General features: G+C 57.2%; 180 protein-coding genes, 1 pseudogene and 2 riboswitches (2 of these 183 running past the window's edge). Of the genes and pseudogenes, 122 read left to right on the top strand and 59 right to left on the bottom strand.

Annotated features, from left to right (window positions below):
• From GMET_RS18165 to GMET_RS10935, 10 genes are all read left to right on the top strand, one after another.
• Window positions 1–15, top strand: partial view of an FG-GAP-like repeat-containing protein gene (locus tag GMET_RS18165; RefSeq protein ID WP_011365936.1) — the end only. 2,637 nt of this gene lie to the left of the window's left edge; the window shows 15 of its 2,652 coding nt (coding positions 2,638–2,652); its start codon lies off the left edge, out of view; the stop codon is at window positions 13–15.
• Between the two features lie 296 nt (window positions 16–311).
• Entirely contained in the window at window positions 312–1,190 is an 879-nt protein-coding gene (locus GMET_RS10975) for a class I SAM-dependent methyltransferase (RefSeq protein WP_049756802.1), read from the top strand.
• 5 nt (window positions 1,191–1,195) lie between these two features.
• Window positions 1,196–2,161, top strand: a complete 966-nt coding sequence (locus tag GMET_RS10970; RefSeq protein ID WP_041249142.1) for a glycosyltransferase family 2 protein — start codon at window positions 1,196–1,198, stop codon at window positions 2,159–2,161.
• Between the two features lie 69 nt (window positions 2,162–2,230).
• Entirely contained in the window at window positions 2,231–3,412 is a 1,182-nt protein-coding gene (locus tag GMET_RS18820; RefSeq protein WP_187148443.1) for a hypothetical protein, read from the top strand.
• The gene (locus GMET_RS10960) at window positions 3,396–4,322 is read left to right on the top strand and encodes a glycosyltransferase family 2 protein (protein ID WP_011365932.1); all 927 of its coding nucleotides are present in this window, start codon (window positions 3,396–3,398) and stop codon (window positions 4,320–4,322) included. Before GMET_RS18820 ends, GMET_RS10960 begins: the two co-directional genes overlap by 17 nt.
• A 24-nt stretch (window positions 4,323–4,346) precedes the next feature.
• Entirely contained in the window at window positions 4,347–6,527 is a 2,181-nt protein-coding gene (locus tag GMET_RS10955) for a right-handed parallel beta-helix repeat-containing protein (RefSeq protein WP_011365931.1), read from the top strand.
• A 30-nt stretch (window positions 6,528–6,557) separates the two neighbouring features.
• Window positions 6,558–8,555: an asparagine synthase (glutamine-hydrolyzing) gene (asnB, locus tag GMET_RS10950; protein ID WP_011365930.1), complete on the top strand. Its 1,998-nt coding sequence runs from the start codon at window positions 6,558–6,560 to the stop codon at window positions 8,553–8,555.
• Window positions 8,552–9,724, top strand: coding sequence for a glycosyltransferase family 4 protein (locus GMET_RS10945; RefSeq protein WP_011365929.1), 1,173 nt, complete (start codon window positions 8,552–8,554; stop codon window positions 9,722–9,724). The genes asnB and GMET_RS10945 overlap by 4 nt, the downstream gene beginning before the upstream one ends.
• A 31-nt stretch (window positions 9,725–9,755) precedes the next feature.
• On the top strand, window positions 9,756–10,628 hold the full coding sequence (locus tag GMET_RS10940) for a class I SAM-dependent methyltransferase (protein ID WP_041249141.1): 873 nt from the start codon (window positions 9,756–9,758) through the stop codon (window positions 10,626–10,628).
• Between the two features lie 5 nt (window positions 10,629–10,633).
• Window positions 10,634–11,821, top strand: coding sequence for a DUF1972 domain-containing protein (locus GMET_RS10935; RefSeq protein WP_011365927.1), 1,188 nt, complete (start codon window positions 10,634–10,636; stop codon window positions 11,819–11,821).
• On the opposite strand, the gene GMET_RS19045 is transcribed toward GMET_RS10935, so the two are convergent.
• From GMET_RS19045 to GMET_RS10890, 7 genes are all read right to left on the bottom strand, one after another.
• Window positions 11,814–13,418: an FG-GAP repeat domain-containing protein gene (locus GMET_RS19045; protein WP_011365926.1), complete on the bottom strand. Its 1,605-nt coding sequence runs from the start codon at window positions 13,416–13,418 to the stop codon at window positions 11,814–11,816. The two genes, GMET_RS10935 and GMET_RS19045, sit on opposite strands and share 8 nt — an antisense overlap.
• A gap of 157 nt (window positions 13,419–13,575) precedes the next feature.
• A riboswitch (cyclic di-GMP riboswitch) is annotated at window positions 13,576–13,652 on the bottom strand.
• Window positions 13,653–13,933: 281 nt separating this feature from the next.
• Complete coding sequence (locus GMET_RS10920; RefSeq protein WP_011365668.1) at window positions 13,934–15,157, bottom strand: ISL3-like element ISGme5 family transposase; 1,224 nt, start codon at window positions 15,155–15,157, stop codon at window positions 13,934–13,936.
• Window positions 15,158–15,315: 158 nt separating this feature from the next.
• Window positions 15,316–18,600 carry an FG-GAP-like repeat-containing protein gene (locus GMET_RS10915; RefSeq protein WP_004514750.1) on the bottom strand — a complete coding sequence of 1,095 codons (3,285 nt, stop codon included), beginning with the start codon at window positions 18,598–18,600 and terminating at the stop codon, window positions 15,316–15,318.
• 151 nt (window positions 18,601–18,751) lie between these two features.
• Window positions 18,752–19,411, bottom strand: a complete 660-nt coding sequence (locus GMET_RS10910; RefSeq protein ID WP_238378912.1) for an FKBP-type peptidyl-prolyl cis-trans isomerase N-terminal domain-containing protein — start codon at window positions 19,409–19,411, stop codon at window positions 18,752–18,754.
• Between the two features lie 754 nt (window positions 19,412–20,165).
• Complete coding sequence (locus tag GMET_RS19040) at window positions 20,166–23,771, bottom strand: FG-GAP-like repeat-containing protein (protein ID WP_011365924.1); 3,606 nt, start codon at window positions 23,769–23,771, stop codon at window positions 20,166–20,168.
• A 28-nt stretch (window positions 23,772–23,799) separates the two neighbouring features.
• Window positions 23,800–24,036 (bottom strand): hypothetical protein, encoded by a 237-nt coding sequence (locus GMET_RS10895; protein WP_004514754.1) that lies wholly within the window; start codon window positions 24,034–24,036, stop codon window positions 23,800–23,802.
• Between the two features lie 52 nt (window positions 24,037–24,088).
• Complete coding sequence (locus GMET_RS10890) at window positions 24,089–25,864, bottom strand: FKBP-type peptidyl-prolyl cis-trans isomerase N-terminal domain-containing protein (protein WP_004514755.1); 1,776 nt, start codon at window positions 25,862–25,864, stop codon at window positions 24,089–24,091.
• A gap of 624 nt (window positions 25,865–26,488) precedes the next feature.
• Between GMET_RS10890 and GMET_RS10885 the strand changes: the two genes are divergently transcribed.
• The 16 genes from GMET_RS10885 (at window position 26,489) to GMET_RS10810 (ending at window position 47,558) form a co-directional block, all read left to right on the top strand.
• Window positions 26,489–27,742: an ISL3-like element ISGme6 family transposase gene (locus GMET_RS10885; RefSeq protein ID WP_004514804.1), complete on the top strand. Its 1,254-nt coding sequence runs from the start codon at window positions 26,489–26,491 to the stop codon at window positions 27,740–27,742.
• 243 nt (window positions 27,743–27,985) lie between these two features.
• Window positions 27,986–29,242, top strand: a complete 1,257-nt coding sequence (locus GMET_RS10880) for a PAS domain-containing sensor histidine kinase (protein ID WP_004513046.1) — start codon at window positions 27,986–27,988, stop codon at window positions 29,240–29,242.
• On the top strand, window positions 29,214–29,846 hold the full coding sequence (locus GMET_RS10875; protein WP_004513047.1) for a response regulator: 633 nt from the start codon (window positions 29,214–29,216) through the stop codon (window positions 29,844–29,846). The genes GMET_RS10880 and GMET_RS10875 overlap by 29 nt, the downstream gene beginning before the upstream one ends.
• A 24-nt stretch (window positions 29,847–29,870) precedes the next feature.
• On the top strand, window positions 29,871–30,623 hold the full coding sequence (locus GMET_RS10870) for a response regulator transcription factor (RefSeq protein WP_004513048.1): 753 nt from the start codon (window positions 29,871–29,873) through the stop codon (window positions 30,621–30,623).
• Window positions 30,624–30,943: 320 nt separating this feature from the next.
• Entirely contained in the window at window positions 30,944–32,575 is a 1,632-nt protein-coding gene (locus GMET_RS10865; RefSeq protein WP_004513049.1) for a multiheme c-type cytochrome, read from the top strand.
• 138 nt (window positions 32,576–32,713) lie between these two features.
• Window positions 32,714–34,840 (top strand): multicopper oxidase family protein, encoded by a 2,127-nt coding sequence (locus tag GMET_RS10860; RefSeq protein ID WP_004513050.1) that lies wholly within the window; start codon window positions 32,714–32,716, stop codon window positions 34,838–34,840.
• Between the two features lie 117 nt (window positions 34,841–34,957).
• A complete protein-coding gene (locus GMET_RS10855) occupies window positions 34,958–36,505 on the top strand; it encodes a multicopper oxidase family protein (RefSeq protein WP_004513051.1) in 1,548 nt (515 codons plus the stop codon).
• Window positions 36,506–37,028: 523 nt separating this feature from the next.
• On the top strand, window positions 37,029–37,805 hold the full coding sequence (locus tag GMET_RS10850) for an electron transfer flavoprotein subunit beta/FixA family protein (protein ID WP_004513052.1): 777 nt from the start codon (window positions 37,029–37,031) through the stop codon (window positions 37,803–37,805).
• A gap of 9 nt (window positions 37,806–37,814) precedes the next feature.
• Window positions 37,815–38,723 (top strand): electron transfer flavoprotein subunit alpha/FixB family protein, encoded by a 909-nt coding sequence (locus GMET_RS10845; protein ID WP_004513053.1) that lies wholly within the window; start codon window positions 37,815–37,817, stop codon window positions 38,721–38,723.
• A gap of 198 nt (window positions 38,724–38,921) precedes the next feature.
• Window positions 38,922–39,995 (top strand): 6-hydroxycyclohex-1-ene-1-carbonyl-CoA dehydrogenase, encoded by a 1,074-nt coding sequence (gene had, locus GMET_RS10840; protein ID WP_004513054.1) that lies wholly within the window; start codon window positions 38,922–38,924, stop codon window positions 39,993–39,995.
• A gap of 79 nt (window positions 39,996–40,074) precedes the next feature.
• A complete protein-coding gene (locus tag GMET_RS10835) occupies window positions 40,075–40,845 on the top strand; it encodes a cyclohexa-1,5-dienecarbonyl-CoA hydratase (RefSeq protein ID WP_004513055.1) in 771 nt (256 codons plus the stop codon).
• 218 nt (window positions 40,846–41,063) lie between these two features.
• A complete protein-coding gene (locus GMET_RS10830; protein ID WP_004513056.1) occupies window positions 41,064–41,963 on the top strand; it encodes a hypothetical protein in 900 nt (299 codons plus the stop codon).
• A gap of 96 nt (window positions 41,964–42,059) precedes the next feature.
• Complete coding sequence (locus tag GMET_RS10825) at window positions 42,060–43,403, top strand: hypothetical protein (protein WP_004513057.1); 1,344 nt, start codon at window positions 42,060–42,062, stop codon at window positions 43,401–43,403.
• A gap of 129 nt (window positions 43,404–43,532) precedes the next feature.
• Window positions 43,533–44,393, top strand: a complete 861-nt coding sequence (locus GMET_RS10820) for an amidohydrolase family protein (protein WP_004513058.1) — start codon at window positions 43,533–43,535, stop codon at window positions 44,391–44,393.
• A 16-nt stretch (window positions 44,394–44,409) separates the two neighbouring features.
• The gene (locus GMET_RS10815) at window positions 44,410–46,221 is read left to right on the top strand and encodes a sensor histidine kinase (RefSeq protein ID WP_004513059.1); all 1,812 of its coding nucleotides are present in this window, start codon (window positions 44,410–44,412) and stop codon (window positions 46,219–46,221) included.
• Entirely contained in the window at window positions 46,218–47,558 is a 1,341-nt protein-coding gene (locus GMET_RS10810) for a sigma-54-dependent transcriptional regulator (RefSeq protein ID WP_004513060.1), read from the top strand. The genes GMET_RS10815 and GMET_RS10810 overlap by 4 nt, the downstream gene beginning before the upstream one ends.
• 77 nt (window positions 47,559–47,635) lie before the next feature.
• Here GMET_RS10810 and GMET_RS10805 read toward each other — a convergent pair whose 3' ends face one another.
• Window positions 47,636–48,922 carry a hypothetical protein gene (locus tag GMET_RS10805; RefSeq protein ID WP_004513061.1) on the bottom strand — a complete coding sequence of 429 codons (1,287 nt, stop codon included), beginning with the start codon at window positions 48,920–48,922 and terminating at the stop codon, window positions 47,636–47,638.
• A gap of 58 nt (window positions 48,923–48,980) precedes the next feature.
• Window positions 48,981–50,552, bottom strand: coding sequence for a benzoate-CoA ligase family protein (locus GMET_RS10800; protein WP_004513062.1), 1,572 nt, complete (start codon window positions 50,550–50,552; stop codon window positions 48,981–48,983).
• A 328-nt stretch (window positions 50,553–50,880) separates the two neighbouring features.
• Between GMET_RS10800 and GMET_RS10795 the strand changes: the two genes are divergently transcribed.
• Both GMET_RS10795 and GMET_RS10790 read left to right on the top strand, forming a co-directional pair.
• Window positions 50,881–52,734, top strand: coding sequence for a bifunctional acetyl-CoA hydrolase/transferase family protein/GNAT family N-acetyltransferase (locus tag GMET_RS10795; RefSeq protein ID WP_004513063.1), 1,854 nt, complete (start codon window positions 50,881–50,883; stop codon window positions 52,732–52,734).
• Window positions 52,735–52,742: 8 nt separating this feature from the next.
• The gene (locus GMET_RS10790; RefSeq protein ID WP_238378911.1) at window positions 52,743–53,795 is read left to right on the top strand and encodes an MBL fold metallo-hydrolase; all 1,053 of its coding nucleotides are present in this window, start codon (window positions 52,743–52,745) and stop codon (window positions 53,793–53,795) included.
• A 55-nt stretch (window positions 53,796–53,850) separates the two neighbouring features.
• On the opposite strand, the gene mocA is transcribed toward GMET_RS10790, so the two are convergent.
• From mocA to GMET_RS10670, 24 genes are all read right to left on the bottom strand, one after another.
• Window positions 53,851–54,459: a molybdenum cofactor cytidylyltransferase gene (gene mocA / locus GMET_RS10785; protein ID WP_004513065.1), complete on the bottom strand. Its 609-nt coding sequence runs from the start codon at window positions 54,457–54,459 to the stop codon at window positions 53,851–53,853.
• Window positions 54,459–55,241, bottom strand: a complete 783-nt coding sequence (gene yqeC, locus GMET_RS10780) for a selenium cofactor biosynthesis protein YqeC (RefSeq protein ID WP_004513066.1) — start codon at window positions 55,239–55,241, stop codon at window positions 54,459–54,461. The genes mocA and yqeC overlap by 1 nt, the downstream gene beginning before the upstream one ends.
• A gap of 10 nt (window positions 55,242–55,251) precedes the next feature.
• Window positions 55,252–56,058 carry a selenium-dependent molybdenum cofactor biosynthesis protein YqeB gene (yqeB, locus tag GMET_RS10775; protein WP_004513067.1) on the bottom strand — a complete coding sequence of 269 codons (807 nt, stop codon included), beginning with the start codon at window positions 56,056–56,058 and terminating at the stop codon, window positions 55,252–55,254.
• Window positions 56,059–56,064: 6 nt separating this feature from the next.
• Window positions 56,065–56,826, bottom strand: coding sequence for an XdhC family protein (locus GMET_RS10770; protein WP_004513068.1), 762 nt, complete (start codon window positions 56,824–56,826; stop codon window positions 56,065–56,067).
• Between the two features lie 21 nt (window positions 56,827–56,847).
• Window positions 56,848–59,154 (bottom strand): 4-hydroxybenzoyl-CoA reductase subunit alpha, encoded by a 2,307-nt coding sequence (gene hcrA, locus GMET_RS10765; RefSeq protein WP_004513069.1) that lies wholly within the window; start codon window positions 59,152–59,154, stop codon window positions 56,848–56,850.
• Window positions 59,155–59,166: 12 nt separating this feature from the next.
• A complete protein-coding gene (locus tag GMET_RS10760) occupies window positions 59,167–59,682 on the bottom strand; it encodes a (2Fe-2S)-binding protein (RefSeq protein WP_004513070.1) in 516 nt (171 codons plus the stop codon).
• A gap of 12 nt (window positions 59,683–59,694) precedes the next feature.
• Entirely contained in the window at window positions 59,695–60,564 is an 870-nt protein-coding gene (locus GMET_RS10755; RefSeq protein WP_004513071.1) for an FAD binding domain-containing protein, read from the bottom strand.
• An 83-nt stretch (window positions 60,565–60,647) separates the two neighbouring features.
• Complete coding sequence (locus GMET_RS10750) at window positions 60,648–61,061, bottom strand: MarR family winged helix-turn-helix transcriptional regulator (protein ID WP_004513072.1); 414 nt, start codon at window positions 61,059–61,061, stop codon at window positions 60,648–60,650.
• An 80-nt stretch (window positions 61,062–61,141) separates the two neighbouring features.
• Window positions 61,142–61,342, bottom strand: a complete 201-nt coding sequence (locus tag GMET_RS10745) for a twin-arginine translocase TatA/TatE family subunit (RefSeq protein ID WP_004513073.1) — start codon at window positions 61,340–61,342, stop codon at window positions 61,142–61,144.
• 83 nt (window positions 61,343–61,425) lie between these two features.
• Complete coding sequence (locus GMET_RS10740) at window positions 61,426–62,868, bottom strand: aldehyde dehydrogenase family protein (protein ID WP_004513074.1); 1,443 nt, start codon at window positions 62,866–62,868, stop codon at window positions 61,426–61,428.
• A gap of 18 nt (window positions 62,869–62,886) precedes the next feature.
• The gene (locus tag GMET_RS10735) at window positions 62,887–63,285 is read right to left on the bottom strand and encodes a pyridoxamine 5'-phosphate oxidase family protein (RefSeq protein ID WP_004513075.1); all 399 of its coding nucleotides are present in this window, start codon (window positions 63,283–63,285) and stop codon (window positions 62,887–62,889) included.
• A 15-nt stretch (window positions 63,286–63,300) separates the two neighbouring features.
• Window positions 63,301–64,068 carry an SDR family NAD(P)-dependent oxidoreductase gene (locus GMET_RS10730; protein WP_004513076.1) on the bottom strand — a complete coding sequence of 256 codons (768 nt, stop codon included), beginning with the start codon at window positions 64,066–64,068 and terminating at the stop codon, window positions 63,301–63,303.
• Between the two features lie 57 nt (window positions 64,069–64,125).
• Window positions 64,126–65,214 carry a butyrate kinase gene (gene buk / locus GMET_RS10725; protein ID WP_004513077.1) on the bottom strand — a complete coding sequence of 363 codons (1,089 nt, stop codon included), beginning with the start codon at window positions 65,212–65,214 and terminating at the stop codon, window positions 64,126–64,128.
• A 40-nt stretch (window positions 65,215–65,254) separates the two neighbouring features.
• Window positions 65,255–66,178: a SphA family protein gene (locus GMET_RS10720; RefSeq protein WP_004513078.1), complete on the bottom strand. Its 924-nt coding sequence runs from the start codon at window positions 66,176–66,178 to the stop codon at window positions 65,255–65,257.
• Window positions 66,179–66,208: 30 nt separating this feature from the next.
• A complete protein-coding gene (locus GMET_RS10715; RefSeq protein ID WP_004513079.1) occupies window positions 66,209–67,771 on the bottom strand; it encodes an FAD-binding oxidoreductase in 1,563 nt (520 codons plus the stop codon).
• Window positions 67,772–67,797: 26 nt separating this feature from the next.
• On the bottom strand, window positions 67,798–69,393 hold the full coding sequence (locus tag GMET_RS10710) for an FAD-binding oxidoreductase (protein ID WP_004513080.1): 1,596 nt from the start codon (window positions 69,391–69,393) through the stop codon (window positions 67,798–67,800).
• A gap of 16 nt (window positions 69,394–69,409) precedes the next feature.
• Window positions 69,410–69,829, bottom strand: a complete 420-nt coding sequence (locus GMET_RS10705; protein ID WP_004513081.1) for a hypothetical protein — start codon at window positions 69,827–69,829, stop codon at window positions 69,410–69,412.
• On the bottom strand, window positions 69,826–70,209 hold the full coding sequence (locus GMET_RS10700; protein WP_004513082.1) for a c-type cytochrome: 384 nt from the start codon (window positions 70,207–70,209) through the stop codon (window positions 69,826–69,828). Before GMET_RS10700 ends, GMET_RS10705 begins: the two co-directional genes overlap by 4 nt.
• 52 nt (window positions 70,210–70,261) lie before the next feature.
• On the bottom strand, window positions 70,262–71,185 hold the full coding sequence (locus tag GMET_RS10695; RefSeq protein ID WP_011365920.1) for a c-type cytochrome: 924 nt from the start codon (window positions 71,183–71,185) through the stop codon (window positions 70,262–70,264).
• 30 nt (window positions 71,186–71,215) lie between these two features.
• Complete coding sequence (locus tag GMET_RS10690) at window positions 71,216–71,734, bottom strand: ubiquinol-cytochrome c reductase iron-sulfur subunit (protein ID WP_004513084.1); 519 nt, start codon at window positions 71,732–71,734, stop codon at window positions 71,216–71,218.
• Between the two features lie 36 nt (window positions 71,735–71,770).
• Window positions 71,771–72,292: a hypothetical protein gene (locus GMET_RS10685; RefSeq protein ID WP_004513085.1), complete on the bottom strand. Its 522-nt coding sequence runs from the start codon at window positions 72,290–72,292 to the stop codon at window positions 71,771–71,773.
• Window positions 72,293–72,333: 41 nt separating this feature from the next.
• Window positions 72,334–73,077 carry a cytochrome b N-terminal domain-containing protein gene (locus GMET_RS10680; RefSeq protein WP_004513086.1) on the bottom strand — a complete coding sequence of 248 codons (744 nt, stop codon included), beginning with the start codon at window positions 73,075–73,077 and terminating at the stop codon, window positions 72,334–72,336.
• A 29-nt stretch (window positions 73,078–73,106) separates the two neighbouring features.
• Entirely contained in the window at window positions 73,107–74,954 is a 1,848-nt protein-coding gene (locus tag GMET_RS10675) for an FAD-dependent oxidoreductase (RefSeq protein ID WP_004513087.1), read from the bottom strand.
• A gap of 55 nt (window positions 74,955–75,009) precedes the next feature.
• On the bottom strand, window positions 75,010–76,155 hold the full coding sequence (locus tag GMET_RS10670; protein WP_004513088.1) for a hypothetical protein: 1,146 nt from the start codon (window positions 76,153–76,155) through the stop codon (window positions 75,010–75,012).
• Between the two features lie 648 nt (window positions 76,156–76,803).
• On the opposite strand from GMET_RS10670, the gene GMET_RS10665 reads away from it, so the two are divergent.
• From GMET_RS10665 to GMET_RS10645, 5 genes are all read left to right on the top strand, one after another.
• Window positions 76,804–78,543, top strand: coding sequence for a sigma-54-dependent Fis family transcriptional regulator (locus GMET_RS10665; protein ID WP_004513089.1), 1,740 nt, complete (start codon window positions 76,804–76,806; stop codon window positions 78,541–78,543).
• A gap of 18 nt (window positions 78,544–78,561) precedes the next feature.
• Window positions 78,562–80,172: a SpoIIE family protein phosphatase gene (locus tag GMET_RS10660; RefSeq protein WP_004513090.1), complete on the top strand. Its 1,611-nt coding sequence runs from the start codon at window positions 78,562–78,564 to the stop codon at window positions 80,170–80,172.
• Window positions 80,173–80,174: 2 nt separating this feature from the next.
• Window positions 80,175–81,896, top strand: coding sequence for a sigma-54-dependent Fis family transcriptional regulator (locus tag GMET_RS10655; protein WP_004513091.1), 1,722 nt, complete (start codon window positions 80,175–80,177; stop codon window positions 81,894–81,896).
• On the top strand, window positions 81,893–82,369 hold the full coding sequence (locus tag GMET_RS10650; RefSeq protein ID WP_004513092.1) for a pyridoxamine 5'-phosphate oxidase family protein: 477 nt from the start codon (window positions 81,893–81,895) through the stop codon (window positions 82,367–82,369). Before GMET_RS10655 ends, GMET_RS10650 begins: the two co-directional genes overlap by 4 nt.
• 76 nt (window positions 82,370–82,445) lie before the next feature.
• The gene (locus GMET_RS10645; protein ID WP_238378910.1) at window positions 82,446–83,111 is read left to right on the top strand and encodes an HAD family hydrolase; all 666 of its coding nucleotides are present in this window, start codon (window positions 82,446–82,448) and stop codon (window positions 83,109–83,111) included.
• Between the two features lie 291 nt (window positions 83,112–83,402).
• Here the strand turns inward: GMET_RS10645 and GMET_RS10640 are convergent, their stop codons facing one another.
• The 11 genes from GMET_RS10640 to GMET_RS10590 all read right to left on the bottom strand — a co-directional run bounded on the left by GMET_RS10640 (window position 83,403) and on the right by GMET_RS10590 (window position 96,348).
• The gene (locus GMET_RS10640; protein WP_004513094.1) at window positions 83,403–84,770 is read right to left on the bottom strand and encodes a Tm-1-like ATP-binding domain-containing protein; all 1,368 of its coding nucleotides are present in this window, start codon (window positions 84,768–84,770) and stop codon (window positions 83,403–83,405) included.
• A 315-nt stretch (window positions 84,771–85,085) separates the two neighbouring features.
• The gene (locus GMET_RS10635; RefSeq protein ID WP_004513095.1) at window positions 85,086–86,507 is read right to left on the bottom strand and encodes a sigma-54 interaction domain-containing protein; all 1,422 of its coding nucleotides are present in this window, start codon (window positions 86,505–86,507) and stop codon (window positions 85,086–85,088) included.
• 27 nt (window positions 86,508–86,534) lie between these two features.
• Window positions 86,535–87,107: an HD domain-containing protein gene (locus tag GMET_RS10630; protein WP_004513096.1), complete on the bottom strand. Its 573-nt coding sequence runs from the start codon at window positions 87,105–87,107 to the stop codon at window positions 86,535–86,537.
• A gap of 72 nt (window positions 87,108–87,179) precedes the next feature.
• Complete coding sequence (locus GMET_RS10625; protein WP_011365919.1) at window positions 87,180–88,109, bottom strand: SphA family protein; 930 nt, start codon at window positions 88,107–88,109, stop codon at window positions 87,180–87,182.
• Window positions 88,110–88,163: 54 nt separating this feature from the next.
• Entirely contained in the window at window positions 88,164–89,243 is a 1,080-nt protein-coding gene (buk, locus tag GMET_RS10620; protein WP_004513098.1) for a butyrate kinase, read from the bottom strand.
• A 30-nt stretch (window positions 89,244–89,273) separates the two neighbouring features.
• Window positions 89,274–89,879, bottom strand: coding sequence for a UbiX family flavin prenyltransferase (locus GMET_RS10615; protein ID WP_004513099.1), 606 nt, complete (start codon window positions 89,877–89,879; stop codon window positions 89,274–89,276).
• Window positions 89,880–89,966: 87 nt separating this feature from the next.
• On the bottom strand, window positions 89,967–90,407 hold the full coding sequence (locus GMET_RS10610; RefSeq protein ID WP_004513100.1) for a CBS domain-containing protein: 441 nt from the start codon (window positions 90,405–90,407) through the stop codon (window positions 89,967–89,969).
• Between the two features lie 14 nt (window positions 90,408–90,421).
• Window positions 90,422–91,678, bottom strand: a complete 1,257-nt coding sequence (locus GMET_RS10605; RefSeq protein WP_011365918.1) for a Tm-1-like ATP-binding domain-containing protein — start codon at window positions 91,676–91,678, stop codon at window positions 90,422–90,424.
• A gap of 67 nt (window positions 91,679–91,745) precedes the next feature.
• The gene (ppcB, locus tag GMET_RS10600) at window positions 91,746–93,290 is read right to left on the bottom strand and encodes a phenylphosphate carboxylase subunit beta (protein ID WP_004513102.1); all 1,545 of its coding nucleotides are present in this window, start codon (window positions 93,288–93,290) and stop codon (window positions 91,746–91,748) included.
• A 52-nt stretch (window positions 93,291–93,342) separates the two neighbouring features.
• Window positions 93,343–94,491: a PEP/pyruvate-binding domain-containing protein gene (locus GMET_RS10595; protein ID WP_004513103.1), complete on the bottom strand. Its 1,149-nt coding sequence runs from the start codon at window positions 94,489–94,491 to the stop codon at window positions 93,343–93,345.
• 27 nt (window positions 94,492–94,518) lie between these two features.
• On the bottom strand, window positions 94,519–96,348 hold the full coding sequence (locus tag GMET_RS10590) for a PEP-utilizing enzyme (protein ID WP_011365917.1): 1,830 nt from the start codon (window positions 96,346–96,348) through the stop codon (window positions 94,519–94,521).
• A gap of 633 nt (window positions 96,349–96,981) precedes the next feature.
• Here GMET_RS10590 and GMET_RS10585 point away from each other — a divergent pair.
• The 3 genes from GMET_RS10585 to GMET_RS10580 all read left to right on the top strand — a co-directional run bounded on the left by GMET_RS10585 (window position 96,982) and on the right by GMET_RS10580 (window position 100,024).
• Window positions 96,982–98,706, top strand: coding sequence for a sigma-54-dependent Fis family transcriptional regulator (locus GMET_RS10585; protein WP_004513105.1), 1,725 nt, complete (start codon window positions 96,982–96,984; stop codon window positions 98,704–98,706).
• 110 nt (window positions 98,707–98,816) lie between these two features.
• Entirely contained in the window at window positions 98,817–98,993 is a 177-nt protein-coding gene (locus GMET_RS18810; RefSeq protein WP_187148442.1) for a hypothetical protein, read from the top strand.
• Between the two features lie 125 nt (window positions 98,994–99,118).
• Window positions 99,119–100,024: a bifunctional enoyl-CoA hydratase/phosphate acetyltransferase gene (locus GMET_RS10580; RefSeq protein ID WP_004513106.1), complete on the top strand. Its 906-nt coding sequence runs from the start codon at window positions 99,119–99,121 to the stop codon at window positions 100,022–100,024.
• 223 nt (window positions 100,025–100,247) lie between these two features.
• Here the strand turns inward: GMET_RS10580 and GMET_RS10575 are convergent, their stop codons facing one another.
• Together GMET_RS10575 and GMET_RS10570 are read right to left on the bottom strand one after the other, a co-directional pair.
• Complete coding sequence (locus GMET_RS10575) at window positions 100,248–100,679, bottom strand: RrF2 family transcriptional regulator (protein WP_004513107.1); 432 nt, start codon at window positions 100,677–100,679, stop codon at window positions 100,248–100,250.
• 81 nt (window positions 100,680–100,760) lie between these two features.
• Complete coding sequence (locus tag GMET_RS10570) at window positions 100,761–101,207, bottom strand: GNAT family N-acetyltransferase (RefSeq protein ID WP_004513108.1); 447 nt, start codon at window positions 101,205–101,207, stop codon at window positions 100,761–100,763.
• A 364-nt stretch (window positions 101,208–101,571) separates the two neighbouring features.
• Between GMET_RS10570 and moaA the strand changes: the two genes are divergently transcribed.
• The 3 genes from moaA (at window position 101,572) to GMET_RS10555 (ending at window position 104,360) form a co-directional block, all read left to right on the top strand.
• On the top strand, window positions 101,572–102,552 hold the full coding sequence (moaA, locus tag GMET_RS10565) for a GTP 3',8-cyclase MoaA (RefSeq protein ID WP_004513109.1): 981 nt from the start codon (window positions 101,572–101,574) through the stop codon (window positions 102,550–102,552).
• Between the two features lie 27 nt (window positions 102,553–102,579).
• Window positions 102,580–103,038 (top strand): MOSC domain-containing protein, encoded by a 459-nt coding sequence (locus GMET_RS10560; protein ID WP_004513110.1) that lies wholly within the window; start codon window positions 102,580–102,582, stop codon window positions 103,036–103,038.
• Window positions 103,039–103,190: 152 nt separating this feature from the next.
• Entirely contained in the window at window positions 103,191–104,360 is a 1,170-nt protein-coding gene (locus GMET_RS10555; protein ID WP_011363043.1) for an IS4-like element ISGme2 family transposase, read from the top strand.
• A gap of 263 nt (window positions 104,361–104,623) precedes the next feature.
• Here the strand turns inward: GMET_RS10555 and GMET_RS10550 are convergent, their stop codons facing one another.
• From GMET_RS10550 to GMET_RS10535, 4 genes are all read right to left on the bottom strand, one after another.
• Window positions 104,624–107,818, bottom strand: a complete 3,195-nt coding sequence (locus GMET_RS10550) for a hypothetical protein (protein ID WP_049756801.1) — start codon at window positions 107,816–107,818, stop codon at window positions 104,624–104,626.
• 213 nt (window positions 107,819–108,031) lie between these two features.
• On the bottom strand, window positions 108,032–109,108 hold the full coding sequence (locus GMET_RS10545; protein ID WP_011365646.1) for an IS5-like element ISGme1 family transposase: 1,077 nt from the start codon (window positions 109,106–109,108) through the stop codon (window positions 108,032–108,034).
• A gap of 84 nt (window positions 109,109–109,192) precedes the next feature.
• Window positions 109,193–109,666, bottom strand: a complete 474-nt coding sequence (locus GMET_RS10540; protein ID WP_011365915.1) for a hypothetical protein — start codon at window positions 109,664–109,666, stop codon at window positions 109,193–109,195.
• Window positions 109,667–109,845: 179 nt separating this feature from the next.
• Window positions 109,846–110,196, bottom strand: a complete 351-nt coding sequence (locus GMET_RS10535) for a hypothetical protein (RefSeq protein WP_004514577.1) — start codon at window positions 110,194–110,196, stop codon at window positions 109,846–109,848.
• Window positions 110,197–110,496: 300 nt separating this feature from the next.
• Between GMET_RS10535 and oah the strand changes: the two genes are divergently transcribed.
• The 14 genes from oah to GMET_RS10465 all read left to right on the top strand — a co-directional run bounded on the left by oah (window position 110,497) and on the right by GMET_RS10465 (window position 128,045).
• Entirely contained in the window at window positions 110,497–111,642 is a 1,146-nt protein-coding gene (gene oah, locus GMET_RS10530) for a 6-oxocyclohex-1-ene-1-carbonyl-CoA hydratase (protein ID WP_004514578.1), read from the top strand.
• A 198-nt stretch (window positions 111,643–111,840) separates the two neighbouring features.
• A complete protein-coding gene (locus GMET_RS10525; RefSeq protein ID WP_004514579.1) occupies window positions 111,841–113,802 on the top strand; it encodes an aldehyde ferredoxin oxidoreductase N-terminal domain-containing protein in 1,962 nt (653 codons plus the stop codon).
• 48 nt (window positions 113,803–113,850) lie between these two features.
• Complete coding sequence (locus GMET_RS10520; protein ID WP_004514580.1) at window positions 113,851–114,390, top strand: hypothetical protein; 540 nt, start codon at window positions 113,851–113,853, stop codon at window positions 114,388–114,390.
• A gap of 26 nt (window positions 114,391–114,416) precedes the next feature.
• Complete coding sequence (locus tag GMET_RS10515) at window positions 114,417–115,568, top strand: (Fe-S)-binding protein (protein WP_238378909.1); 1,152 nt, start codon at window positions 114,417–114,419, stop codon at window positions 115,566–115,568.
• A 51-nt stretch (window positions 115,569–115,619) separates the two neighbouring features.
• On the top strand, window positions 115,620–118,664 hold the full coding sequence (locus GMET_RS10510) for an FAD-dependent oxidoreductase (RefSeq protein ID WP_011365914.1): 3,045 nt from the start codon (window positions 115,620–115,622) through the stop codon (window positions 118,662–118,664).
• A 50-nt stretch (window positions 118,665–118,714) separates the two neighbouring features.
• Window positions 118,715–119,482, top strand: coding sequence for a hydrogenase iron-sulfur subunit (locus GMET_RS10505; protein ID WP_011365913.1), 768 nt, complete (start codon window positions 118,715–118,717; stop codon window positions 119,480–119,482).
• A gap of 188 nt (window positions 119,483–119,670) precedes the next feature.
• Complete coding sequence (locus GMET_RS10500; RefSeq protein WP_004514584.1) at window positions 119,671–120,123, top strand: complex I 24 kDa subunit family protein; 453 nt, start codon at window positions 119,671–119,673, stop codon at window positions 120,121–120,123.
• A 9-nt stretch (window positions 120,124–120,132) separates the two neighbouring features.
• A complete protein-coding gene (locus tag GMET_RS10495) occupies window positions 120,133–122,040 on the top strand; it encodes an NADH-ubiquinone oxidoreductase-F iron-sulfur binding region domain-containing protein (protein ID WP_004514585.1) in 1,908 nt (635 codons plus the stop codon).
• 11 nt (window positions 122,041–122,051) lie between these two features.
• Complete coding sequence (locus GMET_RS10490) at window positions 122,052–122,708, top strand: 2Fe-2S iron-sulfur cluster-binding protein (protein ID WP_004514586.1); 657 nt, start codon at window positions 122,052–122,054, stop codon at window positions 122,706–122,708.
• A 24-nt stretch (window positions 122,709–122,732) separates the two neighbouring features.
• Entirely contained in the window at window positions 122,733–124,037 is a 1,305-nt protein-coding gene (locus GMET_RS10485; protein WP_004514587.1) for an aminotransferase class I/II-fold pyridoxal phosphate-dependent enzyme, read from the top strand.
• A gap of 176 nt (window positions 124,038–124,213) precedes the next feature.
• A complete protein-coding gene (locus GMET_RS10480; protein WP_315971700.1) occupies window positions 124,214–124,681 on the top strand; it encodes a GNAT family N-acetyltransferase in 468 nt (155 codons plus the stop codon).
• A gap of 21 nt (window positions 124,682–124,702) precedes the next feature.
• The gene (gene fdhD, locus GMET_RS10475; RefSeq protein WP_004514589.1) at window positions 124,703–125,494 is read left to right on the top strand and encodes a formate dehydrogenase accessory sulfurtransferase FdhD; all 792 of its coding nucleotides are present in this window, start codon (window positions 124,703–124,705) and stop codon (window positions 125,492–125,494) included.
• A gap of 184 nt (window positions 125,495–125,678) precedes the next feature.
• On the top strand, window positions 125,679–126,857 hold the full coding sequence (locus GMET_RS10470; RefSeq protein WP_004514590.1) for an acyl-CoA dehydrogenase family protein: 1,179 nt from the start codon (window positions 125,679–125,681) through the stop codon (window positions 126,855–126,857).
• 12 nt (window positions 126,858–126,869) lie between these two features.
• Window positions 126,870–128,045, top strand: a complete 1,176-nt coding sequence (locus tag GMET_RS10465; protein WP_004514591.1) for a thiolase family protein — start codon at window positions 126,870–126,872, stop codon at window positions 128,043–128,045.
• Window positions 128,046–128,088: 43 nt separating this feature from the next.
• Here the strand turns inward: GMET_RS10465 and GMET_RS10460 are convergent, their stop codons facing one another.
• Window positions 128,089–129,045 (bottom strand): IS110-like element ISGme8 family transposase, encoded by a 957-nt coding sequence (locus GMET_RS10460; protein ID WP_004513407.1) that lies wholly within the window; start codon window positions 129,043–129,045, stop codon window positions 128,089–128,091.
• Window positions 129,046–129,329: 284 nt separating this feature from the next.
• Between GMET_RS10460 and GMET_RS10455 the strand changes: the two genes are divergently transcribed.
• The 10 genes from GMET_RS10455 (at window position 129,330) to GMET_RS10410 (ending at window position 141,543) form a co-directional block, all read left to right on the top strand.
• A complete protein-coding gene (locus GMET_RS10455; RefSeq protein WP_004514031.1) occupies window positions 129,330–130,175 on the top strand; it encodes a 3-hydroxybutyryl-CoA dehydrogenase in 846 nt (281 codons plus the stop codon).
• Window positions 130,176–130,189: 14 nt separating this feature from the next.
• Window positions 130,190–130,972: an enoyl-CoA hydratase/isomerase family protein gene (locus GMET_RS10450; protein WP_004514032.1), complete on the top strand. Its 783-nt coding sequence runs from the start codon at window positions 130,190–130,192 to the stop codon at window positions 130,970–130,972.
• 45 nt (window positions 130,973–131,017) lie between these two features.
• Window positions 131,018–133,009: a heterodisulfide reductase-related iron-sulfur binding cluster gene (locus GMET_RS10445; RefSeq protein WP_004514033.1), complete on the top strand. Its 1,992-nt coding sequence runs from the start codon at window positions 131,018–131,020 to the stop codon at window positions 133,007–133,009.
• Between the two features lie 320 nt (window positions 133,010–133,329).
• Complete coding sequence (gene sucC, locus GMET_RS10440) at window positions 133,330–134,493, top strand: ADP-forming succinate--CoA ligase subunit beta (protein ID WP_004514034.1); 1,164 nt, start codon at window positions 133,330–133,332, stop codon at window positions 134,491–134,493.
• A 13-nt stretch (window positions 134,494–134,506) separates the two neighbouring features.
• Window positions 134,507–135,397 (top strand): succinate--CoA ligase subunit alpha, encoded by an 891-nt coding sequence (sucD, locus tag GMET_RS10435; protein WP_004514035.1) that lies wholly within the window; start codon window positions 134,507–134,509, stop codon window positions 135,395–135,397.
• A gap of 131 nt (window positions 135,398–135,528) precedes the next feature.
• Entirely contained in the window at window positions 135,529–136,341 is an 813-nt protein-coding gene (locus tag GMET_RS10430; RefSeq protein ID WP_004514036.1) for an electron transfer flavoprotein subunit beta/FixA family protein, read from the top strand.
• Window positions 136,342–136,361: 20 nt separating this feature from the next.
• Complete coding sequence (locus tag GMET_RS10425; protein WP_004514037.1) at window positions 136,362–137,708, top strand: FAD-binding protein; 1,347 nt, start codon at window positions 136,362–136,364, stop codon at window positions 137,706–137,708.
• Between the two features lie 39 nt (window positions 137,709–137,747).
• A complete protein-coding gene (locus GMET_RS10420; RefSeq protein WP_004514038.1) occupies window positions 137,748–139,724 on the top strand; it encodes a heterodisulfide reductase-related iron-sulfur binding cluster in 1,977 nt (658 codons plus the stop codon).
• Between the two features lie 71 nt (window positions 139,725–139,795).
• The gene (locus tag GMET_RS10415; RefSeq protein ID WP_004514039.1) at window positions 139,796–140,575 is read left to right on the top strand and encodes an IclR family transcriptional regulator; all 780 of its coding nucleotides are present in this window, start codon (window positions 139,796–139,798) and stop codon (window positions 140,573–140,575) included.
• Window positions 140,576–140,598: 23 nt separating this feature from the next.
• Window positions 140,599–141,543 carry a hotdog domain-containing protein gene (locus GMET_RS10410; protein ID WP_004514040.1) on the top strand — a complete coding sequence of 315 codons (945 nt, stop codon included), beginning with the start codon at window positions 140,599–140,601 and terminating at the stop codon, window positions 141,541–141,543.
• Here GMET_RS10410 and GMET_RS19240 read toward each other — a convergent pair.
• A complete protein-coding gene (locus GMET_RS19240) occupies window positions 141,540–142,703 on the bottom strand; it encodes a PP2C family protein-serine/threonine phosphatase (RefSeq protein WP_337998871.1) in 1,164 nt (387 codons plus the stop codon). The two genes, GMET_RS10410 and GMET_RS19240, sit on opposite strands and share 4 nt — an antisense overlap.
• Window positions 142,704–142,723: 20 nt before the next feature.
• Entirely contained in the window at window positions 142,724–144,739 is a 2,016-nt protein-coding gene (locus tag GMET_RS19235; protein ID WP_004514042.1) for a sodium:solute symporter family protein, read from the bottom strand.
• 195 nt (window positions 144,740–144,934) lie between these two features.
• On the opposite strand from GMET_RS19235, the gene GMET_RS10395 reads away from it, so the two are divergent.
• From GMET_RS10395 to GMET_RS10340, 12 genes are all read left to right on the top strand, one after another.
• Complete coding sequence (locus GMET_RS10395; RefSeq protein ID WP_004514043.1) at window positions 144,935–146,842, top strand: FUSC family protein; 1,908 nt, start codon at window positions 144,935–144,937, stop codon at window positions 146,840–146,842.
• 244 nt (window positions 146,843–147,086) lie between these two features.
• Window positions 147,087–147,830 (top strand): 3-oxoacyl-[acyl-carrier-protein] reductase, encoded by a 744-nt coding sequence (gene fabG, locus GMET_RS10390; protein ID WP_004514044.1) that lies wholly within the window; start codon window positions 147,087–147,089, stop codon window positions 147,828–147,830.
• 34 nt (window positions 147,831–147,864) lie between these two features.
• Window positions 147,865–149,064, top strand: a complete 1,200-nt coding sequence (locus GMET_RS10385; RefSeq protein ID WP_004514045.1) for a thiolase family protein — start codon at window positions 147,865–147,867, stop codon at window positions 149,062–149,064.
• Window positions 149,065–149,129: 65 nt separating this feature from the next.
• Window positions 149,130–149,966 carry a crotonase/enoyl-CoA hydratase family protein gene (locus GMET_RS10380; protein WP_004514046.1) on the top strand — a complete coding sequence of 279 codons (837 nt, stop codon included), beginning with the start codon at window positions 149,130–149,132 and terminating at the stop codon, window positions 149,964–149,966.
• 41 nt (window positions 149,967–150,007) lie between these two features.
• Window positions 150,008–150,865: an amidohydrolase family protein gene (locus tag GMET_RS10375; protein ID WP_004514047.1), complete on the top strand. Its 858-nt coding sequence runs from the start codon at window positions 150,008–150,010 to the stop codon at window positions 150,863–150,865.
• Window positions 150,866–151,040: 175 nt separating this feature from the next.
• Entirely contained in the window at window positions 151,041–152,843 is a 1,803-nt protein-coding gene (locus GMET_RS10370; protein ID WP_004514048.1) for a sigma-54-dependent Fis family transcriptional regulator, read from the top strand.
• 648 nt (window positions 152,844–153,491) lie between these two features.
• Window positions 153,492–154,817, top strand: coding sequence for an acetyl-CoA hydrolase/transferase family protein (locus GMET_RS10365; protein WP_004514049.1), 1,326 nt, complete (start codon window positions 153,492–153,494; stop codon window positions 154,815–154,817).
• 211 nt (window positions 154,818–155,028) lie between these two features.
• Entirely contained in the window at window positions 155,029–156,813 is a 1,785-nt protein-coding gene (mutL, locus tag GMET_RS10360) for a DNA mismatch repair endonuclease MutL (protein ID WP_011365912.1), read from the top strand.
• Between the two features lie 11 nt (window positions 156,814–156,824).
• Entirely contained in the window at window positions 156,825–157,754 is a 930-nt protein-coding gene (miaA, locus tag GMET_RS10355) for a tRNA (adenosine(37)-N6)-dimethylallyltransferase MiaA (protein WP_004514052.1), read from the top strand.
• Window positions 157,755–157,765: 11 nt separating this feature from the next.
• Window positions 157,766–157,990, top strand: a complete 225-nt coding sequence (hfq, locus tag GMET_RS10350) for an RNA chaperone Hfq (RefSeq protein WP_004514053.1) — start codon at window positions 157,766–157,768, stop codon at window positions 157,988–157,990.
• Window positions 157,991–158,044: 54 nt separating this feature from the next.
• Window positions 158,045–159,151 (top strand): AI-2E family transporter, encoded by a 1,107-nt coding sequence (locus GMET_RS10345; protein ID WP_004514054.1) that lies wholly within the window; start codon window positions 158,045–158,047, stop codon window positions 159,149–159,151.
• The gene (locus GMET_RS10340; RefSeq protein ID WP_004514055.1) at window positions 159,151–160,452 is read left to right on the top strand and encodes a DUF512 domain-containing protein; all 1,302 of its coding nucleotides are present in this window, start codon (window positions 159,151–159,153) and stop codon (window positions 160,450–160,452) included. The genes GMET_RS10345 and GMET_RS10340 overlap by 1 nt, the downstream gene beginning before the upstream one ends.
• 97 nt (window positions 160,453–160,549) lie before the next feature.
• Here the strand turns inward: GMET_RS10340 and GMET_RS10335 are convergent, their stop codons facing one another.
• Complete coding sequence (locus GMET_RS10335; protein ID WP_004514056.1) at window positions 160,550–161,572, bottom strand: cytochrome c3 family protein; 1,023 nt, start codon at window positions 161,570–161,572, stop codon at window positions 160,550–160,552.
• Between the two features lie 161 nt (window positions 161,573–161,733).
• Between GMET_RS10335 and GMET_RS10330 the strand changes: the two genes are divergently transcribed.
• From GMET_RS10330 to GMET_RS10320, 3 genes are all read left to right on the top strand, one after another.
• Window positions 161,734–162,267, top strand: a complete 534-nt coding sequence (locus GMET_RS10330; RefSeq protein WP_004514057.1) for a DUF4124 domain-containing protein — start codon at window positions 161,734–161,736, stop codon at window positions 162,265–162,267.
• 120 nt (window positions 162,268–162,387) lie between these two features.
• Complete coding sequence (locus tag GMET_RS10325; protein WP_004514058.1) at window positions 162,388–163,260, top strand: ThiF family adenylyltransferase; 873 nt, start codon at window positions 162,388–162,390, stop codon at window positions 163,258–163,260.
• Window positions 163,261–163,262: 2 nt separating this feature from the next.
• The gene (locus GMET_RS10320; RefSeq protein WP_004514059.1) at window positions 163,263–164,318 is read left to right on the top strand and encodes a hypothetical protein; all 1,056 of its coding nucleotides are present in this window, start codon (window positions 163,263–163,265) and stop codon (window positions 164,316–164,318) included.
• A gap of 102 nt (window positions 164,319–164,420) precedes the next feature.
• Here GMET_RS10320 and GMET_RS10315 read toward each other — a convergent pair whose 3' ends face one another.
• The gene (locus GMET_RS10315; RefSeq protein WP_004514060.1) at window positions 164,421–165,746 is read right to left on the bottom strand and encodes a hypothetical protein; all 1,326 of its coding nucleotides are present in this window, start codon (window positions 165,744–165,746) and stop codon (window positions 164,421–164,423) included.
• Window positions 165,747–165,880: 134 nt separating this feature from the next.
• Window positions 165,881–172,918 carry an SdrD B-like domain-containing protein gene (locus tag GMET_RS18155; RefSeq protein WP_187148441.1) on the bottom strand — a complete coding sequence of 2,346 codons (7,038 nt, stop codon included), beginning with the start codon at window positions 172,916–172,918 and terminating at the stop codon, window positions 165,881–165,883.
• A 1,437-nt stretch (window positions 172,919–174,355) separates the two neighbouring features.
• Between GMET_RS18155 and GMET_RS10305 the strand changes: the two genes are divergently transcribed.
• The 3 genes from GMET_RS10305 (at window position 174,356) to GMET_RS10295 (ending at window position 177,444) form a co-directional block, all read left to right on the top strand.
• The gene (locus tag GMET_RS10305; protein ID WP_004512909.1) at window positions 174,356–175,324 is read left to right on the top strand and encodes a PEP-CTERM sorting domain-containing protein; all 969 of its coding nucleotides are present in this window, start codon (window positions 174,356–174,358) and stop codon (window positions 175,322–175,324) included.
• 88 nt (window positions 175,325–175,412) lie between these two features.
• Window positions 175,413–176,633, top strand: coding sequence for a glycosyltransferase (locus GMET_RS10300; RefSeq protein WP_004512910.1), 1,221 nt, complete (start codon window positions 175,413–175,415; stop codon window positions 176,631–176,633).
• A 7-nt stretch (window positions 176,634–176,640) separates the two neighbouring features.
• Window positions 176,641–177,444, top strand: a complete 804-nt coding sequence (locus GMET_RS10295; protein ID WP_004512911.1) for a 2-oxo acid dehydrogenase subunit E2 — start codon at window positions 176,641–176,643, stop codon at window positions 177,442–177,444.
• A 195-nt stretch (window positions 177,445–177,639) separates the two neighbouring features.
• Here the strand turns inward: GMET_RS10295 and GMET_RS10290 are convergent.
• Window positions 177,640–178,732 (bottom strand): annotated as a pseudogene (locus tag GMET_RS10290) (IS630 family transposase).
• Between the two features lie 105 nt (window positions 178,733–178,837).
• Here GMET_RS10290 and GMET_RS10285 point away from each other — a divergent pair.
• Window positions 178,838–179,539 carry a PEP-CTERM/exosortase system-associated acyltransferase gene (locus GMET_RS10285; protein WP_004512913.1) on the top strand — a complete coding sequence of 234 codons (702 nt, stop codon included), beginning with the start codon at window positions 178,838–178,840 and terminating at the stop codon, window positions 179,537–179,539.
• 58 nt (window positions 179,540–179,597) lie between these two features.
• Here GMET_RS10285 and GMET_RS10280 read toward each other — a convergent pair whose 3' ends face one another.
• Both GMET_RS10280 and GMET_RS10275 read right to left on the bottom strand, forming a co-directional pair.
• Window positions 179,598–180,410 (bottom strand): PEP-CTERM/exosortase system-associated acyltransferase, encoded by an 813-nt coding sequence (locus GMET_RS10280; protein WP_004512914.1) that lies wholly within the window; start codon window positions 180,408–180,410, stop codon window positions 179,598–179,600.
• Window positions 180,411–180,502: 92 nt separating this feature from the next.
• Window positions 180,503–180,579: riboswitch (cyclic di-GMP riboswitch) on the bottom strand.
• 110 nt (window positions 180,580–180,689) lie between these two features.
• Complete coding sequence (locus GMET_RS10275) at window positions 180,690–181,376, bottom strand: CAAX prenyl protease-related protein (protein WP_004512915.1); 687 nt, start codon at window positions 181,374–181,376, stop codon at window positions 180,690–180,692.
• Window positions 181,377–181,523: 147 nt separating this feature from the next.
• Here GMET_RS10275 and GMET_RS10270 point away from each other — a divergent pair, with 147 nt between their 5' ends.
• The 40 genes from GMET_RS10270 to GMET_RS10080 form a co-directional block, all read left to right on the top strand.
• On the top strand, window positions 181,524–182,558 hold the full coding sequence (locus GMET_RS10270) for a two-component system sensor histidine kinase NtrB (RefSeq protein ID WP_004512916.1): 1,035 nt from the start codon (window positions 181,524–181,526) through the stop codon (window positions 182,556–182,558).
• The gene (locus GMET_RS10265; protein ID WP_004512917.1) at window positions 182,548–183,897 is read left to right on the top strand and encodes a sigma-54-dependent transcriptional regulator; all 1,350 of its coding nucleotides are present in this window, start codon (window positions 182,548–182,550) and stop codon (window positions 183,895–183,897) included. The genes GMET_RS10270 and GMET_RS10265 overlap by 11 nt, the downstream gene beginning before the upstream one ends.
• Before the next feature lie 341 nt (window positions 183,898–184,238).
• Window positions 184,239–184,616: a response regulator transcription factor gene (locus tag GMET_RS18370; RefSeq protein ID WP_011365907.1), complete on the top strand. Its 378-nt coding sequence runs from the start codon at window positions 184,239–184,241 to the stop codon at window positions 184,614–184,616.
• On the top strand, window positions 184,585–187,260 hold the full coding sequence (prsT, locus tag GMET_RS10260) for an XrtA/PEP-CTERM system TPR-repeat protein PrsT (RefSeq protein ID WP_261974637.1): 2,676 nt from the start codon (window positions 184,585–184,587) through the stop codon (window positions 187,258–187,260). Before GMET_RS18370 ends, prsT begins: the two co-directional genes overlap by 32 nt.
• A 16-nt stretch (window positions 187,261–187,276) precedes the next feature.
• The gene (locus GMET_RS10255; protein WP_011365906.1) at window positions 187,277–188,641 is read left to right on the top strand and encodes a TIGR03013 family XrtA/PEP-CTERM system glycosyltransferase; all 1,365 of its coding nucleotides are present in this window, start codon (window positions 187,277–187,279) and stop codon (window positions 188,639–188,641) included.
• A 9-nt stretch (window positions 188,642–188,650) separates the two neighbouring features.
• Window positions 188,651–189,499 carry a polysaccharide biosynthesis/export family protein gene (locus GMET_RS10250; protein WP_004512920.1) on the top strand — a complete coding sequence of 283 codons (849 nt, stop codon included), beginning with the start codon at window positions 188,651–188,653 and terminating at the stop codon, window positions 189,497–189,499.
• Window positions 189,500–189,514: 15 nt separating this feature from the next.
• Window positions 189,515–191,071, top strand: coding sequence for an XrtA system polysaccharide chain length determinant (locus tag GMET_RS10245; RefSeq protein ID WP_004512921.1), 1,557 nt, complete (start codon window positions 189,515–189,517; stop codon window positions 191,069–191,071).
• A 35-nt stretch (window positions 191,072–191,106) separates the two neighbouring features.
• The gene (locus tag GMET_RS10240) at window positions 191,107–191,958 is read left to right on the top strand and encodes an XrtA-associated tyrosine autokinase (RefSeq protein ID WP_004512922.1); all 852 of its coding nucleotides are present in this window, start codon (window positions 191,107–191,109) and stop codon (window positions 191,956–191,958) included.
• The gene (locus GMET_RS10235) at window positions 191,955–193,391 is read left to right on the top strand and encodes a TIGR03016 family PEP-CTERM system-associated outer membrane protein (RefSeq protein ID WP_004512923.1); all 1,437 of its coding nucleotides are present in this window, start codon (window positions 191,955–191,957) and stop codon (window positions 193,389–193,391) included. Before GMET_RS10240 ends, GMET_RS10235 begins: the two co-directional genes overlap by 4 nt.
• Before the next feature lie 11 nt (window positions 193,392–193,402).
• Window positions 193,403–194,560: an XrtA/PEP-CTERM system-associated ATPase gene (locus GMET_RS10230; RefSeq protein ID WP_004512924.1), complete on the top strand. Its 1,158-nt coding sequence runs from the start codon at window positions 193,403–193,405 to the stop codon at window positions 194,558–194,560.
• A gap of 16 nt (window positions 194,561–194,576) precedes the next feature.
• Window positions 194,577–195,383: a methionyl-tRNA formyltransferase gene (locus tag GMET_RS10225; RefSeq protein WP_238378905.1), complete on the top strand. Its 807-nt coding sequence runs from the start codon at window positions 194,577–194,579 to the stop codon at window positions 195,381–195,383.
• 25 nt (window positions 195,384–195,408) lie between these two features.
• The gene (locus GMET_RS10220) at window positions 195,409–197,379 is read left to right on the top strand and encodes an asparagine synthetase B family protein (RefSeq protein WP_004512926.1); all 1,971 of its coding nucleotides are present in this window, start codon (window positions 195,409–195,411) and stop codon (window positions 197,377–197,379) included.
• A 25-nt stretch (window positions 197,380–197,404) separates the two neighbouring features.
• Entirely contained in the window at window positions 197,405–198,214 is an 810-nt protein-coding gene (locus GMET_RS10215; protein WP_238378904.1) for a polysaccharide deacetylase family protein, read from the top strand.
• Complete coding sequence (locus tag GMET_RS10210) at window positions 198,211–199,194, top strand: GNAT family N-acetyltransferase (protein WP_004512928.1); 984 nt, start codon at window positions 198,211–198,213, stop codon at window positions 199,192–199,194. The genes GMET_RS10215 and GMET_RS10210 overlap by 4 nt, the downstream gene beginning before the upstream one ends.
• A 146-nt stretch (window positions 199,195–199,340) precedes the next feature.
• Entirely contained in the window at window positions 199,341–199,577 is a 237-nt protein-coding gene (locus GMET_RS10205; protein WP_004512929.1) for an acyl carrier protein, read from the top strand.
• On the top strand, window positions 199,574–201,145 hold the full coding sequence (locus tag GMET_RS10200; protein WP_004512930.1) for an acyl-CoA ligase (AMP-forming), exosortase A system-associated: 1,572 nt from the start codon (window positions 199,574–199,576) through the stop codon (window positions 201,143–201,145). The genes GMET_RS10205 and GMET_RS10200 overlap by 4 nt, the downstream gene beginning before the upstream one ends.
• On the top strand, window positions 201,145–202,404 hold the full coding sequence (locus GMET_RS10195; RefSeq protein WP_004512931.1) for a pyridoxal-dependent decarboxylase, exosortase A system-associated: 1,260 nt from the start codon (window positions 201,145–201,147) through the stop codon (window positions 202,402–202,404). Before GMET_RS10200 ends, GMET_RS10195 begins: the two co-directional genes overlap by 1 nt.
• Entirely contained in the window at window positions 202,401–203,513 is a 1,113-nt protein-coding gene (locus GMET_RS10190; RefSeq protein WP_011365904.1) for a GNAT family N-acetyltransferase, read from the top strand. Before GMET_RS10195 ends, GMET_RS10190 begins: the two co-directional genes overlap by 4 nt.
• Window positions 203,514–203,520: 7 nt before the next feature.
• Window positions 203,521–204,630 (top strand): GNAT family N-acetyltransferase, encoded by a 1,110-nt coding sequence (locus tag GMET_RS10185; protein ID WP_004512933.1) that lies wholly within the window; start codon window positions 203,521–203,523, stop codon window positions 204,628–204,630.
• The gene (locus tag GMET_RS10180; protein ID WP_004512934.1) at window positions 204,620–205,786 is read left to right on the top strand and encodes an aminotransferase class V-fold PLP-dependent enzyme; all 1,167 of its coding nucleotides are present in this window, start codon (window positions 204,620–204,622) and stop codon (window positions 205,784–205,786) included. The genes GMET_RS10185 and GMET_RS10180 overlap by 11 nt, the downstream gene beginning before the upstream one ends.
• A gap of 80 nt (window positions 205,787–205,866) precedes the next feature.
• Window positions 205,867–206,160: a rhodanese-like domain-containing protein gene (locus tag GMET_RS10175; protein ID WP_004512935.1), complete on the top strand. Its 294-nt coding sequence runs from the start codon at window positions 205,867–205,869 to the stop codon at window positions 206,158–206,160.
• 189 nt (window positions 206,161–206,349) lie between these two features.
• On the top strand, window positions 206,350–207,261 hold the full coding sequence (locus GMET_RS10170) for a glycosyltransferase family 2 protein (protein WP_004512936.1): 912 nt from the start codon (window positions 206,350–206,352) through the stop codon (window positions 207,259–207,261).
• A gap of 28 nt (window positions 207,262–207,289) precedes the next feature.
• The gene (locus tag GMET_RS10165) at window positions 207,290–208,441 is read left to right on the top strand and encodes a polysaccharide deacetylase family protein (protein WP_004512937.1); all 1,152 of its coding nucleotides are present in this window, start codon (window positions 207,290–207,292) and stop codon (window positions 208,439–208,441) included.
• A gap of 5 nt (window positions 208,442–208,446) precedes the next feature.
• Window positions 208,447–209,898: a lipopolysaccharide biosynthesis protein gene (locus GMET_RS10160; protein ID WP_004512938.1), complete on the top strand. Its 1,452-nt coding sequence runs from the start codon at window positions 208,447–208,449 to the stop codon at window positions 209,896–209,898.
• A 24-nt stretch (window positions 209,899–209,922) separates the two neighbouring features.
• The gene (locus tag GMET_RS10155; RefSeq protein WP_004512939.1) at window positions 209,923–210,585 is read left to right on the top strand and encodes a class I SAM-dependent methyltransferase; all 663 of its coding nucleotides are present in this window, start codon (window positions 209,923–209,925) and stop codon (window positions 210,583–210,585) included.
• Between the two features lie 60 nt (window positions 210,586–210,645).
• Complete coding sequence (locus tag GMET_RS18365) at window positions 210,646–211,563, top strand: glycosyltransferase (RefSeq protein ID WP_011365901.1); 918 nt, start codon at window positions 210,646–210,648, stop codon at window positions 211,561–211,563.
• Window positions 211,564–211,582: 19 nt separating this feature from the next.
• Complete coding sequence (locus tag GMET_RS10145; RefSeq protein ID WP_238378903.1) at window positions 211,583–213,004, top strand: O-antigen ligase family protein; 1,422 nt, start codon at window positions 211,583–211,585, stop codon at window positions 213,002–213,004.
• A complete protein-coding gene (locus GMET_RS10140) occupies window positions 213,001–214,140 on the top strand; it encodes a glycosyltransferase family 2 protein (protein ID WP_004512942.1) in 1,140 nt (379 codons plus the stop codon). Before GMET_RS10145 ends, GMET_RS10140 begins: the two co-directional genes overlap by 4 nt.
• 162 nt (window positions 214,141–214,302) lie before the next feature.
• Complete coding sequence (locus GMET_RS10135) at window positions 214,303–215,766, top strand: phenylacetate--CoA ligase family protein (RefSeq protein WP_011365900.1); 1,464 nt, start codon at window positions 214,303–214,305, stop codon at window positions 215,764–215,766.
• A 27-nt stretch (window positions 215,767–215,793) separates the two neighbouring features.
• Complete coding sequence (locus GMET_RS10130) at window positions 215,794–216,981, top strand: aminotransferase class V-fold PLP-dependent enzyme (RefSeq protein ID WP_004512944.1); 1,188 nt, start codon at window positions 215,794–215,796, stop codon at window positions 216,979–216,981.
• A 135-nt stretch (window positions 216,982–217,116) separates the two neighbouring features.
• Window positions 217,117–217,959, top strand: coding sequence for an XrtA system polysaccharide deacetylase (locus tag GMET_RS10125; RefSeq protein WP_004512945.1), 843 nt, complete (start codon window positions 217,117–217,119; stop codon window positions 217,957–217,959).
• A 61-nt stretch (window positions 217,960–218,020) separates the two neighbouring features.
• Window positions 218,021–219,157 (top strand): glycosyltransferase, encoded by a 1,137-nt coding sequence (locus GMET_RS10120; protein ID WP_004512946.1) that lies wholly within the window; start codon window positions 218,021–218,023, stop codon window positions 219,155–219,157.
• 197 nt (window positions 219,158–219,354) lie between these two features.
• Complete coding sequence (xrt, locus tag GMET_RS10115; protein ID WP_238378902.1) at window positions 219,355–220,167, top strand: exosortase; 813 nt, start codon at window positions 219,355–219,357, stop codon at window positions 220,165–220,167.
• On the top strand, window positions 220,164–220,787 hold the full coding sequence (locus GMET_RS10110; RefSeq protein WP_004512948.1) for an exosortase C-terminal domain/associated protein EpsI: 624 nt from the start codon (window positions 220,164–220,166) through the stop codon (window positions 220,785–220,787). The genes xrt and GMET_RS10110 overlap by 4 nt, the downstream gene beginning before the upstream one ends.
• Before the next feature lie 20 nt (window positions 220,788–220,807).
• Window positions 220,808–221,944, top strand: coding sequence for a glycosyltransferase (locus GMET_RS10105; RefSeq protein WP_004512949.1), 1,137 nt, complete (start codon window positions 220,808–220,810; stop codon window positions 221,942–221,944).
• Window positions 221,941–223,152, top strand: a complete 1,212-nt coding sequence (locus tag GMET_RS10100) for a glycosyltransferase family 4 protein (RefSeq protein WP_004512950.1) — start codon at window positions 221,941–221,943, stop codon at window positions 223,150–223,152. Before GMET_RS10105 ends, GMET_RS10100 begins: the two co-directional genes overlap by 4 nt.
• A complete protein-coding gene (locus GMET_RS10095; protein WP_004512951.1) occupies window positions 223,152–225,998 on the top strand; it encodes a hypothetical protein in 2,847 nt (948 codons plus the stop codon). The genes GMET_RS10100 and GMET_RS10095 overlap by 1 nt, the downstream gene beginning before the upstream one ends.
• Before the next feature lie 5 nt (window positions 225,999–226,003).
• Window positions 226,004–228,166, top strand: a complete 2,163-nt coding sequence (locus tag GMET_RS10090; RefSeq protein ID WP_004512952.1) for a CARDB domain-containing protein — start codon at window positions 226,004–226,006, stop codon at window positions 228,164–228,166.
• Between the two features lie 2 nt (window positions 228,167–228,168).
• The gene (locus tag GMET_RS10085) at window positions 228,169–228,873 is read left to right on the top strand and encodes an Ig-like domain-containing protein (protein ID WP_004512953.1); all 705 of its coding nucleotides are present in this window, start codon (window positions 228,169–228,171) and stop codon (window positions 228,871–228,873) included.
• Window positions 228,870–230,686 carry the 5' portion of a hypothetical protein gene (locus GMET_RS10080; protein WP_004512954.1) on the top strand. The gene runs 298 nt beyond the window's last position, so the window shows 1,817 of its 2,115 coding nt (coding positions 1–1,817); it begins with the start codon at window positions 228,870–228,872; the stop codon falls past the right edge of the window. The genes GMET_RS10085 and GMET_RS10080 overlap by 4 nt, the downstream gene beginning before the upstream one ends.

Raw genomic sequence — 230,686 nt, 5'->3', positions numbered from 1 at the left:
GCTGTTATCAGATAAGCCATGTGGCTAAGGCTCTCGGACAACAAAACGTGTCTCTTGATGAGGTCGCCGAACCTGGTTGGTGGACAACAGAGCAAGTATCTCCGACGGACCGGTGGCCAGACGATACTTGGCCCCATCCGGAAAGCTAGAGCATGGATAACATCAGGATAACCACTGAACCCAGGCGTGACTGCTTGTTATGCGGTAGGAACGGGAATGCGCTCTACGAGGATCTGGGAGACAGGCTCTTCGGGGCGCCCGGTAAATGGACGCTTGAGAAGTGCGTTAATGATAACTGCGGCCTTGTTTGGTTGAATCCTGCTCCCCGCAAGGATGAGATCTGGAAGGCGTACGCTTCCTACTACACCCACGGGGACAATCAGGCTCCCCCGGCAGGCGTTGCGAAAAGAATATTCCATTGCGTCAGGGACTGCTATCTGGCCCTCAAATATGACTATTTCAACGAACTGCGTCAGTCCCCACTGAGGTTTTTGGGAACACTTCTGTATCTCTTTCCGGGACGACGCGCCGATGTGGATTTCAGCGTGATGTACCTGCGAAGCAGGCCGGGGGGGCGATTGCTGGAAATCGGATGCGGCAGCGGCACGATGCTGAGCTACCTGGGATCGCTGGGGTGGCGGACGGAAGGGATAGACGTTGACCCTTCGGCAGTTGCCAATGCCAGGAGCAAGGGGCTGAATGTGGCGCAGGGCGACCTTCTGGAGCAGCCCTACGGGGACAACACCTTTGACGCCGTCATGATCAGCCACGTGATCGAGCATGTTCCCAATCCTGTGGAACTGCTCACCGAGTGCTACCGGATATTGAAACCGGGCGGGGTGCTCAGTCTGGTAACCCCGAACGTCGAATCCATGGGCAGCCATCTCTTCGGGAGGCATTGGCTGCACCTGGACCCGCCCCGGCATCTGATCCTCTACAACGTCAGAACGATTCGGGCGCTGGCCCGCAAGGCCGGCTTCACCAACATGGAAATCAGGACCACCATCCGCGATGCCCACGCCCTTTTCTGGGCAAGCTACTCCATCAGTAGACGGGGCACGTATGCCATGGGATCGCAACCGGGCCGGTCCGGCAGGCTGTTCATGCTGCTGATGCGGCTGGTGGAGTGGGGCCTGCTCAAAGTGTTCCCTCACAAGGGAGAGGAATTATCTCTCATGGGTGTCAAGTGAGTGCCATGCTGAAACTGTCTGTCGCCATATGCACCTACAACGGTGAACGGTTCCTCCGGGAGCAGCTGGACAGCATCGCCCGCCAGACAAGACTGCCGGACGAGCTGATACTTTGCGACGACGGTTCTTCGGACAGGACACTGCAGATCATCGATAATTTTGCCTCGTCCGCTCCGTTCGAGGTGAAATCATCCCGGAATGTCAGCAACATCGGTTCAACCAAAAACTTCGAGCGTGCCATCGGCCTTTGCGACGGAGACATAATCGCCTTATCGGATCAAGATGACGTATGGCATCGCGACAAGCTTGAAGTGATCGAGCGGGCATTTCTCGATGCGCCGCTGACGGGAGCGGTTTTCACAAATGGTGCGGTGGTCGGCGACGATTTGTCACCCTTGGGGTATACCCTCTGGGATACCTTCCGCTTCAAGAAGAAGCAACAAAGCTGCTTCAAGAAGGGGAGGGCGCTGGAAGTGCTTCTGAATCATGATGTTGTCACGGGCGCGACCATGGCCTTCCGTTCCGCCTTGCGCGACATCGTTGTCCCGATACCTGTCGAATGGGTCCACGACGCCTGGATAGCACTCTTGACCTCAATCTATTCGAAGATTGATTTCATTGACAAGAATCTGATCGACTATCGCCAGCACAGTAATCAGCAGATTGGCAGTGTCAAAAAAAATTTTACCGACCATAAAAACGTTGCACAGTCAATAACTGATTATTATGCGCAGATCTCTAAGTACGAGATGCTGCTTGATCATATACGCTGCTTGAACCAGGTCCCCAACGATTATGCCATAGGAAAACTGCACGATAAGATCGAACACATGGAAGTACGTAACAGTATCTGCACGAGTCCAAAAATTATCAAGACCGTAGAAGCCACCTGTGAATTGCTGAACCGAAGATACCATAATTATTCCAACGGATACTTCAGCTTTTGCAAGGATATATTTTGGGGCGATTGATTTCATTATGACAGTGGGCTGGCAGGCATTGCCAACGGGTTGCCAATGAACTCGCAATCGATTCACGCCATGAATCAGGAAAGCTTTCCGGAATGCCGGAGCCGATTTCTCGGCCAGGGCGTTGTCCTGTTGTTGTGGTTTGCCAATATCTACGACATGGGTGGGGGGTTCGGAATAAAGTACGCATCGTTTGCCCTTGCCATGCTCTATTTGTTTTTGCACTTCAAGCCGTTCCCCATGGACAGTCAGACAAGCCACCTGTTCATGTTCCTTTTCCTGCTGTGGCCTGTTCTGTCTCTGCTTCACAGCGTGATCGCAGGGGCTGAACTCTCCCTTGCCATAAGTCAGATGACAGCCTTTCCCGCGGCAATTGTCTTCTTTCTGGTCATACAGTCAGTGCGACCGCGCTATGCGCTTTCCGTATTCTTATACACCATGCTCTCATTGGCTGTTATCGTGATTGCTCTCTATCTGCTGATGTGGTTTACCAGTCCCTTTGCTGATATGTTCATGCGAATATTCAGTTCCGAAGCCCATGGATATATCGGGTATCGTCCGTTCGGAAACATATTCATGCCGAACGTTTATCTAAAGGCCACGCTTTTCCTGGTGCCGGTTTATGTTTACTTTTTATTCATGGCAAAGCCGATACACGCACTGATTGCTTTGCTGGCACTCGTTGTCGCTTTTTCCAAGGCCGGTTTTGCCCTCTGCCTGTTGTTCACACTGTACTTCCTGTTTTTGCATAGAGGCGACAGGCGGTATAAGGCAGCAGTCATAGTACTGTTTATAGCGGTCACACCTCTGGTTCTCGGTTTTGAGCAGTTTACCGAGGAGCTGCTTCGGAGCCTGACGGGCGAGGCGGAAACGGCACAGGTTCGGATCGGCTATCTGGATTCCCTGCTCGCCATGTTCGGGGAAGATCCGGCCAGCCTCCTGATAGGGCAGGGGCCCGGGGCTGTTTTCTACGCGCGGAACCTTGGAGCCTTTGTCTCGAACATCGAACTCGACCATCTCAATGCAATCAGAAAATTCGGGTTGCCGTGGTTCATGGCCTTCACTGCCTTTGTCCTGGCGGTCTCGTACCGGCTCTTCCGCTCGCAGCCAGCCGAAGAGCGGGCCTTGGGGTTGGCCCTTTTGTCGCTATTCATTGCCGCGGGCACCAATCCGGTCCTGCTCAGTCCGGCGTTTCTCATGTTCATGGCCATGGCGACGGATTTCTATTGGAGAAGAGATGAAACCGCGCGTTGAAATTCTGATGTCCACTTACAACGGGGAGAAATTCCTGGCCGAACAACTGGACAGTATCCTGGCCCAGACTCATCAGTATTTCGTTTTGACCGTTCGTGACGACGGGTCGAAAGACGGTACGCCGGATATCCTTTCGCGCTATGCCGCTACTGACGAACGGATAACGTACTGTGTGCAGGAAAATCGGGGGGTAGTGGGGAGTTTTTATTGGTTGCTGAAGAATTCCAGCCCCTTGAGTAACTATGTTGCCTTTTCCGATCAGGACGATGTGTGGTTGCCCAATAAGCTCGAAAGAGCACTGGATGTTCTTTCCCGATACGATGAAACTCTGCCGCTCCTTTATTGCTCAAGGGTGGAATATGTCTCCGCGGGCCTCGGACACTTGGACGATTCACCAATGATGGTCAGGCCGGTTTGTTTAAATAATGCGCTCATTCAGAATGTTGCGACAGGATGTACCGTTGTGATGAACAAGGCGGCACGGGACCTGTTGCTGGAGCGTGAGTGGCCTCCCCAGGTCCTCATGCATGACTGGTGGTCCTACATAGTAGTCTCTGCTTTTGGCAAGGTAGTTTACGATGATTTTGTGTCTATCAAGTACCGTCAGCACGGAGGCAATGTAATTGGAGGGACGGTATCGTTCGTATCTGATTACAGAAGCAGAATCATCAATTTTTTAAGCAGACGCAGGAAAGGGGTTTTCGGGTGTTATGACCAGGCATATTCCTTTTGGCTTGGCTACAAGGATGAGCTGAAGGGAGAGAGCAGAGGGATAGTGAGTCAATTCATAGAGTCCAAGCGATCTTTTCTGTCACGCCTTAACTATCTGACATCCAGCCAAAGGGTATACAGGCACAGATTTATAGACGATGTCCTTGTCAGACTGCTGATTCTATCCAACAAATATTGAGCGCCAGCAGCTAAGGAGTTTCCGATGAAATACAGAATTTTGTTCCTCATGGCGATCCTCTCAATTGTTCTGATGGCGGTCGCACCCAAGGTTTTCGCCGCAACTCCCGCAGTGCTTGATGTGAAACTCTTCCCGAGCTTCGAAGCTGCCGTGGCCAGCAGCAGAACAGCCGGCAACGTCATTCTTGTGCGCACGCCGGTCAGTTGCACGAGTCTGACGGTTCCAACCGACAGGAAGATTTACGTCACTGCCAGCGGGTTGATCACCGTCAATGGGGTTCTGGATTTCCAGGGGAACAGGCCTGACGCGGGCGACTATCGCATTTTCAGCGGTACGGGGAGCGTGGTCAATTTGAGCTCCGCCCGGATCAAGTGGTTCGGCGCGCGGGGGGACGGGAAGACGGAGGAATCGGCCCTGGTGCAGAAGGCGATCAACGCCGTTGCCGAGGGAGATATGCTCGTTACCCGGGGCACCTACATCGTTGCGAATCTCCAGCTCAAAACGGGGGTGAATATCATCGGGCAGGGAGAGGGGTCGCTGCTGAAGCTGCCCCCGAATGCCCACGTGCGGAGCATCAACGGCTCCGGCGCCGACGACAAGGGGAACTACGCGGCGAACGTTATTGGCACGACCCTCAACCATCATGGCGGAACCTGGTTCGACAACGGCGCGCGGGCGAGGAACGAGAACAATTCGACCTATATCGTGACCGATGTGATCATCAGGGATCTGGTGATCGACGGGAACAAGGCCCGGAATACCCTGGGCGATGTCGGGCAGAACGGCTCGGCAATGGGCGCCGACATCTCCCTGAATCAGGCCGCCCGCATTACGGTCGAGAATTGCCTCCTGATTAACGCGCGGCTGGACGGGATCCTCGTCGGGTATACCCTCCACGGCGGCAGCGATTACGTCACCATCAGGAACTGCCGCATAGAGAACAACGTCCGGACTGGCATCGCCATGATAACGGGTAAATACAACAAGATTCTCGATTGCACGATCAAGCATGCCGGGACGGGAGTCGGCATCGATGTCGAAGCGAACTGGGATGGAGAGATCAATAACCATCACCTGATCAAGGGAAACTACGTGCAGGCGGGGATTGCCCTCGCCTCGCCCCAGTTCGCCAGGATGAACGATACGACCGTGGAGGGTAACACCATTGTCGGCGGACCGGGCCGCAACGGCATCACGGTGTCATCAAGCCGGGTAAACGGCGGCACGCTCATTACCAACAACAAGCTCATCGGCGGCGGGGGAGGCTCGGCGTTCGTGATAAACGGAGACGCCGGTCCGACGGAAGGGTTCTCTCCCATCGTCGTAAGCTTCAACGATGCGTCAAACTACGATTACATCCTTCCCGAGCAACCCAACGGCAGCATGGCGAACATCACCATGCGCGACAACCGTTTCACCACCAAATACGGTCTCCAGCTGTACCGTCCCTACAAGTTCGAGTTCAGCACCAACACGGTCTTCTTCTCCGGCGGAACGAACCTCAATCCCCTGTTGTACATCCTCTTCGGCCAGGCTTCGGTGGACCCCAACCAGGGAGCCACAATACTCAAGGGGAACACTTTCAGGGGGAGGGGGATCAACAAGCTCGTGGAGGCGGTGGTCGGCGCCGATGCGCCCCCCATCAAGCCCGATTCCCTGACAATCGTCGGCAACGACATCAACGTGACCACCAGCGCTCCCTACTCAATGGATCTGAATTACGCCGTCATCATCAAGGGGAACAAGATAGGGGGCTTCAACAACGGCATTCACTGCGTGGGGGGAATTGACGGCATGGAGATAATCGATAACGAGATTGTTTCGACCGTAAAAGACGTGCCTTTGATAGTCAACGACGGGCAATTCAAGCATTCCAAAATTACCGGGAACAAACTCACCGGAATAAATCTGACCGTAACAAGGCCTAACTACTGCGACATATCCAATAATGTCGTGGTAAACGGCAAAGGGTCAATTACCTATACGTTCACCTCGGGCGGGGTCGGCTCGAACAGCATTTCCGGCAACAGATTCACTTCCGATACCGACGTTGACCGTCCGTTCGAAATACTCGTTGGTTCAGGGTATTCAGACAAGGATTTTTCCGGAGAGGATATCATCAAGAACAATACCTACTCGGGAAAGTATAGCGGGCCGGCTTTCCTCAACTCGACTCCCAAGAGCGTGGCCGGCAACTCTTTCTGAGGGAGCGCGGCGGCAGAGGGCATTGAACCAATGTGCGGCATAACCGGTTTCATGGATTTCTCACTGCAATGCGGACCTGACGCCATGCGAGCCAACGCACGGCGCATGGCGGATGCCCTCATGCACCGCGGCCCCGATGACAGTGGCGCGTGGTGCGACCAGGGGGCGGGTGTCGGCCTGGCGCACCGCCGGCTCTCCATCCTCGATCTTACCCCTGCCGGCCACCAGCCCATGGAATCGCGTTCCGGGCGGTTCACGATCGTCTTCAACGGCGAGATTTACAATCATCAGGCACTGCGGAAGGAGTTGGCGGCGTTCGAGCCCTGGCGGGGGCATTCGGACACGGAGACCCTCCTGGCCGGATTCGAGGCATGGGGCATCGAGGCCACGCTCAAGAGGACGGTCGGCATGTTCGCCCTGGCAGTGTGGGACAATGCGGAGAGGACGCTGACCCTTGCCCGCGACCGCATGGGTGAGAAGCCCCTGTACTACGGCTGGAACCAGGGCGTTTTCCTCTTTGCCTCGGAGCTGAAGGCGCTGCGGGCCTATCCGGGTTTCGACGCGGAAATCAACCGCGACGCCATTGCCCTCCTCATGCGCCACAGTTGCATTCCCACGCCCCACTCGATCTATCGCGGCATCTACAAACTCTGGCCGGGAACCATACTGACTCTGCGAAACACGGGCCGCGGAATCGCCCCCTGGGATGCCGCCGATCCCCCCTTCAAGCTGTTTCAGGGAGAGGGGGTTTCCCTTCGCCCGTACTGGTCATTGCTGGAGGCGGCGGAGCAGGGGCATGCCCGCCCCTTTGAGGGGACGGAAAGCGAGGCGATAGGGGAACTTGAACGGGTTCTGACGGAAGCCGTGCTGGCGCAGCAGATCTCCGATGTGCCGTTGGGGGCTTTCCTGTCAGGGGGGGTGGATTCGACCGCCATCGTGGCCCTGATGCAGGCCCACTCGTCCCGGCCGGTGAAGACCTTTACCATCGGTTTCCACGAGGATGACTGCAACGAGGCGAAATATGCAGGGGAAATCGCCTCCCGCCTGGGGACCGACCATACCGAGCTGTACGTGTCGCCCGGTGATTCGCTGGCAGTGATTCCTCGCCTGCCGCAGCTTTATGACGAGCCGTTTTCGGACCCTTCGCACATCCCCACGTTTCTGGTGTCCCTGCTGGCACGGGAGCACGTTACGGTTTCCCTGTCCGGAGACGGCGGGGACGAGCTGTTCGGGGGTTATGTCCGGCACACCTTGCTCCACAGGATCTGGAATAACATCGGCTGGTGCCCGTTGCCGATGCGAAAAGCCCTGTCCGACAAGATCAGGTTTCTTTCGCCGGGCCAGCTCCAGGCCGTTCTGCGGAATCTTCCCTTCATCGACAGGGTCCACGCCCCCGTCTACAAGGCCTACCGGCTTGCCGAGCTGATCCGGGCGGATTCCCCCGCATCCATGTACGAGATATGCATCTCCCACTGGCAGCAGGACGACCCGGTTGTCGTGGGGGGCCAATCCCCCTTCCATGCATCATCCGGCCGGATGCCCCGCCAGCTCGATTCGTTCAGCCTGCCGGAAAAGATCATGCTCATGGACAGCGTCACCTATCTGCCCGACGATATTCTCGTGAAAATCGACCGGGCAGCCATGGGGGTAAGCCTGGAAACGCGGGTGCCGTTCCTCGATCATCGGGTGGTGGAGTTTGCCTGGCGGCTGCCGCTCGGCCTGAAGATCCGCGGGGGCCAAAGCAAGTGGATTTTGCGCCAGGTGCTGAACAGGCATATCCCGAAAGAGCTTGTGGAGCGCCCGAAGCATGGCTTCGGCATCCCGCTGGGGACGTGGTTGCGGGGGCCGCTGCGCGAATGGGCCGAGGAGCTTCTCAATGAGTCCCGGCTGCTGCGCGAAGGGTTTCTGGACCCCAGGCCGGTGCGGCAAAAATGGCTGGAGCACGTTTCCGGGCGCCGGGATTGGGAATTCCACCTGTGGGACGTGCTGATGTTCCAGTCGTGGCTCGAGCAGGAAAGAAGACCATGAAAGTGCTCATGATCTGCAATACCGACGGCGCGCTCTATGTGTTCCGCAAACCGATCATCAACAGGCTGGTCGCCTGCGGCCACGAGGTTGATTCCATCAGCGCGGCCAGCCGGTACTTCGAGCCCCTGAACGCACTGGGGGTGCATCCGCTCCAACTCGATTTCGCGCGGCATTCGGTCTCCCCCCTCAGCAACGTGCGGTTGTTCAGGGCACTCTATGCCATGGTCAGGCGCCTGAAGCCGGATGTGGTCCACAATTTCACCCATAAGCCGGCAATCCTCGGGTCCATTGCTGCCCGGCTCGCCGGCGTGAAGGGGATATTCATCACCATAACGGGACTTGGCTCCCTGTTCGTCCATGATGATCCCAAGACCCGATTGATGCGCTATCTCCTCCTCGCCCAGTACAAATTCGCGCTCGGTTTCGTGGATACGGTCTTTTTCCAGAATCCGGACGACATGGAGTATTTCGTATCGAAAAAGCTCGTGGGGGCTGGAAAAGCCGTGTTGACCTACGGCTCGGGGCTGGACCTCGACGAATACCGGCTCCCGTCCACGGAAGAAATCGCGCGGGCCAGGGCAATGCTGGGTGCTGAGCTGGGAGTCGACCTGCGCGGCCGCAAGGTGGCGCTCTTTCCCGCCCGGGGGGTACCGGAAAAGGGGTTCTTCGAATTTTACCGGGCGGCAAAGACCATCAACGCCCTGGAGCCGGACGCCTATGCATTCCTGCACCTGGGGCTCGTCGATGCCGACGCCGCCCGAAGGATCAGCAAGGAGGGGATGGAGCAGTATGCCGCTGACTGCGGCGTCAAGTACCTGGGGTTCAAGGACAATATCAAGGACTACATGATTGCCTCCGATATCGTGGTCCTCCCGTCGTCCTACCGGGAAGGGACGCCCCGTTCCCTGATCGAGGCCCTGGCGCTCGGCAAGGCGATAGTGACCACCGACATGCCCGGGTGCAGGGAAACGGTGATAGATGGGTGGAATGGTTACCTGTGCAGGAAAGGGGACGAACAGTCCCTCGTGGCAAAGCTTCTGGCAGTGGATGGGGAGATGCTGACCGCCGCCAGGAGCCGGTCGCGCAGATACTGTGAGACGAAGTATGACGCAGCGTGGCTGGCCGACCTGACGCTCGGCCGCTACCAGGGGAGCCTGAACAGTGAATGACCGTCAATGCGCGTGCTGCGCTTCCACAAGCATGAAGAGCATTGCCCCCTACGGCGCCTATGACCATGTCAGGTGCGAGGAGTGCGGATACGAGAGCTTCCGCTCGCCCGCTGCCGCCATTGCCGCGCACCTCTACGAAAACGACACCGATTATTGCGATGATCTGACGGTCGCCAGCACCCATGAAGATCTCATCCTGTGGCATCACCGGAACGCCGTGGAATTCCTGCGGTCGAGGTACCCGTCGGGGAACGCGGCGGTGCTGGATGTGGGGTGCTTCAACGGGTTCTTCGTGAAAAAACTGTTGTCCCTGGGATTCGATGCCCATGGAATCGACTTCAACACCAGGGCCGTGGCCTATGGGCAGAAGGCTCTCGGGCTCGGTCCCCGGGTCTCGTCCCTTTCGGTTGACCAGTGTATCGCCCGGGGAAAGCGTTTTGACGTGATAACGCTCTTCGAGGTGCTGGAGCATGTGCCGGCGGTGAGGCCGTTTCTGGAAAATGTCCTGAAACTGCTCAAGGATGACGGGGTTATCATCATATCAACGCCCAACAACAACATGTGCTGGCGTCCCCCCCTCGATTATCCCCCGCACCATCTGTCGCGATTCACCATTGCATCACTGAACGCCTGCCTGTCCGGCCTCGGCATGAAGAGCCTCTATGCCGCGGAGCAGATGAGCACCTATGAGCTTGTCCGCCACTACCTGGGGACCTTCTTCCGGGCAAAGGACCGAAGCAGCCTGCGGGGGGGAGAATTCAAATGCGAGAGGATCACGACCGGCCTGCGCCGCGGCATGAACCGGCTCCGCGGGACGGCCAATCTTCTTCTCACGCCGGTCGACAAAGGGCTCCACCGGCTCGGCATTCGCTACATATCACAGATTATCGTAGCGGGGAGGTAACAGCCATGAGACTGGCCATACTCGGCACGCGGGGGATACCCGCACGTTACGGAGGCTTCGAAACCTTTGCCGAAGAGCTCGCTCTCCGCCTGGTCGCCCGGGGAACCGAGGTGACGGTCTACTGCGAGGCAAACGGCACCGATCAGCCGCGGGAATACCGGGGGATCAGGCTCGTCCATATCCCGGCAACCGCCTGTGGCCCCCTGACCACGGTCCTGTTCGACCTGCGCTGCCTGTGGCATGCCCGCAACAGCTACGATGTCGTCTATATGCTGGGGTATGGCGCGGCCCCCTTCTGCCTGATCCCGCAAGTGTGGGGGACAGACGTCTGGCTCAATGTGGACGGGATCGAATGGGCGCGGGGGAAATGGAACAGCGCGGCAAAGCTCTACTTCAAAATGATGGAATGGCTGTCAACGTGGGTTCCCGACCGGATCATCGCCGATGCCGACGGGATAAGGGCTCACCTCGAATCGCGGCATCGCCTCTCGTCCCCCTGCAGCGTAATCCCCTACGGAGCCCCGGTTGCGGTTGTGCCGCCGGACGCCTCGCTCCTGCGCAAGTGGAATCTTGAGCCCGGAGGGTACTACCTGGTGGTCGCCCGCATCGAGCCTGAAAATCATGTCCGGGAAATCATCGAAGGGTACCGCGCCCACGAAACGCAGATCCCGCTGGTTGTTGTCGGCAACCATATGGTTACCACCGATTATGCAAGAAAACTCCGACCGCTGGCGGGGTCGCGCGTCAGGCTCGTGGGCGGGGTTTACGACCGGGAAGAACTGCGGGCTCTTCGCTATCATGCGAGGGCCTGCTTCCATGGCCATTCCGTCGGGGGAACCAATCCTTCCCTGCTCGAAGCCCTCGGCTGCGGCAGTCTGATCATTGCCCACGACAATATCTTCAACCGTGAGGTTGTGGGGGATATCGGTTTCTATTTTTCATCATCCTCCACTATCCCCGCTCTCCTGAAGGGGGTCGAATCTCTCACCGCGCCGGAAAAGGCTGCCCTTGCCGGCAAGGCCCGGGCCAGGATACGGGAAAAATACGACTGGGGTGCCATAGCTGAACAGTATCTCGACCTCATCGAAATGCATTGCGGGGAGAGGAGGGGTGATGTGCTCCTGTCCGGGGCAATCCCGGCCGAAAAAAAGGCCGGCATTTCTGCCGGCCTTGGGAGACGGAATCTTACTTGATGGGCTTGTCGGTCGGTATCCCCAACTGAAGGATCCGTTGGGCGCCGGTCATGCCGTTCATGATATACCAGTTCCCTTCCGCTGAACGCCAGACAGCGCTTTCAGTCCTGCCCGTACCGTCGTAATCGCCCGGAACCGGGATGTCGCCGGTAGTCCCGAAATTGACGACACTTTGCGTTTTTGTGGCACTGTTCGTGATGAACCAGGTGCCGCTGCGCCATACCGCGATATCGGTCTTGCCGTCGCCGTCGTAGTCGCCGGGGACGGGGGTGTCGGTGGCTGCCCCGTACTTCACGACGCTCTGGGCGCCGGTGGAGCTGTTGATGACGTACCAGGTGCCGTTGGAGGGGCGCCATACGGCCATATCAGTCTTGCCGTCGCCGTCATAGTCGCCAGCAACGGGGGTATCTCCCGAGGTTCCGAAGTTCACGACGCTCTGGGCGCCGGTGGAGCTGTTGATGACGTACCAGGTGCCGTTGGAGGGTCGCCATACCGCGATATCGGTCTTGCCGTCCACATCGTAGTCGCCGGGGACGGGGATGTCGCCGGTCGTTCCGAATTTCACGACGCTCTGGGCGCCGGTGGCGCTGTTGGTGATGTACCAGGTGCCGGTAGAGGTGCGCCATACCGCGATATCGGCTTTTTTGTCGCCGTCGTAGTCGCCGGGGACGGCGATATCGCCGGAGGTGCCGTAATTCACGACATTCTGCTTGCCGGTAGCGCTGTTCAGAATGAACCAGTTGTAGCTCTGGGGATCCAGCACGGCTAGGTCGGTCTTGCCGTCGCCATCGAAGTCCCTGGAGATGATCTTGCCGACGACGGTAACGATGGCGCTTTTGGCAAGAGAGACGTTCCCCACCGCGTCCTTGGCCCAGGCATAGAAGGTGTTTTTGCCGGCAGCGGCGCTGACAGTGGCCGGTGCGGCGGCTGTCCAGCCGGCGGTGGTCGCTGTCGGGGCAGTGGCGCTCTTGGTGATCAGGTAACCGGTGACAGCCACGTTGTCGGTGGCGGTGAAGCTCGTGACCGGCACGGTCAGGTTGGTGGTGGTGGCGGGAAGGGTAAAGCTGCTGACCACGGGAACAGTCGTGTCAGCGGGGGCCACGACGGTGAAGGAGTTGGTGTTCACCGACACTTCGCCGTGGGCGGCCGCGGTTGCATTGCCGGTATCATAGCTGTTGCCGTACCAGGCCGCTTTCCAGGTGTAGGTGCCGGGGGTCGTGGGCGCCGGCGCGCTCAGCACTGCCGGGAAGGTGGTCGCGCTTCCCATGCCGCTGGCATTGCCGTTCGATACGGCAACGCGCGTATTGTTCTGATCGTAGAGGATGGCCCTGACCCAGCCGCTCTGGCTTCCGCCGCTGATGGTAACCGATACGGCCTCTCCCGGCGCATAGGTTGCCTTGTCCGTGGTTCCCTTCAACCCGACCGGGCCGTGGTGATGGCAACCGTTGCAGGTGGCCACTACCGGTGAGGCGTGGCAGCCGGCGCAGTTGGCCGTGAAGTATGCGGGGTATGCCTGTGCCTCGCCGCGCCAGAGCTGAAATGTCGCCAGTGCCATGGCAAAGGCGAAAAATACCGATGTCTTACTGATGATTCGCATGCAGACTCCTTTTCCATTCCTTGGAAGATACGTTTCTTCGTCCGAAAACAACTGCTCTCCTCGTTGTGACATCTTTTGAAATAATTCCTCCCCTGTGCTGGTTGTTGCCCGGATTTTTGCGCACAAAAAAGCCGGGACCGCTATCATCGAGTGATATTTCGGCAACCCGGCTGTCTGCTGGAGACCCTGTAGGCTTTCCGCCCCATCCTCGCGGATGGTTGAGTATTGTCGTGTATCGAGTCTGTTGTGAATTTGTTATCTATTTGTGCCTTAGTGGGGGGAATAAAGTCAAAAAAAATATTTTTAATACTGATTTCACATTGTGGCGGGCAGGGGCGGAGCTCTTGCTCCGAAGCGATCCAGCGTCACCAGCCGGTCTTCGTGGCACGTGAACAGCTGTTTCCGAGGCTTTCCCTCCGCCAATACCGAAGGTGGTTTTTTGCGGGGATCGCTTCTCCGCAAGAGCTCCGCCCCTCCCGGGAACCGGCGGTGGAAGATGGGGCAAAAAGAAAGGTTCATCCGGGAATTCCGGGGAAAGCGGCTCTGATCTTGAGAAAGAAGTATTCGTGATCCCGGAAGCCGTAGGCCATTCTTTTGATCACCTTGATCTTGTTATTGATGCCTTCGAGGATTCCGGTGTGAAGGGGCCAGAGGCAGTGGTTGAGGATTCCTTGGAGATAGCCCTTTAGCCGGCGGGCAAACAGGATGAGTGGCGGTATTCCACTCTCCATCGCCCTTTGGTGCCACTGCTCCCAGAATAGTCCCGCCTCTTCAATGCAGGTAAACTTCCACAGTTGCTTCAGATCGTCTTTGAGCAGGTAGACCGTAAGGAGGCTGCGGTTTGCCTCCAACAGTTCCTGGAGGCGAAGCATGTCGTCGCCCTTGACGTTCTCGCTGTTTCGTAGCAGCAACCACCGCGATGTTTTGACTACCTTCCGTGCCTTCTTGTCTTCCTTCAGGCGGTTTGCCTCATCGACTCGCACCCTGTCGATCACTTCCCTGCCATACTTCGCCACCACATGGAACAGGTCGTAGACTATGTCTGCCTGGGGCGAGTGCTGCTTGATTTCCTCCTCATATGATGCGTTCATATCCATCACGACCGCTTTGAGCCGTTTACAGCCATGTGGGCCAAGCTGCGTGAAGAAAGGACGGATACTCTCGCGACTCCTGCCTTTGCCGATCCATAAGACTTCCTTACGGTATGGCTCGATGATAACCGTCGCATAGCGGTGCCCCTTGTGAAGGGCGAACTCATCCATCCCGAGAACTTCGATGTTTGAGAGGTCGACGGTGCCGACCCGCTCTGTGAGTGAGCGCTTGTCGATTTCCTTCACCTGGTCCCAAGAAAGCCCCAGATACTGCGCCACGTGCTTCACAGACACGACACCACACAGTCGCGCTACGCTCTCTGCAAGCCTGCGCGTCACGCGGGCGTATTTCGCCAGCCATGACAGACGCTCCAGCGTTGGCCCACACTGAGGGCACAGCAGCCTGCGGCGGTGAACGATCAGATAAGTCTGAGCATCGAGAATCGGCAAATCTCGAATTACGCGCTTGGTCGTTTCATGGACGCTTGTGCAACGCCCGCCGCACGAGCCACACACCATCTCATCCTGGGACAGGGCAATCAGTTCTACCTCGATCCGTTTGGCATCACCTGTGACGATAGTGCGTGTCCCAGCAACACGATATCCTTCCCACCCTCCCGCAATTGCGATAACATCGGAATACGACAACGGCAGCCTCCTGCGATCTTTTTTGGTTGGGGAACCATCAAGATACCGCAGTGCTGCCGTTGTTGTTTATTAATCTTCCCCGGAATTCCCTGAAGAACCAAAAGAAAGGCCGGCACTTCTGCCGGCCTTTCCGTTGTGCTGCTGCTGGAACTTCTCGTTTACTTCACTGGCTGGTTTGCCTGGACGGGCTGATCGGTGGACAGGCCCCAACTCACCGTCCGTTGCTTGCCGGTGACGGTGTCCATGATATACCAGGTTCCGTTGGAAGGACGCCAGACAGCGATGCTGGTCCTGCCGATGCTGTCGTAGTCGCCCGGTACGGGGATATCGCCGGCGGTCCCGTAACTGATGACGCTCTGGGTGCCGTTGCCGCTGTTCTTGATGAACCAGGTGCCGTTGCGCCAGACGGCGATGTCGGTCTTGCCGTCGCCGTCATAGTCGCCGGGGACGACAACGTCGCCGGTGGTCCCGTAAGCCGCGGTGGTTTGCGTGCCGGTGGCGCTGTTCGTGATGTACCAGGTCCCGTTGGTGGGGCGCCAGACAGCCAGGTCGGTCTTGCCGTCGCCGTCGTAGTCGCCGGGAACGGGGATGTCGCCGGTGGTCCCGTAGCTGGGGGTGCTCTGGGTGCCGGTGGCGCTATTCTTGATGAACCAGCTGCCGCCGCGCCAGACGGCCATGTCGGTCTTGCCGTCGCCGTCATAGTCGCCGGGGACGGGGGTATCGCCCATGGTCCCGTAGCTGACGGTGCTCTGGGCGCCGGTGATGCTGTTCATGAAGTACCAGTGGCCGTTGGAGGGGCGCCAGACAGCCATGTCGACCCTGCCGTCGCCGTCGTAATCGCCGGGGACCAGCTTATCGCCGGTGGTGCCGAAGTTGACCGTGCGGGTCATGTTGGTGAATGATGGCATGTGCAGCCAGTCACCCGTGTTGGGGCGCCAGACCACCAGGTCGGTCTTGCCGTCGCCGTCGAAATCGGCGTTGAGCCGCGCCTTGTGCACCACATAGGGGCGCATCATCTCGTTGTCTTCATGCTCGACGATATGGCAGTGCCATACATAGAGCCCCTCGATGTCGAACTTTGCCTTTATCCGGGTAACCTGTCCGGGCAGCGCGATGATGGTGTCTTTAAAGCCCTGTTCGTTGGGTTGCGGGAGAGTCGTGCTGCCGGCCGCGGGGTCCGGCGTCAGGGTGGCGGCGAGGAGTTTTTGCCGGTTGACCAGCTCGAACCGCACCAGGTGTACGTGGACAGGATGTCCATCCATGGTGGTGTTGTAGATTTCCCAGGTTTCGGTGCTGCTGAGAAGCGGCAGTTCGGTGAGCGGATCATTCCAGTTCAACGGGACCGCCGTAAGCCCGTCGGCGGACAGCGTGCCGAGGAGCGTTATGCGGGGGCCTGCCGGCAACGGCACATCACCCGGTGTGAGGACCGCCGCCTTCGCGCAGTTGGCCGCAAAGTTCGGATCCCCGGCGAAGGTGCTGAAAATCGTCCGGACGATTGCCGCGGTGACCGGATTGACTTCGACGCAGACCTGGGCGGAGTCCAGCTCGTTCAGGGAAACCTTGCGGGGAGTGGGCACCGGTGCGCCGAGGGGTGCCTCGCTGGGGAGGACGAGGTTCTGCACCGTCGTTGTGGTTGCGTCGCTCGGGAGCACGGGAACGGCAACGGAGTCGACGATGAAATCCATCACCTGTCCGGAGGTGAGCGGATCGGCCGGCGCATAGAGTGCCAGGTTGGCCGGGAACCCCTGGAAGGGGGCGTCGGGACCCGTGTTGAAAATCCGGACATGGGTACCGTTGGCCAGACCGGTGAAGTCGATGATCACGTCGGCACGTTCAGCCGGACCCATCAACAAACCCTGTTCGGTGGAGGGAGCGGCCACGGCTGCCGGGATGGTCCCGTTCCCGGGAAGGGCGGTAGCGAAGCCCTTGGTGATCTTGACGACCTTGGGAAGGAACCCCTGATCGCCGCCGATCTGGTAGAAGGGGATTTCCGTAGTGGTCTTCACGTCGTCGGCCGTGCCCCATTTGCCGTCGGGGCCGGCGGTTACCACATACATCGAGAGGTTGAGGGTCCGGGAGTTGCAGCCGTCCAGGAAGCGGAAGCGGTATTTGGTCGGCGCCACGGTGAATTTCGGCCAGGTTGTGCCGTTGACCACCATGGTGTTGAAGAACACTTCGGGGTTGAGTATGGGGGAGATGTCCGAAGGACCGGCAGGGGTGCCGACTCCACCGATGTACGGTCCGGTGAAGCCGTCGAAGAAGAGGCGGCTGGACGGGTAGAACAGCTTGGCCTGGGTGGCCCCCGTCGACGTGGGGAGCGTGTTGCCGGCGGCATCGGCCCAATCGAACGAACGGTCCTGGATGACAATCGGCACCTCGCGGATGGCGTTGCGGGTCGCGGGGGTTAGGTTCGGGTCTTGCCCGACGGTCGGTGCCGGGCCGGGAAGGCTGCCGGCTGCCAGATCGTTCACGCCCCCCCTGATGAGCCAGAAACCGGCCGGGCCTGCATAGACGTTAAGCCGGGTCATGCCGATGGTATGGTCATGATACCAGATCGTTGTGGCCGGCTGGGTGTTGAGGTAGTTGAAGTAGGCCGTGCCGGCGATGGCGTTGGCGGTGTTGGCCTGGTCGTATTTCGTGCCGCGCTCCACATAGCTGGCTGGAATCCCCTTGGTGCCGGGGGTGCCGGGGAGCCACCACGCTTCGGGATAGCCGTCGCTATGGGGCATGACATGGGCGCCGTGGACGTGGGTCACCAGTGGGACCGGACCGATGTAGGGAGCTGCATTGGCCGTGTGGCAATCGACCCCGAGGGGGTTCATGGCCATGACGCAGCCCGTGCCGGTCGGGTTGGCCCAGTGGATGGTCTGGTCCACGCTGAAGAGGTGAGGCAGGAAATTACACGCGGCGACGCTCTTGTTGGGAGATGCCGCGCAGGCAACCGGATCGGCGACCAGATCGTTGCTCCAGCGCACCGAGGTAGCCACGTTCGAGGTGTTTTCCACGGTGAAGGCCGGATAGTTGAAGCTCGAGTTCGTGGCCGGCGCGATCCCTACGCCTCCCCCCACGATCGCCGTTGAATCCGGCTGCGGGTCCGATGCCCGGCCGTAACTCCACACGGTTGTGGCAGGGAATGGGCCGACCGTTGCCGGCGCAGCAGCGAGCGGGTTGGGGAAGCTGCTCCCCCAGATGCCGCCGGGAAGGATCTGCTGTTTGAACTGGCGGACAGCGATGTCATATTTGGCCGCCGGGGCCGGTGACGAGACACTTGCGGGCATCACCGGGGGGATGACCAGAGGGGTCACGTACTTGGGGATGCTGGCGGGGTCGACGGTCCCCCCCGGTACAGGCACCGCGTGGGCGGTTGACGTGATGCTCAGGCCCAGGAAGGTGAGGGCGGAGAGCAGCCTGGTTCCGGTTTTCCATGGTGGGTGATCATTCATTGTTGCCTCCTCGAGTTCAGGGCCTCATGCCCTTTGGGTGCCATCCCGACGTGTGTCGCTCCGGAGATGGTTCAGCGATGTCTGCAGCAATCCCTGCCGTCTTTCCGATCACCACCTTTCCCTAGGTTTTTATAGAGACGTTGAAGGTCGCCTATTTAGCCGGAATAACGGAAACCAGTTCCAGGTCGTAGATCAAAACTCCCTGGTCATCCAGGGGTTCCTTGTTTCCCGAAGCGGTGCCAGTGGGGATGACGACCTGCCACTTGGACCCCTCGGCCATCAGCGGCAGCACCTCCTGGAGGGCCGGCATCGCTTTTGCCACGGAGACGGTTCTCGGAATGCCGGCGTCATAGGTGTTGCCCAACTCCTTGCCGTCTATCCGCGAGATGCGATAGTGGACCTTTACCTCATCCTTGAGGGTTGGCATTTTGCCGCTCCCTTCGCTGATTACCCGGTACTGGACGCCGCTCGGCAGGATCTTGACCCCTTCCTTTTGGGCGTTCTCCTTCAGAAATGCCTCGCTGGCGCGGCGGTACTCGGCGGTTTTCTGCCGGGCGCTCGTCTGCCCGGCGGCATCAATCTTCCGTTTGAGTCCCGTCAGGGACTTGTTCATCTCTTCTTTGGACACAGACGGCTCTTTCTGCTTGACGGCATCCTGTACCCCCTGCATCAGTGCGTCGGGGTCCAGTTCCACGCCATGGGCCTTGAAATCACTGCCCACCTGGTAGCCCACGCTGTAGTTGAGCTTTGCATTCTCTCCCTTGATCTCCTGACCGAGGGCGGCGGATACCGCACAGAACAACAGGATCAAGCCCCAGATTCCTATGGGGATACATCTCCTGCCGCGGCTATTGCCCCTGAGGCAGGGAAAGGCTGGTACGGATTCGGGGGATTTCAGCGAGTAATCACCCCATTTCAGATGAGAAAACCGGCTCATGTACTGATTCCTCCTTGATTTTTGGATATGACGGATCACTCATTCTCCTGCAGAAACCTGTTACGGGCCGTGATCGCGGCCTCGAGGCGCGACCTGGACATGCGGCCGGGCCTGGGCCCATTGATGCTATCCGTTGAGTGATCCTGGATTGCGGCTTGAATCGGCGTTGCGGACGTTGCTGCTGTGGCGGATTGACCTATAGTCGACGGCCGGGGCGCCGGAGGTTCTGCTTTTTCTTCTCCGGTGCATACGACCACGTAGTGATCCGGGTATTCATCGACCCGGCAGTCGGTATCCGCAAACAGAACGTGCGGCAGTAGCACCATTCCGGCCACGACAGCTAGTTTCATGGATAACCCCTCAACCAACGGGTCACGCGAATCGCGGGCTACTCATTCTTCGGTGATTAAATAGTCCCCTCTCCCTGAGGGAGTGCTTTGTTGTTGATCAAAGTATATTTTTAAGCGGCATTTCGTGTAATCGGCGAACGTCTGTTTTCTTGTAGAGACTTTCTGATTGAGGAATGTGAGATTGTCTTATGTTTCTTCGCCTCAATGAGTCCCGCGTCATACTTTGTCCTAACGCGAAAAAGGCCGGCATTGCTGCCGGCCTTTCCGGTTCTTCTCATCTACTTCACCGGTTGGAATACCTTGATGGGCAAGTCTGTCGGGGCGCCCCAGTTTACGGTGGTTTGCAAGTGGGTCACCGGATTCATGATGTACCAGTTGCCGTTGGAGGGACGCCATACGGCTATTTCCGTCCGGCCGAGGTTTTCGTAGTCGCCGGGGACCGGGATGTCGCCGGCGGTGCCGAAATTCACGACAGTTTGGGTATTGGTGGCGCTGTTCTTGATGTACCAGGTGCCGTTGCGCCAGACGGCCATGTCGGTCTTGTTGTCGCCGTCGTAATCGCCGGGAACGGGGGTATCGCCGTTCGAGCCGTAGCTGACGACGGTTTGCGTGGTTGAGCCGCTGTTCTTGATGTACCATCTGCCATTGGATGGACGCCAGACGGCAACGTCAGTCTTGCCGTCGCCGTCGTAGTCGCCGGCGACGGGGATGTCGCCGTTCGTCCCGTACGTTATGACGCTCTGCGTACCATTGGCGCTGTTGGGGATATACCAGGTACCATTGGAGGGGCGCCACACTGCCGTCTCGGTTTTGCCGATGCCATCGTAGTCGCCGGGGACGGGGATGTCGCCATTGGTTCCGTAACCTATGGTACTGGTCGTCCCGTTGGCACTGTTGGTAATGTACCAGTTGCCGTCGGAGGGGCGCCATACGGCCACGTCGGTCTTTCTGTCGCCATCGTAGTCGCCGGGAACGAGCTTATCTCCGGTTATTCCCTGGTTTATTACAACGGGCGTGTTAGTTGACGTTTTGATCCACCATTGGCCGGTGGTGCCAGGGCGCCAGACGGCGATATCGGTTTTGCCGAGGCCGTTGAAGTCACCCTGTGGCGGCTTGGTAGCGAATACAACTGGCCGCATCATGTCATTCTCTTCATGACCCAGGAGATGGCAGTGCCAAACGTACTCGTGCTCAAAGTTTGTCAACTCGTTGGTAACGGTGATCGGCGTATTGGTAGTGGGATCAACACCGGTAAATTGCGTTGTGGTACCCAGAGGCATTGTCACGTCGAGCGGCCGGACGCTGTTGGGGAGAGGGAATGGCACAGGCGGCGTCGTCGGTCTCATGGCGACAACGATGTCTTCCAGCGGGTGCATCCTGACCGTATCCTTCCATCCCAACTCGTTGGCGTCGGGTGGCCGAATCATGCCGTCCCAGCCGACCCGGTTGATGATCTGCACGTCGAACAGGTGGAAATGGATGGCATGGGTGTCAACGCCGTTATGGGTGATCTTCCAGAGCTGGGGCTGGCCGTTGTTGAGCTGTTCGGTTGTCGGGTCTATGTAACCCAGGGGAATCGTCGTCTGGATAAGGGCGTTGGTAAACGGCAGTTCGACCCCCAGAGTGGCGTTCATGCGGCCATAGTCCGCGGTGAAAAGCTCCTGAATGGCCTTCGACTTCATGGGCATCGTTACCGGCGCGGTGGCGCCGACCGGCGTAAAGGTCAGGGAGTTGTCTGATATTCTGGAATAGGTATCGGCTGTTGCTTTATAGGGGCCGGGATAGCCGGTTTGCGGAATCACCGGCGCGGGCTGCGACGCTGCATAGATCGTCGGCAGAGCCGTGGTTAACGGAGCCGGATTGAAGGGTACCGGAGTAGCAGCCGCTACCCGGAACTGCATGATGGTCCGGGTGTTGGGACCGTAACCGGCCATTGTCGGAGGTGCGCCACCCGACGAGGTATTATCCGGGCAGCCCGTGTAGTAGTCGTTGCGCGGGTCGAACGCCGGCACCGGCGCGGGGCCGTCGTTGTAAAGGATGACGGTCTTGCCGGCATAGGCGGAAAAGTCGACGATCACATCGGCCCGTTCCGCCGGCCCCAGGAAGAGCGCCTTGTCCGACACATTCAGGACCACCACGTTTCTGCGATTGTATTCATAGTTGACCGGTTGGGGATTGATCACGGTAGGCGCCGGCAGCAGGCCGCCTTCAGAACCTATCTGGATGATTGGCGGGCCGGCTGTGGCCGGGTCGGGCACGCCGCCCGCCCTCGAATCCGTGGGCCAGGTCGGCGGGAAACAGCCAACCGGTGTTCCGGGGGCGCCGGCGCAGGTGCAGTTCGTGGTGACGGTCGCACTGCAGACCGGCCGCGGAACTGCCGGAACCATTTTGACTTCCTTTTGATAACCGGGGTTCGGCTGGCCGGTCACCGGGTCAAAGGGGGTAAGGGTCGGGTCGGCCGTAAAGAAGGAGAGGTTGAACATCCGGTCGTTGGCCGCGTTCAGGATCCGCAACCGGTAGGCCTGGGGCTGTACGTCCATATACGGGTAGGCCGTACCGTTGACAACGGGCGTATCCATGAACCCTTCAGGCACGCCGGACACGTTCATTGTGGGCAGTCCCGGAACGGCAGCGGGGAAGATCGGCCAGAACCAGGGGCCGTAGTCCCACCGGCCGAAGTTGTTCGCACCACTCAGGTCCGGGTTGGTGGGCCACTGGTTCGTTTCGTAGACGTGCGGGAACCACAGGTCGCCGTACTTGCCCCATTTGGGATCGTTCCATTTCGTATCCTGAACGGCAATGTCCTGGGGAACGAAAGTCTTGTCCTGGATGATCAGGGGGATAATGTGTGCCAGGTCGTTATTTGCCGTATCCCCCAGATTGGCTGGATTACGGATGGTGCCGGGGACGCCGGCGGCGGCCAGCGAGGTCTCTTCCGCGGGATCGACTATGAGGTAGCCTGCCGCCTCGCCGGCATAGACGTTGAGGCGCGTTATCCCGTAGGAATGGTCGTGGTAGAACAACATCCTGCCGCTCTGGTTGTTGGTCCAGAAATAGGTGGAGGCGCCGGCCGGCTCGATCCCGCCATCCATGTCGGGAACGTTTCTCAAACTTGCACCAGAGGTATAGGGGGTGCTCGTCTCCCCGGCCGGGGTGATCCACTGGTGTGGGGTCCCGTCACTGATCCACGGAGAGTGTCCGCCATGGAGATGAAGATCGGCCCGGTTCTGTGTGTAGTTATCCATCCCGTTGGGGCCCATCCCCGCACCCATGTACGTGGTGTCCACCGGTATGAAGAGGTCGCCCGCGCCGTTAGCGCCCAGTTCGTTAAAGAACTTGATGCGCACCGGCCGGTCCTTCTGGGCAATGATCAGAGGTCCCAGGTAGTTGGACGAGTGGTCCGTACCGTTTTTCTGGTAATACCCCCTCAGCTTAGTGCCGGTTCCCAACGCATCCGCGGTGGGGGGGAGGTCCGAGTGCATCTGTACCCGGTAGTCTTTCAGACCGATCTGGTAGTAATCCGAGCCGGGGTACGTGGCCGTGTCGGGAGCTGCGATTGGGATGTACTGCCCGAGGTTGTTGGCGCCCAGGGCTGTACCGGCAGGCCGTGCGCCGGACCCGAGCCCCGGCAGCGAGTCGACAAACTTCCTGAGAGGGGTTCCGGAATTGCTGGAAGCGCTACTGTAGGTGCCCATGATGTTAGTGTATTTCCAGGGGCCTGCCGGGCTGTTGGCGTAGAACGTGCCTCCGCTGGGCGTTGCGGACGCAGGGTAGTCAGGTGCCGGCGGCGTCGCCCTTGTCCCCGGACCAGCGTAGGCAGCCAGGGGAAGTGCCGCCAGTGCAAGCACCAGGCTCATAATGATTGAAAGCTGTTGCCTGTTCATAGGTCCTCCTCCAAAATCGCTCAAGTTCTTAGTTCGTGCCGTCCTTCTGCAACTGCTGCTTGATCTTTTTCATCTCTTCCACCTCGATCTTGGCCCGATTGCGTTTGGATAAAACGGCCTTCTTCGGGGCAGGGGCACTGTTTCGCTTGACTTGTGCCTGTTGTTTCTGCGGATTCCCGGAACCGGGATTCTGTGCCGCGTGCAGCGATGCAGCCATCAAACCCGAGAGGATAATCGCGGATGCTAATGCCGGCAGCTTTCTCATGATTCTTACCTCCTTTCCGCCCTGTGTACTCTGCACAATGCTCGTTCAGTGCTCACTTGATCGCGAGGAGCTCAACCTCCACGATGATCGTCTCATTGGGCCCGACCGGCGATCCGATGAGACTTGTCCGCCCCCGCTCTCCGTAGGCCAGTTGGGAGGGAATGAAAAGTTGCCACTTTGAGTTCACCGGCATCATTTTCAAAGCTTCGCTCAGGCCGGGGATTCCTCCTCCTTCGGCGACACTGAACGTCACCGGACGGCCGGGATAGGAGCGGTCGAATTCAGCTCCGTTCAGAAGGGTCCCGCGGTAGTCGCAGAGAACATGGTCAACATCCGTGGGGGTCCTGCCGTTACCTGCCTTCAGTATCTTGTACTGGAGGCCGCTCGGCAGGGTTACCACTCCCTCTTTCGTTTTGTTTTCAGCCAGGAATGCCTGCCCCTCCTTGGCCGCTATTATGGGGGCCATCTTCTGTCTCTTCCGCACCTCTTCCTGAACGGCAAGGGTGGTTCTGCGGATCTCTTCCTCAGTCATGAGAAGCTTGCCGCCTGAACGGGCGTCCCTCATGCCCTGCATCAGCATATCCAGGTCGATTTCGACCGACTGCTGCGTAAAGTTCCTCACCATGTTGACGCCAATGGCGTAATTGACCTTGTCCCGCTGGGTCTTGAGAACGGCCGGTTCCTCGGCAAAGACCTGGGTTGCCAGGAAAACGACGCCAAGGACAAACATCAGCCTGACGGTAATCGTCCCTTCCTTGGGCCTGTACGGCTGTCTGGCCGTATTGTAGGAACTGGTTTCAACCGGTTTCGCTTCCCTGCCGGCCTCCACTCCCGGTGTCAGGCTTGCGGCGGTCAGGCCCAGGAATGACGCGGCATACAGCACGACGGAAAGATACGAGACCGATGGCCGGTTTGTGAGGAGCAGCGCAATGGAGCCGAAGAGGGCCGTGCCCCCCCAGAAGAGGAGCGTCACGTGTGCCGGGGGAATATTCCTGCGCACCATCAGGTAGTGGAGATGAAGGTTGTCTGCCCGGAACGGGTTTTTCTTTTTCAGCAGTCGTACCAGCAGGACCCGGAGCGTGTCGAAGATGGGGATGAGGAGCACGAGCACCGGGAACATGGAGTCCACCGAGTCTTGTACGCCCTGCGTGAGGAGCACGGCCACGAAGGCAAGAGAGAACCCGAGAAAGAGGCTTCCCGTGTCCCCCATGAAGATTCTGGCGTTGGGGAAGTTGAAGAGGAGAAAGGCTCCCAGCGCCCCCACATAGGCGAAGCAGATGACCGCTACCGGTACGTTGCCCGTAAGGAGGGCCGCAATCCCCATGAACAGGAATCCCAGAAGCGATACGCCGCCTGCCAGGCCGTCGAGGCCGTCGAGGAGGTTGATGGCGTTGGTAATGCCAATGATGCCGATGTAGGTGAAGGGGATGCTTAACATCCCCAGGTCCAACCGCCCCAGTGAGCCAAAGACCCCGATGTGGTTGATGGTGACGTTGCCGCCGAATATGACGATTGTGGCCGCGGCCGCCATGACGGCAAATTTCATTTTCCAGTCAAGGGAGGAAAGGTCATCCACCATCCCCATGCCGACCAGAATGAACGACGCGGCAATGAACGACGCCAATGCTCCGCCATGGCTCTCGACAAACAGAAAGGGGAGCACCCCGGCGAAAAACGCCGCCCCTCCCCACCGGGGAGTCGGCCTCCGGTGCAGGCGTCGCTCGCCTGGCACATCCACGCACCTGCAGGCGGTCGCGATGCGGATGACGAAGGGGGTGAGAACGGCCGTAATAAGAAATGACGTGATGCAGGGGATGACGAGTCTCATAGGTGGAATTCCTCTTAGAATATGTCAATATGCCTAGGCTAACTTTGCGGGAGATGTTTGATGCAGGGCTGCGCACTGTCTGTTCCGGCGGCCCAATTTTGGATAAAACTATACGAAATAACAGCGGCCGCTCTATTCGGTGGACATCTGTATTTGTCATAGGTATCAGGGAAATGGTCTATAGGTATTTGTGTGTGAATAAGCGGCAGTAAGTACTATCGTTAGACAGAAACTTTCCGATGACTGAAGTACGAGGGAAGTGATGCGGTGTGGTCTGAAAGACTAAGACAAACCCTTAATAGTGCTGTCGCAATTACCTATAAACTCAGCGTATGATGTCCTAGTAAAAATACGGACACCTGCACATATCGTCTGTAGAATCGTCTTGTTATTCTCTCTTTGGGTTTGTTAATCCTCAGCGTGGCACTGATTCAAACCTGCCTTACCGTTCACCCGGCCTTCGGCCACCCTCTCCCACGGCGGGGAGAGGAGCGGGGGGAGGGGGGAAATTGGCCTCGTCCGCAGAATCTGTGGGTAGTTGGCTGAAAAAATAAGGGCATTGCCCCTCCGTGAAGGATAAGATTGTTTTTGCGAGAAACGATCAAGTCCGACACGGGAGAAGCAATGCTTATCAAGACTGTACTGAACAAGTTCGAGCGTTTCAAGTCCTTCATTTACGGAGATTGCCGACTGGCGAAAGTCGGCGGCTCAGAAGCACTGGTCATTGACATCAAGGCTCGTCGCAACAGCAAGCCCGAATGCCCGGAATGTGGCAAGCGAGGCAAGACATACGACACGCAACCGGCCCGACTGTTCGAGTATGTGCCGATCTGGGCGTTCAAGGTCTTCTTTCGCTACGCTCCCCGTCGGGTTCTGTGCCCAATCCATGGGGTAAAGGTTGAATCCCTCCCCTGGGGGTATGGCAAAGAGCAAATGACGATCTCGTACCAGGTCTATCTTGCCCGGTGGGCTCGGCGACTCTCCTGGAAGGAAGTTGCCGAAATCTTTAAGACCAGTTGGGACAGCATCTTTCGGGCGGTGCAGTATGCTGTCGATTACGGCCTGGCAAACAGAAACCTTGATGGCGTTACGGAAATCGGTGTTGATGAAATTGCCGTCTTCAAGGGCCATCAGTATCTTACGATGGTCTATCAGCTCAATGCCGGCGTCAGGCGTCTTCTCTGGTGTGGTCCGCAACGTCGGATAAGAACGCTACTGCGCTTCTTTCGGGAATTCGGCAAAGAACGCAGCGCCAAGCTCAAGTATGTCTGCAGCGACATGTGGGCACCGTATCTCAAGGTTATCGCCAAGCGGGCACCCAATGCCGTGAACATCCTCGACCGCTTCCACATCATGCGGAAGTTTAACGAAGCGATTGACGAGGTTCGGCGCACCGAAGCCAAGGAGTTCAAGGCCGCCAAGCAGGAGAACGTCCTGGAAAAGGGCCGTTGGTTGCTGCTGAAACGGCCGGAAAATCTGTCCGAGAAGCAGACGTCACGATTGGGAGATTTGCTCAAGCTCAACCTCTCATCAATCAAGGCATATCTGCTGCGCGAGGACTTTCAGCAGTTCTGGGACTACCAGCGGTCTGACTTTGCTGGCAAGTTCCTCGACGACTGGGTCATCAGGACAATGCAAACTGACCTGGAACCGATGAAGAAGGTTGCCAGGATGTTACGCAACCACAAACCGATGATTCTCAACTGGTTCAAGGCAAAAGGCCGACTTTCCAGCGGCGCGGTAGAGGGTCTGAACCTCAAAGCAAAACTGACTATCAGAAAAGCGTACGGTTTCCGAACCATCAAGTGCCTGCAAGTGGCGCTATATCACACACTTGGCGACTTGCCAGAACCCCTGTGTCACCACAGATTCTGCTAAAGAGCCGGAAATTGCAGCAGTATATTGTGGTCGGGACGCCATTGGCCCGAACCGCTGCGAGACAAAGGGCCTCAATCCGGTATACTTATTAGCCGGTGTAGCGAGTATGCGAGGTCGCCATTGGAAACGGACAATCTCAAGAACAAGCCGCCAGTATCCGCCGAATCGGAGCCGGGAAGAGTGACGGAGCCCCTCCCTCCCTCGTCGAGCGCGTTTTCGCCTCGGACAGAGAAGGAGATAGAGATGCTGCTGCTTGAAATTGAAGCGCAGAAGAACGTGCTGGAACTGCAAAACGCCAAACTCGTTGATGCCATGGCCGAGAAAGAGCACGTTCTGCAACAATTCAATCGCCTGTTCGATCAGGCGCCGGTTGGCGGCGTTATCCTGGGACAGGATGGAATAATTCGCACCGTCAACCATATTGCGGCCCACATGCTGGGGGAGGAGCGTTCCAGGCTCGTTGGCCGGCCATTGGAGCAGTTTCTTTCCGAGGGATCGCGTCCGGTCTTTGCGGAATTTCTCAGGAACATGATGAGTGCGTGTAAAGCCAGTTGCGAGCTTGAACAGCCGATAGGGGGGAATCCCTCCCTGATCCGTTTCGAGGGGGCTTGCGACACCTGCGGGGACGAGTGCCGCGTCGCGATGATAGACATTACCGGCCGGCACATTCCGGAGGAGGAGCGGGCACCCGGGGCGGGGGGGCACCGGAAGCTGCGTTGGTATGAATTGTCGGGAAAGCCGCCTCCTCCGGACCGGGAGGATTCCCGTGAGATTGAGCGCAGCAAACGGGAGGAGGGGCTGGTCGATTCCCTGAAAAAGCAGCGCAGGCTTTCGTTTCACCTTATGTCGGCCCGGGAGGAGGAGCGAACGGCAGTCGCGCGGGAAATTCACGAAGAACTGGGACAGATGCTGGCGGCCCTTCAGTTGAACGTGTCGCTCGTGACAAAGGAATACCTCGACCACGCCAAGCTTGTCGCCAGGACACAGGCGATGGAGCAGTTGATCACTTCGTCCATCATGACCGTGAACAGGATCTCCTCGGAACTGCGGCCGGTTATGCTCGATATCCTGGGACTGGCCGATGCCATTGAATGGCAGGCAAAGGAATTCGAGAAGAAAAGCGGGATACGCTGCAAGACAACCATCCTTCTCGCCGAGAAGAAGGTGGATCGGGATGTGTCCACGGCGGTTTACCGGATAGTTCAGGAAGCGTTGAGCAATGTCGCCCGCCACGCCACCGCTGACCATGTCCGGGTGACCCTGGTGGAAAAAGTCGGTAGGGTGACCCTGTCGGTGAGCGACAATGGCCGGGGAATTACTGAGAGAGAGAAGAACAATCCGCAGTCGCTCGGTATTGCAGGGATGCGGGAACGGGCGGAGGCGTTTGGAGGGAGACTGAGGATATGCGGCTCTTCGCGCCAGGGGACCACAGTGGTTGCACGGATTCCATTAGCCAGGGAAGGAGACGTTGATGAGCACCAGGATACTTGTAGCCGATGATCACGCAATCTTCAGGGAAGGGCTCAAGCAGGTTATTGGCACCACGGTGGACATGAGCGTTGTCGACGAAGCGGTCGACGGCAAGGAGTTGCTGAACAAGATACAGGCCAATGATTACGACATGGTGATCCTCGATATCACCATGCCGGGCAGAAACGGACTCGATGTCCTGACGGAGATGAAAAGCATCAAACCGAAACTGCCGGTCCTCGTCATGAGCATGCACCCCGAGGAGCAGTACGCGCTCCGTGCGTATAAATCGGGGGCAGCGGGCTACCTGAACAAGGGAAGCGCTTCCAATGAACTGCTCGATGCCCTGCATAAGATTTCCATGGGGAAAAAATATGTGAGCTCGGCCCTGGCGGAGTCTCTGGTATCCGGTCTCAGTGATCATAACCAGCAGGATCTCCTCCAGAGTCTCTCCAACAGGGAGTATCAGGTGATGAGCATGATCGCCTCAGGCAAGACGGTCGGCAAGATCGCCACCGAGCTTTCCCTGAGCGTGAAGACCGTCAGTACCTACCGGGCCCACATCCTGCGCAAGCTGAACATGAAAAACAACGCGGAACTGACCCGCTTCGTCATCGAGAACAAGTTGATCTGATGGGTTCATGGGAAAGGTCTGGCGATGTCACTGGCCCAATCCATAGTTGTTGTTGCCGAACCGAGCCATTCCGATCTGTATGACTTGCTGGCAGTCGGCAATGCGGGCATCCGGCTCGTATCCGCGGCGGGGCTTTCCACGGCAATTGGCCCCAGTGATCCGGATATCGTCATCCTCGACAGCGGCACCGACGCCGATGGCGGGATAACCCTCCTTGGAGAAATCAAAGCACTTCGCAACGATCTGCCGGTAATCTTTCTGACCGATTCCAGCTCCGAGGAGATCGTCCTCAAGGCATTCAGAAAAGGAGCCCGGGAGTATTTCCGCAAGCCGGTCGATCTGCATGTGCTCCAGCATGCGGTTGAAACCATACTCGCCCTTCGCCGGATGCAGCGGGAGCGCAGAGATCCCCTCAAGCGGCACTATTCCGATCCCATCAACCTTCCCGACGACCTTCCCGAATCGATCGGCCGTGCGGTCATGCACATCAAGAGCAATTACGACTGCGCCTTATATCTCGACGACCTGGCCCGCGCGGCCCACCTCAGTAAATTCCACTTCTGCCGCAACTTCAAAAAGTATATCGGCGTGAGCCCCATGCGGTTCATGAATATGGTAAAGATAAGCAAGGCGGAAACCCTTCTCCGGAGAGCGGATCTCACTATCTCGACCGTTGCCTACAAGCTCGGGTTCAATGATCCGAGTGAATTCACCCGACAGTTCAAGAGCATTACTGGCATATCCCCATCTGCATTCAGACGCTCCTGCCTTAGTTGAATCCACAACTAAATCCTATGCATAAAATTCTTTGATACCAAAAACAATCCAACTGTCTTTGTGTTGCAGATTTATTACACAAAAATAATTGCTTACTAGAAATGTCAATTTAGTATCTGGATCTGAATCAAAGTTGTATTAAAACGAGTTCAACTATGTGTAATGAGTCAATATTGCGCTGATACAAAAAAATGATGCAACCCGCTATAGCAATATTTCACAAATATTCAGCAATTTACATCAAGGCCAATTCCCGATTTATCGATAGACTCTATACCAGCACAATCTTGCCACGCCAGGCGCTGCCAGGAGAGAACCCCATGAAAACAAAACTGCATTTGTCCGCTCTCCTGGTGGTCATGGTCTGCGCGGGGTGTGGCGGAAACGGGGCAGGCGATCCCCCGGCAGCATATTCCCTTATCGCCTGGAACGATCTGGGGATGCATTGCATAGACAACGATTATTCGGTCTTCGCGATTCTCCCCCCGTACAACAACCTCCATGCACAGTTGATCGACCGTCAAACCGGCAAGCAGGTGACGGCAGGCGTTACCGTAACCTACACCGCGACCGCCGACACGCGCGGTTCCATTAACTCCACGAGCAAGGGGAAAACGAACTTCTGGCAGTGGGTGTCCGGCCTGTTTGGCGTGACCCTGCCGGTGGACACCGGACTGACCGGCAATCGGACGCCGGGAACCGCTCCGGCGCCCATGTCCTATGATCCGGCATCCGGATTCTGGAAGGCTGACGGGATACCGATCCTTCCCCATGATGATGCAGGCGCTCCCAACTATTACCCGATGGTAAAGGTTGAGGCCAGGGACGGCCGCGGAGTGCTCCTCGCCACGACCTATACGGTGCTGCCGGTCAGCGATGAACTGGCGTGCAGCAAATGCCACACCTCCGGCATCGGCGACCCCATGGCGCAGCCTTCGCCCGACTGGGTCTTCGATCCCAATCCTGTCAGGGACTGGCGGCGAAACATCCTGCTCCTCCATGACACCAAGAATGGCGCAAACCCCCTGTATGCAACTGCCCTGGCACAGAAAGGATATTTGCCCGCCGGGCTTCTGGCCACCTCCGATGCCGGAACCCCGATCCTCTGCGCGGGGTGCCACCCGTCCAATGCCCTGGGAACGACAGGGGTCGCGGGGGTGAAGCAGCTCACCACCTCAATGCATTCGTGGCATGCGGTCAAAGCCATGGATGATGCTACCGGGATGCCCCTCGGCCAGACCATGGACCGGTCCGGCTGCTATTACTGCCATCCCGGCTCCACGACCCAGTGCCTGCGGGGCGTCATGGGAAACGCAAAAAATCCGGACGGCTCTGCCGCCCTCGAATGCCAGAGCTGCCATGGCTCCATGAACGTTGTGGGGGGGGCAGGGCGTGCCGGCTGGATCGATCTCCCCAAATGCCAGTACTGCCATTACCAGGCCCCGGACGGGACGTATGTGCGCGACACCTCGGCCTTCGACGTATCCGGAAACTTCCGGCAAACGACCAGCATTTTCTCGACCGGCCAGGCGCTCTTCAAGGTGGGCGCAACCCACGGAACCATGCAGTGTGAGGCGTGCCACGGTTCCACCCATGCCGAATATCCCTCTTCGGAGGATAACGACAATGTGCAGAGCATCAACCTCCAGGGGTATGCCGGAACTATTGCGGAATGTGTCGTCTGCCATCCCCAGGGATTCCCCCCGAGCGCTGCCGGCGGACCCCATGGGCTTCACACCGTTGGCGCGGCGTGGGTGGATACCCATGGCAGTGCGGCCAAGGCTGATTCGCAGGCGTGCACCGTCTGCCACGGCAAGGACTACCGCGGGACCCGGCTCTCCCGAACGTTTACCGCGCGCAGCTTCCGGACCACCAGTACGGGGATGAAGGTCTATGCCAAGGGGGATATGGTGGGATGCTACGACTGCCATAACGGTCCCGGGGGCAAATAGGGTGCCCCGGCAACGGAATACGAGATGAGACCGTCCATGATCAATGCCATGACGGCACCGGCAGAAAATTGCCGGCTCCCCAGGGACGGGGATTTTATGGAAGTGCGGCACATACTGTCAGCGAAAAAGGAGTCAACCATGGACGGACGATCATTGTGGAGAGGAGCAGTTGCAGCCGGCATTACCCTGGCGCTCGGCATCGGGAACGCCTCCGCCAGCTTCCTTGTCCCCCAGACGGCGCTGCCGGGGAAGAATGTCCCCAAGTATCGGGATCCGCTTCCCACCTTCGCGGGATCACGGGTGCCGGCCACGTCGGGGTACACGGTTTCCTTCGAGGAATTCAAACAGCAGGTCCTCCCGGCGTCGGGCGGCTTTGGCCCAACGACCGTCTGGGGGTACAAGATCAACGGCAACGGCCCCCTCTGGCCGGGATATACCGTTGAGGCGACAAAGGGGAGCCCGGCCACGGCGACGTATGTGAACAACCTGGCAGGGCCGGGAGGGACACCGCCGCTGCTGCAGAAGTATCTGACGGTGGACCAGACGATCCACTGGGCCGATCCGTTCAAGCTCAGGTGCATGTTTACTCCCATGGCCGCCGGGTGTTTCGACCCCTATACCGGTCCGGTGCCGGCGGTCGCTCACCTCCATGGCGGCGAGGACAAGTCGGACTTCGACGGCGGACCGGAGCAGTGGTTCACGCCGAACGGGATGCGTGGCCCGGCCTACAGGACCTACACCTCGGCAGGCGCGCCGCCAGCCCCGGCAAACGGAGCGGTCTACAACTACCCGAACGGCCAGGAAGCAACAACCCTCTGGTTCCATGACCACGCCCTCGGCACGACCCGGCTCAACGTCTATGGCGGCCTGGCAGCCTTCTACTTCCTTCGGGACGACCGCGATACCGGCCGAGCGGATAACCCGATCCGCCTTCCCGCCGGCGACCAGGAGACCGAGATCCTCATCCAGGACCGGCAGTTCGACACCGCCGGCCAACTCCTCTTCCCCGACGGCTTCCCGTCCGGGCTGAACGGCGCGCCACCTAACCCCACGGTTCATCCGTTCTGGATTCCCGAATTTTTCGGCGACGTCATCGTGGTGAACGGGAAATCGTGGCCCTATCAGAACGTTGAGCCGAGGCGCTATCGCCTCCGTCTCCTCAACGGCTCCAACGCCCGTTTCTATAACCTGGCCTTCATTGATGGGGTCCTGCGCAGCGCACCCATCTGGCAGATCGGCACCGATGGCGGGTTACTCGACGCGCCGGTCCCTATTGTCTATCCTGGCCGCCTGCTGCTGGCACCGGGTGAGCGGGCCGATGTCATCGTCGATTTTACCCCCTTTGCCGGGAAAACCGTTACTCTCACGAACAATGCCAAGGCCCCCTTCCCGAGCGGCATGGCCGCTGACCCGCAGACCACCGCCCAGATAATGCAGTTCAGGGTAGGGACGACAGTCACCGGCGACACTGACGGAACCTGTGACCCGGCAGCCTCCAAGAAGAGCGGCAATAAATGCGTCCTCCGGACAACACCCATGGTGAAACTGGCGACCGCCAAGGGAACCACAGCCCCCGGTGTGACCGTTGCCACGCGGCGGCAACTGGTGCTGAGGGAAATAGAAGGGGGAGGCGGGCCGCTGGAGGTGCTCCTCAACAACACCAAGTGGAGCGGCATCATGGAGAGCACGATGGGCACCACGAATACCCCGGTTGCCGGAAGCACGCAGCTGGTTGATTACTGGCTCACCGAACTTCCCACCCTGGGCTCAACCGAGGTCTGGGAGATCATCAACACGACGGGCGATGCCCACCCGATCCACCTCCACCTCGTGCAGTTCCAGATCATGAACCGTCAGCCCTACCAGGCGAACAAGTACCTGTCGGACTGGATGGCGGCTTTGACCGCAGCAGGGAAAGGCCCGGGAGACGGCCCTCCCAACCCGTACGCCACTGTCCTCACGGATACCCTCTCCATCGGCGGGCAGAACCAGGTGATAGGCGGCAACCTGCTCGTCACCCCCTATCTTCAGGGCTCACCCGTGCCGGCAGCTCCGAACGAGCAGGGCTGGAAGGATACGGTGGTCATGATGCCGGGAGAGGTTACCCGGATCGCCGTGCGTTTCTCGCCCCAGGGCAACCCGATCGGCGGTTCCGTCGGCTACTCCTTCGACGCCACCGATGGCCCCGGTTACGTCTGGCATTGCCATATCCTCGACCACGAGGACAACGAGATGATGCGGCCGTATATCCCCGTCAAGCCCTAAAGCAAGACGAACAAGTACTGTGTCGCGATGCACGAAACCCGCCCTTCGGGGCGGGTTTTCGTTACCTCGACGGTGTTCGCGAAAACAACGGAAATTCCAGGGAAAGGAGATTTCATCATGAAAAAAAGAGGAATGAACCGCAGGAAATTCATCACTGCGGCATCGGTGGGCGTTGCGGGCGTTTACGCCACTCTCCACGCCGGCGTGGTCAGGGCCATGATGGGGAGTGGCGGCATGGGCGGCGGTGGCATGGGGGGCGGCGGCATGGGGGGGACGACTACGACGATTGTCGATCCGCCGCCGGGAGCGTCGTTCTTCGATATTCCCAATGCCACGAAGAATAGCGCCGGGGCCTACGAGCTTCTGGTGAAGGAGGCACGGCTGCGGCTGAACGGCACCGCGGTGACCCTTCTTACTTACAACGGCATGTATCCTGGCCCGGTCATTCGGGCTGCCCGGGGCGATATGCTCAAGGTGCGAATGGTCAATATGCTGCCGAAAACGACCGCCAGCAACATCCTCGGTCATGTGCGCAACATCACCAACATCCATACCCATGGTCTTCACGTCACCCCCTCGGGGATGGGCGACAACATGATGATGACGGCGGCGCCGGGCACGGAGCTCAATTACGAATACGATCTCGCCCTGGAAGAGCCAGGGCACCTCAATTTCTACCATCCCCACGTGCACGGCTCCGTTGCCGAGCAGTACTGGGGCGGGCTTGCCGGCCCTCTGGTGATTGACGATGCTGCGGGAAGCCCGCTTTCCGGCTACGAGACCCATGTGATGTTCATCAAGGACCTCACCATTGCCAACGGCCTTCCCGAGCCGTACACCTCCAACTCCGACTTCATGCGGGGGAAGGAGGGGAACCTGGTCATGGTTAACGGGCAGGTGAACCCGGTCCTGTCGATCCGGCCGGGGCAGGTGCAGCGGTGGCAGATCGTCAACGCCTGCAATGCCCGCTTCCTGAAGCTTTCCCTCGACAGGCACTCCCTCTGGCTCGTGGGGACCGACGGTGGGCTCCTCGACAAGCCCTATAAGCTTTCCACCATCCTCCTGGCGCCGGGAGAGCGGGTCGATGTCCTGGTCAAGGCGGACCAGGGGGGCGGGAACTTCAAGCTGCTGTCGCTCCCCTACGCCCGGGGGGGCGGCTCCCTGCAGCAGGTGACGCTCCTGACCCTCGCCTATGGCGGGATATCCGCGGGCGACACCCTCCCCACGGCGGTGAATCCGGCGGCGGCACGGCTGAACATGAACCTTTCCCTCCTGCCGCGGCGGCAGATCTCTCTCAGCATGATGATGGGGAGAGGGTACATCAACGGCATTTCGTACACCGACATGGACCACGCCTATACGATTTCGTCCGGCCTCGGCACCTACGAGGTCTGGGAGATCGTCAACCAGAGCGGCATGGATCACCCGTTCCACCAGCATGTCAATTCGTGCCAGGTTCTTTCCGTCACCGGCGGCGATCCCGACTATGCCTCGCTCTACACCACCATACCGGCCTGGAAGGACGTGGTCATCATCCCGAAGATGGGGAGCGCCACCATCCTCGTCCCGGTCAAGGACTACGACGGCATGACCATGTTCCACTGCCACATCGTCGAGCATGAGGATATCGGGATGATGGGGGTGTGGGACATCGGCATGATGTAAAAATCATTCGTTTGCCATCGCATGGCGACGGAAGGGGCGAAACTCTCGCTCCGAAGCGATCCAGCGTCACTGGTCGGTCTTCGTGGCACGTGAGCCGCTATTCCCGAGGCCTTCCCTCCGTTCATGCCGGCGGTGGTTTTTTGCGGGGATCGCTTCTCCGCGAGAGCCCCGCCCCTTCCGGGAGCCAGTGGTGGATAATGTGACAAAATAGAAATAAACGATCCGATTATAACCATCCTGCCAATCAATGAGGGAGCTTGCTTCGCCCCGGAAAATCACCCGTGGGGGACAAGTTCCCGTTTTTATTGTTGATTGCTTTTCCGGACCTGTGATTGACAACCCGGGGTGAGGTATCTCTGCGAACGATTTACCCTGAATAATTTTTGCTTGACAGTTAAAAAGTAAAATAGTACTTTTATACCAAATTAGAGATTAGACGGTTCGCGGGACGCCGTTGAACCGGATAGCGTTGGAGTAACGGGGCTGAAGTTATCGAACAAGGGTAAAGATCGTGGAGGTTTCTATGAAAGTACTCGTATGTATCAAGCAGGTTCCGGACATGGAGTCGAGGTTCAAGGCCAACAGCTCGGGGAACTGGTATGACGAAGCAGATCTGGCCTTCAGGATGAATGAGTACGACGAGTATGCCGTCGAGCAGGCCGTGCAGCTTAGGGAGCAGTTGGGGGATGCCGCCGATGTGACCGTGCTCTCGATCGGCCCCGACAGGGTGGTGGAGGCACTCAAAAAGGCTCTCGCCATGGGGTGTGACCGGGGCGTGCATGTCCAGGATCCGGCCGTCTCCCTCAAGGATCCCTGGCAGATCGCCTCGATCATCGCCACCTACGCAAAGGACAAGGGCTTTGATCTGATTTTCACCGGCATGCAGTCCCAGGACCGGGGCTCGGCCCAGGTGGGGGTGGCGGTTGCCGAGCAACTCGGCTACTCCTGTGCCACCACCTTGGTCGGCTTCTCCTTTGCCGACGGGGTTGTCACCGCCAAGCGGGAGCTCGAAGGGGGCCTTAAGGGGGTGGTGAAGCTTAAGACGCCGGCGCTGGTCACCTGCCAACTGGGGCTCAACGTTCCTCGCTATCCGACCCTTCCCAATATCATGAAGGCGAAGAAGAAGGAGATCGCGGCCATTCCGGGGGTGGACGTCCTGAAGGAAGAGGCCCTGGCTGCCACGGCCAGCGTTTATCCCCCGGCCAGGAAAGGGGGCGGCATCGTTCTGGAAGGGGACCTGAACGAAATGGCAGACAAGCTCCTCGGCATCCTCAAAGAAAAAACGGCAGTAGTGAGATAGGGGGTAAGCATGAAAGCGCTACTTGTATGCGAATACCGTGAAGGAAAGCTCCTCGAAACAAGCTATGAACTGGTTGCCTTTGCCGAGAAGCTGGGGGCCGAGAAAGCGATGGTCCTGATCGGGAGCGAGGCTGAGGCTCCCAAGGTCAACGGCACGGTCTACCTGGCCGATGCCGGCAAATATGGCGAGTACAACCCGGATGTCCACAAGAAGATCGTCCTGGCGGCGATTGAGCGGGAAAACCCCGACTACGTCGTCTTCGTCCATTCCTCCTACGGCTGGGACCTTGCGCCCCGCGTCGCCGCAAACCTGAAGGCAGCCCAGATTTCCGAGATCGTTGACATCGTCGATGGCAAATTTGAAGTGGGCGTCTGCAATGCCAAGCTCAGGCGCACCGTGACCCCGAAGTCGGGAAAGGCCGTTCTTACCATTCAGGCCGGGGCTTTCAGTGCGGCTGCCGCTTCCGGGACTCCGCAACTGGAGAGGATCGAGGCCGATGGCGCTTCGGTGCTGGAATTTGTCGGCTATGAGCCGGCGGAGAAGAAGGATGTGGATCTTACCCGGGCCGAGATCATCGTCAGCGCTGGCCGGGGTGTTGGGAAAAAGGAAAACGTGCCGGTCATCGCCGCCCTTGCCAAGGCCATGGGTGGCGAGTTGGGGGCAAGCCGTCCGGTGGTGGATGCCGGGTGGGTCGAGCATAGCCACCAGGTGGGGACCACGGGGCAGACGGTCAGCCCTAAACTCTATATGGCGTGCGGCATAAGTGGTGCGATCCAGCACCTCGCCGGGATGAAGAAGTCTGATTTCATCGTGGCCATCAACAAGGATAAGGATGCGCCCATCGGCGAGGTGGCAGACGTCCTGGTCGTTGCCGATGTGCTGCAGTTCGTGCCGGCATTGACGGCAAAGTTTCAGTAGCAGGGGTGGCGCTTGCCCCGCCCGATCGGGGGCGCGGCAAGCAGCGCCACTGCAGCAGGTTTAAGCGAAGAGATGTTTGCAGTGGGTAAGCTTGTTTCGAAATAGGTAAAAAAGTACCAAGTTGCAAAAATGGTTATGTTGCAACCTGTCGATTAACATGCACTTTTTAAGAACAAACGGAATAGGGAGGAAGGATCAATGAGCACTGCACCGCATCGCTGGACAATGACTGCCGTGGGCGAGCCCATGGTGAAGGCGGATTTCGACGCGGCTCCGCCGTCTGACAATGAAGTGGTGGTTGAGGTTGCCGGATGCGGGGTATGCCATACCGACCTGGGCTTCTATTACGATGGCGTGCGCGTCAACCATGGCCTGCCGTTGACCCTCGGCCACGAAATCAGCGGCCGGGTGGTTGCCACGGGCAAGGGGGCGGAGGCCTGGCAAGGGAAGGCGGTGCTGATTCCCGCGGTCATTCCCTGCGGAGTCTGTGACCTCTGCCTTTCGGGCCACGGCACCATTTGCCGCACGCAGCAGATGCCGGGCAACGACATCCAGGGGGGCTTTGCCACCCATATCAAGGTGCCCGCCCGGGGACTCTGTCCCGTCGATGAAAAGAAACTCGCTGCGGCAGGCTTTGAACTGGCGGACATCTCCGTGGTCGCCGACGCCGTCACCACTCCCTACCAGGCCGTTGTCCAGGCAGAAGTTCAGAAAGGGGACTTGGCCATCGTCATCGGCATCGGCGGGGTAGGGAGCTATGCCGTGCAGATCGCCAACGCCATGGGCGCCACGGTCGTCGCCATCGATGTGGACCAGGCCAAGCTGGACAACATGGCCAAGTATGGCGCGGGCCTTACCATCAATTCGCGGCAGGTGCAGGGGAAAGATCTGAAGAAAGCGATCCAGACCTTCGTGAAGGAAAAAGGGCTGCCGCAAACCTGCTGGAAGATCTTTGAATGCTCCGGGACTGTCCCGGGCCAGGATACCGCCTTCGGTCTCCTGACCTTCGGCGCCACCCTGTCGGTAGTAGGCTTCACCATGGACAAGATCGAACTGCGCCTCTCCAACCTCATGGCCTTCCATGCCCGGGCTCTGGGCAACTGGGGCTGCCTGACCGAGCTGTATCCGGCAGCGCTGGACCTGGTTCTGGAGAAGAAGATCGCGCTGGCGCCGTTCATCGAGAAGCACCCCCTGGAGAAGATCAACGAGATCTTTGAAGCAGCCCATGCCCACAAGCTGACCCGGCGGGCCATTCTGGTTCCCGGCAAGTAATTTGTTGCCGAAAATGACCGGCGGGGCAGCAATGCCCCGCTGAACAATAATCAGCCTGATTTTAGGAGGAAAGAGAATCATGAGCGAGAGCCCTCTCAAGGTATGGCTTGAAAAAGACGGCGCGCTGCTCCGTCTGCGTCTGGCACGTCCCAAGGCGAACATCGTGGACGCCGCCATGATCGCGGCGCTGCAGGCAGCGTTAACGGAGCATCTCCCCAGTGCAAAGCTTCGGGCCGTGCTGCTCGATGCGGAAGGCCCCCATTTCAGCTTTGGCGCCAGCGTTGAGGAACACATGCCCGAATCCTGCGCCGCCATGCTGCAATCCCTGCATGCCCTGGTGATTCAGATGCTGGAATCTCCGGTGCCGGTCCTGGTTGCGGTGCGGGGCCAGTGCCTCGGCGGTGGCCTTGAAGTGGTCGCCGCAGGTAACCTGATTTTCGCCGCACCGGGAGCAATGCTCGGGCAGCCGGAGATCAAGATCGGCGTCTTCGCCCCGGCGGCCTCCTGCCTGCTGCCGGAGAGGATCGGCAAGACCGCTTCCGAGGATCTCCTCTTCTCGGGGCGCAGTATCACGGCGGAAGAAGGCTTCCGGATCGGCCTGGTCACTGCGGTGGCCGAAGATCCCGAGCAGGCCGCGGTTGCCTACTTCGATGAGCACCTTGCAGGGCTCAGCGCCAGTTCGCTTCGGTTTGCCGTGCGCGCGGCGCGCATCGGCGTCCTCGAGCGGACCAAGACGAAAATAGCCGCAGTAGAAAAGCTGTACCTGGAAGAGCTGATGGCAACCCATGACGCCGTGGAAGGGCTGAACGCTTTCCTCGGCAAGCGGCCCGCCGCCTGGCAAGACCGCTGAGTTCTTGTATAGAGTCGCAACAGGACGTACCACGTAGTAACTCCTTTTACTGGTGATTCAAGGGGCAGGACGCCATGCCTGCCCCGGTTTTTTCATATCCCCATCCACTGAGCACAGTGAATGGGTTTATTAGTATCTTTTAAAAACAATAGAACAGGGTTTTAAGTTGGCGGATTATGAATTGCTGCAAACAGCTGTCATCGAGAAAGGAGCATCGAATGGGAACTCTCAGGTATGTAGCCTTGTTGGCCCTGCTTACCGTCACGGCCTGCGCCGGTCCCCGGACCGCCACCGGACCGTCGGAAGAGTACGTTGAGGTGGACAACCCGGCCTACACCATGTCCCCCAACGCCTCGCCCACCATGTGGGTTCCCCGGCGGTACGTGGAGAGCGGCATTCCCCGCGGCAGCCAACTGGTGAAAAAGGGGTACGAGGAGGTGGTCGGGAAGGGGGCTCCCGCCCCGGCTTCCCAGGTTGCAGCAGCGGTCTCGCCCCGGTTGCGCATCGCCGTTGTGCAGGCGGGGGGAAATGAGCTGGCGGCGGGGCTCGGCGAGAAGCTGAGAGGAGCCGGCTTTGCCCTTGTCGGCGAGCCGCGGCCGGAGGGAGCCCTTTCCGTGCCCGCATCCGTGGAGGAGCGCGGTGCCTACGTCCAGAGCCTCAACCGGAACCGGGAGTTCAATGCAGTCGTGTTCATCGGCTCCCTCAAGGGAGAAGGGGGCGGGAGCCTCCTCGTGGCGGAGATGTATGACGGCATGGGGGGAATCCTCCTGCGCCGGATCGAGGTTCCTGTCTCAAGCCAAGGAGAGAGTGCCGCGTCCCTCGATGCCGTTGCCGATAAGGTCCGCGGCGTTGCGCGGCATATCCCGTGGCTCTGCGGCATTGCGGCGGTGGAAGGGGAGAAGGTCTACATCAACGCCGGGAGGGAAAGCGGCGTCGTAATCGGTCAACGGTTGCGGATCTACCGTGGCGGCAAGGGGATCAAAGGGCTGGGGTTTGACCCGGGAAGCAAGGTCGGGACCCTTGAGGTCACCGGTTTTGTGGGTCCCAACGGCGCCTACGGGATCGTCCGCGAAGGGGAGGGGGCCAGGACGTCCGATCTGGTGGGAAGCGATTACTGAAAGGGGGAGCAGGGAGCAAGCGCAGAAGTCGCATGTGTCATGGGAGTGCAACGGGAAAGTGAAGGTTTGCAGATCATCTCTTTTTGTGGAGGAAACATGAAGAACAAGGGACTTACGGTTGGAATCTCTGCTTTGCTTCTGGCCGCTCCGGCCATGGCCGAAGAGTTGCCCCAGACCGTCGCGCCGGTCTACAACTGTGATTTTCAGCCAAACTGTGAAGTGGCCCCCGGCATCTACGGCAAGATGGCCTCGCCGGTCACCAGCAAATTCAACCTGAGCATCGGCGGCTACGTCAAGCTCGATTACGCGTACAACTCGGTCAACCTGGGGTCCAACGGCGCCCTGGGCACGCTTCAGAGGGGCATCCCCAAGAGTAGTTCCCCCGCCGGCCAGGAGGATCAGTCCATCTTCACCGCCCGGCAGTCCCGGATCTGGCTGAAGGTTGGCGGCCCCACCTTCCTTGGCGCCAAGACCAATGCCATCATCGAAACGGACTTCTACGGCGGGGGCGGCGCTTCCAACGAGACCGCCACCATGCGGCTCCGCCTCGCCAATGCCTCGCTGGACTGGGCCAATACCCAACTGGTGCTGGGGCAGGCTTATGACATCTTCGGTCCGGCCACCGCCTCCACCGTCGATTTCGGCCAGGCGGCCATGACCGGCGCCCCGAACAACCCGCGGGTGCCCCAGATCAGGGTAACCCATCGGCTGAACCTCAATGACAAGAATGCCCTGCGGCTGGTCCTCGGGGTGCAGAATCCGGTTCAGGATTCCAATCTCCAAGGGGCAAGCGGTGACTCATGGGGGGCCAAGGTCAACGTGGCCGGCCAGGCAATGCTCATCAGCAAGGTTCTCGGGGTTGCGCCGGGCTACTACGGCATGTCCATGAATTCGCTGACAGCGGGCTTCTTCGGCCTCTACGGCAACCAGGACGTTGCCGGTAACAAAGATTCGGTGGATAGCTGGGGATACGGCTTCTATACCTTCGTGCCGCTCCTGCCGTCAAAGGATGGTAAAAACCGCGCCATGACCGCCTCCTTTGAGGGGCAGGCCTACATGGCCGCCAACATGTATACCATTGGCGCTACGGCGGGAACCGTGGTTGGAGCTGCCGGCGACAAGAAGCCCGCCAAGGGGTACGGCATATACAGCCAGCTTATTTTCTACCCGACTCAGGACCTGGGGATTACGGCCGGTTATGCCCGGCGGAACGCCTATAACTACGCAAGCTACAGAGGCATCGATAACTTCGAGAAATCCAACTCGGCCATCTATGCCAACGTTACCTACGATCTGAATGCTGCGCTCCGGTTTGCCGTCGAATACCAGAACATCAACACCCAGTACGGCAACGTCACCAACGGCACCGGCAACCTGGCGGGCCTGGCGACCTCCGGTACCGCCAACATCGGGCGCTTCGCCGCCTATTACTTCTTCTAGTAAATGATAAAACAGTGTTACAGTGTTTGAGCTGTTGCAACAGTTGTAATCAGTCCCCTCCCCCTGTGCGGGGGAGGGGCATGTTGCCTGTCTGCTGGAGAGGAGACCGGAAGAAGAGAGGAAGACACCATGGCTCATGAAATGCGAGACGGAAGTTCGCGGGGGCTGCGCATCGATTTCCACGTCCACCTCGGCGTGTATGCCGACCACAAGCCCTGGGTGACGGAGTGGATCAAGCAGTCCCAGCCCGACCCCGGGGAATACGATGCGTACATAGAGCGCTACAGCGACCCCGGCGCCTTCGAGGAGCTGCTGGCCGCCGAAGGGGTCGATTACGCCTGCGTCCTGGCGGAGTTGTGCCCGATAACCACCGGCATCTGCTCCAACGAGCAGGTGGAGGCCTTCTGTAAGGGGAGAAAGAGGCTGATTCCCTTCTGCAGCATCAATCCCCATCTCACCACCGACCTGGGGGGCGAGCTCCGCCGCCTGGTGGAAACGGAAGGGTTCCGCGGCCTCAAGCTCTATCCCTCCTACCAGCATTACTACCTCAATGACCCGAGGGTCTACCCCCTCTACCAGGCTGCCCAGGAGCTGGGGATTCCGGTGCTCATCCACACCGGCTCCTCGGTCTTTAAGGGGACCCGGATCAAATACTGCGATCCGATCCATCTGGATGACGTGGCCAATGATTTCCCGTCACTGAACCTGGTCATGGCCCATTCGGGGCGGGGATTCTGGTACGACCGGGCCTTTTTCCTGTCGAAGCTCCATTCCAATCTCTACATGGAGGTTTCAGGGCTTCCACCCTCGAAGCTGATGACCTATTTTCCGGAACTGGCGCGCAACACGGACAAGGTCATTTTCGGCAGCGACTGGCCGGGGGCATCCCAGATAAAGCGCAACATGGATGCCATCGGCGCTCTCCCGCTGCCGGCAGAGGGGGTAGAAAAGATTCTGGGAGGGAATGCCGCCAGACTGCTGAATTTTTAATGACTGCGACACTGCCATGATTCATCTTCGCAAACTCAAGCTGCTGCTCGTTCTGGTCCTGGTGGTCGCCACGGCCGTCGGCGCTCTCCTCTGGATCAGGCACACCACCAACGCCGTTCGCGCCGAGGCGCGGGAGCGCTTCTTCGAGCAGTACAACCGGCAGCAGTCCCTCATGGCCGAACTGGCCTCCCACACCCTGGAGGAGATGTTTGCCACGTTCCATCGCAACCTCGATCTGGTGGTGACGCTCTTCGAAGGGAAGGAGGTCACCCGCCGGAGGGCCGAGGAAGTCGGCGAACGTCTGAAAAAGATCTACGGTTCCCTCGCCTCGACCCCGGTTGTCGACCTCGTGATCTTTGACAGCCGTGGAACCGCCGTCGCCATAGAGCCGGCCGATCCGTACACCGTTGGCCGTAACTATGCCTGGCGGGACTATATAAAATGGGCCAAGGAAAAGGGGAAGCCCGGGGAGATGTACCTGTCCCCCTTCACCCGCATGGAGGGGGGAAAGCGCCGGGGGTACAAGGCCCTGATCGTGGCCGAGGGGATCTACGGACCCCGGGGGGAGTTCCTCGGGGTGGCCAGTTGTGTCCTCGATTTCGAGAAGCTGGCGAACAAGCACATCCTTCCCATACGCGTCGGCACCCATGGCCGCGCCTGGCTTGCCGACATCAGCAGCAGGACCATGCTCGTCGCCCCGAGCGGCAGGCTTGTGGGGCGCGGCTTCGACGCGGCGTTTCTTCCCCGGTGGCCGCGCCTCTATAACCTTCTCATCTCTGTGGAAGAGGGGAAGCCGGGGAGCGGCTGGTACGACTACCTGGATGCCGAGATCCCCGATCAGCCGGTGCGGAAGCTGGGGAGCTACTACCCGTTCCGCATCGAGAACCGCCTCTGGGCAATGGGGATTTCAACCCCCGAGCGGGAGGTGGACGAACTCCTGTCCACGTTCATGCATCGACAGGAGGCCTTCGCCACCACTCTGCTGGTGACGGTCCTGGCGGGGGCAACCCTGTTGATGGGGGTTCTCATGAATTGGAACCGGATCCTCTCCAGCCAGGTCAACCATCACACCAAAGCCCTCAGTGAAGCCCATTCCCGGCTCGAATCCACCTTCGACGAGCTGCTGGTGGCGAAGAAGGTGGCCGCGGTGGGGCACCTGGCCCTGGGGCTGGCCCATGAGATCCGCAACCCCCTCTCGGCCATCCAGATGAACATGCAGATGATCCGGAAAAAAATCGCTCCGGCTGGCACGCTCAGGGAGAACTTTTCCATCGTGGAGGAGGAAATCCAGCGCCTCAACCGCCTGCTGAACGATGTCCTGGATTTCGCCCGCTCGCGGCCCCTGCGCCTTGAGACGGCGGAACTGGAGGGGATTGTCGACCGCCTGATGCAGCTCATGGCGCAGCGCCTGGAGGAAGAGCAGGTTCGGTCCGAAGTCCGTATCGATTCGCCCCTGAACCTCGTCTGCGACCCCGAGCAGATTCATCAGGTGCTGCTGAACCTGGTCCTCAATGCCCTCGATGCCATGAACCGGACGCCGCCCGATGCCCGGCTGCTCACCATAACCGCCCAGAGTATGAGCGGGATGGCGCTGCTCAGGGTCAGCGATACCGGGGGGGGGATTCCGCCCGACAAGCTCGAACAGCTCTTCGAGCCGTTTTTCACCACCAAGGCGTCCGGAGGCGGCTTGGGGCTCTCTATCCTGCAAACGATTGTCCTTCGCCATGGCGGATCGGTATCCGTCGAGAGCGAACCCGGCCGGGGCGCCACGTTCACCGTGACTCTGCCCCTCGGGGGACCCGCCGAGAAAGGGGATGGCCTGCAATGAGAACAATCCTGGTCGCCGATGACGACAGAGCCATCCGTCGGACCCTGGAGCTGCACCTTGCCGAGACGGGGTATACGGTTCTCACCGCTGCCACCGGCAACGAAGCGGTCGACCTGGCCCTGGCGCGGGACGTGGGCCTGGTGCTCCTCGATCTGCGGCTGACCGGCATGGACGGTTTCGAGGTGCTGACCCTGATCAAGGAAAGAAAGCCGGCCCTGCCGGTTATCATGATCACCGCCTACGACGACATGCAGACCGCCATCGAGGCAATCCGCCTCGGGGCCATCGACCACCTGGGCAAGCCCCTCGATCTCGATCAGCTCGACCAGATTATCGACAAGATATTCGAGATGAGTGCCCTTTCCCGGACCGGCGTCGCCTTCCGCGACTCTATCGATGCCCCCTTTGAGCAGAACATCATGGTGGGCCGCTCCCGGGCCATGAAGGAGGTTTACAAAACCATCGGCGCCATTGCCGACTTCCGGGCCACGGTCCTGATCCAGGGGGAGAGCGGCACCGGCAAGGAAATGGTTGCCCGTGCCATCCATTTCAACAGCAAGTTCCGCAACCGTCCGTTCATCGCCGTGGCCTGCTCCGCCCTCTCGCCGACGGTCCTCGAAAGCGAGCTGTTCGGCCATGAGAAGGGGGCGTTCACCGGGGCGTATCGAACCAAACCGGGGAAGTTCGAGCTGGCCCAGGGGGGGACCCTGTTCCTTGATGAGATATCGGAGATCAGTCCCGAGTTGCAGGTGAAACTGCTCCGCTTTATCCAGGAGCGGGAGTTCGAGCGGGTAGGGGGAATCGAGACCATCAAGGCCGATGTGCGCATTGTGGCCGCCACCAACAAGAATCTCCTCACGCTGGTCAACAGCGGCATTTTCCGCCACGACCTGTACTACCGCCTGAAAGTGGTCTCCATCGATCTCCCTCCCCTCAGGGAACGCAGGGACGACATTCCCATCCTGGTGAAATTCCTGCTGGAAAAGCTTCACCATGAGACCGGGAAGCGGGTGGATATCATCCCCCAGGAGACCATGAATGCCATCCTGGCCCATCCGTGGGCGGGCAACGTCCGGGAGCTGGAGAACACGCTGCGGCGCGCCGTCCTCCTTTCGCACGGCTCGGTGCTGTCGCCCGAATCCCTGCACCTGGAAGAGGAAAGCGAGAGCGACAGCTTTCCCCTGGTGCTCAGGCCGCTCCATGAGGTCGAGCGGGAACATATCCAGAATGTCCTTGCCTTTACCCACAACGAGAAGAAGAGGGCGGCGGAAATCCTCGGCATTTCCCGGCCGACCCTCGACCGCCGCATCAAGGAGTATGGTCTGGAAGATTCGTAGCCTGTTCCGGTTTCACAAAAAAAAGCCCCCTATCCCGGGAAGGATACGAGGGCTCCATGACACAGCAATGCATTCTTCTACTTGGCCATGGCTTCAAACCCTGCCTGCTCGTCAGCGGGGAGGGGGATGTCCTCGGGTACGCTCAGGGGCACTTTGCGCACCAGGGGCCATTTATCGAAAAAGGTGTTCAGGAAGAGGAGGGTCATCAGCAGGGCGAACTGCCCCGCCAGGATCCCCAGCGGCGGAACGCCCATGCCGAGGTCGTTGGCGCCGTAGGGGATCAGCTTGAAGGTTTTCAGCCAGATGACCCCATAGACCGTGCCGCCGATGGACCATATCGCTATCCTGCAGCATACCCTGGCGGCGGTATTGGGAACCAGCGCGGCGCTCGGGTAATCCTCGAACAGGTGGTGCCAGGCCAGCATGAAGACGATCACCGACAGCTCCAGGGATGCCGCCACCGCATCCAGGGGCGGGCCGCTTACCAGATTGAGGGGGGCGATGATCCCCTTTATGATCGGCGGCATGACAAAGCCGGCGGCAAGCGCGATGGCAAAGCCGATAATCCCCATCAGCGGCTGCTTCCGGGTGAACAGCTTCATGGGGTAAAGCTCTCCCCCTTCCACCGGCATGATGGCAAAGATAACGTACGCCTGGCAGAATGCGGCGAATGCCGGCCAGTTGCCGAAGGGTGGGGCGACGATCTGCTCTCCGCCCAGGGAAAGCTTCATCCAGCTCGGAACGATCATCGCCATCCAGACGATGAAGGTCACCGCGATCCCCATGGCAATCACGCCGAAGCTCTCGACGGGCTTTTCGGCCTTTCCGGCAAAGGGCCATTTCTGCAGCAGGGAAACCAGCGGGATCTGGGCGATAATCACCGCCAGGGCATAGAAGTTGGATGCTTCCCAGGCCTCAAAGGCCATGGCTACATCGGCGGCGGTCCGGGGGACGAACATGATCGCCAGGCTGAACGGTTTCCACCAGATCCCCATGAAGCTGATGAGCGCCAGAAAGGCTCCCGCCCCCACCAGCCACCCCACGATGGTATAGTAGATGCCGGCCCAGGGCTGTTTTTCGGTCAAGGAGGTCTTGCCGTAATTCCCCATAACCAGAGTCAGCCAGATCCAGCTGTTGATGGCCGTCCAGAAGAAGGTTCCCCTGGCCACGGCACCGATCAGCTGGCCGGCTTCCTTGGGTTCCGCGGCGCTGAGGCCGGGGCCTGCGAGGATTCCGTACAGCGCCTTTACCGTGAGGGACCAGGCAGGCCACAGAAAAGCCGCGACGATGAAACTCAGTGCCAGAGCGGCGAAACCTGTTGCCAGTTGACCCTTGAACATTCTTCTGACTGCGTATTTCTCCATCCCGTACCTCCTTGGCAGGTAGTGCATCGAGTGTGTTCGTGACGATCAGGCCCCTGATTCAGGCCACGTGCTGCAACTCTTCCTTCTGGATCATGGTGCGCAGTTCGAAGCGTTTGATCTTGCCGGTGGCGGTCTTGGGGAGTTCATCGATGAACCGTATCCAGCGCGGGTACTTGTACATCGCCAGGGTGGTCTTCACATACTCCTTCAACTCGTTCTCCATCTCCGGCGATGGCTGATGCTGGGAATTGAGGACCACGAAGGCCATGGGCTTGATCAGGTTGTCCTCGTCAGGGGCGCCGATGACGGCACACTCCAGGATGGCGGGGTGTCCGATCAGGCAAGACTCAACCTCGTTGGGCGACACCCAGATCCCCCCCACCTTGAGCATGTCGTCGGAGCGGCCGGCGCAGTGGAAATAGCCGTTTTCATCGCAGACATATTTGTCGCCGGTATTTATCCAGTGCCCCATGATGGTCTGCCTGGTTTTCTCATGCTTGTTCCAGTAGAGGGCCGTGGCGCTGTCACCCTTGACCAGGAGCGTGCCGATCTCGCCGGCCGGGAGATCGTGCATGTTTTCATCCACGATGCGGGCCTCGTAGCCGGGGACGACCCTCCCGGAGCTGCCGGCGACGATTTCGCCGGGCCTGTTGGAGATGAAGATGTGGGCCATCTCGGTGGAGCCGATCCCGTCGAGAATGTCCAGCTGGAAGCGTGCTTTCCAGCGGTGGATGTAGGCTGCCGGCAGGGCCTCGCCCGCGGAGACGCACAGCCTGACGCCGTTCATGCTCCCTTCTTCCTCAAGCATCTGGCCGTAGAGGGTGGGAACGCCGAAAAACAGGGTCGGACGGTGGCGGCGCACCGTTTCATAAACATTGGCCGGGGTCGGCCGCAGCGGCAGGTACACGGCGGTTGCCCCGACACAGAAAGGGAAGTAGATGCCGTTCCCCAGGCCGTAGGCAAAGAACAGTTTCGCGGCCGAGAAAAATACGTCGTTTTCCTTGATGTCGAGCACTTTTGCCCCGTAGGTCTTGGCCGAATAGACCATGTCGTGCTGGAGATGGACCGTCCCCTTGGGTGAGCCGGTGGAGCCGGAGCTGTAGAGCCAGAAGCAGGCGTCGTCGCGGCAGGTGGGGGCGGTTTCAAGCTCCGTGGGCTGGGGGGCGCACAGTTCCGCCAGGCTCAGATCGCCTGCCGGGGCGGAGCCGTTGGCCACGATGACATGCTTCAGGAACTGCAGGTTGCGGCGAATGGGCTCGATCTGGTCAAGGAGCAGCGCATCGACAACCAGGACCCGCGCCCGGCTGTCGTTGAGGTAGAACTGGAAATCCTGGGGACGGTTCATGGTGTTGAGGCAGATGGGAACCGCCCCGATCTTGATGGCTCCGAAAAATGCCTGGGGGTAGACCTCCGTATCCAGCAGAAGGAGGGCGACGCGCTCTTCCATGCGCACATCCAGGGATTTCAGGGCGTTTCCGAAGCGGTTGACCCCTTCCTGCAGCTGCCGGTAGGTGAGGGAGCGCTCCTCGCAGAGAACGGCGAGCTTGTCGCCTCTCCCCTCGCGGATGTTGCGGTCGATGAAGTAATCGGCGGCGTTGAAGGTTTCGGGCAGGTTGAGATTGTAGGGCATTGTGGACCTCCGGCAGCTTGTGGTTAAGGTGTTAATTTGATAAACAGTGTTTTGCAGATACTGGACCAAGTGAAATGATACGAACCGTCAAATTTACAACATGCTGAAATATTGGATAAAATATGCAAAAAATAGGTTTTGTAACTAAAAACGGCGTTATGTAATTTGTGATATTGGCTCATTGGGTGTAATGTTCTGATGAGTGATGTAAAAAATTGATGAAATGTGAGAACGTGTACGGGCATCCGATTGGTTCCGGCAGCACGTCCCGAGGCGGGGTGGTCTGGTTGCGGTACTACTGAAAGGGACGTTTTCAAACGGGGAGAGGATGAACAACCAACTTGTTGAGCTGTACAGACAGAAGCTGACAACGGCTGATGAGGCGGTGGCACGGATTCAATCCGGTTGGCGCGTGTTTGTCGGGTCGGGCTGCGCCGCGCCGTTGCAGCTGGTGGCCGCCCTGAACCGAAACGCCGGCAGGCTCCATGACATCGAGCTGATCCAGCTACTCGCCTTCGGTTCTGCCGATTACATTACCGAGCGGAATACCGGTCATCTTCGCCACAACTCGTTCTTCATCAGCGAGGATATCCGCCAGGCGGTCTGCGACGGGCGGGCGGACTACACGCCGATCTTCCTGAGCGAGATCCCGGCCCTGATCCGCCGCGGCCGGAGGGGGAATCATGCGGCGCTGTTGCAGGTGTCCCCCCCTGACAGCCACGGTTACTGCAGCCTCGGGGTCAATGTGGATATCCAGCGGGCGGCGCTGGACCGGGCCCGGCTGGTGATTGCCGAGGTGAACCCCCGCATGCCGCGCACCTGCGGCGACACCCACATTCACCTGAGCCGCTTCGATTGCCTGGTGGAAACGGACTACCCGATCCTTGAATCCGCTGCCAAGGAACCGGATGAGGTGGAGCTGCAGATCGGCTACCACATCTCGCGGCTGGTGGAAAACGGCAGCTGCCTCCAGATGGGGATCGGCACCATTCCCAGCACGGTCCTCCGGTTCATCGCCGACAAGCGGGATCTCGGCATCCACACCGAGATGTTCAGCGACGCCCTGATCCCCCTTATCGAGGAGGGAAACATTACCAACCGCCTGAAGAGCGTTCATCCCGGCAAGACGGTCACCAGCTTTGTCATCGGCACCCGCGCGCTTTACGATTTCGTTGACGGCAACGTGGGGGTTGAATTCCATCCCTCGGATTTCGTCAACGATCCCCGGGTGATCTGCGCCAACGACCGGGTGGTGGCCATCAATTCGGCCCTGCAGGTGGACCTGACCGGGCAGATCTGCGCCGACAGCATCGGCTATACCTTCTACAGCGGCATCGGCGGCCAGGTGGATTTCGCCCGCGGTGCGGCCATGAGCCGGGGAGGTAAACCGATCATCGCCATCCGCAGCACCGCAAAAGGCGGGGGGATCAGCCGCATCGTCCACCGGATCGACGACGGCGCCGGCGTTGTCACCAGTCGCGGCGACGCCCACTACGTGGTGTCCGAGTACGGTATCGCCTATCTCCACGGGAAAACCATCCGCGAGCGGGCCCTGGCCCTGATCTCCATTGCCCACCCCGATTACCGGCGGGAGTTGCTGGAGTTCGTCAAGCAGAAGCATTACGTCTATGAAGATGAGCAGGTATGGCAGCAGGCGCTCAATCGCTACCCGAAGGATTTTGAAGAGAGAAGGGCGTTCGGCGGGACCATGATGCTGGTCCGACCCCTCAAGGCCACCGATGAGCGTTTGCTCCAGGAGTTCTTCTACAGCCATAATCCCGAGACCATTTACAATCGCTATTTCGGGCCGAAACTGCAACTGGCCCATCGTGAGGCGGCGAAACAGGTCTGCGTGGACTACAGCAGTCGCATGGCGCTGGCGGTGTTCCGGCAGGAGGATGATGCCGAGTCCATCGTGGCGGTGGCGCGCTATGCCGTCGACCCCCTCACCAATATGGCTGAAACGGCGGTGGTGGTCCATGAGGAGTATCGCCGCCTGGGCCTGGCTCATCACCTCCTCCGCCAGTTGGAGCGCCACGCCGCCGGCCAGGGGATCGACGGCTTCTATGCGGAGATCCTGCCGACCAACGAGGCGATGCTTGCCTATCACCGGCGGTTGGGGCATTCTCTGACCTATTCCGACGAGACCGATACCTACCGAATGGAGTACCGATTCAAATGATGCTATCCATGACCTTTCCGTATTCTCCTCCCCACTCGGATGGCGAGCTGGTGGAGATTGGCCCTGATGTCAGATGGCTGCGCATGCCGGTGACCTACGCCCCTGACCACGTGAATATCTACCTGGTGCGGGTTGCGGGAGGGTGGCTCATTGTGGACACGGGGCTCGATTCGCCCGAGGCGCGGAGAATATGGGAGGAGGTATTTTCCGGGCCCCTTGCCGGTGAAAAGGTGGTGGGGGTGTACTGCACCCATTACCACGTGGATCACCTGGGGCTGGCCGGCTACCTGACGGAGCGCTGGCGGGTTCCCCTCTTCATGACCTACGAGGAGTATTACACCCTGCTGGGGTGGCCGGACCTTCCCCAAGAGGTGCCGTGGCAGCATGTCGAATTTTTCCAACGGGCAGGCTTCCCGCAGGAACTGTTGCCCCAGACGCTGGTGATGTTCGACTTTGCCCGCGAGATATCCCCCATGCCTCTCTCCTTCGTCCGTTTGCAGGATCGCAGCCACCTGCCGCTGGACGAGGAGTGGCAGGTCATTGTCGGCCGGGGACATTCCCCCGAGCATGCACTGCTGCTTTCGAAGGTGCGTAAAATTCTCATCTCCGGGGACCAACTCCTGCCGAGCATCTCCACCAACGTCTCGGTCAGCGTCATGAATCCGGAGGACGACCCCCTCAGCCATTGGCTTGCATCTCTCGACCGTCTCGCGACAATCCCCGACGACGTCCTTGTGCTCCCGGGGCACGGGCTCCCCTTCCGCGGGGCGAGGAAAAGGGTCGCGGAGTTACGGGGTCATCACCGGCGCCGGTCCCAGGTGATAGTGGATGCCTGTGCCGGCAGTGAACTGTCCGCTTATGAGCTGGTGAAGGTGCTCTACTCCTTCTCATTGGGGGACTTTGATCTGCAGCTGGCGCTGGGGGAATGCCTTTCCCACGTGCGCTATCTGGCGTGCCGCGGCAGGCTGGAGGCGAGGCTCGATGGAGAAGGGATCAACCGCTACCGCAGTGTCAGGGGGGTGCGAGCTGTCAATGGCGGTGCTGGTTTTTGTCGTGACTGACAAGTGTGGCCGGGGTGCTTAAGAGGGTTCGGCGGCAATGAGCGGGGAGTTGGGCTTACACCGCGGGGAATTCCCGCAACAGGCGGAGGTAATCCTCCTCCGTATCCAGATCGAAGAGGATAGCCGGGGTTCGCACGTCGATGCTGCGGATATCATCGCCATACTCCCGGAAGAGCCCCCTGGCGCCGCGATCTCCGCTCAACGCCTCGATGCGGGGGAAGGTCTCCCGGCTGAAGAGGACCGGATTTCCCCTGTGGCCTTCAAAGGTGGGGATGACGATGGGGGAGGGGAAGTCGGCGAAGGCGGCGATGAGAAGGTTGATGGTGTCGGCGGTGACGAGGGGTTGGTCGCCCAGGAGAAAGAGGGCGGCATCGGTCTCTTCGGTCATCGCCCCCAGGCCCGCCTTCAGCGACGAGCTCTGACCCTCACCGTACAAGGGGTTTACGACGGTTGTGACGCACCGGTGCCCAAGAAGCGGCATGACGGCCTCCGCCTCGTGGCCGAGCACCACGACAACGCGGTGGAGGCGTGAGGCAAGGGCATTGTCGACGACACATTCCAGAACGGTCCGGCCCCGGAAGGGGAGGAGCTGCTTTGGCCGCCCCATGCGGGTGCTCTTGCCGGCGGCGAGGACAATCCCGGCAACCCTGGGACGGGCCTCCATTACTCTCCCCTCGGATAGACCCGGTGCAGGGTGATCTCCTGCCGCAGTTGCCCCACGATGACCGCTTCGGCAACGGAAGGCGCGATCTCCTTGAGCTGGAGCGCGACTTCCCCTCCCTTTTCCTGCAGTTCGGGCGTATCCGCCTTGTTGAGGAAGATGAAGCGGCGCGCTTGGGGCGGAGCCCCTTTGAAGCCCCCTGAAGGGTGCGCCAGAAGGCGCGCCAGGGCCGGCACGGTTATGGTTTCGCCCTGGGGGATCTGCATCAGTTCCCCCGCCAGTTCCGACCGGAAGACCATCTCCTCCCCCAGGGGCCTGCCAAGCACCTCAAGCCCGGCCAGGGCGACGACAATGGTGCTGTTGCCGGGGATGACCGGCTCATGGGCTGCCGGTGCCTTCAGCGGCTTCCGGGCCGCGCCGTCGGCTTCCACGACGACCCAGTCGAACTCTCCCGAATCCTCGAAGGTGCGGATCGCTTCACGGGGAAATCCCTGCAGTTTTTCGGTATGGGGGATATGGCCGGCTGCCGCCGAAACATGCACGCCGGGGCCGGGATGGGCTTTGGCATGGCGGAGGATGACCTGCGGGTCCTGGGAGATGAGGAGCGTCCTTGACTCCTCGACCGAAGGGGCGAGGATCTTGGTGGTGGTCGTTGTCAGAACCCTTTTGCCGGAGTAGGCCAGTTGTCTGGCAAGGTGGAACATGAGGCTCGTTTTGCCGCCTCCGCCGGTGATGCTTATCACTCCCGCAGGTCCGATACCCACTATTTCGGCGAAATTTTCCATGGTCCATGGCTCACTGGTTGTAGACGGTAAGTATCGCTTCCAGCACCGACCCGCCAAGGGCGCGGGCCTTCTCCGAAATGGTATGGCAATAGGCCGTATCCCCACGGGGATCGATATCGCCGATCTTGAGGCCGGTCGTGACATGGGTGCCGGGCCGTATCAGCCCCCGCAGGATGCCGTCGATGGAAGCCGTAACCGTGTTGGTGCCGACGATGCCGACCACATCCCCCTTGCTGACCTGGTCGCCGATCACCTTTTCGGTCGTGAAGTGGCCGTCGGCCGGCGCGCGGAGAACCCGCTCCCTGGTATAACCGCCGATGTTGCCGGGGATGCCGGTGTTGGGCTCCGCCTCGCCACAGGCGATAAGCCGCCCCAGATTGTGGCCCCGGTTGGTTTCAATCACCAGATGGCAGTCCCTGCCGGCAAAGAAGCCGGGACCCAGGGCGATCACGAGCGGCGCGTCGGTGATGGCAATGCCGAGATTCCGCTTGGCTATCGTTGCATCGATGAGGATGTCGGGTTCCATGCGGCGCACGGCATCCCCTTGCGGGTCGGCCAGCAGGGGAATTTCCCCCTTTCCCCAGGCATCGGCCAGGGCGGATCCGTTTTCGATCCTGACTGCCTCTATCCCCTCCACCGATTTCCTGCCGTTATGGATGGCTTCGCAGAAGGAAACCCCCCGTCTGACCGCGAGAGGGGAAGGGGCTTCCAGCATGAGGATACGCCGGAACCCTGACCGATGGAGCCGGCAAGCCACACCGGTAGCCATTTCTCCCGCTCCCTTCATGATGATGACGCGTTCCGTCAACCGTTTCATGGTGGTTCACTCCCGCCCGTAGTAGGTGGAAAGAAGCTGGCTGGCGATGCTGATGGCGATTTCCCGGGGCGAGTTGCCGCCGTTGTCGTGACCGATGGGGCACCGGACCGCGGAGAGGTCCAGCCCCTTTTCCTCCAGGTTGCTCCGGACCTTTGCCCACTTGGCTTTGCTGCCGATCATCCCCACGTAGCGGGTGGGGTTCGGCAGCACCTCTTCCAGAACCTGCTGATCCAGGGTGCCGCTGAAGGTCTGGATGGCGACGAAGGTCCGCTTGTCGCACCAGATGGCTTTTTCGATGAAGTCGCTGTAGTGGCGCTGGTGGCGGATGACGCTTCCCGGCAGGTTGGGGGCGTTAATCCACTCCTCCCGCTCGTCGATGAGATGGATGCGGAAGGGGGTTCCGTCGAGGATCTGGCAGAGGGACTGGCCGATATGCCCGGCGCCGAAGAGGTGGAGGACCGGGTTGTCGTTGATCACTTCCATATAGAACTCCATGGTGCCGCCGCAGGCGGGGAACTCTCCCCGCTGCTTGAGGGGGACGCTGCTCGTGGTGCTCTGCATGGTCTCGAAGCAGGCGCGGGCATCTTCCAGCGCGTAGTACTCGGGAGTCCCGCCCCCCACGGTGCCGTAGAAGGTCCCGTCGGGAAGGACGATCATCTTTGCCCCGTGCTTGCGCGGCGTGGAGCCGCTGCTCTTCGTCACCGTCACCAGCACCGCCAGCTGGTTGCTGCGTCGCAGTTCATCGAGTTTTCCGATCCAGTCCCACATGGCTGACTCCTGCTGCCGTTTTTATGCCGCCTTGGTCTCTTCCCGCTCCCGCTTTTCCTTCAGTGCCCGCCAGACCTTCTCGTAGGTGAGCGGCAGACTGTTCACCCTGACCCCCATGGCGTCGAAGATGGCATTGCTGAACATCCCCAGGGTAGGGTTGGTGGCCCCTTCGCCCACTTCCTTCACCCCCCACGGCCCGGTCGGTTCGTAGCTGTTCACCACCTCCGACTGGATGGGGGGCATGTCCACGGCGGTGAGGAGCCGGTAATTGGCCAGTTCCGCATTCTTGATCCGTCCCTTGTCGTCGAAGAGCACCTCTTCCCAGACCGATTCCCCCATCCCCATGTAGAGGGCGCCGTGGACCTGGCCGTGGAGCAGCCGCGGGTTGATGACCTTGCCGCAGTCGTGGACGTCCCAGATGCCCACCACGGTGATTTCTCCCGTTTCCTCGTCGATGGAAACCTCTCCCACCTGGGCGCCGAAGCTGTAGGCGGGCGACGTGCCGACCGCGGCCCCCTTGAAGCTTCCGCCAAGTTTCGGCGGCGTGTAGGCGCCGCGTCCCAGGAGCGGGCCCTTGAGGACGAAGTGTTTCCGTGCCACTTCCTCGAACGTCAGTGTCTTCCCTTCCCGCGACTTGGAGAAAATAACCCCTTCCGCGCACTCAAGGTCGTCGGCAGGGAGGGAAAGCATGGTCGACGCCAGGTCGAGGAGCTGCTTCTTGACCTCTTCCCCCGCCTGCTTGACGGCCGCCCCTGACATGTAGGTCTGGCGGCTGGCGTAGGCGCCGAAATCGAGCGGTGTGATCTCCGTGTCGGCGGCCACGATCTTCATCTGCTCGTAGCGATACCCCATGGCCTCGGCCGCCATCTGACAGAGAATGGTATCAGATCCCTGGCCGATGTCGACAGAGCCGGTGTAGAGGGTGGCTGCGGTGCCGTCCTCATGCACCTTGATGAAGGCGGCGGCGTGGGGGAGGTCGGTGCGGTAGATGGGGTACCCCGCGCCGGTGACGAAGCTGCCGGTGGCGACGCCGATGCCGCGTCCGTGGGGGAGGTTTTTCTTTTTCTCGTCCCAGTCCGAGATCTGCCGGACCTGTTCCAGGCACTCCCGCATCATGCAGGAGTTGACCCGGAAGTCATTGGGGGTGACGGTGTCGGGACGGCGGGCATTGCGGATCCGGATGTCCATGGGGTCGATCCCCAGGTCGGCGGCCACGTTGTCCAGATGGCTCTCGAAGGCGTACTTGGGCTGGGGAGCGCCGTGGCCCCGCTGGGCGCCGCAGGCGGGGAGGTTGGTGTAGACCCGGAACATGTCGAACTGGTAGTTGTCGAATTCGTAGGTCATGGGAAGGAGCGCGCCGGCGTAGTAGGCGCTGGCGATCCCGAGGCTCGTGTAGGCGCCGCCGTCCATGATGAAGTTGGCCTTGGCGGCCAGGATCTTGCCGTCCTTGTCCACCCCGGTGGTGATCTCCATGTACTGGGCGTGGCGCCCCCGGTTGTGGGCAAACATTTCGGCCCGGTCGTAGAAGGTCCGCACCGGCCGGCCGGTCCGCTTCGCCAGCACCGCTCCGGCAAACTCCAGGCCCGTGGGCTCCAGCTTGCCGCCGAAACCTCCCCCCAGGTATGGCTTGATGATCCGCACGTCCCCCATGGGCATGCCGAACTCCCGGGCGATGTAGTACTGGAAGTAGTGGGGGGACTGGGTGCTGGAATAGATGGTGAGTTTTTCCCCTTCCCACATGGAGATGGCGGAGTGGGGCTCGATGGGGGCCTGATAGGTCCGCTGGCCCACGAAGACGTCGGTACGGACATGGTGGGCCTCTGCCAGGGCCTTTGCCACGTCGCCGAACTCCTGGTGAATCTCGGTGTTGATGTTCCGCTCGTACTCCTCGTGGACCAGAGGCTGCCCCTCGTCCATGGCGTGACGGAAATCGAGCACTGCGGGGAGCTCTTCGTATTCCACCTTGATGAGCTTCATGGCCCGGTAGCAGGTATCCTCGTCTACGCAGGCGACCGCCGCCACCTTGTCGCCGACGAAGCGCACCTTGTCGATGCAGAAGATGTTTTCGTCCCACCGGGCCGGGCTCAGGCCATACTTCAGCTCCGGCACATCCTTGTGGGTGATGACCGCCTTCACCCCCGGCAGCTTCTCCGCCTCGGAGGTGTCGATGGAGATGATCCTGGCGTGGGCATGGGGGCTGGTGAGGATCTTGCCGTAGAGCATGTTGGGGAACTTGAGATCCCCGGTATACTTTGCCGCGCCGGTTACCTTCTCGGGCCCGTCGATGCGGGGAACGCTGCGGCCGATGACTTTATGATTGTCGCTCATCTGTTGTTCTCCTTAATGCTCGGCCGGCGCAGTTCGCCCTTGGGATGCGGCCAGAACGGCCTCGACGATATGAACGTAGCCGGTGCAGCGGCAGAGATTGCCGGCAATGGCCTCCCGAACCTCCGGTTCCGTGGGATGCGGGTTGCGGGTCAGAAGTGCCTTGGCGGAGAGGACCATGCCAGGGGTGCAGTAGCCGCACTGCACGGCGGCGTGGTTGATCATGGACTCCTGAATGGCGTCCAGTGCCCCGTTGGCGGCAACCCCTTCGATGGTGGTGATCTCCCGGCCGTCTGCCTCAACGGCCAGCATCAGGCACGAATCCACCGGTTTGCCGTCCAGCAGAACGGTGCACGAACCGCAGTCCCCCAGCTCGCACCCCTTCTTGGTGCCGGTCAGGTCCAGGTGGTCGCGCAGCACATTGGTCAGGATGGCGTTTCCCTTTACCAGCACGGTCTTCGCATCCCCATTCACCTTCAGGGTGATCAGGTAACGCTTCACTCCGTCTTTGTCGGTTATTGACTGCAACATATATTTACCTCCTTACGAGTGGCCTTCGTCGATTGCTTTGCGCAGCGCCCGTTTGGTGAGCACTCCGACCAAGTTCCGGCGATATTCGGCGGAACCCCGGATGCTGTCCCGGGGACGGCTTTCCGCCGCTGCCTCCTCCCCGGCTTCGGCCAGCAATTCGTCGCTGATCTTTTTCCCCCTCAGCCGGTCCTCTGCCTTCCGAGCGCGCATTACCGTTGGCGCCGCCGAAGCGAGAACGATCCGGACGTCTTCCAGGATGTCACCTTTCACCGTAACCGACACCGCTACCCCAACAACCGCTAGAGCACCGGAGCGGCGCAGGCCGAATTTCATGTAGGTGCTCCCGGTGGTCGGCTGGTCCGGGATGGTGATGTCGGCCAGCAACTCGCCCGGAGCGATCACCGTCTCGGCCGAGCCATGGAAGAAGTCTTCCAGGGGCATGGTTCGCTCCCCTTTGCTGGAAACCAGCCGTATCGAGGCGTTGAGGGCAATGAGGATCGGAGGGAGGTCGGCGGAAGGGACGCCGTTGACGATGTTACCGCCCACGGTTCCCATGTTGCAGATCTGGTTGGAGGCCATGGTGTGGGCCGCCATGGGGAGGGACAGGTAGCGTTTCTGGAGCAGACGCGAGGTGTAGATGGCATTGTGGCTGGTCAGGGCTCCCATGACGATGCCGCGCCCCGGCTCGTGGCTGATGGTGCGAAGGTCGTCCAGGTTTTTGAGCGATACCAGATGCCCCGGCGCCAGTTTACCCACCTTCATCTTGTGGAGGACATCGGTTCCCCCGGCCAGGACCGTGGCCTGTTCTCCCAGTTCGTCCAGGAGCGCGCAGGCCTCGGTCAGAGTCTCCGGAGTATGGTACTCAAAATCGGGCATGTACATGGTGTATCTCCTCACATTGATGATGGTCCTTGCCCTATGCGGATATCTTGTATGCAAGGTGTTAGGTTAAAAGAAAATCATTCTTATTCCCGGAAATCCCGAAGGAACCGTTTCATCAGAAGTTTTTCCTCAAGGGAAAAGTTCCGCATGAGCTCATCGTTTGTTCGTTCAATGCTTGCTGACAGCTCCGGAATGGCCGCCGCTGCCTTCTCCGTCAGATAGACCCGCGCCACCCGGGCGTCCTGGGAGTCGGTCTCGCGCCTGACCCAGCCGGCCGTGACCATGCGGTCGAGAATTCCCGCAAGGGTGGCGGTATCCAGGGCTATGCGCCGGCCGATCTCTCCCACCGAAAGCCCATCCTCCTCCATGAGGGCCTCCAGAAAAAGGCACTGCATGGGGGTGAGACCAAAGGGGAGAAGGTGTCCCTTAAGGGCTCCCTGGGCCCGTTGATGGGCCTTGGCGATCAAGAATACTATGTGGTCCCGATATGAAATCATCTCAATAAATCCTCTTGCATACAAGATAACCGCAAGGGGAGGTCATGTCAACGGGAAATAGTGAAAAATAAAGCATTATGTTAGATTTTTTCGTGTCTTTCGGCGGTTTCATGATTTTCTTTGTTCTGGCGATTTACAACCGTCGGCTCTTCCGTCCCTTTTCGGAAGTTTCTGATGGCCCCCCCCAATGCCGAGCCCAGTTGGGGAAGCTTTGCCGGTCCGAAGACCACGAGCGCGATGACCAGCAGAATGATGATTTCCGGCATGCCGAATCCAAACATGATGAGCCTCCCTCAAGAGGAGCTTCCGGAGAGGCGCGTTGCCGCGCTCTCTCCTGGCTCCGTTGTTGTGTTTCGTCAGTCTTCTAGAAGGGGAATTGCCGTTTGCCCATCTGCACGGTAATCCACTTCACCTCGGTCATCTCCTCCATGGAATAGTGGCCGCCTTCGCGTCCGACGCCGCTGTCTTTCACGCCGCCGAAGGGGACATGGGGCTCGTCGAAGATGCTGCTGTCATTGATGTGGACCATGCCGGACTCAAGCCGCAGCGACAGATCGAAGGCCTTCTGCAGGTCGTTGGTGATCAGGCCGGCGGAGAGGCCGAAGGAGGAGTCGTTGGCCAGGGCCAGGGCCTCTTCGCTGTTGGCGGCCTTGATGACGCAGACGACCGGGCCGAAACTCTCCTCGTCGAAGATGCGCATCTTCCTGGTCACGTCGGCCACGATGGTGGGCTGATAGAACGCACCTTCCGACCTTCCTCCCGAGAGAACCCGCGCCCCGTCGGCCAGGGCGTCGTGTACCTGGGAGTCGATGAAGGCGCACTGCTTGGCGTCGATGAGGGGGCCGATGACCGTGTCGGGCTTGTGGGGGTCGCCCATCTTGAGCCCTTTGACTTTTGCCGTCAGTTTCTCGCAGAACCGGTCGTAGATGTCTGCTTCGACGATGAGCCGTGAGTTGGCCATGCAGACCTGTCCCTGGTGGAGGAAGATGCCGAACACGGCGGCGTCAACCGCATAGTCGATATCCGCATCCTTGAGCACGATGAGGGGGCTTTTCCCGCCCATTTCCAGGGTGATCTTCTTCTGGTGGCGCCCCGCGACCTCGGCCAGCTGTTTTCCCACGTCCGTGGAACCGGTGAAGGTCACCATCCGGATCCTCGGGTCCTCCACCAGGGTATTTCCCAGGGTGCTCCCCTTGACGGGGATGACGTTGAGGACCCCCTTAGGAAGACCGGCCGCCTCGAACAGTTCGGCGATCTTCAGGCCGATGACCGGCGTCGGCGAGGCAGGCTTGAGGACGAAGGTGTTGCCGGCGGCCAGGGCCAGTGCGACTTTTTTCATGGCCAGCAGGAACGGGAAGTTGAAGGGGGAGATCCCCGCGATGACTCCCAGGGGCCTGCGGACGCTCATGGAAAAGAGGCCCGGGGCGTCGGAGGGGATCGTCTCGCCGAAGATGCGCCGGCACTCACCGGCCGCGCTCCGGAGCAGGGTGACGACAAAAGAGGACTCGAACATCGCCTTGCCGAAGGTGGCGCCACCTTCCTCGATGAGCACCTCTGCGAACTCGGGAATCCGCTCTTCGAGAATGGCGGCGGCCTTGATCAGGATCGCCTCCCGCTGGGCCGGCACCGTTTTCCCCCAATCTACCCGGGCGCGATAGGCGGAGGCGATGGCTTGTTCGATATCATCACGGCTCGCCTGGTGCACCTTGGCATACACGTCGCCGGTGGCCGGATTGATGTCGTCGGCCATGGTGCCCGTGGAGGAGGGCACCCATTCTCCGTTGATGAAAAGTCTGTATTCTTTCATGGTTATCCCTTTCTGGGGTCAGAATTCAAAGTTCTTGGGCGGTTCGGTCAGACTGTTAACGGATGCCGCGCCGTGCTCCAGGTAAAACACCTTGAAGAGCGGGTTGTCAGGCGTCTGATAGATATCTTTGAGCATGGGATAGTTGGCGAAGCATTTCTCCCTGCTCTTGATATCCTCGTCGAATGTGATCTCGCCGCCGATTCTCAGCCAGCGCATCTGTTCATCGGTCCTGGTGAATTCGATGAACGGCGTCTCGGTCAGTTGCCGGTAAACCTCTTTGTTGCTGGCCGTGCAGAAATAGAATCGACCGTTTTCTTCATACATGAAGGCAAAGGGCCTGACCCGGGGTTTGCCGCCGGCCACCGTTGCCAGGCTGCCGTAACAGGGGGCGGGAAGCATATCGAGGACTTCTTTCATGGCACCCTCCATCCCTTAGTGGAACGACAATCCGCCGTCGTGGACGATCATCTGGCCGGTGATGAAGGCGCTGTCATCGGAGGAGAGGAACAGGGCCAGGCCGATGAGATCCTCGGGCACCGCTTCCCTTTTCAGACAGCGGGCATTGATCTGCAGCTCTTCCAGCGGCGGCAGATCCAGCTTCTTGTTCTTGTCGAAGCTGTTACCCCCATCGGAATGGGTGAAGCCGGGGGCGATGGTGTTGACGTTGATCTTGTAGTCACCCAGTTCACGGGCCATGGAGCGGGTGAGGGCCATGATTGCACCTTTGGAAGCCACATAGTGGGGCATGCCGGGGACTCCTTCAATGATGGAGGAGGAGCTGATGTTGATGATCTTCCCCCCCCTGGCCTTCATGTGGGGGAATACCGCCTTCATGCAGTTGAACTGGCCAAGGACGTTGATTTCCATCACCTTCATGAACTCCTGGGGGGTGCATTCGGTGAACGGCTTCAGGACGATGCTGCCGAAGATGGCCGCATTGTTGAGGAGGATGTCCACGGAGCCGAACTTCTCGGCAGCGGCCTGGGCCATGGCGTCGCACTGCTCCTGGCTGCTCACGTCGGTTTTGACGTAGATGGCGTCGCTTCCCGCTGCTTTCACCGCCTCAACCGCCTTGGCGCCGTCCAGTACGTCGGCAATGACGATCTTCGCTCCTTCCTTTGCCAGACCTACAGCATAGGCCGCGCCGATTCCCTGTGCACCGCCGGTGATGATCGCTACTTTTCCCGTAAGTTTTCCCATGGTCTTGCTCTCCTTTATTGGTTTATTGGCCTAAATCCTCTTCAGACAGTTTTCTGGTCATGCCGCCTTGTCCTGGTGGTAGACGGAGAGGGCCTCTTCATTGTTGAAATACCTCATGGCCGCGTCGGCCAGGGCTTCCATTTCGTTTTCGCCCGGATTGAGGAGCACCGGGGCGATGAAGGAAATCTTCCTGCTCAGGCTTTCCACGAGCTTTTTCGAGTAGGCCAGGCTGCCGGTGAGGGCGATGGCGTCAACATCTCCCTCAAGGACCGCCGCGCTGGCACCGATCTCCTTGGCCACCTGGTAGATCATCGCTTCATAGACCTCCGCCGCCTTCTGCCCACCATGGGCGATTCTCTTCTCGATTTCGACGGCGTCGGTCGTTCCCATATAGGCGAACAGTCCTCCCTTTCCGGTCAGTAGCTTGAGAACCTCTTTTTTGGTGTACTCGCCGCTGAAGCAGAGCTTCACCAGGTCGCCCGCCGGAAGGGAGCCGGCCCTCTCCGGGGAGAAGGGGCCGTCGCCGTCAAGGGCGTTATTCACATCGATGATCTTTCCTCTGCGGTGGGCGCCCACCGAAATTCCGCCACCCAGGTGGGCGACGATCAGGTTGATTTCGTCGTATTTCTTTCCCAGTTCCGCGGCGATCTTCCTGGCAGTGGCCTTCTGGTTGAGGGCGTGGAAACTGCTCTGTCTGGTGATCTGGGGAATGCCGCTGTACCGGGCCGAGGCGCAGAGTTCGTCGGTCATGGGGGGATCGGCGGTGAGGACCGGGATATTGAACTGGTTCCCCAGGTCGAAGGCCACCAGCCCCCCCACATTGATGGGATGGCCGCCATAGATGCCGCTCTTCATGTCCTCGATCATCTTCGGGCAGACCCGGTAGATGCCGCCGGGAAGGGGCCTGACGTTGCCGCCCCGGCAGGCGATGGCGTCAATTTCCCCCATGGAGAGGTTGTTGTCCGCGAGCACCTTGAAGATTGCATCCCGGCGGAAATCATACTGGTCCCAGATGGTGGGGAACTTCCTCAGTTCCTCGTCGTCATGCTTCACCGATTGATTGACGATCATCTTCCCTTCGGTAAAGACACCGATTTTCGTCGAGGTGGAGCCTGGATTGATTATCAGTATTTTCTTGTCGTCCATCGTTGTACCCTCCGGAAGAGTGTCAATCCCTGTGAAATCCCTAGAATGAATAGACCAGATCGATCCAGAGCTGGTTGGCTTCGATACGGTTCTCGGCGGCCACCGGCAGCACATACTTGCCGATGACGGCAAACTTGCCGTTCTGGTATCGGGCTGCCGGCCCCATGGAGAATTCGAAGTCCTTGGTGTCGGCACGTTTCTGCCCGCCGATCCGGTCGTTCTCCAGTCCCTGCCAGAGCCAGCCGGTAACACCGAGCTTCAGATCCTTGGTCACGGCATAGTTCACGTTGTAGTCCATGTGGAACGCCTGTCCCGTCTGATACCCCTTGATACCCGTTCCGGCTTCCACATAGTCGCTGTTCTTGGTGTGGTAGGAGTACATGAACTTGGCATTCACCTCCATGCCGTTCGGGAACATGCCGGTAACGGCCACAACCGGTTCGATGATGAAGGCGTTGTTGCCGGCATTGACGGGTTTGTTCGGATCGAAGCTGCCGGTGGGGGTGATGACGTCCAGTACCGTCAGCCAGTGCCAGACCGGGGTGTGCCACGCCATCCCCACCCCGAAATAGACATCGCCAAGCCCTCCGTCATGGCCTTGCACGGTGATCTGCCCGCCGGGCGTGTTTGCCTTCACGTCGGCCTCCACCGACAGGAGGGGAATGATGGAGTGCATGAGGAAGTTGCCGCCGAAGAGCCCCTTTTCCGAGACATAGATGGGGCGGAAGGCTATGGCGGTCAGGGTCCCTTTGCCGTCCACCAGTCCCTGTCCCTTGTTTTCTATCTTCTTGATATCCATGAAGACGTTGTAGTCGATGAGATGGAGTCCCGGCGGCGGAGCGGCTCCGGCGTAAAAGTCGGCCGTGCCGTTGAAGGAACTGGAATTGAAGGCCCAGGCTCCCGAGTGGATGAAGACGATGGTCGTGAGGCAGATGCTCAGTATCAGGGATTTTGATAGATTCATGGATTGTTTCCTCCAAATGCTCATTGAACGTTACCCTGCCGTGATCCCTGATTTGCCCGGCGACAGGATGTTGTTGGGGTCCAGGGCCTTCTTGATGGTGCGGTTGAGCCTCTGCTTTGCCGGGCCGTAGGAATCGGCCACCTTGTCCATGAAGGCGGTGTTGGTGCGGCCCACCGCCCAGCCATGTTTGGCGAAGGCGCTGATGAGCTCGTTGAAGCAGGCATGGGCCCGTTTCATCTCCTCGGGCCTGGTGCGGTCAAAACGGAGATCGACGGTGTGGCGGGCGTCGTACCAGAAGAAGCTGAACTCGCTGAGGTAGTCGAAACCGTGCCGGTTGATGATCTCTGCCGCCACCTTCGCCTGCTGGGCGCATTCGCCCGGCCGTGCCGCCGCCGTGGGGGCGAACTTCATGGAGCCGTAGCCGGGGCGCCAGCTGTCCAGGGGATTGCGGCTGGTGACCCCCCCCATCATGAGCTGCTTGCGATACTCGAAGGCCGGGTCCCCCTTGGCCTCATTCTCGGTGATGATGCTGATCTTGTTACCGAAGGCCTGTTTGAAGGTGCCGGAGACGTACATCCAGTTCAGGGCCACCTGCTCGGGAGAGCCGTAGACGGCCCCGTAGAGATTCCAGGCACCAACGTTGCGGTTGACCAGTTTGTTGGCGGGAATGACCCGGTTCGCCGTGTTGATGAAACGGCCGTTGTTCCTCCGGTCATTGGCGAAACGGGTGGCCGTTTCCCATCCGGCGTTGACCAGGGCGCAGGCGTTGGGAACGATCTGGGCCTGGCGCAGGAACATGAGCGGCTTGATGATGTTGGGCAGCATCTCGTTCTTGGGGAACCTGATGCAGAAAGGCTTGTAGCCACCCGGAGGCGGTGCTCCCATCAGCCATGCGCCGACCTTGGTGACGATCCCGTTGTTCCCCTGGGAAAAGAGCCCGTCCACATAGGGGCCGAACCCCCACTTGAAGACCTGCCAGCTGGTGGAATTGGGGATGCCCCCCATGCCGGTCTTGAGGACAGTCCCGTTGGCCAGCACCACCTCCATGCCGCAGGAAAAGAGGAAATCCTCGCTGTAGGGGGTGTAGCCGCTCCCCCGCTCCAGGATATTGCCGAGGATGCTGACATTGGCCGAAGGTGCCGGAGCATCGAGCCAGAGGTTGATCTTGTTGCTGGTGAGGTAGTTCTGGAGGTCGGCATAGGTCACGCCGGGCTCCACCAGACAGTAGCCCAGCTCCCGATCGACCTCGATGATCTTCTTCATGTTTCGCAGATCGAGCACTATCTGCCCGGCGGTTGCCGGCGCCGAGGAGCCGTACCCCTCGTTTTCCCCGTTGCAGACAGTCCAGAGCGGCGTCTTGTACTTGTTGGCAATGCCGACAATGGACTGGATTTCCCTGGTGGTCGTCGGGTAGATGGCTGCCGAGGGAGTGTGCAATGAATCGCTTTCGGCAATGGAGTTGACGATGTACGGACTGAGGGATGCCAGATCGGTGCGGACGCGCCCCTCTCCCAGAAGGGTGCGATACTCAGTGATCGCTTTGGTAAAGGCTGCTTCGGTAACGCCCTTTGGCAGCGCTAGGTAACGACTCATGTTCTTACCTCCTCAACGGTTGTCGGCTACAGGGGAATATCCAGGTTGATGCCCGACTTGCCCGGGGCCAGGATATTGTTGGGATCCAGCGCCTTCTTCAGGGTCCGATGAAGCTTCCGCATCTCGGGCCCGTAGGTGTTGGCAGCCTTTTCCATGAAGGCCGTGTTGGTGCGGTAGGTCCCGTAACCGTTCTTGGAAAACACCCTCAACAACTCATCGAAGCACTGGTAGGCCCGGTGCATCTCGTCCGGCTGGGTACGGTCGTAGAGGAGGTCGATGATGTGGTGCATTTCGCGCCACCCCACAATGAACTCGGAGACGTAGTCGAAGCCGTGCTTGTTGAGGATGTCGGTGGCAACCCTCATCTGCTTGTCGCACTCGGAGGGTCTGGCGGCCGCAACCGGGGCGAACCACATGGAACCGCCCCCTCCACGCCAGTTGTAGAGGCCGAACTCCTGCAGGGTGCTCCCCCCCATCATCAGCTGGCGGCGGTACTCGAAGATGGGGTCGTCCTTGGCTTCCTTCTCGGTGATGATCTGGACCTGATTGCCGAACTTGGCCTTGAAGGCGCCCGAGACGTATTTCCAGTTGAGGGCCACCTGCTCGGGGGAGCCGTAGAGGGCGGCGTAGAAGTTCCAGGCGCCGATCTTGAACTTGTCCATGATCTCCTGGAACACCTTGGGGGGGAGGCTTCCCTTCCCCTTGTAGAAGCTGCTCCGGTTGGTTCCCTTGCCGTTCTTGTCGTAGGTGAAGTAGCCGGCCGCCTCCCAGCCGGCGTTGACCACGACGCAGGCGTTGGGGATGATCTGGGCCAGGCGCAGGGGCATGAAGGTCTTGACGATGTCGCCCAGCATCTCCACCTTGGGGAACTTCATGAGAAACGGCATGTAGCCGCCGGGAGGAGGGCCCTTCAGGAGCCAGACCCCGAGCTTGGTGATGATGCCGTAGTTGGACTGGGTGAAAATGCCGTCGAGATACGGTCCGTAGCCCCATTTGCTGGCCTGCCAGCTGGTGGAGTTCTGGACGCCCCCCGTGCCGGTGCGGACCACGTCGCCGTTGGCCAGGACCACCTCCATGCCGCAGGAAACGAGGAAGTGCTCGCCGTAGGGGGTGTAGCCCACCCCCCGGTCTGCCGTGTTCCCCATCGGGCTGGCCATGGACGAGGGGGCGGGGACATCGACCCAGAGGTTCATCTTGTGCTTCCTGAAGTACTCCTGCAGGTCGTAGTAGGTCACCCCCGGCTCCACCAGGCAGTACCCCAGCTCCTCATCCACATGGATGATCTTCTTCATGGTCTTCAGGTCGAGGACGATCTGCCCCCGGGTGGCCGGGGCAGCGGAACCGTATCCCATGTTCTTGCCGGTGCTCACCGTCCAGAGGGGGGTCTTGTACTTGTTGGCTATGGCCACGATGGCCTGGATCTCTTTGACCGTTCTGGGGTACATGGCGGCCGAAGGCTTGTGCAGTTCCTCGGTCTCCGGGATCATGATCTTCATGTAGGACTGCAGGGAAGCCGGATCGGTGCGGACCCGGTCCTCGCCCAGGAGCGCCCGGTATTCCTGGATGGCCTTGGCGAAGGCTGCTTCTGTCACTCCTTTGGGAAGTGCAATGAAACGACTCATTTTCAAACCTCCTCGGTTACAGCTGTGCGGAAAACGTGACCCGGTTCCGGTCTTCGTAGGTGGTGTAGTGGAAGCTGCCGCCGCAATCGACGATCGCTTCGTGAACGATGGCAAAGGTTGCCGGATCCACGACCCCCACAAAGGTGTTGGCGCTTCCACGGGCCTCCTCGTAGAGGTTCCTGGTGGTGAAGTAATGCTCGCTCAGGGATCCGGTGAGGGGGTGAACCGTCCAGGATCCGGGGGCGTTCTTGTTCATCATCTCGACAAAATCAGTCGCTTTGCCAAGGCTCGGGACGTAGAGGCACACCCCTTTGATCTGTCCCGCCACGGAGGCCTCGGCCCTGCGGGGGGCGGCTGCTGTGGCCCCTGTTGCGGCTACTGCGGCCACGGCCGTGAAAATCTGCTTGAAAAACCCTCTTCTTCCCGTTTCCATCATTTTTTGGCCCCTCCTTCCTTCGCCGGTACCGGCTTGTAACCGGGATGGGTCTTGCGGTATGCCGCCACGTCCTTCAGGTAGGCCACGATGGCGTTCATCTCCTTCGGGCTTACCTCCGACATCCTGAAGGCAGGCATGGCGTTGTAGCCGAAGCGGGTATTGTTGCGGATAAGCTGCTCGTGCAACGGGTTGCCGCTCTTCGACATCATGTCGTAGATGCCTATGGGGCCGATCTGAACCCCTTCCTTGTGGCACATCACGCAGTACATGGCGAAGACGTAGGGCATTTTCGGCGGTTCCTGCGCCAGTGCCCCGGAGCCCGGCAAGAGCATCCCGAAGACCAGTGCTGCCGCCACTATTAACGAGGTTTTCCGATTCATTCTCTCTCTCCTCATTGGAAAGTCTCTCCAGCGTCAATGATCGCCCGGCTGTCTAGTTGCTTTCGGCGTCGTCCGCGGAGTCGGACAATTCGGGTTCGGGGACGTATTCGTCCACCTTGTGCGGCACAAAGTCAGCCTTCACCTTGGTGCTGTAGGGGCGCGAGAAACCCCGCTGGGTCAGGCTCAGGACATAGCTCGCGAGACATTCGATCTGGTCGTCGTTCATGGCGTAGGTGCGCATCGGGGTGCCGGGGCTGACCCGCTTGGGATCCCTGAAGTGTTCGATGACCCACGTCTGCTTGGAGTGGGGGCCCTCTATGCTCTCGTAGGAGAAGTTGCTGGGGTCCTTGTCGGCGAAGTTGCTCAGGTCCGGCCCCACGTTCCCCCCCTGGCCGTCGATCTGGTGACAGCCGGCGCAGTGCATCTCCTTGTAGAGTTCGCGCCCCTTGATGAGGCGGTCCGCCTTGATGGCCTCGAAATCCTTGTGGCAGTAGCCGCACCGGGATTGCATGAGCCCCTTGGACACCAGGGTGATGGGCCAGTTGTCGATGGGCTGGTGGGAGGAGCCATTGTAGGTTGTGGCCAGCCCCTGGCCGCCATGGCACATGGTGCAGCCGAACTTATCCACCGGATGGTGCTTCAGCAGCTCCGGATTGGGGTGGGTGGTGAACGGCTGCTTGGCGTTGGCAAAGAGGGGGTCTTCGATCCCCAGGTGACAGGTGGTGCAGCGGTCCACCGTCTTCCATTCATCGACGACGATCTGCCGGATCTCCGGCTTCATCTCCTCAACCCGCTGATAGAAGGTCGGGTTGTCCTCTTTCTTGATCATCTTCAGAAGCATCTCCCGGTATTGGGTCTGGTAATGCTTCCATTCCCGCTCCCCGTCGCGGATCACCGTTGCTCCCATAAGGACCAGTACGGCCAGCCCGCAGATGACGCAGAATAATGTAAGCTTGCGTGAAACTGCCTTTTCCATCTGCTTATCCTCCATGGGTTTGCTCCTGTCTCAGACTGCGAGTTTGGTCCGTTTGTGGTTCACCTTGGACGTGTCCACCACGAGAGCCCCGGTATTGTCCATGTACATCTCGTACCAGGGGAGATCCTTCGGGGCGGGGCCCCCTAGAACTCCACCCGTAAGGGTAAAGGTGGAGCCGTGGCAGGGGCACATGTACCCGGTGTCGGGGTCGTTCTCCACGGGCTTTATGAGGCATCCCAGGTGGGTGCAGACAAGGGATATGGCGTGCATGCCGTCCCGTTCTCTGACGATCTCGATCCCCCGGCCTTCGATGACGATGCGGCTTCCGATGGGGAACTTGCTCAGCTCGCCCACCTTGAAAGCCTTTGAGGGCTCGTAGAGCACATTGGGCTTGAAGAAACGGGCGCTCTGGATGGCAGCTCCCCCGACTCCCACGGTGAGGGCCGTCAGCGCCATCTTTTTCACGAAGCCTCTGCGATCCTCGTCCACCACGTCATCGGAGGTTCTGAAGGGGAGAATCGTTGCGCCGGTGCTGTTTTCGGAACTCATATCACTTCTCCTTTCAAGGGGTGTTGTTTCAACGTGTCATTGCCACGGCAGGTACAGATGCCAGTTCGGTCCCCGCAGGAACTGTCCGATTACGATAAGAATGAGCATGGCTACGACAAAGACGGTGAACAGGATAGTGGCGACCCGCCGGTCCCGGGAAAACCAGACGCCGGTCCCCTTGGGGTTCCGGTCCAGATAGGGGAGGAGCAGAAGCGTGACCACGATGATGGCCGGGGTTACGATCCCCCCCAGAAGTGCCGAATAGCTCACCAGTTCCTGGATGCCGACGAAATACCAGGGGGCCTTGGCCGGGTTGGTGGAGTGCTGGGGATTGGCCGCTTCCTCCAGGGGGGCGTTGAAGATGAGGGAAACACCCATGATCACGGCGAGGACCAGCAGGAACAGCCCCAGCTCGCGCACCATGAGGTGCGGCCAGCTCTGCACCGTGTCTTCGGGACCCTTTTCCACCTGGAAGGAGTCGCCGTCGACGATTGCCATCAGGGAATAGGTCTTGTTGGGGTCCTTCGGGAATATCTCTTCTTTTTTAGCTGCTTGCATGTCTGAACCTCCTCAGTTGTCTCTCGCGTCTCCTGCCGGACTCAGTCGTTCCTGGGCCGTGACAGGCCACCGTCCTTGCGGATCCTCCAGAAGTGAACTCCCAGCAGGGTGGCGGCAAGGAGAGGGAGCGCCACCACGTGCAGCACGTAGAACCGCAGGAGCGCCATCTGGCCGACCTCATTCCCCCCCAGCATCAGGAAGCGGATGTAATCCCCGAGTACGGGCATGTAGCCGGCGATATTGGAGCCGACGGTAACGGCCCAGAAGGCCAGCTGATCCCAGGGGAGGAGGTAGCCGGTAAAGCTCAGGAAGAGCGTCACGAGCAGCAGGAAGACGCCGATGACCCAGTTGAATTCACGGGGAGCCTTGTAGGAGCCGGTATAGAAGACCCGGCACATGTGGAGGAAGACAAAGGCGACCATGGCATGGGCCGACCAGCGGTGGACGTTGCGCAGGATCACGCCGAAGGTGACGACGTATTCGAGGTCTTTCATGTTCCGGTAGGCCAGCTCGGTGGAGGGGGTGTAATAGAACATCAGCAGCAGCCCCGAGGCGACCAGGATGAGAAAGAGGTAGAAGGAGATCAGTCCCAGCCCGAAGGTGTATCCCGCGCGCAGGGAGTTCACATGGACCCGCACCGGATGGAGATGGAGGAACATGTTGCCGAATACCGCCGCGGCCTGTTCCTGTTCCACGGTTCCTTCTCCGCGGCGGGAGATGGACGCCTTGATGTTTCTTGGAAGTTGCCGGATGGCTTCTGTAATGCTGTAGGCTGATTCACTCATGATTGGTCTCCGCGTACTCAGGTTGTTGGTTATTCCCATTCCTCTTGGCAGTAGAACTCGGCCATGGTTATGGCTCCGCCGGGGCAGCGTCGGGCGCACATGCCGCAGCTGGCGCAGCGGCTCTCGTCCTTGATGATCGCGGTCATTGCCTTGCTGCGGGTCTGCGCGCTCTTCTTCAGGGCATCGGTCAGCTTCGCCACATCTTCGTCACCCTGGATATCCGCCAGCCGGACTATCCTCAGGGCGCCATTCACGCAGGTGTCGACGCAGGTGCCGCACCGCAGGCACCGGGACCGCTCGAACACCGTCTGGATGTTGCACCGCCGGCACCGGGCGGCTTGCTCCCGTGCCTCCGCCTCTCCGAAGCCGATGGTGATCTCCTCTTTGGTCCGGACCCGCTCGCCGGCATCACGCTTGGGGATCGGTACCGGGGCGATGGTGTCGCAGCGGGTATTCTCGAAGTCCGGCGACACCGGCCGCATGAACCCCTTCCGGATCACCTGGGGCGTATGGCCGCTGAGATAACCATGGATGGCGCGGGCCGCCTTCTGCCCGTCGGCAATGGCGTCCGTGGCATTGCGGGTGAAGCGCCAGCGCACGTCGCCGCCGGCAAAAACGCCGGGGAGGTTGGTGGACATGTCCTCTGCCGCCTTGATCAGTCCGTTGGGGGTGAGGTCCAGCCCGGCGAGTCCCGCCAGGGAAGGGGCAGTGGAGGCCTGGCCCACGGCGAGGATGACCGAATCGACTTCCAGGGTGGTGGTGCTGTCCGGGACAAAAGTGGGGGCGAATCGTCCTTCGCTGTCGAAGACGGAGCTCACCTGGAGGAACTCGGCCCGGGCGACGTGCCCGTTGTGGCCCATGAAGCGGCGCGGGCCGAGGGCAGGGTGGAACACGATCCCCTCCTCCTGGGCGTCTTCCCGTTCCGTCAGGCTTGCGGGCATCGTCTCCCAGGACTCGAGGCAGGCGATCATCACCTGCTCCGCCCCCTGCCGCACGGCGTGCTGGGCGCAGTCAATGGCCACCCCGCCGCCTCCGATGACCAGACAGCGTTTCCCGAGCCGGATCTTTTCGTGATCCCGCACATACTCGACGCCGCTGTAGATCCCCGCCAGGTCGGTCCCTTCGATGTTCAGAATCCGCAGGGGATCTTGCAGGCCGATGGTGATGAACACCGACTCGTACCCCTGCGCCTTGAGGTCGGCCAGGGTCAGGTCTTCGCCGATGGGGCTGTTCAGCTTCAGTTCCACGCCGAGATTCAGGATCGCATCGATCTCCTGCTGGAGCACGTCTTTGGGGAGGCGGAAGGCCGGAATCCCGGTGCGGAGCATCCCCCCCGCGTAGGGGGCTGCCTCGAAGATGGTCACCCCGTAGCCGAGCAGGGCGAGATCGTGGGCTGCCGAGAGGCCGGTCGGGCCGGACCCGATGATGGCCACCCGGGGGGCAGGCTTTCGCGATGTGGCCGCTGCGCCGGCCTTTTGCACGGCGGCCATGGTCAGGATATGGTTGCCGGTCCGGTCTCCCACCCCTCCGTTCTGGCGCGAGATCTCTTCAAGCCTCCCGGCGACGGCGCGGGGCGATGTCACGCCATGCTTGTCGCAGGCGAACCGCTTCAGGGCGCGGATATCAACCGGGTGTCCTTGCTCCCCTTTCCGGCAGGACTTTTCGCAGGGGGCGGTGCAGACCCTGCTGCAGACCGACACCAGGGGATTGGTCTGCCGGGCGATGAGAAAAGCCTTCTCGTAATCTCCTTCGGTGATGGCCCGTACGTACCGCTTGGTATCAGTTCCCAGGGGGCAGGCGCTCTGACATGCCGTCAAGGCCTGATAGTCCTCGATGCCCAGGATCTTCACCTGATATTTGCCGCTTGGGTTTGCCATCGTCTTCTCCTCTGTTCGTTGTGCTCTCTTAAGGGCTGGAACGACATGGACTCACTTATTCGGGAGCAGGGGGAGGTCCGGATGGGGGCAGGGGTGCCCGCAGGAAATAGAAGTTGTGGATGAGCGTGAGCAGGGCGATGAAATGCAGGGTGTAGAGAACCGAGACTACATTGATGTCGAACGGGAGCCCCGCTGCTTGCACCTTGGCGACAATGGGCTGCATCAGTACCCGGAGCAGGGCGATCCAGACGAAGGCCAGGGCAATTTCCGTGAGGAAGTTGCAGATGCCCCGTTTAGGCTGTTTGAACTTGAGGAACGGATAGTAGCCGAAGATGGCGCCGTGGAAGTTCTGCATCCCGATGATGGAGCCGGCGACCGCCGCGAAGGAGAAGGTCGGGGCCATGAATTTGAGGCTTGTGGTCCAGCAGAGCCAGCCGAGAACGATGGAGACCACGGTGTTGGCGATTTGCCCCCAGGGCTCGCCCAGTTTGTAAAAGGGCCATTGCTGGAAAGTCAGGACGTTGGCGAAGGCCTGGATCCAGACGATGATCCAGACCAGGAGACCGAAGAACCATTCAGCCTGGAACGGCCCGCGGGGATCATAGGGGGCGTCGGCAAAGGGGGTACCGCCCAGGTTGACCAGTTGCCACAGAAGCGCGGTGATCAGAAGGATGATCAGGCCGCCGCCGATGCCCCGCACGGCCGGAGAACATTTCCCGTTGAGGGGCCAGCCGTTCCAGACCATGGAATACCAGAGGGTGACCGTGAAGAGGATGATCCCCCACCAGAACCCGACCGGGAAAAGAGGGATTCGGGGATAGATCGTGCTTGTGAAGAGGGGACCGGCGATGGCGACGGCCACCAGAAGAGCCGTCGTCCCCACTCCCGGCTTCAGCCAACTCTGCCCGGGGCGCCAGCTGCCGAGGGGGGGAGCGAAGGGCCACCCGCCGGAAACCAGGGGGGAGAAAACCACCAGGCTGTACAGGACGTAAAAAGAAGCGGGGAGGAGCACGGTAAAGAGGAACGGCGTGGGGATGAAGAACATCATCGCCCAGCTTATGGCCATGAATATCACCAGGTAGAACCCCAGTTGGGCGATGCCCGGGACAGCGGCCCTTGTGCCGCTATTAACGTTATCCAGCCCGTTGTTCACCAGTTCATCCATGGTCGCCCCATGCTGCCCGTCATTCATTGCGGTCATGATCAACTCCCGTCCTTTCAGACCCTGTTGTTTCCTGAGCGGTTATGCATGCCTTAATGCGCAAAACATTGTTATGTATGTTTTGGTTATGCGTAGCTCCCGTTGTCTGCTTACGCGTTGGTTGCCTTGCGTAAAGCACTGGATATGCCAAACGCTGTTGTAAAAATTGGTTAGGCTATGGAAGGGTTTAGAAAAGGCAGTACTGGCAAGGTTTCACGGTTTTTGGGGAGGGTTGGTTAGTCGCTTGTTTTGACCGAAATGGCAAGTCCCCTCATTTTATCATTTGGTGAATTGTGGTTGACGGGGGGTGGGGATTGTTGATTAAATGGTGAAAAACGAATGCAAGGTAAAGGCGGGATTGCGGCATAAACTGTTGCGAATAGTGGCTTGAGGCAATTTTTGAGCGACGGGATTGCAACAGATGAGAGTTTGATGGGGGGAAACATTATTGAATTAGTAAATATTTATAGAACTGTTGAATAAGTAAACAATGAATTAGCGCGCTGCAATGTTTTCCTGGCACCATAACTTGTTATTATTGCAGGACTGGCGGGCGGTTACATCGTGACTGCCGACCATATGTACTGGACAAATATACATGTCTGGTATAACTTGGTTTTATATAATTTTCGGCGGTAGGTATTTTTCATGTACAAATATTCCGGTAAAACCAGGCCGGTCCGCGACACGAACGACACGGATCTGCGCTCGCGCTTGAGGTTCTGTGTCGAAACCGGCCAGATATGGCTGCACGAGCATCGCATGCTCCTGATCCATGCCGAGGTCCAGGCGTCGCTACGCAAGGAGTTGATCGACACCCTCGGCATGGACCGTGCCCGGGGGCTTCTCACCCGCATGGGGTACGCGGCAGGGATGCGCGACTTCGAGCTGGCCCGCACCAGGGCCGGAAGCGATGGCGATGTGGAGGCGTTCATTGCCGGCCCGCAGTTGCACATGCTGGAAGGCATCGCCAAGGTGTCCACGGTCTCGCTGGAGTACGACCGCAGCGCCGGCAGCTTCTATGCCGAGTTCATCTGGGAGAACTCCTGGGAGAGCGAGTGGCACAAACAGTACTACGGCACCTACTCCGAGCCGGTCTGCTGGAGCCAGATAGGGTATGCCTGCGCCTATGCGTCATCCTTCATGGGACGCCCCATTCTCTACAAGGAACTGGAGTGCGCGGGCATGGGGGAAGGTCATTGCCGCATCGTTGGAAAGCCCCTTGAGGAGTGGGAAGACGCATCGGAATATTCGCGCTTTTTCGTCAAGGAGTCCATTGCCGAGCAGCTGATCGATCTGCAGACCCAGGTGGTCCAGCTCCGTTCGGTCATCGGTGAAAAAGAGAAACTCCCTGCGGACATTGTCGGCAATTCCAGGGCATTCCGTGCGGCCTACGACATGCTGCAGCAGGCGGCCAAAAGCCAGATAACGGTCCTGCTGCTCGGCGAGACCGGCTCCGGCAAGGAGGTCTTCGCCCGGGCGCTGCACTCCCGCAGCACTCGCCGCAATGAATCGTTCATCGCCATCAACTGCGCCGCCATCCCCCACGACCTGGTGGAATCGGAGCTGTTCGGGGTGGAGAAGGGGGCCTATACCGGTGCGCTCAGTGCCCGGCCGGGACGCTTCGAGCGGGCCAATGGAGGCACGCTGTTTCTCGACGAGATCGGTGATCTGCCGCTGTCGGCCCAGGCCAAGCTGCTGCGGGTTCTTCAGGAAGGTGAAATCGAGCGGCTTGGGGACCACAAAGTCCGCAAGGTAGATGTGAGGCTGGTCGCGGCCACCAACATCGACCTGAAACAACTGGTCAAGGAGGGTAAGTTCCGGTCGGATCTCTACTATCGGCTCAATGCCTTCCAGATCAACATCCCTCCTCTCCGGGAGCGCAAAGAGGACATCCCTCTCTTGGCCCAAAGGTTCATTGAGAAATATTCCGCCATCCACGGCAAGAAACTTAACGGCTTTACCGATAAGGCCATGCGGGCCATCTTGGCCTACCCCTGGCCGGGGAACATCCGCGAATTGCTGAACATGGTGGAGCGGGGGGTCATTCTTACCCCCAATGGCACCCGGATCGAGCTAGAGCAGATGTTCTCCTCCAGCAGCATTGATATGGCCATGGAATTCGGCCTCGATAGTAACGGCGGTCTCGGTGCCGATACCCCGGAACCCGTGAATGATATCTACGAATTTGTGGTTAAAGGGAACATGACTCTGGACCAGGTTGAGGCCACCCTGATCGAATCGGCCGTAAAAACGGCCAACGGCAACCTTTCGGCGGCGGCACGGACGCTTGGCGTGACCCGGCCGCAACTGGCCTACCGACTCAGACGTCTGCAGGAGAATAACGTGGCGCCTGCCGGCGTTGCCCTGGCAGCCGTTCCGGAGTGAGGTGGCGAGGAGCACGCCATGCAAACCAAAGTTACCGAAAATTTTCTCAATAGATTTCGAAGCAACAGATCCCGCCTGAAAGACGAGGCGTTTCTCCAAAGCTACGCCCTGTTGAGTGTCGTCTTTGACGAAGCGTTTCAGTTGATGGGGCTCCTGAAGCCGGACGGCACCCTCATCAAGATCAATAAAGCCGCCTTCCGTTCCATCAAGGGAAAGGAATCGGAAGTTATCGGCAGGCCCTTCTGGGACACTCCGTGGTGGGCTCACTCCCGCGAAGAACAGAAGCGGGTGCGCGAGGGGATCGAGGCTGCTGCCCGGGGGGAGTTCATCCGCTTTGAAACCACCCACGCGGCGACCCTTGACGGAAGAGTTGCGTACATAGATTTTTCGCTTAAGCCCGTGAAGGATGAGAGGGGGAATGTGGTCCTGGTCGTTCCGGAAGGGCGCGATATCACGGAACGACGGCGTGCGGAAGAGGCGTTGCGGGAGGCGGCAATCAAATACCGGATCGTCGCCGACAACACCTTCAACTGGGAATTCTGGCTGAGCCCGGAAGGAAGGGTCATTTACACGTCTCCTTCCTGCGAAAGGGTCTGCGGCTATGAGGCCGACGCGTTCACTGCCGATCCCGGCCTGATCTGGAATATCGTTCACCCCGATGATCGGCAGCTTGTGGACGTCCACCGGCATGAGGTGAGAGAAGAAAAGGTTATGGGCCAGGTTGAATTCCGCATCGTCCACCGGGATGGTGATATCCGCTGGATTCGCCATGTCTGCCAGCCGGTGTTCGACGACAACGGTACCTACCTCGGCATCCGGGGGAGCTTCTCCGACATCACCGAACAGAAAAAGGCCGCGGCCGCCCTCCTGGACAACGCCCGGATCACCCGGGAACTGGAGATAGCCAAGGAGATCCAGCAGTCGTTCCTGCCGGTATGTCCCTCGGCGTTGCCGGGGGTGCTCATGGCGTGCTGTTGTCACCCGGCGGCCCATGTGGGTGGCGATTACTACGATTTCTTCACCCTGGAAGAGGGCGCCATCGATATGGTCATCGCCGATGTCACCGGCCATAGCGTCGGCTCGTCCCTCCTGATGACCATGGCCCGCAGTGTGCTTAACGCCAAGGTCACCGGCAGCCGCCCCCCCGGAAAGCTCCTCGAAGTGGTAAATGACCTGCTCCACGATGATCTCTCGCGGGCAGAGCTTCAGATCAGCATGTTCTATATCCGGCTGGACATCCCCAACCACACCGTGTCCTACGCCAACGCCGGCCACAACCATCCCGTTCTCTACCGTTCGGAGCAGGCTGATTTCATTGAACTCGATGCTGACGGAATGATCATGGGGGTAAAAAAAGAGGTCGGTTTCGAGGAAAAAACCATCCTGGTGGCGGCGGGGGACATCTTCATCCTCTATACCGACGGCGTAACGGAAGCGGAAAGTGCCGCGGGAGAGCCTTTCGGCACCGGGCGGCTCTGCGAGGCCGTTGCCGCATACCGGGACAACCATCCGAAAGAGATCATGGCCGGGATTTTCCGGAAATTGACCGAATTTACCGGCGACGGGCCTCTTGCTGACGATGTGGCGATGATTATTGTCAAAATTGCACCATCGGATGAGGCACAGTAACGATGACCAAACCCCGCGGTAACCGAAATATCGCCTGCGACGCAACCAACAGCGACCTGCGCTCACTGGTGCATTTCTGTGCCGAAACCGGTCAGATATGGCTCCACGAGCACCGTATGCTCTTGGTTCATGCCAATGCACAGGGGGGGATGCGCAAGGAGTTGATCGACACCCTCGGCATGGAACGCGCACGGGGGCTCCTCATTCGCATGGGCTTTGCATCGGGCATGCACGATGCCGAAGTCTTCAGCAGGCGGGATCAGGGGGCAACCGACTACGAAGCTTTCATGACCGGCACCCAGCTCCATACCCTTGAAGGCATCGTCAAGGTGACCACCCTCAAGCTGGAGGCCGACCGCGCCGCCGGCAGGTACTACGGCGAGTTCCTGTGGGAAAACTCCTGGGAAGGGCAGTGGCACCGGCACCAGTACGGCACCCATTCCGAACCGGTCTGCTGGAGCCAGATCGGCTATGCCTGCGGCTATACCACGGCCTTGATGGGGCGGCCGATTCTGTACAAGGAAATCGAGTGTGTCGGCAAGGGGGACAACAGCTGTCGCATCGTCGGCAAGCCCATCGAGGAATGGGAGGACTCGGCCGACTACCTGCGCATCTTCAACCAGGAGTCCATTGCCGATCAGCTCATCGACCTGCAGACCCAGGTGGTGCAGTTGCGTTCGGCCATAAACGAGAAGGAAAAGCTCCCTGCGGACATCGTGGGGAATTCTCCGGCCTTTCGCGTTGCCTACGGACTGCTCAAGCAGGCGGCAAACAGCCAGATTACGGTGCTTCTGTTGGGCGAGACCGGCGTCGGCAAGGAGGTCTTCGCCCGTTCACTGCACGAAATGGGCGCCCGCCGCAACGAGTCGTTCATCGCCATCAACTGCGCCGCCATCCCCCACGACCTGGTGGAATCGGAGCTGTTCGGGGTGGAAAAGGGGGCCTTCACCGGCGCGCTCAACACCCGGCCGGGACGCTTCGAACGCGCCCACGGTGGGACTCTGTTTCTCGATGAGATTGGTGATCTCCCCCTCTCGGCCCAGGTGAAACTGCTGCGGGTCCTCCAGGAGGGGGAAATCGAGCGCCTTGGGGGACAGAAGGTCCGCAAGGTGGATGTGAGGCTGGTTGCGGCGACCAATGTCGACTTGAAACAGCTGGTCAAAGAGGGGAAATTTCGATCGGATCTCTATTACCGGCTCAATGCTTTCCAGATCAACATCCCGCCTCTCAGGGAGCGCGAAGAGGATATCCCCCTCCTTGCCCACGGTTTTGTCGAAAAGTATTCCGCGATTCACGGCAAAAAGCTCACCGGTTTTACCGACAAGGCCATGCGGGCCATTCTGGCCTACCCCTGGCCGGGCAACATCCGCGAGTTGATGAACATGGTGGAGCGGGGGGTCATACTGGCTCCCAGCGGCTCGCGCATAGAGCTGGAACAGATGTTCTCGGGGAGTGCCGATGGGCTGGGACTGGAATTCGGGCTGGACAGCAGCGGCAGTCTCGGTATCGACCGCCCCGCAAGCGGGAACGACCTCCGGGATGAGGTCCTGAACGGCACCATGACCCTGGATCAGGCCGAAGCCGCACTGATAGAAGCAGCGGTGAAAAAGGCCAATGGCAATCTCTCCGCTGCTGCCCGGCTGCTCGGACTGACCCGGCCGCAACTGGCCTATCGCCTGGGCCGTCTGCACGATGACGGGTCCGACGCAGGTGGCGAGAAGTGAAAGACGCGCTGGGCATGCGGGTGCAGAGGTACCTGCTGGACCACAATGTTGCCACCGTGGCAACCAGCGGCAGCGGTGGCCCGTGGGCGGCGGCGGTGTTCTACGCAAACGATGGTTATACCCTCTATTTTCTGTCATCGCCAACGACCCGGCATTGTCTCGATCTGGCCCAGGAGGCATGCGTTGCCGTGACCATCCAGGAGGATTATGCCGACTGGCTGGAAATCAAGGGGGTGCAGATCGAAGGGATAGCCGTCGAGATTTCCGGCGCCGAGGAAGAAAAAGCCCGCAAGCTGTACGGGCGGAAGTTCCCGGTGGTCGGGTTGCTGGCCCAGGCTCCGGCGGCCATTGTCAAGGCCATGGCCAAGGTTCGCTGGTACAAGGTGGTTCCGCACCGTCTCTATTTTATCGACAATTCACTCGGCTTGGGCAATCGCGACGAGGTTGATCTGAGCATGGCAGATAAGACTTGAACCGGTAGTTCCGGGAGTCATCATGGCATTTGAAGGGCATTCTACGTTTGGGACCGAGGCAGGGCCCGGGGCGGAGTTGTGTTGCTCGCTCGCCGTCAGGGCGGTACTGTTCGATCTTGACGGTACGCTGGTCGATTCGGTCGGCGCCTACATCGAGGTGGCGCGGGTCGCTGCCGAGCCGTTCGGCTTTGAGGTGACAGAGGAACAGGTGCGGCTGGCGCTCTCCTCTGGGGGCAGCTTCTGGAAAGGCATTGTGCCGGAGGATCGGAGTGATGGCGCTGCCATCTTGAAGGCTATTTCCGCCAATGCCGCCCGGGAGTGGCCGCGGATACTGCGGGAGCACGGCAAGCTGTTCGACGGGGTGCTGGAAACGCTCGATGCGCTGAAAGGTCTCGGGATACTGCTCGGCATCGTGAGCGGCGCCCGCCCCGAAGTTCTGGAACTGCTTCGGCCAAACGGTGTCCTGGAGCGCTTTGACGCGGTCGTGCTCGGCAAGGATGTCTCCAAGAGCAAGCCCGACCCCGAGGGGATCCTTAAATGCCTGGATCACCTCAGCGTCGCACCCGCCGACGCCCTCTACGTGGGTGATGCCCCGATAGATATTTTCGCCAGCCGCGCCGCCGGCGTGCGAGTGGTGAGCGTGCTCACCGGGGCCGGCGACAGCGCCTCCCTGTCGATGCATGCTCCTGACCGGCTGATTCCCTCCCACACCGTACTCCCTGCTATCGTCACATCGTTCTGAACCGGCGGATTCAACGGCTGGTGCTCATTACTTCAACTTGGTCACGCATGGTGTCGGAAGGGGCGGATCTCTCGCTCCGAAGCGATCCAGCGTCACCAGCCGGTCTTCGTGGCACGTGAACAGCTATTCCCGGGGCTTTCCCTCCGCAAACGCCGTAGGTGGTTTTTTGCGGGGATCGCTTCTCCGCGAGAGCTCCGCCCCTTCCGGGAACCAGTGGTGGAAAATGTGACATCCCCCCGGGCACCTCTTCATCAATGATGACGGTTCCCGGGGGGATGTTTGAATTGTTCTTCATGCCGCAAGCGCATCTCCTGTTGTTTCCGTAGTGGTGTGCTGATTACCGGAGAAGCGGTCGAGGGTGTGCACTGAGCTGTAAGGGCTCCATGTCGCAGGTTGTCGGGATGGTAGCCGATCAGCCTCGATTTTCCGCAGTCCGCCGATTTTTTGCAGTGCCCCGACAATTACTTCGGAAAACGCTTCGTCGTTTATGTGCAGCGGGACCGTTTCAAAATGGATGGTGCGCGTTAATGCCCTGGCGAAGGTTTCGGCGAAAACGCGAGGCCCCTCCGGGTCCGGTTGGGGGCCATCCTCATGATCCAGGCATGAGAACCCCTTCATGGGCACGAGGACGGCAACGGGCCCCGTGCTTTCATTGCAGTAACCGGCCATGATTTCTGCTATCCGTTGGATTTCCTCCAGACTTGTCCGGACGCAGGTGATGTTGGCGTTATGTTTGTGCCCCCGTCTGCCGGGAAAATAAATCTGGGCCTGGGCCATGGGACCGGTTACCAGAAAATCGATATTGCCCGGAACGATCACCGTCGGTATCCCCTTTTGCAGGGCAGCTCTGCCACGCTCCGGACCGGGATCGAACGCTCCTCCGAAATGGTGGTCTATCAGTTCATGAAGGGACAGGTCCACCACTGCGGAGACCGGTTCGAAGTTGACCATCCGCTCCATTGCCTGGCCGCCGGTTCCCGTGGTATGGAACGTCACACTTTCGTATCCCCACGCCTCAAAGTGGATTCTCATCCGTGCCGCCGTGGCCTCCGTTGTGCCCAGAGTCGTCAGGACGGCCAGCGGGCGTGAAAATTCGTCATGGAACTCCCGTTCCCTGACCAGGCCGGCAATTGCCAGCGCCCCGTTTCGCAACACTTTACGGGTGATCCGGTTCAGTCCTGCCAGATCAGACACCGAATTCAGCATGAAAATATCCATGTTCCCAATAAATGCCTCGGTATCCTTGGCAGCGATGGTAGAGATCATTACCTTAGGGAAACCAATGGGGAAAGCCCGCATCACTCCCGTGCCCAGGGTGGTGCCCATTGTTCCCCCAAGACTGATGACCCCCTGAATTAGATCAGCTTTGTACAGGGCAAGCGCACACTTGACGCCGCCGGAGATCATGATGTCCACGGCGTCCCCCTCGCTGGTGACATTTTGTATGTCATCCCAGGTCTTCCCGGCAGCGCGCAGCACTTCATCCCGGGTGACTGCGACCGGACCGGGCCTTTTTCCACGGATACCCATATCCATGATCAACGTGGTGAAACCCGCCTTCGCCAGCCACGATTCGATGTAACGGGCTTCTGTTCCCTTGGTGTCCATGGCCGCGATTAATAGTACCTTACTGCCCTTGCCATCTGTCCTGGTTAACATGTGAGCCTCCTCTCCTGTGATGGGGATTTGCATTTGTGGAATCGTTTATTCAAAACAATGTTTAGCAACAGGTGTTCCATGGATGCTGATTGAGTAAAAAATATGTAACATTATGAAATAAGGTATTAAATTGTTGTGACAGACAGGGTTTGTGTGCTGGGGTATGGTGGTTTTTGCCCATATGTTGGAGCAGAGCCCAAATGATGGCAAAAAATAATAGAACGATATCTTCTGAAAAACTTGGGCGTTTGCTCGGGAGACAGCGTGCGGGAAAGGGGAGGGGGAGAAGGAGGATGAGAGTCAGTGTGCGTGCGGTCAGGCTGGCAGGCCCTGCCGGTTGATGCCGAGCTTGCGCATCCTCGCCTGGAGGGTTGTGCGTTTCAGTCCGAGGATTTCAGCGGCGCCCTTTGGCCCGCCGACTCGCCATGCCGTTGTTTCGAGAGCACGGATGATATGTTCCCGTTCGGTCACTTCCAGAGGTGAGATGGGGGCTGCATCGGCGGCTATGACCATTTTAGGGAGGGAGTCGATCTCCAGCTTGTTTCCCCGGCTGATGATCACCGCCCGTTCGATAACGTTCTGCAGTTCCCGGATATTGCCGGGCCAGGGGTACCCCTCCAGTGACTCCATGACATGGCGCGGAATAAGCTCGATGCTTTTTCCGTTCTTTTCGCAGGAGGCTTTGACAAAATGCCTGACCAGCAGGGGGATGTCTTCCCTGCGTTCCCTGAGGGGGGGGCATTGGATCGGAAAGACATTGAGGCGATAGTACAGGTCGCTGCGAAACCGCCCCTCGGCAAGCAGGGCTTTCAAATCCACGTGGGTCGCGGCCAGGATGCGTACATCGACCTTTATCGTTTCAGCGCCGCCGAGCCGCTCGAATTCCCCTTCCTGCAAGACACGCAGAAGCTTGCTCTGCAACTCCATGGGCAGATCACCCACCTCGTCGAGAAAAAGGGTCCCCCCGTCAGCCAGGTCGAACCTGCCGGGTTTGCGGCAGTTCGCTCCCGTGAAGGCTCCCCTTTCGTGGCCGAAAAGTTCGTTTTCCATGAGAGTTGCCGGCAATGCGGCGCAATTGAGCCGGATGAGGGGGCGATCACGGCGGTTGCTCAGGTTATGGATGGCGCGGGCGATGAGTTCCTTGCCGACGCCTGTTTCTCCGAGGATAAGTACGGACGCATCGGTGGGGGCAACCTGTTCCACAAGCTGCAGGGCCTTCATGAAGATGGGATTGCCGGTGACTATTTCATCGAAGTTGTTGGAGAGTTTGATCTCGTTCATCAGGTACACGTTTTCGGCTTCCAGACGGTTTTTGAGCGTTTGCACCTCGTCCAAGGCCCGCCTCAGGGCTTCCTGGGTCTGGAAATGCTGGGTCATGTCCTTGATGAAGCTGCAGGAGTATTCCCTCCCTTCGAACCGGATGAAGTTTTCCTCGACCTCTACCGGGAACTTTTCCCCGGAGCGTTTTCTGAAATGATCCGAAAAGGTGCGGAATTGCATCCGCTTCAGCTCTGCCCAGTGCTGCGGCCACAATTCCGTGGGGATCCCCGGGGCGATGTCCTGGGCAGTCAGGCGGATGAATTCATCGGGCGAGTAACCGAAACACCGGCATGCCGCGTCGTTTACCCGTGCAAAACGGGTCGTGGAGTCCACCCAGACAATGGGGGTGCCGGTCCGCTCTATGGTGAAATTTGCCAGCCGAAGCATCTCTTCCAGATGCTGCTCTGTGTCGGCCATGGAAACCCCCAGCGCACTGAAGCGCGGTCAAGGTGTGTATCCCGCCTTTTCCAACGCTGCCCAGGCCAGTTGCCTGCCGGTTTCGGTGAAAAACCAGGAATCGATCTGCACCGCCGTCCAGTGCAGGTGTTCCTCGGGTTCCTGCCGGAACCATTCGGCATCGATTGCCAGCCCCTCGGACGTAACGCGCCACAGTTTGTCCGCATCCTTCACGATCTTGTCGCTGTCGGAGATCGCTTCGAGACGGGAATCGTGGCCCTCGATAATCTCCAGGATCTCGCGGCTTTTGTGCGGGTCATAGGCCACGCTTCTCAGGATCTCCCGGGCCAGTTCGACCCCCTCAACCTCGTGGACCCTGCGCAGATCGGGATCGAATCCCGGACCGAATGCCTTCGAGTGCAACGCTTCCGGGAGCTTTATCCACCCGATGTCATGACAGATGATGGCCGGGATGACCACGTCGGGATCACCCGGCTCATCCTCGAGCAACCGCAGGGCAAAACGATAGGCTACATTGGTATGAATATCGTTGTTCCGGGTATTCAGATGAGGCCTGGCCAGGTCGTAGATATGTTCGTAAATTTTCGACATTTCCCGCATGGGCGTACCTTGTCCCTGTTCGGAACCGTTGAAATTGATCAGCCGCGTCAGAGCCGCTCCTGACACGGGGGGTCAGAAGGCATAGGAAATCTTGAACTGGGTCTGGGGGCCGGTGGCGATGTTGCGGGCGCCATACTCCCAGTACTGTTTGAAGGTCATGCTGAACGGCCCCTGTTTGGGCCAGTACTTGATGCCGAAGCCGATGCCTCCCACCCTGCTGTTTGCGTCTTCGACCCTGACTCCGTTGACCTTGTCGTCGGTGGTCTGCCAGTAGTTGTAGCCCACCACGCCCCCGCTCAGCCCGTTGCTGAGTCCATAGCCCGCTGCCCAGTCAATGTGGAACTCCTGGCCTGGGTCGGTGCCGGTGTCGCTGTTTCTGGTGTTGAAGTCGTACATGAGCTTGGCGGAGACGTCGAAACCCTCCTTGAGGTATGAGACCGCCACGACCGGCTCGAAGGTCCAGTGGTTCCTGGAGAGGATCTGGGTTGCCGGCCGGTTCTTGTCGTAGTCCCCGGTGGGTGCCCAGGTGTCCAGTGCAAAGACGGCATGGAGCGAGGGGGTGAAGTGCCAGCCAAGGATGAGGGGGCTGAAGATAAGATCCCCCATCCCCGTGTCGCGGGAATCGAAATTGAGCGGGGGGATGTCGGAACTGCTTTTCACATCGGCGTGGTAGAAGGGAAGAAAGACATGGGCGCCCCAGTTGGCTCCCAATAGCTTGAACGGACTGACGTAGATGAGTCGGGGGACCTCGGCCACCACATCAGCCTTGAAATCCGCCGGTACGCTGTTTCCGGAATTGTCCTTGATGCTGTTTTTCTGGACGAGCAGCAGGTAATTCACGAGATAGACACCCGGAGGGGGGAGTGCCCCCACGGCGAAGTCTTCGACACCGTTCGGATAGTGCTGCCCTCCGCCGGCCCACGTCAGGGGGGCGGAGAACAGAAATACGGCAAGGGCGATGCAAGGGAGGAACAACAGCCGACGGAGGGAGAACTGTTTCATAAGTAATCCTCTTTCTCGTAAATGATGTAATTGATTGCCGCCCGTTGCAACCGGTCAGGCGGCGTACACGGACAGCTCTTCTTCCTGGCTGAAGTAGCGCATTGCCGCATCGGCCAGGGCCTCCATCTCGTTCTCGCCGGGGTTCAAATGGACCGGGGCGATGAAAGCGATCTTCCTCTTCAGACTCTCCAGGAGTCGCTCCGAATAGACCAGGCTCCCGGTGAGGGCGATGGCGTCCACCGTCCCCTCCAGTACGGCCGCGCAGGCGCCGATCTCCTTGGCCACCTGGTAGATCATCGCCTCGAACACCTCGGCCGCCTTCCCGTCGCCCGCCGTGATCCGCTTTTCAATCTCGATCACGTTGGTGGTACCCAGATAGGCGTACAGCCCTCCGCCGCCGGTCAGGAGCTTCAGCACCTCGGCCTTCGTGTAGTCGCCGCTGAAGCAGAGTTTGACCAGGTCGCCGGCCGGCAGTGTCCCGGCCCGTTCCGGCGAGAAGGGGCCGTCCCCGTCCAGGGCGTTGTTCACGTCGACGATCTTCCCCTTCTGGTGTGCTCCCACCGAGATGCCGCCCCCCAGGTGAGCGACGATCAGGTTCACCTCATCGTACCGTTTCCCCAGTTCCGCCGCGATTCTGCGGGCAGTGGCCTTCTGGTTCAGGGCGTGGAAGCTGCTCGTCCTCGTGAGCTGGGGAATCCCGGAGTAGCGGGCCGAGGCGCAGAGTTCGTCGGTCATGGGAGGATCGGCGGTCAGAACCGGGATGCCGTACTGGTTCCCCAGGTCATATGCCACCAGCCCCCCCACGTTGATCGGGTGGCCGCCGTAGATGCCGCTCTTCATGTCGGCGATCATTCGCGGACAGAGCCGGTAGATGCCACCGGGGAGCGGTCTGACGTTACCGCCGCGGCAGGCGATGGCGTCGATATCATCCATGGCGAGATCGTGGTCCCGCAGGAACCCGAGGAGGGCGTCCTTGCGGTAATCGTACTGATCCCAGATGGTGGCAAACTTCCTCAGCTCCGCGTCGTCATGTCTGACCGACACGTTGATTTTCATCTCGCCTGCCGAAAAGATGCCGATCTTGGTCGAGGTGGAGCCGGGATTGATGATGAGTATTGTCTTGTCACGGTTCATGGTCTGCCCCCACAGTCCCTGGATGTGGCATTAATTGGCGATTCTGAGGGACTCCCGAACCTGCTCCTTCCGGTTGTCCCCGTGCCAGCGCTTGAAGAGATTGTGCTCGATCCCCACCTGGTCCAGAGCCTTGCCGATGCTCTGGTGGACGATGTCCATGATTGACTCCGGCTTGTGGTAGAAGGCCGGCATTGGCGGCAATATCTGGGCGCCGCAGTCGGTGGCGCGCGACATGAGCTCCAGGTGCCCCTTGTGCAAAGGTGTTTCGCGCACCATGAGCACCAGGGGGCGCCGTTCTTTCAGGGTTACATCGGCGGCGCGTATCACCAGGTTGTAGGTGAACGAGTTGGCAATGGCCGAAAGCGTCTTTACGGTGCAAGGAGCCACGATCATGCCGCGGGTGCGGAACGAGCCGCTGGCCACCGAGGCGCCGATATCCTTGTTGTCATAGACGACGTCGGCCAAGGCCCGGACCTCGTCAAGGGAGTATGATGTCTCGATCTCTAGGTTCTTGCCGGCGGCCTCGCTGACGATGAGATGGGTTTCCTGACCCAGTTCCTTCAGCACGTTCAGCATCTCCACCCCGTAGATCACGCCTGTTGCGCCGGTGATTGCCACTACCAATGGAAGGCTCATGGTCTTGCTCCTTTCTCCGTTTGTCGTTGACGGGGTGGCGGGATAATCCCGCAATCGTTGCCGAGACGTCAGGACCGGGTCCCGGCATCACTGCGCTTTCCGCATTTTCTCCGCTTCCATGGTCCCGCACAGATGGGCCGCCAGTTGGAAGATCTCGTTGGCGGATATGATTCCCACCACCGAACCGTTTTCCATGACGGGAAACTGGGCCACCATCAGCTCCTTGCCGTATTCAAGGCAGTGTTCCATGGTGTCGTTCGCATCCACGGTGGCCGGATTGCGGACCATGAAATCCCTGACCTTAAGCCGGTTGACGAAGAAACTGACTTCGTCCGGATTCTGGGTGCGCGTGACATAGTGCCCCATGCGCATCACATTGTGCCGCGTCACCAGGCCGCGCAAACGTCCATTGTCCACCACGAGCAGGGCATTCAGGTTGTTGTCGAGAAGCAGCCGCTTTGCTTCAGAGGCCAGGGTGTCGCTCGAAATCGTAAGAGGGTTGTTTTGCATCCAGTTGCGGACTATCATCGCGCACTCTCCTTTTAACCGGCCACTGCCTGGGCCGGCGTTCCCTCGTACAGCCGCACGAACTCGTCGACGGCGACCCGGGCGAATTCCTTCGTGTAGAGATGCAGATCGACTTCCTTGACCCGCTCCGGTTCATCCAGTTTTTCTTTCAGCCGGGCAACGAAGGCGGCATCGGCGGCCGGATCGTAGATGATCCGTCCTTCAAGGTCCTGGGACGACCACCCTTTCAGGGGGATCAGGAAGGTCCACTCCCCGTTGGCCCGGTTGAGCCGTTCGGCAATCACGTCGGCGGCCTGGCGCAGTTCGTCGGCGGTGGTGCGTACCTGGACCCTCAGGGAGTCCTGCACGTACTGGGGCCGGTCCTTGGTCTTCTCCAGCATGTCGGGGCGCCCGCCATAGGAGAGGATATCGAGGCCGCAGGGGGCCAGCACCATGGGAATGCCGGTCTCCACCGCTGCCATGAACCGGTCGGGCCCCGGGTCCCGGTTCCCCTTGAAGAGGTTTTCGACAATGCCGCCGGTGCAGATGTCCAGCACGCCATGGAAGGCGCCGGCACGGATCATATCCTCCATTGCCTTGTCCCCCTTTCCCTGCGCATGGCAGACGATAGGGGTGAAACCGGCCTCGTCCAGCATGCCGAGGGCGGTCTGCACGGCCATTTCGCCGAAACCGAACGAGGAGATGGCGACGCATGGCTTGTCAAAGGTGATGTTCGTCCCCTGGGTCATCTCGACCATGCCGCAGATGGCGCCCACCGCATTGGTGATCTGTGCCTTCAGGAGCGGGTTCATTTTTACCACGTCGAGCACCGTATGGTGCATGGTGATGTCGTGGGTTCCCACGTATTTGCCCACGTAGGACGGATGCGCCGCCATGGGGGAGGCCATGAGCTTCGGGATCCCGAAGGGGACCCCTTTCATGACGCTGGTGCCGACGAGCGATGATGTCCCGCCGCCAACGCCAAAGACCCCCTGGATCTTTCCTTCTTTCATCATGTCGGCAACGATGGCGCTGGCGCCCCTGATCTGGTTTTCCATCGCCCGGTCACGGTCAGAGCGGTAGCATTCGCGCACCGCCTCGATGGTCATGCCGCCGCGCTCGGCCACGTGCTCGCAGGTGATATCGCCAGCAAAGGGAGGGGGTTCCTCCATGCTGAAATCGAGGAAATAGGCGTTGTGCCCCCGCGTCTCGATCAGCTGTTTGACGAAAATGATGTCCTCGCCCCGGGTGTCCAGGTTGCAGATGATGACGATTCCCTTTTTCTGGGCCATGGTGTCTACTCCTTTGGGATCGGGAAGTCCCCCCTCCCCCGCAGGGGGGAGGGAGTGCTTGGATGTCCTATTTTTTCTTCACTTCCGGCCGGGTGAGACGCGGGATCATCTCGGCGACCGGGCTTGCGCCGGTGAAGCCGTATTCATTCCAGCGGTCGGAAACCTTCTGCAGCACCGTCCGATCCATGAAGATCTCGTTCGGCTTGTTTTTCCACTCGTATGGTATGGTGGCATCCAGGATGATGCGGCTGACCACGTCGCGCGCCTCGATGGGGAGGCCCGGGTCGAGCGGGGTAGAGCGTCCGCGGGTGATGATCTGGGTTGAGCGTTTCGGATCGAAACGTACGGCCAGCGCCCACCAGACACGATCCATGTCGTCGGCGGCTATGTCATGGTCGACGATGATGATCCCCTTGACGCCGTAGTGACCGGTGGTGCTGCCGTTGATGGCATCGGCCACGTGGTTCGAGTGACCCGGATACATCTGCTTGACCGAGGCGACGACCCAGAAACGGCCGGTGGCCGCAGCGGGGAAGTAGACGCTCTGGATGCCCGGCACTTTCATGGTCTCCAAGTCGTGCCACAGGGTGGCCGTACGGTTGATGGACTGGACCATGTGGGTGTCGTTGATCGGCTTGCCGACCGTGGTTGACCAGAAGATCGGCTTGTTGCGATGGATGATCCGTTTCACGCGGATGACCGGCTTGGGATAGTCCTTCATCTTGTTGCCCGAGTAATAGCCGGTGTACTCGCCGAACGGCCCTTCTTCCATCAACTCCTCGGGATCCATCCACCCTTCGACGATGATCTCGGCGTTGGCCGGCAGGGTCAGTCCGGTAAGATCCGACTTGAATACTTCGATGGGACGGCCGCGCAGGGCGCCCCCCACGTCGTATTCATCGGTCTGGGCGCTGACCAGGGTGGAGGAGGCCAAAAACAGTATGGGATCGCCCCCCACCACGTAGGCGACCGGCATCTTCTCGCCCCGCTCCTGGTACTTTTTCATGTGGAAGTCGCCGTGCTTGCCGCTGATGATCTGGGAGCCGAGGATGTTCTTGCCCAGGATCTGGGAACGATAGGTGCCCAGGTTTGTCCAGCCCGTATCCGGGTCCTGGGTCACCAGGTACCCGGAGGTGCCGAAGAAGCGGCCGCCGTCATCGGGATAGAACCAGGGGGCGGGGAAGTTTTCCAGGTCCACATCTTTTTCTTCAATGATGTTTTCCATGACCGGCGGGTTCTTGACAAAGGTCGGCTTGATCATCTGCTTGGTGGTCAGCTCCATCCATTTCCGGGAAAGCTGGCACATGGAGAGGGACGGGTCCTGTTCCAGGCAGATGGCGATACGTTCGGGGGTGGTGAAGGCGCTGGTGAAAACCGGGATAGTGTTCCCCTTGACGTTCTCATAGAGCAATGCCGGGCCCTTTTGCTCTTCATTCACCTTGGAGATGTGGGCAAGTTCGAATTTCCAGTCCACTTCGGCCTTGACGCGGTGGAGTACCCCATGGGCTTCCAGTGCTGCGATGTAGCTGCGAATGTCGTTGATGGGGGGTACCGCGGGCCGTGAGTCGAGTTCTTCGTTGATCTCTTTCACTTTAAGCTGTGTTGTGCTCATACTGCCTCCTTATCTGTTGGGTTTTGTGAAGCAACCGTGGGCTTCCGAGGGGTTAGTTCAGCCGCTTCCCTTCCAGCATGCTGGCCAGGATGTAGTCCATGGCGGAAGCGCCGCCCTTGGCTGCTCCCGGCGGTTGCTGTTTCTGGCTCCAGACCGTTTCCGGCCGCGCCTGCAGGATGAAGATGTTGCCGCCGAAGGGGAGGTCTTTGTCCACTGCCCATTCGATGTCCATGGGGCGGCCGTAATGTTTTTCGATCAGCTTTCCCATCTTGGCCAGTTCGGTGATCTCGTCGTCCATGAGCGACTGTACCTTCTGCCGCTCGAACGGGACCTCGATGGGGCGGGACACCTGGGTCTTCTGGTCCACCGTGTAGTAGATATCCTTCTGTGAAATGGTCCGCTCCAGGATATCCATGGTGATCTTGTTGACCACGAAGTTGTCCGGGGTCACTTCCCCCGAAACCACCGACTCGCCGAACCCGTAGTTGGAGTCGATGACGATCACCGAGCGGTCGCCGTTGCCCGGGTGAAGGGTGAACATCACCCCGGCGGTGAACGAGTTGGCCATCTTCTGCACCCCCACGCTGATCGCCACCTGCTCGTCGGCATACCCCTGGTTGATCCGGTAGGCTATCGCCCGGCCGGTGTAGAGGCTGGAGATGCAGCGCCGCATGTTGTGCAGCACCTCGTCCGCACCACGGACCCAGAGGTAGGTGTCCTGCTGGCCGGCAAAGCTCGCGCCGGGCAGGTCCTCGGCCGTGGCGCTGGAGCGGACCGCCACCGGCACCGCCGGCAGGCAGGAGCGCACCGCCAGCTTGCGGTATCTCTCCGCCACCAGGTCTTCTATCTCGGCGGAGAAGGGGTGGGCCTCGATCATTTCCCGGATCGCCCCGCTGGTATTCTCCAGTGCCTCCATGTCACCGGCGTCGAGACCGGACACCATGGATTGAATCTCCCGGTCGATCCCGGCGTCGGTCATGAAGCGGCGATACCCCTCGGTGGTGAGCGCAAAGCCGGGAGGGACCCGTACGCCGGCGCTTATCAGCTCGCCGAGGGATGAACACTTCCCACCCACCAGGGGGACCGAATCCTTCCGGCACTCCTCGAACCAGCAGACCAGCGGCGTGACCTTCCCTGCCGAACGGACGGTTCCGTACTTGTTTCCCCACCTTTTGTCATGCATGTTCACTGCAGTGCTCATGTCCATTGCCTCCTCTGTCCGGTTTTCTCAGCGGTCTATGGTGACGACGCCGGTGGCGCCGTCGACCCGGAGCATCATGCCGGTCCGGATGATCTTCGTCGCGTGGCCGGTGCCGACCACCGCCGGCATGCCGTATTCCCTGCAGACGATTGCCGCGTGGCTCATGACTCCCCCCACATCGGTGATTGCCCCCTTGATCCTGGCAAAGGCCGGTGCCCAGGAGGGCGAGGTGGTGGGGGCCACTAGAATTTCTCCCTCCTGCAGCAGGCGGATGTCGTCCGCGCTGCGGCAGACCCGGGCTTTCCCCTCCACCACGCCGGGGCTGCCGGCAAACCCTTTCAGGGTGGTGATGCTGTCCGGATCGGAGATGTCCTGTACTTCGGACCAGTCCGAGATGGAGGAGTTGGTGACCCCCCAGAGCACGATGGTGAACGGCTCCCGGATCACTTCGGGGGGGATACCGACGGCCGGCGGCGGACTCCACTCCTGGAACTTTTTCATCACCCCTTTGCGCCAGGCGATCTCCTTGGGCCATACCGCGGTGCCCCGGGGCTTGACGCCGGTTGCCCAGGCGGTGACCATGTCCCACAGCCCCTGCTTGATTTCATCCCGGCGCAGATACCAGACATCCTCCACGTCCTCGAACATGCCGTGCTCTTTCATGATGGCCGCCACTTCGCGCATTTTTCTCCAGAACACGGTGTGGAACCAGTGCTCGACGTAGAAGAGGTGGTTCTCCACATAGGGGAAGACCGTCTTGGCGGTGCCGAGCAGTTCGTCGAAGGTCTTGCGGTCCTCGTCCGATGTAATGAGGTCGCGGTACTCCTCGGTGATCCGGTCCCGTTCGGCTCGCACCTTTTCCATCGGCCGTTCTATGTCCATCCCCTGCCTGAGCTGATTGATATAGGTGGCGATGCCGGAAAGCGGAATGTTCAGGTCGTCGTTCCACGACTTGTCGCTGTGGGACCAGCCGGTGCCGGTGGAGACGTGAAACCAGGGATACCGGGCCTCTTCCAGGGCATCCAGCCAGGTCCTCCCCTTCGGATGCGCCTTCAGCGCGGTCTCGGCATCCTGCCACTCCCCGCAGTTGGTCAGGATCAGGTCGACCCCCAGTTCGATGGCTTTCTTGGCCAGTTTTTTCAGCTCGTCGTCGGAGCGGTACATGATCACGTCGATACCGGCGATCATCTGGGTCACCCGCTGCAGCGGGATGCTCGGGAAGAGCTTTTGCACGAAGTCGAGAAAAAAGACGTAGGCGGCATAGCCGAGGTTGAGGAATTCGAAGTGGTACTGCCAGCACTGGATACCCAGGTTGATCAGGTCGTCGTAGGCTTTGATCAGATGGAATCCCTTTGATTCGCCGATTCCTTCAGTGACCACGCTGATATCTTCAAGATCGGGGAGGCTGGGGATCGGCAGTTCTTCGATCTGCTTGATGATCCCTTTCATCTTCAGTTCCCACTTGGCCTCCAGCTCATTCCAGTTTTTGTAGTAATAGCCCGCGCGCTCCATGAAGTTGGGTACGCGGCTCCCTACCTCTTCCGGGTCTGTTACCGGAACCGGCGAGATATACACGTAGCCGTTGATGATCCGGTGGTCGACGCCGCGCACCGGCGGCACCTGGAAGATGCGGTTGTTGTACTGGGACAACCCCAGGTACCAGGCCTCATCCCAGATCGTGTCGAAGGGGTAGATCGGTTCGGGATAGTGGAGTCCATCATAAAACCAGAAGGATTGCGCCTCGTACGTCATCCGTTCCGGGTCGTCAGTGACGAACTGGTACTGGTACGGATACATTCTCTCCCAACCTTCTGTTCCAGGGATTGTCCTGACATCATGTGGTTTTGGAAATTTCATCGCGTGTCTCCCGAATGTACGTTGATGCTCCATGGTTAGTGATGCGAGGCCTCGTTGCCGTCGACGAAGGTTCTGGTTTGTGGTGAGTGTGACATTTGGGAGGGGTATGAGCATGCTCTGTGCCAAACAGTGTTTTGTAATGAGTGGGGGGCGAACAGGTCTATCGAACGTGTTAAGCGAATCAGGCTGATTTATCTGGCTAATGAGCGATTTGCGCGCTTCGCAAATTGCCTGCAAGAAACCCAGGCTGAATCGTCAGTGGTGATCAGACCCCTGTTTTCGGCAGTCGACCATTTTGTAACTATTCTCGTTTACTCGGCCGGGAATTGGACAATTTTGTCAACTCGTGGCAGGGATACCGTTTGCCATGGCCCCGCGGTAACGGTGCATAATGCGATGGAACGGAGATTTGGCGGTAGTTTGTTGCCCCTGGCTTGGGTGAGAGGCGGGCAGTGTGGTGGATTTCGCCGTGACATATTCGTCATGTACATGTAAAATGTATAACGACGTTTTTGTATGGTACGAAACTGGTTCATCTGACAATCTATCAAATTAGGCAATGATAATAAAATATCGTTATGAAATGACGGTTCAAAAAGTGATTCTGGTGCCAATTTGCGGTGAGGTGGGAAAATGACTAAACAGCGACGTTCCGATAAGCCTGGCTGCACATTGACGGACGGCGATCTCCTCGGACGGGTGCATTTCTGTAGGGAATCAGGGAATATTTGGCTGCACGAGCATCGCATGCTCCTGGTGCATGCCGAGGCGCAGGCCACTCTGCGGAGGGAGCTGATTGATACGCTCGGCATAGAGCGCGTACAGGGGCTGCTCACGCGCATGGGGTACGCGGCCGGCATGCACGATGCCGAACTCGTCTGTACGCGCGTTGAGGGCGCGACGGATGTGGAACTTTTTATGACCGGGCCAATGCTCCATAAGCTGGAGGGAGAAGCAAATGTAACACCGGTCAAGGTTGACTTTGATCGAACAACAGGAAGCTTCTACGGCGAATTTATCTGGGAGAACTCATGGGAAGGCCAATGGCACAAGCGCCACTATGGAGCCTGTTCCGAGCCGGTCTGCTGGAGTCAGATCGGTTACGCCTGCGGCTACTCGACGGCCTTCATGGGACGACCGATTTTGTACAAGGAAGTGGAATGCATAGGGATGGGAGATACTCATTGCCGCATCATCGGCAAGCCGATCGATGAATGGGATGACGCACGTGACTATGCGCGTCTTTTCAGTCGGGAGTCCATTGCCGAGCAGCTCATTGACCTGCAGACCCAGGTGATACAGCTCCGCTCCGCCATAAACAAAAAGGAAAAGCTTCCCGAAGACGTTGTCGGCAATTCAAAGGTCTTCCGGGCGGCCTATGATTTGCTCCAGCAGGCGGCCAAAAGTCAGATTACGGTGCTGCTCCTGGGGGAGACCGGCGTTGGCAAAGAGGTGTTCGCCCGGACCCTCCACGCCAGTGGTGCCCGCAACAAAGAACCCTTCATCGCCATAAACTGTGCGGCAATTCCCCATGATCTGGTGGAATCCGAGTTGTTCGGCGTTGAAAAGGGTGCCTATACCGGGGCAGTAACGGCCCGTGCCGGGCGCTTCGAACGGGCAAACGGCGGTACGTTGTTTCTCGACGAGGTGGGTGATTTGCCCCTTTCGGCGCAGGCCAAGCTCTTGCGTGTCTTGCAGGAAGGTGAGCTCGAACGCGTCGGCGACCATAAAACCCGTAAGGTCAATGTGCGCTTGGTGGCAGCGACCAACATCGATCTGAAGCAACTGGTCCAGGAGGGGAGGTTCCGGTCGGACCTCTATTATCGGCTCAATGCCTTCCAGATCAACATCCCCCCTCTCAGGGAGCGCAAGGAGGATATTTCACTGCTTGCCCGACGTTTCCTGGAAAAATATTCCGCGATCCACGGCAAGAAACTGCGTGGCTTCACCGATAAGGCCAAACGCTCGCTCCTGGCATATCCCTGGCCGGGCAACATTCGCGAACTGCAGAACATGATTGAGCGTGGCGTCATTCTTGCCCCAAGCGGCACCCGCATCGAGCTGGAGCATATGTTTTCGGCCAGCGGCGACGAGCATGCCCATGAACTCGGGCTCGACGGCAACGGCGATCTTAACGGCAGGCGCGGGAAAGGCGCTGAAGAAATTTGCGAGATGGTTTTCAGTGGCGCCATGACGCTGGATCAGCTGGAGGCCATGTTGATTGAAACCGCTGTGAGCAAGACCGGCGGCAATCTTGCCTCGGCTGCCAGGAAACTCGGCCTGACCCGGCGTCAGTTTGCCTACCGATTGAACCGGCTGCATGAAGGAGAGGTGGCGGTAATAGGGGGCAATGCTTGATCCATGGGGCAGGCGGGACAAACCTGCCCGCAATCGGAACGAACTGTCTTATCAATTGATTAATCGATAAAACATGGTTACACGATCATTTGATTATATGATCAAATGCCTTGCCTTTGCTCGCCGATCAATGCATCAAGTCCGGTTACCTCCAAGAACGCTTGTCTGATGCCGCTTATCCCCTCCTTGGTGTGTCCGCAGCCGGCCCAAGTCGTAACAAGACCGGTTTTTCAGAAAAAATAGCAATCAATGATTTCAGCATGCTGGCGAATGTTTTTGCTGGTTGAATTGCATCGCGCAAATGGACCGATAATTGCAAAACAATATTTTATGAATGTGCGATGGGTGCCGTTGCCGCCGGTCCCGTAGGTGCGGGGAGGGAGAGGGATTTCAATTCAAAAGGAGAGTAGAAATGATCAAATCATTCGATGAACTGATCGCTGCCGTACAGGAAAAACCGAAGAAGAAAATAGCCATCGTCTCCCCGGAGGGGACGACGGTGATGAAGCTGGTCAAGCAGGCGCTGGATGCGAAACTGGCCGAATTCATCCTTGTGGGTGACGAAGGGAAGATAAAGACCATGTCGGCCGAGGCCGGCTTTGATTCGAACCTCATCAACATAATCAATATTCCGAACCAGAAGGATGCGGCGGAAGAGGCGGTCAGGCTGGTGGTTGTGGGAAGCGCCAACGCCATCATGAAGGGGAACCTTCCCACCGCCACCTTCATGCGGGCAATCCTGGACAAGCAGAAGGGGCTGAACGACAACAGGGTAATCAGCGAGATCACCATCTACGAAAAGATCGTCGACGCACCGGGAGGCGGGTTCCGCTTTCTCACCGATTGCGCCATCAACGTGCAGCCGACCCTGGACGAGAAAAAGCAGATCATCGAAAACGCCGTCGATCTGGCCCATAAGCTGGGAAACACGCTGCCGAAGGTGGCGGTCATCTCGGCCGTCGAGGTGGTCAATCCCGCCATGCCCGACACCATCGAGGCTGCGGCCTTGAGCAAGATGGCAGAGCGGGGCCAGATCGAAGGGTGTCTTGTCGAGGGGCCGCTGGCCTTTGACAACGCCATATCCCAGGAGGCGGCCAAGTACAAGAAGATCAAAGGCGAGGTGGCCGGCCAGGCGGATATCATCATGGCCCCCAACCTCCTCTCGGCCAATCCCCTGCGCAAATGCCTGGTCTACTACACCCAGCAGCGGATCGCCACCGCGGTGATGGGGGCGAAAGCGCCGATCGTGCTCACGTCCCGCTCCGATTCGGCCGAAACCATGCTCCTTACCATTGCCCTGGCAGCGTACATATCCTGAACAAGGGAGCGTTCCGGCGGTCACTGGAGGTGTGAAACAGGCAGCCGGGCTTCGTGCAAAAGCCATCTCGTCTCCCGCAAGGGGAGGCGGTTGCGCGAGGCTCGGCCGCCGGCATGAATGTGCCGGGGAGTGAAGGGGAAAGGGTGCTGCACTGAAGAAGGGGCGGGGCAGGGTGGTAAACGATTGACGGGACGGTGCCGGACCGTTCGTTGAGGCAAAGGGTTCAGTTGTTCTGGGTTCTGATCTCAACCCGCTGGCGTGCGCCCTTCAGAGCGGTTTCCAGGGTGATTGTGTCCAGAACTGCTTTGGTGAGGTCGTCGATTTCGTTTGCGATGCTCTTCAGTTCCTCAAGTATCGGGACGTCTAAAGGGCTTCCGTGGGGCACATCAAGCTCGGATTCCAGATTTTCGAACATCTGAATTATATCCAGCAACGTCGTTCGCTGGATATTGCCTGAAAACCGATAGCCGCCGCCAACGCCGCGTACTGCCTGCACCAGTCCTTCGTGGACCAGGTCGCGCATGATTTTTGCGAGATGATGGGGAGAGACGCCGTATTTGGAAGCGATCTCGCCGGTCGACAATTGCCGCTCAGGGTCGCTGGCCAGTTCCAGTACGGCAAACAGGGCGAAAAGGCTGGCTTTATTGAGTCTCATGGTATTCCCTCTCCAGGGTAAAACGTATGTAGAGTTTTGCCATGCACTTTGTATTGCAGAGGGCTGCCGGCAACCTTTCAGTCAGTCGAGCGGTTTTTCCAACTCGATATATCTGCCCGTCCGTAAGCCCATGCTGCGAAAGAAGGACAAGGTCAACTTGTTATCGCGATCAACCATGGTGCGTACCGTGGTGACCCCGGCCTGTTTCAAACGGGCGGATATTTCGTCGAACATGCGCCGACCGATGCCTCCCTCACGCGCTTTCGGCGAGACGGCAATGGCAAACACCCACCCGCAGGGTGGTGAACCGAACTCCCAAGCGCGAACCTCGCCGGCAATGAATCCGACAACCCTGCCGTTCGATTCTGCCACGAGGAAGATCCGATCGCTTTTGCCGCCGGTAACAAAACGGTCAAATATCCCGCGCCAGTAATCAGCCTTTTCCGTCTTGGAAGTGACGGTGTCCAAGGAGATTACATCGTTGAGATCGCTTGGCTTTGCGTTACGGATGGATAATTGATCGCTCATTCGTGACCTTGCCGGCACTCGCATCTGGAACCGGGTCAGTGCTCTTTCTGTGGCCCGGTGTGCGAAATAGCCCAAAAATATTTTCCGTGCTTGATGATCCTCTTGGTAAAAGTGGTACCATAATACCGTAATGGATCGGTGGATTCAAGGATATTTCCGTAGATTGTTGTTGATCTCGTCATTACTGGTGGTAACTCTATGAAAACACTGCTGTATGTTGCGTGTGAGCTGCTTCGTGCCAAGTGCGCCGGAATTGTCTTGACATCTAAAATATTAAAATGGTACCAAAATACTATAATAACTCGCCCCGGTGGCCAGGTAGACGGCACGTTCTTGAACAGATCGTTTGATATGTGAGGTGTCTATGTCCCCGTCAGATATCTATGGGAGAAAGATAAATTACCTGCGGTTGTCGGTAACGGATCGCTGCAATCTCCGGTGCACGTACTGTATGCCGGCCTCTGGCATCAAGAAGCGCGCACACTCTGACATTCTGAGCTACGAGCAGCTGCATCGGATTGCGGAGGCGGCAGTTGCCATCGGTGTCGAGAAGATCCGGATAACCGGTGGTGAACCGCTGGTCAGAAAGGGAATGCCCGGCTTTCTTGCCGGCCTGAAGCGGATTCCCGGCCTGAAGAAACTCGTCCTGACCACAAACGGCGTGTTTCTGGGGAGTATGGCCGGTGAATTGAGAGACGCCGGTGTTGAAAGTGTCAACATAAGCCTGGATTCGCTGCGTCCCGAAGTGTTTTCCCGGATTACCCGGCGCGGCGATTTGTCCAAGGTGTTGGAAGGAATCGCCGCTGCCGAGCATGCCGGGTTCGAGCATATCAAGCTGAACATGGTGGTGATGCGCGGGGTCAACGACGCCGAGGTGCTGGATTTCGCCGCGCTGACCCTCGATAGGCCATTGAAGGTGCGATTCATCGAGTATATGCCGACGCTGAAGGAACGGAACTGGCAATCCTTCATGGTTCCCGGGGACGAATTGCTGTCCCGGCTTTCAAAACGGTATCCACTGCGGAAAGTGACCAATGACGCACTTGACGGGCCGGCCGTCTACTACCGGATTGACGGAGCCGCGGGAACGCTCGGTTTCATAACGCCGATGTCCAGCCATTTTTGCCAGAACTGCAACCGGATCAGGGTCACCTCTTCGGGAACGGTAAAAAGCTGTCTGTTTGACGATGGGAAAACGAGCCTCAAACCGTATCTTGAAAATGGCGACGACGCCGGACTGCGGGAAACACTGCGCCAGGTTGCCGGCACGAAACCCCACAGGCACATGTTCATGTCCCGGGAAGCCGATAACCACTCGTTCACCATGTCGCAGATTGGCGGGTAACAGACGTGAAGACCAAAGGAGAATCCGATGGGTAAAGTCATGGCAGTCTGCCTGAGCAAGAACAAAGGCGAACGGAAGACCCCGGTGGACAGTGTCCGCTTGGTCCCGAACCATGGCATCGACGGCGATGCCCACGCGGGGGATTGGCATCGCCAGGTAAGCCTCCTGGCGCAGGAAAGCATTGAGAAAATGCAGCGTATGGGACTCTCGGTGCAGGCGGGGGATTTTGCCGAGAACATCACCACCGTGGGAATCGATCTCCCCGGCCTGCCGATCGGAACACGGCTCAACGTGGGAGAGACGACCCTGGAAGTTACCCAGATAGGGAAGGAATGCCACACGCGCTGTGCCATCTATTACCAGGCCGGCGACTGCGTCATGCCGAAGGAAGGTATCTTCGCAAGAGTCGTGCGCGGTGGCGGGATACGGCCGGGGGATGCCATCGAAGTCGTAAAGCCTGTGAACAACCCCCGGCTATCCGATTGAACTTCGTTTGTTGATCGGCATTACTACTGTCCGGTAAACTTTGATTGTACAGCTGTAACTTGTTGAACTTTATTGCTCTTTGGCACAATTGTTCTTTTTTCGACATGAATTCGTTCTGAGTGTAGCCTTCCTCCCTTTACAGGAGGGGAGCAATGCACACCGGTCCGACCGTTTTCAAACAACTTCTGCAGTTTCTGCCCCGGTACGAATTCAATCTCTGCGTTCGCCGACACCGTGGCGAGTATCGGGAGAAGAAGTTCTCGACCTATGACCAGTTCCTCTGCCTGGCTTATGCCCAGATGGCTGGCCGTGAGAGCTTGCGGGATATCGAGACCTGCCTGAACTCCCACCAGGAGAAGCTGTACCACATCGGCTTTCGTGGTGATGTCTCCCGCACGACCCTTGCCGACGCGAACGAGCGCAGGGACTGGCGTATCTTCCAAGACTTCGGTCATGTACTGATCGGCATAGCTCAGCAGCTGTACCAGGCTGATGCCATCTCCGTTGAGCTTACGCAACCGCTCTACGCCTTTGACTCGACCACTATCGACCTGTGCCTTACGCTGTTCCCATGGGCCGAGTTCCGCAAAACCAAGGCGGCGGTCAAGATGCATACGCTCATTGATCTGCGTGGTCCCATTCCGACCTGGGTCACTATTACCACTGGCAAGGTCCACGATGTCAGGATGCTGGACCATCTGCCGGTTGCAAAGGATGCCATTTACACGATGGACAGAGGGTATGTCGATTTTGCCCGGCTCCACTCCATCCACAAGCAGGGAGCATTCTTCGTAGTTCGGGCAAAGGACAACCTGAAATGCCAGCGGTTATATTCCCATCCGAAGGACAAGGAATCAGGTGTACGGGCAGACCAGATTATCACCCTGGTGACGCAGAAGTCGAAAAAGGGGTATCCGGAGAAACTGCGCCGGGTCAGCTATGTTGACAAAGAACGGAACAAGCGACTCGTATTTCTCACGAACAACTTCGAGATTCCGGCAGCGACGGTGGCTGCGATTTACAAGCAGCGCTGGCAGGTGGAGCTGTTTTTCAAATGGATCAAACAGCACCTGCGGATCAAGTCGTTCATCGGAACGTCAGTCAATGCCGTGAAGAGCCAGATATGGGTTGCCTTGTGCATCTATCTGCTGGTGGCGATCACGAAAAAGAAGTTGGGGGTTCCGTGTTCGCTCTACACTTTTCTACAGATTCTGGAGGTCAACTTGTTCGAGAAAAAGCCCATTTCATCGCTGGTTGCGGAGGCTCTCAAGCGAAATGCTGATTATCCTGAGCGCAACCAACTGAACTTATTCAACTATTAACCGGACAGTAGTGGATCGGCATCCAATTTTGACCCTTTTCGGCGTCTAAGGGTGACCCACCAGCATTGATAACTAATTGATATCAGGCTACCAAGGAAGATTGACCCACTGCCTATGTAGGGTCATTTTTCAAAGCCGATTAATAGAAGAATTTTATGGAGTTCTTTAATTGTCATTTTTATTGCCCAACGGGGGAGAGCACACCGGCTTGACCGGTGGTGCGCTTGGTTGAACAAATTTATATTCTTTATTCCCAGTTATGTTTATAGGATATTTTCTCGCAGAATATATCCAACAACGGAGCCTCTCTCAATTAGAAATTCTAATATTACCAAAACCTCTTCTTTTAACTGCTTAGTCCTTCTTATTTTTTCGCGTTCTTTGTAGATATATTTCCTAACAAGATTTTCAAGATAGTATTGAGTGTTAGTTTCCAACTTTGAAGTCCACAATTGCTTATGGGCGGTCATCATCCCTGACAGCCACGAAATTCCAAAATTAAGATATCTGCTTGCTATATCGTTTAACGATTTCGCAAGCGAGTATAAGACTGATGGACAATGACCGATATTTTTAGCAACATCCGCGAAAAATTTGCTATTGCCGTCCTTAAAAGTATGCCAATCCGTCGCCGTTTCTTTCCATTGAGTTTGTGCGAATAGATAGCTCCTTACAATCCTGTCGACGTACCAATATCCATCGCCATCTTTGCACAGAGCGACTATTTTCCCAAAAAATAGGGTCCAAACTTGCCAAAACCGGTCATAAGCATCTATCCGGTCTTGGGCTAAAACAAATTGCTCTAGTAGCTCAGCCGCCGTTTCTGAACCGTTGAAATTATCCAGGAACGGTTTCAGATATTCCGAAACATCTTGTTCGGAAGAATTCAGAACAAGGTAAGTAAATCTTTCCAAGAATGAATGCCGGACAGAATAGTCAACCTTGTCCTTTTTATCGCGAGACAATAGATGGCTGGCGAAGATTGCAATTATGGTCAGTGCTAACTTTATATGTTCGGCGTGGATTGTCTTCAAGGGAATAAGTTGAAAGGCTGTGTTCAGGATGTATAAATCTGTTTGCTCAATATCCTTCAGATCAGATATTGATACCTTGTTCTCCGCAACTCTTTCCAGAACAGGCTCATATTCTTGAAAGAAGTTCCGGAGGTCCTGCCCATCGGGAATCTCATATACCCCGTTCTCGTAGCCATCCAGTTGAAGCTTCCTCCTCATCTCTACATGCCTGGGCTTAAGCAGCAGATATCCGATAAGCAAGGATTGCATGTCATCAAAATGGCTTTCCCACAATTGATGAATTGCCATGCTGGGGAAAACGCTATAATGGCCTCCCCACATCCCAATCGAGGAATTATCAAACAAGGTAAGGAGCAGAATCATTTTTATGCCGTCGCGTTCTTCTGGATAATATTGCAGAAGTGTCGGCAATGCCGAAATAGCCGAGTCGGTTCCATCAGAAATCTGGTAATGATAATTAGGCGTTAGTGAGGCTTGCGCATACTCCAGAATAACATCTTTGCAAAAATTTCTTTCATCTTCAGAAAGTTTGTCGAAATGATGTTTAGCTAAGATAGAGCAAACTTCTCCCGGTATGGAACGATTGAAAAGATGGAAGCTTTCATCCTCTCCTTTTTTAAACCTGTCGATTATTTCCTTCACTTCCTTTAAAGCGAGTTGAGGGCTGTTTTCATACTGCACATATTGCTTAAAGCGTTCATCCTTGTCCTTCTTGTAACTTGCCCATAATTTCAACGACATGTATTTCATTGGCTCGGAACTTTTCTTAACAGCCTCTTCGCTATATTCCTTAAGCCTTGGATCAATTTCAGGATTGAAATTGATCAGAACTCCATCATTTGTCGCTTCGGTTGTTGGCTTCATCTTGCGTCGATCCATTCTTGCAAGAAAGAGTCTCCATGTCTTATCGCCATCATTCTCTTTAGTCTCATCGGGCAACTCGCTATAATATTTGTCGAAGACAGACCAAATGACCCGTTGTCTCTCGTTGGCCTCGTCCTCGCTTGTTTCTTCGCTCCTGAAAAACTGATAATTTAATGCCAAATTTTCAAGATGCACTTTTCTATGTGGTTCATCGCAAGATTTTATTCTCTCTTCTTCATGGGGAGCATTTTTATAGTTACCTCCTCCAAAATTCTTTTTCAGCATGAGAAGAGAGCTTTTATGAGACTGATCCAAACTGAACCTATTCACATCATATAGAAAGAAAAGCTTTGTCTGGAAAAGTATATTAGCGACATTAAATGTCTTTTCTGGATACGCTAATACTATGCTGGTAACTACTGCTGACAGCGAAGCAGATTTTGAGTTCTTCAAAATATATATCAGCCAGCTTTCGAGTATTTTTGAATCTTGCTTCTTGGCTGATTCAAGGAAGAACTTTTCTAAAGCCATGTGAATTGATTCAAGAAGCTGCGTGGAAACCTGTGTGCCTCTGTACATACACCAAAGTTTGTTGCATATGTATTGTTTTATTGAAAGATCATCAATAATAACGACAGCTTCTTCTATTTCATTCTTTCCAACACTAGAACTAGCAAAACATTCAACAGTCTTGTTTGTGAAAGATAAGATGAAGTCCACGGTTTTTTGGAGCGAACACTGAAGTAGCCAATAGATGGGTGTTTGATACGGACTTGATGGGAAATAATCGTAATGACTATGATTTAAACAAAATTCGTCTTCAATATCCATCCGATGGTAGTAATGGTTATATTTTTGAGGAATATAGAACCAAAATAAGTCGGCTATTTCCAAGACATGTTCCGGGAAAATAGCCCAAACTGGAAGAGCATCCATCTCCTTCAGAATTACTTTCATCAGATCATAATAAGGGTCTCTATGATTGTTCCACTTATTTTCTAGAACTTCCTTGAATATCCCCTCCAATTCAGTCTTAATTTCGGAAGCTCCGCTGAGAATGGTTTGCAATATCTTTTCTTTATCATCGCCTCTCGACAGGTAAACATCCTCTTCAATTGTCCATTGATAATATTTAAGGGCTATCAGGCTCGATGATTTTGTTGTCTCTCCCTGCCTATTCTTTTGATTCCATTCATGGATTAATGGGAGAGCAAAATGAATATTCTTAATGCCTATTTTTTCCAAATTATCATGTATAAATCGTATGGCATTTTGCCAGCCTGAACCCTTAGGTTTGGTCAGCACATATTTAATTGATAACAGATTTAAGTCGTCTACCCCTAGTAGCTTGAGCAAGTCATTGTCAACATCCTTACAGGCAAGCCTTAACAGAAAGGTCAGTCTTTTTAATAGTGCCTGATCATTGCTGAGCAATTCTTCTTTGAATAATACAAAAAACGTTGCTGAATGATCTGAAAGAAGAATGGATATCCAAAGTTCATCGTTCCAAAAAGGAAGGATGTCATTTTCTGAAATGATCTCAGCAACGAATTGTTGCATGGATTCGTCTTTAAATTGCAATCTTTCAGATAACCAATTTCTAACAGGCCGTTGAAAAACTCCTTCATTTCCAGGGCAATCCCCTTCAAGGAGATCATTTTAGGCCGATAGTTGCATTGATCTCGCCCTATTCGTTCTTTGAAACTTTGCTTTTTACCTTGATTTGGCCTTTTCGGGCGGGCTTTGCCACCAAGAGTCGCATTATTCCCCTGATTATGCCGTTTTCGTCCCGAGATTGCGCAGCCGGACCAGATTGTATGCCGCAATGGCCATGGTGAAGTACCAGTCGACTTTCGCTATTCCCCGATGCCGGGTCTTGCGGAGATTGCCGACAGTCTTGAGCCAGCCGAAGGCCTCTTCGATCCGCTTGCGAATCCTCAGGCTGGTTTTGTAGCCTTCGTGGCGGGTAGTCCTGCCATCGATGGCTGAGCGGCGGTTAGCGGTGTTCTGAGCAATGTGAGGGGTTACCTTGAGTGCTCGCAGATCTTTGACGCACTCTTTGGTGTCGTAGCCCTTGTCGCCGCCCATGGTGATCCGCTTGTTACCGGCGACGTCTGCGATCATCTCGACTGCGGTATCCCGCTCAGCGGTACCGGTTGCGTGGGTGATTCTGGCATCGACGATGATCCCGTTGCGGTTCTCCATGAGAGCGTGCCCGTGGTAACTGAGCTTCGCCTCTTTGCCCGAGCTTCTCCTGGCAATCCGCGCATCCGGATCGGTGGTGGAGGCATGGGTGTCGTTTTTGAGCTTTTCGCCGTGGAAATCACGCTCCGTGTTACGACCCACTGGAGGCTTTGGTCCATCCTTGGGCCGAAAGCTCTTGATAGAAGCCCACGCCTCGATGAGGGTGCCGTCAACGCTGAAGTGCTCGTCGGACAACAGCTTTGCCCTTCGGGCCTGCTCAACTACTTTTGCCAAGAGCAGCCGTGCCACGTCGGTATCGATCAACCGCTCCAGGTTGGTGGAAAACGAGGAGTGGTCCCAGACCTTCTCGTCCAGGGCCAATCCCACAAACCAGCGGAACAGGATGCTGTAGCTGATCTGCTCCACCAGCAGACGGTTACTCCTGATGGTGTACAGCGCCTGAAGCAGAAGTGCTTTAAGCAACTGCTCAGGAGGAATCGAGGGCCGGCCGGTGTGGGAGTACATGGCCTCGAATTGCGGGCTGAGCTCTGCAAGGGCCTTATCCACCATCGCCCTGATCGACCGCAAGGGGTGGTCCTTCGGGACGTACGACTCAGGGGAGAGATAACAGAACAGAGCTTCGGTTTTTGTCTCGGCGCCGCGCATAACTTTTCTCCTGTAAATTCAGATTGTTACGCGTAAAAATATAGCACAGTTCGCTAACTTATTGAATCAAAAAGGTTTAGTTTTTCAACAACCTGCTAAGGCTGTCAAAGCAGATATTACCATTACAGATACTGATAGAAAGAATGGACTTACTAATTGCCTTCCGCTATCACGATTCATGTCGATATCTGCGTAAGTAGATTCCCAGAACAGAGGTGCTAGCAGTATTTTCTTAGGAACCGCTGCTTTATTTTGGGGTGGTTCTGTACCGAAGCTCTTGGCAATCCTAAGTTCGATGAGGCGGACGTATCCAACCATCTTGCTAACGTAAAACGTTATCATTGTCATAAAGCCGATGATGGCAGCTATTATGTAGGGTATCCATATATATATCATCCCATTGTTTTCGGTCGGATTTTCTTTTAATAATCCAGCTGATAATATGGTATAAATTAGCGTTATGGCGATGTAGTATTTACCAATATACAATCTAATCTCTGTTCGCATAGTGTCATATTCTTTAAGCAGCACCTCTCTCAGCATTTCAGATTTTCCCATTTGTAATCCTCCGGATCAGATTGGGTCCGAGCAGTCTGTTTTTTATTCGGTAACCCGTTATTGAGCAGTTAGAGTAATGCATCTAACGGTAGATGCCTGCATATATATGTAGATGCTTGCATCTACCGGTATATGACTGTGATGCATTTACATATAGATGCTTCGATACGTTTCGCCACTTATCCTGTTGTATCTACATATATATGCTTTTCTAGTTCTGTTCCCGCAATTGCGCCATATCTGACGTACCAGAGACGCTTGTCCGGGTTCCATTTCCCTCCGGCTTCTTTGATCTTTTTACGGTGGTCGATTTCATAGCCTTCAATTTTTACCGCAACAAGGGTATCTGCGGAAAATTTCTCTGGTGGTGGGTTCCAGTCTATGCGCTCGACAATAAGTTCAACCGTTTTGATCCGTTGTCGAGTTGCAGCATCATATCTGAAGCGCACACAGACAAGGTTGTCGCCGTATTTATCGGAGAGACGTTTGGTGCCACGTTGACCGGGTTTGAGAATGAGGCGGGTTTTCATTGTTCTCTCGGGGCAGGGAATTTCGGCAACTATACGCAACTTTTGATGAAATAGAAATTAAAAATCATGAATGTGTGACGCCGTGCTCACACCAGGTTTTCTCCCGATTCCCCGAACTTCTCCACAACATCCGGTAATTTCACGATTCCGCTTCAGGTGGCACCGACGTGGCCGGAGCGTGAAGAAAAAAGTGCTTGACAGTAAATCGGTAATGAAGTACTAATTTACATAAATAGAGCATGAAACGTTGTTTTGAATAGTAGGGCTTGTACGAAAATATCCAACGGGGGAGGAAAAGCAATGGCGAGAACAGACGAGATAATCGCAAGAACCGCACCGGGGCACCTGAACGACCACAATTTGATCGACCGTGAGGTTGAGAGCCTCTGCGACGGCATGGTGAAGTACGAGAAGCGGCCGGCAAAGCGTCATGACGGCAGTGTGGCAGAGGGGATTTACAACGCCTGGATCATCCTGGACAACCCCAAGCAGTACAACTCCTACACCACTGACATGGTCAAGGCAATCATCCTCGCCTTCCGGCGGGCCTCGGTCGACCGCTCCGTGAATGCCGTGGTCTTCACCGGTGTTGGCGACAAGGCGTTCTGCACCGGCGGCAATACCAAGGAATACGCAGAGTACTATGCCGGTAACCCCCAAGAGTATCGCCAGTACATGCGGCTGTTCAACGACATGGTCTCCGCCATCCTCGGCTGCGACAAGGCGGTGATCAGCCGGGTGAACGGGATGCGGATCGGCGGCGGCCAGGAAATCGGCATGGCCTGCGACTTCTCCATCGCCCAGGACCTGGCCAACTTCGGTCAGGCCGGTCCCAAGCATGGCTCTGCCGCCATCGGCGGGGCGACCGATTTCCTGCCGCTGATGGTCGGCTGCGAGCAGGCCATGGTGTCCGGTACGCTGTGCGAGCCGTTCTCGGCCCACAAGGCCGCCCGCCTGGGGATCATCTGTGACGTGGTGCCGGCCCTCAAGGTGGGTGGCAAATTCGTCGCCAACCCGACCGTGGTCACCGACCGTTATCTGGACGAGTACGGCCGGGTCGTTCATGGCGAGTTCAAGGCCGGCGCCGCCTTCAAGGAAGGGCAGGGGCAGATCAAGGAAGGGGAGATTGATCTCAGTCTGCTGGACGAGAAGGTTGAGTCGCTCTGCACGAAGCTGCTGGAGACCTTCCCGGAGTGCATGACCAAGAGCCTGGAGGAGCTGCGCAAGCCGAAGCTCCATGCATGGAACCTCAACAAGGAAAACTCCCGCGCCTGGCTGGCCCTCAACATGATGAATGAGGCCCGCACCGGCTTCCGGGCCTTCAACGAGGGGACCAAGGAGACCGGCCGCGAGATCGACTTTGTGAAGTTGCGCCAGGGTCTGGCCAAGGGGACGCCCTGGACCGAGGAGCTGATCGAGAGCCTCATGCCGACGGCGCAGAAGTAACGGCAGCGCGCCCGGTGCCCTTACTCCGGTGGGGCACCGGGCGTAGGCAGCTGTAAATAGCGTTTAAAAAATGCTAATCAAATAACGTTTGACAGTAAAATAGGTATTGTGGTACTAAATTACTAAAGTGTGGCAAATGTTGGCTTCGGTCCCGATAAGCGGAGCCCGTATCAAGGTGACCTACGAAGGGGTGAGAATATGAGGTATGCAGAGACCGGATATGTGCTGGAAGTTGATCTGACCAAGGGAAGCATAGAGAGGGTGGCAACTGATCCGAGGGATACCGAGCTGTATCTCGGTGGGCTGGGAACCAATGCCAAGATCCTGTGGGACAGGGTTCCCCCTGAGGTCGAGCCATTCTCGCCGGAGAATCTCCTGATTTTCGCCGCAGGCCTGTTGTGCGGGACGCCGGCAACCGGATGCAACCGCACCATCGTCTCCACCGTTTCTCCCCAGACCAAGTTGATGGCTTTCTCGATGATGGGGGGGTTCTGGGCGCCGGAACTGAAGTATGCCGGTTACGACAAGATTATCTTCCGCGGTAAGTCGCCGGAACTGGTCTATCTCTATATCAACAACGACAAGGTTGAGATCCGTGACGCCTCCCATCTGAAGGGGAAGGGGGCTATCGAAACGGCGGAGATCATCAAGAAGGAGCTGAACGAGCCGCGGGCCCAGGTGGCCGCCATCGGCAAGGCCGGGGAGAACCGGGTCTTCTATGCCTCCATTGAGCAGGGGCGGTCCAGCGCCAGCCGCGGCGGGATCGGCGCCGTCATGGGGGACAAGGGGCTCAAGGCCGTCGTGGTGCGCGGGACCAAGGACCTCTGTGTGGCCAAGCCGGAGGAGTACATCGGTCTCTGCAACGAGGTGCTCGACTACATCAAGCACCGGGAAGAGAATCCGATTCCGGACGTGATGCCCATCCTGGCCGGCCTCGGGTCGCCCCAGGAGATGAAGGTCCATGACGAAAAGTGGCACACCGAGAACTTCAACTGGGGGAACGCCCGTACCCGCCGGAAGGACTTCTGGACCGACGAGGTGTCGCACGCCTGGGAAAAAACCATGGATAAGGCCCGCACGCGCCTCATCAGCTGTTACAACTGTCCCATGAAGTGCGGGGCCACCATTTCCATGGAGGGGCTCCCCACCTATATGATGAAGTGCTTCACCAAGCTCACCTATACCATGGCCGCCTACTCGGACCTGGATTTCGGCCTGCGGATCGCCCAGAAGGCCACCGAGTACGGGCTTGACGGCTTCTCCGCTCCGCAGGTCATGGCTTTTGCCTTCGAACTCCTGGAAAAGGGAATCCTCAAGGATTCCGACTTCCCGGGCCTGCCCGAGGGGAACGAAGAAAGATTCTTCTACCTCCTCGACAAAATCGTCAATCGCGACGGCATCGGCGACATCCTGGCCAACGGCACCTACTGGGCGGCGCAGGAGATCGGCAACGGGGCCGAGGATTACGCCCACAACAACATCAAGAAGCATGAGCAGCTGCCGCTCAAGCTTTCCATGCTGAACCCTATCTACTATCTCATGTACTGCACCGGGGAGAAGATCAACATCACCCAGATCGAAGGGCAGTTCCCCCAGGCTCCGTATCCGAAGCTGGAGCAGCGGGAGGCCTTTGTCGAGGACTGGATCCAGGTGCCGGACGAGAAGTTCAAGAAGATCTTCCTGGAGTGGGAGCCCCGCGGCGAGAAGTCGATGCCCAACTTCCCCACGGTCGACATGTGCTGCGACATCGTCGACTGGCAGGAGATGATGCACTACATCGACGACGCTCTCGGGCAATGCGCCGGCCTCTCCTCATTCCCCCTGAAGCCGCCGTACCACATCCACAACTATCCCAAGTTCATCGCGGCCGGCGCCGGCATCGAGATGGACACGGAGAAGCTCAAGAAGGCGGCGAAGCGCTACCGCACCCTGGTCCGGGCCTTCAACATCAGAAGGGGGATGAGGCGGGTCGACGAGCAGCCCCCCGCAAACCACTGGAAAAACAGGTTCCCCGAGCTTGAGAAGGAGCTTCTGGATTCCTACTACAAACTCAAGGGGTGGAACGATGACGGCATCCCGACGAAGGAAACCCTGGACGATCTGGGTCTGGGCTACGTGGGCGATGAATTCATCAAGCGCGGGATTCTGTCGGCCGGTTGAAAAAGGCTTCCGGGGCAACAGCGATACTTGAGAGTGGAGGGCGAGAACTTGAACAGCGAGACGAAGAAGAGAATAGTCAAGACCATAAATATCGATGCCGACAAGTGCAATGGTTGCCGGGCCTGCGAAGTGATCTGCTCCGCCTTCCACGCCATGCCGCCGTACAGCAGCAACAATCCGGCACGCTCCCGGGTCAGGGTGGTGCGCGATCCCCTGAGAGACATCTATGTGCCGCTCTATGCCGGGGAGTACACCGAGTCGGAGTGCATCGGCAGGGACAAGTTCATCATTGACGGCAAGGAGTACGACGAGTGCGGGTTCTGCCGTGCCTCCTGCCCCTCCCGGGACCTGTTCCGGGAGCCCGATTCGGGCCTTCCCCTCAAGTGCGACCTCTGCGACGGCGAGCCCGAGCCCCTCTGCGTCAAGTGGTGCCTCGTGGGCGCCCTGAGCGTCACGGAGCGGGAAGTGGAAGAGCCCGACGAGAGCGTAAAGAGAACCGAGATGGAAATAGGTCTGGAATCCCTCATCAGCAGATTTGGCGCAGACGTGGTCGCCGATACGGTTGAGCAGCTCACCAAAAAACGCTAACTCGACAGAACAGGATGGGTGCCATCGTGGAAACCGTTACTCCATACAAAGAGATCATCGACGTCATCAAAGAGAAGGGGGGCGACTCGCTCAAGTACTGCTACCAGTGCGGTCTGTGCGATTCGGTCTGCCCCTGGAACCGGGTACGGCAGTTCAGCATGCGCAAGATCGTCCGTCAGGGGACGTTCGGCCTGACCGAGATCGAACAGGAAGACATCTGGCGCTGCAGCACCTGCGGAACCTGCCCCAGCCGCTGCCCCAGGGGGGTGAACCAGATTGAGGCCGGGGTCGCCATGCGCCGGATCGGCGCAGAATACGATGTCTATCCCGGCCACGTGGGGACTATCCGCAACGTGGTGGCGAGCCTCACCTCCGAGGGTAACTCCCTGGGGGGCGATCGGACCCAGCGGGGCGATTGGGCCAAGGACCTGCCGGTCAAGCCCTATGCCGAGGGGATGGAGCTTCTCTACTTCACCGGCTGTTACCTGAGCTACGACCCGAGGATGAGAAAGGTGGCCGCTGCTACCGCCGCCATTCTCAACAAGGCCGGGGTTGATTTCGGCATCCTCGGTTCCAAGGAGAGCTGCTGCGGGGAGAGTATCCGCAAGACCGGTAACGAAGAGCTGTTCAAGCGGCTGGCCAAGGAGAACATCAAGCAGTTCATCGATAACGGCGTCACGAAGATTCTCGTTTCCTCACCCCACTGCTACCACACCTTCGTGAACGAGTATCCCGAGTTCAAGGTGAACTTCGAGGTGGTCTTCATCTCCCAGTACATCGGCCAGCTCATCAACGAGGGGCGGCTCCAGATCACCGGCGAGTTCGCGAAGAAGGTGACCTATCACGACCCGTGCTACCTGGGGCGCCACAACGGCATCTACGACGAGCCCCGGCAAGTGCTGCAGCAGGTCCCGGGCCTCGAACTGCTGGAGATGGCGGACAACCGGGAAAGCAGCCTCTGCTGCGGCGGCGGCGGCGGCCGGATCTGGATGGAAACGCCGAAGGAAGAGCGGTTCGCCGACCTGAGAATCAGGCAGGCGGTAGACGTGGGGGCTACGGTGCTGGCCACCTCCTGCCCCTACTGCATCACGAACTTCACGGACAGCAGCCTGGATCTGGCGGATCACGAGAAGGTCGAGGTGAAGGACCTGGCGGAAATTATCCTGGAAGTGATCTAGGAACAACGGAAGCAGAGCATTGAACAGCATTCCAGTCGAAGGGCGAACTCTATGAATACCTCAGACAGAAATATTGGTGACGTACTTATTGTCGGCGGAGGGATCAGCGGTATTCAGGCCGCTCTCGATCTCGCCAATTCGGGGTTCCGGGTCTTCCTGGTCGACAAATCGCCGGCCCTTGGCGGCAAGATGTCCCAGCTGGACAAGACCTTCCCCACCAACGACTGTTCCATGTGCATCGAGTCGCCGAAGTTCATCGAATGCGCCAGGAACCCCAACATCGAGATCATCACCTATACGGAAGTGGAGCGGGTCGACGGCGAGGCGGGAGATTTCCGGGTAACGCTGACCAAGAAGCCCCGGTATATCTCGGAAGAGAAGTGCACCGGCTGCAACATCTGCGTGGACTACTGCCCGGTCAAGATCCCCGATCCGTTCAACCAGAACCTGTCCGAGAACAAGGCGGTTCACATCTACTTCTCCCAGGCGGTGCCGCTGGTCACCTACGTGGACCCGGAGACCTGTCTCTACCTCAAAGAGGGGAAATGCCAGATCTGCGTCGGCGCCTGCAAGACCAAGGCAATCGATCTCCACCAGAAGCCGGAGACCATGGTGGTGGAGGTGGGGGCGATCATCCTCTCCCCCGGCTACGAGACCTTCAACCCGAAGCTTCGGGGCGATTTCGGCTACGGCCGGATGCAGAACGTGGTCACCAGCCTCGACTTCGAGCGGATTCTCTGCGCCACCGGTCCCTACGAGGGTGAGATCCTGCGCCCCTCGGACAAGAAGCATCCCCACAAGATCGCCTGGATTCAGTGTGTCGGCTCCCGGCAGGTGAACGAGGGGGGGAACAACTACTGTTCGGCCGTCTGCTGCGCCTACAGCCAGAAGCAGGTGATCCTGGCCAAGGACCACGACGCCGACCTCCAGGCCACCATCTTCCATAACGACGTTCGGGCCTATGGCAAGGACTTCGAGCGCTTCCACCAGCGGGCGGAAAAGCTCTCCGACGTGCGCTTTGTCCGGAGTTACGTGACCATCGGGCGGGAGATCGAGAGCACCAAGAACGTCACCATCCGCTACTCCACCGTTGACGACGGGGTGAAGGAAGAAGAATTCGACATGGTGGTCCTGTCGGTGGGGCTCAACCCGCCGAAGGATGTGGAGGCCCTGGCGAGCAAGATCGGCATTGAGCTCACCGACCAGAAATTCTGCAAGAACAATCCGTACAATCCCATCGAAACCTCCCGCAAAGGGGTCTTTGTCAGCGGCGCGTTCCAGGGCCCCCTCGACATCCCCGAGTCGGTCGTGACCGCCAGCGGCGCCGGCGCCCTCTGCGGCCAGCTTCTCTCCTACCGGCGCGGCCGGCTGGAGCGGGAGCGGGTCTACCCGCCGGAGAAGGATGTCTCCCAGGAGGAGTTGAAGATCGGGGTCGTCGTCTGCTACTGCGGCGCCAACATCGGCCGGGTCGTCAATATCCCCGAAGTGATTGAATACGCGGCCACGCTCCCCAACGTCGCCTGGGCCGGTGAGAACCTGTTCGCCTGCTCCACGGAGAACGCCAAGCAGATCTCGGACGCCATCGTGGCAAAGGGGCTCAACCGGGTCGTCCTGGCCGCCTGTACGCCACGGACCCACGAGCCGCTCTTCCGGGATACCTGCCGGGAAGCGGGGCTCAACCAGTACTTCTTCGAGTTCGCCAACATCCGCGAGCACTGCTCCTGGGTCCACTCCCGCGAGAAGGAGAGCGCCACCCAGAAGGCAAAAGAGATCGTCAGGATGTCCGTTGCCCGGGCCGCGCACCTGGAGCCGCTGCAGGAGTTCCAGCTGCCGGTGGACCACACGGGACTCGTGGTCGGCGGCGGGGTGGCCGGCATGACCGCCGCCCTCAACATGGCCGAGCAGGGTTTCGAGGTTTACCTCATCGAGAAGGATGATGACCTGGGCGGTATGGCGCGGCGCCTCCACTACACCCTGGAGGGGATGGATGTCCAGTCCTTCCTTGCGGACCTGGTCAAAAAGGTCTACCGGCACCCGCGGGTCCATGTCTGGACCGATGCGAACATCACCGATGTCTCCGGCTACGTGGGGAACTTCGTCACCACGGTGACCTCCCAGGGTCGCAACCGGGAAGTGAAGCATGGCGTGGCCGTGATCGCCACCGGCGCCCAGGAATACAAGCCGACTGAATACCTCTACGGCGAGAGCGACCGGGTCCTGACCCAGCTGGAGCTGGAAGGGGAGATTGTCAGCCAGAGCGAGAAGGTGACGGGCGCCCAGAGCGTGGTGATGATCCAGTGCGTCGGCTGCCGCCAGGCTGACCGCAACTACTGCAGCCGCGTCTGCTGCAGCCAGGCCATCAAGAACGCCCATAAACTCAAGGAGATCAATCCGGAGATGGAGATCCAGATCATCTTCCGGGACATGCGGACCTATGGCCTCAAGGAGACCTACTACCGCGAGGCGTCGGAGAAGAACGTGAAGTTCATCCGCTACGAGGCGGAGACCAAGCCGGTGGTGGAGGCCGCGGGGGATGGCTTCAAGGTAACGGTCCCCGATCCGGTCTTGGGGCAGATGATGGAGCTGGAGGCCGACCTGGTGGTGCTCGCCGCCGCGGTCATCCCGGCCGAATCGAGCCAGGATGCAGGTAAGTTATTCAAGGTCTCCAACAACCCGGACGGCTTCTTCCAGGAAGCCCACGTGAAGCTCAGGCCGGTGGATTTTGCGGCGGACGGGGTCTTCCTCTGCGGCACGGCCCACTATCCGAAGCACCTGTCGGAAACCATCAGCCAGGCTTACGGCGCAGCGGGGCGCGCCGTGGGGATCCTCTCCCGCGAAACCGTCACCGCCTCCGGGGCCGTATGCGATGTGACCGAGAGCGACTGCGTCTCCTGCGGGGCCTGCATCACCGCCTGCAAGTACGGTGCAATCAGCTTTGTCGACACGCCCAACGGTAAAAAGGCGCGGGTTGAACCGATCCTCTGCAAGGGTGACGGTCTCTGCAACGCTAAATGCCCGACCGGGGCCATTTATCTGAAACACTACACGGACGACGAGATATGTGCCCAGATCGACGCGGCCTTTCCTGAGCACTAGGAAGGCACTACACAGAGGGCAGCGGCTGTTGCCCGGGAAGGAGAGTACAGATGAGTACCGGACGAGATCATAAACCCAGCGTAGTCGGTTTTCTGTGCACATGGTGAGCGTACGGCGCTGCCGACCTGGCTGGAGTTTCCAGACTGCAATATACAACTGAAACAAAGATTATCCGCGTAATGTGTACCGGCAGAGTGGACCTGGCATTCGTGCTCAGGGCATTCTCCAAGGGGGCGGACGGGGTGTTCATCGGCGGCTGCTGGCCCGGCGAATGCCACTATGTCACCGAAGGCAACTACGATGTGCTGAAGAACGTGCACATCGCCAAGAAGATCCTGGAGCGGATCGGCATCAATCCTGACCGGCTGCGGCTCGAATGGATCGCCGCCTCGGAGGGGATGCGGTACGCCGAGGTGATGAACGACTTCGGCAAGAGGCTGAAGGAACTGGGGCCGTTGGGCAAAGGGGAAGGAATAGAGCCGGGCGCCCTGAAGCTCAGGCTGGAAGCAGCCAACAAGCTGGTCCCCTATGTGAAGCTGGTGGAACGGGAACGGCTGCGGCAGCGCTTCAAGACGGAGCAGGAGTACACTGATTTCTTCGCCAGTGATGAGCTGAAAAAGCTCTTTGACGAACTGGTGGCAAACAAGCTGGCGGTGAGCCAGATTACGCTGCTCCTGCAGGACAAGCCCCTGAACACGGGAGAGATCGTAACAACTCTCGGCATGAACGCATCTGAAGTATCACGGCACTTGAAGAGCGCGACCATGCACGGGCTGGTCAGGTTCGACGAAGAGCTGAAGCGGTACGCACTGGCCTGATACAAAGGCGGATGCGGACTACGGAAGAGGCACGTGCAAAACGTGATGAGGAGGCCGGGATGCTAGGCGCAAGCGAGCGAGGAAGTGAAGCGTACCCGTTGGTACGTTGAGCTTTCGAGCAAGCGGCAACAACGCAGACCGGACCCGCAATAGTTTTGCAAGTGCCTCGGAGGAAAAGGAAGGCGACCATGGATATCTCTAGAATAGACCAGATTATTGACAAGCATGACGGTGAAGCCAGTTCGCTCATACAGATCCTGCTGGATATCCAGAGCGAGCACAATTGGTTGCCCAAGGAGGCGCTGAAAAGAGTCTGTGAGAGACTGCAGGTGCCCATGAGCCGCATCACGCACATTGCCACGTTTTACAAGGCCTTCAGCCTCGTTCCGAAGGGGCGTCATCAGGTTCACGTCTGCATGGGGACTGCCTGCCACGTCCGGGGCGCCCAGCGGGTCCTCGACACGGTGCAGGAGGTGACCGGCGTCAAGTCCGGCGAGACGGACTCCGACCTGAAGTTCAGCGTCGAAACCGTTAACTGTCTCGGCTGCTGCGCCCTCGGGCCGGTTATGGAAGTGGACGGCAAACACCATGGCAACATTGCCCCGTCCCAGATTGCATCCGTGCTGAATAACTGCGAGTAAGGGTGATTTATGACAAGGTTAAGCTCCCCTGAAAAATTGGAATGTGCCAGGAAGGACATCGTCTCCCGCATTGACCCGACCAAGCCGTGCATCTCGGTATGCGCCGGTGCCGGCTGCCTCGCCTCCGGGGCAGCCGAGGTCATCGCGGCCTTCAAGACGGAGCTTGAATTCCATGGCCTGACGACTGAAGTGAACACCAAGGGAACCGGCTGTCCCGGCTTTTGCGAACGCGGGCCCATCGTGATGATCTACCCCGAGGGGATCTGCTATCTCAAGGTGAAGCCCGAGGACGTACCCGAGATCGTCTCCCACACCATCAAGGAGAAAAAGGTGGTGGACCGCCTCCTCTACGAGGATCCGGCCACGGGAACAAGGGCGCTGCGGGAGTCGGATATTCCCTTCTACAAGAACCAGCAGCGCAACATCCTCAGCGAGAACCTCCGGCTCGATTCCAAGAGCATGGACGACTATCTCGCCATCGGCGGCTACTCGGCCCTCTCCAAGGTTCTCTTCCAGATGACCCCGGAAGACGTGATGGGGGAGATCAAGAAGTCGAACCTGCGGGGGAGGGGAGGGGGCGGATTCCCCGCCTGGCGCAAGTGGGAAGAGTCCCGCAATGCCCCGGACCCGATCAAGTACGTGATCGTCAACGCCGACGAGGGTGACCCCGGCGCCTTCATGGACCGGGCGCTCATCGAGGGGAATCCCCACTCGATCCTCGAAGGCCTGATCATCGGCGCCTATGCGGTCGGTGCCCATGAGGGGTTCATCTACGTCCGCCAGGAATATCCCCTGGCCGTCGAGAACATCAACCTCGCTATCCGGCAGGCCAGTGAGCGCGGGTTCGTCGGCAAGGATATCCTCGGGTCGGGTTTTGATTTCACCGTCAAGGTCCACATGGGTGCCGGCGCCTTTGTCTGCGGCGAATCCTCGGCACTCATGACGGCTCTGGAGGGGCGAGCCGGCGAGCCGCGGCCCAAGTACATTCATACCGCTGTCAAGGGGGTCTGGGACCACCCGAGCGTCCTGAACAACGTAGAGACCTGGGCAAACGTTACCCAGATCATCACCAAGGGGGCGGACTGGTTCACCTCGTACGGCACCGCGGGGAGCACGGGGACCAAGATCTTCTCCCTGGTGGGGAAGATCACCAATACCGGCCTCGTGGAAGTGCCGATGGGCGTTACCCTGAGGGACATCATCACGAAAGTGGGGGGAGGCATACCGGGAGGCAAAAAGTTCAAGGCCGTTCAGACCGGCGGCCCCTCCGGCGGCTGCATCCCCGAGGCGATGCTGGACCTGCCAGTGGATTTCGACGAATTGACCAAGGCAGGCTCCATGATGGGTTCCGGCGGCATGATCGTCATGGACGAAGACACCTGCATGGTGGACATCGCCCGGTACTTCATCGACTTCCTCAAGGACGAATCGTGCGGCAAGTGCACCCCGTGCCGGGAGGGTATCCGCCAGATGCTGGCGGTCCTCACCAGGATCACCGTCGGCAAGGGGAAAGAGGGGGACATCGAGCTTCTGGAGGAGTTGGCCGAGTCCACGGGAGCGGCCCTCTGCGCCCTGGGCAAGAGTGCTCCCAACCCGGTCCTCAGCACCATCCGCTACTTCCGTGATGAGTACGAGGCCCACATCAGGGAGAAGAAATGCCCGGCCCTCTCATGCAAGGAGATGATCGCCTTCCATATCGATCCGGAGAAGTGCAAGGCCTGCGGCAGCTGCTTCAGGCAGTGCCCCGCCGAGGCGATCCAGGGCGGCAAGAAGCTGATTCACATCATCGACCAGGAAAAGTGCACGAAGTGCGGAACCTGCCTGGACGTCTGCCCGTCACGCTTCGGCGCGGTGCGGAAGATTTCCGGCGAACCGGTTCCGGCCCCTGTCCCTGAAGACAAACGAGCTATTGCCTGAGAGAGAAAACCATGAGCGAAATCAACTTGCAGATTGACGGGAAAGAGGTTGTCGCCACCGAAGGGATGACCATTCTGGACGCGGCGAAGTCCGTGGGGATTTCCATCCCCACGCTGTGCCACCACGAGAAGCTTGAGCCTTACGGCGGGTGCCGCATATGTACCGTGGAAGTGGAGGTCCGCGGGTGGCCGAAGCTGGTCGCCGGCTGCATCTACCCGGTGGAGAAGGGGCTGGTGGTACGAACCAGAAACGAAAAGATTGACAAGATCCGCAAGGTGCTGCTGGAGGAGATGCTGGCGCACGCGCCCGACTCCGAGGAGCTGAAGGCGCTGGCCCAGGAGTACGGGGCGGACAGGGATCGCTTTGAAAAACATCCCTCCTTCTGCATCCACTGCGGCCTCTGTGTCAGGTACTGTGCCGAGATAAAAAAGAAGAATGCCGTAGGATTTGTTGACAGGGGGTCAAACCGTGAGATAAGCTTCATTCCGGAAATAGCCGCCAAGGAATGCTGGGACTGCAAGGAGTGTTTCCCGCTCTGTCCCACTTCGGCGCTGCAGGCGGCATACGTGCTGGCCGGGGCGCTGATGACACCTCCCGAGGAGGCGCATTCAGGCGGCTGCGGGTGCTCATGTTCATGCGGCTCCGCGCCGGAAGAACAGGCCGGATAGAATCTTACCTCAAGGAGGAATCACGTGAACCCATTGGCTGTTGAATTGAATGATCTGCTTGCCCAGCACAATCCCCACGTTCTGGAGATGCTGTCCGATCTCGGCAAGAACCTTTTCTTTCCGAAAGGGATCCTGACCCAGTCGGCTGAGGCAAAGGAGAAGGCTCACAAATTCAATGCAACCATCGGCATTGCCACGGAAAACGGCGGGCCGATGTACCTGCAGTGCATCCAGGACAAGCTGTCCGCCTTTGATCCAAAGGACATCTATCCCTATGCTCCCCCCGCGGGCAAGCCGGAGCTGCGCTCCCTGTGGCGGGAGAAGATGCTGCGGGAAAACCCCAGCCAGCAGGGTAAGCACTTCAGCAATCCCATCGTCACCAACGCCCTGACCCACGGTCTCTCCATCGCGGGCGACATGTTCCTCGACAAGGGAGATCACCTGATCCTCCCGGACATGCTCTGGGGGAACTACAACCTGACCTTCGGCACCTGTTGTGGGGCCGTCATCCGGAAGTATCCGACCTTCACCGCAACCGGCGGCTATGACGTCGATGCCTTCAAGGCGGAACTGAAGAACAGCGCCGAGGAAAAGGGGAAGGCGGTTGTTCTGCTCAACTTCCCCAACAACCCGAGCGGCTACACCCCGACCGTTGCCGAGGGGGATGCGCTGGTGGCCGCCATCAAAGAGGTGGCGGAGGGTGGCTGTAACATCGTTGCCATCACCGACGATGCCTATTTCGGCCTCTTCTACGAAGACAGCCTGAAAGAGTCCCTCTTCGGCAAACTCGCCAACCTTCATCCCCGCATCCTGGCGGTCAAGCTGGATGGCGCCACCAAGGAGGAGTTCGTCTGGGGCTTCCGTACCGGCTTCATCACCTTTGCCGATGGCAACAGCTATGAGAACACACCGGTTATGACCGCCCTTGAGAAGAAGGCCATGGGGATCATCCGCGCCCGTATCTCCAACTGCCCGCATCCTTCCCAGACGTTCGCCATTGAGGCGCTCCGCTCCCCGAACTTCATTAAGCAGAAGCAAGAGAAATTTCAGGTGCTCAAGGGGCGCGCCCTCAAGACGAAGGAAGTCCTCAACAGCGGCAAGTATGACAAAGCCTGGGACTACTACCCGTTCAACTCCGGCTATTTCATGTGCCTGAAGCTCAAGACCGTGGATGCCGAAAAACTGCGCGTCCATATGCTCGACAAGTACGGTGTCGGCGCCATATCCATCGGCAAGACCGACCTGCGGATCGCCTTCTCCTGCATCGATGAGAAGGATATCCCCGAGCTCTTTGCCACTATTCACCAAGCGGTGCAGGATCTTTCATAATCACTCCTCGTGCCGGACACTGTTAACAAGTAAAGGCGGTTGGGTTTCCCAGCCGCCTTTTTTTATATTTATCAGCACTCTGCCACACTAATTTTGCATTTAATTGCTTGCCGAAAATCATGCATTGTGGTACTTAAATACCATAATAGTTGTCAGTGACAGGTTTTGTCGAAATCATGAAAAATTCCAATTCGGATACGCATATGAAAGAACAAATTCTCATCCGCAACGCCAGGCCGTCTGATTTCGATGCCATAATTGCCCTGGATGAAACGGGTCATGTCGAAGGAAAACAGGCCTATTGGCGCAGGATCTTCGAGCACTACGTGAATTGCGGAGACAATGACTGTCATTTCCTGGTATCTGAAATCAATGACAAGGTCGTCGGTTTCATTGTCGGTGAAGTCCGTGCCTGGGAATTCGGTTCCCCCCCATGCGGATGGGTCTTCGCGCTTTCGGTATCGCCACGGAACCGGAAGATGGGTATCGGGCAGCGGATGTTTGAGGAGATCTGTGCGTGCCTGAAACGTTCCGGGGCTGCAACTGTGCGGACAATGGTGGAACGCGAGGACAAGCTGACCTTGTCGTTCTTCCGCAACCAGGGGCTGTCTTCAGGCAGGTATGTGGAGTTGGAGACATCATGAGCGAGGCAGGGGGAATCGACCATGAAGAGCATTTACCACTACGACAAAGGTAAACTGGCGGCAACGGAGAAGGAGTTCGTGGGTGAGTTTCCGCTCCTCCTGAATGTCAACGGTCGCGAGATCGCCACTCTCATCGCCTCGCCCCATGATCTCCGTTTTCTCGTCGCCGGATTCCTGCGGTTGCAGGGGTTCGTGGAGAAAGTGGAGGACTTCCAGCTTCTCTCGGTCTGCAACGATTTCGGCATTGCGCGGGTTCAGATCAAGGGCGAACTGCCCGAGAAGTTGAAGCCGGTCCTCACGTCGGGATGCGGCACCGGGATTACCTTCACGATTCCGCAGGCCACGAAGGGACGGTCCGACTCCCTGGCGGCCAGGCATTTCTCGCCCGCGGCAGTATTCGCCATGATGGAAGAGCTGGCCAGGAAGGCGGAGGGGTACCGCAGCCACGGCGGAATGCACTCGGCGGCGGTGGGGGACGGTTCCATCGTTCTCTACGCGGAGGACCTGGGTCGGCACAACACCCTGGACCGGATAGCCGGGGAGGCGCTGTTGAGAGGGATAGACCTGGCAGGCACGATGCTGGTCACGTCGGGGCGGGTCTCCACGGAGATGGTGGCGAAATGCGTTCTTCTCGGCATTCAGCTCATTGCCTCCCGCACCTCTCCGACGGATATGGCGGTCAGGATGGCGGATGAAGCGGGTATCACCATGATCGGCTACGTTCGGGGCGGAAGGTTCGAGCTCTATACCCATCCCGAGCGACTGCGGGTTGACTCGTTGGAGGAGGGATGTGCGTGTGCCACCGGCATATAGTCGCTGGAGTGGCCAGGATGGGATCTGCCCGGGATTTATTTCACTCACGGGCAAAATTATCTTGACTTAAAATCGGTATTCCGGTACTTGTTTACTTGAAGGTGACAGTGTTTTATTTGCCGCATGTGGGAACAGGGGCAAGTCATATACAAACTGCCTGGGAAAGGCCCGAAAGGAGACAAAAATGAGTGTTACTACAGAACTGACGGATTACATGGGGTTCCAGGGACTTCTGACCGACGAGGAGAAGCTCGTTCGTGAGACTGCCCGCAAGTTCGTCAATGATGAGGTGCTGCCGATCATCGAGGAGCACGCCCTGAACGAGACCTTTCCCAGCCACCTGATCCCCAAGATGGGCGAGCTCGGGTTCTACGGTCCGAACCTCCCCGAGAAGTACGGCTGCGCCGGGCTTTCCAACGTGGCCTATGGTCTGCTGATGTATGAACTGGAGCGGGGCGACTCGGGTCTCAGAAGCTTCGCCTCGGTCCAGGGCTCCCTGGTCATGTATCCCATCTACGCCTACGGCAGCGAGGCCCAGAAAGAATACTGGCTCCCCAAGCTGGCCGCCGGTGAGAAGATCGGCTGCTTCGGCCTGACCGAACCGGATTTCGGCTCCAACCCGGCCGGGATGCGTACCAACGCCGTGCGCGAAGCAAATGGCAAGTGGCGGATCAACGGCTCCAAGATGTGGATCACCAACGGCAGCGTTGCCGACGTGGCAGTGGTCTGGGCCAGGACCGACGACGGCGTCAGGGGCTTCCTGGTTGAGAAGGGTACCCCCGGCTTCTCCGCCCCCAAGATGCACGGCAAGTGGAGCCTGCGGGCCTCCGTCACCTCCGAGCTCGTCTTCGAGGACGTCATCGTCGATGAAGAAAAGAGCCTCCTCCCCAACGTGAAAGGGCTGAAGGGTCCCCTGGGATGCCTCACCCAGGCCCGCTATGGTATCGCCTGGGGCGCCCTGGGCGCCGCCGACGCCTGCTACCAGGCTGCTCTGGAGTACGCCCTCAGCCGGATCCAGTTCGACAAGCCCATCGCTTCCTATCAGCTCCAGCAGCGGAAGCTGGCCGAGATGGTCACCGAGATCACCAAGGGGCAACTCCTCGTCATGCAGTTGGGCCGCCTCAAGGACCAGGGGAACTACTCTCCGGCCCAGGTCTCCATGGCCAAGATGAACAACGTCCATGTGGCCATCAACATCTGCCGTACCGCCCGGACCATACTGGGGGCCAACGGCATCATGAGCGAATACCCGATCATGCGTCACGCCAACAACCTGGAGGCCGTCTATACCTACGAGGGTACCCACGACATGCATCTCCTGATCATCGGCGAAAAAGTCACCGGCATTTCGGCCTTCCGGTAAGGAGCGACAGATATGAGTGACGTTTATGTAATCGAATCGCTGCGCACTCCCCTCGGCTCCTTCGGGGGGGAGTTGTCCGACGTGGAGGCGCCGCGCCTGGCCGCCACCGTCATCCGGGAACTGCTCCAGCGTTCCGGCCTTCCTGCCGAGGGCGTCGACGAGGTGATTGTCGGTCAGGTTCTCGCGGGCGGGACGGGACAGGCCCCGGCCCGGCAGGCCATGCGCTACGCCGAACTCCCCGACAGCATTCCCGCCATGACCATCAACAAGGTCTGCGGCAGCGGCCTCAAGGCGCTCATGCTCGGCGCCGATGCCATCCGCCTCGGTGATGTCGGCGTGGTGATCGCCGGCGGCATGGAGAACATGTCCCTGGCCCCCTATGTACTGAGCAAGGGGCGTAACGGCTATCGTCTGGGTAACGGCGAGCTGATCGACCTCCTGGTAAATGACGGCCTCCTGGATCCCTACAGCGGCAATCACATGGGGGTAATCGCCGAGGCCACCACGGAAAAGCACGGCATCTCCCGGGCAGACCAGGATGCCTTTGCCTTCCGCTCCTACCAGAAAGCGCAGACAGCGGTTAAGGAAGGGATATTCCGGGATGAGATCGTCCCGGTGGTCAAAAAGGGGCGCAAGGGGGACGTGACCGTCAGCGACGACGAAGAGCCATTCAAGGTGGACTTCACCAAACTCATGGGGTTGAAGAGCGCCTTCAAGAAGGAAGGGACCATCACCGCCGGCAACGCCTCAACCATCAATGATGGTGCGGCCCTGACCCTTCTGGCCAGTGGAGAGGCGGTGAAAAAATACGGTCTCAAGCCCAGGGCCCGACTGGTCGCCTATGCCTCCAACAGCTTGCATCCCGACCAATTCACCGAGGCGCCGGTGGGAGCCATCGAAAAGGCCTGCGCCAAGGCCGGTCTGAAGCTCGAAGACATTGATCTGTTCGAGATCAACGAGGCCTTTGCCGCCGTGACCATGCTTGCCATCAAGCAACTGGGGCTCGATCCGGAAAAGGTCAACGTCAACGGCGGGGCAGTGGCCATTGGCCATCCCCTGGGGGCAAGCGGCGGACGTCTTGCCGCTACCCTGGTTCGGGAACTGCACCGGCGCCAGGCCCGCTTCGGGCTCGCAACCCTCTGCATTGGGGGTGGTGAAGCAGTGGCGGCAATCTTCGAGCGGGTCTGAAAACCATTTGAAACACAGAGCAACCGTGTTCTCAGTCAACAAATTAGTGCAGAAGTGGAGTGAATTTCGAGTGATCCCACTTCTGGTTGTTTTTCACCATGGCATTGAGGATGGTGAGTAGTTTTCGCATGCAAGCGGTGATCGCGACTTTGTGAAGTTTTCCGGCGCTTGTAAGGCGTTGATAGAAGGCTTTTATAACCGGGTTAAACCTGGCGGCACACAATGTTGCCATGTACAGGACAGAACGCACGGTTGCTCTGCCACCGGAGATTGCGCGCTTTCCACGGAATTTGCCACTGTCCCGATTATAGGGGCATACTCCGACCAGAGCGCCAAGCTGCTGTCGGGAAATGGTCCCCAACTCCGGAAGTGCTGCCAGTATGGTGGCCGCAGTCACAGGGCCGATGCCCTTGACACTGGTAAGGATTTCTTCTTTTGCCTTCCAGGATTCGCTGGACTGAATAAGAGTTGAGATGTCTTTATCAACGTCATCGATCTGCTGTGTCAGCCAGGCAATATGGGTCATGATGCCTTTGCGGACCGTAGGTGCAGCGGAAATCACGCGATTTTTTTCCGCCACAAGCATCTCGACCAACTGCCGGCGGCGGGCCAGCAGTGCTGCTAGATTTTGGCTTGTCTCGTCCTTGAGCGGCCTGATTTCAGGCTTGATGGCTTGGGCAAATCGGGCAATGATCTTGGCATCAAGAATATCGGTTTTCGCCAGCAGCCCGCATGCTTTGGCAAAGTTTCTGACCTGCCGAGGATTAACCACGACCACTGGCAGACCCGCTGCTGATAAGGTGCTGACAGCTAGCATCTCCAAGCCGCCGGTGGCTTCGAGAACAATCCGACAAGGGGCGTTCGTAATGAGCCACGTCGTCAGCTCAGCACAACCGGCATCATCGTTAGTCACCCTTTTCTGGTCACCAGTTGGCATGAGGTAGACATCAAGATGCTCTTTACTAACGTCGACTCCAACAACTGCATCATTGGGTTCCATATTCTCTCCAGTCCCTTTCTTGCGAAAATTCGGGCTCGTTTCGGCCCAAGCAACCGTTCGGGTTGAGGAAAGATGGACACGACGCATTACGCTCTGTGACGGGCTCAATTGGCCCAAGCAACGACCAAGCTGTCGTGTCCAATTCTGGAGAACATATAACCGGTTACTGAAACATACAAGCAACTGAGCATGGAGAAAGACAAACAACTCTATTTGATTGAAATCCTGCTTTCTCATTTGCTCAGTTGCTCAGTGTTATTCCGTATTTGAAGTGGAGGCAGGTAATGGTTAGCAAAATCGGAGTACTCGGCGCAGGGCAGATGGGGAGCGGCATTGCCCATGTGCTGGCCCAGCAGGGAATAGAGGTGGTGCTGTTCGATATCGCCGAGGCGCAGCTCGCCAAGGCCGTGACCGGCATCGAGAAGAACCTGGAGCGTCAGGCCAAGAAGGGACAGCTGGAAAGCGCCGCTATCTCGGCCATTGTGGGGCGCATCCGCACCACCCAGGCCATGGAGGACCTGGCCGAGTGCGATATGGCCATCGAGGCGGTGACCGAGAAGGAAGCCCTGAAGCTGGAGATCTTCAGGAAGCTGGATGGGATCGTGAAAGCGGGAGCGATCCTCGCCTCCAACACCTCGTCGATACCCATCACCCGCATTGCGGCAGTGACCGGACGGCCCGACAAGGTCATCGGCATGCACTTCATGAACCCGGTGCCGGTCATGCAGCTCGTGGAGGTTATTCGGGGGCTTACCACCAGCGACGAGACCTTTGCCGCCACCACGGCCCTCGTGGCTAAGCTCGGCAAGGAGACGGCGGTATCCGCCGACTATCCCGGCTTCATCGTCAACCGCATCCTCATCCCCATGATCAACGAGGCGGCCTTTGCCCTCTTCGAGGGGATCGCCACGGTGGAGGACATCGATAAGGGGATGAAGCTCGGCACCAATCAGCCCATGGGGCCCCTGACCCTGGCCGATTTCATTGGCCTCGACACCTGTCTCGCCATCATGAACGTCCTCCACGAAGGATTCAAGGACAGCAAGTACCGCCCCTGTCCGCTCCTGGTCAAGATGGTGGAGGCCGGGTATCTGGGGAGGAAGACGGGGCGGGGATTCTACACCTACTGATTGGGGGAAATGCCATGGGAACCGAGAATCTGCTTGTTGACATAAAAGACGGCGTGGCCCTGCTGACCATCAACCGGCCCAAGGTGCTGAACGCCCTCCACACCTCGGTGATCGCCGAGTTGCAGGAAACCTTCGAAGCGTTGAACGCCAACCAGGCTGTCAAGGCGGTCGTTATCACGGGCAGCGGCGAGAAGGCCTTTGTGGCCGGAGCCGACATTGCCGAGATGGCGGTCATGGACGCCCAGCAGGCCCTCGTTTTCGCCCGCACGGGACAGAAGCTGGTGAACTACATCGGCACCATGCCCAAGCCGGTCATAGCCGCCGTCAACGGTTTTGCCCTGGGGGGAGGGATGGAACTGGCCCTGGCCTGCGATTTCATCTACGCCTCGGAAAACGCCAAGATGGGACTGCCGGAGGTGACCCTCGGGATCATGCCCGGGTTCGGCGGTTCCCAGAAGTTCGCCCGGCTCCTGGGGCGCAGTCGGGCCAACGAGTTGATTTTCACCGGCAAGATGCTGACTGCCGCCGAAGCGAAGGAGTGGGGGATCGTCAACGCCGTCTTACCGCTTGCGGAGCTGGTGGGAAAGGCCCTTGAGACGGCCGCGAGAATTGCCGGCAACGGCCTCCTCGGGGTCGCCCATGTCAAGGAAGCCATCCGCCGGGGCCTCGATATGACGGAACCGGACGGCATGGACTACGAGTCGGTCCTTTTTGCCTCCCTCTTCGCCTCCCGTGACCAGAAGGAAGGTATGGGGGCTTTTGTGGAAAAGCGGAAACCGAACTTTACCGGGTCGTAAGATTGTTCGAGATGTGAACCTATTAACACTATTGGAGATTGAGCCATGGAAGCTACCCGCGAACTCTATTGGAATATCGGCCACGGGGCATCGGTCCTTATACCGATGTATCTCTTCACCTTCGCTGCCCTGGGATTTCTGGTGCGAAGCGGGTTGCAGCGGCTGGATATCTACAAGCAGGGAAAGCCCCTGAACCGCTTTGACCAGCGTGGCGTGCGCATTGTTCAGCTCCTGAAGAACGTCCTGCTGCAGAGCAGGGTGCTGAAGGTAAAGGGGCCGGGCTATGCACACGGGCTCTTCTTCTGGGGGTTCTTCCTCCTCTTTATCGGAACTGTTTTCGTGGCTCTCCAGGCCGACTTCACCGATCTCCTCTTCGGGTTCCGCTTCCTTCACGGGGACTTCTATCTCATCTTCTCGGCAGTGCTCGACATTGCCGGTCTCGTGGCCATCGCCATGCTGGCCGGGTTCTTCGTCCGCCGCTACCTGGTGCGCCCCGATGGACTTGAAACCACCCGCGACGACGCCATCATGCACGGCCTCCTCTTCGCCATCCTCATCACCGGTTTTGTCATCGAAGGGGCCCGGATGGCCGTGACCGAACTCCCTAACAACATGGCCCTGGCGGCGTGGTCGCCGGTTGGCCTCGTGGTGGCCAAGGGACTCTCCGGCATGGGTGAGGGTTCCCTCCGGGCCCTCCACCAGGGGATGTGGTGGCTCCACTTCGCTCTCGTCATCGGCTTTATCTGCTCCATACCCTTCACCAAGTTCCGGCATATCCTCACCACGAGCGCCAACTACTTCCTGGCCGACCTCGGTCCCAAGGGTGCCCTCGTCACCCTCAACATGGAGAGCGAGGACGCCGAGAGCTTCGGTGCGGCCCAGATCAAGGATATGACCTGGAAAGACATCTTCGACACCGACGCCTGCACCAAGTGCAAGCGTTGCCAGGACCGGTGTCCGGCCCACAACACCGACAAGCCCCTCTCCCCCATGAAGGTCATCAACCAATTGGGAGAGGTGGCCGGCACCAATCCCGACGCGAACCTGATAGAGACCGTGAGCAAGGATGCCCTCTGGTCCTGCACCACCTGCCGGGCATGCCAGGAGATCTGCCCGGCCAGCATCGAGCATGTGGGTAAGATCGTGGACATGCGCCGCAACATGGTGCTGATGGAAGGGGAGTTCCCCGGCGAAGAGGTCATGGTGGCCATGGACAACACCGAGGTAAACGGCAACCCCCTCGGTCTGGCGTTCGCCTCCCGGGGCGACTGGGCCGAAGGGCTCCCGGTCACACGCCTCTCCGACGACGCCGAGGTGGACATCCTCTACTTTGTCGGCTGCTATGCCTCCTTTGACAAGCGCAACATCAAAGTAGCCACCAGCTTCGTTCAGCTCTGCGCCGCTGCCGGCGTCAAGGTCGGCATCCTCGGCAAAGAGGAGAAATGCTGCGGCGAGCCGATGCGGAAACTGGGGAACGAATACCTCTACCAGTCCATGGCCACCGAGAACATCGAGACCATGGAGTCCTACAAGGTGAAAAAGGTCGTCACCGCCTGTCCCCACTGCTTCAATACCCTGACCAAGGATTACCGTGATCTCGGCTTCAGCATCGAGACCGAGCACTACACCACCTTCCTGAACCGCCTTATCCAGGAAGGGAAACTCAAGGTGAAGGGCGATGCCTTCGACTGCACCTATCACGACTCCTGCTATATCGGCCGCCACAACGACCTCTATGAAGAGCCTCGGGCCTTGGTGGCGGCAGCGGGGGGCACCATCCGCGAGATGGAGCGGAGCAGGGCGGAGGGCTTCTGCTGCGGCGCCGGCGGCGGGCGGATCATGGCCGAGGAGAAACTGGGGAGCCGGATCAGCGGCAAGCGCGCACTGATGGCGGCGGAAACCGGCACCGGCACCCTCGTATCCAACTGTCCCTTCTGTCTCACCATGTTCGAGGACGGGATCAAGGGAGCGGAGCTGGAAGGGAAGCTCGTTCCCCGGGATATTGCCGAGATCCTGGTGGAAAGGGTGATTGCCTGAGAAATGAGGCACCTGCAAAGCTACTGTTTGCAGGTGCCTCAAGAGTTGCTCCGGGGAGAATGTCATGAATTCAAACCCTGATGAACAGGAGCTGCTTGCCGTACCCCGATTGGGCGGGGCAAGCAGCTCCTCTGCCATTACCAAACATGGCTATCGATGCAATAGAACAAATATCGCACGCTGCTGCACCGATGGTCACTTCCATATGCCGCCATGAAAAGAGAAATTTTTGCTTGCCATTAAATCGGTATTGAAGTACCGTATTGCTAAATTGGTGCTGCGATACGGGAATTAAAAAACTGACTCGCGGGAGGAATAGGATGAACATCCACGAATATCAGGCAAAAGCAATCCTTCGCAGATTCGGCGTACCCGTCCCTGACGGGCACGTCTGCTATAACGGCGCCAGCGCCCGTGAATGGGCCAAGCGTCTCGGTGACGGACCATGGGTGGTCAAGGCCCAGATCCACGCCGGCGGCCGCGGTAAGGGTGGGGGGGTCAAGCTGGCCCGCACCAGCCAAGAAGTGCAGCTCATCGCCCGTAACATGCTCGGCATGACCCTGCGCACCCATCAGACCGGCCCCGACGGCAAGTTGGTCACCCGGGTCCTGGTGGAAAACGGCTGCAACATCGACCGGGAGCTGTACATAAGCCTCCTGGTGGACCGGAGCACCTCCAAGGTGACCGTCATGGCCTCCACCGAGGGGGGCATGGACATCGAGGAAGTGGCGGCAACGACCCCGGAGAAGATCTTCAAGGAAGCCATCGATCCGCTGGTAGGGCTTAGCCCCTTCCAGTGCCGTAACCTTGCCTTCAGCCTGGGGCTCACCGGAAAGCTTCTGCCCAAGGCGCAGAAGCTTCTGGAAAATCTCTACGCTACCTTCATCGCTTGCGACTGTTCGCTTCTGGAAATAAACCCCCTGGTCGTCACCAAGGAAGGGGACCTTCTGGCCCTGGACGCCAAATTCGGCTTTGACGACAACGCCATTTTCCGGCACCTGCAGATCTCCGACATGCGCGACTACGACGAGGAGGATCCCAACGAAGTGGAGGCCTCCCAGCACGACCTCTCCTACGTCTCCCTGAACGGCAACATCGGCTGCCTCGTGAACGGCGCGGGCCTCGCCATGGCCACCATGGACATCATCAAGTTCTCCGGCGGCGAGCCGGCCAACTTCCTGGACGTGGGGGGCGGGGCCACCATCGAGCGGGTCACCGAGGCCTTCAAGATCATCCTCTCCGACAAGAACGTGAAGGGGATCTTCGTCAACATCTTCGGCGGCATCATGAAGTGCGACGTCATCGCCACGGGCGTCATCGAGGCTGCCCGGCAGGTATCCCTTCAGGTGCCGCTCGTGGTGCGGCTCGAAGGGACCAACGTGGCCCTCGGCAAGCAGCTTCTGTCCGAGAGTGGGCTCAACATCGTGGCCGCCGACGGCATGGCCGACGGAGCACAAAAAATCGTCCAGGCCGTTGCCGCCTGAGGAGGGGAGAGAGATGAGCATCCTTATCAATAAAGACACGAAAGTCATCACCCAGGGACTCGGCGCCACCGGCCTCTTTCATGCCCAGGGGGCCCGCGAGTACGGCACCCAGATGGTCGGCGGCGTTACCCCCGGCAAGGGGGGGACGGTCGTCGACGGCTTTCCCGTCTACGACACGGTTCGGGATGCGGTGAACCAGACCGGCGCCACCGCCTCGGTAATCTACGTGCCGCCCCCCTTTGCGGCCGACGCCATCATGGAGGCGGTCGACGCCGGCATCGAGCTCGCCATCTGCATCACCGAGGGAATCCCAGTCCTCGACATGGTGAAAGTGAAGCAGTATATGCAGGGGAAAAAGACCCGCCTGGTGGGCCCCAACTGCCCCGGCGTCATCACCCCGGGTGAGTGCAAGATCGGCATCATGCCCGGCTACATCCACAAGCCGGGGAAGGTGGGGGTCGTCTCCCGCTCCGGCACCCTTACCTACGAAGCGGTCTGGCAGCTCACCAACGTGGGTCTCGGCCAGTCCACCTGCGTCGGCATCGGGGGTGACCCGGTGAACGGCACCAACCACGTGGACGTGCTCCGGATGTTCGAGGAGGACCCGGACACCGAGGCGGTCATCATGATCGGCGAAATCGGCGGCAATTCCGAGGAAGAAGGCGCCCGCTTCGTGAAGGAGTACATGACCAAGCCGGTGGCAGCCTACATTGCCGGGATGACCGCCCCTCCGGGCAAGCGGATGGGGCATGCCGGCGCCATCATCGCCGGCGGCAAGGGGACGGCCACGGAAAAGGTCGCCATCCTTGAGGAGTGCGGTATCAGCGTTGCCCAAAGCCCCGCCGACATGGCCAAGGCGCTTTTGAAGGTGTACAAGCCCGACGGGCTTAAAATAGCGGTTTAACCGGCAGATGCATTTGAAACACTGAGCAACTGAGCAAAATCCAAGCATAATTTTATCGATTTCTCTGTTGCTCCGTTGCTCAGTGTCATACATGCCGGATCCAGGTTCAATAAACCCCAAGGAGAAGTTCTATGCTCGTGATCTCCTGCATCAAACAGGTGCCCGACACCACCCAGGTTAAGATCGACCCGGTGACCAACACTCTGGTCCGGGAAGGGATCCCCTTCATCGTCAACCCCTACGACACCCATGCCCTGGAGGAGGGGTTGAATCTCAAGGACCGCTACGGCCTGCGGTCGGTGGCCATCTCCATGGGGCCCCCGAACACCGAGGCGACCCTGCGCAAAGCCTGCGCCCTTGGCGTCGACGAGGCGATTCTTCTCTCCGACCGCGCGTTCGGCGGGGCCGACACCCTCTCTACCAGCAACGTTCTCTCGGCGGCCATCGAGAAGCTGGGAGCCGAGGAAGCGGTGGGGATCGTCTTCTGCGGCAAGCAGACCATCGACGGCGATACCGCCCAGGTGGGACCCGGCATTGCCACGCGCCTCGGGTACACCCAGCTCACCCTGGTGGACCGGATCGAGTTCCTTGATCTGAAGCGCAATGTGATCCGGGTGCGGCGCAAGCTTGAAGGGCGGCATGAGATCGTCGAGGCTCCTTTGCCCGTGGTAATTACCGTTGTCCGGGAACTGAACCGTCCCCGCTATCCAACGGTGCCGATGCGCCTGGCGGCCCAGGAGACCGAGGTCAAGGTCTGGGACAACTCGGTCCTCAAGCTCGACGTGGAAACGGTGGGCCTGAAGGGTTCCCCCACCTGGGTCAGCAAGATCTTCTCCCCGGAGCGGGACAAGGGGGAGATCATCGGCGACGGTGTCGGTGATCCGGAGGGGACGGCCAACCTCCTGATCGACAAGCTGCTCAGCAAGGATCTCTTGGCAGTGTGAGATGTGAAGGGGGAATGACGATGACTGAAACGAAAAAAACAATCAAGAAGCCCCGCGGCAAGGCCCGCGTTCTCGACGGGAAATGCATTGCCTGCGGTGCCCGGTGCGAGAGTTCCTGTCCGGTGGACGGCATCGAGATGAATGCCGCCGGTGAGCCGACGGTACTTGGGGAGAAGTGCATCGGCTGCGCCAAGTGCGTCAAGGTCTGCGCTGCCGGTGCCCTGGAGATGTTTTACACCCCCGAGGAACTGGAATTGCTGAAGCAGTGGGACCAGCAGCACCATACCGTCGAGGAAGAGGTTGACGAAGGGGAAAAGCAGCTTCGGGAGATGCTCGCCCGCTATCGGGGTGTCTGGGTCTTCATTGAGCAGTACGACGGCGAGGCCGCCAAGGTCTCCTGGGAACTTCTGGGAACCGGCGCGGAACTGGCCAAAAGCCTCGGGGTGGAACTCTCCGCGGTGATCATCGGCCACAAGGTTGAACACCTCTGTGACGAAGCGTTCGGCTACGGCGCCCACAAGGCCATCACCCTCGATGCCCCCGTGTTCGCCAACTACCGGACCAAGCCGTACACCGACGCCATCTGCCACCTGATCAGCAAGCACCGGCCCGAGATCATCCTCATGGGGGCCACTGGCCAGGGGCGCGACCTGGCAGGCGCCGTGGCGACGATCGTAAAGACCGGCCTCACCGCCGACTGCACGGGTCTCGGCATTGACGACAAGCGCAACCTCATGCAGACCCGCCCCGCTTTCGGCGGCAACATCATGGCCACCATCATGTGCGACCGGTTCCGGCCCCAGATGTCCACGGTCCGTCCCCACGTCATGCCCATGCCTGAATTCCAGGTGGGGCGAACCGGGGAAGTGGTGCGCGAGCAGTACGACCTCCGCGAGGAGGATGTGCTGGTCAAGGTGATCGAGGTCTTGAGCGACAAGGGTGGCAAGGACATCGACATCGCCGGCGCCGAGATCATCGTCTCCGGGGGGCGGGGTCTCATGAACAAAGAGAACTTCGCCATGCTCCAGGAACTGGCCGACGAGCTGGGCGGGGTGGTCGGCGCTTCGCGTAGTGCCGTTGACGCCGGCTGGATGCCCCACAGCCGCCAGGTGGGCCAGACCGGCAAGACCGTCCGTCCCAAGATCTACGTCGCCTGCGGCATCTCCGGGGCGATCCAGCACCTGGTGGGGATGCAGGACTCCGACGTCGTCATCGCCATCAACCGCGATCCCGAGGCCCCTATCTTCCAGGTGGCCACCTACGGCATTGTCGGCGATCTCTTCCAGATCGTTCCTTCAATCATCCGCAAGGTGAGAAGTCTGAAAGGCCAGCGCGGCGGTGTCATTCCCGACCGGGTCGCGGTCTGATCCTTCGCCGTCATCGCAATATCGTTTGTGAGGTGTATCATGGCAATCAACCACTCGCTCTTCATTCCGCTCTTCGTCGTGGCCGTCGCGACTTTCTGCTTCAGCTGCTACCAGCGCCTGCAGCTGGTCGCCGTCGGCGCTTCCGAGAACCGCTTCGACAACCCGGCTGAGCGGCTGGCTGGGATGTTCTCCTATGCCTTCGGCCAGAAGCGGGTCCTGGCACGTCCCTACGGTTTCAACCACTTCTTCCTCTTTTGGGCGTTCATGCTCCTGCTGGTGGCCAACGGGGCGTTTCTCCTGGAGGGGCTCTTCCCGAGCTTCAGCCTGACGGCACTGCCGGCGCCGCTTCACCACGCCCTTGAGTTCGTCTTTGACATCGTGTCGCTTGTGGCCCTGGTCAGCGTGGCAATCGCCTTTGTGCGGCGGGTCCTCTTTCCTCCCGCGTACCTGGGGAACGACTATACCTCGCCCAGGAGCGGCGAGGCCCTCCTTATCCTGGCCATGATCGCCACGCTGATGATTGCCTTCTTCCTCCTCAACGCCGCCCAGATCGCCATGGGGCAGCCGGCGGGCTGGAAGCCCGTATCGTCCGCCATAGCCAGCCTCCTGGACGGATTTTCCGGAAATCCCCTGGAGAGCATCGCCACCATATCGTGGTGGGTCCACGCCGTCGTGCTCCTCCTCTTCATGAACCTACTCCCCCGCAGTAAGCACATGCACATCCTCACCGCCATACCCAACTGCTATTTCCGGAGCCTGGACAAGCCCAATGTCCAGCCCCGGGAAGAATTCAAGGTGGGTAATCGCTTTGGGGTGAGCACGGTGGAGCAGTTCTCGTGGAAGGACCTCCTCGACAGCCTCTCCTGCACCGAATGCGGCCGCTGCCAGGACCTCTGCCCGGCCCACAACACCGGCAAGCCCCTGAACCCGCGCCGTATCGTCCATGACATCAAGGTGAACCTCATGGATAACGGGGCGGCTTTGAAGCATGGCGACCGGGGCATTGTCCCCCTGATCGGTCCCCAGGGTGAAGGGTCCAATCACGAGGATGCCCTCTGGTCCTGCACCACCTGCGGCGCCTGCACGAGCGTCTGCCCGGTCCTCATCGAGCAGATGCCGAAGATCATCAAGATGCGCCGCCACCTGGTCCAGGAGAAGGCCCGGTTCCCTGAGGAACTCCTGAACCTCTTCGAGAACATGGAGCAGCGGAGCAACCCCTGGGGGATCGCCCCGTCGGACCGGGGGAAGTGGGCCACGCATCTGGGCGAGCGTCCCTTCAAGGCCGGGGAGACTGACTATCTCTTCTTTGCGGGGTGCGCCGGCTCCTTCGATAGCCGCGCCAAGCACGTCACCGTGGCCCTGGCCACGATCCTGGACAAGGCCGGGGTTTCCTGGGGAATCCTGGGGCGTGAAGAGCAGTGCTGCGGCGACAGCGTGCGGCGCCTGGGGAACGAGTTCGTCTTCGACAAGATGGCCAAAGAGAACGTGGCCCTCTTCAAGGAGCGGGGTGTTACCCGGATCGTCACCCAGTGCCCCCACTGCTTCAGCACCCTCAAGAACGATTACAGGCAGTACGGGCTGGAGGTGGAGGTGCTCCACCACAGCGAGCTGATCGCAAAGCTCGTGGAGCAGGGGAAGCTCAAGCTCCCCAAACAGGCCGATCAGGGGAAGATTGTTTTCCATGACTCCTGCTACCTGGGACGGCACAATGACACCTACGAGGCGCCCCGGTCTGTCATCAAGGCGGCCACCGGCAAGGCCCCGGCCGAGTTCGAGCGCAACCAGGAGAACGGCTTCTGCTGCGGCGCCGGCGGCGGCCGCATGTGGATGGAGGAGCAGATCGGGAGCCGGATCAACCTGGAACGGGTGAAAGAGGCCCTCAAGCAGCAGCCCGACACCCTCTGCGTCAGCTGTCCCTACTGCATGACCATGATGGAGGACGGTCTCAAGGACGAAGGGGCTGAGCAGGTGCGGGTGAAGGACATCGCCGAGGTGATGGCCGAGGCCATGGCGTAAGGGGAATCCCCCGGCACTGCCGGGGGATTGCTTTGTTGTACTGTTCCTGACAGCCGGAGGGAACACGACCCATGAAGACAAAAAACAAAACGGTGCCGTTGATAAAATCGGTGGACCATGCTTTCGAGCTGCTGGAGCAGTTCCGGGGCGATGCCAGCGAACTCAGCCTGAGCGAGCTGGGGAGGCGCCTCAACCTTCCCAAGAACAACGTGTTCCGGCTCCTGGCCACCCTCGAATCCAGGAGATTCATCGAGCATAACACCTCTACCGGCAGCTACCGGCTCGGCCTCAAGGCCTTTCACCTGAGCCGGATGGTTTCACGGCAGATGAGGCTTGTCAACCGCGCACGACCCACTTTGGAGGCCATGGTCAGGGAATGCAACGAGACGGTCTGCCTGACGGTCCTGAGGGATTTTTCCATTGTCTGCCTCGATGCGGTGGAGTGCAGCCAGCCGGTGCGGGTCGTACCCCCCATCGGCATGAGGCTTCCCGCCCATTGCACGGCGGCCGGCAAGGTACAGCTGGCGCACCTGCCGGAGGACAAGGTGGCAAAACTGCTCACCGTCCATAAGCTCGAGCGGAACACGCCGTACACAATCATTGACCCCGCAAGCTTCAAGGAGCACCTCCTCCAGATAAAAGAACACGGGTATGCCATCGGTCGGGAAGAGCTGGAAGTGGGAGTCACCTGTGTCGCGACTCCGGTGCGCGATTACAGCTCCAACGTCATCGGGGCGATTGTCCTTCCCGGCCCCATCACGCGGTTCAGCGATGATCTGATCAACGGGGTGCTCATCCCCCTCGCGAAAAAAGGGGCTGAGGAAATTTCCAGCCAGCTCGGGTATTGCTGAAGCGGGTTCATGGGGAGACGCGCGTGTCCGGGACACTGTTTACCTATCGGAGAAAAGTCGATTTTGGAGACTGCGACTCCGCCCGCATCTACTTCACGCCGCGGGCTGTCGATTACGCGGTGGAGGCAGTGGAAGCCTGGTTCGGGGATGTGTTGGGCGTCTCCTGGGCGGATCTGTTCCTGAGGCACGATCTCGATGTGACGTTCGTGCGGATGGGGTGCGAGTACTTCCGGCCGGTGATTGCCGACCAGACAGTGCATGTGCGGGTAAGGGCGACCGCTGTCGACCGCTCGTCAGTGACTTTCAGCGCCGCCGGAGAGGACGACTCCGGCGGCGTCTTTTTTCGGGCAACTCTCGTGGCGCAATTCAGAGCGGGGCGGAATCGCGCACCGGTTCCGATTCCGCCCCGTTACCGCGAGCGGATGGAGGACTGTCTGGAGCAGGCAGACGGGAAGTCGGGTACTGTCGCTCAAAGGGTTGGCGGCGAACCGTTCCTCTCCCGATTGCAGTCCGATGGGGTCCACTTTACCGTCCGGCGTCGCGTGGTCTATGGGGATTGCACGCTTTCCGGCACCGTTTACGCTCCGCGACTCTTCAACTACGCCGTTGAGGCGGTGGGTGAGTGGTACCGGGAGACCCTGGGCATTTCCTGGCGGGAGCAGTGCATCCGCCTGAGGGGAGCCCCTTTCCGGGAGGTCTGGTGCGAGCGGCTGGCCCCCCTTGTCCCCGGCCAGGTAATCACCATGACGGTCGGGATTCCGCGGTTGGGGAAATCGAGCATTGGTTATGAAGTCGTCGGGTATGATGACCGGGGTGAGCCCTGTTTTCAGGTCGGGATGTCGGCCTGTTACATCTCGGAGGAAACCGGCTCCATCAAGGCGATCCCCTTTCCTGACGACATGCGGAGTCGGATCCTCGCCTATCAGGTGCTCTGCGATCAGGGTGTCATTCCCGCCACGGCCTCTTAGAGTGCCTTCAGAACGACCAGCGAGACATCGTCGGTCAGGTTCTGGTTTGCGGCGAACGATCTGACCTGGGCGAGGAGATTGTCGATAATCTGCTGGGGATGGAGTGCGTGATACTCGGCAATAAGGGAGCATAGCCGGTCCTCGCCGAATAATTCGCCGGCGGGATTTGCCGCCTCGGTGATGCCATCGGTGTAGAGCAGGAGGAGATCTCCCGGCTCCAGCCGCACCTGTTTTTCCTCAAACGTGACGTTCCTCTTGATGCCGAGAATGAGGCCCTCCGCGTCGAGGTACTCACAGGCCCGTGATCCGGACCTCCTGAGTATCGGCGGGTTGTGGCCGGCGCTGGCGAAGGAGAGCAGCCGCGTCCCGGCATCGTAGTTCAGGTAGAACATGGTGATGAAGAGTTCGGCACGGGTGAGGTCTTCGTAGAGAAAGTCGTTGAGGACGCACAGTATCTCGCCGGGACCCCGGACGATCTTCGCCTCTGCCTGGATGATGGTGCGCACTTCCGCCATGAGGAGGGCAGCACCGACGTTGTGACCCGATACGTCGGCGATGACCAGATCGAGACCCCTGGCGCCGCGTACCAGGAAATCGTAGTAATCTCCCCCCACCTCCCTGGCCGGGACACACGTTCCCGCCAGTGATATTCCCGCCACTTCCGGCGCCCGCGTCGGCAGGAGCCCCATCTGGATAGTCCGGGCGATCTGCATCTCCTTTTCATGCTCCTTCGCCTGGATCAGCTTCTCGGCCTGGAGGGCGTTGCGAAGCGCTATCCCGATCTGTCCCGCCAGATTGGTGAAGAGTTCAACGAACTCGTCGGTGAAGATCCCCTTCATCGACTTTGAGAAGGCCGACAGAATACCCACGGGTTTCCCTTCGACCGTGATGGGGGCATGGGCGAATGACCTGATTCCTTCCCGTCGCACAACCAGGGCGGAGGCGGGCTTGTCCATGGAATCCGTATCGTTGACCACTACGGTGGAGTTTGTGAGGAATGCTTCGCCGGAGTATGTCCCCATGCTCAACTCACGATCCGATTCATTCAGGTGATCGGAGCTCATCCCCTTCTGGCTCTGCACGGTAAGAGTCTTCATTTCTTCGTCGAGAATGCGGATAACGCACGTGTCGAACTTGAACTGCTGCTGGAGAAGCTCCAGGATGCTGTCCAGGATGGTCTTCAGGTCGCCACTAACCGCGCAGCCTCGTAGAGAACGCCAAGTTGTTCCCTGCTGGCGGTGCGGCTGAGGGAAACCGTACCGAAAATGTCGAAAACGTCCTCAAGTTCACTTCCCCGCGCAGCCAGATAGCTGTCCACGATGATCCCCGCCGATGCTGCCCCCACCGAACCGGCCAGAACCTTCTCGGTATACCGCTTCAGGATGGGAAGCTCGTATTCCGAGAGGCTTCCCTTTTCATCGATCTGCTTGTGTTTGAGGAATCGGGCGATGGCGGCGTGGGCCTGGTCCTGGCCGATGAACTTGGTCATCAGATCCACGAATTCCACGACGGCGAAGGACTTGCTCATCCTCTTGCGCGTGACCGACTCATCGCGCACCTCGAAAACATCCACGAATTTCACTGCCTGTTCGGTTCCGCTGTCGTCCGGGTCGCTCAGGAGGGAAAAGGCAACGAAAGCCCCCAGGTTAAAGAACAGGGTCCAGAACAGGGCGTGGGAGATCATGTCGAGACCACTCAGGCCAAACAGTTCCTGGGGGCGCAGAAATCCGAGGCCGAAGGGGCCGTTATCAAGGAGATCGTCAGGCAGCCAGCCCGAGTTGATAAAGAGGGGAATCAGCAGGGTGTAGAACCAGACGACGAATCCCAGCAGGATACCGGTCAGCGCCCCGCGACGATTGGCACGCTTCCAGAAGAGCCCCCCGATGACGGACGGCGCGAACTGGGCCACGGCGATGAACGTGACGACACCGGTGTTGATCAGTGCGTATGATTCGCTGATGAACCGGTAGTAGAGGTAGCCGAAAAAGACGATGGCAATGATCCCTGCCCGTTTGATGTTCAGGAGAACTTTCGACATGTCCGAGGCTTCCACCCTGAGCTTCAGAATGACCGGCAAGGCCAGATGGTCGAGAATCATGGTGGAGAGCACCACCGATTCGACGATGACCATGCCCGCCGAAGCGGAAAAGCCTCCTATGAAAGCCAACAGGGCCAGCCAGGGATGACCGGACTCCAAGGGGAGGTGGATAACAAAAAAGTCGGCCATGGCGGTATCCCCTCCGCTGAGGATGATGCCTCCCAGGGCTACGGGCAGCACGAACAGGGCGAGGAGAAAGGCATAGGTGGGGAGGTGCCACATGGCGTCTTTAATGTGCCCCTCGTCGGCATTCTCGATAACCATGACATGGAACATGCGGGGGAGGAACATGAACGAAATCATGATCATCAATACTCGGGATAACCATAACGAATGGGGAACATGGGGTGTCCCCAGGAGAAAGAGGTCTGTGCGGTCGGGGAATCGGGCGATAAAGCGTGAGAAGATATCACTGAAGCCGTCGAACAGGCCATAGGTGACAAACAGCCCCACGGTGACGAAGGCGACGAGCTTGACCACCGATTGCAGGGCGATGGCGGCCACCAGCCCCTCGTGGCGCTCGGAGACGTCCAGGTGCCGTGCTCCGAACAGGACGCCGAAAAGGGCGAGGAACAGGGTGACAATGAACGCGGTATCCACGAAAGGGGGGAGCGCGGGGATGAGATTGTTCAGACCGCCGGCGATGTGGGGCGGTTTTGTGAGGAGATCGAAGGTGTGGGCCACTGCTTTAAGTTGCAGGGCAATGTACGGAGGGAACGCCGCAATGACGATAATGGTGACGACCGCCCCCAGGAGCGGTGACTTTCCGTAGCGGCTGGAGATGAAATCGGCGATGCTGCGAACGTTCTGCTCCTTGCTGACCCGCACCATCTTCCGCAGCAGGAACCACCAGCAGAAGGCCATGAGGGTTATCCCCAGGCTGTCGGTGAGGAATTCGATGCCGCTGGTGGCGGCCCGTCCCACGGAACCGTAAAAGGTCCATGATGTGTAAATGACGGCCAGGGAGAGGGAATAGACGAAGGAGTTGGCAACGATGCTCCGGCCGGCCTCATGCCGTCTGTCGGCAAAATAGGCTACGGCATACAGAAGGCCAATATAAAGGAGAGATAGTGTGGAAACGATCTCAATCGGGATCATCCTCGGGATTCCCTCTCTGCCGAATCTTCTGTGGCGCTTCATCCATTCCGGGCATCCAGGCAAGCGGACCGGTATCGGTCCTTGGAAGCTGTCGGGTGTCTTTACCTAATATCACAGAATGGTGGGTTGTCATGAACCGTCCTCAAGGGATTAAAAAAGATAGCAATATAATAGAATGCATGCTAACTATATTTTATGCATAAAGACACCGTGATTGACATGCTTACCCTTACCGTACGCAGGCAACTCGCCCTCCAGCGGCCACAACTGATGCTCGCAGTCCGCGGTACCGCTGCCGCCCTCATTTCCCTTGCGGTAGCCGTGCTGTTGCGTCTGGAATCTCCCTACTGGGCGGCAATGACGGCGATCATCGTGATCCAGCCGACACGGGGGCTTTTGCTGGAAAAGAGCTATTACCGCCTCGTCGGCACGGCCATCGGGTCTGCGGCAGGGCTGCTGCTCATGCTGCACGTCACGTCGCCTCTGGTTCTCACCCTTGCGCTTTCCCTCTGGCTGGCAGGGTGTGTCGGCATCGGCAACCTGATATATGGCCTCCGCTCCTACGCCATTCTTCTGGCCGGCTGTACCTGTGCCATCATTGGCGCCCGCGCCTACCAAACCCCTCTCCATCTCCATGACCTCGCATTCGGAAGAATCGCCGGGACGATTGTTGGAATCATGGTCGCGACGACGGTCACGCTCCTTTTTACCCCACGCCAGTCGAAGGACGACTATGTGGACCGACTGCGCCGGGTTTCCGGGGAGGCCGTCGCGTGGCTGGCGCTGCTGCTGCGTCATGGGGGCGAGAGCAGCCAGGTGCGGCTGGAACAGGAAATTCTGCTGGAGATCGCGGAGATTGAAAGCCTCATCGACGTTGTTGGGGCGGGGTCGCTGCGCTTCAAGAGGAAAAAGCGCCACATTCGGAGTCTCGTTGCCTCGCTCCTTTCCCTTCTGGCCGCCGGTCGGTCGGTTGCCCTGGGAAGCGGTCAGCATGCCTCCCGTGATGATCGGCTGAGCCAACTTGTCCTGCGCCTTGAGGAGGTTGCCGGTAACCTGAAAGGACACACAACAGCCTCCTCATGCATCGACGATCTCCAGGGGGTTGCGGCTGAGACCGCAGCCAATCTTCCCCTTCTGGGGGAGACGCTGACAGACCTCGTGTCGGCCCTTCGACTCGTTCTGTCGGAGTTCGATACTGCGCCGGACACTCCTGATGAGGAAACCGCGACCCGGCTCATCCGCCATCGGGATTGGGAGGCGGGGCGGCGGGCTGCGTTGCGAGCCGCAGTCGCGATACTTGTCGTGGGGCTTATCTGGCAAGTTACCGGGTGGAAGCAGGGGGCAGTGATGCTCATGCCCGCATCCATCATGGTCAGTCTCTTTTCCACGCGGGATTTTCCTGCCGACACGCTGGTTCACGTCTTTGTCGGCGCCTCGATCGGTTCCGCGGCGGCCCTTCTCTGCCGGCTGATTCTGCTGCCGGGGGTGACCAATCCCCTCGTGGAAGGAGTCGTAATCGCTCCGCTGATCCTTCTCGGCGTCTTCGCCATGCAGTATCGACAAACGGTGGCTGCCGCCACCGACGCCACACTCATCTTCATGTTCGTCGAGCAGCCCGGCGTTCCGCTCACCAGTACGGCTTACGACCTGCTGACCGGTGCCTTTGCCACCGTGGCCGGTATCGGGATTGCCTGGGCCTCGTTTCACTACCTGATGCCGATCAATCCGGCAATGCGGATGCATTCCCTTCTGATTGCCATTGTGCGGGACCTTCATGTCATGGCAGAGAGTGAATCCTCCGGCATGGCAGAGCGATTGCTGGCGCGCCTTCAGCACCGTGTCATCCGCCTGGTAGCCATGGCAAAGAGCTTCGACGCCGACCACCTTGTGGTGGTGGAGGGGGGATTGGCGGCACTGGTCATCGGCAGGTGCATCCAGCGCCGGAAGGAATTGGAAAAGAATGGCCTCCTTTCTGCCGAGGCCCACAGGGCCTATCAGGAGACCGTGGCCCAAATGGCTTCTCTGTTGCAGCGACCGGAAGGGAGCCTCCCGGTGCTGGAGAGCGCGGCTGCCAGACTCTGTGCGGCACTTGCCCCTCACTAGTGCACCTCAACCACCATAGCAGTAATATCAACACGCTATTCCCCGTGCAGCAGTGTCTCCTGGAGACAAACGCGCCTGCTTTGAATAATTGATAGTCCCCAAGAAAAGATCAGTAAATTTTTGTTGACAGAAAATAGGTATTGCAGTACTTATTTACCATAATGCTTAAAATTTGAACGCCCGGCCCGGAAGCAGGATGCCGAATAACAACACCAACCCAGTAGAGTAAAAAAGGAGGAACACAATGGATCTCAAAGGAAAAAATGCAATTGTTACCGGGGCTAGTCTTGGTATCGGCAGCGCCATAGCGCTGGACCTGGCGAAAAGTGGTGCCAACGTCGCCATCAACTATCGCAAGCATAGCGAAGAGGCCAACGCCATCTGTGCCGAGATCCAGAAAATGGGACAAAAAGCCATTGCGGTTCAGGCCGACGTGGCCAGCTTCAAGGATGCCCAGGCGATGGTGGATAAGGTGGCGGCCGAATTCGGCAGCGTCGACATCCTGGTGAACAACGCCGGCGTCAACCGCGACGCCGTCATCTGGAAGATGACCGAGGAGCAGTGGGATGAGTGCCTCGCCATCAACCTAAAGGGGTACTTCAACTACTGCCGCGCCGTGGCACCGCTTATGAAAGAGCAGGGGAGCGGCAAGATCGTCAACGTCACCTCCATCAACGGCATGCGCGGCAAATTCGGCCAGACGAACTACTCCGCCGCCAAGGCCGGCATTATTGGCCTGACCAAGGCCCTTGCCCGCGAACTGGCCAAGTCCAACGTCAACTGCAACGCCATCGCCCCGGGCCTCATCGAGACCGAAATGATGGCAGCCCTGCCGGAAGACGTGAAGCAGAAATCACTGGCCGACATCGTCCTTGGCCGCATGGGCAAGCCGGAAGAAGTCGCCTGGCTGGTCACCTTCCTCTGCTCCGAGAAGTCCCGCCACATCACCGGCGAATGCATCAAGGTTGATGGCGGTCAGTACATCTAATTAACTCTTAATTCGCAAAGCGATGGAGGTTCCAATGCGTGAAGCAGTAATTGTCGATGCTGTCCGTACTCCGGTGGGAAAATTCAACGGCGCCCTGAAAAACGTCCGCTCTGACGACCTGGCCGCCCACTGTATTTCCGAACTGGTGAAGCGTAACAATCTTGATCCGAACCTGGTCGAAGATGTGGTGCTCGGTTGCACCAACCAGGCGGGCGAGGACAACCGGAACGTCGGCCGGATGGCGGCGCTTCTGGCCGGTCTGCCGTATTCGGTCGCGGGGCAGACCATCAACCGTCTCTGTGCCTCGGGCCTGAATGCCATCAACAGCGCAGCCCATGCGATTAAACTCGGCGAAGGTGATGTCTTTATCGCTGGCGGTACCGAATCCATGACCCGTGCCCCCTTTGTCATGGCCAAGTCCGAATCCCCTTTCTCGCGCGATATCAGGGTGTTTGACAGCGTCATCGGCTGGCGGTTCACCAACCCGAAGATGACTGAACCATATGCCAAGGAAGGAATGGGCGAAACCGCCGAGAACGTGGCGGTGCGGTATGGCCTCACCCGCCAGGAGCAGGACGAGTTTGCCCTGGAGACCCAACGCAAATGGGCTGCCGCCGATGCGGCCGGCAAGTTCAATGACGAGATCGTTCCCGTCGTTATCCCCCAGAAGAAGGGGGATCCGATCATCGTCTCCAGGGATGAATTCCCTCGCGGCAACGATGTCACCATGGAGCAGCTTGCCAAGCTGCCGGCTGCCTTCAGAAAGGAGGGCACCGTCACCGCCGGCAACTCCAGCGGCATCAACGACGGCGCCGCAGCGCTCCTCCTCATGGAGGCAGAAACCGCCAAGAAGCTCGGCTACAAGCCGCTTGCCAGGGTCGTCGCCAGTGCGGTTGCCGGTTGCGATCCCTCGTACATGGGGCTCGGCCCCATCCCGGCGATCCAGAAGGTGCTGCAACGGTCCGGCCTGAAAATCGAAGATATTGACCTCTTCGAGCTGAACGAGGCCTTTGCCGCCCAGTCCATCCCCTGCATCCGCGAACTGGGGATCGATCCGGCCAAGGTGAACGTCAACGGCGGCTCCATCGCCATCGGCCACCCCCTCGGCTCCACCGGCGCCCGGATCACCGCCACGCTGGTCCATGAGATGAAGCGCCGTGGCTCCCGCTACGGTCTCGTGTCCCTCTGTATCGGTGTCGGACAGGGAATTGCGACGATCTTCGAACGCGTGTAAGTGAACAATGGGAGGTGGCATGGAGATCATGTCACCTCTTTTTTTATGGGAGTTTGATATCCAGCATGAACGGTGAAGCATTAACTATTGCGGCTGTGCCGCTGTTGCAGGATTCATCCCTGGAGCTGCACGGGGGGGTAGCAGTCCTGACCTTCCAGCGGGACGATGTGCGCAACGCCCTGACCGGGACAGCCCTTGTCGATGATCTCGTGCGGACGGTGCAGTGGGCCAACACCTCGACGGAAGTTTCGGTGCTGGTCATCACGGGCGCAGGGGCAGCATTTTCTTCCGGCGGCAATGTCAAGGAGATGCAGGAAAAGAGCGGCATCTTTGCCGGCGGTCCCATTGATGTCCAGAACCAGTACCGGCGCGGCATTCAGCAGGTGCCGCTGGCCCTCCACAAGGCAGAGATCCCGGTCATTGCCGCCGTCAATGGGCCGGCCATGGGGGCCGGTCTCGACCTGGCCTGCATGTGCGATATCCGCATCGCCTCGGACAAGGCTTTGATTGGTGGAACCTTCATCAATCTCGGCATCATCCCGGGGGATGGGGGGGCCTGGTTCCTTCCCCGACTTGTAGGGTACCAGCGGGCCGCGGAGATGTTGTTCACCGGAAGGATCATGAAGGCTGCGGAGGCGCTGCAACTGGGCCTGTTCCTGGAGGTCGTGGAACCGGAGGAGTTGCTCCCGCGGGCACGGGAGCTGGCCGGTCAGATTGCCGCCAAACCTCCCCAGGCATTGCGGCTGATGAAACGTCTGCTGAAACTGGCCCAACGCAACGACCTGCCGGATTTCCTCGATGCGACCGCCTGTTTCCAGGCCATGGCCCACCATTCAGACGATCATCTGGAGGCGGTCACGGCCTTTCTGGAAAAACGGGCGCCCCGCTACAGCGGACGGTAGTGGCCGCCAGTGTTGAATATTCAGCGGCCGGGAGCGCGATTATGACCTCTGAGATTATCGATGTTCACATGCATTGTTTTGTGGGCCGCCAGCAGGAGACGGCTCTTGCCCGCGATATCGCCCTGCTGCGCCGTGAAGGGCTCAGGCGGATGGTCGTTGCTGGTCTGGTGAATACCCACCCGGATCCTGAAACCACCTGGAACCTAATTCCCGATTACGTCGAAAATCATGGGGATCCCCATTTCAACGAAGCGGATGATTTGCTGGCGCTCGCGGAATCCGTGGATCACGCCCTATTGCCCTTCGTCGATACGCGCTACCTGCGGGGCGACGTGGCGACAGCCCTTGACGGGTATATGGGGCAGGGGTTCAAGGGGGTCAAGGGGATCTATCTACCAGATAACGAGAACGACCTTGGTGTCGGCAACGTGCCGGATACCCTCGGCATCAGTCTCGAACAGTACCGCCGCAGGGAATGGGACCTGTTTGCCTACGCCGAGAACCATGATCTTCCTCTGCTCTACCACATGGACGCCCGCCGATACGGCGACGTGATGAAAGACCTTCTGGACGATTTTCCGCGGGTACGGGTCAATTTCCCCCACCTGGGGATCGGCCGCAAGGCGTTCAGTGCGTTTCTCGACCGCTACCCCAACATCTTTACCGACATTGCCGGCCTTCTGCCGTACATGCGGAGTAATCCCGCCAGTTACCGCGACTTCATCATGCACTATCCCGACCGGATCTGCTTCGGAACCGATACCTTTCTCTATCAGGCCGGCTCTGCCCTTGACTACATCAGCATGGTCAGGGAGCTGAGATTGCCTGAAGAAATCGAAGCGCAGGTGTTCAACGGTAACCCCACCAGGTTTCTGGGGTGTGTCTTGTATGGTGCATAGCCTTGGTATGCATTTATATAAAATAATGTTTTATCAATTGACAGAAGTCTAACCTCTTGTATAAACTCAATTAAAATGTATGAAGCTAAGACCGGGTGACCACTGGCGTGACGAATTGTTAGTGGTTTTTAAACATGCATTTTTGTAGTGAGGATACGTAGAGAGAGAAGGCTTTATGAAATGTGCCGATGATAATGCAATGGTCGGGTTGAATGAGAACCCGTCAGCAGAGCCGAGCAGTGCGGGAATTCTCTGCATAGACACTGATTTCGCGATTGTTTCTCTTGACGAGACCACTGGAAAACTGCTGGGGGAGACTCCGGAAGCCCTGCTGGGGAAGAGAATCGACGCTGTGGTCGATCTGGCGAATCTCGGCAACCTCATGCGAAGTGGCAACAGTTTTAGCAGCCAGGTCATAAAGTCGAAGACCGGCTCCATAGTCTGCGACTACGTACCGATCATTGACAACGACCGGATCGTGGGAGGCACGCTTTCGCTCATCAGGATGCTCCCCGACGGCTTTCCCGACTCCTCTGACGAGTTGGGAGAAATTCTTCGCTCCGCCAATTCCTTCCTTAATTTTGACCATGACGGCATCATCGTTGTCGACCGCAAAGGGATCGTGGTCCTGGTTAACCAGTCCTTCGCCAGGCTATTCGAGACAACACCCCAGGCCATGATCGGTAAGCACATCCGCCAGGCCTACACCACTACTTCCCAGCCTTCACGCATGCCGACGGTTATGGAAACCGGCAAGCCCGAGATCGGCGTTGCCCATTACCTGAACGGCAAACAGGTCTACGCCAGCATCTTTCCCCTTATCAAGGATGGGAGGATCATCGGCTGCGTGGGGAAGATCCTCTTCAGCGACATACGGGAGATCACTCTCATCGCCAACCGGCTCCAGGCCGCGGAACCGCGGAAACAGCACCGACACAGTGCGGGTTGCGAAATCCACTTCAAGTACGACATCAACAGTATCGTCGGCCAGAGCAAAAAGATTGTGGAGCTGAAGGAAACCCTGCTGCGGGTCGCCCTCAAGATGTCCAACATTCTCCTGCGCGGGGAGAGCGGCACCGGCAAGGAGCTGTTCGCCCATGCCATTCACTCCGCCAGCAACCGGCGGTATGCGCCATTCGTCAGCATGAACTGCGCGGCCATTCCCGAGCATCTTCTGGAGTCGGAGCTCTTCGGTTATGTGGAGGGGGCTTTTACCGGCGCCAAGAAGGGGGGGCAGCTTGGAAGGTTCGAGCAGGCCCATACCGGCACCATCTTTCTGGACGAGATCGGTGACATGCCGCTCTACATGCAGGCCAAGATGCTGCGGCTGTTGCAGGAAAGGGAACTGACGCCGCTGGGGAGCACCATCCCTCGGAGCGTTGATGTCCGGGTGGTGGCGGCGACCAACAGCAATCTGGAGCAGCAGGTCAAGGAAGGAAAGTTCCGGGAAGATCTCTACTACCGGCTCAATGTGGTGACCTTCGCCATCCCTCCGCTTCGGGAGCGGATGGAGGATATTCCGCTGCTCATCAGCAGCTTCGTCAGCAAGTTCAACTCCGAATTCGGACTTGACGTGCAGGGGCTCGATGAAGAGGTATTGAATATCATTAACCGCTACGATTGGCCCGGGAATATCCGCGAGCTCCGCAATGTGATCGAAAGCGCCTTCAACGTGGTTGTCGGGCCGCTGATCAAGAGAGAGCATTTACCCGATCAGCTTTGTCTCCTGTTCCCCAGTGAAGGAGAGGGGGGGGGGCAAGCTACTGAACCGGGAGCAGAGGAATTTATTCGTGCCAGCCTCGGTAAAAAGGATATCGGCCGGATTATGGATGATTTCGAAAAGCTGCTCATCCATGAGGCAATCGAGGTTAGCCACGGCAATAAGGTCCATGCTGCCCACCTGTTGGGGATCTCCCGGCAGGGACTCTATAAAAAACTACATAAGCATGCCGATGAGGATGACCCCATCCAGTGCTGAATGCCTCCGCTTACGAATCACAATCATGCGGCCAATCGCCGGCTCGCCTGATCTCCCGCCTGTTTTATTTATTCACCTCTTCCCCCGTACTGCACATTTTAAATACCAAGAACAATGTTTTACAACAAAGAGTTTTTTCCGCTCAGTGTTGAACGCGAAAATAATCAGGATTTCGCATCTTCACGATGAGCTTCTCTATGAATCCATTGATGACAACGGTTGTTTACAGTTGGGTTCTGCTCTGTAAACAAAATGAGTTAACTGGTTTTACTGGGTTGTAGCTGATATTTGAAATAAATTACCATTTATGTGGTGACAACGTTGGTTTACTTTGGCTGTATTAATATTATTTTAGTAATTGTGCAGGGTTCGTAAATCTTGTGGATTTACGGGGTATTGGCAAAAAGATGTTGTTGTAAAAAAATAACAACGTTTTGGCGTAGTGGTTGCAACATAGTGTGTAACGGTGTTTGATGTCACATTGACTTCACCCGCGAAAGGAGAATGTATATACGATTAATGCATTGACCGGGTGAAGAGAAGCGAACGCTGAAATCGGTGCTGAAATGAAATCTCCCGTAAATCATGGGCAGGTTGCCGGAATAGCTCTTCAAACCACAGACTAAATTCACTATGGAGGTATCGGCCATGAACGTCGTCACACTGAGCAAAAAGAATTTCCAGCAGGAATACCAGCAGAAACTCTGCACAGCGGCAGAAGCGGCATCAATCGTGAGGTCCGGCGATCACCTCTGTTTCCCCCTCGGCGTGGGTGAGCCGACCCTCTTCGTCAGGGCACTGGCGGCGCGCAAGCGCGAACTGGAAGGTGTGGTTGTCAACCAGCAGCATCACCTCTGTCCCGACTATTTCACCGAGGATTCGGCCCCGCACATCAAGGTGAACGCATGGTTCACCAGCCACGTCTCCCGCGAGGCGGTCCAGAAAGGGTGGGCCGACTTCGTTCCCAATCACTTCAGCGAGGTCCCCAAGCTTCTGAGCATGTATTGGCCCGTCGAAGTGGCCGGAACCGTGGTTTCCCCCATGGATGAGTATGGCTACTTCACCTGTAGCCTCTCCGTGGGCTACACCATGGAAGCGGTGAGGAAAGCGATTCAGACCGGCGGCAAGGTGGTGGTGCAGGTGAATCCCCAGTGCCCCCGCACCCACGGCAACTGTCATATCCACATCTCCGAAGTTACCCATATCATCGAGTGCGACGAGCCCCTCAAGGAACTGGATATTCCCCCCATATCCCCGATAGAAGAGGCCATCGGCGGCTATATTGCGGAAATGATCGATGACGGATCAACCGTCCAGATGGGGTGGGGCGGCATTCCCAACGCGGTCTGCCAGGCATTGCTCAAGAAGAAGGACCTGGGAATACACACCGAACTGATTTCCAACGGCATCGTTGACCTGATGCTTGCCGGAGCGGTAAACAACTCCCGCAAAAGCATCCACCGCGGCAAGACCGTGGGCACCTTTGCTCTGGGGACACGGAAAGTTTTCGATTTTATGAATGAAAACCCGACGATCGAGATGCATCCGGTGGACTACGTTAACGATCCGTACGTCATCGGCCAGATGGACAACATGATCGCCATCAACGCCACCATCCAGGTGGATCTGTTGGGGCAGTGCTGCTCCGAATCCTTCGGCCACCTGCAGTGGAGCGGCACCGGCGGACAGGCCGACTTTGCCCGCGGCGCCAACCGGTCCCGTGGGGGCAAGGCCTTCATCTGTACGGCGTCCACCGCCAAGAACGGAACGGTTTCGTGCATCGTGCCGAGCCTGATGGCCGGTTCTTCGGTCACCACCAGCAAGAACGACGTGGATCACGTGGTGACCGAGTTCGGAGTTGCCAAACTCCGGGGCCAGACCGCCAAGCAGCGGGCCATGAACCTGATCAATGTTGCCCATCCCGATTTCCGGGGCGAGCTCATGGAAGCAGCCAGGAGAATGAACAGAATCTGAACATAAACACGATTTGGCCTGGTACCCTCCCGGACTGGGACCGGCACCGTACGCCCGGAAGCAACTTTTCCTCGGCGTACGGTGCATTTTTTTTTCAGAAGAACAGGCACGTGTGGCTCGGAGAGAAATGCTCCGGGTTTTTCATTTTTATGGTATGCTGCGTCTCCCGCGCAGCGGAATTGAACAATCGCTCAAGGGGGAGAGGTGCACCGTGTCGACCCAGATCCGAATCCTGCCTGAAAACCTGACCAACAAGATCGCCGCCGGCGAGGTGGTGGAACGCCCTGCTTCGGTGGTTAAGGAACTGGTGGAAAATTCCCTGGACGCCGGGTGTCGCGACATCATTGTCGAGATCGAGGCAGGGGGGCGGCGCCTCATCCGGGTCACCGACGACGGGAGCGGCATGTCCCGGGAGGATGCCCTCCTTTCCCTTGAACGCCACGCCACCAGCAAGATCGCCTCCGATGACGACCTCTTCTCCCTCTGCACCCTCGGTTTCCGGGGAGAGGCGCTCCCGTCCATTGCCTCCGTCTCCCGGTTCTCCCTTGCCACCCGCCAGCGGGGAGCCATCGAGGGGACGGAAATCTATGCCGAGGGGGGACGGATCAAAGAGGTGAAGGCGTGCGGCATGGCCGAGGGGACGGTCATCACCGTGCGGAACCTCTTCTTCAATACCCCGGCACGGCTCAAGTTCATGAAGAGCGCCGAGACCGAGGCCGGCCATGTGGGGGATCTTCTCACCCGCCTCGCCATCTCCCGCCCCGAGGTGCGCTTCACCTATGTGAACGACGGCAAGACTGTCTTCCGGGCCCTGAACGGCACCATGGAGGAGCGGGTGGCGGCGCTGCTGGGGCGCACCATTGCCGGAGCCCTGTACCCCCTGGACTCCACCGTGGAAGGGGTGACGGTGCGGGGGCTCGTGGCCCGGCCCGACGTGAGCCGCTCCGCCGCAGGGCACCTCTACACCTTCATCAATGGCCGCTTCATCCGTGATCGGGTGGTGCAACACGCCGTACTCCAAGCCTACCGCAACTTCCTGGAGCGGGGGCGCTACCCTGTGGTGGTCCTCTTTATCCAGGTACCGGCAGGGGATGTGGACGTGAACGTCCATCCCACCAAGCATGAGGTCCGGTTCCGGCAACAGGGGGTCGTTCACGACGTGATCCAGGGGGTGATCGAGGAGGCGCTTCGCCCGACCCCCTGGCTGCGCAAGGAATCGCAGTCGACAGTTTCCTCACCCCCCCCTGAACGCCGCGAGCCAGCCACGAGTTCGGAACGGGTCGCCGAGGTGCGGGAGCTTCTCGTCAACTACCGTCCCTCGCCAGCCCCAAGCCGTCCCTTCTTTCAGCCTCTGCCTGCGGTTGTTCCGGCACCAGACCAGTCCGCGGAGGAACCGGACCGGCCCATGGATCGCGGCTACTTCTCACGGCTTGCGATCATCGGGCAGTTTCATGCCTCCTACATTCTCTGCCAGGACGGAAGCGACCTGGTTATCATCGACCAGCACGCGGCCCACGAACGGGTGGCCTTCGAGCGCCTCAAGGCCCAGTTCGCGGCCGGCGGGGTGGAAGGGCAGGGGCTCCTTTTCCCCGACACCCTTGAGCTCTCCCATCGTGAGGTGGCGGAACTGCGCGAACATGGCGAGGAGCTGCGCCGCATCGGGTTTGATCTGGATGAGTTCGGCGGCACCACCTGGGTGGTGAAAGGTGTGCCGCGGCTTCTGGCCGGGAAGGACTACCTCCGCATCCTGAGGGATACCCTGGAGGAGTTTCAGGCGGTCGGTGCGAACCGTTCCGTTGCCGACGCCGTAGAGGAGATCCTTACCCGCATCGCCTGCCACAGCGTGGTGCGGGGAGAACACCCCCTCACCACCGCCCAGATCGAGGCCCTGTTTGCCCAGATGGACGCCACCGACTACTCCACCAACTGCCCCCACGGCCGCCCCGTCCTGCAGCGGCTCACCCTTGCCGAGGTGGAGCGGATGTTCAAACGGTAAGGAGTCATGGCGTGAAGGAAGAAGAAAAGACCAGGCTCGTCATCGTCCAGGGACCCACGGCATCGGGAAAGTCGGCGCTGGCCCTGGAGCTTGCCGAGCGGATCGGCGGCGAGATCGTCAACGCCGATTCCATGCAGGTCTATCGGGGCATGGACATAGGCACCGCAAAGCCTTCCCAAGAGGAGCGCCGGCGGGTTCCCCACCACCTCTACGACATTGTCGATCCCAAGGTGAATTTTACCGCCGCCGACTTCCGCGAGCACGCATCCCGGGCGATTGCAGATATTGAGCGTCGGGGAAAGCGGGTCATTCTGGTAGGGGGCACCGGTCTCTACATCAGGATCCTGACCCAGGGGCTCGTGGCTTCTCCCGGCGGGGACGACAATATCCGCCGCGAACTGGAAGATCAGGCCCACGGCGAAGGCTTGGAGTCCCTGCACCGGCGCCTCGCCGCGGTCGATCCCGTTGCTGCAGCCCGGCTTCACCCCAATGACGGCGTCCGGATCGTGCGGGCACTGGAGGTCTTTCTCCTGACGGGGCGTCCCCTGTCGGCCTTTCAGGAAGCGCACCGCTTTGCCGACGAGCCCTACCGCTGCCTCAAGCTCGGCATTACCGTCGAGCGGGAGCTTCTCTACCGGCGGGTGGAGGAACGGGTGGACCGGATGATCGCCGAGGGGCTTGTTGAGGAGGTGAGGGGACTCCTGTCAGCAGGGTATCCCGCAACCCTCAAGGCCATGGGCTCCATCGGCTACCGGGAAATCTGCGCTCATCTTGCCGGTGAATTCTCCCTCGATGAGGCCATGCGGCTCATCAAACAGAACACGCGGCAGTATGCAAAACGCCAGATGACGTGGTTTCGCCGGGATTCGGAAATTATCTGGGTTGAATATCCGGGGAAGTTTGATAGTATCTTGAGTACTGTCATGGGATTTTATCATTAAAGGAGCGGCATATGGCAAAAGCACCGTTCAACATCCAGGATCAATACCTCAACCAGTCGCGGAAAGAGCGGATCAAGGTTGCTGTTCGGCTCATGTCGGGAGAAAAACTCGAAGGGTACATCAAGTCATTCGACAATTTCTCGGTTCTCATGGAGATCCAGGGCGACATGCTGATTTACAAGCACGCCATTTCGTCCATCACCTCCGTTGACGGCACCTTTAAACTTCACCAGTAACCCCCTTCCACCGGGGCGTATCCGGCCCTTTCCCCATCGCCGGGGGAGGGCCGGTTGCGTCTTGCCGGCAGTTATTTTTCCGTGACCACCTATCTCAAAGAATACTCTCCATTCATCATTGTCGGGGTGCTCGTCCTGGCAGGGCTTTTCTTTGCCTGGTCGCTCAGTTCCATCTTCCTTCCGGTGCTCCTCGCCCTGATCCTCGCCTATGTGCTCAATCCGGTCGTGTCATGGCTGGAGGGGAAGCGGGTCCCGCGGGTCGTGGTAATCCTGCTGGTCATGACCGGGATTGTTGTCGGCTTTGCGGGGGCGTTCGCCTTCTTTGCCGGTTCCATCCAGAATGAGCTGGCGGCGGTGCAGATCAACCTCCCTGATTACGCAAACCGTTTTTACGGCCTTATCCCCGAGAAGGTGAAGGTTTATCTCCAGATTGAAACCCCGGATAAGCTCTACCGGCAGGTGGACCGGATGCTGAATGAATTGCGCGGCATCTCCTTCGATATTGCCCGTGGGGCCTATGATTTCGTGAAAAAGGCCTTCTCGTCGACCCTGGGATTCATCCTGACCGTGGTCGGCTATTTCATCACGCCGGTTTACCTTTACTACTTCCTGGCCGATCTGCCTCATTTCAAGGAGGGGGCTCTGAAACTGGTGCCCGAGCGTTCCCGGGAGACGGTAACCGGTCTTGGCGACGAAATCGATGGTGTCCTTTCCGCCTTTGTGCGAGGACAGCTCTCGGTCTGCGTCATTCTGGCGGTCCTTTACAGTATCGGCCTTTCCCTGATCGGCATAGACCTGGCAATCGCCATTGGGACCCTCTCCGGCATCCTTTTCATCATCCCCTATGTGGGGACCATCTTCGGTATTGTGGTGTCCATGATCATGGCTTTTCTCAAATTCCACGACCTGCTCCATCCGCTCCTCTGTCTGGGCTGGTTTGTGATCGTGCAGGCCATCGAAGGGGCGCTCATCACCCCTGCCATCGTCGGCAACAGGGTGGGGCTGCATCCAGTGGTTGCAATCATCGCTCTTTTCATCGGTGGGCAGTGGTTCGGCATTTTTGGCATGCTCCTGGCGGTTCCCGTGGCCGCCGTTCTGAAGGTTTTTCTCCGCCACCTCACAGGCTGGTATCTCACCACTCCATTCTACCGGGGGACCTGATGGAAGGACTTCTTATCGACTATGTTCAGCCGGGGAGCATTGCTGAAGAGCTGGAAATAGAGGCGGGTGACCGTCTTGTGGCCATAAACGGCCAGGATCTCCGCGATATTATCGATTTTTCGTTCTATGCCCATGACGAGGAGCTCGCTCTGGAAATTGTGAAACCCTCCGGAGATCACTGGGAGGCGGAGATCGAGCGAGACGGCGATGAGCCTCTGGGCCTCGTCTTTGCTCCACCCGTTCCGGCCCAGTGCGGGAACAAGTGCGTCTTCTGTTTTGTCCACCAGCTTCCCAAGGGGCTTCGGCGCCCCCTATACGTGAAGGATGAGGACTACCGCCTCTCCTTCCTCTACGGCAACTACGTGACCCTGTCCAATATCAGGCGTGGCGACCTGGACCGGATCGTCGCCCAGCGCCTCTCTCCCCTCTATATTTCGGTCCACGCCACGAACCCCGCTCTGAGGGAACGGCTCCTGGGGCGCTCGGAAATCCTGCCGATCCTTGACCTTATGCGGGAACTGGCTGCTGCCCGTATTGTCATGCATAGCCAGATCGTCCTCTGTCCCGGCCTGAACGACGGCGTCGAACTTGAGAAGACGGTCCGGGATCTGGCCGGACTTCACCCTTGGGTTGAATCCCTTGCCATTGTCCCGATCGGCCTCACGAAGCACCGACGGGGGCTGCCCGCGCTGGAACCGGTCACGGCCAGCTATGCCGAGACTTTCGTTCAAAACTGGCAGCCTGCGGCGGAGCGTCTGGAGCGCGAGTTGGGAGCGCCGTTTCTCTTTATCGCCGATGAGTTCTACATCAAGGCCGGGCTCCCGTTTCCACCCCTTGAAACCTATGGCGACTTACCTCAAATCGAGAACGGTGTTGGCATGATTCCGCTCTTTCTCGACGAGTCAGAGCGTGTCCTCAAGAAGGCCCGGAAGGGGAAGCCGGTTACGGTCACCGTCGTAACCGGCGAATCCCCCTATCGCTATCTGGCAGCCTTTCTCGAAAGGCTTTCGGTCAGGACGGGGGCCACTTTCAAGCCCGTGGCGGTCCATAACCGACTCTTTGGGGAATCGGTTACGGTGACCGGCCTCGTTGCCGGCAGCGATATCGTCGAAGAGTTGTCGGGAAGGGATCTTGGTGATGCGGTCCTGGTTCCCGATGTGATGCTCAAGGAAGGGGAGGGCATTTTTCTGGATGACCTGTCGGTGGATGGCTTGGGAAAATCTCTCGGAACCAGGGTGTTGGTTGTTGAGGCAACACCTCAAGGGGTAGTGGATGCCTTGAGGCGGGTGCGGTCCATGTAGATCGTTGCCGCTTATTTGTTCAGTGGTGCCACAAACAGAAACGGCGGAGTCTTAGGGAGACTCCGCCGTTTCTGTTATGCATACATTTACCTTGGTATTACATGTTGTGACACTTGACGCAGTCGTCCTTCACCGAGAAGGCGTCCTTGCCGTTGTGGCATGTGCCGCAGGAAGCGCCCGCTTCCATCTGAGCCATGGTGGCAGAGGAAGCGCCCTTCTTGTATTTGAAGATCTTGGTGTGGCAATCGGCGCATTTGAACATCCCCAGATGGAATCCATGGTCGAAGAAGGCTTCACCGAGGCTTGTCTTCCAGGTAAGCTTGGCCGGCTTGAGGCCCGGGTGGCACTTACCGCAGTCACCAGTGGAGGCAAAGGCATCCTTGCCGTTATGGCAGGCGCCGCAGGATTTACCTTTTTCCATGTCGGCCATGGTGTTATGTTTGGCGCCGGCCCGGTATGCAAAGAGTTTCGTGTGGCAATCGGCACACTTGTACATGCCGAGATGGAAGTCGTGGCTGAAGGCGGCGTCGGCAACTCCCTTGATTTTGAACGCCACGGTTTTCGGCGGCGCCATTCCCTGGTGGCATTTGCCGCAGTTGCCGGACACCGTAAATGCCTTCTTGCTGTCATGGCAGGCGCCGCAGGATTTCCCCTTCTCCATCTGGGCCATGGTAACCTTCCGGGCACCGACAATATTCTTGTTGCTATGGCAGGTGCGGCATTTGCCGCCGAGCTTGGGGACGTGAAGCTCGTGCTTGAAGACCGCATCAGTGGCCCCCTTCATCTTGAAGACTACTGGGCGGGGCTTGCCTTTGTGGCAGCGAACGCATTCAGCGTCATCGGCAACGCTGAAGGCCTTGATGCCGGTGTGGCAGGCGCCGCATGACTTACCTTTTTCCATCTCGAGCATTGTGTAACGTTTACGATTCTTAAGATTGAAAAGGGTGTTATGACAAATACGGCAGTTATTGTTATACTTGGCAAGGTGATAGTCGTGGCTGAAAACGACAGGTTCCGCGTTCCTGAGCTTGAAGGTTATCTCTTTGGTTTCCTTGGCCGTTGCCGGCAATATACAGGCAAGGAAGAGCATACAGGCGATCGAGATTGAGCGAAGATTCATGATGTGTCCCTCATATAGTGAAGTTCGACTGATAGACTGTTTATAAACGCTGTACTATACACTTGAGGTGCATGGTCGTCAACGCAAAATACCAGTTGCCATGCGGCATTGGGACTGATTCTATAGTACGTGGAGGCATTTATGCGTAGGTGGCAAGACCGATGAAACAACTTATCTTCGCTTTGGCAGTGGTGATGGGGTTCAGTGGTGCTGCTCGGGCTGATACCTATCGATGGGTCGACGATAAGGGGGTTGTAAATTTCACCGATAACCCCGATTTGATACCATCCAAGTACCGGAAGCGTGTCCGGAAGAGTCCATCGATGACAAACCCGGCGCCCTCACCGGAGAGCGAGCCAGAGTCCCGCCCGCAACGGCAATCAAAGCCCCCTGTAAACAAATCTGATAAGAAACCCACGGACAGTCTTTCCGAGCAAGAGTGGCGTTCACGCTTTGCAACCCTTCGTGCTGAACTGAAGGCACTTCAGGACGGACTACCCAAGAAACGGGAGGCCCTCAACCAACTCCACCGCAAGCGAACCATTTATCAGCGTCCCCAGGATAGAGCGGCCTACAATGAGCAAATGGACAAGATCGAGCGGGATGAAGCACGCATCAAGGAGTTGGAAGCACAACTTTCCGCCCTTGATAACGAGGCAAGCAGGGCAGGGGTGCCGTTTGAGTGGCGGAAGTGAATGTGTCTTGATGGCATGATAACTGTGTGATATTTTTTCGATTTGATGGTTGCTGCTACAAGCAGGGCCGGCAAATGTTTTGTTGTTTTATGAATTATTTCCCACGACGGAGGTTTATAAATGGACAGTGATAGCCTCATAAGAAATGAGTTTGCGCGGAACATAGGTCTTCTTACTGTTGAGGAACAAAAACGGCTACTGGCCTCACGAGTTGCGGTGGCTGGCGCGGGTGGGGTAGGGGGTATTCATGTACTTACTCTGGCTCGGCTTGGCGTTGGCTGTTTCACTATAGCCGACCATGATTCGTTCGACGTGGTAAACATAAGCAGGCAATTTGGGGCATTCCACAGCACCCTTAACCGCAATAAGGCGCAGGTGCTGGCGGAGATGGTGAAGGATATCAACCCGAATGCCGAAGTTCGCGTCATGGAAGAGGGTGTTACGGAAGACAACATTAATGCATTCCTTGATGGCGTCGATGTCTATGTGGATAGCATAGACTTTTTTGAGATAGATATGCGTCGCCTCATCTTCAACAGTTGCCGTGCAAAAGGCATCTATGCGCTGACTGCTGCTCCCCTCGGTTTCGGCGCCACGTTGCAGGTTTTTGACCCTGAAGGGATGAGTTTCGACGACTACTTCGGCATTGATGATCAGACGCCTCCGCTGGAGAAAATTGCAGCTTTTGCCGCCGGCTTGACTCCGAATCCCTATCATCTTTCCTACATGGATGCCAGCCGGGTGAGCTTCAAGCGGCGTACCGGACCGGCGGTATCTCCAGCATGCACCCTGGCCGCTTCACTTGTGGCGACCGAAATCGTGAAGATCCTGACCGGTAAGGGAGAGCTTCGCCCCATCCCCTGTTATCTTCAATTCGACATGCTTCTTAATAAGGTGAAAATGGGGAAAATAGCATTGGGGGCGAAGAGTCCATCCCAGAAGAAAAAGCGTCGCCTCATCATGGAAAACCTGCTCATGAAGTCGGAGGATTAGTCATGAAGTATCGAGAAATACTGGAGGCCGCTGTCCGGGCACCGTCGGGTGAAAACTGCCAGCCATGGCGTTTCGTCATGGAGGGTGACGTGATACGCATATTCAATATACCCGACCAGGATACGTCACTCTTCAACCTCCATCAAAGGGCATCCTACGTGGCGCACGGCGCCCTGCTTGAGAATCTTTCCATTGCTGCACCAGCATTCGGTTATGCTCCGGACATATCCCTTTTCCCCGACAGCCATGTTCCGAACCTTGTCGCAGCAGTTCGGATGACAGAAGGGCCCTCTTTCGATGACTCCCTCTACCCGTACATCCCCAAACGCTGCACGAATCGTAAGCGTTACAATGGGGGGGCTCTCTCTGCCGCCGAAAGCCAAACTCTTCTGTCTGTTGCCGAGCGTGTACCTGGAGGTAAGGTCGCGCTAACGGGGAGCGTCCAAGACAAGGCTGAAGTTGCCGAAGTTAATGCCCTTAATGACCGTCTTGTTTTTGAAAACGAGCATCTCCACGCATTTCTTTTTGAACATGTGCGATGGAGTGACGCTGAAGCCCGTGAACGAGGTGACGGACTCGATATCAAGACCTTGGAGCTGGCGCCACCGGACTCCCTTGCTTTCCCGCTGCTAAAGAGCTGGCCGCTGGTGGACTTTCTGAAGAATTTCGGCGTGCCCCGAATAATAGCTGGATCCGCTCGAAAGCTTGCCCTTTCTGCCGCCGCAATCGGGGTTGTTTCGGTTCCGGGCAAAGGGGATAAGGATTGTATCGCTGCGGGCCGGCTCATCGAGCGAGTGTGGCTCGAAGCGACGAAGCTCGGTCTAAGCTTTCAGCTGATGACAGGGATAACGCTTCTCATGCGGCGTGTGCTCGATGGTGAGACAGAAAATATTTCTTCTCAGCACGGAGAACTAATAAAGAAAGCCTATGGCACGCTCGCGAACCGTTTCGGAGTTGAGGACGGTTCTCTGTTCATAATGTTCAGAGTTGGCAGGTGTGGACCGCCGAGTGTGTACTCGATGCGGTATCCCATAGATAAGGTTATTGATGCTCCTTGATCAGTTGCTGAAAATTTTCTTGTAACATTCCCGAAAAAGGGCCTCCGAGCGCCCGTTCACTGCGTATTCCAGTAGAGCGATTGGTGAGCAACTGACATTGTGCTAATGGCTGGATTTCGCTTCAAAGAGATGTAATTTCCCATCGTTAAGACGCATCAGAAAGTGAGGCTGATAAGGCGAAGAGAACAGAGAAGCCCCGTAGTACTCCTTCTCAACATCCAACTTGCCGAGTATCAGAGGTTCGCTCCATGCACCATCATTATAGCGGAGCATGACTTCGCCCTGCCGCTGAAGCATCTCATAGTTGCTCGTTTCGCAATCAATTCGCCGGTAGAGGACCCAGAGCCGATCAGCAACCGATAGTCCAAACTCCTGGGTCCGCTCGACAAGCCCCGGAAAATCCTGGAATGCTTTCCTACCGTCCGCTGTTATCCGCACGATACTCACTAATGAGCGCTTGGCGAAAAAGTAGGGCTCCATCCGTTGTGAAAGGCTTTGACCGCAACTGCCATTCATGAGGTTCCCGTCCCCATCGGTAGCATACAAGATTTCAGAACGCTTATTCTGATAGGCGAGAGCAATCGAATTGTTACCAGAATCAGCAACAGCGGTAAGATAGGGATATTCCCCTTCGGGTTCGTGGATTCCGTCGTTCCTTCCGATGAAATCCGTCTTGACCCAATCGAGTTTAATCCCTTTTGCTGTCTCCGTCAGATGAAGAGCACTGATCTCATGATAGCTGTCCCGCTTAAAAAACGCCCAGATGCTTCCGTCGGCCGGATGCTGCGCCATGGCCCATCGCGTCGCGACGGGTGTTCCTTCCCTGCCGGGTGCTGAGATCGGGTAGTTGGTCGTAATTCCCCCCTTTGGGTTCACGTAGGCAAACCCCATATCCAACCGGCGATCCAGATGGTACCTAAACTGGTGCCAGACTGCGATAATACCTCCGCTCGCGAGCTTCAGCAGTGCCCCTGGCCGAGTTTCTTCATCCCCTACCTTGGTAATGGAAACACGTACCGCCTTGTCCGGCAATCGACTCCTGCCGTTTGTCAACAGCCGATAATGGCGCAACGCGGCCTGCCCCAATACCCCCGACCATATCCAAAGATCGGTGGGGCTTGCCAGGAGATATTCGGTATTGGCACGGTCATTCAGATCAATACGGTCTGGGAGTGGAATGTGCGACTCATTTCCAGAGCCATCATACATATAGAGCCAGTCTCCGGAGGATTCCGTCCGATAGAGAAACGCCGATACTTCCCCGAAGGAGGCGATTCTCCCTGTACCCCACGGCAAGAGCTGCCCGTTCGTTGCAGAATTCGTAATGATACGATTCTTCACGACATAACCAGCATGGGCGTCTGGACGGAAATGCTGCATTATCAGCAGCCCGATGAAGAGTATGGCAACAGCCCTGCTGACTCTCATGAACTCCTCCCCTGAGACTCTTACCACACTGACAATCAGTTTCAAGTACTCGTGAATCGTTGGAGTAATAAAAAAGGGAGATGGTTTCCCATCTCCCTTGGTACAGAGGAGCTAATTATGCAATCATTGCAGAATCAATCATCGTGATGACTATCACTGCTTTCGTGGTCGAAGAAGTTGAGGCAGCTTGATTCTCCGTCGTGCGAGCCGCAGTAGTCACTGCTGTAGTGATCGTCGTCATAGCTTGTGCAGGATGATGACGATACCCGGCAGAACTTCCCGCCATTCAGGCTATACCCCTCCACAACGTTGAAGGAACCAATTCCCATCCCTGGATAGATCGGTTTGGAGCAATCCGTGTAGATCGTAGCCTTGTAGCTGCCGTTGACGTAGACCTTCACGTATTGTCCCATGGTGCCATTGGTGGACATGCCGGTAAAGTTGAAGCTGCTGTCCGGTGCAACGGTGCTGGAGAACAGCGTCCGGCCGTTGCTGTCTTTTACCTCGACCTTTGCAAGGCAATCACCAGTGTACTTGAGTGCCAGCTTCGTTGTACCGCCACTGCATTGACCGCAGGTTGGTGCGGGAGGAGGCGGAGGAGTACAGGTGTTGCTCCCTCCGCACACCAGCTTCCCGTTGATGTAATCGTCAAGTATCAGATACCACGGTTCTGCCTGCTTCCAGGCATAACTATCACCGGCAACTCCGCTTCCCACGGGGTGCAGGGCCATCCAGGCATCGGACTTGGCGATCGTGTCGGTTACGCAGGATGAGTCGCCGCAACCCATGGCATCCAGTTTAGCAGCAACCAGTGCCTTGAACAGGGTGTAGGTCTTGTCTCCGCTGACCGGAGTGTTCATGAGGCTGATGGCCTGGGCCTTTGTATACGTCTTGCCACCGATGGTGATTGATTCCACCGGCCAGGCCTCGGGATGGTTCTTCCAGTAACCGGGGGATTTCGGTGCGGTTCCGTCGCACCCGTAATAGTAGGCCTTGTCGGTATCAGTAGTGGTTACGCCGCCATATGTTCCTGTTGCCGTAGCGGTGTTTACCTGGAGTCCGGCCTTGGCCGGCAGGGGCCCGATTATGCAGCTGAAGGAACCGTCGGGATTCAGCCCTGCCGGGATGGTGCAACTGCTCACGCTGTTCTTGTCGTCGGTGAGGGTGAGGTTAGTCAAGGTAGTTGATCCGGTATTGGTCACGAGGTACTTGAAGTAGACCTTGCCGCATGCCGGTGAGGGATAACTGCCACTTCCGCTGCAGCTGGATTCCCGATCACGTTCCTCTCTTGAACGCTCTTCACACCGCGTCTTGTCATAACTGTCGTCGCAGCGATAGTGCCGCTTGGAATCGCCGTGATCCCTGTCATGATCATCGCATCCGTAGGGACTGTTCTTGCAATTGTCGATGTCGCGCTCGTCGCACTTGCCATCGCGGTTGTAGTCGGCGTGGTCCCTATCATGCTCATACTCGGCCTTATCCTGGCACGAGGTCTTGTAGGAGCTGTCGTCGCAACGATAGGTCCGTTTCCTGTTGCCGCGATCACTATCGAACTTGTCGCAAGCGTCGCGATTGTACTTGCAGTAGCTGATGTCGCGCTCGTCGCACTTGCCGTCGCGATTGTAGTCGCTGTCGTCCTTCTCACTCTTGTTTTGCGAATACCGGGTCGATTCGCAAAGGGTTTTGTTGGAGCTCTCATCGCACCGGTATGAGCGGGTGAAGTTGCCGTGCCCCTTGTCGTGCTTGATGCACTCCTCATCGTTCCCCTTGCAGTAGTCGATGTCGCGCTCGTCGCGCTTGCCATCGCGGTTGTAGTCGCTGCGGTCCTTGTCATGCTCCCGTTGCGCGTAGGAACCACATGAATCCTTGTAAGAGCTGTCGTCGCACCGATAGGTACGTTTAGTCAGCTTATGGTCCCTGTCGTGCTCGTCGCACCGCTCCTGCTCGTTCTTGCAGTAGTCGATGTCACGCTCGTCGCACTTGCCGTCGTGATTGTAGTCGCTGTCATCCTTGTCATGCTCACGCTGGGCGTAGTAGCCGCAATCTTCCCTGTGTTCGCTGTCGTCGCACCGGTAGGTGCGTTTGCAGTTGCTGTAGTCACGGTCTTGCTTGACGCATCGATCCTTGTTTTCCTGGCAGTATTTGATGTCGTCCTCGTCGAGCTTCCCGTCATGATCATAGTCACTGCGGTCGTGGTCATGTTCCTTCCGGACCCTGTCCTCGCACGATGACTCGTTCGAGCTGTCGTCGCAGCGGTAGGTGCGCTTGCCGCTGCCATGGTTCTTGTCGTGCTGATCGCAAGCAGAGCGGTTGTACTTGCAGTAGTCGATGTCGCGCTCGTCGCACTTGCCATCGTTGTTGTAATCTCCGTCATCCTTGTCGTGCTCTGTGCGTGCCATATCCTCGCACTTACCGCCGCTGGTGCTGTCGTCACACCGGAAGCGCCGCTTGAGGTTGCCACGGTCCCTGTCAAACGAGTCACAGGATGACTTGTTGTTTTGGCAGTAGGCTACGTCGCGCTCGTCACACTTGCCGTCGCGGTTGTAGTCGCTGCGCTCCTTGTCAGACTTCTCTTCATCCTTCTTCTTGCTTTCGCACGTGGTCTTGCTGTAACTGTCGTCGCACCTGTAAGACCGCGTAGTGCTGTGATGGTCGGCATCGTGCCGGTCGCAGGTGGATTTGTTGTACCTGCAGTAATCGATGTCGCGCTCATCACACTTGCCATCGTTGTTGTAGTCGCTGTGATCCCGCTCGTGCGCATCCTCTGCCTTGTCCTCGCAGTAGGACTTGTTCGAGCTGTCATCGCAGCGGTGCTTGCGCTTGTTGCTGCCATGCTCGGAGTCGTGCCTGTCGCACTCGTACTTGTTGGACTTGCAGTAATCGACGTCTCGCTCATCGCACTTGTTGTCGTGGTTATAGTCGCAGTGCTCCTTGTCGTATTCCTCTTCGCAGGTGGCACACAGCGCGACCTTGAGGACATCACTGCTGTCCGTGTGGAACCAGGTTTTGCCATCGATGGAAACGTATTTTGCGATGTCAATCTTTGCAGTAGTAACCGTGACTGTAGAATCGTCACAATCAGTTACCACGACGGCCCCGGCCATCCCCTCCGTACATGCGGTGTTTGTGAAGCCGTTGAGTACCATCGGAGCAGTGCAGGTGTAGGAATAAACCTGCCCTGGGTTTAACGTTCCGATGGTCGTGTTGCATGCCGGCACCAACTGATCGGTAACTTTGACATTGTTCAATGCTACGTTGCCGGTGTTGGTGACAACGATTTCAAATGGAACATCTGATCCGGCAGGGAAGCTTCGGGTATCAGGACCTTCGGCCTGCTTACGGATGTCGATACTTGCCTTGACACCGAAGTAGTGGCTCGGATTCTGATCGGTTACGGTAGTGCCGTTGTACTGACCGGTAACGGTACCCATGTTGGCGTACTGGCCCATAACGGCAGTGCCGGTCTTGGTGCAGGTCTGGGAAGCGCCTGCCGCCAAGGGACCAATGGTGCAGATGGCGCCGAGCTTGTCGTCGGTGACGACAACGTTGGTGAGATCCACATTGCCCGTGTTGGTGACTACGTACTCCCACTTGACTTCGCCGCCAACCGGGATGTAGGGACCGGGTGCCAAATCGGCGTCGTCGCCGTTGGTGTACTTCTTAATGCTAATCTTGGGAGTGGTGACCACTACCGTGGAATCATCGCAATCGGTAACGGTGGTGGTGCCGGCCATTCCTTCTGTGCAGGCGGTGTTCGTAAAGTTATTGAGCACCATGGGGGCAGTACAGGTGTAGGTATAAATCTGCCCTGGGTTAAGGGTGCCGATGGTTGCATTGCATGCCGGTACCATCTGATCGGTAACTACGACGTTGTTCAGTGCCACGTTGCCGGTGTTGGTGACAACGATTTCAAAGGGAACATTTGATCCGGCAGGGAAGTTCCGGGTATCGGGACCTTCGGCCTGTTTGCGGATGTCGATGCTCGCCTTGACACCGAAGTAGTGGCTTGGATTCTGGTCGGTAACGGTCGTAGTACCGAACGTGCCCGTAACGGTACCTGTGTTGGCATACTGGCCCATAACGGCCGTACCGGTCTTGGTGCAGGTCTGTGAGGCACCAGTAGCCAGGGGACCGATGGTGCAAATGGCGCCGAGCTTGTCGTCGGTGACGACAACGTTGGCGAGATCCACATTGCCGGTGTTGGTGACCACGTACGTCCACGTGACCAAGCCGCCAACGGGGATCATGGGACCGGTGGGAAGATCGGCATCATCACCGTTGGTGTATTTTATGATTTTGATGGAGGGCGTGGGGGTGAAGAATCCGAAGTCGATGGTCTGATCCGAGGAATTGTCAGCGGCCAGGACCACGGTTGCGGGGCTGCCGTTGCTGTCAGTAGCGGTGGTACCCTTGCCGGTCAGCGTCGGAGTGAATCCCGCAGGGGTCGGCACGGTGACGGTGTAGGTTCCCTGGCACAGGCCGGTGAAGGTGTACATGCCGCTGGCGTTGGTGTTGACCGTCATGCTGACGGTAGTGCCGTAGATGTTGGTGCCGGTGATGGTGACGGGAACGCCGGCGATGCCCGGTTCGTTGGCATCCTGGATACCGTTGTGGTTCAGGTCGTTCCAGACAAAGTCGCCAATCGATCCGGAGCAGGGGGTGAAGAATCCGAAGTCGATGGTCTGATCCGAGGAATTGTCAGCGGCCAGGACCACGGTTGCGGGGCTGCCGTTGCTGTCGGTAGCGGTGGTACCCTTGCCGGTCAGCGTCGGAGTGAATCCCGCAGGGGTCGGCACGGTGACGGTGTAGGTTCCCTGGCACAGGCCGGTGAAGGTGTACATGCCGCTGGCGTTGGTGTTGACCGTCATGCTGACGGCAGTGCCGTAGATGTTGGTGCCGGTGATGGTGACGGGAACGCCGGCGATGCCCGGTTCGTTGGCATCCTGGATACCGTTGTGGTTCAGGTCGTTCCAGACAAAGTCGCCAATCGATCCGGAGCAGGGGGTGAAGAAGCCGAAGTCGATGGTCTGATCCGAGGAATTGTCAGCGGCCAGGACCACGGTTGCGGGGCTGCCGTTGCTGTCGGTGGCGGTGGTACCCTTGCCGGTCAGCGTCGGAGTGTAGCCCGCAGGGGTCGGCACGGTAACGGTGTAGGTTCCCTGGCACAGGCCGGTGAACTGATACATGCCGCTGGCGTTGGTGTTGACCGTCATGCTGACGGCAGTGCCGTAGATGTTGGTGCCGGTGATGGTTACCGGAACGCCGGCAATGCCCGGTTCGTTGGCATCCTGAACGCCGTTGTGGTTCAGGTCGTTCCAGACAAAGTCGCCAATCGATCCGGAGCAGGGGGTGAAGAAGCCGAAGTCGATGGTCTGATCCGAGGAATTGTCAGCGGGCAGCGTCACGGAAGCGGGGCTGCCGTTGCTGTCGGTGGCGGTGGTACCCTTGCCGGTCAGCGTCGGAGTGTAGCCCGCAGGGGTCGGCACGGTAACGGTGTAGGTTCCCTGGCACAGGCCGGTGAAGGTGTACATGCCGCTGGCGTTGGTGTTGACCGTCGTATTGACGGCGGTGCCGTAGATGTTGGTGCCGGTGATGGTTACCGGAACGCCGGCGATGCCCGGCTCGTTGGCATCCTGGATACCGTTGTGGTTCAGGTCGTTCCAGACAAAGTCGCCAAGCGATCCGGAGCAGGGGGTGAAGAAGCCGAAGTCGATGGTCTGATTGGGACTAAAATTAGAAGGCAGATCCACCTGTGCTGGATTGCAGTTGCTGTCATTTGCAATCGTCTGATCAGAGCTACATGATGGGGTCGGCATGTAGCCAGTTGGTGTAATAGCCTCGACTTTGTAGCTGCCTGCACAGAGTCCGTTAAACTGGTAGTAACCGACGGTATTGGTGGTCGTGGTAGCAATAACGCTGTAGTCTGATATTCTCCGCAGATTGAGGGTTACACCATTGATTCCCTGTTCTCCAGCGTCCTGAATCCCGTTGCGGTTTGCGTCTTCCCAGACGAAGTCGCCAATCGTCCCGGTACAGGCACTCTCAAAACCGAAATCAATGGTCTGGTTTGAGGAGTTGTCAGCCGGCAGAGTCACCTGCGCTGGTGAACAATTACTGTCATTTCCGATCGTTTGGTCAGCGCTGCAAAGTGGTACACGACTCAAGCCCGGCGGAGGAGTGGATTCCACCAAGTAGTCGCCGGCACAGAGGCCAGTAAATTGATAGAAGCCATTGGAGCCAGTTGTTGTCGTTGTAATGAGGCTGTTGTCGGATGCCTTCCGCAGATTGATGGTTACACCATCGATTCCCGGTTCACCGGCATCCTGAAGGCTGTTGAAGTTCTGGTCCAGCCACACATAATCTCCGATTGTGCCGGTGCAGCGGGCGACATAACCAAAGTCAATGGTCTGATCCGAGCTGGAGTCAGTGGGCAGAGTCACGGAGGCAGGGCTGCCGTTGCTGTCGATCGCGCGGTCAGTGCCCTGTAGGGAGCCTGTCTGCAGCAGTCCCGGTGGCAGAGTGGTTTCATCGACAACCACTTGATATGTTCCGGCACAGAGTCCTGAGAACTGATAATAACCGTTGGGACCGCTTGTCGTTGTTGCCAGCACCGTCGTAAGGGTGTCGTTATAGAGCCTGATTGTTGCGCCGTTAATGCCGGCGTTCGGACCGTCGTTCTGAATGCCGTCACGATTCATGTCCAGCCAGACAAAGTCACCGATAGAACCGGTACAGGGAGAGACATAGCCGAAATCGATGGTCTGATCGGAACTGGAGTCAGTGGGAAGCGTGACGGAAGCCGGGCTGCCGTTGCTGTCGATCGCAGGGTCACTTCCCACGTTCGACGTTGTTGGGGTAAATCCTGTCGGCAGTTTCGTCTCGTCGACAACTACCTTGTAGTTGCCGGCGCACAGACCGGTGAACTGGTAGTAGCCATGCTGGTTCAGCGGGCCGACACCAGTGGTTGTCGTAGTGATAAGGCTGTTATCTGAGGCTTTGTAGATACTGACCGGCACTCCGTCTATACCTGGTTCGCCGGGATCCTGGATGCCGTTGCGGTTCAGGTCGTGCCAGACTATGTCACCTATGGAGCCGGTGCATGCCTCGTACTGGACGCTACTGTTAGCATCAGCCTGGAACTGGAAATCAGCCTTACCTTGTGTTGCTGGCATGCCATTAACGTTGCCGGCACCTCTGATTGGGGTTTGAAAGCCGGTTCCATTATAAAAAGCAGCAGATGGGTCGGCTTGATTGAAAGGGGTCACTTCATTGGTGTTAGTGGCGAAAGATAAACGTGCATTCGGAGATGTGAAAGTTATAAATTCTGGATTGTAATAATCAATAGCTACAGAAGCTGCATAGCCACCGCCGCCTTGTAAAGTGGTCGCAGTAGGATAATTATTGTTCAAAAAATTATCTAAAGGGACTGTAGCATTAGTTGTAATAGAAAAATTGCCATTGTCATTGCTGATGGTTCCACTCATTAGGAGAATGCCGTCATTGTATCCTTGGCCAGTTAATGAGTTGGAATTTAAATTTGTATCGTAATATACTTTGAAATAATTAATAGTCTTATTAGAACTTAATTTGAAATTCGTATTAACAGGAATGGTGCTCGAATCTGTAAATCCTGTTTGGGTAGCACCCATAACAACAGTAATTTCATAATCAGCGTTCAATCCACTTCCTGCTATTATTCCATTGGGTCCTTTAAAATTAGTAAGAAAACTATGCAGAAGCAGATTGAAATCAGATGAAGCCGGTGAAGTCGGTAATGGTACCACCCCTACCGCCAGACCGTTATCCGGCGACCAATCAAATACTGACACTGTGATGTTGCCAAGTCTAGTGTCCTTGAATTGCAACGTGCCAGACGCAGCGTGCGTTTGAATAGTGCTTAAACATAACAATGTTGCAATTAGTAAAAAATAGTATGCACATTTTCGCATAATCCTCTCCTTTCTTAGAATATCAAACTTTAAATGGAAGCTACATTATTCATTGCCGGGATAAATCGCCTCCTTCCTTTAACGAAATATAAATATGATTTGATAACCATAAATTATTGCGGAATCGTTAATCTCCCGATAATTGCAATGCCATAAGGCATGCAATTTTTAAACCGTTTGTAACTATGTGATTATTCAAGGGAATTACAAAGTGGGATAGCGTAGGTGTAAAGATTTCCAACAGGGTAATAAGGGTTAATGTAATGTTTAGGATTTGGCTAGTTGGCTAGCGTAAGGTGATTTCTGGATGCCTAAGCTTCAATGTGATTCGCAATTAGCGAGACTTGCGAGAATGATTTGTATTCACGAGAGATCCTGTCCCCGTGTTCGAGGCGTTGTGTAAAATTGTTTGGGCGGTTTGTCGATAAAATTTACACTTTGTTGGGGGAGGGGATGGTTGGATTGTGCAACTATCGATATTTGCAGCAAATTATTTGTGGCATGTTAATTGCTGTTTTTTAGTTTATCGCTGAGGCGAAGATCTGATTAATCTGAAGATAATAAGAGTTTAAATGGAAAGGAGGAGGTAGGTGGGTTGGTTGTGACGGCGAGAATAACCGAGTTAATATTAATAGCGTAGTTAAGGAGAGGAGGAGAAAGATGAAAACTGTAAAGAACGTAGCCATCACAGCAGCATTGTTTGCTACCTGCGCTGCAAGTAATGCATTTGCTGCAACGACAACCATCGATTTTGCGGGAGTGAGCCAGCCGGTAGCCCAACTCGACTGGTCCGTGGGTAACGCCCTAGGTGTAAATGCTGTACCGCTTGCAGTAACAGATGGTACTGGAAATCCTGCTACCGACCCTGCAGTAAATCCTGCCTTGCAGACACATTTTAATCTTTATTATCAGGCAATACTGGGTAACTATAATAACGCAACCAATAAACCTATTCTTGGTTCCGGCTTGAATTCAACGTACGAAATAACAGCAATGATTGCGTTTGGTGAAAGAGGGTATACAAGTGCCATTGCGGGTCCGGTGCCAGCAAACGCCAGTTTCTTCTTTGACCCAACTTTGCCCAATTATGTAAAATTCTATAAATCTGCCATTAATGCCAGTGACCTCGCTGGAACCGGCTTTAATGACGGCAATGAATTTCTGTCGGGCAGGGTTGTAGGCGTTACTCGGAGCAATTTTAGCACCGAAGCCAACACTGGTCTCCTTGATCAGAATTTAGGTGATGATTGGGCGGGCCAACAAACCATTTATGGTACAGGATCCACCGCTGTCACTATCGCAGTAGATCAGATCAATAAGGATGAGGTTGTTATTACCAATCCCCTTAATTTGGACTTTATTATTATGTCCCTTAATTTCAATACATCGAACAATCTACCCTTCCTGCAAGCTGATCCGTCCAGGCTGTTCTGGGACGTATCCGCAGGGGCTAACGTTGTTCCTGCACTCGGCGCAGTGAATGGTATAAATGGCCCTGATATCATTTTCCAGGCTGACGGCAACAACAGTTTTCAAATTGCCGCTGTTCCCGAACCGTCGACTTTCGCTTTAACCGGGCTTGGGCTTCTGCTTGCAGGTGGTTTCATGCGCCGTAGGGCGAAAAAATAACATTTTCTTCAGTTTCTGTGGAATAAAAAGGGCTCTCGATTGAGAGCCCTTTTTATTTTCTATTTATGTGCTATGATAAATTTAAATTATGCGAATTCTTGCCTTCCCCTATACTCATACACTGTCTCATCTCAGCCGCGTTCTGGCAGTCGCTCTTGAGTTACGAAGGATGGGCCATGAGGTAGTTTTTGCCGGCGAGAGCGCCAAGGTTTCATTTGTATCGCAGCAGGGCTTCGATGTGGTACCCATTCATGAACCTGATCCTGAGATGCTTTTTGGCAACATTCGTTCCGGTAAGCTTCGATTTGTTGAAGATGCCGAACTGTTGCAAATGCTGACGGCAGATATAGAGGTAATTAGGTCCTTGAAACCTGATTTGGTGCTTTCAGACGGTAGATTCAGTGCGCCCTTGTCTACTCATCTGACCAATGTCAGGCACGCTGCTATTGTGAATGCTTCATCAACGGAGTACCGAGCACTCCCCTATGTGCCTTTTTTTGATTGGATGCCCCCCTGGCTGATTAGTCGCGATGCGATGATCTGGAAAGCATTGGTCCGGCTGAATCTTTTTCTCGAAATGAAGTTGTTTGACAATGTTATGAAGGTATTCAAGAGGTTAAGCCGGGAATTGAACACAAACCGAACTGTTACGGCGACAAATTGCCTTACTGGAAAGGATATAACACTCCTTGCGGATATTCCGGAGTATTTCCCATCGCGTAATCTGCCGGCTTCTTATCATTATGTGGGACCATTAACCTGGAAAAGTGTTCTTGCTCCCCCGGCATGGTGGCCGCTTGATATTCCTTCATCTCCGCTGGTTTATGTGACAATGGGCACAACGGGAGTTTCCGAATTTTTTTCAAAACTTGGCCCAAGTCTCTCTACATCTTTTTTTTCGTCAATTGTAACCACTGGTGGCCAATCATCAGAGCTCAAGCCGATGCCAGGAAAGGTTTATGTGGAAAGTTACCTCGATGGCGATCTGGTCATGGAGCGTAGTGATGTTGTAATTTGTCATGGAGGCAATGGCACCATATACCAGGCTCTTTCTCACGGCAAGCCAGTGATCGGCATTCCAACCATACCTGATCAAAAATTCAATATGCGCCGTGTTGAGGCAATGGGATTTGGAAAGTCACTTGACTTAAAACAATTTTTGGAAAAGCCATCATTGCTTGCTGACACGGTTAAACAAGTACTGTCTGATCATTCGTTCCGAAATAGTGCCCAAAAAATTCAAGCTGTCCTGAAATCTTATAATGCTGCAACCACCAGCGCCAAAATTCTCATTGATAGCATTTTATAGGGTCTCCATGAATACTTCAGAAAATAAATTCTCCATACTATCTTCAAATCGGATTGTAAAAGCATTTTGGACTCTCAATGACGAGATGAAGCCTGCCTATAAGGTAACCTTTGTGCGGGAGATTGATGCTTCAGCAATGGATAGACTTCGCCAGAACATTTTAAGGCAGACTTCCGTCAAGCCTTCATATACGGCATTCGTGATCAAGGCAGCTGCAATGGCTCTCCAGGAACATCCTTATGCAAACCGGGCTCTTCTCGGGTTTTCGTTCTGGAAGCGATTTGTCCAATTTAACCGGTTTGATATTACTGTAGCTGTTGAGCGCAACGTCCCAAATGCCGAATCTGTTGTTTTGGCAGCTACTATTCTGGAATGTGATAAAAAATCCCTTGCCGACCTCACGTGCGAGTTGGTAGAGTTATCTAATGCAACGGAAGATTCCAATCCTCGGTGGCGGCTTTTTTATTCACTTCTTAGTAAGGTTCCCGTTTTTTTTAGTAAGTGGCTCATCCGTTTGCCACGCCTTTTCCCAAGTATGTGGGCAACACATAGGGGCGGGGCCTGTTTTGTTAATTCTCCTGCCAAATATGGGATCGATTTTTTCATTGGAGACATGTTGTGGCCCCTTACGGTAACCTTTGGATGGGTCAAGGAGCGGCCGATTGCGATTGATGGGCGTGTCGAGGCCCGCAGGACTGTTCCGCTTGGTTTGATTTTCGACCGGCGGATCATGGCAGGAGCTCCAGCGGCACGGTTCTTTACGAGAATCGCCTACATTCTGGAACATGCTGACGAAGAAATTATCATGTAGTTGCCGGGTAGCAACCTGACTACTCGGCGTTATTCAACTGCATGACAGAATTTCCGATTCTGTGAGAAGCTCCTGGTCAGTGTTGGAACCCTTGACGAGTGATCTTGTTCTTGAATCGACGTTCTCGACTATGTCATCAAAACATTTTGTCGATACGTTGATTTCTGGGTACGTTTCAAGTCCATTCATCTAGTGTCACGTTTGATTAGTCGTGTCAGTTAATGATTGCTTTGCTCTGTTGACTGCCTCAATGATGACATTGGCGCTTTTGGGTCCATTTGAAGGGTTTGGCACTATGTGCATTATGCACTTTGTTGAACCGTTGAATTTCGTCGCGAAGCTCTTTGACGCTGGTGAAAACACCCCGGTGAATCGCCCGCCGTTCCAATTGGGCAAACCACCCTTCCACGGCATTGAGCCACGAAGCGCTGGTGGGGTTGAAATGTAAAATGAACCGAGGATGCTCGGCGAGCCACTTGTTGACCTCCGCTGTCTTGTGAGTACTGCTGTTATCCAAGATGACATGGAGGTCCAGCTCCTTGGGCACTGAGCGGTCAATCTGGCGCAGAAAATAGAGAAATTCTTTGGCTCGGTGCCTTTTGGTGACTCGACCGATCACCTCCCCCGTCAGAACATCGAAGGCAGCGTACAGGCTGGTTGTGCCATGGCGTTTGTAATCATGGGTACGGCGCTCGATCTGGCCGGGCTTCATTGGCAACATCGGTTGGGTGCGGTCCAGTGCCTGAATCTGGGTTTTCTCATCCACCGCCAAGACAACAGCATTGTCGGGAGGGTTCATGTACAAGCCGACGACATCGATGACTTTGTCGGCAAACTGCGGATCATAGCTGATCTTAAAGGTCTTGAGGCGATGGGGCTTCAGGTCCGCGGCATCCCATATCTGTCGAACCTGCCACGTGGTAATCCCGGCAGCCTTGGCCATCAGGCGTACGCTCCAATGGGTCGCCTCTCGAGGGATGCATTCGACAGACAGCCGCAATACTTCCTTAACCACTTTCTCGGAGAGCTTTTTCGGTTGTCCGCTACGTGGTCGATCGTGAAGGCCTTCAAGGCCATGATCCTTGAAACGTTTGCGCCACCTGTAGACTGCACGAGGGGTTGTGCCAAGGGCGACAGCAACCTCTTCAGCGGTTTTGCCGTCAGCAGTAAACAGAATCACTTTCGCCCGAGAGACAGTACTCTGGGCAGCCTTGGGAGATCGTAGGATTGACTCCAATGACTTACGATCTTCTGCTTTCAATTCATATTGTTCGTGGGTGCGTGCCATGAGAGGCACTATACCACACCGCAATTTTATTTGACACAACTAACCGCACAAGATTGTCCGGATCGAGTTCCATCAGCGGCATGTTTAGCGCGTCAGGTGACATTTATGATTCCATTTACCTTCGAATGTGTTGACAAAACTTCCAACAAATATGATGAAACGATGGAAGAGGTTTATAGATTGCGCTTCAAAGTGTATTGCGAAGAATGGAGATTCGAGGATCCCAAGGATTATCCTGACGGCATGGAGCGCAATGAATATGACGACTTTTCAGAACACTTCATCATCAGGTGCACTGAAGATGAGTCCATCGTGGGTACCGCTCGCATTATCCTTCCCAATGCACTGGGCTATCCCATGATTCAGCACTGTGAAATTGTTTCTGAAATGCATGAGCACGCGTTACGGGGTGTTGAAAATGTGAAGATTGGCGAGGTTTCGCGCCTAGCTATCAGCAAAGAGTATCGAAAGAGGATTGAAGACGACGCTCTCGTAGGATATGACGCAACGTTGCCATCTGGAGCAGGTGTCGTTCACGATCTGCGGAAGTGCAATTATGTACATGAGTTTTATAAATTTCTTTTGTTGAGCAGTGTGAATATGGGGTTATCTCATTGGTATGTTGCGATGAAGAGGGGATTATACATACTTTTGAAGCGGGTTGGAATGATTTATCATCCGGTTGGTCCAGAGGTCGATTATCATGGGCTCAGGACACCGTATCTTGGTAATTTGCAGGAACTAAGGCTGGGAATGGAGAGAAAAGACCCTGATTGCTTTAAATTCATTGAAAGCAACATGCTGTGATAAATCCGGTTATGCCATGATGTTGATGTTCTCGAATAAAAATTAGAGCCGGTTTGTGTCAGTATCGTGATATTTTATTCAGATTGGAACCAGAAAGGCTTTCATTGTAGTTGGTGAGATTCAGGTCAAACTGCCCCTTGTTGGTCAATACCTCCCACACCAGTGGCTGCTCGGAAAAGACCCTCCGCAATAACTCTGACAGTTCTATATAGCACGGTTGTCTCATGCCATGATAGTTGATGAGGGATCCTACAGGTTTGAAATATATCGCGAGCTTAGCCAGTAACCTGATAAGTGACGGTTCCATAATGGCGAACCAATGGGTAACATGATTTTCGCTACTCATCTGGACAAGCCCTCTGATCAGTCCAAGTATTGGCCCATGCTGATTAAGCAAGGATGGTGAAAAGGGGGCTCTTGTGGATGTCAGTTGAACGCACATATGTTTGCATGGCTTTGCCATCGTCCGCAGTTCTTTAGAGAGACAGAACCGTGATATTTCGATAGGTCTGTAAAGGGAGAACAGTTTTCTGTCGGTGAATATCGAGTGGCTGCATATCTTCTGGATGGGGAAGCTGCGGGTGTGATCCCGTTCATTCGGCAAAACCATTCTGACAGAACCGATAGAGTGCCCTGTTTTGTTGTATTTAATGATGGAGTGCACCGAGTTCTTATCGAATTCGTCGGTTTCCATTTGCTGTGAAGTTTCGGAAGGAGGTTCAAACTCGTTTTCGATGCAGTAAACCTGATACCTGAGACGAAATGTTTCCTTCACGAGTTCATCGGTTTCAGCTGGTATGACTGAATAGAGAAGGTTGAAGTAATCGACGAGCCCCGGTTCGGGAGAGAGCCTTGAAAGTCTTCCTGTCATTATTGGTGTCCTCCTTGACGGTTCTTCCTTGAATTTGTGCGGCCCCCAAAATGGACAAAAAAAAGCCGGGGCCTATATCTTTGGTCAGATATTTCGGCAACCCGGCTGTCTCGGTGAGACCCAATAGGCTTTCCGCCCCATCCTCACGGATGGTTGAGTATTGTCGTCTATCTATGTATTCGATTTTATTATATACCACATTCTGTTCGATTCAATCAACGAAAATATCCCTGAGGAAAATTTGTTCTGTCCGGATAGCTTCTGTCGGAGTAAGGGTGGCTACCAGAAGCGCCAGGCTCCGGACTTGAGGACAAAGATTCCCAAGAGCAGATTGGTCACGCTGTGGGCGGTAATACACGCAGCTATGCTTTTGGTTCTGCATAGAAGAGCATGGTAGATGGCGCCGGCCATCAAGCCGGCGATGATGAACTGGTGCTCAAGCCCAAACAGCAGAACCGTCCCCAGAAATGATGCCCACGAGAATGTCCCCACCGGTACCGATTCAAAATCCTGATTTATGATCATCCGTGCGATGTAGGACCTCCAGAAGATCTCCTCCATGACCGGCACTACAATGGAGGCGCCTGCCAGCCGAAATGCGATCAATACTATTCTGTGGATATCGTTGGGTATGAGGTTGGGATTGTATCCTGGAGCCGGTTTTTGGAAGGGCAAAAGCCAATCCATTTGTATCCAGAGCATGAAAACAATGATGCCTGCAAGTATAGCGGATATGGCTATGGACGGGCGTACGATTTGTTTAATACTGATTTCATGGTAATGTTTTCTGAAATAGAGCAGCAATGAGCCCACAACCATTGTCTTGAGGGGGTAGAGGTAGAGTGGGCTCTCGGGTTGGAGGGCAATGACGCCGTCTTTATCGAGCCAAGGCAATAACCCTTCGATGGCGATGAATGACATGAAAACGGCGAAGGGGAGTATATGGGCAAGAGTTCTCGTATGCATTGTGCGGTTTACTTGGGTTAATGAACTGTGGTAATTTTGAGTAACCTTAACCGCTGCTCCTAGTAAAGTCAAATAGTGTCTTTTCAAGGCGAGGCAGAGAGTGAATACTGAACAAATTCATTCTCTGTTAATCACCTAGGTAATCCAATGGTTTTTTATTCATTCGACGTAGCACCGAATCTAACTCTTTCCTCCTGTGACGAGGCTGCGGAACAAATAATCGGAACTCCTGCAGCCCTTCTCGCCGGAAAGCCTTATTATGAAGTGTTCCCGCGAGTATTGTATCAGGACCGCGATGCGGTGGCGGAGGTCGTCCAAAGCGGCATTCCTCTATTGCTGCGAGATTATTCGGTTATTTGTATTTTGGGAAGGACTTTGGCTGATATACGTTTAGAGCCCGTCCTGAATCAGGAGAGCGCTGTGGGGGCGGTTCGGGTTTCCGTGTGCGCTTCCGAAACCTGTTCAAGAGCCTTGGAGTTGAAAGGGGCCAGTACGCTTATCGATATTGGCAAGGTGTCCGCCACTCTTGCCCATGGCGTTCGAAATCCGCTCAACGCGATAAAGGGGGCAGTAGTATATCTCAAGCACCGCTATGGCTCCGATGAAACATTTGTGGAATTTGCGGACATCATCGACGAGGAGATTGCAAAGCTCGATGGATTCATAACCAAGTTCCTCAGTACGTCGCTCCTGGAGATGGAAAAATCGCGCAGCGACCTCCATGTGCTTCTTGAAAAAGTATTGAAGATTACATCGCTTCAGGCACAGGAACGCGATATCCGGTTTGTCTGCGATTACGGGGATGTTCCGTTCCTCGAGTTTGATGCTTTCCATCTGGAGAGTGCAATACTCAACATTGTCAACAATGCCATTGAGGCTATGGGGAGCGGCGGCACCATTACGTTCAGAACCCGTTTGGACACTATGGCGGACAGGAGACAGGTGACACTCGATATCTCAGATTCCGGGCCGGGGATACCTGAGGGGGCTTTCCACAATCTGCTTTTACCACCACGTGGCAACACTCGGGACAAGGGGCGGGGGTTCGGTCTTTTTATCTCTCGGGAGATCATTCAGTATCACGGTGGAAGTCTTGAAATAATAAACTCCAAGGGAAACGGTGCGACCGTGCGTCTCAGCCTTCCTGTAGAGAGTTCTCATGGAGAAACTCATGCAGGGTAAAGCGCACGGGAAGGTGCTCATTGTCGATGATGAGCCGAATGCCCTGAAGGTGCTCGCTGCAATCCTGCGGGAGGAAGGTTATTCTGTATTCAAGGCCGGCGATGCCGCCGAGGCGGAGCAAGCCTTGAGTAAAGAGGATATAGACACTGTCATTACCGACATGAAGATGCCTGGCAAGGACGGCATACAGTTGATGGATTTTATGGCGGAGCACTATCCCGATATACCGATTATTTTCCTGACGGCGTATGGTTCCGTGGATTCAGCCGTGCATGCCATCACCCGCGGAGCATTCTATTATTTCATCAAACCCCCTGATTACGTTAAGCTCAAGGGAATCCTGGCTCGGGCAGTGGAACAACGCAGCCTTAAGCGCGAACTGGAAACTCTGCGCAAGAGGGTCTCTGGCGGAACGCCGGCACGCATTGTTGGCGCCACTCCGGAAATGCTCCGTATCTTTGAAACTGTCGAGGCCGTCAAGGATTCCATGAGCAGCGTGCTCATCTGTGGCGAGACCGGAACCGGCAAGGAACTCATTGCCCGCTCCCTTCACTACGGAAGCGTGCGAAGGGATAAACCGTTCGTTGCGGTAAATTGCGCGGCCATGCCTCGCGAGCTGATTGAGTCGGAACTCTTCGGGTACGAGAAGGGGGCTTTCAGCGGGGCTTTCTCCCGTCGCATCGGCCGATTTGAAGAAGCGGCGGAAGGAACGATCTTTCTCGATGAGATCGGTGAACTGGAAATGCCGCTTCAGGCAAAATTGCTCAGAGTCCTTCAGGAAAAGGAAATAGAACGACTTGGCAGCAACAAGAAGATCAAGGTCAATTTCCGGCTAATCTCATCTACAAACAGGAATATACCCTCGGAGATAACCGCCGGGAACTTTCGGGAGGACCTCTTCTATCGGCTCAACGTGGTTCAGGTGCAGGTGCCTCCCCTTCGCGACCGCCGGGAAGACATTCCTCTCCTTGCCGCCGAACTTGTCAGGGAGTACGGCGCACGAGAAGGAAAGGTGCTCCGTTTCGACGACGAAGTAATGCAGGTCTTTCTGAACTATGACTGGCCCGGAAATATACGCCAGTTGGGCAACATTATTGAACGCGCCGTAGTTCTTGCGAAGAAGGACCGAATCACAACCAAGGAGCTTCCCGAAGAGCTGAAGCCCTATGTGGTGCGGGTTGAAAGCCGTCAGCAGGTGCGTACCCTTCGTGAACTCGAAGAGGCGGCAATACTGGCGGCATTGGAAGAGAGCGGTGGGAATAAGTCGCATGCGGCCAAAATGCTGGGAATTTCTCGAAAGGCTCTCTACAAGCGACTTGGTGAAATGGAGGTTTTTTGAGGGTGAGTTAGAAGAGTGTTTCCGATGGATACAATAACTAACGATGATAACTAACGGTTAATTACGGTTTTGTATTTAAGGTGTATCTTTTGGATACACCTTTTTTTTATTTTCTGTGCTGGAGCAAATAAGTGTTTCCAAAGGGAGCAGTGACCGTCGTTCCATTTATGATCGACCGTGTGAATTTAAACCCTGAGGGATGCTGTGCTAAATATTTGCACTTATTGCTGCAATTAATAATTGTAATAAATACAGTATGATAAAAGTATTTATGGAACGACCAATAAAGATAATTTTATAAAACGCTTCCATTAGGTATCCATATTGCTCCATTGCTGGGCATGGAACGAGAAACGATTTTAATAATTGACGAGGCCGGCTTCTCTCGGGTCTGTTCCGCAATTCTTGAGGCAGAGGGGTATCGTGCGGAAACTATCCCCCACGAAAGCCTCGAGTCGCGAACGGTGTGCAATGATGGCGTGGGGTTAGTAATAGCGAGTTACCCTTACGGATCATGTTTCTTTGAGGATATCTGCCGGTTCAGTCTCCCAATTATTGTCCTGACGGATCATATCAGCAAGGATCTCCTCTCTGCGCTCGAGGGATTTGAAAATTCCATCTGCATGATCAAACCTCTTGATTACAAAAAGTTTACATCTGTCGTACGACAAATGATGACCGGTACTTATGCTGGTCAGGGAGGATACAGCATTGTTTAACAGACGTATTGCACTGATTTGTCTTATTGTGGCGACTCTTTCCGCTTGTGGGGGGAAAACGAAGGAAGAGCTCTACGCCGAGGCAGTTAAGGAACTGGACAAGGGCAACGCCAATGGAGCGATTGTTCTTCTGAAAAATGCCGTTGAAAAAGATCAAAATTATTTCGACGCCCGTTACAAGCTTGCGAAGGCCTACATGACAGTGGGCAAATTCGAACAGGCGGAAAAAGAGTTCCAGAAAGCACTCCGGCAAAATCCGTCCAATCCGGAGATAAGGCTTGATCTGGCAAAACTCTACAATTCAATCAACAAGCCTGACGAGTCAATAGCTGAGGCCAAGGCGTATCTCTCCGCACGGGCCGGATCGGCGGATGCCCTGGAAGTGATTGGCACGAGCTACGGCCAAAAGAAGATGTTCGATGAGGCCGAGAAATACTTGAAGGAGTCTCTCCAGGCTGAACCTGCCCGTGCTTCGGCAATGCTGCAATTGGCAAAGGTTTATCTGGCGACGAAGCGGGAGCAGGAAGGGATGGGGCTCCTCAACGAGATCGTTCGGAAAGACCCTAAAAACACCAAAGCATACTATCTTGCCGCCTTCTATGAAGGATATCGCGGCAACAGTGAAAAGGCCCTTGAATACTACCAAAAGATCATGCAGGCGGATCCCGATGATGCCAATGCGGCCTTCAGGATTGGCATGATGCATATCAGCAAGGGTGAAGTGGACAAGGCTGAACGCCTTGCCGATGACCTGATCAGGAAAGCGTCCAAACGGCCGGAAGGACACCAACTTAAGGGGATTGCTCTCTATACCAGGAAAAACTACGACCAGGCAATCACCGAACTTCAAGGTGTCGTGAAAAACTATCAAAATCCCGGTGCCTACTACTATCTGGGCTTGAGTTACTATCAACGCAACGATCTTGAGAGCGCCCTGAGCCAGTTCCGCAAAGTGATTGACCTCAACCCGAAGCATCTGCAGGCCCGGCTCATGTCCGCGACGGTTCTGCTTCAGCAGAAACGCACCGATGATGCCATCACCGAGGCCAAACGAGTCATTGAGCTGGACGACAAGAATGCCTTTGCCCATAACGTCCTCGGCAGCGCCTACATTGCCAAGGGGATGACTGACGAGGCAGTCAGGGAGCTCAACCGCGCGATCGAGCTTGAGCCGAAGCTGGTCGGTGCCCACATGAAGAAGGGGATCGTTAACCTGGCGCGCGGAAAGAGGGCGGAAGGCGAGGAAGAGCTTGAAACGGCAGTGAAGGTCGCTCCCGATGTTCTCAATAGCCGGTATCTGCTGGCAAGCTACTACATGCGCCTGAACAAACAGGCCCGTGCCATCGAGGTGCTCAGGGCGGGGCTGAGGGGAGGCAAGCAGGATGCTCCTCTCTACAATACAATGGCCGCTGCCGCCTTCGCCGACAAGCGGGAGAAGGATGGCATTTTGTATCTTCAAAAGGCGCGGGAAGTCGATCAGGCATATCTCCCGGCTTCCTTCAACCTGGCATCCTATTACATCAGCAAAAAGGACAATGGGCGCGCAGCCGGCTTGTTCAACGAGATCCTGAAGCGTGATCCGGCCAACCTCAAGGCGTTGATCGGCCTCGGTGCCATCAGCGAATCGGAGGGGAAGGCGCAGGAGGCAGTCGCCTACTATACCAAGGCCAAGGCAACGAAGGACCCCGTCGGCTATCTCTCTCTTGCATCCTACTACATCAGGAAAAAGGAGGCGCCCAAAGCCCTTGCTTTAGCAAACGAGGGGTTGAAGGGGGCTCCGAACAATGCTGCGCTACTGGAGTTGAAGGGTGGACTTCTCGCAGCCGATAAAAAGTACGCGGAGGCCCTCAAAGTCTATGATGAGCTGGAAAAGGTCGCCCCGACCCGTGCGATTCCGCTGAAAATCGGAGCCTTGGTGGTAACCAAAAACATTCCCAAGGCCGTGGAGCAGGCACAGAAGGTTGTCGCAGCCAACCCCAAGTCTGCGGCCGGGCATCTTGTTATTGCGTCGATCTACGAGAGCCAGAAAGACTATGACCGTGCCATTTCGGCTGTCAGAAGCGGCATAGCAGTTGAGCCCGGCAATCTCCGGGCGTCCATGGCCTTAGGCGGGATCTACGAGAAGAAACGGGATTTTGCCAGAGCTATTGCCGCCTATGACGATATCCTCAGGAAGAATCCCAAGAATATTCCTGCCCTGTTTGCCAAAGGAGCGGCTTTCGATCAATCGGGCAAGAAAAAAGAAGCTGCCGGTATCTATCGGGCCGTACTTAAAATAGCGCCTGATTTTGTACCCGCACTTAATAACCTGGCATATCTTGCTGCCGAAGGATATGGAAACAAGTCAGAGGCGTTGTCCCTGGCCAGTCGGGCAAACAAGCTCCAACCCAATAACGCCGGGGTCATGGATACCTACGGCTATGCGCTGCTGATTAACGGCAAGAGGACCGCATCGGTCAGAGTGCTCGAAAAGGCAGTCTCTCTCCTTCCGAACAACCCCGCCGTGCACTATCACCTTGCCATGGCTTATCGTGACATGGGTGACAGGGCAAAGGCCAGCGTCAGTGTCCAGAAATCTCTTCAATATGGGGAATTCCCCGAAAGTGCCGCGGCAAGGAAACTTCTTGCCGAACTGAAGCGCTAGAAGAGGACAAGAAGCTATGAAGAAGATGGTCATCCTGCTCATAACCGGCGATATTGTCTGTACGGTCCTGGCATTGGGAATCGCCTACCTGGTCAGGTTCGGCACCATACCGGGCATGGAAAGTTTCCTGAGTCTCGCGGGAGCTGTCCAACTCGTGCTTTTGGTGCTTGCCGTCATCTTCTCCTCGTTCATGGTTGAATTCTATAATGTCGACAAGGATATGAAACTGAGGGAGCGCATCGCCCACTCAGCGATTTCCCTCAGTGTCTCCTTTCTGATTCTCTCAGCCATCTTCTATCTTGCGCCTGACTTGACCATCGGCAGGGGGCTCCTTGCCATGGCCCTGGTAATCTGGGGTTCTTTGCAGATCCTGTGGCATTTGTTCTGCCGGGTTTCTCTTTACCATCCCGGTCTTGCACGCCGTGTCCTGGTGCTCGGCACGGGGCCCCTGGCTCGGGAGATCGGCGGCCTTGTATCGGCCACCAACCACAATCATGTCTTGGCAGGTTATTTCAGTTGCCCGAACGAACCTGTCTATGTTCCTTCGCAACACATCGTCGGTAATGGTGACGGCCTTGTTTCCGCGGCCATCAGGGAGCGAACCGACAAGATCGTCGTGAGCCTCTCCGAGCGGCGAGGTTCGTTTCCCCTCAGCGAAGTGCTCAGCTGTAAGTTCAGCGGGATTGAAGTCGTTGACGCCCCGTCGTTCTACGAACAGATCACCGGCAAGCTGATGATCGAGAACATCACGCCAAGCTGGTTTATATTTTCCAACGGGTTCCGCAGGACAGGCTTCGGCAGGATCATGAAAAGAAGCACTGACCTGGTTCTTTCGCTTGTGGGGATCATCCTTGTCCTCCCGATCCTCCCATTCATAGCCCTTGGGATCAGGATCACTTCTCCCGGTCAAATTCTGTTCCGACAGGTGCGTGTCGGGCAGGGTGACCGTCCCTTTGTCCTTTACAAGTTCAGATCCATGCGTGCCGATGCCGAGAAGTCATCCGGCGCGGTCTGGGCACAGAAAGACGACCCTCGCGTCACCCGGTTCGGCAAATTCCTGCGCACCTCGCGGCTCGATGAATTGCCCCAGCTCTACAACGTCCTCAGGGGCGACATGAGCCTCGTAGGGCCGCGGCCCGAGCGTCCCGAATTCGTTGAAAAACTGAAAGAAGTCATTCCCTATTATTCCGAACGTCACTTCGTCAAGCCGGGAGTCACTGGCTGGGCCCAAGTCAAGTATCCCTATGGGGCCTCGGTGGACGACGCCATTGAAAAGCTCCGCTACGATCTTTACTACATCAAAAACATGTCGATGCTTCTCGATATCATAATCGTTCTAGAGACTATCAAAGTGGTCCTTTTCGGAAGAGGAAGCAGATAAGGGGGGGAAATGGAAAGGTTGCAAAGGATGCTGAAGTTTAGCTGTGGATTTATTGCCGTTGTCCTTGTCGTGACGATGCTTTCAGGCACGAGTGCTATGGCGTCCGAAGGCTCCGACGGGGATTACGTTGTAGGAGATGGGGATTCCCTTATGATCTCCGTCTGGGGGGAGAAGGAACTCAGCGGCACGGTTACGGTGCGGCCCGACGGCAAGATTACGCTGCCGGCCATCGGCGACGTGATCGCTTCCGGATTTACCCCCACAAAGCTCAGCGAAGACCTTGCAGAGAAGCTCGCCAAGGTGGTCAATAAGCCCATTGTTACGGTAACGGTCAATACTGTCACCAACAACAAGATCTATGTGTTCGGCGGCGGGGTTCCTTCCGGAGTGGCGGTTCTCCCCTCCCGTACAACGCTCCTTCAGTTCCTGATCCGCTATGGCAATTTCAAGGGGATCGATCTGGGGAACGCCTATCTGCTTCGCAACGGCAAGAAGATGGATGTGGATTTCCATTCCCTGCTGGTCAAGGGAGATGTCGCCAAGGACGTTCCCCTCAAGCCTGAGGATATGATCTATATCCCCGACAATGAAGCCTACAAGATTTACGTGATGGGAGCCGTGGCCAATCCGAAGTATGTCTTCTACCGTGACGGTCTCCGGATTCTCGATGCAATAATCGAGACTGGCGGGTTCACCAAGTTCGCCAAGGAGAATGATGTTCTGATCGTCCGTAAGGAAGGAACCAGCACAACGGAGATCAGCGCCAAGGTCAAGGATCTCATGAAGGAGGGAGACATGACCCAGAACGTTCACCTCAAGCCCGGCGATTTTGTCATAGTCAAGGAAAGTATTTTTTAGCCTGGAGATCAACTAATGGTATCAAAGACGGAAGAGTTGAATAAATACCTGAAAATGCTCATGAAGAGGAGGTATCTCTTTATTGTGGTATCTCTTGTGGTGATGTCTGTTATTGCCTGGGGAAGCTTTTTCCTCCCCAAGAAATATGAGGCATCGAGCACGGTATTCATCGAAAAGAGCGTCATCAAGGATCTGGTGAAGGGGATCACCTTTACCCCTTCTGTCGAGGACAAGGTTCGCATCCTGCGGTATGCCATGCTCAGCCGCACTTTCGTGACCAATGTTCTGAAATCACTTGATGCTGATACGAAGGTAAAGAACGATAAAGAGATGGAAGGTCTTGTTGAAGACTTCCAGAAAAGGACGCAAATAAGCATCAAGGGTAATGACCTTTTTATCGTCAGCATCCGGGACAAGGATCCGAAGCTCGCTACTGACTACGTCAACACGCTTGTCAGAAAGTATGTGGAGGAAAACGTCTCCAGCAAGCGGCAGGATTCCTTTGGCGCTGATCGGTTCATCTCCGAGCAGCTAAAAACCTTCAAGGACAAGCTTGACGAGTCCGAGAACAAGATCGTTGCTTTTCGTCAGAAACGGGGCGTGTCGGTGGGGATTGACGAGGCGCTTCTCGTTAATGACATTCGCCAATATCAGGGAGAACTCGACTCAATGCGGATCAAACGGAATGAGTTGACCGCAACACGGGATGCTCTCAGGCGCCAGCTCAAGAGCATCAAGCCCACCACCGTCGCTCTCTCGTCCCGGGAGAACTCGAGCGAGGTTGAGATGCTCGAGCGCAGGCTCAAACAGCTCTCTGCCAATTACACCGACAACTATCCCGAGGTAATTCGCATCAAGAGTATCATCGCATCGCTCAAGAAAAAGCAGGAGCCGGGCCATCAGGCTGATACAGGGGCGAAAGAGGAATTCAGCACGGCCAACCCCGTGTACCAGAATCTCGAGCAGCAGTTGTACCAGGTTGAGGCAGAACTTGAGGCGGTCAACGCCAAACAGCGCCAGCTCCATGCAACCATAGGCGGCAAGGAACATGAACTTCGAAACGTTCCGGCTGACCAGAAGACACTGACTGACCTCATCAAGGAGCGCGACGCCAATCGGCAGTTGTACGAGCAGCTTCTCACCCGGCAGGGACAGGCTCAACTCACGAAGGAGATGGAGGTAGAGGACAAGGCCACGACGTTCAGGGTTGTGGACCCGGCCATCGTGCCGATGAAACCGGTCAGCCCCGACCGGGTCAAGATGATCATTATGGGCATCATCATGGGATTCGTTGCCGGCGCCGCCTCAGTCTTTGTCATGGAGATGTTCGACTCCTCCGTCAAGGATGTCACCTCTCTCAAGAAGCTTGGTTTTGAGGTGCTCGCAGTAATCCCGACCATTTTCAACCAGGAAGAAGCAAGCAAGGTAGCGAAGAAAGATCGAAAGATATATCTGGTCGCGGGCTGTTACTTCGCTCTCATCTGCTTGATGCTTACCCATGAATTGCTGGGATTGACTCTGATCGAGAAGGTCCTCACCAAACTGGGGCTTGATCAGTTCATCATGAGCTGATACCGCAACGACGCAGAGAAAGGAACATAGTACCTATGAGCAGGATAGAGAGCATCCTTGAAAAAGCTGCGAAAATGCGGCAGGACAAGACCCCGGGGGAGAGCAGGGTTTTGGTGGAACAGCGGGAAGTGCCCAGGGCGGTTATCGAGCCTGAGGTGTTTCAGCCCGACACCAGGATTGCAGTGGACAACCCCTATCTGGTTACGATCAGCGAACCCCGTTCGCCGGTCACGGAAGAGTATCGCAAACTCAAGTCGATCATCCTCAAACTGACAAATTCGGGTCAGTTCAAGAACACCATCATGGTCACCAGCGCCGTAAGCGGCGAAGGGAAGACCATCACCTCCATCAACCTGGCGGTGGCCCTGGCCCAGGAGTTCGACCACACGGTGCTTCTGGTCGATGCCGACCTGCGCCGTCCCGGCACCAGCAGCTATCTCGGCATCAGGGCCGAAGTGGGCCTGAGCGACTGTCTGTACGGCAAGGTCGATGTAAAAGACGCCCTGGTTAAAACGGGAATAGGGAAGCTCGTGGTACTCCCCGCCGGCAGCAGGGTGGAGAACCCGGTGGAACTTCTCTCTTCCGGTCGGATGCAAAGCTTCATTGCCGAAATAAAGAACCGCTACCCCGACCGATATATCATCATCGACACGCCGCCGCTCCTTTCCTTTGCGGAAACCTACTCCCTGGCCAATATGGTCGACGGGGTCGTGTTCGTGGTGAAAGAGGGGGGCGCCACCATGAGCAACGTCAAGGACGCCCTCGGTCATCTCAAGAAGGAAAAGGTCTACGGCGTTGTCTATAACAACGTCGGCATCAACCGGTTCGACGAGAACTACCGGTACCGCAATTACTACGCATACTACAAGGATAATGGTGCCCAATGAGAAAAGTGGTCATGGGTGGAATGCTTATGTCATGTTGCGTGGCAGCCACTGCCCACGCGGAGTTCAAGTTGACGCCGAGCCTGATTATCCGCGAGGAGTACAACGACAACATTGATCTGACGAACGAAAACCGTCGCGACGACTTCATCACGACTATCGTACCGTCGCTCAATGCGCTGATCGATACCAATCTCTTGAAGCTGAACCTGGATTACGGGCTTTACTTCAAGCTCTTCGCGAAGCACTCGGAAAAGGACGATACATCCCTGGCCAGGACCCAGCGGATACGCCTCGATTCGACCTTCAACCCCATACGGGACATCCTGTTCCTCAAGATGAGCGACGTGTACGCCCGGGTACCCATCGACGACCGCCGGCAGGTGGGGGTGGGCAATGATTTCGTCAACACTACCGACTCCAACATCTTCATCGCGAATCCGTACCTTGTCTACCCCATAACCAGCAGTATCAGTCTCACTGCGGGGTATACCTACAAGAATACCTGGTACGATGACCCGCAAGGTCAGAGCGCCCAAGACCACACCGTTACGGGGAGGCTCACCAAGTCCTTCGGAGAGAGATTGTCGATTTATGGGGAATATGACTTCCGCACCCATCTGCCGAAGGAGAATATTAATATTTCTATTACGCAATTCCGCACTGTGACAGGTGCTATAAGAGTTGGTGATACATACATAATAACAAGTTCGATACCCTCGGGTGAGTCTTTACAAGAAACCGGCTGGAACGGCTATGATACACATACCGGGACGATTGGAGCAATGCTCCAGATCACACCGAAACTGACCTTGAATGGCTCTGTCGGCAAGGTTTACTATCGATACAAGTCGGGAACACTGACGGGGCGTACTCAGTATTTCATTGGTGCCACCACGGTTGCCGAGGGCCCGCCGGTGTCTCAAGAATACCGCCTTCCTGACACCGATTCCCTCATCTGGAACGCCCAGGCGAACTACCTCCTCTCCGACCGCCTTTCCCTGGAGGCGCACTATTCCCGTGATTTTACCGATTCGGTGAATCAAGGTGCGTATAAGAGGGATACGTACGGTGGTTCGATAAAATATAACCATACAATCGAGACCACCCTGGGTGGTTTCCACACAAAGAGCAGCTATGAGACTGTAAATCGCGAGGATACCTCCACCGGAGCGACCATGACCGCCCGGATTCCCCTGGGAGCGAATCTGGCGGCAAACCTCCTCGGCAACTACACGCACTACAAGTTTTCCCCCGACAACGTGACACCCATCACCGAGAAGACCAACCGCTACAGTGCCCAGGCGGGCCTTGACTATACCTTCAGAATCATGACGATGGGCCTTGGCTACACGTGGAACTTCAACGACTCCAACGTGGAGGCGCACGATTACTTCAACAACATCGTCTGGTTGCAGGCCAAACTAACCTACTGAAAGCGCTCACCATGTACGAAGAATTTTTCGGTTTCACCACAAAGCCCTTTGAGCTGGTTCCCGATCCCGAGTTCCTCTATCTCAGCCGGGTCCACAAGAAGGCCATTACGTACCTTGAGTACGGCATCAGGGAGCGCAACGGCTTTCTGCTGATCACCGGCGAGATCGGCTCGGGGAAGACCACGATCATTCGCAACATCCTCAAGAGCCTCGACGAGCAGGTGACCCTTTCGAAGATCTTCAACACCAAGGTCACGTCGGAACAGCTCCTGGCCATGATCAACGACGATTTCGGCCTCGACGTGGCCGGCAAGGACAAGATCGCCCTCCTGCGCCAGCTCAACGAATTCCTGGTGGATGAATTCGTGGCGGGCCGCCAGCCGGTGATCCTCATCGACGAGGCCCAGAATCTCGATATCGACCTTCTCGAAGAAGTGCGCCTTCTTTCGAACCTGGAGACCGACAAGTCCAAGCTGGTCCAGATCATCCTCGTGGGACAGCCCGAACTGCGGCGCACCCTTGCAAACGACAGGCTCCGGCAGCTGCGTCAGCGCATCTGCATCAGCTGCCACATCGATCATCTCTCCAAGGCGGAGGTGGAGGAATACATCTTCCACCGCCTGGAAAAGGCGGGCAACCGGACGGCAGTGGAATTCGGCGAGGGTGCCATTGATCTCATCTATCTCTTCAGCCGGGGAGTGCCGCGGCTCATCAACATCATCTGCGATTTCCTGCTCCTGTCGGCCTTTGTCGAAGAGAAGAAGGTCATCTGCACCGATCTCGTGAAGGAGGTCATCGGCGAGATCGAATCGGAGAGCAAGTTCTGGGGCGATGAGAGCGTCGACGAGAAACCCCGGATGACCGCCGCCAACGGCAAAGCCCTCGAAGAGATGTCCGCAAAAGTAACTCGGCTGGAGGCCACCGTCGGTGATGGCGGCGTTGCTTCTTCGGAACTTGCGAACCTTTCGGAGCAGATCATGATGCTCGAGAAGATTCTCAACGGTACCGTGCTGGCCCTTCAGTCGCGGATAGACAGCACCGATGCAAACATCAGCGAGATGCGCCTCGACATGGAAGAGCTCTTCAAACTCATCAAGATGGTTGATAAAGGCGGCAAACAGCTTCCCGATCCTCCCAAAAAGGGCTTCTGGAACTGGATGACCAACTGACGGAATAACGATGCCCATGAGCGACACGAAAAGCAAAAAACTGAACGTCCTGTTCATCACCCAGGACGACCCTTTCTACGTCAGGCTCTTCTTCGAGGAGTTTTTCAAGTCTTTCAACGATCTTGCGTCCATCAAGGGGGTCGTAATCGCCGCTGCCATGGGGAAGAAGGGCCCTGTGCAGCTGGCCCGGCAGATGTACGACTTCTACGGCCCCCTGGATTTCGTTCGGGTCGGCACCCGCTATGCGTCTTACAAGGTGAAGGCCAGGATACCGGCCCTGGCCGGGGGGAACTTCTACAGCGTTGGCCAACTCTGTGCCCACCATGGAATGCCGGTCTTCAGTACCAACCGGGTCAACTCCCCTGAATTCCTCGCGTCGCTCCGGGAGATGGACCTGGACCTCATCGCCTCCGTTGCCGCCCCGGTCATCTTCAAGAAGGAACTGGTGGAACTGCCTCGGCTTGGCTGCATCAACATCCATAACGGCGCGCTTCCCCGCTACCGGGGCATGCTCCCCAATTTCTGGCAGATGTACCACAACGAGCGGCAGGTGGGGATCACGATCCACGAGATGAACGAGAAGCTTGACGACGGGCGTATCCTCCGCCAGGAGATGGTCGATATCCTCCCCGGCGAGACCCTCGACTCCCTCATCCGGCGGACCAAGATCCTGGGCGCCCACGTCATGGCCCGGGCCATCGCCTCGCTGCGGGACGGCACCGCCACGTACCGCGAGAATCCTGCGTCCGAGGGGTCCTATTTTTCCTTTCCGACCAAAGACCACGTGCGGGAATTCAAACAGAACGGCAAGAGGCTGATCTGAGCGCGGCCATGAAGGATCATCACCAATGAGCCAGGGAATTTTCGGGATAATCGATTTCAGGAACGCCATTGCCGACAGGGATGTGCTGGGTAATGCCATGGCGGCCTACCTGAAGATGAGTGGCAGTGGTGAGTTCTCCGTCTCCACGGGGCTCGGCCATCTCATCGGCATGCGGCGGAGCGCCGCCGACTCCCCGAGCCGCCAGACCCGCATAGAGCACGATCCCGACGCCGGTCTTGCGGCGGTTATCCACGGCGAGGTCAACAACTACCGGGAGCTCCTCTCGCAGCATCCACCCTCGGGGCGTCCCTGCTGCGGCGACCTTGACCTCGTCCTGCGCATGTACCGGCGCAGCGGCGCCTCCTTCGCCCGCTCCATCAACGGCCTCTTCACCATCGGCATCCTCGACGAACGGGAAAAGACCTTCCGCCTCATGAACGACCGCTTCGGCCTCGCCCACCAGCTCTACTGGACCGTGGCCGACGGACGGCTTATCTTCGCCACCCATCTCAAAACCCTCCTGGCCTGTCCGGGGGTAAGGCGGGAACTGGACCACGAAGGCCTCAACCTGTTCCTGAAATACGCCTACATCACCTCTCCCTGGTCGATCCTCAAAGGGATCAACAAGCTGCCGCCGGGGCACATGCTCACTTTCCGTGATGGCAAAGCGGAGGTTGCCCCCTACTGGCAGTTTGATGCCGTGACCCGCCCAGGCATGACCATGGAAGAAGCGATTCCCGCCTACCGTGATCTACTGCGCGGTGCAATCGCCAGGCGCATGGGGAGCGACGGCAGCACCGGCGTCATGTTGAGCGGCGGGCTCGATTCCAGCGCCAACGCGGCCCTGGCTGCCTCCTGCTCCAGTACGCCGGTCAAGACCTTCGCCATCGGCTTTGAAGACCCCCGTTTCGACGAGCGCCCCTTCGCCCGGATCGTGGCAAAGCACTTCGGCACCGATCACCATGAGTACACCATCACCGGTCGCGAGATCGACGATCTCCCTTCCCTGGTGTGGCACCTGGAAGAGCCCTATTTCGAGTTCGGCCTCTTCCTCACCTACATGGGGCTCAAATCGGCCAGCGGCCACGTCCAGGCGGTCATCGGCGGCGAAGGGGCCGACCAGATGTACGGCACCGGCGGTTTCGCCGGCGGCCGACCTGCTGCCGTCCACTACCTGTTCCGCAAGAGCGGCATGATCGGTCCGGCCCGCACCGTCTCAAGCTTGCTCCGGGGTCCCCTGTTCTATGATCGCGACAACCTCGGCTTCCAGTTGCGGCTCTTCTGGAATCGGGCAGCAGATCTGAACGACTGGTACTTCTACGGTTACGACGGCCACGAACTGAGCCAACTTTACAGAAACGGCAACCTGGCCCGGGTGCCGCGTATCTTCGGCGAGCCCGCGGGCAGCCCGGAATCCTTTGCCCAGGTTTACCTGGAAACCCAGATCGAGCAGGACATGCGGCACTACGTCAACGAGAATGTCATGGTCAAGTCCGGCCGCATGGCCGACATGCTTGGCCTGGTGCTCCGTGAGTCGTTCCTGGACGCCGATGTGGCCGACTTCCTGGTGTCTCTCCCCATGCCCGTCAAACGGGGCGGGGGGCTTGTGGACCACCTCCGGGGGAGATTCAAGAGCAAGCTCCTGCACCGCAAGGCCATGGAGGGGATCCTCCCCCCGGAAATCATGTCCAAGCCCAAGCAGGGGGGATTCGTGCCGGTCATGATCTTCCTCAACGACCCGGCCCTGAGGAAACGGATCTACGAGAAGCTGCTCCGGTCCGAAGTCATGGGAGAGTATTTCCGCACCGATTATCTCCGTACCCTGTTCGAGAAATACGAGTCGTTCCAGCAGGGGGCGGTCGGCTGGCCCAACTTCCTCAACTCGAAGGCGAACCGGATCCTGTTCCTGCTCACCTTCGACATCTGGCATCACTGCTACCTGGCCAACGATCCCCTCGGCGTCACGCCGCCGAGCCTGAACGAGTATCTGGGGTAGGGCGACGATGGACACGATTCCGGCAATGACAGCCCCGGTCCTCATGTACCATGAGGTAACCGCCACCAGCGAGCAGGACAAGGCGGTGCGAAAGACCAACCCAGCCTACTGCGTGACGGCCGATGCGTTCCGCAGTCAGATGGAGCAACTGACTGCCGGCGGTTTTCGGTCCCTCTCCCTGGATGATCTCCTGACTGGAAACGGCGAGCGGAACGGGGTCGTCATCACCTTCGACGACGGGTGGGACAACAACCACAGCGCTGCCTGGCCCATTCTCACAGGACTGGGGCTCACCGCCACCATCTTCGTGGTTTCCTGCTTCATGGGGCAACCCGGCTACATGACGTGGGAGCAGGTTCGGGAGTTGGCCGATGCCGGCATTTCGATCCAGTCCCATACGGTCAGTCACCGCCCCCTGGGGCTTCTCACCGACGGGGAGATCCGGGCCGAGCTGGAGGATTCGAAAAAGGCCATTGAGGACCGGATCGGCCGTGCCGTGAACCACATCAGCATGCCCCAGGGGGTCTTCGACCGCCGCGTCATAGAGATGGCCGCTCAGGCCGGCTACCGCTCCGTAAGCACCTCAGAGCCGGTGATCCGGCACAGGGGGGGAACCCCGGCAGTGCTGGGGAGGATCAACGTTTCGGGGTCCTATGACCTCGCCACCTTCGGCCGGATCGTGGCGGGAGACCGGTCGGTGCTCCTCCCCATGATCATCAACAAGAAGGCCAAGAACTTCGTCAAGAGCCTGGTGGGGTACGGCACTTACCGCAAGCTCTACCGGTTCTGCTACCGCATCGACGATTCCGGAACAGGGAATATCAGCAATCCATGAAACGTACGCTTGACTATACCTTCACGACCAATTACGCGGATCACCGCCAGAACATCCACTCCTTCTGGGAGCGGATCAACGGCCACCGCAACGAGCGCTTCTTCGACTCCTTCTATGCAGGCAACCCTGCAGGAGAGTCGTACCTGGGGCTCTGCTACGACGGCGAACGCCTCGTGGGGCAGGAGAACTACATCCCCCAGGATGTGGCATGTGCAGGTACCCTCTACCGCAGTGCCATGGGGGTCAATACCCTGGTGGACCCCGATTACCGGCTCTTTCACGGAGTGTTCGGCAAGCTCTGCCGTCTCACCACCGATGAGCTTGAGCAAAAAGTCGATCTCCTCTTTGCCTATGCCAACGAGGAGTCCAAGAAGTATTACCTGAAGTACTTCAACTGGAAGATCACCGCCAAGGTGGGGGTGTACAAGAAGATCACCAATGCCTCGGGGCTCAATGCCGAAAGCGTGCTTTCTTTTGTCAAACCCGGCAGACGCCATGCCGACCTGAGTCTTAACCTGGTGTCCCGTTTCTCCCCCGAGCAGCTCGACCCGGTGCTCGAACGGTATCGCCGCGCGTCGAAGCACGCCTACTTCCATAAGACCGCCGCGTTCCTCAACTGGAAGTTCCTCGGTAACCTCCACTACCAGACCACCGGCTATCAGATCATGGCAGGCGACCGGGTTTGCGGCTACTGCGTCACGTACGATACCGGCAGCGAGCGGAAGATCCTCGACATCATTGTGGAGGGGGACGACCCGGAACTTTTCCGCAAGGCCATATCGCACCTCGCGCGGTTGGCCAGCGAGCAGGGGATTCAGCGGCTCGTGATCTATGCCACGCCCGACGCCTGGTATGAGCCACTTCTGCGGAAGATGGTGTTTCTCAAGCGGTGGGATATCGATTTTCTTACCCACGCATTCACGGACAACCTGCCCGATAAAGGGTGGGTGGTCCATTGCGGTGATTTTGATATGTTTTAGAAAGTTTCCCCTCTCCCTGAGGGAGAGGGGTAGGGGTGAGGGGGCACGGTGGCCAGAGTTTCCCTCACCCGCCCTTCGGGCACCCTCTCCCTGGGGGAGAGGGTTGATAGACAAAAGTAGTCATTCCAAAACCAGAGGTACTGAGCATGACCATCGAAACCCAACTCATCACCTATTTCAAAGACACCCTCGATGCCGACGTGACTCCGGGCACCCCCCTCATCGAACAGGGGATCATCGACTCCATGGGGGTCATGGAGCTCATCACCTTCATTCAGCAGACCTTTGACGTCGAATTCGACGTTGATGACATGACCGTCGAAAAGCTTGGCACCGTAACGGCCATTTCGAGCCTGATCACATCCAAGAGGGGGGAAGCATGAGTCTGAGACCGTATCTGCTAGGCCATCTGCTGGAAGACACCGCCGCGCGGTTGCCCGATAAGGTTGCTGTCAAGCACCACGACCGGACCATCACCTATGCCCAACTGCACGAGGAAGCGCTCAAGATGAAGGGGCTTATCCGCGGGCTCGGCATCAAGCGGGGCGAGCGGGTCGGCATCTACCTCGACAAGTCCATCGAGCAGCTCACCGCCATGTTCGGCGCCACCCTGGCCGGGGCGGTCTTTGTCTTCATCAACCCCATCCTCAAGAAAGAGCAGATCGAATACATCGTCAACGATTGCCAGATCCAGCTCATGATCACCACCAGCGAGCTGTTCCGCAAGAACCACCTGGCCGCGCCCGGAAAGCTCATCCATGTGGACGAGCCGGAGCACGACCGGGAAGGGCACCCCTGCTGGCCCAAGCTCAAGGCAACGCTCCCGGCTGATTACACCCCCGTTCCCGGCTTCTCCCCGGACATCGCCTGCCTCATCTACACCTCCGGTTCCACCGGCATGCCCAAGGGGGTGGTGGTGCCCCACAGCACCGTGGTGGACGGGGCCGAGATCGTCAGCACCTACCTGGAGATCACCGAGAAGGACCGGATTATCAGCGTCCTTCCCTTCAACTTCGACTACGGCCTCAACCAGGCCACCACCGCCGTCCTCCACGGCGCGACCCTGGTGCTGCACCAGTTCGTCATGGTCAAGGATCTCCTGGACCTCCTCGTCAAGGAAGAGATCACCGGCTTTGCCGGCATGCCCCCTATCTGGGCCAAGCTCTTCAACGACAAGATCAAGCTCACCTACAACTCCGACTTCCCCCACCTGCGCTACCTCACCAACAGCGGCGGCAAGGTGCCCCGGATCATGGTCTCCCGCATCCGCGAGTTTTTCTCCAACTCCCGGCTCTTCCTCATGTACGGGCTCACCGAAGCATTCCGCTCCACCTTCCTTCCCCCCGAGGAGCTTGACCGCCGGCCCGACTCCATTGGCAAGGGGATTCCCAACGTGGAGATCCTGGTGGTGAACGCCAAGGGCGAAGAGTGTGCCCCGGGCGAAGAGGGGGAGCTGGTCCACCGTGGCGCCCTCATCACCCACGGCTACTGGAACGACCCGGAAAAGACCAAGGTGATCTTCCGGAAGAATCCCCGTTTCCACGATCAGCCCCACCTGCACGAGACCGTGGTCTACTCCGGCGACATCGTGAAGAAGGACGAGGACGGCTTCCTCTACTACGTCTCCCGCCGCGACGAGATGATCAAGACCTCCGGCTACCGGGTGAGCCCCACCGAGGTTGAAGAGGTGCTCATCGGCTTGCCTGGCGTGAGCAACGTGGTTGTCTTCGGCAAGGAAGTGGAGTCGGGCGACCAGATCATCGTGGCGGTCATGGAGACTGACCACGAGGAGGAACACAAGAAGGAGCTGCTCAAGGAGTGCCGCAAGCGGCTCCCCACCTACATGGTCCCCCAGGAGATTCACTTCGAGAAGGCGTTCAGGAAAACCGCCAACGGCAAGATTGACCGCTCGGGGATCAAGAAAGAGTGGCTGGCGGCAGGGAAGAATTGATGATCCTGACGGAACAAAACGGCAAAACCTGCCTGCGGAATATCTGCTTCGAGGAGCTTGCCGCGCGCTATGGCACCCCCTTCTACCTCTACGACCTGGACAAGGTGAAGGAGAAGTGCGCTGCCGTCCGCAAGGCCTTCGGCGACAGCCTCGAACTCCTCTACGCCGTCAAGGCCAACCCGAACCGGGAACTCCTGGCAGCCATGCGGGGCGAAGTGGACGGCCTCGACATTGCCTCGGCCGGCGAGCTGGAGCGCGCCCTGGAGACCGGCTATGACGCGGGGTGCATCAGCTTCGCCGGTCCGGGCAAAACCCGCGACGAGCTGCGCCGCTCCCTGGAGGCCGGGGTTGGCTGCATCAGCGTCGAATCGCTGCGCGAGCTTAATGACCTGCGCGATCTGGTTCGGGCCGGTTCGCATCGGGCTTACATTTTGGTGCGGGTCAACCCCCAGCTCCTCATTAGGGACTTCGCGGTGAAGATGGGTGGTAAGGCTTCCCAGTTCGGTATCGACGAGGAAGAACTGCCATCGGCCCTGGACTTCATCAAGGCCAATGCCGATGCGTTTGACTTCAAGGGAATCCACATCTACGCCGGCACCCAGTGCCTGAACGAGGAAGCCCTGGCACAGAATCTCGCCAACACCCTGGCCATAGCGGCCCGGATTACCACCGACTACGGCATGGAGTGCCGGGTCATCAACATCGGCGGTGGGCTCGGGGTCTCCTACTACGAAGAGCATCCGGGGCTCGATCTGGACAAGCTGGCCCTCCTTTTCAGGGCCGAGTTCGACCGGTACCGCGAGGCCACGGGGACAAAACCCCGCATCCTCCTGGAGCTGGGACGGTTCCTGGTTGCCGAGGCCGGAATCTACGTAACTCGGGTGGTGAGTGAAAAGCTGTCGCGGGGCGAGCAGTTCTATGTTCTCGACGGGGGGATGAACCACCACCTGTCGGCATCGGGCAATCTCGGCATGACCATTAGGAAGAACTACTTGGTCCGCAACCTTTCGCGGCCCGGTGCGGAACGGATAATCTGCACCCTTGTCGGTCCCCTCTGCACCCCCCTTGATCTGATGGGGAAGGGGGTGACGGTGGAGGTGCCGGAGGTGGGGGATCTGGTCGGGTTCCTGAATTCGGGGAGCTATGGGTACAGTGCGAGTCCGCTGCTCTTTTTGGGGCATGGGGAGCCGTGCGAGCTTTTGGTTGAGGGGAAGGACGTGCGTCCCTGCCGATTGATGGGGGAAATGGGGAGTCGATGAACCGTGGTTGTTTTGACATAGCCGTCATAACTGATCGGGAGGCTTTTCAGGCAATCCTAGACGAGTGGAATCAGCTTGCCGATATCAACGGCTATTACACCCCCTGGTTCTGCTGGGAGTGGTTCGATCTTTGCCTCCGCCACGGTGAGACACGTGCGCTTCATATCCTCATGGTGAGGAGTGGCGGCAGTCTGGTGGCGGTGGCTCCGTTCACGGTCCGCTCTGAGCGTTACAAAGGGGTTGTCCCGGCCCGCATTCTCTCGTCCATCGGCGGCAACCGATCGCCCCTGAAAGGGATCGTATTCGGGGACGCAGACGAAAATATGCAGCGAGAGGTTACCACATTGGTGTTGGAGTACCTCCGCACGACCTTCAAAAACTGGGATATTCTTGAGCTTGAACCGGTAGCCGGATCCAATGATGGCAACAGCATTGAGACTCTCATTGAGCGCCAGGGGCTCTCGTTCCGCTCCTACATCAGTTGCGCCAACCGCTACTGCGATGTGGCGGATGCCTCCTTTGACGGCTTCTTCGAGAGGCTGCCCCAGAGCACCCGCAAGGATATCAATTACTGCCGTCGCCGTCTGGAAAAGAACGGCTCCCTTGTTTTTCAGATCATAACGGACGCTGCTTCGCTTGATCAGTGCCTCGATGTGTACGACGCCGTTCGGGCAAAGAGTTGGAAAGCTGCCGAGAAGGATCGGGAATTCAACCGTGAACTCATGCATGTAGCAGCGGGCAAGGGGTGGCTCAGGCTTGGGATTCTTTCCTATGACGGGACTCCTATTGCTGTCCAGAAGTGGATCGTTGCGAATGGCAGAGCCTATATTTATGACGTTCTCTATGATGAGGAGTACAAGAAGCACAGCCCTGGCAAGATTCTGACCTCTATGATGTTTCAGCATGCAATCGACAACGAGCGGGTCGCGTATGTGGATTACCTGAGGGGGGATGAACCGTACAAGGAAGAATGGACCCCGTCGCTCAGAAACAGAATCGGCATAGAAGCTTACAATAAATCAGTGCTTGGATGCACAGCCTCTATTCTTATGAAGAAGATTCTGCCACTGGTGAAGAAAAATACCGATTCCACAAACGCTCATAAATAGGACTGACGTGTCAGCAGAATATTCTGTAGTTATCATCGACAATTTAAGCGGATTCAGCAGGATCCAACAAGAATGGGATGCGCTGGCTTCACAGTACCACGACGAATATTTTTTCTTGAGTCATGGGTGGTATGGCCTGTGGCTGAACTATTTCCTCAAAGGTAGCAGACTGTGCATTGTAACCGTTTATAAAGGTGACAGACTGGTCGCCATTGCGCCTTTCCTCGGCAAAGTAGAGAGAATCAAGAGAATACCGGTAAGGAAACTGGAGAGCATAGGCAATGCCTATTCGCCCCTGAGATCTTTGATAATTGACAGATCAGAGAGCAAGCAAAGGCTTGGTGAGTTTCTATTCCAGGCGTTAAGAAAGGTACCCGGCTGGGATATCGCCCAGATTGGTCCGCTTTACGATGGGGAACTGTATTCCCAGGCTATGGATCTGCTGCATTATTCGGGATGCAATTGGCTCCATAAAGCTGTTGACTGCAACTGGCGACTCCCCTGTGAAGGTTTGGCCTATGAAGGGTATCTGAAATGCAGGGACAAGGGTGTGCGGCAGGAGATTAAACGAAGGAATAAAAAGCTCGGGGAACTGGGCTCTATAGAAATTAAGATAGTTAAAGGCCATGAAGCTGCCGCGTATATGGCGGATTACAGCGACGTTTATGAGAAAAGCTGGAAACAGGCCGAGCACCTGGGGCCCGGTTTTCATGTCGATCTTGGAGAGATTGCAGCGCGTGGCAACAACTTGCTGCTGGCCTTGATGTATCTTGATGGACAACCCATAGCGGCGCAGTATCGCATTTTGTGCGGAGACAAATGTTTTTTTCTGAAGACTGCCTATGACTCACGTTATAAGCGGTACAGCGTGGGACTGGTTCTCCTTAATCATGTATTGCAGTATTTGATGGATAGCGAACAGGTCAAAATGGTGGATTTTGGTCCCGGCAACGAAACCTACAAGTCTGATTGGGCAGAAATTAAGGGGAATTACACCAATTTTTATCTGTTTAACAAAACCATCAAGGGCGTTTTGGCCCATTTTGCCTACACAAAAGTCAACCCGATTGTGAAACGATTTGGCAAACGGCTTGAGGAAGAAGGGCATGAAGGTTAGCAGCAAGCCATCACTGACATGGGAAATTCTGACCTCCCGAGCCGATCGTCCCCGGCAGGAGGTGTTTCCCTTTAATACCGGCAGATGTGAGTATTTTTACTCTGCTCGGTATGCCCTTGCGGCAGCACTCGATGCTCTGAAGCTTTCTCCTCAGCAGTCGATTCTCATGCCCTCCTACAACTGCTGGGTTGAAGTTGAACCGGCTGTGCGTTCGGGCGCGAAGATTGACTGGTATAGGGTCAAGACCGATTTTTCAATAGATGAAGATGATCTTTTGGCTCGCATCCGGCCGGAGACGGCAGCGATCTTTGTCATCCACTACCTCGGGTTTCCTCAGCGCCTGGAGAACATTCACCGGATATGCACCGAGCGGGGGATTGTTCTTATCGAAGACTGCGCCCATGCGTTGCTTAGTAACGATGGCGACGTTCCTCTCGGCTTAACGGGTGACATGGCAATCTTCAGCATTCGAAAGACCGTTCCCATTCCCGATGGCGGCTGTCTGTTGATCAATAACCCGGCCTTCTCTGTCAATCGGCCTCGAAGGGTTCGCCCAAATCTATTCGCCACCTACTTCGTTGTTTCGGAAATGCTTGCGCGGGGATCAACTACTGAACCAAAACGTGTGAATCAGATGGCCTATTCGTGCAATTTCGCCTTTGCACGCCTGGCTCGAATGGGGCTTAGGGGAATTCACAAAATTTTTCAGGACCATGGAGATTATCTGGTTTATCCAAGCGGTAATCATTTCAATGAGCAGGTGAAGCATTGGATGATGTCGGACGTTTCATCCGCAATACTTCGTGGAACTGAATTTCAACGAATCAAGGAGCGCCGCAGAGCGAACTTTCTCCACCTGCTCGACAAGTTGATAATGAATGATCGCATAACGTTGCCGATACTTTCTCTTCCCGAAGGTGTTAGCCCATTGTTTTTCCCGGTGATCGTCCAGGATAGGGACAGAGTTTACCGTCAACTTAAAGATCAGGGATTGTCCGGACATGATTGGTGGGGGGATTTTCATCCGGCAGTCCCGTGGGATAAATACCCTGATGCTGTTTATCTGAAAACAAATGTATTTGGTTTTCCTGTTCACCAGGATCTTTCTAGGGAGAGTCTGGGAATAATGCTCGCGGAATTCAGTCAGTGCTTGTGATGCTCGGAAGGTAGGACGGTGAAATCGGTGCTTTTGGGTAACCATTTGATATTACAAAGAGAATCAACAGGAGGTTGAAAATGAATAGAACATTTGCGCTGGCGCTTCTTCTCCTCAGTATCATGATGACTGGAGGCACTTATGCCGAAGCAGGAGACGCAAAGGTTAATTACATTAGTGCCTTTGCCGCTCATACCAAATACAAAAATGATAATGCAATCCTTATAGATGTGATGCCTGTCGTTGATTACGAGAAATTCCATGCAGTAGGAGCAATAAACTTGCCTAATGATGGCCCTGCAGACATTGAAAGAATTAAGCAGATGGAACTACCGTTCACCAAAAAAGACGAAATAATTGTCTATTGTAGTTGAGCTGGCGAACAAGCAAGCGCTCGGGTAGCGCTCGTATTGATTGAAAGAGGTTTTACCAAAACATATGTAGTGCGCGGAGGGAGGCAGGCTGTTTTTGAGGCCGGCGTACCTTTTTTAGAGCGTAACAAAATTGTTTTCAGCAAAAGAAAGTACAGATAAGATTGAACACCATCGCTGTAAAGGATCAGTATGAACAAGGTCAGTGTTGTATTGCCAACGTATAATTGTGGCACGTATGTCGGTGTGGCTGTCGAATCTGTTTTGCAACAGACATACAGCAACTATGAGCTGATCATAGTAAATGACGGTTCAACCGATGAAACAGATCAGGCGCTGGCACCATACTTATGCAATAATGGTCATATCCGTTACATCAAGCAGGGAAACAAGGGGCATGCTGGTGCCAGAAATACGGGAATAAGGGCAGCCACAGGGGATGTTATCGCATTCATCGATTCCGATGACAAATGGTTGCCCGAGAAGCTGGGAGAACAGGTGCAAGCAATGGAAGAGGACCCTGAAGTAGGCCTGGTTCATTGCAACGTTTACGGTTTTGGCGAAAACCAGGAAGTGCAAGTGAGGGGGCCACTGTTGACTCAAGAGCAGCTTCAGGGGTATTCCGGCTATATTTTCGATAACCTGTATTTTAGAAAAATAATCATAACGACAACTACGGTTATGATCAGAAAGAGTTGCATCGATGATGTAGGTATGTTCGACGAGAACATGACGCGGTACGGATCGGAAGACAGAGAGTTGTTCCTGCGTATTCTGTGGAAATACAAAGCCAGATACGTAAACAAGCCTTTGGCCATGTACCGCAACAGGAGCGATTCAGAAGGCCAGAACTATGAAAGGATGATTAAGGGACAAGAGTATGTATATGAGAAGATAACCAGCCTGTATGGATTGCCCCAAAGCTCAAAAAGAGCTGTTATGTCGAAGATGTATCAGGAGTGGGCACGTGAATTCTATGCCAAGGGACGCTTTGCTGACGGACTCACCAATCAGGTCAAGGCAATCAGGGCGAATCCGATCGACATGAATGCCTATTTCGCTTTGAAGCGCTACGCCAGGTTTCTTTTCAGCAGGGCCACGTAGAGTTCGTGGATTCCCCTTCTTGAGCGTGATGATCCGGATGATTTGGCAGACATTGCGCGTTGGCGCGCTCTTTTCTATGACAACAACCGATAAAATACTGATTGCCGAGAAAGGCAGACCCGAATCAACAGTGATGAAAATCAAGAAAACAGTAAAACGCGGCATCTATTTGATCCTCTATCATCTCCATCTGTTCGACGCGGCATTGGTGGTGGTGTCATGGCTGCGAAAAGAGCACCCTTGCATTATTCTCCTCTATCATCGCATTGTTGATGATCAAACCGTTTACCTGGATAAGGGGCCGGTGGTTCATCACCATATTAGGGATTTCGAGCGAGAGATAGCGTGGCTGAAGAAGCGGTTTCGGGTCTTGAGCATGGATGAAGTAGTTGACACGATACGGGGCGGGAAATACTTTGCAAAACCTTCCGTCGCAATTACTTTCGATGATGGGTACCTGGATAACTACACCCTTGCGTACCCGGTTCTCAAGTCTCATGGTGTACCTGCAATGATCTACCTTGCAACTGGGCTTATCGGAACAAATGCCAGGACATGGCCGGACCAAATCGAAGCGGCGCTTCTCGCGTCGACAAAGCAGACACTGTCACTCCCTGGGTTGCTGCCTGATTGCGGTGCTCCGATCAAGTCAATAGAGGAAAAGCGGAGTTGCTGTATCCAGTTGTCGAGGGTTCTCAAGGGAATGCCCGATGCGGAAAGAAAAATACGATTGGTGAATATTTTTCGCGAACTGGACGTTACGCTGGCATCGCTCGAAAACTCCAACAAGAGAACAATGTTGAATTGGGATGAAGTTAAGGAGATGTCTGCCAACAAGATTAGTTTCGGCAGCCACAGTCATACGCACCCTATTTTGAGCCGTGTTCCACTTCACGAGGCTCAGGACGATATCAGGTATTCAAAGCAGGTCCTGGAAGTGCAACTTGGCGGTAAGGTACGACATTTTGCGTATCCCAACGGGAGAAAAGAAGATTTTTCCGAGGACTTGCGATCGTACTGCAAGAAAATAGGCTTCGATACGGTGGCAACCGTAGTGTTCGGAACCGTTGACGCTGGGGCTGACCCTTTTTCCCTTAAGCGGATTGGTGTGGTGAGCCCTGTCTGGAATATGGCTGGTGAGTTGACGCGAAAGTTTATTCGTCGCGCGGGGGATCGCTGATTTTCATGACTAGTTTGAAGAAAAAAACATTCGAGAATGTTGCCTATATAGGAGTTGCGCGGATTGTTGCGTTAGTTTTTCAATCAATTGCGAACATAATTCTGAGTAGGGCTCTCACCTCAAGCGACTATGGTTTGGTAGGTTTTGCTACAATTTTTGTGAATTTCTTTTCACAGTTTAGCGATTTAGGCTTGAACAGTGCCGTTGTCCATAGGAAGCAACTTGATGACACCGCACTGCACACGGGTTTCACCATGAAGCTTGGCATCGGCCTCTTCCTCTATATAATTGCTTTTTGTGCTTCTGGTCTGGCGGTATTTTTCTTTGATAACCCTGGTGTTGTTGGTGTAATCAAACTGTTAGCGCTCAATTTCATTATTAATAGTTTTTCTTTTATACCAACTACCATGCTTAAGCGTGAACTAGACTATAAAAAAATTGCATCAGCAACCGTCTGTCAGACAATGGTCAACTCGTCGCTGGCTATGATTTTGGCTCTGGCAGGATTCAAGTATTGGAGCATAGTTATTGCTAATATTTGTGCGACTCTTGCAATGATATTGACACTAAACTATTTGAAACCGGTAAAAATTAAGTTTGCGTTCGATAGAGAGTCTGCACGCCAGTTCATGAGCTATGGAACAAGTCTTTCGCTGACAGGATTTATTGTTTTTACGATATTTAACGTTGACAACTTCATCATTGGTGCAGTTAAGGGCTCTACGGAGCTTGGCTATTACATGATTGCTTTTAACTGGGGATCTATCATCTGCGTGATTCTTGGTACTGTGGTCAATAGTGTGCTTTTCCCAACCTTCTCGCGCATGGAGCAGGATCGGGGGCGGATTAAAAGATCATATTTTAGAGTTTTGGAGTATGTAAGTTTTGTAGGTATTTTGGCTAACGTTACCCTACTTCTCATTTCGAGAGATTTTTTGGTCCATGTGCTGGGCCATGGAACAGATAAATGGTTACCTGCGCTTCAGAGTTTAAGAATATTGTGCGCTTATGGCATTGTTCGCTTTCTACTCGAACCGTTGGGCAACGTACTAATGGCCCTTGATATGAACAAGGTTCTTCTCAAAACAACGGCTCTTTCGGCAATCATTGAAGTCGTCCTTATCTATCCGATGTTGAAATTTTATGGAATAGAGGGTGTTTCGTTGCTAATAACCGCTACTTATCTTGTGCAGTATGGGATCTATTATCCGATAGTTAAAAAAACCACAGACATACAATTTAGCGAATTTGTATCAGCAACGAAAGATGCATTCCTTTCGGCGTCAGTAATTATTGCGCTATCCTTATTTCTTAGAGATTATTTTTCTGCTGAGTCGGTGATGGGAGTAGTTGCAAAAGTTATAGTAATTGCATTTATTTATTTTGTACTCCATGGTCTTCTTAATAAATGGAAGTTGGTTCGTGAAGCGCGTGAAATGCTACTCGGTGTTAGGTGACGCTGACCGATATTAGGAGTTTTAATGGAAAATTTACTCGGTTCTAATCATAAACCAGCTAATTACTATAACAGCAGTAGGTTAGAAATGCTGAGGTTCATGCCAGATAACGTCAATAAGATACTTGATGTTGGTTGCGGAGCAGGTGAGTTTGGCCACGCCCTAAAGTCACAAAGGCCGGTTGAGGTCTGGGGGGTTGAACTCAGTCATGAAGCTGCTAAGGAAGCTCAAACAAAATTGGACAAAGTAATTGTGGGAAGCATTGAAGCTGGGCCTCTGTCGTTACCGGAATTATATTTTGATTGTATAGTGTTTAATGATGTCCTCGAGCATTTGGTTGACCCGTGGGCTATTTTGGTTGGAATTAAGGCATTCATGCAACCAGATTGCCGCGTTGTCGCTTCTATTCCGAACGTGAGATATTACGATAACATAAAACAACTCATTAAATACAAACAGTGGAAATACAATGACGAAGGCATTTTAGACAAGACTCACCTAAGATTTTTTACGAACGAAAGTATCAAAGATTTATTCGATATGTGTGGATATAAAATCATTAGTATGAAAGGAATAGGCGAAACCCAGTTTCCGTGGAAATTCAGGATGATAAATCAGCTGTTGGGCAATACTTTCGATGATATGAAATATAGGCAATTTGCGTGTGTTGGGATGCAAAAAGATTAGTTAGTTTATTCTGTTTGTGTACAGCTAACTCGGGCTAATCGAACTTGGGCATTTGATTTTATGGTAAAAGTTACAATTATAATACCAACTTATAACCCTAGAGAACATCTAATTGATACTCTGTTATCTGTAAGAACGCAAAATTTTACTAATATTGAGGTTTTAATTGTTGATGACGGCTCAACGGTTGATGTGTCAACACTGATTAAGCCATACATCACAGCAGATAATATTCGTTGTATACGGAGGAAAAACGGTGGAACCGCGGCGGCTAGGAATACCGGCATCACCAATTCAACGGGAGAGTACATTGCTTTTCTGGACCATGACGACATCTGGTTGCCCGATAAAGTTGCACTCCAGGTTGAGGCCTTGGATCGGAATCTATCCTGTGGACTGACTTATTGTAATTTTCAAATTCTCGATGAGCAGACTGGCAGCTTGATCAACCCTCATCGCCAAGGGGAGGGGGGCTGCATGTTTGAAAAGTTTCTTTACAGAAATTATATAACAACAGCCTCACAGATCATGGTTCGGAGATCATGTTTCGACCAGCTCGGTTTGTTCGACGAATCGCTTCCCATAGTTGATGATTACGATTTTTATCTGCGCCTGAGCAGATGTTACGACATTCATTATGACCCCCGGGTCTTGACTCACTGGAGAAGCCATCAGTTCAACACCAGTAAGAATTATGAGAAAACGCAACTGGGAAGGATCAAAGTCAAGGAAACTGCCTTAAACCGTTGGGCTCTTTCGGATAACCAAAAGAAAATACTTTTCAAAGGCTTACGCAGGGATTACTACGAATTGGCCTATTACTATCTTAATTCAGAGAAGTACAGCGACGCACGTAATTATTTCAGAAAGGCCGTCCCGTATAGACCAGTTAAGAGTATTGTTTATTATCTTTCTACATGCGTGCCTGGCCTTTCTTATCTCAATATGAAGGCTTTAAAGAATGATTTTTTGAAATGAAACGAAATCTTGTTGAGTATTGCCGATTTCTGTATTTGTTTCAGAGAGACAAAGGTATTTCATGCTTGGTTTAGGTCTCAGTGAAATAGTTCCGTATGTGGTCTATGGACTGGCAGGCCCAGTGATTATTGCTTCTGCCGTTAATCGGAGTGCAATAGGATTGCTCTTCCTGGTGCCGCTAATACCGCTCTACGTCATTCTCGACAAGGTTCTGAAGTCGGAACTGCCGCTGGCTAACAACGTTATTGATTTCACTATTATCGCAATGCTCTTGGGTATTTGTATTCAGAAGCGTGACGACGAAGTGCCGGCACTTGGCCCAAGTCCGCTCCTGAAACCTCTTGCGATATTCGCAGGGTATTCCTTTATCAGCCTGTTGATAGGATCGGCGAGTTTTGACGGCTTGACGGGTGAGATAAACCTTCTCAGGCTTGCTCACTGGAAAAACTACATGATTATGCCGCTCCTCTACCTGATTACCTATTACGCTTTGCGCGAGAGGGCGTGGCAGAATAAGTTGTTCACGTTTCTTTTTGGGGCATTTCTAGTGGCGGACATCCGCTTCCAGCAATCCTTTAAGTGGGTGAAGCATACCCGTTACCAAGGGTCCAAAAGCCGGGTGAGCGGACTTGCCAATCTTGGGCCCAATGAGATGGGAGCTTTCCACGCTATTCATATGCTTTTTGTCCTTGGCCTTTTTATCATCGACAAGAATGTCAAACGCCGCATCGCCTATGTGTTCTTCATGATAGGGAGCACTTATTGCGCTCTTTATTCTTACTCACGGGGGGCTTACGTAGCTATTCTCCTTACCGCCATTTTTATCGCATTCGTCAAGGAACGCAGGTTGCTCATTGTCATTGTCGCATTCCTCATAACCTGGAAAGCGATCCTTCCTTCATCGGTTGTGGACAGGATTGAGAATACCATCGTTGAGGACGGCGCTCGTACTGATGTCGTTGAGGTCGGCGGCATGCAGCTCGAAACGGCAAAGAGGACCGAAATCTGGGAAAAGGCTTTGGGGTATTTCTACGAGAACCCCATAACCGGCAAAGGATACAATACATACCAGTATCTTACCGGTTGGGATACCCATAACGTGTACATTAAATTCATGGCAGAGGAGGGAGTCATTGGCCTCTCTCTGTATATCTGGCTGTATGTTCTTGCTCTTCGCAGTGGCTGGAAGCTTTACAAAAATGGTGATGAAGAGATCATAAAGGCATTCGGGTTTGGTTTCGTCTGTGCCGTGATTGCATCGATTGTCTCGAATTTTTTCGGCGACCGATGGACGTATCTTCAACTTGGCGGCATCTACTGGGTGCTCTGGGCACTGGTTGACCAGCACAACGCTCGGATTGCGGCTTCTGTGACTGACGTCGTGGCTGTTCCCGCTGCCCCTGAAATGGACCATTTCCCGAACAGTAGGATTGCGTCATGAGTGAATGGATTTTCTGGTTGCTGGTTGTCACGATTTTCTATACCTACTTCGGCTACGCGCTGCTGATCCCCCTCATCGGCCTGTTTGTGAAACGGCCTCTGGACCGGCGCGACATAACGCCTCGTGTAACCTTCCTGATCACCGCCTACAACGAGGAGAAGAATATCCGCAAGAAGCTGACGGAAGTACTTGCGCTCGACTATCCCTGGGAACAGCTTGAGGTGATGGTGGCTTCCGATGGCTCCACCGACCGCACTGACGACATCGTGCGCGAGTTCCGCGATCAGGGGGTGGTTCTGAAGCGGGTCGAGGGGAGGGTTGGGAAGACCGCCACCCAGAATGAGGCGGTTAAGGCGGCCACCGGCGATGTCATCATCTTCTCCGACGCCACGACCGTCTACGAGAAGGACGCCATCCGCAAGCTGGTCCGCAACTACAACGACCCTGAAGTGGGGGCCGTGAGCGGCCGCTACGAGTACGTGAACCCCACGGGGGCACCGGTGGGGACCGGCTCGATCCTTTTCTGGAAGTACGAGAACTTCATCAAAAGCATGCAGACCCGGATCAGGACCATCTCGGGGTGCTGCGGTTGCATCTACTCGGTGCGCAAGGCGGCCTATGTGCCGCTTCCCGGCGACATCATCAGCGATCTGGTGGAGCCCCTCATGGTGATCCGGGGCGGGTACCGTGTTGTCTTCGAGCAGGAGGCAGTGGCCTACGAAGAGACCACCGAGAAGTCCCACGAGGAGTTCCGGATGCGCATCCGGGTCATCACCCGGGCCATGCGGGGCATCCTCTTCGCCCGGGGGCTTCTGAACCCTTTTCGTTTTCCGTTTGTTGCCTTTCAGCTCTTTTCCCACAAAGTGCTCCGGTGGCTGATTCCGTTCTTCCTGATCGGGCTGCTGGTCGCTAATGCATTTCTGCTCGATAGGCAGTTCTACGTGATTACCTTTGTGCTTCAGGTGGCGTTCTATCTGCTGGCGTTGTTTGGTCTCGGGGCTGACCGGGTGGGTAAGAAGTTCAAGCCCGCCGCGGTGCCGCTCTATTTCTGCATCGTGAATACGGCGTCGCTTATTGCTTTTTTCAAAACCCTTGCTGGGCAGAAGATGGTTACGTGGGAGACGGTGCGCAAGTGACTTGAACACACGAATAAAGGCAAATAAGAACTAATCACGAAAGCACGAAAGGTCGAAAGCACGAAAAAAGGCACAAACTCTCCGAACCTTACTTTGTTTTTCGGGTTTCAATTTCGTGCTTTCGTGATCAAAGCCTTTATGAAGTAGAAAAGGAGTAGAGCCATGCAGGTATACCCTCTGATCATGAACAAGCTCGTCATGCCGGCCGCATCGCGGTTTACGGACCTCAAAATATGGGACGAGTACAAGGTGATGCTGAAATCGGAACGGCTGAGCCTTGAACAGCTGCGCCAGATGCAGTTGACGAAGCTTCAGACGATTGTCCGCCATGCCTACGAGAATGTCCCGTTTTACCGGCAGCGGTTCGATTCGATCGGGCTGCATCCCGAAGATATCAAGTCCATTGAGGACATCGAGCGGATTCCGCCGACCACCAAGGACGACATCATGGCCAACTTCCCCGAGGGGATTACGGCCGGGGGGATGGACCGCAACCGCTGGAAGTATGTGGCCAGTTCAGGCACGACGCGCAAGATCATGGGTATCCACGATTTTCGCAAGTCGACCCTCAACTGGGCCGCGGGGATCAGGGCCCACCGTCTTGCCGGCAACCACAGGATGGGGATGAAGTGGATGGAGATTCCTCCTCACATGTGCACCACCATCTGCGGGATCAATGACGGGCCCAAGGGTGAGAAACTCTCCACGAAGAAGCTGGTTTCACTGGTTAAGGAAGGTGATTTCGGCGGTGCGGGGAGGCATGTGTACGAGGGGCTCTACAGCATGCGTCATGACCTGTACAAGCGGGTGACGCTCCCTTCCTTCGGTCCGGAGGGGACCAATATCCCGGAAAGCGACATTGTTTCCTATCTGGATTCTATCCGGAGCTATCAGCCACACCTGCTGGAGGGGCTTCCTCTCTATTTGTACACGTTTGCCAAGTACATTCTCGACAAGGGGATTTCCGCTCCCCGCGTCGGTGTCATCAAGCCCTTCGGCGGTTCGTTGACCCCGTACATGAAACAGATTATCGCCACGGCGTTCGGGTGCGAGGTGTATGACACTTACGGCTGCAGCGAGTTGGGTTTCATGGCCGCTGATTGTCCGAAGCACGAAGGGGTCCATCTCTTCATGGATCTCTACCATGTGGAGGTCCGTCATGGTGATCGGGCCGCAGCACCGGGGGAACTGGGCAAGTTCTACGTGACTGATCTGGAAAACAGGGCCATGCCGTGGATCAGATACGAGATCGGGGATGTTGGCCGCTACTTCGAGGATGACCACGGATGCGGCCGGAGAGGGATCCGGCTGGAAGTGGAGGGAAGGGTGCAGGACACCTTGGTCAACTCCCAGGGGAGGTTTTTCACCAGCGACGAGGTGTTCGATTTTTTCCATCGGCGTGAAGAGATCGACAACTTCCAGCTAACGGAGAAATCGGCCGGCCGGTATGAGCTGCTGTGTGTTCCGGTTGAAGGTAAAGAGGTCGACCGGGAGGGGATTGCCAGGGATTTCCGGGAATTCTTCGATACTGAGGCGAATGTAAAGGCATACGCGGTAAAGACCATCAAGGCCGAGGATGGCGGGAAGTTCCGGTTTATCAAGGCAAAGGGGCACGACAGGCTGTAATGCTGAAGTAGTGAAGGAGATTTTTCGATGGACATTCAGAAAATCAGGGGAGATTTCCCCATCTTTGAGAGGCGCATCAACGGGAAGCCGATAGTCTATTTCGACAGCGCCGCCACGACCCAGAAGCCTCGCCAGGTGATCGATACGCTTTCGAACTACTACGCGAACCACTGCGCCAATATCCACCGCGGGGTGCACACCCTTTCCCAGGAGTCGTCGGAGCTCTATGAGGAAGCGCGCCGGACCGTTGCCCGTTTCATCAATGCCGACGAGCGGGAAATCGTCTTTGTCAGGAACACGACCGAAGCGATCAATCTGGTAAGCACCTGCCTGAAGGGGGAGGGGCAGATTCTGTCCACCGTTACCGAGCACCACTCGAATCTCCTTCCGTGGGGACGTTCACGGAAGGTAGACTATGTGGATATCGACGCCCAGGGGCGGATAGATGTGGCGGATCTGAAGGAAAAATTGCTGAAACCGACGCTCCTGGTCGCGGTGACCCACGTCTCCAACGTACTTGGTCTGGTCAATCCGGTGGAAGAGGTGATAGCCGAGGCGCGGAAAAACGGGGCGCTGACACTGGTTGATGCGGCCCAGTCGGCGCCGCACATGGAGATCGACGTCAAGGCGATGGGATGCGATTTCCTGGTTTTCAGCGGGCACAAGATGCTGGCGCCCTCGGGTATCGGCGTCCTCTATGTGCGGGAAGAGCTCTATGAGCGGATGGAACCGTATCTCATGGGGGGGAGCACCATCAAGGAGGCCCACCTGGGAAGTTATGTTCCTGAGGAACCCCCCACCTGCTATGAGGCGGGAACGCCCAACATCGAGGGTGCTATTGCGCTGGCCAGCGCCATCGACTACCTGAACGACATCGGCATGGACAACGTGCTGGCCCACGACAAGGCCTTGATGGCGTTGGCCCTGGAGAGGATGAAGGCCATCGACAATGTAGAACTATACGGCAGCCTCGATCCCACGGACCGGCTCTCCGTCATCACCTTCAATGTCAAGGGGATGGGGTGCCACGGCGTGGCCAAGGTGCTGAACCTGCGGGAGAACATCATGATCCGCTCGGGCTTCCACTGCGCTCAACCGCTCCATGACCGGCTCGGCATCGGGCCGACGGCGCGGATGTCCTTCTATATCTACAATACGCCTGAAGAGATCGAGCTTGCGGCGGAGCTTCTCGGGAAGATTGCGGAGTTTATGTGAATCAAGAACAAACATCTCACGAAAGCACGAAAGGTTGAAAGTACGAAAAGAGGCATAAAACACAAAGAGGCTAAAGGTCTTGGGGTTTATTTTCGTGTTTTCTCAATTTCGTGTTTTCGTGGTGAAAGAATTTGAATGCTAAACGCCCTTAGTTTCGACATAGAGGACTGGTTCCAGGTGGAGAACCTTAAGGGGGCCATTGCCGCCGACAGCTGGGATACGTGCGACCTGCGGGTGGTGAACAATACCCGCAAAATTTTGGACTTGTTGCGGCGCCACCAGACCCGGGCAACATTCTTCATTCTCGGATGGGTTGCGGAGCGGTGCCCCGATCTCGTGCGGGAGATTGCCGATGCAGGGCACGAGATCGCCAGCCACGGCTATGGGCATGAACTGGTCTACACCCAGACCCCTGAGGAGTTCCGCCGGGATCTTCGGCGCTCGAAGGAGATTCTTGAGGGGCTCACAGGAATGGCAGTGCGGGGGTACCGGGCGCCGTCGTTTTCCGTTAATCCGGAAACGCCCTGGGCTCTCGACGTGCTGGTTGACGAGGGGTTCACCTACGACTCCAGCGTGTTCCCCACCTCGTTCCATGACCGGTACGGCTTCAGCGGCTCATCGCTCTCTCCGTTCCGCTTCGACAACGGGTTGGTGGAGGTGCCCCTGTCTACGGTAAGGTTCGGCGGCAAGAACATTCCCGCTGCCGGCGGGGGCTATTTCCGCCTCTTCCCCTATCCGTTCTTCCGCTATCTGGCAAAACGGATCAACGGCGAGGGGAGGGCGCTTGTGTTCTATCTCCACCCCTGGGAGTTGGACCCGGAACAGCCGCGAATTCCGATTCGGCACGATTACCGGTTCAGGCACTATGTGAACCTGTGCAAGACAGGCAGGCGTCTGGACCGCCTTCTGGGTGATTTCAGGTTCGGGGCGATGGGGGAGCTTGTGGCAAGGGTTGGCGGCAAGGTTGCGGAGGCGTAGCAGAATCCCCATGGGTGATGCATCCGGTCAGCAGAAAGCTTGTGATCGTCCGATTACGGTCATGTACATCATCGACACCTTCCTGTCCCCGTGCGGTTCACCGATGCAGGGAGGAGCGGAGAAGCAGCTCGGCATCCTGGCGTCGTCCCTCGACCCGTCCCGTTTCAGACCCCTGGTTGTTCAGCTTGCGCCACGGGGCGCGGTTCCTCTTAAGGACGGGAAACTTGGTCCAGCGCGGGTGTTCCATTTTCCGACGGGCAAGTTCTACTCCCCCTCAGGATTTGGGCAGATGCTCCGTATTGCCCGCCTGGCGCGGGAAGAGCGGGTCGATATTATCCAGACCTTCTTCGAGAAGGCTGAGGTGATGGGGTGGCTGGCGCGACGGCTTGCCGGAGTGCCGGTCTGGATGACATCGAGGCGGGACTTGGGGTTCAAGCGCAAGCCGGTGTATGACCGGATTTTTCGGGTATCCTCCCGATCCTGCGATGGTCTTGTGGCCGTCTGCCAAGCAGCGAAAGATGAAACCGTCACCAGGGAGGGATTTCCCGCCGGGAAGATCGAGGTCATCTACAATGCCCTGGAGGAAGGAACTTTGGAAGGTGCCACGTCTCCGCTGCCGTCCCGGTCTGATCTCGGTCTGCCGGCTGTTGGTCCCTTGGTGGGGATGGTGGCAAATATGAATTTCGAGATCAAGGGACATCGTTACTTCATCGAGGCGGCGGATCGAGTGGCGAGGAAACAAAGCGCCGTTCACTTCATCCTGGTGGGAGACGGCGCGCTTCGGGCCGACTGTGAACGGCAGGCACGGGATCTCGGTCTCTCGGAGCGGATCCATTTTCTGGGAAAACGGGGCGATGTCCCGGCGATCCTGGCGCACTTAGATGTTTCGGTGCTCTGTTCCACGAGCGAAGGGCTTTCCAATGTCATCATGGAGTCCATGGCTGCCGGCAAGCCGGTCGTGGCGACGTGTGTGGGGGGGAACCCTGAACTGGTTCAGGACGGCGTGACCGGCTTGGTGGTGCCCCCTGCCGATTCGGCCCTCCTTGCGGCGGCTGTCGGGGCGCTTCTGGATGATCCGACCCGCGCCCAGGCCATGGGGACAGCAGCCCGACGGGTGGCGGAGGAACGATTCTCGGTGCGGGCCATGGTTGAAGCGCACGAGGAACTGTATTGCAGATTGTGGTCGGGGAAGAATTGAACCAAACAACCTTCTCACGAAAGCACGAAAGGTTGAAAGCACGAAAAAAGGTCTAAAAACAAATGAAGTTTGAAGATTTAAGGGGTTTTCTTTCGTGCTTTCCCAATTTCGTGTTTTCGTGGTGAAAGCTATTGGGTATGAGAGGTAATTCAATGGAAATCGCCGCAAAAAATAGTTTATTGCCCGACAGAAAAGGAATGATTCTGGGGCTTGTGTGCCTGGGGCTTTTCATCTATGCCTACCACGATACCTTCCTGTGGCTCGTGGAGCGTTATGACAATCCCGATTCCCATTATTCCCACGGATACCTGATTCCCTTCATCTGCGGTTATCTGGTCTGGATGAAGCGCAAGGATCTGGCAGGACTACCCCGGTCGAGTTCACGATTAGGATTGGGTTTGATCATCGCTGCACTGCTGACCCACGTGGCGAGCGTGTGGACCCACACCTTCTTTACGTCCGGCTTCTCGATCATGGCCCTGGCCGTCGGCCTCTGCCTCTATTTCTACGGCCCCGCGATCACCAGGCAACTTGCATTTCCTTTGGGGTTCCTCGCCTTCATGTTTCCGCTGCCGATGCGGGTAATCTCTGCTGTTTCATTTCCCCTCAAAATGATGGTTGCCAATATTGGTACGGCAATCATGGAGCGCTCCGGGATGCCCATTGTCCGCGAAGGGGCGGTGATCCACCTGACCAACGCCACTCTCTCGGTGGGGGACCCCTGCAGCGGCATTCGCTCCCTCATCGCGCTCATGGCCATGGGGGCCCTGTTCGCCTACCTTTTGCAGGCCGGCATCGGCAAAAAACTTTTCCTTTTTTCCCTGTCGGTGCCGGTGGCCATTGCAACCAACGTGCTGAGGGTCTGCACCCTGATCTTCGTGGCCGACACGTTGGGGGGAGAATGGGCGTCGCCGGAACACTGGTTTCACACCACATCGGGGCTGGCGGTTTTCTTTATCAGCATGGCTGTGCTGTTCGGCATCATGCGAGTGCTGGAGCGTCCTGAATGAGAGCTATCACACTATTGTTACTGCTCCTGGCCACGTCGGGATTTGTTTTCCTCGACAACCACCTGGCCAACAAGCCGGTTACGGTCAAGCTCGAAGATTTCCCCTTCACCGTGGGGGAGTGGCGGGGAACCCCCTACACCGTTGAGGACCGGGTGAAGGACATCCTGGAGACCGAGTACATCCTGAGTCGTGATTATTCGAGCCCCCAGGGTGAGCATGTGTATCTCTCTCTCGTGTACTATCCCGACAACAAGATCGGGTTCCACAACCCCGAGTCGTGCAATACCGGCGTCGGCATGAAGGTGCTCGATGAGCGCATTGTCCCGATTACGGTGACGCTCGCGGGTGGCAAGCAAGAGCAGATCGACCTCAACAGGCTGGTGCTGGGCTATGCCGAGCCGGTACGGGTTATCTACTATTTCTATCTCTCCGGCGACCGGATGACCGGTAAGTATTCGACTTTCAGATGGGAGATGCTTCAACAGCAGATGCAGTTCAAGCGTCCGAGCGGCGCCCAGGTACAACTGCATGTTCCGGTGCGGGGGAGTGTGGATGCAACGCGGGATGTGGCGACGCGCTACATGAATTCCCTGGCTCCGGCTCTCACCTCTTTTTTCTGAACCGGCCCGAGCTGTTGACAGTGGAGCCTCTCCATATACTACACCTCATAAGTACCTCCGGCCTTTTCGGCGCCGAGAGGGTGCTGCTCGAACTGGCGTCACAATCCCGTTCCCTCGGCATGCATGTGACCGTGGCGGCTTTGAAGAACAGCCGAAATCCGAATACGGAATTGGCAGAGGCTGCCCGCGGGGCGGGGCTGCCAACCTTGGTTGTCCCGTGCGGAGGGCGTTTCGACGCAGGAGTCGTCGGCATCCTGACGGAGGAGATCCGGAAGAGCGGGACGCAGATCATCCATTCCCACAATTACAAGAGCAATTACTACGCTCGGCAGGCCGCGGAGCTGTCAGGCGCCCGCTGGATCGTCACCAATCATGGGCGGAGGGCCGGTTTTAAACTGTTTCTCTATGCTCTTCTCGATGCCATGCTGGTGAGGAAGGCTGATCGAGTGGTTGCCGTATCTCCGAAAATTGCCGATCGGCTTGCGGTATTGGGAATCGGTAGGGATGGGCTGTCGGTCATTGACAACGGGGTCGATTTCAGCCGTTTCGAAAGCCTGCCGACCAAGGCAGATGCAGGAAATGTGCTGGGGGTAGCCGGTAGTTCCTATGTGATCGGTACAGTGGGGGCGCTCACGGAGGAAAAGGGGCACCGTCATTTGCTGCAGGCTGTCAAGAGCGTCCGCAAATCGATCCCGAATGTCGTCTGTGTTGTGGTGGGGGATGGTCCTGAGAGGCGGCGCCTTGAGCAGTTGGCTCGGGAAGAGGGGATTGAACAAACTGCTATTTTTACGGGGAAGCGGGATGACGTTCCGTCCATTTTGCCCCGCTTCGATCTCTTTGTTCTTCCGTCCCTCAGTGAAGGTCTTCCCATGGCCCTTCTGGAGGCTCAGGCGGCAAAGGTTCCAGCCATAGCCACCAATGTGGGGGCGATTGCCACAGTAATTAATAATGGTGTCACCGGTGTTGTTGTCTCCCCGGGTGATGTCCCGGCCCTTGCCGAAGCCATAATCCGCAGCCACGACGAGGCGGACAAGGCCCGCTGCATGGCCCTGAAAGGATACGAACGCGTGAAAGTGCATTACTCTGCCGATACCATGGCGCAGCGCTATATCGAAATCTACCGGGGTATGATCGGAGCAGGAGGAGCGATCGGATGAACGTTTTGTTCCTCTCCACCAAGAGCCCCTATCCCCTCATCAACGGCCACAGTCTGCGCACCTATCACACGCTGCGGGATGCAGCGCGACGCCATGACGTGACCTTGGTGACCTTTATCCAGCAGCCGGAACACGAGCTGAAGCCTGAGCACATCGAGCACCTCAAGAGTTTCTGCAAGGAAGTGCACACGTTCCCGATTCCGGTCGATCAGTCCCGCGCCAAACTGGCCTTTTCGCTCGGCTGCAACCTGTTTTCCGACCTCCCTTTTGTGGCGTCCAAATACGACTCCCCGGCGATGCGGGCCAAGATCAGGGAGATCATTGCGAACAACAAGATTGACCTTGTCCATGTGGACTTGCTCCCCCTGTCGGTTTACCTGAGTGAGTTCTTCCATCTCCCCAAAATCCTGGTCAATCACAATGTGGAATCGATCAGACTGCAGCGCTGGGCGGAATCGGACCCGAGTACGCTGAAGCGGGCTTTCTTGAAACTCCAGTGGCAGAGGCTCTGCCGGTTTGAAAAGGAGATGGTGAACCGTTTTGACCGGTGCATCGCCGTTTCTGAGCTGGACCGTGATGTTCTCGTAGGCATGGGGATAACCATTCCGATCTCCGTGGTGCCCAACGGGACGAATACCGAGTTCTTCAAGCCCATTGGACGGCCACCTGTGGAAAATTCCGTGCTCTGGCTAGGGCACATGGATGTCCACACCAATCGCGATGCAGTCCTCTATTTCTGGCGCGAGATTTGTCCGCTGATCCGGCAGCGGCAGCCCGACGCCACCATGATCTTTGTGGGAACCGCACCGCCCCGGGAGATTGCCGAGGCCGCAGCCAGCGACCCGCGGGTAAGGGTGACCGGCTTCGTGGATGATATCCGCACCTATGTGGACGAGGCACGGGTGGTGGTGGTGCCGATCCGGATCGGCAGCGGTACGCGGCTCAAGATCCTTGATGCCATGGGGATGGGAAAGGCTATTGTTTCAACCTCGGTGGGATGCGAGGGGCTTGCGGTGGAGCATGGCAGGAATATACTTGTTGCCGACACCCCCGAAGCGTTTGCAGATGAGGTCATGTCCGTCCTTGCGAACAGGGATTTGCGTGAAGCACTTGAGCGGAATGCGCGGGAATGCGCCCTTACCTACGATTGGGGCAGGCTGTGCGAGGAGCAGGAGCGGACCTACCAGGCCGCCGCAGGAGGTACATGATGAAAATGGCGCCTAAGTCCATTGCCGCGAGATGGTTTCTCACTCTACTGTTGACGGTGTCTCTCACCGTGCTTCTGTTTGCATGCCGTGAAACTGCCTCCTCGGAGTCGGAAGGATCAACCCGCTCCTGGGCTGAGAGTGAGGCGAAAAAGGTCGTTGCCACCATCCGCAAGGGGCATCCGCGGATCTATCTGACGCCGGAGCGGATCCCCGCCCTGAAGACAGAGGCGCTAACGACAAAGGCGAAGCAGTGGAGCCTGATGCACCAAAGAATGGGAGGTAAGCAGGCGGCGCTCTTCTACGCCATGGGGATCGGGCCCGAGCACGGGGCGAAGATGTCCCGTAACGATTATGGCCGAATGGCCGCCAAGGCTCTGACGGACGCCATAAGCGGGGGAAGCAAGGCAGCGCCCGATGATCTTGCGGTTCTGTACGACTGGGCCCATGGGGCGCTTACACAGCAGGAAAAGCGGGCGTTCGTGGATTTCTGCAAAAAGAGGATCGGAAAGGAAATCAGAATTCACAATGAAAAAACTTATGGTTATCGGGCTTCTCCGCGACCCGAGGGGATCGTGGCTGCCTTGGCGTTCTATGGTGACGGGATTGATGACGCCTACGCGGAAAAACTCCTCGTAACGGCCATTCGAGAGACATTACGGGACAACTTGGCCATGGAGCAAGTTGCCGGCAAGGATGGCGGCTTTGCCGACGGGACCTATTATATTTTCCAGTTGGGAGGGACATTCAATCCGTTCCTCGCCTTGTCGACGGCAACAAGGTCGTCATTTTTTTTAGATCAGGAAGTCTTTGCACGGCTTCCCAACCATCTTATCCAGGCCTTGCTCCCTTTTCCCATAGAGCGGGCCAAGACCGGCAAGGCCTTCCGTTACTTTGCCACCTTCCATGATAACTGGACTGCCACCACCACAGACTATGGTTCTGTTGGGAAAGGAATGGCGACAAATATGGCAATCACCGCTGCGGAATACCGCCGCAAGGGTGATGAAAAGACGGCAAGCCTCTATATGTGGCTGGTTAAGGAGGCCTTTGGAGGAATACCCTATCAAGCAGAAAACCCCGTCTCGTTTGTGCTCCTCGATGAAACGATTCCCCCGCTTGGTCCCAAGGAAGTCGGGTTGCCCCTGGCAGAAGCTCTGGGGTGGGATGAACGTGCAGGAGAAATCGATCGGGATCGTTTCGGTAAGAAAGCCGGCATCGGGTGGGTGGCCATGCGGAGTGCCTGGAATGACCCCGATGCCACGTATGCCCTCTTCAAGGCAGAGCCTTTCTACTACCATGGACACATGCACCACGATAGCCTGGCGTTCATGATCGCCAAGGGAGAGGAACTGGCGTTGGCACGGTCGGGAAATTACATGTGCTGGTACGAGGGGGGACCCCTGCGGGACAAAAATCCGGGGTGGCCTCAGGCGGCCAATTTTTTCACCCGTACCATTTCGACCAACAACCTTCTGATCTACGATCCGAATGAGGATTTCGGCGGCTGGGCCAACGACGGCGGCCAGCGCATTACCACCTATTGGGATGACAAGTGGGGGAGGACCTACAACGGGACTGCCAACGGCAATTACCGCGATATCGGGGGGCTGGTCCGGTTCGAGCGGAGTGACCGCTATGTCTACACGGCCGCCGATGCCACTCGTGCCTACAACTCCACTGCGGTGACCACGGGAAAGAGCAAGGCGAAGGTTTCCCTGGTGCAGCGCGAATTCGTCTATCTCCGTTCACCGGGAGGGGATGACGATTATTTCGTAGTGTTCGACCGGGTCGATGCGGTAAAGCCTGATTTCAAGAAGCTGTGGCTGTTGCAGCTCAGGGCGCGCCCCGAGTTTGACGGAAGTGCCAAGGTGACCGTGGGCAACGAGTCTGGCGGTATACACCGGTCGGAGAACACAAGCCGGATAACGGTCCGGCAGGAGCGCTCGCAGTTGCGGAGCACGACACTGCTGCCGAAAAAAGATAACCGAGTGGTTAGGCGATTGGGAGGTTCCATGGCCACGACCCTCAGAAAGCCGCTCAGATCAACGGATAACGGCCCCATTGACATCGAGGTTGCTTCGACAGCGGGCTTACCGGAACATCCGACGGTTATCATTACCAATCAACCGCCTGACCCGAACCGTGAGGTGTTCGACCGCTACTCGGTCTGGCCCCAGGCGGCCCACGCCTCGGGCAAGTCGTTCAGTGACCGGGTCGCATACTTCTGTGACGGCAGGACCAGACTGGGACAGAGTCCGGCAAAGCTCCTGGATTGCGTCAGGGCGATCAAGTCGTCCCCCGGTGCTGATATTCCCGCCGGTGCGCGGGTTATCCAGGAGTTCAGGCATATGGGAGTTGAAGGCGTTGACCGGGATAACGATGCCGGGCGCATCGACTATCCATGGGGCTATGGCTTTGGCTACAGCTATGGCGATGGCAACCAGTATGGCCTCTGGCGAGTGGAGGTGAGCCCGAAAAAGCACGCCAAATTGGATAATTTCCTCCATGTCCTTCACCCATCCCTTAAGGGGAGTGGGGGGAGTGACGCCGTACTGATCGAGTCTCGAGACGATTCGCTTTATGGGGCGCTCATCGGTAACCGGGCTGTTCTTTTTGCCAAGGGAGCCGATTTCCTGACCAAGGGGAGTTACCCGCTTTCCGGAAACGGCAAGGTTTGGCAGCTTCTGTGCGACCTGAAGCCTGGCCGTGACTATCAGGTGCGGCAGGACGGCAAGGTGGTTGCCACGGTCACGGCGAGTGCCCAGGGAACCCTCACGTTTGAGTCACTGCTGGCAGGGCGACAGTCTCAGTTTGAGTTCAGTGTCGTGACGGGCAAGGGGAGATGAAAATTATGTGTCGGAGCATACGGTTGACAGCCATGGCGGCGTTCCTGGTAATCATGGGGGGCGCGGCTTGTTCAGGCAAGCCGGTCCTGCCCGACCTGACCCTTGAAGGTGGTGATCGGAGCTACTCAGAACTTATCACCGCGCAGCAGCATTCTTTCTCCATTCATACGCCTTCCGACGCTCCCCTTGAAAACTCATCGATCCGTATCGAAGTGAACGAAGGTGAATCACTCACCCCCCGCCTCCGCTCCAGTGGCTCGGTTGACTGTTCAAGTCTTGCGTCAGTCGTTGCCGGCGTGGTGGCACCCGGCATGACTGCCGAGGAAAAGGCCCTGGCCCTCTGGAGGTTTGTCATGGACTCCTGCTACCACGGCAGATGGGGGACGAGCCTGGATGGGCTGGAACACCTGAATGTGTACGGCTACGGCTACTGCGGAACCTATGCGGCGGTGCTGGAATCCCTCTGGTGGACCGCCGGGCTTACAGCACGTCACGTCAATATCGGCAACCATGCCGCGACCGAAGTCTACTACAACAATGACTGGCACTACATTGACGCCGATACGCGAACCTATTTTCTCCTGAAGGACAACCGGACCATTGCGAGCCTCGATGAGCTTAACGACAATGTGGAGCTCTGGACAATGCTGCGGCGCGGTTCGTCGCGCAAGGCCGGCAAGAAATACTATTACATGACCATGCATCCGAACGGGCACGGCCGCTCGCCGGTTTATACGAACGACTTCACCATGGCAAAGGGGGATGTTCTGACCCTTGACTGGCAAAGCCGGGGGAAATGGTGCCTCAATCGAGGCCAGGAGGGGGGAAAAGAACCCGCTGGGGAGCCGCCTTTCTACGGGAACGGCCTGTTCACGTTTCACCGCGATTTCAAGGATCGCTCCCAAAGCCGGAGCGGGCTCGTCAGTTCTACCAATATCGACTGGCAGGATGCGGCAGCCGGTTACCTTCACCCCCAACATGCAAAGCAGGAAGCCTCGCTGGTGTACCGGGTCAAAACCCCCTATTTCATACCGGAGACGACACTGTCCGGGTCGTTTTTTCGCAAAGGGACCGGAGATTCGGCGGCAATAGATATCTCAACGGACAACGGTAAGCGGTGGGTTTCCCTCTGGCGCGCCGACGCGACAGGGACCGTCAAGGCTTCGGTAGTAACCGCCCAGACCCAGCAGGTGACCACGGACGTTCCCTGGAAATATTCTTACCTGATGCGACTGAGGATGCGCGCTGGGAAATCCCCCCGCGATGTGGGCGCCTATCACCTGGATAGTGCATCGGTGCTGGCCTATAACCCTCGGTGTTTACCGGCGCTGCGGCCGGGCGATAACCGTATAACCTTCTCCGATGGGTCTCAGGCCCGGCGAACGGTAAGGGTAACGTACAACTGGCACGACGATCTGCCGATCACGCTTTCCAAGGAAACACCTTTTGAGGGTGAAGAGATTACGGTGAGCGCACGGGTGACCAATCGGGGGGCAGCAGAGGCACATAACGTGCCGGTTGCTGTCTATCTCGGCAATCCTGCACAGGGCGGGGTTGAAATCGGCAGAGACACGATATCGCGTATACCTGTGGGGGGAACCGGTTTGGCCCGTGTGCAATGGAAGGCTACACGGAAGCTCGCGGGCAGGGCCGCTAATCCTGGCGTGCCGGTGTACGCCGTTGTGGATCCGGATAACCGAGTGGCTGAATCGGACAAGGCCAACAATGTGTTCTCGCGGATTGTCAAGGTGTTGAATCCCCCGGACGTGCGGATTCCCTCGGAATCCTTTATCCGTTTTGAAAGGGCCAAGGACCATTCACAGTCACTTGCCGTTGTTGCTTCGGTTCGCAATTTCAGCAACTCAGCAGATTATGGCCTTTTCCTGGACGATCACGGGACAGGAGAAGCTGTCGAGGTGACGGTGTATGACGGCAACCCTGCCAAAGGTGGCAAAGTAATCGGCCGTGAGACGATATCGCGGCTTCTTCCCCTGGAGCACCGGAATGTTTCGGTGAAGTGGGACATTGCGCAGCTCAAGGGTGTTCACACGGTGTACGTGCAGGTTCATCCTCCCGCCAATCTGACTCGGGCACCCGGAAAACGGGCACCGGCGGCCATGGCCGTGCCGGTTGACCTTGACGCGTATCGCAGTTGCAAGGGGATATAATTATGGCGAAGTTGGCCGCGAAGTTAACAATGAGGATGCTTCTGGCAGGCCTTGCCTTGGCCGATGTGTCATGGGGCGCCGACATTCCGCCTGCCATCGAATTCCTCTCGCCCAGGGAGGGGACGACAGTTCACGGGGAAATCTCCATCGAAGCGCGGGTCAGTAACCCTTCCGTTGTGGATTTCGTTGAGTTTTACCTCCAGGAGCCTGGTGCGAAGGATCGTTACGCCTGGAGGGAGTATGGACTTCCGCCCTACGTGTGGGGAGGCAAGGGGTACAAGCTCGATACGCGGCTCTTTGCCGACGGCCCCGCCTCGGTAGTTCTGTATTGCTATACGGGGGGGGCGAAGCCTGCTTCAGAGAAGCGGGTGCACTTCACCATCGACAACAGCAAGCCAGTCGTTCGTATCGTCTCTCCAACCGACCGTTCATCCGTTGATGGGGCATTTCCGGTCAAGGTGGAACTCATCGCCTCGAAGGGGAAAGGGAACCCGGGTGGCGTAGTGGCGGTTTCAGTTTTGGTGGACGGAACCTTGGTGCAGAAGATGACGAAGCCCCCCTTCGAGACGAGTGTGGATACCTGCTTGATGGCCCCAGGGCTCCACTTAATACGTGTCGTTGCCGAAAATGGTGAAGGTTTGACCGGCTCTGACAGTGTGTTGATAAACCGCAAGGCCGGAACGGGGCTGTTGCGGGGGACCAAGTGAAGAGAAATGTGGGCACTGGTTTCTGTGCAGTCGGTACACTCTGCGCGATTCTGGTGCTCCTCTTTTCCGGTGTCTCGGGTTGTTCCCGAACGGGAGTGCATATTGTCTCCTACCAGCTCCGTGACCGTGTAATTACCCTCCGGCAGCCACAGATGCGCTCGTCCCTGATTGTCGGATTCAAGGTCGATGCGGGAGGCATTCTCTATGACCGGCTGACAGTGCAGGGGGAATTGCGCCGTGACGGGGTGCCACTCGGACGGGACACTATCTGCCGGCTTGATGGCCCCACGGGAAGTTTCGGCTTCGACATCCCCCACCAGGCAGACCTCCTTGATCCTGAACGTCCCTATTCCATTCCAGATGGCATTTATTCAGTTCAGATACGCGTGATGGACCCTGGCGGCCATGTCGTGGCCGACCTCCTCCACGAGTTCCGACGCAACCAGCTTGGACGGAGGTTTGTGGCAAAGGGGTATGAGTACAAACCGTTCCGATGTGTTGCGGATCAACCACTGGCTGGTAGCCATTCGATCCGTTCGGTCTCGGCTCGGGTCGATACCGACGACGGGATTCTCTTTGCCCATAGCCCCCAGGAGCGGGTCTTCAGTGACAGTGTGCCTGGCAAGGGTTCGGTGGATAATGGGGTGAGCATCTGCTTGGCACGGGGTGAGACCCAGGCTGTTGCGGTTTCTCTGCGGGGGAAACGGGATCTCGGTGTCGTGTCTCTTGAAGTGACGCCCCTGCGAAGCGTCAGTGGCTCGATACTGTCTGGGGCGGTTCTCTGTGGCGTGGTCAAAGACTTGAACGAAGTGGTTCGGGAGGACGCGGAGCAGACTGCGCTCCAGGTGCGTCGGGCACCACGGCTGATCGAACAGGGCGCGGTGACGGTCGGTCATGATGAGACGCGGAGTTTCTGGATCACTGTTGCCATTCCTGTAGGTGCGGTTTCCGGCATTTACCGTGGGGCCTTGATGGTTCGCAACCATGCAGGGACGGTTGCCGAACTGCCACTGACGGTTGAAGTCCTGCCGTTGACGCTGCCGGATCCGGACATCCGCTATGGCATGATGATGGATTACGCCTTCTACGAGTTGGATAATCCCGGATGGAGCGCTGAGGAGAGGCGAACCCTCGTCAAGCGGGGAGAGGAGATCTATCGGGATTTCCGCGCCCACGGCATGAACGTTGCCTATCCCCATTCCCACTTCTTCTATCGCACTGACGACAAGGGGCAACCCGTGCTCGAAGGGCTGAAGGCGGCCCTTGGGTCATATCGCAGTCAGGGATTTTCCGGTCCCTTTGTCTGGTATCTCGGGCATCTGCTCCATACAGCCAAGCCGCAACATCCCGGGAGCATTCTGTTGTATGACGAAGAGGTGGCCGTCCGGCGTCTACGGGCTCTTCTCTCCGAGTTGGAACGGCTGTGCCGCGAAAGGGGAATTGCGAAGGAACGGGTGTTGATCCAGGTGGTGGATGAGCCGGACCGTCGGGACCAGGTGCGCACTAACGTCGGCGAAACGCTCCATCGAATCGTGCGCGAGATGGGTTTCAGAACCCTGATTACCCGCCCTTGGCCGCAAGTGGATGTAATCTGTACCGGCGACCCGGATGACGATGCTGAGGCCGACAGACTCAGGAAAACAGCGCATGAGTGGTGGATCTATCCTAACGGGGCACTGACAGGGCAGAATCTGAGCTATACCCGTTATGTTTTCGGCTTCGGCGCGTGGCGCTGGGGGGTAAACGGCGTTGTTCCCTGGACCTACCAGATGAGCCAGGGGAGCAATGGCAACCCCTTCACCGTGCTGGACGG

This window comes from Geobacter metallireducens GS-15 (genome assembly GCF_000012925.1).
GTDB lineage: Bacteria > Desulfobacterota > Desulfuromonadia > Geobacterales > Geobacteraceae > Geobacter > Geobacter metallireducens.
Note: the sequence above shows the minus strand (reverse complement) of the source record. Positions and strands in the feature narration are given on the sequence as shown.

Coding starts and splice junctions, on each gene's coding strand:
- GMET_RS10720 (WP_004513078.1), bottom strand. CDS start 66,178: ATGAATCTATCAAAATCCCTGATACTGAGCATCTGCCTCACGACCATC.
- GMET_RS10690 (WP_004513084.1), bottom strand. CDS start 71,734: ATGAGTTCCGAAAACAGCACCGGCGCAACGATTCTCCCCTTCAGAACC.
- GMET_RS10545 (WP_011365646.1), bottom strand. CDS start 109,108: ATGCGCGGCGCCGAGACAAAAACCGAAGCTCTGTTCTGTTATCTCTCC.
- GMET_RS10665 (WP_004513089.1), top strand. CDS start 76,804: ATGTACAAATATTCCGGTAAAACCAGGCCGGTCCGCGACACGAACGAC.
- GMET_RS10135 (WP_011365900.1), top strand. CDS start 214,303: ATGCAGGTATACCCTCTGATCATGAACAAGCTCGTCATGCCGGCCGCA.
- GMET_RS10540 (WP_011365915.1), bottom strand. CDS start 109,666: ATGGGAAAATCTGAAATGCTGAGAGAGGTGCTGCTTAAAGAATATGAC.
- ppcB (WP_004513102.1), bottom strand. CDS start 93,290: ATGAGCACAACACAGCTTAAAGTGAAAGAGATCAACGAAGAACTCGAC.
- GMET_RS10755 (WP_004513071.1), bottom strand. CDS start 60,564: ATGTACATGCCCGATTTTGAGTACCATACTCCGGAGACTCTGACCGAG.
- GMET_RS10235 (WP_004512923.1), top strand. CDS start 191,955: ATGAGAAAAGTGGTCATGGGTGGAATGCTTATGTCATGTTGCGTGGCA.
- buk (WP_004513077.1), bottom strand. CDS start 65,214: ATGGACGACAAGAAAATACTGATAATCAATCCAGGCTCCACCTCGACG.
- GMET_RS10790 (WP_238378911.1), top strand. CDS start 52,743: ATGACCTTTCCGTATTCTCCTCCCCACTCGGATGGCGAGCTGGTGGAG.
- GMET_RS10955 (WP_011365931.1), top strand. CDS start 4,347: ATGAAATACAGAATTTTGTTCCTCATGGCGATCCTCTCAATTGTTCTG.
- GMET_RS10175 (WP_004512935.1), top strand. CDS start 205,867: ATGAATAGAACATTTGCGCTGGCGCTTCTTCTCCTCAGTATCATGATG.
- oah (WP_004514578.1), top strand. CDS start 110,497: ATGGCGAGAACAGACGAGATAATCGCAAGAACCGCACCGGGGCACCTG.
- GMET_RS19040 (WP_011365924.1), bottom strand. CDS start 23,771: ATGAACAGGCAACAGCTTTCAATCATTATGAGCCTGGTGCTTGCACTG.
- GMET_RS10895 (WP_004514754.1), bottom strand. CDS start 24,036: ATGAGAAAGCTGCCGGCATTAGCATCCGCGATTATCCTCTCGGGTTTG.
- GMET_RS10880 (WP_004513046.1), top strand. CDS start 27,986: ATGCTGCTGCTTGAAATTGAAGCGCAGAAGAACGTGCTGGAACTGCAA.
- GMET_RS10140 (WP_004512942.1), top strand. CDS start 213,001: ATGAGTGAATGGATTTTCTGGTTGCTGGTTGTCACGATTTTCTATACC.
- GMET_RS10615 (WP_004513099.1), bottom strand. CDS start 89,879: ATGAGCCTTCCATTGGTAGTGGCAATCACCGGCGCAACAGGCGTGATC.
- GMET_RS10915 (WP_004514750.1), bottom strand. CDS start 18,600: ATGAATGATCACCCACCATGGAAAACCGGAACCAGGCTGCTCTCCGCC.
- GMET_RS10815 (WP_004513059.1), top strand. CDS start 44,410: ATGATTCATCTTCGCAAACTCAAGCTGCTGCTCGTTCTGGTCCTGGTG.
- GMET_RS10730 (WP_004513076.1), bottom strand. CDS start 64,068: ATGGGAAAACTTACGGGAAAAGTAGCGATCATCACCGGCGGTGCACAG.
- GMET_RS10820 (WP_004513058.1), top strand. CDS start 43,533: ATGGCTCATGAAATGCGAGACGGAAGTTCGCGGGGGCTGCGCATCGAT.
- GMET_RS10280 (WP_004512914.1), bottom strand. CDS start 180,410: ATGACAGGAAGACTTTCAAGGCTCTCTCCCGAACCGGGGCTCGTCGAT.
- GMET_RS10560 (WP_004513110.1), top strand. CDS start 102,580: ATGGGTAAAGTCATGGCAGTCTGCCTGAGCAAGAACAAAGGCGAACGG.
- GMET_RS10325 (WP_004514058.1), top strand. CDS start 162,388: ATGGACAGTGATAGCCTCATAAGAAATGAGTTTGCGCGGAACATAGGT.
- hfq (WP_004514053.1), top strand. CDS start 157,766: ATGGCAAAAGCACCGTTCAACATCCAGGATCAATACCTCAACCAGTCG.
- GMET_RS10130 (WP_004512944.1), top strand. CDS start 215,794: ATGGACATTCAGAAAATCAGGGGAGATTTCCCCATCTTTGAGAGGCGC.
- GMET_RS10685 (WP_004513085.1), bottom strand. CDS start 72,292: ATGCAAGCAGCTAAAAAAGAAGAGATATTCCCGAAGGACCCCAACAAG.
- GMET_RS10865 (WP_004513049.1), top strand. CDS start 30,944: ATGAAAACAAAACTGCATTTGTCCGCTCTCCTGGTGGTCATGGTCTGC.
- GMET_RS10095 (WP_004512951.1), top strand. CDS start 223,152: ATGAAAATGGCGCCTAAGTCCATTGCCGCGAGATGGTTTCTCACTCTA.
- asnB (WP_011365930.1), top strand. CDS start 6,558: ATGTGCGGCATAACCGGTTTCATGGATTTCTCACTGCAATGCGGACCT.
- GMET_RS10370 (WP_004514048.1), top strand. CDS start 151,041: ATGAAATGTGCCGATGATAATGCAATGGTCGGGTTGAATGAGAACCCG.
- GMET_RS10300 (WP_004512910.1), top strand. CDS start 175,413: ATGCGAATTCTTGCCTTCCCCTATACTCATACACTGTCTCATCTCAGC.
- GMET_RS10270 (WP_004512916.1), top strand. CDS start 181,524: ATGGTTTTTTATTCATTCGACGTAGCACCGAATCTAACTCTTTCCTCC.
- GMET_RS10340 (WP_004514055.1), top strand. CDS start 159,151: ATGGAAGGACTTCTTATCGACTATGTTCAGCCGGGGAGCATTGCTGAA.
- GMET_RS10970 (WP_041249142.1), top strand. CDS start 1,196: ATGCTGAAACTGTCTGTCGCCATATGCACCTACAACGGTGAACGGTTC.
- GMET_RS10595 (WP_004513103.1), bottom strand. CDS start 94,491: ATGAGCACTGCAGTGAACATGCATGACAAAAGGTGGGGAAACAAGTAC.
- GMET_RS10085 (WP_004512953.1), top strand. CDS start 228,169: ATGGCGAAGTTGGCCGCGAAGTTAACAATGAGGATGCTTCTGGCAGGC.
- GMET_RS10700 (WP_004513082.1), bottom strand. CDS start 70,209: ATGAATCGGAAAACCTCGTTAATAGTGGCGGCAGCACTGGTCTTCGGG.
- GMET_RS10465 (WP_004514591.1), top strand. CDS start 126,870: ATGAGTGACGTTTATGTAATCGAATCGCTGCGCACTCCCCTCGGCTCC.
- GMET_RS10885 (WP_004514804.1), top strand. CDS start 26,489: ATGCTTATCAAGACTGTACTGAACAAGTTCGAGCGTTTCAAGTCCTTC.
- GMET_RS10630 (WP_004513096.1), bottom strand. CDS start 87,107: ATGCGGGAAATGTCGAAAATTTACGAACATATCTACGACCTGGCCAGG.
- GMET_RS10570 (WP_004513108.1), bottom strand. CDS start 101,207: ATGAGCGATCAATTATCCATCCGTAACGCAAAGCCAAGCGATCTCAAC.
- GMET_RS10415 (WP_004514039.1), top strand. CDS start 139,796: ATGAAGACAAAAAACAAAACGGTGCCGTTGATAAAATCGGTGGACCAT.
- GMET_RS10160 (WP_004512938.1), top strand. CDS start 208,447: ATGACTAGTTTGAAGAAAAAAACATTCGAGAATGTTGCCTATATAGGA.
- GMET_RS10550 (WP_049756801.1), bottom strand. CDS start 107,818: ATGCAACAATTCGTTGCTGAGATCATTTCAGAAAATGACATCCTTCCT.
- GMET_RS18365 (WP_011365901.1), top strand. CDS start 210,646: ATGGTAAAAGTTACAATTATAATACCAACTTATAACCCTAGAGAACAT.
- GMET_RS10660 (WP_004513090.1), top strand. CDS start 78,562: ATGCAAACCAAAGTTACCGAAAATTTTCTCAATAGATTTCGAAGCAAC.
- GMET_RS10795 (WP_004513063.1), top strand. CDS start 50,881: ATGAACAACCAACTTGTTGAGCTGTACAGACAGAAGCTGACAACGGCT.
- GMET_RS10100 (WP_004512950.1), top strand. CDS start 221,941: ATGAACGTTTTGTTCCTCTCCACCAAGAGCCCCTATCCCCTCATCAAC.
- GMET_RS10420 (WP_004514038.1), top strand. CDS start 137,748: ATGGCAATCAACCACTCGCTCTTCATTCCGCTCTTCGTCGTGGCCGTC.
- yqeB (WP_004513067.1), bottom strand. CDS start 56,058: ATGAAACGGTTGACGGAACGCGTCATCATCATGAAGGGAGCGGGAGAA.
- GMET_RS10805 (WP_004513061.1), bottom strand. CDS start 48,922: ATGGAGAAATACGCAGTCAGAAGAATGTTCAAGGGTCAACTGGCAACA.
- GMET_RS10625 (WP_011365919.1), bottom strand. CDS start 88,109: ATGAAACAGTTCTCCCTCCGTCGGCTGTTGTTCCTCCCTTGCATCGCC.
- GMET_RS10940 (WP_041249141.1), top strand. CDS start 9,756: ATGAAGAGCATTGCCCCCTACGGCGCCTATGACCATGTCAGGTGCGAG.
- GMET_RS10715 (WP_004513079.1), bottom strand. CDS start 67,771: ATGAGTCGTTACCTAGCGCTGCCAAAGGGCGTTACCGAAGCAGCCTTT.
- GMET_RS10740 (WP_004513074.1), bottom strand. CDS start 62,868: ATGAAAGAATACAGACTTTTCATCAACGGAGAATGGGTGCCCTCCTCC.
- GMET_RS10495 (WP_004514585.1), top strand. CDS start 120,133: ATGACAAGGTTAAGCTCCCCTGAAAAATTGGAATGTGCCAGGAAGGAC.
- prsT (WP_261974637.1), top strand. CDS start 184,585: ATGCTGGTCAGGGAGGATACAGCATTGTTTAACAGACGTATTGCACTG.
- GMET_RS10380 (WP_004514046.1), top strand. CDS start 149,130: ATGAACGGTGAAGCATTAACTATTGCGGCTGTGCCGCTGTTGCAGGAT.
- GMET_RS10500 (WP_004514584.1), top strand. CDS start 119,671: ATGGATATCTCTAGAATAGACCAGATTATTGACAAGCATGACGGTGAA.
- GMET_RS10525 (WP_004514579.1), top strand. CDS start 111,841: ATGAGGTATGCAGAGACCGGATATGTGCTGGAAGTTGATCTGACCAAG.
- GMET_RS10580 (WP_004513106.1), top strand. CDS start 99,119: ATGATCAAATCATTCGATGAACTGATCGCTGCCGTACAGGAAAAACCG.
- sucC (WP_004514034.1), top strand. CDS start 133,330: ATGAACATCCACGAATATCAGGCAAAAGCAATCCTTCGCAGATTCGGC.
- GMET_RS10535 (WP_004514577.1), bottom strand. CDS start 110,196: ATGAAAACCCGCCTCATTCTCAAACCCGGTCAACGTGGCACCAAACGT.
- GMET_RS10845 (WP_004513053.1), top strand. CDS start 37,815: ATGAAAGCGCTACTTGTATGCGAATACCGTGAAGGAAAGCTCCTCGAA.
- GMET_RS10205 (WP_004512929.1), top strand. CDS start 199,341: ATGACCATCGAAACCCAACTCATCACCTATTTCAAAGACACCCTCGAT.
- GMET_RS10680 (WP_004513086.1), bottom strand. CDS start 73,077: ATGAGTGAATCAGCCTACAGCATTACAGAAGCCATCCGGCAACTTCCA.
- GMET_RS10710 (WP_004513080.1), bottom strand. CDS start 69,393: ATGAGTCGTTTCATTGCACTTCCCAAAGGAGTGACAGAAGCAGCCTTC.
- GMET_RS10960 (WP_011365932.1), top strand. CDS start 3,396: ATGAAACCGCGCGTTGAAATTCTGATGTCCACTTACAACGGGGAGAAA.
- GMET_RS10215 (WP_238378904.1), top strand. CDS start 197,405: ATGACAGCCCCGGTCCTCATGTACCATGAGGTAACCGCCACCAGCGAG.
- mocA (WP_004513065.1), bottom strand. CDS start 54,459: ATGGAGGCCCGTCCCAGGGTTGCCGGGATTGTCCTCGCCGCCGGCAAG.
- GMET_RS10375 (WP_004514047.1), top strand. CDS start 150,008: ATGACCTCTGAGATTATCGATGTTCACATGCATTGTTTTGTGGGCCGC.
- GMET_RS18820 (WP_187148443.1), top strand. CDS start 2,231: ATGAATCAGGAAAGCTTTCCGGAATGCCGGAGCCGATTTCTCGGCCAG.
- GMET_RS10395 (WP_004514043.1), top strand. CDS start 144,935: ATGCATAAAGACACCGTGATTGACATGCTTACCCTTACCGTACGCAGG.
- GMET_RS10180 (WP_004512934.1), top strand. CDS start 204,620: ATGAAGGTTAGCAGCAAGCCATCACTGACATGGGAAATTCTGACCTCC.
- GMET_RS18155 (WP_187148441.1), bottom strand. CDS start 172,918: ATGCCAGCAACACAAGGTAAGGCTGATTTCCAGTTCCAGGCTGATGCT.
- GMET_RS10425 (WP_004514037.1), top strand. CDS start 136,362: ATGACTGAAACGAAAAAAACAATCAAGAAGCCCCGCGGCAAGGCCCGC.
- GMET_RS10165 (WP_004512937.1), top strand. CDS start 207,290: ATGATCCGGATGATTTGGCAGACATTGCGCGTTGGCGCGCTCTTTTCT.
- GMET_RS10750 (WP_004513072.1), bottom strand. CDS start 61,061: ATGATTTCATATCGGGACCACATAGTATTCTTGATCGCCAAGGCCCAT.
- GMET_RS10860 (WP_004513050.1), top strand. CDS start 32,714: ATGGACGGACGATCATTGTGGAGAGGAGCAGTTGCAGCCGGCATTACC.
- GMET_RS10265 (WP_004512917.1), top strand. CDS start 182,548: ATGCAGGGTAAAGCGCACGGGAAGGTGCTCATTGTCGATGATGAGCCG.
- GMET_RS10760 (WP_004513070.1), bottom strand. CDS start 59,682: ATGTTGCAGTCAATAACCGACAAAGACGGAGTGAAGCGTTACCTGATC.
- GMET_RS10195 (WP_004512931.1), top strand. CDS start 201,145: ATGATCCTGACGGAACAAAACGGCAAAACCTGCCTGCGGAATATCTGC.
- GMET_RS19045 (WP_011365926.1), bottom strand. CDS start 13,418: ATGCGAATCATCAGTAAGACATCGGTATTTTTCGCCTTTGCCATGGCA.
- xrt (WP_238378902.1), top strand. CDS start 219,355: ATGATTCTGGGGCTTGTGTGCCTGGGGCTTTTCATCTATGCCTACCAC.
- GMET_RS10315 (WP_004514060.1), bottom strand. CDS start 165,746: ATGAGAGTCAGCAGGGCTGTTGCCATACTCTTCATCGGGCTGCTGATA.
- GMET_RS10855 (WP_004513051.1), top strand. CDS start 34,958: ATGAAAAAAAGAGGAATGAACCGCAGGAAATTCATCACTGCGGCATCG.
- GMET_RS10240 (WP_004512922.1), top strand. CDS start 191,107: ATGAGCAGGATAGAGAGCATCCTTGAAAAAGCTGCGAAAATGCGGCAG.
- GMET_RS10695 (WP_011365920.1), bottom strand. CDS start 71,185: ATGGAAAAGGCAGTTTCACGCAAGCTTACATTATTCTGCGTCATCTGC.
- GMET_RS10365 (WP_004514049.1), top strand. CDS start 153,492: ATGAACGTCGTCACACTGAGCAAAAAGAATTTCCAGCAGGAATACCAG.
- GMET_RS10655 (WP_004513091.1), top strand. CDS start 80,175: ATGACCAAACCCCGCGGTAACCGAAATATCGCCTGCGACGCAACCAAC.
- GMET_RS10275 (WP_004512915.1), bottom strand. CDS start 181,376: ATGCATACGAGAACTCTTGCCCATATACTCCCCTTCGCCGTTTTCATG.
- GMET_RS10850 (WP_004513052.1), top strand. CDS start 37,029: ATGAAAGTACTCGTATGTATCAAGCAGGTTCCGGACATGGAGTCGAGG.
- GMET_RS10675 (WP_004513087.1), bottom strand. CDS start 74,954: ATGGCAAACCCAAGCGGCAAATATCAGGTGAAGATCCTGGGCATCGAG.
- GMET_RS10460 (WP_004513407.1), bottom strand. CDS start 129,045: ATGGAACCCAATGATGCAGTTGTTGGAGTCGACGTTAGTAAAGAGCAT.
- GMET_RS10330 (WP_004514057.1), top strand. CDS start 161,734: ATGAAACAACTTATCTTCGCTTTGGCAGTGGTGATGGGGTTCAGTGGT.
- moaA (WP_004513109.1), top strand. CDS start 101,572: ATGTCCCCGTCAGATATCTATGGGAGAAAGATAAATTACCTGCGGTTG.
- GMET_RS10835 (WP_004513055.1), top strand. CDS start 40,075: ATGAGCGAGAGCCCTCTCAAGGTATGGCTTGAAAAAGACGGCGCGCTG.
- GMET_RS10125 (WP_004512945.1), top strand. CDS start 217,117: ATGCTAAACGCCCTTAGTTTCGACATAGAGGACTGGTTCCAGGTGGAG.
- GMET_RS10705 (WP_004513081.1), bottom strand. CDS start 69,829: ATGATGGAAACGGGAAGAAGAGGGTTTTTCAAGCAGATTTTCACGGCC.
- GMET_RS10120 (WP_004512946.1), top strand. CDS start 218,021: ATGTACATCATCGACACCTTCCTGTCCCCGTGCGGTTCACCGATGCAG.
- had (WP_004513054.1), top strand. CDS start 38,922: ATGAGCACTGCACCGCATCGCTGGACAATGACTGCCGTGGGCGAGCCC.
- GMET_RS10320 (WP_004514059.1), top strand. CDS start 163,263: ATGAAGTATCGAGAAATACTGGAGGCCGCTGTCCGGGCACCGTCGGGT.
- GMET_RS10510 (WP_011365914.1), top strand. CDS start 115,620: ATGAATACCTCAGACAGAAATATTGGTGACGTACTTATTGTCGGCGGA.
- GMET_RS10220 (WP_004512926.1), top strand. CDS start 195,409: ATGAGCCAGGGAATTTTCGGGATAATCGATTTCAGGAACGCCATTGCC.
- GMET_RS10770 (WP_004513068.1), bottom strand. CDS start 56,826: ATGTGGGACTGGATCGGAAAACTCGATGAACTGCGACGCAGCAACCAG.
- GMET_RS10110 (WP_004512948.1), top strand. CDS start 220,164: ATGAGAGCTATCACACTATTGTTACTGCTCCTGGCCACGTCGGGATTT.
- GMET_RS10155 (WP_004512939.1), top strand. CDS start 209,923: ATGGAAAATTTACTCGGTTCTAATCATAAACCAGCTAATTACTATAAC.
- GMET_RS10200 (WP_004512930.1), top strand. CDS start 199,574: ATGAGTCTGAGACCGTATCTGCTAGGCCATCTGCTGGAAGACACCGCC.
- GMET_RS10635 (WP_004513095.1), bottom strand. CDS start 86,507: ATGGCCGACACAGAGCAGCATCTGGAAGAGATGCTTCGGCTGGCAAAT.
- GMET_RS10935 (WP_011365927.1), top strand. CDS start 10,634: ATGAGACTGGCCATACTCGGCACGCGGGGGATACCCGCACGTTACGGA.
- GMET_RS10890 (WP_004514755.1), bottom strand. CDS start 25,864: ATGAGACTCGTCATCCCCTGCATCACGTCATTTCTTATTACGGCCGTT.
- GMET_RS10640 (WP_004513094.1), bottom strand. CDS start 84,770: ATGTTAACCAGGACAGATGGCAAGGGCAGTAAGGTACTATTAATCGCG.
- GMET_RS10305 (WP_004512909.1), top strand. CDS start 174,356: ATGAAAACTGTAAAGAACGTAGCCATCACAGCAGCATTGTTTGCTACC.
- GMET_RS10590 (WP_011365917.1), bottom strand. CDS start 96,348: ATGAAATTTCCAAAACCACATGATGTCAGGACAATCCCTGGAACAGAA.
- GMET_RS10450 (WP_004514032.1), top strand. CDS start 130,190: ATGGGAACCGAGAATCTGCTTGTTGACATAAAAGACGGCGTGGCCCTG.
- GMET_RS10585 (WP_004513105.1), top strand. CDS start 96,982: ATGACTAAACAGCGACGTTCCGATAAGCCTGGCTGCACATTGACGGAC.
- GMET_RS10245 (WP_004512921.1), top strand. CDS start 189,515: ATGGTATCAAAGACGGAAGAGTTGAATAAATACCTGAAAATGCTCATG.
- GMET_RS10225 (WP_238378905.1), top strand. CDS start 194,577: ATGAGCGACACGAAAAGCAAAAAACTGAACGTCCTGTTCATCACCCAG.
- GMET_RS18370 (WP_011365907.1), top strand. CDS start 184,239: ATGGAACGAGAAACGATTTTAATAATTGACGAGGCCGGCTTCTCTCGG.
- yqeC (WP_004513066.1), bottom strand. CDS start 55,241: ATGGAAAATTTCGCCGAAATAGTGGGTATCGGACCTGCGGGAGTGATA.
- sucD (WP_004514035.1), top strand. CDS start 134,507: ATGAGCATCCTTATCAATAAAGACACGAAAGTCATCACCCAGGGACTC.
- GMET_RS10575 (WP_004513107.1), bottom strand. CDS start 100,679: ATGAGACTCAATAAAGCCAGCCTTTTCGCCCTGTTTGCCGTACTGGAA.
- GMET_RS10285 (WP_004512913.1), top strand. CDS start 178,838: ATGATTCCATTTACCTTCGAATGTGTTGACAAAACTTCCAACAAATAT.
- buk (WP_004513098.1), bottom strand. CDS start 89,243: ATGAACCGTGACAAGACAATACTCATCATCAATCCCGGCTCCACCTCG.
- GMET_RS10735 (WP_004513075.1), bottom strand. CDS start 63,285: ATGAAAGAAGTCCTCGATATGCTTCCCGCCCCCTGTTACGGCAGCCTG.
- GMET_RS10295 (WP_004512911.1), top strand. CDS start 176,641: ATGAATACTTCAGAAAATAAATTCTCCATACTATCTTCAAATCGGATT.
- GMET_RS10190 (WP_011365904.1), top strand. CDS start 202,401: ATGAACCGTGGTTGTTTTGACATAGCCGTCATAACTGATCGGGAGGCT.
- GMET_RS10670 (WP_004513088.1), bottom strand. CDS start 76,155: ATGACCGCAATGAATGACGGGCAGCATGGGGCGACCATGGATGAACTG.
- GMET_RS10830 (WP_004513056.1), top strand. CDS start 41,064: ATGGGAACTCTCAGGTATGTAGCCTTGTTGGCCCTGCTTACCGTCACG.
- GMET_RS10610 (WP_004513100.1), bottom strand. CDS start 90,407: ATGATAGTCCGCAACTGGATGCAAAACAACCCTCTTACGATTTCGAGC.
- GMET_RS10170 (WP_004512936.1), top strand. CDS start 206,350: ATGAACAAGGTCAGTGTTGTATTGCCAACGTATAATTGTGGCACGTAT.
- GMET_RS10800 (WP_004513062.1), bottom strand. CDS start 50,552: ATGCCCTACAATCTCAACCTGCCCGAAACCTTCAACGCCGCCGATTAC.
- fdhD (WP_004514589.1), top strand. CDS start 124,703: ATGAAGAGCATTTACCACTACGACAAAGGTAAACTGGCGGCAACGGAG.
- GMET_RS10090 (WP_004512952.1), top strand. CDS start 226,004: ATGTGTCGGAGCATACGGTTGACAGCCATGGCGGCGTTCCTGGTAATC.
- GMET_RS10875 (WP_004513047.1), top strand. CDS start 29,214: ATGAGCACCAGGATACTTGTAGCCGATGATCACGCAATCTTCAGGGAA.
- GMET_RS10455 (WP_004514031.1), top strand. CDS start 129,330: ATGGTTAGCAAAATCGGAGTACTCGGCGCAGGGCAGATGGGGAGCGGC.
- GMET_RS10745 (WP_004513073.1), bottom strand. CDS start 61,342: ATGTTTGGATTCGGCATGCCGGAAATCATCATTCTGCTGGTCATCGCG.
- GMET_RS10250 (WP_004512920.1), top strand. CDS start 188,651: ATGGAAAGGTTGCAAAGGATGCTGAAGTTTAGCTGTGGATTTATTGCC.
- GMET_RS10945 (WP_011365929.1), top strand. CDS start 8,552: ATGAAAGTGCTCATGATCTGCAATACCGACGGCGCGCTCTATGTGTTC.
- GMET_RS10335 (WP_004514056.1), bottom strand. CDS start 161,572: ATGAATCTTCGCTCAATCTCGATCGCCTGTATGCTCTTCCTTGCCTGT.
- fabG (WP_004514044.1), top strand. CDS start 147,087: ATGGATCTCAAAGGAAAAAATGCAATTGTTACCGGGGCTAGTCTTGGT.
- GMET_RS10605 (WP_011365918.1), bottom strand. CDS start 91,678: ATGGCCCAGAAAAAGGGAATCGTCATCATCTGCAACCTGGACACCCGG.
- GMET_RS10555 (WP_011363043.1), top strand. CDS start 103,191: ATGCACACCGGTCCGACCGTTTTCAAACAACTTCTGCAGTTTCTGCCC.
- GMET_RS10210 (WP_004512928.1), top strand. CDS start 198,211: ATGAAACGTACGCTTGACTATACCTTCACGACCAATTACGCGGATCAC.
- GMET_RS10470 (WP_004514590.1), top strand. CDS start 125,679: ATGAGTGTTACTACAGAACTGACGGATTACATGGGGTTCCAGGGACTT.
- GMET_RS10870 (WP_004513048.1), top strand. CDS start 29,871: ATGTCACTGGCCCAATCCATAGTTGTTGTTGCCGAACCGAGCCATTCC.
- GMET_RS10810 (WP_004513060.1), top strand. CDS start 46,218: ATGAGAACAATCCTGGTCGCCGATGACGACAGAGCCATCCGTCGGACC.
- GMET_RS10430 (WP_004514036.1), top strand. CDS start 135,529: ATGCTCGTGATCTCCTGCATCAAACAGGTGCCCGACACCACCCAGGTT.
- GMET_RS10480 (WP_315971700.1), top strand. CDS start 124,214: ATGAAAAATTCCAATTCGGATACGCATATGAAAGAACAAATTCTCATC.
- GMET_RS10255 (WP_011365906.1), top strand. CDS start 187,277: ATGAAGAAGATGGTCATCCTGCTCATAACCGGCGATATTGTCTGTACG.
- GMET_RS10445 (WP_004514033.1), top strand. CDS start 131,018: ATGGAAGCTACCCGCGAACTCTATTGGAATATCGGCCACGGGGCATCG.
- GMET_RS19235 (WP_004514042.1), bottom strand. CDS start 144,739: ATGATCCCGATTGAGATCGTTTCCACACTATCTCTCCTTTATATTGGC.
- GMET_RS10230 (WP_004512924.1), top strand. CDS start 193,403: ATGTACGAAGAATTTTTCGGTTTCACCACAAAGCCCTTTGAGCTGGTT.
- hcrA (WP_004513069.1), bottom strand. CDS start 59,154: ATGAGCGACAATCATAAAGTCATCGGCCGCAGCGTTCCCCGCATCGAC.
- GMET_RS10385 (WP_004514045.1), top strand. CDS start 147,865: ATGCGTGAAGCAGTAATTGTCGATGCTGTCCGTACTCCGGTGGGAAAA.
- GMET_RS10825 (WP_004513057.1), top strand. CDS start 42,060: ATGAAGAACAAGGGACTTACGGTTGGAATCTCTGCTTTGCTTCTGGCC.
- GMET_RS10490 (WP_004514586.1), top strand. CDS start 122,052: ATGAGCGAAATCAACTTGCAGATTGACGGGAAAGAGGTTGTCGCCACC.